The sequence below is a fragment of the Streptomyces vastus genome, from assembly GCF_039532825.1.
Taxonomy (GTDB): domain Bacteria; phylum Actinomycetota; class Actinomycetes; order Streptomycetales; family Streptomycetaceae; genus Streptomyces; species Streptomyces vastus.
This window is the reverse complement of record NZ_BAAASJ010000099.1, coordinates 113,443-297,126: the sequence shown is the minus strand read 5'-3', so window position 1 is coordinate 297,126 and position 183,684 is coordinate 113,443. Positions and strand designations below refer to the sequence as shown.

General features: G+C 68.4%; 162 protein-coding genes, 5 tRNA genes, 1 other RNA gene and 4 pseudogenes (1 of these 172 only partly in view). 86 read left to right on the top strand and 86 right to left on the bottom strand.

What is annotated here, in order from left to right:
• Positions 1–400 precede the first annotated feature (400 nt).
• Entirely contained in the window at positions 401–1,360 is a 960-nt protein-coding gene (locus tag ABD357_RS32945) for a hypothetical protein (RefSeq protein WP_344394686.1), read from the bottom strand.
• 589 nt (positions 1,361–1,949) lie between these two features.
• Between ABD357_RS32945 and ABD357_RS32940 the strand changes: the two genes are divergently transcribed.
• Both ABD357_RS32940 and ABD357_RS32935 read left to right on the top strand, forming a co-directional pair.
• Positions 1,950–2,159: a hypothetical protein gene (locus ABD357_RS32940; protein WP_344394684.1), complete on the top strand. Its 210-nt coding sequence runs from the start codon at positions 1,950–1,952 to the stop codon at positions 2,157–2,159.
• Between the two features lie 153 nt (positions 2,160–2,312).
• Positions 2,313–2,974, top strand: a pseudogene (locus ABD357_RS32935) (site-specific integrase); the annotation flags it as partial.
• A 64-nt stretch (positions 2,975–3,038) separates the two neighbouring features.
• Here the strand turns inward: ABD357_RS32935 and ABD357_RS32930 are convergent.
• Positions 3,039–3,126 (bottom strand) — tRNA-Ser (locus ABD357_RS32930).
• Positions 3,127–3,197: 71 nt separating this feature from the next.
• Between ABD357_RS32930 and ffs the strand changes: the two genes are divergently transcribed.
• An RNA gene (gene ffs / locus ABD357_RS32925) (signal recognition particle sRNA small type) lies at positions 3,198–3,296 on the top strand.
• Between the two features lie 93 nt (positions 3,297–3,389).
• Positions 3,390–5,687: a DNA polymerase III subunit gamma and tau gene (locus ABD357_RS32920; RefSeq protein WP_344394682.1), complete on the top strand. Its 2,298-nt coding sequence runs from the start codon at positions 3,390–3,392 to the stop codon at positions 5,685–5,687.
• A 21-nt stretch (positions 5,688–5,708) separates the two neighbouring features.
• Here the strand turns inward: ABD357_RS32920 and ABD357_RS32915 are convergent, their stop codons facing one another.
• The 3 genes from ABD357_RS32915 to ABD357_RS32905 form a co-directional block, all read right to left on the bottom strand.
• Positions 5,709–7,619 (bottom strand): copper resistance CopC/CopD family protein, encoded by a 1,911-nt coding sequence (locus tag ABD357_RS32915; protein WP_344394680.1) that lies wholly within the window; start codon positions 7,617–7,619, stop codon positions 5,709–5,711.
• A 122-nt stretch (positions 7,620–7,741) separates the two neighbouring features.
• On the bottom strand, positions 7,742–8,530 hold the full coding sequence (locus tag ABD357_RS32910; RefSeq protein WP_344394678.1) for an SDR family NAD(P)-dependent oxidoreductase: 789 nt from the start codon (positions 8,528–8,530) through the stop codon (positions 7,742–7,744).
• Positions 8,527–9,018: a cupin domain-containing protein gene (locus ABD357_RS32905; protein ID WP_344394676.1), complete on the bottom strand. Its 492-nt coding sequence runs from the start codon at positions 9,016–9,018 to the stop codon at positions 8,527–8,529. Before ABD357_RS32905 ends, ABD357_RS32910 begins: the two co-directional genes overlap by 4 nt.
• Before the next feature lie 162 nt (positions 9,019–9,180).
• Here ABD357_RS32905 and ABD357_RS32900 point away from each other — a divergent pair, with 162 nt between their 5' ends.
• The 4 genes from ABD357_RS32900 to ABD357_RS32885 all read left to right on the top strand — a co-directional run bounded on the left by ABD357_RS32900 (position 9,181) and on the right by ABD357_RS32885 (position 11,918).
• Positions 9,181–9,786 carry an HhH-GPD-type base excision DNA repair protein gene (locus ABD357_RS32900; RefSeq protein ID WP_344394674.1) on the top strand — a complete coding sequence of 202 codons (606 nt, stop codon included), beginning with the start codon at positions 9,181–9,183 and terminating at the stop codon, positions 9,784–9,786.
• A gap of 36 nt (positions 9,787–9,822) precedes the next feature.
• A complete protein-coding gene (locus ABD357_RS32895; RefSeq protein ID WP_344394672.1) occupies positions 9,823–10,674 on the top strand; it encodes a maleylpyruvate isomerase family mycothiol-dependent enzyme in 852 nt (283 codons plus the stop codon).
• 189 nt (positions 10,675–10,863) lie between these two features.
• A complete protein-coding gene (locus ABD357_RS32890; protein ID WP_003999914.1) occupies positions 10,864–11,160 on the top strand; it encodes a type II toxin-antitoxin system VapB family antitoxin in 297 nt (98 codons plus the stop codon).
• 113 nt (positions 11,161–11,273) lie between these two features.
• Complete coding sequence (locus ABD357_RS32885) at positions 11,274–11,918, top strand: LytR C-terminal domain-containing protein (protein ID WP_344394670.1); 645 nt, start codon at positions 11,274–11,276, stop codon at positions 11,916–11,918.
• Positions 11,919–11,987: 69 nt separating this feature from the next.
• Here the strand turns inward: ABD357_RS32885 and upp are convergent, their stop codons facing one another.
• The gene (upp, locus tag ABD357_RS32880; protein ID WP_344394668.1) at positions 11,988–12,623 is read right to left on the bottom strand and encodes a uracil phosphoribosyltransferase; all 636 of its coding nucleotides are present in this window, start codon (positions 12,621–12,623) and stop codon (positions 11,988–11,990) included.
• Between the two features lie 420 nt (positions 12,624–13,043).
• Here upp and ABD357_RS32875 point away from each other — a divergent pair, with 420 nt between their 5' ends.
• From ABD357_RS32875 to ABD357_RS32845, 7 genes are all read left to right on the top strand, one after another.
• Positions 13,044–13,238, top strand: coding sequence for a hypothetical protein (locus ABD357_RS32875; RefSeq protein WP_344394718.1), 195 nt, complete (start codon positions 13,044–13,046; stop codon positions 13,236–13,238).
• 330 nt (positions 13,239–13,568) lie between these two features.
• The gene (locus ABD357_RS32870; RefSeq protein WP_344394716.1) at positions 13,569–14,117 is read left to right on the top strand and encodes a tRNA adenosine deaminase-associated protein; all 549 of its coding nucleotides are present in this window, start codon (positions 13,569–13,571) and stop codon (positions 14,115–14,117) included.
• A gap of 47 nt (positions 14,118–14,164) precedes the next feature.
• Positions 14,165–14,596 carry a tRNA adenosine(34) deaminase TadA gene (gene tadA / locus ABD357_RS32865; RefSeq protein WP_344394666.1) on the top strand — a complete coding sequence of 144 codons (432 nt, stop codon included), beginning with the start codon at positions 14,165–14,167 and terminating at the stop codon, positions 14,594–14,596.
• 71 nt (positions 14,597–14,667) lie between these two features.
• Positions 14,668–14,752: transfer RNA gene (locus ABD357_RS32860), tRNA-Ser, on the top strand.
• A gap of 184 nt (positions 14,753–14,936) precedes the next feature.
• Positions 14,937–15,116, top strand: coding sequence for a hypothetical protein (locus ABD357_RS32855; RefSeq protein ID WP_344394665.1), 180 nt, complete (start codon positions 14,937–14,939; stop codon positions 15,114–15,116).
• A 201-nt stretch (positions 15,117–15,317) separates the two neighbouring features.
• Positions 15,318–16,169: an RNA polymerase sigma factor SigF gene (locus ABD357_RS32850; protein WP_344394664.1), complete on the top strand. Its 852-nt coding sequence runs from the start codon at positions 15,318–15,320 to the stop codon at positions 16,167–16,169.
• Positions 16,170–16,413: 244 nt separating this feature from the next.
• Positions 16,414–17,319: an RNA polymerase sigma factor SigF gene (locus tag ABD357_RS32845; protein ID WP_344394663.1), complete on the top strand. Its 906-nt coding sequence runs from the start codon at positions 16,414–16,416 to the stop codon at positions 17,317–17,319.
• A gap of 149 nt (positions 17,320–17,468) precedes the next feature.
• Here ABD357_RS32845 and ABD357_RS32840 read toward each other — a convergent pair whose 3' ends face one another.
• Positions 17,469–18,377, bottom strand: a complete 909-nt coding sequence (locus tag ABD357_RS32840; protein ID WP_344394662.1) for a S1 family serine peptidase — start codon at positions 18,375–18,377, stop codon at positions 17,469–17,471.
• Between the two features lie 700 nt (positions 18,378–19,077).
• Between ABD357_RS32840 and ABD357_RS32835 the strand changes: the two genes are divergently transcribed.
• Positions 19,078–19,368, top strand: coding sequence for a hypothetical protein (locus ABD357_RS32835; RefSeq protein ID WP_344394661.1), 291 nt, complete (start codon positions 19,078–19,080; stop codon positions 19,366–19,368).
• 35 nt (positions 19,369–19,403) lie between these two features.
• Here ABD357_RS32835 and ABD357_RS32830 read toward each other — a convergent pair whose 3' ends face one another.
• The gene (locus tag ABD357_RS32830; RefSeq protein ID WP_344394660.1) at positions 19,404–19,598 is read right to left on the bottom strand and encodes a hypothetical protein; all 195 of its coding nucleotides are present in this window, start codon (positions 19,596–19,598) and stop codon (positions 19,404–19,406) included.
• A gap of 256 nt (positions 19,599–19,854) precedes the next feature.
• Here ABD357_RS32830 and ABD357_RS32825 point away from each other — a divergent pair, with 256 nt between their 5' ends.
• Together ABD357_RS32825 and ABD357_RS32820 are read left to right on the top strand one after the other, a co-directional pair.
• Positions 19,855–20,322 carry a MarR family winged helix-turn-helix transcriptional regulator gene (locus ABD357_RS32825; RefSeq protein WP_344394659.1) on the top strand — a complete coding sequence of 156 codons (468 nt, stop codon included), beginning with the start codon at positions 19,855–19,857 and terminating at the stop codon, positions 20,320–20,322.
• Between the two features lie 101 nt (positions 20,323–20,423).
• A complete protein-coding gene (locus ABD357_RS32820) occupies positions 20,424–22,820 on the top strand; it encodes an MFS transporter (RefSeq protein WP_486389235.1) in 2,397 nt (798 codons plus the stop codon).
• A 34-nt stretch (positions 22,821–22,854) separates the two neighbouring features.
• Here ABD357_RS32820 and ABD357_RS32815 read toward each other — a convergent pair whose 3' ends face one another.
• On the bottom strand, positions 22,855–23,244 hold the full coding sequence (locus ABD357_RS32815) for a hypothetical protein (RefSeq protein WP_344394657.1): 390 nt from the start codon (positions 23,242–23,244) through the stop codon (positions 22,855–22,857).
• Positions 23,245–23,313: 69 nt separating this feature from the next.
• Between ABD357_RS32815 and ABD357_RS32810 the strand changes: the two genes are divergently transcribed.
• On the top strand, positions 23,314–23,784 hold the full coding sequence (locus tag ABD357_RS32810) for a PPOX class F420-dependent oxidoreductase (protein ID WP_344394656.1): 471 nt from the start codon (positions 23,314–23,316) through the stop codon (positions 23,782–23,784).
• Positions 23,785–24,287: 503 nt separating this feature from the next.
• On the opposite strand, the gene ABD357_RS32805 is transcribed toward ABD357_RS32810, so the two are convergent.
• From ABD357_RS32805 to ABD357_RS32760, 10 genes are all read right to left on the bottom strand, one after another.
• Positions 24,288–25,061, bottom strand: coding sequence for a TetR/AcrR family transcriptional regulator (locus ABD357_RS32805; RefSeq protein ID WP_344394655.1), 774 nt, complete (start codon positions 25,059–25,061; stop codon positions 24,288–24,290).
• 132 nt (positions 25,062–25,193) lie between these two features.
• Complete coding sequence (locus ABD357_RS32800) at positions 25,194–26,705, bottom strand: MFS transporter (protein ID WP_344394654.1); 1,512 nt, start codon at positions 26,703–26,705, stop codon at positions 25,194–25,196.
• Positions 26,706–26,849: 144 nt separating this feature from the next.
• Positions 26,850–28,976, bottom strand: coding sequence for an ArnT family glycosyltransferase (locus ABD357_RS32795; RefSeq protein WP_344394653.1), 2,127 nt, complete (start codon positions 28,974–28,976; stop codon positions 26,850–26,852).
• Positions 28,973–30,367 carry a bifunctional glycosyltransferase family 2/GtrA family protein gene (locus tag ABD357_RS32790; protein ID WP_344394652.1) on the bottom strand — a complete coding sequence of 465 codons (1,395 nt, stop codon included), beginning with the start codon at positions 30,365–30,367 and terminating at the stop codon, positions 28,973–28,975. Before ABD357_RS32790 ends, ABD357_RS32795 begins: the two co-directional genes overlap by 4 nt.
• A 14-nt stretch (positions 30,368–30,381) precedes the next feature.
• Positions 30,382–31,995, bottom strand: a complete 1,614-nt coding sequence (locus ABD357_RS32785) for a sensor histidine kinase (protein WP_344394651.1) — start codon at positions 31,993–31,995, stop codon at positions 30,382–30,384.
• Complete coding sequence (locus ABD357_RS32780) at positions 31,992–32,732, bottom strand: response regulator transcription factor (protein ID WP_328770423.1); 741 nt, start codon at positions 32,730–32,732, stop codon at positions 31,992–31,994. Before ABD357_RS32780 ends, ABD357_RS32785 begins: the two co-directional genes overlap by 4 nt.
• Before the next feature lie 179 nt (positions 32,733–32,911).
• Complete coding sequence (locus ABD357_RS32775; protein ID WP_425585102.1) at positions 32,912–33,892, bottom strand: amidohydrolase family protein; 981 nt, start codon at positions 33,890–33,892, stop codon at positions 32,912–32,914.
• Positions 33,867–34,217: an antibiotic biosynthesis monooxygenase family protein gene (locus ABD357_RS32770; RefSeq protein ID WP_344394650.1), complete on the bottom strand. Its 351-nt coding sequence runs from the start codon at positions 34,215–34,217 to the stop codon at positions 33,867–33,869. The genes ABD357_RS32775 and ABD357_RS32770 overlap by 26 nt, the downstream gene beginning before the upstream one ends.
• 64 nt (positions 34,218–34,281) lie before the next feature.
• Positions 34,282–35,172, bottom strand: a complete 891-nt coding sequence (locus tag ABD357_RS32765; RefSeq protein WP_344394649.1) for a DUF2797 domain-containing protein — start codon at positions 35,170–35,172, stop codon at positions 34,282–34,284.
• Positions 35,173–35,269: 97 nt separating this feature from the next.
• Positions 35,270–35,602: a GYD domain-containing protein gene (locus ABD357_RS32760; RefSeq protein WP_344394648.1), complete on the bottom strand. Its 333-nt coding sequence runs from the start codon at positions 35,600–35,602 to the stop codon at positions 35,270–35,272.
• A 200-nt stretch (positions 35,603–35,802) separates the two neighbouring features.
• On the opposite strand from ABD357_RS32760, the gene ABD357_RS32755 reads away from it, so the two are divergent.
• Positions 35,803–36,225: a hypothetical protein gene (locus ABD357_RS32755; RefSeq protein WP_425585108.1), complete on the top strand. Its 423-nt coding sequence runs from the start codon at positions 35,803–35,805 to the stop codon at positions 36,223–36,225.
• Between the two features lie 77 nt (positions 36,226–36,302).
• Here ABD357_RS32755 and ABD357_RS32750 read toward each other — a convergent pair whose 3' ends face one another.
• From ABD357_RS32750 to ABD357_RS32735, 4 genes are all read right to left on the bottom strand, one after another.
• Positions 36,303–36,968, bottom strand: coding sequence for a glycosyltransferase family 32 protein (locus ABD357_RS32750; protein WP_344394646.1), 666 nt, complete (start codon positions 36,966–36,968; stop codon positions 36,303–36,305).
• Positions 36,969–37,039: 71 nt separating this feature from the next.
• Positions 37,040–37,642 carry a glycosyltransferase gene (locus tag ABD357_RS32745; protein WP_344394645.1) on the bottom strand — a complete coding sequence of 201 codons (603 nt, stop codon included), beginning with the start codon at positions 37,640–37,642 and terminating at the stop codon, positions 37,040–37,042.
• A gap of 507 nt (positions 37,643–38,149) precedes the next feature.
• A tRNA-Arg gene (locus ABD357_RS32740) sits at positions 38,150–38,222 on the bottom strand.
• A gap of 197 nt (positions 38,223–38,419) precedes the next feature.
• A tRNA-Ser gene (locus ABD357_RS32735) sits at positions 38,420–38,510 on the bottom strand.
• A 240-nt stretch (positions 38,511–38,750) separates the two neighbouring features.
• Between ABD357_RS32735 and ABD357_RS32730 the strand changes: the two genes are divergently transcribed.
• Together ABD357_RS32730 and ABD357_RS32725 are read left to right on the top strand one after the other, a co-directional pair.
• On the top strand, positions 38,751–39,215 hold the full coding sequence (locus tag ABD357_RS32730) for an SSI family serine proteinase inhibitor (RefSeq protein WP_344394644.1): 465 nt from the start codon (positions 38,751–38,753) through the stop codon (positions 39,213–39,215).
• A gap of 222 nt (positions 39,216–39,437) precedes the next feature.
• Positions 39,438–43,904, top strand: a complete 4,467-nt coding sequence (locus ABD357_RS32725) for a hybrid sensor histidine kinase/response regulator (protein ID WP_344394643.1) — start codon at positions 39,438–39,440, stop codon at positions 43,902–43,904.
• Between the two features lie 110 nt (positions 43,905–44,014).
• On the opposite strand, the gene ABD357_RS32720 is transcribed toward ABD357_RS32725, so the two are convergent.
• The 7 genes from ABD357_RS32720 to ABD357_RS32690 all read right to left on the bottom strand — a co-directional run bounded on the left by ABD357_RS32720 (position 44,015) and on the right by ABD357_RS32690 (position 51,612).
• On the bottom strand, positions 44,015–45,670 hold the full coding sequence (locus tag ABD357_RS32720) for a long-chain fatty acid--CoA ligase (protein WP_344394642.1): 1,656 nt from the start codon (positions 45,668–45,670) through the stop codon (positions 44,015–44,017).
• 276 nt (positions 45,671–45,946) lie between these two features.
• Positions 45,947–46,501 (bottom strand): SigE family RNA polymerase sigma factor, encoded by a 555-nt coding sequence (locus ABD357_RS32715; RefSeq protein WP_344394641.1) that lies wholly within the window; start codon positions 46,499–46,501, stop codon positions 45,947–45,949.
• A gap of 250 nt (positions 46,502–46,751) precedes the next feature.
• On the bottom strand, positions 46,752–47,924 hold the full coding sequence (locus ABD357_RS32710) for a lipid-transfer protein (protein WP_344394639.1): 1,173 nt from the start codon (positions 47,922–47,924) through the stop codon (positions 46,752–46,754).
• The gene (locus ABD357_RS32705) at positions 47,921–48,376 is read right to left on the bottom strand and encodes a MaoC family dehydratase (protein ID WP_344394638.1); all 456 of its coding nucleotides are present in this window, start codon (positions 48,374–48,376) and stop codon (positions 47,921–47,923) included. Before ABD357_RS32705 ends, ABD357_RS32710 begins: the two co-directional genes overlap by 4 nt.
• Positions 48,373–49,467, bottom strand: coding sequence for an acyl-CoA dehydrogenase family protein (locus ABD357_RS32700; protein ID WP_344394637.1), 1,095 nt, complete (start codon positions 49,465–49,467; stop codon positions 48,373–48,375). Before ABD357_RS32700 ends, ABD357_RS32705 begins: the two co-directional genes overlap by 4 nt.
• Before the next feature lies 1 nt (position 49,468).
• A complete protein-coding gene (locus tag ABD357_RS32695; RefSeq protein WP_344394636.1) occupies positions 49,469–50,452 on the bottom strand; it encodes a bifunctional MaoC family dehydratase N-terminal/OB-fold nucleic acid binding domain-containing protein in 984 nt (327 codons plus the stop codon).
• Entirely contained in the window at positions 50,449–51,612 is a 1,164-nt protein-coding gene (locus ABD357_RS32690; protein WP_344394635.1) for an acyl-CoA dehydrogenase family protein, read from the bottom strand. The genes ABD357_RS32695 and ABD357_RS32690 overlap by 4 nt, the downstream gene beginning before the upstream one ends.
• A gap of 169 nt (positions 51,613–51,781) precedes the next feature.
• Here ABD357_RS32690 and ABD357_RS32685 point away from each other — a divergent pair, with 169 nt between their 5' ends.
• On the top strand, positions 51,782–52,651 hold the full coding sequence (locus ABD357_RS32685; protein ID WP_344394634.1) for a bifunctional DNA primase/polymerase: 870 nt from the start codon (positions 51,782–51,784) through the stop codon (positions 52,649–52,651).
• Positions 52,652–52,742: 91 nt separating this feature from the next.
• Here ABD357_RS32685 and ABD357_RS32680 read toward each other — a convergent pair.
• From ABD357_RS32680 to ABD357_RS32655, 6 genes are all read right to left on the bottom strand, one after another.
• Positions 52,743–52,829: transfer RNA gene (locus ABD357_RS32680), tRNA-Ser, on the bottom strand.
• 428 nt (positions 52,830–53,257) lie between these two features.
• The gene (locus ABD357_RS32675; protein WP_425585101.1) at positions 53,258–53,641 is read right to left on the bottom strand and encodes a DUF5994 family protein; all 384 of its coding nucleotides are present in this window, start codon (positions 53,639–53,641) and stop codon (positions 53,258–53,260) included.
• Positions 53,642–53,857: 216 nt separating this feature from the next.
• Complete coding sequence (locus ABD357_RS32670; RefSeq protein ID WP_344394633.1) at positions 53,858–54,118, bottom strand: hypothetical protein; 261 nt, start codon at positions 54,116–54,118, stop codon at positions 53,858–53,860.
• A gap of 781 nt (positions 54,119–54,899) precedes the next feature.
• Complete coding sequence (locus ABD357_RS32665; RefSeq protein WP_344394632.1) at positions 54,900–56,045, bottom strand: HTTM domain-containing protein; 1,146 nt, start codon at positions 56,043–56,045, stop codon at positions 54,900–54,902.
• Complete coding sequence (locus tag ABD357_RS32660) at positions 56,035–56,811, bottom strand: DUF5819 family protein (RefSeq protein ID WP_425585099.1); 777 nt, start codon at positions 56,809–56,811, stop codon at positions 56,035–56,037. The genes ABD357_RS32665 and ABD357_RS32660 overlap by 11 nt, the downstream gene beginning before the upstream one ends.
• A gap of 91 nt (positions 56,812–56,902) precedes the next feature.
• On the bottom strand, positions 56,903–57,988 hold the full coding sequence (locus tag ABD357_RS32655) for an ice-binding family protein (RefSeq protein ID WP_344394631.1): 1,086 nt from the start codon (positions 57,986–57,988) through the stop codon (positions 56,903–56,905).
• A 496-nt stretch (positions 57,989–58,484) separates the two neighbouring features.
• Here ABD357_RS32655 and ABD357_RS32650 point away from each other — a divergent pair, with 496 nt between their 5' ends.
• From ABD357_RS32650 to ABD357_RS32640, 3 genes are all read left to right on the top strand, one after another.
• The gene (locus ABD357_RS32650) at positions 58,485–58,844 is read left to right on the top strand and encodes a transposase (protein WP_344394630.1); all 360 of its coding nucleotides are present in this window, start codon (positions 58,485–58,487) and stop codon (positions 58,842–58,844) included.
• Between the two features lie 21 nt (positions 58,845–58,865).
• Positions 58,866–59,228 (top strand): acyl-CoA dehydrogenase family protein, encoded by a 363-nt coding sequence (locus ABD357_RS32645; protein ID WP_344394710.1) that lies wholly within the window; start codon positions 58,866–58,868, stop codon positions 59,226–59,228.
• 247 nt (positions 59,229–59,475) lie between these two features.
• The gene (locus tag ABD357_RS32640) at positions 59,476–60,009 is read left to right on the top strand and encodes an NUDIX hydrolase (RefSeq protein WP_344394629.1); all 534 of its coding nucleotides are present in this window, start codon (positions 59,476–59,478) and stop codon (positions 60,007–60,009) included.
• On the opposite strand, the pseudogene ABD357_RS32635 reads toward ABD357_RS32640, so the two are convergent.
• Positions 59,987–60,261 (bottom strand): annotated as a pseudogene (locus ABD357_RS32635) (hypothetical protein); the annotation flags it as partial. The gene ABD357_RS32640 and the pseudogene ABD357_RS32635 overlap by 23 nt on opposite strands.
• Positions 60,262–61,569: 1,308 nt before the next feature.
• Positions 61,570–63,021, bottom strand: coding sequence for a S1C family serine protease (locus tag ABD357_RS32630; RefSeq protein ID WP_344394628.1), 1,452 nt, complete (start codon positions 63,019–63,021; stop codon positions 61,570–61,572).
• 329 nt (positions 63,022–63,350) lie between these two features.
• Here ABD357_RS32630 and ABD357_RS32625 point away from each other — a divergent pair, with 329 nt between their 5' ends.
• The gene (locus ABD357_RS32625) at positions 63,351–64,163 is read left to right on the top strand and encodes a glycerophosphodiester phosphodiesterase (RefSeq protein WP_344394627.1); all 813 of its coding nucleotides are present in this window, start codon (positions 63,351–63,353) and stop codon (positions 64,161–64,163) included.
• Positions 64,164–64,265: 102 nt separating this feature from the next.
• Here ABD357_RS32625 and ABD357_RS32620 read toward each other — a convergent pair whose 3' ends face one another.
• Positions 64,266–64,391, bottom strand: coding sequence for a hypothetical protein (locus ABD357_RS32620; RefSeq protein WP_268979219.1), 126 nt, complete (start codon positions 64,389–64,391; stop codon positions 64,266–64,268).
• Between ABD357_RS32620 and ABD357_RS32615 the strand changes: the two genes are divergently transcribed.
• Complete coding sequence (locus tag ABD357_RS32615) at positions 64,348–64,899, top strand: ATP-binding protein (RefSeq protein WP_344394626.1); 552 nt, start codon at positions 64,348–64,350, stop codon at positions 64,897–64,899. The genes ABD357_RS32620 and ABD357_RS32615 overlap by 44 nt on opposite strands.
• Positions 64,900–65,053: 154 nt before the next feature.
• Positions 65,054–66,019 carry a DUF5926 family protein gene (locus ABD357_RS32610; RefSeq protein WP_344394625.1) on the top strand — a complete coding sequence of 322 codons (966 nt, stop codon included), beginning with the start codon at positions 65,054–65,056 and terminating at the stop codon, positions 66,017–66,019.
• A 275-nt stretch (positions 66,020–66,294) separates the two neighbouring features.
• On the opposite strand, the gene ABD357_RS32605 is transcribed toward ABD357_RS32610, so the two are convergent.
• Together ABD357_RS32605 and ABD357_RS32600 are read right to left on the bottom strand one after the other, a co-directional pair.
• Positions 66,295–66,855, bottom strand: coding sequence for a hypothetical protein (locus ABD357_RS32605; RefSeq protein WP_344394624.1), 561 nt, complete (start codon positions 66,853–66,855; stop codon positions 66,295–66,297).
• A gap of 56 nt (positions 66,856–66,911) precedes the next feature.
• The gene (locus ABD357_RS32600) at positions 66,912–67,577 is read right to left on the bottom strand and encodes a bifunctional DNA primase/polymerase (protein WP_344394623.1); all 666 of its coding nucleotides are present in this window, start codon (positions 67,575–67,577) and stop codon (positions 66,912–66,914) included.
• A 472-nt stretch (positions 67,578–68,049) separates the two neighbouring features.
• On the opposite strand from ABD357_RS32600, the gene ABD357_RS32595 reads away from it, so the two are divergent.
• From ABD357_RS32595 to ABD357_RS32580, 4 genes are all read left to right on the top strand, one after another.
• Positions 68,050–69,561, top strand: a complete 1,512-nt coding sequence (locus tag ABD357_RS32595) for a PP2C family protein-serine/threonine phosphatase (RefSeq protein WP_344394622.1) — start codon at positions 68,050–68,052, stop codon at positions 69,559–69,561.
• 98 nt (positions 69,562–69,659) lie between these two features.
• Positions 69,660–71,117 (top strand): aminopeptidase P family protein, encoded by a 1,458-nt coding sequence (locus tag ABD357_RS32590; RefSeq protein WP_344394621.1) that lies wholly within the window; start codon positions 69,660–69,662, stop codon positions 71,115–71,117.
• A gap of 131 nt (positions 71,118–71,248) precedes the next feature.
• On the top strand, positions 71,249–72,613 hold the full coding sequence (pdxR, locus tag ABD357_RS32585) for a MocR-like pyridoxine biosynthesis transcription factor PdxR (protein WP_344394619.1): 1,365 nt from the start codon (positions 71,249–71,251) through the stop codon (positions 72,611–72,613).
• A gap of 175 nt (positions 72,614–72,788) precedes the next feature.
• A complete protein-coding gene (locus tag ABD357_RS32580; RefSeq protein WP_344394618.1) occupies positions 72,789–74,054 on the top strand; it encodes an MFS transporter in 1,266 nt (421 codons plus the stop codon).
• Here ABD357_RS32580 and ABD357_RS32575 read toward each other — a convergent pair.
• Positions 74,029–74,877 (bottom strand): triphosphoribosyl-dephospho-CoA synthase, encoded by an 849-nt coding sequence (locus ABD357_RS32575; protein WP_344394617.1) that lies wholly within the window; start codon positions 74,875–74,877, stop codon positions 74,029–74,031. The genes ABD357_RS32580 and ABD357_RS32575 overlap by 26 nt on opposite strands.
• A 24-nt stretch (positions 74,878–74,901) precedes the next feature.
• Positions 74,902–75,066 carry a hypothetical protein gene (locus ABD357_RS32570; RefSeq protein ID WP_344394616.1) on the bottom strand — a complete coding sequence of 55 codons (165 nt, stop codon included), beginning with the start codon at positions 75,064–75,066 and terminating at the stop codon, positions 74,902–74,904.
• A 242-nt stretch (positions 75,067–75,308) separates the two neighbouring features.
• Between ABD357_RS32570 and ABD357_RS32565 the strand changes: the two genes are divergently transcribed.
• Together ABD357_RS32565 and ABD357_RS32560 are read left to right on the top strand one after the other, a co-directional pair.
• The gene (locus ABD357_RS32565) at positions 75,309–79,106 is read left to right on the top strand and encodes an nSTAND1 domain-containing NTPase (RefSeq protein ID WP_344394615.1); all 3,798 of its coding nucleotides are present in this window, start codon (positions 75,309–75,311) and stop codon (positions 79,104–79,106) included.
• A 157-nt stretch (positions 79,107–79,263) separates the two neighbouring features.
• Positions 79,264–80,694 carry a polysaccharide deacetylase family protein gene (locus ABD357_RS32560; RefSeq protein WP_344394614.1) on the top strand — a complete coding sequence of 477 codons (1,431 nt, stop codon included), beginning with the start codon at positions 79,264–79,266 and terminating at the stop codon, positions 80,692–80,694.
• Positions 80,695–80,773: 79 nt separating this feature from the next.
• Here the strand turns inward: ABD357_RS32560 and ABD357_RS32555 are convergent, their stop codons facing one another.
• Positions 80,774–81,229, bottom strand: a complete 456-nt coding sequence (locus ABD357_RS32555; RefSeq protein WP_344394613.1) for an ATP-binding protein — start codon at positions 81,227–81,229, stop codon at positions 80,774–80,776.
• Positions 81,230–81,453: 224 nt separating this feature from the next.
• On the opposite strand from ABD357_RS32555, the gene ABD357_RS32550 reads away from it, so the two are divergent.
• The 9 genes from ABD357_RS32550 to ABD357_RS32510 all read left to right on the top strand — a co-directional run bounded on the left by ABD357_RS32550 (position 81,454) and on the right by ABD357_RS32510 (position 91,169).
• Positions 81,454–82,278 carry a hypothetical protein gene (locus tag ABD357_RS32550; protein WP_344394612.1) on the top strand — a complete coding sequence of 275 codons (825 nt, stop codon included), beginning with the start codon at positions 81,454–81,456 and terminating at the stop codon, positions 82,276–82,278.
• A gap of 120 nt (positions 82,279–82,398) precedes the next feature.
• Positions 82,399–83,142 carry a YcnI family copper-binding membrane protein gene (locus ABD357_RS32545; RefSeq protein ID WP_344394611.1) on the top strand — a complete coding sequence of 248 codons (744 nt, stop codon included), beginning with the start codon at positions 82,399–82,401 and terminating at the stop codon, positions 83,140–83,142.
• A 93-nt stretch (positions 83,143–83,235) separates the two neighbouring features.
• Positions 83,236–83,889, top strand: a complete 654-nt coding sequence (locus ABD357_RS32540) for an SCO family protein (protein ID WP_344394610.1) — start codon at positions 83,236–83,238, stop codon at positions 83,887–83,889.
• A complete protein-coding gene (locus ABD357_RS32535; RefSeq protein ID WP_344394609.1) occupies positions 83,886–84,368 on the top strand; it encodes a copper chaperone PCu(A)C in 483 nt (160 codons plus the stop codon). The genes ABD357_RS32540 and ABD357_RS32535 overlap by 4 nt, the downstream gene beginning before the upstream one ends.
• A 14-nt stretch (positions 84,369–84,382) precedes the next feature.
• On the top strand, positions 84,383–86,278 hold the full coding sequence (locus tag ABD357_RS32530) for a copper resistance CopC/CopD family protein (RefSeq protein WP_344394608.1): 1,896 nt from the start codon (positions 84,383–84,385) through the stop codon (positions 86,276–86,278).
• Positions 86,279–86,286: 8 nt separating this feature from the next.
• Positions 86,287–87,540: an iron uptake transporter deferrochelatase/peroxidase subunit gene (gene efeB / locus ABD357_RS32525; RefSeq protein ID WP_344394607.1), complete on the top strand. Its 1,254-nt coding sequence runs from the start codon at positions 86,287–86,289 to the stop codon at positions 87,538–87,540.
• A 70-nt stretch (positions 87,541–87,610) separates the two neighbouring features.
• Positions 87,611–88,543 carry a prephenate dehydratase gene (gene pheA, locus ABD357_RS32520; protein ID WP_344394606.1) on the top strand — a complete coding sequence of 311 codons (933 nt, stop codon included), beginning with the start codon at positions 87,611–87,613 and terminating at the stop codon, positions 88,541–88,543.
• A 530-nt stretch (positions 88,544–89,073) separates the two neighbouring features.
• The gene (gene serS / locus ABD357_RS32515) at positions 89,074–90,360 is read left to right on the top strand and encodes a serine--tRNA ligase (RefSeq protein WP_344394605.1); all 1,287 of its coding nucleotides are present in this window, start codon (positions 89,074–89,076) and stop codon (positions 90,358–90,360) included.
• A complete protein-coding gene (locus tag ABD357_RS32510; RefSeq protein WP_344394604.1) occupies positions 90,357–91,169 on the top strand; it encodes an HAD family hydrolase in 813 nt (270 codons plus the stop codon). Before serS ends, ABD357_RS32510 begins: the two co-directional genes overlap by 4 nt.
• A gap of 341 nt (positions 91,170–91,510) precedes the next feature.
• On the opposite strand, the gene ABD357_RS32505 is transcribed toward ABD357_RS32510, so the two are convergent.
• The 5 genes from ABD357_RS32505 to ABD357_RS32485 form a co-directional block, all read right to left on the bottom strand.
• Complete coding sequence (locus ABD357_RS32505; RefSeq protein ID WP_344394603.1) at positions 91,511–91,753, bottom strand: SGM_3592 family protein; 243 nt, start codon at positions 91,751–91,753, stop codon at positions 91,511–91,513.
• A 145-nt stretch (positions 91,754–91,898) separates the two neighbouring features.
• Positions 91,899–92,618, bottom strand: a complete 720-nt coding sequence (locus ABD357_RS32500; protein ID WP_344394602.1) for an ABC transporter permease subunit — start codon at positions 92,616–92,618, stop codon at positions 91,899–91,901.
• Between the two features lie 9 nt (positions 92,619–92,627).
• Positions 92,628–93,539, bottom strand: coding sequence for an ABC transporter ATP-binding protein (locus ABD357_RS32495; protein ID WP_344394601.1), 912 nt, complete (start codon positions 93,537–93,539; stop codon positions 92,628–92,630).
• Positions 93,536–94,441, bottom strand: coding sequence for an ABC transporter permease (locus tag ABD357_RS32490; RefSeq protein ID WP_344394600.1), 906 nt, complete (start codon positions 94,439–94,441; stop codon positions 93,536–93,538). The genes ABD357_RS32495 and ABD357_RS32490 overlap by 4 nt, the downstream gene beginning before the upstream one ends.
• Complete coding sequence (locus ABD357_RS32485; protein WP_344394708.1) at positions 94,431–95,405, bottom strand: ABC transporter ATP-binding protein; 975 nt, start codon at positions 95,403–95,405, stop codon at positions 94,431–94,433. The genes ABD357_RS32490 and ABD357_RS32485 overlap by 11 nt, the downstream gene beginning before the upstream one ends.
• A 291-nt stretch (positions 95,406–95,696) precedes the next feature.
• Between ABD357_RS32485 and ABD357_RS32480 the strand changes: the two genes are divergently transcribed.
• The 3 genes from ABD357_RS32480 (at position 95,697) to ABD357_RS32470 (ending at position 99,200) form a co-directional block, all read left to right on the top strand.
• A complete protein-coding gene (locus ABD357_RS32480; RefSeq protein ID WP_344394599.1) occupies positions 95,697–97,484 on the top strand; it encodes an SDR family oxidoreductase in 1,788 nt (595 codons plus the stop codon).
• 211 nt (positions 97,485–97,695) lie between these two features.
• Positions 97,696–98,244, top strand: a complete 549-nt coding sequence (locus ABD357_RS32475; RefSeq protein WP_344394706.1) for an RNA 2'-phosphotransferase — start codon at positions 97,696–97,698, stop codon at positions 98,242–98,244.
• Between the two features lie 89 nt (positions 98,245–98,333).
• Positions 98,334–99,200, top strand: a complete 867-nt coding sequence (locus tag ABD357_RS32470; protein WP_344394598.1) for a Cof-type HAD-IIB family hydrolase — start codon at positions 98,334–98,336, stop codon at positions 99,198–99,200.
• Here the strand turns inward: ABD357_RS32470 and ABD357_RS32465 are convergent.
• From ABD357_RS32465 to hisC, 5 genes are all read right to left on the bottom strand, one after another.
• Entirely contained in the window at positions 99,197–100,246 is a 1,050-nt protein-coding gene (locus tag ABD357_RS32465) for a M23 family metallopeptidase (protein WP_344394597.1), read from the bottom strand. The two genes, ABD357_RS32470 and ABD357_RS32465, sit on opposite strands and share 4 nt — an antisense overlap.
• Before the next feature lie 162 nt (positions 100,247–100,408).
• Complete coding sequence (gene cydD / locus ABD357_RS32460) at positions 100,409–103,903, bottom strand: thiol reductant ABC exporter subunit CydD (protein WP_344394596.1); 3,495 nt, start codon at positions 103,901–103,903, stop codon at positions 100,409–100,411.
• 108 nt (positions 103,904–104,011) lie between these two features.
• Positions 104,012–105,016, bottom strand: coding sequence for a cytochrome d ubiquinol oxidase subunit II (gene cydB, locus ABD357_RS32455; RefSeq protein ID WP_344394595.1), 1,005 nt, complete (start codon positions 105,014–105,016; stop codon positions 104,012–104,014).
• Positions 105,017–105,036: 20 nt separating this feature from the next.
• Entirely contained in the window at positions 105,037–106,545 is a 1,509-nt protein-coding gene (locus ABD357_RS32450) for a cytochrome ubiquinol oxidase subunit I (RefSeq protein ID WP_344394594.1), read from the bottom strand.
• Between the two features lie 276 nt (positions 106,546–106,821).
• Positions 106,822–107,901, bottom strand: a complete 1,080-nt coding sequence (gene hisC / locus ABD357_RS32445) for a histidinol-phosphate transaminase (protein ID WP_344394593.1) — start codon at positions 107,899–107,901, stop codon at positions 106,822–106,824.
• Between the two features lie 394 nt (positions 107,902–108,295).
• Between hisC and ABD357_RS32440 the strand changes: the two genes are divergently transcribed.
• From ABD357_RS32440 to ABD357_RS32430, 3 genes are all read left to right on the top strand, one after another.
• Positions 108,296–109,408: a LacI family DNA-binding transcriptional regulator gene (locus tag ABD357_RS32440; protein WP_344394592.1), complete on the top strand. Its 1,113-nt coding sequence runs from the start codon at positions 108,296–108,298 to the stop codon at positions 109,406–109,408.
• A gap of 188 nt (positions 109,409–109,596) precedes the next feature.
• Positions 109,597–110,733 carry a metallophosphoesterase gene (locus ABD357_RS32435; RefSeq protein WP_425585106.1) on the top strand — a complete coding sequence of 379 codons (1,137 nt, stop codon included), beginning with the start codon at positions 109,597–109,599 and terminating at the stop codon, positions 110,731–110,733.
• A 183-nt stretch (positions 110,734–110,916) separates the two neighbouring features.
• Positions 110,917–111,786: a hypothetical protein gene (locus tag ABD357_RS32430; protein WP_344394590.1), complete on the top strand. Its 870-nt coding sequence runs from the start codon at positions 110,917–110,919 to the stop codon at positions 111,784–111,786.
• A gap of 147 nt (positions 111,787–111,933) precedes the next feature.
• Here the strand turns inward: ABD357_RS32430 and ABD357_RS32425 are convergent, their stop codons facing one another.
• Positions 111,934–112,062: a hypothetical protein gene (locus ABD357_RS32425; protein ID WP_344394722.1), complete on the bottom strand. Its 129-nt coding sequence runs from the start codon at positions 112,060–112,062 to the stop codon at positions 111,934–111,936.
• Positions 112,063–112,327: 265 nt separating this feature from the next.
• Between ABD357_RS32425 and ABD357_RS32420 the strand changes: the two genes are divergently transcribed.
• Complete coding sequence (locus tag ABD357_RS32420; protein WP_344394589.1) at positions 112,328–112,735, top strand: hypothetical protein; 408 nt, start codon at positions 112,328–112,330, stop codon at positions 112,733–112,735.
• Positions 112,736–112,808: 73 nt separating this feature from the next.
• Here the strand turns inward: ABD357_RS32420 and thiC are convergent, their stop codons facing one another.
• Complete coding sequence (thiC, locus tag ABD357_RS32415) at positions 112,809–114,629, bottom strand: phosphomethylpyrimidine synthase ThiC (protein ID WP_344394588.1); 1,821 nt, start codon at positions 114,627–114,629, stop codon at positions 112,809–112,811.
• 221 nt (positions 114,630–114,850) lie between these two features.
• Here thiC and ABD357_RS32410 point away from each other — a divergent pair, with 221 nt between their 5' ends.
• Positions 114,851–116,275 carry a YibE/F family protein gene (locus ABD357_RS32410; protein WP_344394587.1) on the top strand — a complete coding sequence of 475 codons (1,425 nt, stop codon included), beginning with the start codon at positions 114,851–114,853 and terminating at the stop codon, positions 116,273–116,275.
• A gap of 30 nt (positions 116,276–116,305) precedes the next feature.
• On the opposite strand, the gene ABD357_RS32405 is transcribed toward ABD357_RS32410, so the two are convergent.
• The 4 genes from ABD357_RS32405 to ABD357_RS32390 form a co-directional block, all read right to left on the bottom strand.
• Positions 116,306–116,746 (bottom strand): SsgA family sporulation/cell division regulator, encoded by a 441-nt coding sequence (locus tag ABD357_RS32405; protein WP_344394586.1) that lies wholly within the window; start codon positions 116,744–116,746, stop codon positions 116,306–116,308.
• 99 nt (positions 116,747–116,845) lie between these two features.
• Entirely contained in the window at positions 116,846–117,559 is a 714-nt protein-coding gene (locus ABD357_RS32400; RefSeq protein WP_425585105.1) for an IclR family transcriptional regulator, read from the bottom strand.
• Between the two features lie 345 nt (positions 117,560–117,904).
• Complete coding sequence (locus ABD357_RS32395; RefSeq protein WP_344394585.1) at positions 117,905–118,117, bottom strand: DUF5326 family protein; 213 nt, start codon at positions 118,115–118,117, stop codon at positions 117,905–117,907.
• A gap of 160 nt (positions 118,118–118,277) precedes the next feature.
• Positions 118,278–118,595 carry a cupin domain-containing protein gene (locus ABD357_RS32390; protein WP_033321271.1) on the bottom strand — a complete coding sequence of 106 codons (318 nt, stop codon included), beginning with the start codon at positions 118,593–118,595 and terminating at the stop codon, positions 118,278–118,280.
• Positions 118,596–118,643: 48 nt separating this feature from the next.
• Here ABD357_RS32390 and ABD357_RS32385 point away from each other — a divergent pair, with 48 nt between their 5' ends.
• The 5 genes from ABD357_RS32385 to ABD357_RS32365 all read left to right on the top strand — a co-directional run bounded on the left by ABD357_RS32385 (position 118,644) and on the right by ABD357_RS32365 (position 122,354).
• Positions 118,644–119,021, top strand: coding sequence for a phage holin family protein (locus tag ABD357_RS32385; protein ID WP_344394584.1), 378 nt, complete (start codon positions 118,644–118,646; stop codon positions 119,019–119,021).
• Between the two features lie 9 nt (positions 119,022–119,030).
• A complete protein-coding gene (locus ABD357_RS32380) occupies positions 119,031–119,570 on the top strand; it encodes a low molecular weight protein-tyrosine-phosphatase (protein ID WP_344394583.1) in 540 nt (179 codons plus the stop codon).
• A complete protein-coding gene (locus ABD357_RS32375; protein ID WP_344394582.1) occupies positions 119,567–120,706 on the top strand; it encodes a cystathionine gamma-lyase in 1,140 nt (379 codons plus the stop codon). The genes ABD357_RS32380 and ABD357_RS32375 overlap by 4 nt, the downstream gene beginning before the upstream one ends.
• 217 nt (positions 120,707–120,923) lie before the next feature.
• Positions 120,924–121,829, top strand: a complete 906-nt coding sequence (locus ABD357_RS32370; RefSeq protein WP_344394581.1) for a LysR family transcriptional regulator — start codon at positions 120,924–120,926, stop codon at positions 121,827–121,829.
• A 42-nt stretch (positions 121,830–121,871) separates the two neighbouring features.
• Positions 121,872–122,354: an NUDIX domain-containing protein gene (locus tag ABD357_RS32365; protein WP_344394580.1), complete on the top strand. Its 483-nt coding sequence runs from the start codon at positions 121,872–121,874 to the stop codon at positions 122,352–122,354.
• A 29-nt stretch (positions 122,355–122,383) separates the two neighbouring features.
• On the opposite strand, the gene ABD357_RS32360 is transcribed toward ABD357_RS32365, so the two are convergent.
• Complete coding sequence (locus ABD357_RS32360; RefSeq protein WP_425585097.1) at positions 122,384–123,868, bottom strand: globin domain-containing protein; 1,485 nt, start codon at positions 123,866–123,868, stop codon at positions 122,384–122,386.
• A gap of 401 nt (positions 123,869–124,269) precedes the next feature.
• Positions 124,270–124,902 (bottom strand): HAD family hydrolase, encoded by a 633-nt coding sequence (locus ABD357_RS32355; RefSeq protein ID WP_344394578.1) that lies wholly within the window; start codon positions 124,900–124,902, stop codon positions 124,270–124,272.
• A gap of 76 nt (positions 124,903–124,978) precedes the next feature.
• Between ABD357_RS32355 and ABD357_RS32350 the strand changes: the two genes are divergently transcribed.
• Both ABD357_RS32350 and ABD357_RS32345 read left to right on the top strand, forming a co-directional pair.
• A complete protein-coding gene (locus tag ABD357_RS32350) occupies positions 124,979–125,515 on the top strand; it encodes a DUF2269 family protein (protein ID WP_344394577.1) in 537 nt (178 codons plus the stop codon).
• A 5-nt stretch (positions 125,516–125,520) separates the two neighbouring features.
• Complete coding sequence (locus tag ABD357_RS32345; protein WP_344394576.1) at positions 125,521–126,390, top strand: GNAT family N-acetyltransferase; 870 nt, start codon at positions 125,521–125,523, stop codon at positions 126,388–126,390.
• Positions 126,391–126,421: 31 nt separating this feature from the next.
• Here ABD357_RS32345 and ABD357_RS32340 read toward each other — a convergent pair.
• Positions 126,422–126,823 (bottom strand): annotated as a pseudogene (locus ABD357_RS32340) (MFS transporter); the annotation flags it as partial.
• Here ABD357_RS32340 and ABD357_RS32335 point away from each other — a divergent pair.
• Together ABD357_RS32335 and ABD357_RS32330 are read left to right on the top strand one after the other, a co-directional pair.
• Positions 126,747–126,911, top strand: coding sequence for a hypothetical protein (locus tag ABD357_RS32335; RefSeq protein WP_344394720.1), 165 nt, complete (start codon positions 126,747–126,749; stop codon positions 126,909–126,911). The pseudogene ABD357_RS32340 and the gene ABD357_RS32335 overlap by 77 nt on opposite strands.
• A gap of 9 nt (positions 126,912–126,920) precedes the next feature.
• Positions 126,921–127,373, top strand: a complete 453-nt coding sequence (locus ABD357_RS32330) for a GNAT family N-acetyltransferase (protein ID WP_344394575.1) — start codon at positions 126,921–126,923, stop codon at positions 127,371–127,373.
• A 117-nt stretch (positions 127,374–127,490) separates the two neighbouring features.
• Here the strand turns inward: ABD357_RS32330 and ABD357_RS32325 are convergent, their stop codons facing one another.
• On the bottom strand, positions 127,491–128,882 hold the full coding sequence (locus ABD357_RS32325; RefSeq protein ID WP_344394574.1) for a serine hydrolase domain-containing protein: 1,392 nt from the start codon (positions 128,880–128,882) through the stop codon (positions 127,491–127,493).
• A gap of 242 nt (positions 128,883–129,124) precedes the next feature.
• Positions 129,125–129,706: a winged helix-turn-helix domain-containing protein gene (locus tag ABD357_RS32320; RefSeq protein WP_344394573.1), complete on the bottom strand. Its 582-nt coding sequence runs from the start codon at positions 129,704–129,706 to the stop codon at positions 129,125–129,127.
• Positions 129,707–129,816: 110 nt separating this feature from the next.
• Between ABD357_RS32320 and def the strand changes: the two genes are divergently transcribed.
• A complete protein-coding gene (def, locus tag ABD357_RS32315; RefSeq protein ID WP_344394572.1) occupies positions 129,817–130,479 on the top strand; it encodes a peptide deformylase in 663 nt (220 codons plus the stop codon).
• Here def and ABD357_RS32310 read toward each other — a convergent pair.
• From ABD357_RS32310 to dnaB, 5 genes are all read right to left on the bottom strand, one after another.
• On the bottom strand, positions 130,454–133,156 hold the full coding sequence (locus tag ABD357_RS32310) for a TniQ family protein (protein WP_344394571.1): 2,703 nt from the start codon (positions 133,154–133,156) through the stop codon (positions 130,454–130,456). The two genes, def and ABD357_RS32310, sit on opposite strands and share 26 nt — an antisense overlap.
• A complete protein-coding gene (locus tag ABD357_RS32305; RefSeq protein ID WP_344394570.1) occupies positions 133,153–134,271 on the bottom strand; it encodes an ATP-binding protein in 1,119 nt (372 codons plus the stop codon). Before ABD357_RS32305 ends, ABD357_RS32310 begins: the two co-directional genes overlap by 4 nt.
• The gene (locus tag ABD357_RS32300) at positions 134,268–136,391 is read right to left on the bottom strand and encodes a helix-turn-helix domain-containing protein (RefSeq protein ID WP_344394569.1); all 2,124 of its coding nucleotides are present in this window, start codon (positions 136,389–136,391) and stop codon (positions 134,268–134,270) included. Before ABD357_RS32300 ends, ABD357_RS32305 begins: the two co-directional genes overlap by 4 nt.
• Positions 136,388–137,095 carry a TnsA-like heteromeric transposase endonuclease subunit gene (locus ABD357_RS32295; RefSeq protein WP_344394568.1) on the bottom strand — a complete coding sequence of 236 codons (708 nt, stop codon included), beginning with the start codon at positions 137,093–137,095 and terminating at the stop codon, positions 136,388–136,390. Before ABD357_RS32295 ends, ABD357_RS32300 begins: the two co-directional genes overlap by 4 nt.
• 198 nt (positions 137,096–137,293) lie before the next feature.
• Positions 137,294–138,766 (bottom strand): replicative DNA helicase, encoded by a 1,473-nt coding sequence (gene dnaB, locus ABD357_RS32290; protein WP_344394566.1) that lies wholly within the window; start codon positions 138,764–138,766, stop codon positions 137,294–137,296.
• Positions 138,767–139,210: 444 nt separating this feature from the next.
• Here dnaB and ABD357_RS32285 point away from each other — a divergent pair, with 444 nt between their 5' ends.
• Positions 139,211–140,563, top strand: a complete 1,353-nt coding sequence (locus ABD357_RS32285; protein ID WP_344394701.1) for an MATE family efflux transporter — start codon at positions 139,211–139,213, stop codon at positions 140,561–140,563.
• 238 nt (positions 140,564–140,801) lie between these two features.
• On the opposite strand, the gene rplI is transcribed toward ABD357_RS32285, so the two are convergent.
• The 4 genes from rplI to rpsF form a co-directional block, all read right to left on the bottom strand.
• Positions 140,802–141,248, bottom strand: coding sequence for a 50S ribosomal protein L9 (gene rplI, locus ABD357_RS32280; RefSeq protein ID WP_165342781.1), 447 nt, complete (start codon positions 141,246–141,248; stop codon positions 140,802–140,804).
• An 18-nt stretch (positions 141,249–141,266) separates the two neighbouring features.
• Positions 141,267–141,503, bottom strand: a complete 237-nt coding sequence (rpsR, locus tag ABD357_RS32275; RefSeq protein ID WP_003949403.1) for a 30S ribosomal protein S18 — start codon at positions 141,501–141,503, stop codon at positions 141,267–141,269.
• A 45-nt stretch (positions 141,504–141,548) separates the two neighbouring features.
• Positions 141,549–142,148 (bottom strand): single-stranded DNA-binding protein, encoded by a 600-nt coding sequence (locus ABD357_RS32270; RefSeq protein ID WP_344394564.1) that lies wholly within the window; start codon positions 142,146–142,148, stop codon positions 141,549–141,551.
• A 78-nt stretch (positions 142,149–142,226) separates the two neighbouring features.
• The gene (gene rpsF / locus ABD357_RS32265) at positions 142,227–142,517 is read right to left on the bottom strand and encodes a 30S ribosomal protein S6 (protein ID WP_033321285.1); all 291 of its coding nucleotides are present in this window, start codon (positions 142,515–142,517) and stop codon (positions 142,227–142,229) included.
• Positions 142,518–142,791: 274 nt separating this feature from the next.
• On the opposite strand from rpsF, the gene ABD357_RS32260 reads away from it, so the two are divergent.
• The 3 genes from ABD357_RS32260 to ABD357_RS32250 all read left to right on the top strand — a co-directional run bounded on the left by ABD357_RS32260 (position 142,792) and on the right by ABD357_RS32250 (position 145,534).
• Positions 142,792–143,106, top strand: a complete 315-nt coding sequence (locus ABD357_RS32260) for a hypothetical protein (protein ID WP_344394562.1) — start codon at positions 142,792–142,794, stop codon at positions 143,104–143,106.
• A gap of 209 nt (positions 143,107–143,315) precedes the next feature.
• The gene (gene femX, locus ABD357_RS32255) at positions 143,316–144,437 is read left to right on the top strand and encodes a peptidoglycan bridge formation glycyltransferase FemX (RefSeq protein WP_328770340.1); all 1,122 of its coding nucleotides are present in this window, start codon (positions 143,316–143,318) and stop codon (positions 144,435–144,437) included.
• A 65-nt stretch (positions 144,438–144,502) separates the two neighbouring features.
• A complete protein-coding gene (locus ABD357_RS32250; RefSeq protein ID WP_344394561.1) occupies positions 144,503–145,534 on the top strand; it encodes an alanine racemase in 1,032 nt (343 codons plus the stop codon).
• 78 nt (positions 145,535–145,612) lie between these two features.
• Here the strand turns inward: ABD357_RS32250 and ABD357_RS32245 are convergent, their stop codons facing one another.
• Positions 145,613–147,127: a glycosyltransferase family 87 protein gene (locus tag ABD357_RS32245; RefSeq protein WP_344394560.1), complete on the bottom strand. Its 1,515-nt coding sequence runs from the start codon at positions 147,125–147,127 to the stop codon at positions 145,613–145,615.
• Positions 147,128–147,299: 172 nt separating this feature from the next.
• Positions 147,300–150,029: a transglycosylase domain-containing protein gene (locus ABD357_RS32240; RefSeq protein WP_344394559.1), complete on the bottom strand. Its 2,730-nt coding sequence runs from the start codon at positions 150,027–150,029 to the stop codon at positions 147,300–147,302.
• A 375-nt stretch (positions 150,030–150,404) separates the two neighbouring features.
• On the opposite strand from ABD357_RS32240, the gene ABD357_RS32235 reads away from it, so the two are divergent.
• From ABD357_RS32235 to ABD357_RS32210, 6 genes and pseudogenes are all read left to right on the top strand, one after another.
• On the top strand, positions 150,405–151,088 hold the full coding sequence (locus ABD357_RS32235) for a PadR family transcriptional regulator (RefSeq protein WP_344394558.1): 684 nt from the start codon (positions 150,405–150,407) through the stop codon (positions 151,086–151,088).
• A gap of 44 nt (positions 151,089–151,132) precedes the next feature.
• Positions 151,133–152,215 (top strand): inositol-3-phosphate synthase, encoded by a 1,083-nt coding sequence (locus ABD357_RS32230; RefSeq protein WP_344394557.1) that lies wholly within the window; start codon positions 151,133–151,135, stop codon positions 152,213–152,215.
• Between the two features lie 75 nt (positions 152,216–152,290).
• Entirely contained in the window at positions 152,291–153,571 is a 1,281-nt protein-coding gene (locus tag ABD357_RS32225; RefSeq protein ID WP_344394556.1) for an MFS transporter, read from the top strand.
• A gap of 221 nt (positions 153,572–153,792) precedes the next feature.
• The gene (locus ABD357_RS32220) at positions 153,793–154,179 is read left to right on the top strand and encodes an LppU/SCO3897 family protein (protein WP_344394555.1); all 387 of its coding nucleotides are present in this window, start codon (positions 153,793–153,795) and stop codon (positions 154,177–154,179) included.
• Positions 154,180–154,287: 108 nt separating this feature from the next.
• Positions 154,288–154,441: pseudogene (locus ABD357_RS32215) on the top strand (MFS transporter); the annotation flags it as partial.
• Between the two features lie 198 nt (positions 154,442–154,639).
• Positions 154,640–155,467 carry a hypothetical protein gene (locus ABD357_RS32210; RefSeq protein WP_344394554.1) on the top strand — a complete coding sequence of 276 codons (828 nt, stop codon included), beginning with the start codon at positions 154,640–154,642 and terminating at the stop codon, positions 155,465–155,467.
• Between the two features lie 114 nt (positions 155,468–155,581).
• Here ABD357_RS32210 and ABD357_RS32205 read toward each other — a convergent pair whose 3' ends face one another.
• Positions 155,582–157,054, bottom strand: coding sequence for a CCA tRNA nucleotidyltransferase (locus tag ABD357_RS32205; protein ID WP_344394553.1), 1,473 nt, complete (start codon positions 157,052–157,054; stop codon positions 155,582–155,584).
• 228 nt (positions 157,055–157,282) lie between these two features.
• On the opposite strand from ABD357_RS32205, the gene ABD357_RS32200 reads away from it, so the two are divergent.
• The 7 genes from ABD357_RS32200 to trxA all read left to right on the top strand — a co-directional run bounded on the left by ABD357_RS32200 (position 157,283) and on the right by trxA (position 166,972).
• Positions 157,283–159,679 (top strand): DUF6049 family protein, encoded by a 2,397-nt coding sequence (locus tag ABD357_RS32200; RefSeq protein ID WP_344394552.1) that lies wholly within the window; start codon positions 157,283–157,285, stop codon positions 159,677–159,679.
• A 46-nt stretch (positions 159,680–159,725) separates the two neighbouring features.
• Positions 159,726–161,972 (top strand): murein biosynthesis integral membrane protein MurJ, encoded by a 2,247-nt coding sequence (gene murJ / locus ABD357_RS32195; protein WP_344394551.1) that lies wholly within the window; start codon positions 159,726–159,728, stop codon positions 161,970–161,972.
• A 119-nt stretch (positions 161,973–162,091) separates the two neighbouring features.
• Entirely contained in the window at positions 162,092–163,792 is a 1,701-nt protein-coding gene (locus tag ABD357_RS32190) for a protein kinase family protein (protein WP_344394550.1), read from the top strand.
• Between the two features lie 20 nt (positions 163,793–163,812).
• Positions 163,813–164,529, top strand: a complete 717-nt coding sequence (gene sigM / locus ABD357_RS32185; protein WP_344394549.1) for an RNA polymerase sigma factor SigM — start codon at positions 163,813–163,815, stop codon at positions 164,527–164,529.
• Positions 164,526–165,452 carry an anti-sigma factor family protein gene (locus ABD357_RS32180; protein ID WP_344394548.1) on the top strand — a complete coding sequence of 309 codons (927 nt, stop codon included), beginning with the start codon at positions 164,526–164,528 and terminating at the stop codon, positions 165,450–165,452. Before sigM ends, ABD357_RS32180 begins: the two co-directional genes overlap by 4 nt.
• 173 nt (positions 165,453–165,625) lie before the next feature.
• Positions 165,626–166,597, top strand: coding sequence for a thioredoxin-disulfide reductase (gene trxB / locus ABD357_RS32175; protein WP_344394547.1), 972 nt, complete (start codon positions 165,626–165,628; stop codon positions 166,595–166,597).
• A gap of 42 nt (positions 166,598–166,639) precedes the next feature.
• Positions 166,640–166,972: a thioredoxin gene (gene trxA, locus ABD357_RS32170; RefSeq protein ID WP_344394546.1), complete on the top strand. Its 333-nt coding sequence runs from the start codon at positions 166,640–166,642 to the stop codon at positions 166,970–166,972.
• Positions 166,973–167,064: 92 nt separating this feature from the next.
• Here trxA and ABD357_RS32165 read toward each other — a convergent pair whose 3' ends face one another.
• The 9 genes from ABD357_RS32165 to rpmH all read right to left on the bottom strand — a co-directional run bounded on the left by ABD357_RS32165 (position 167,065) and on the right by rpmH (position 174,087).
• Positions 167,065–167,682, bottom strand: coding sequence for a GNAT family N-acetyltransferase (locus ABD357_RS32165; RefSeq protein ID WP_165341952.1), 618 nt, complete (start codon positions 167,680–167,682; stop codon positions 167,065–167,067).
• 324 nt (positions 167,683–168,006) lie between these two features.
• Complete coding sequence (locus ABD357_RS32160) at positions 168,007–169,119, bottom strand: ParB/RepB/Spo0J family partition protein (RefSeq protein WP_344394545.1); 1,113 nt, start codon at positions 169,117–169,119, stop codon at positions 168,007–168,009.
• Positions 169,116–170,189, bottom strand: a complete 1,074-nt coding sequence (locus ABD357_RS32155; RefSeq protein WP_344394699.1) for a ParA family protein — start codon at positions 170,187–170,189, stop codon at positions 169,116–169,118. Before ABD357_RS32155 ends, ABD357_RS32160 begins: the two co-directional genes overlap by 4 nt.
• Before the next feature lie 304 nt (positions 170,190–170,493).
• Positions 170,494–171,210, bottom strand: coding sequence for a 16S rRNA (guanine(527)-N(7))-methyltransferase RsmG (gene rsmG / locus ABD357_RS32150; RefSeq protein ID WP_344394544.1), 717 nt, complete (start codon positions 171,208–171,210; stop codon positions 170,494–170,496).
• 139 nt (positions 171,211–171,349) lie between these two features.
• On the bottom strand, positions 171,350–171,862 hold the full coding sequence (locus ABD357_RS32145) for a Jag family protein (RefSeq protein ID WP_344394543.1): 513 nt from the start codon (positions 171,860–171,862) through the stop codon (positions 171,350–171,352).
• A 15-nt stretch (positions 171,863–171,877) separates the two neighbouring features.
• The gene (yidC, locus tag ABD357_RS32140) at positions 171,878–173,191 is read right to left on the bottom strand and encodes a membrane protein insertase YidC (protein ID WP_344394542.1); all 1,314 of its coding nucleotides are present in this window, start codon (positions 173,189–173,191) and stop codon (positions 171,878–171,880) included.
• A gap of 3 nt (positions 173,192–173,194) precedes the next feature.
• Entirely contained in the window at positions 173,195–173,560 is a 366-nt protein-coding gene (gene yidD, locus ABD357_RS32135; protein ID WP_033321307.1) for a membrane protein insertion efficiency factor YidD, read from the bottom strand.
• On the bottom strand, positions 173,557–173,928 hold the full coding sequence (gene rnpA / locus ABD357_RS32130) for a ribonuclease P protein component (RefSeq protein ID WP_078491857.1): 372 nt from the start codon (positions 173,926–173,928) through the stop codon (positions 173,557–173,559). Before rnpA ends, yidD begins: the two co-directional genes overlap by 4 nt.
• A 21-nt stretch (positions 173,929–173,949) precedes the next feature.
• A complete protein-coding gene (gene rpmH, locus ABD357_RS32125; protein ID WP_030354375.1) occupies positions 173,950–174,087 on the bottom strand; it encodes a 50S ribosomal protein L34 in 138 nt (45 codons plus the stop codon).
• 382 nt (positions 174,088–174,469) lie between these two features.
• Between rpmH and dnaA the strand changes: the two genes are divergently transcribed.
• The 7 genes from dnaA to gyrA form a co-directional block, all read left to right on the top strand.
• Positions 174,470–176,422 (top strand): chromosomal replication initiator protein DnaA, encoded by a 1,953-nt coding sequence (gene dnaA / locus ABD357_RS32120; RefSeq protein WP_344394541.1) that lies wholly within the window; start codon positions 174,470–174,472, stop codon positions 176,420–176,422.
• Between the two features lie 945 nt (positions 176,423–177,367).
• Positions 177,368–178,498 carry a DNA polymerase III subunit beta gene (dnaN, locus tag ABD357_RS32115; protein WP_138050060.1) on the top strand — a complete coding sequence of 377 codons (1,131 nt, stop codon included), beginning with the start codon at positions 177,368–177,370 and terminating at the stop codon, positions 178,496–178,498.
• 130 nt (positions 178,499–178,628) lie between these two features.
• Positions 178,629–179,504, top strand: a complete 876-nt coding sequence (gnd, locus tag ABD357_RS32110; protein WP_344394540.1) for a phosphogluconate dehydrogenase (NAD(+)-dependent, decarboxylating) — start codon at positions 178,629–178,631, stop codon at positions 179,502–179,504.
• Positions 179,505–179,610: 106 nt separating this feature from the next.
• Positions 179,611–180,735 (top strand): DNA replication/repair protein RecF, encoded by a 1,125-nt coding sequence (gene recF, locus ABD357_RS32105; protein WP_344394539.1) that lies wholly within the window; start codon positions 179,611–179,613, stop codon positions 180,733–180,735.
• Positions 180,732–181,274, top strand: a complete 543-nt coding sequence (locus ABD357_RS32100) for a DciA family protein (RefSeq protein ID WP_344394538.1) — start codon at positions 180,732–180,734, stop codon at positions 181,272–181,274. Before recF ends, ABD357_RS32100 begins: the two co-directional genes overlap by 4 nt.
• Before the next feature lie 309 nt (positions 181,275–181,583).
• Positions 181,584–183,626: a DNA topoisomerase (ATP-hydrolyzing) subunit B gene (gene gyrB, locus ABD357_RS32095; RefSeq protein ID WP_344394537.1), complete on the top strand. Its 2,043-nt coding sequence runs from the start codon at positions 181,584–181,586 to the stop codon at positions 183,624–183,626.
• Between the two features lie 42 nt (positions 183,627–183,668).
• A protein-coding gene (gyrA, locus tag ABD357_RS32090) for a DNA gyrase subunit A (RefSeq protein WP_344394536.1) crosses the window boundary here: on the top strand, positions 183,669–183,684 show its 5' end (the start). It continues 2,576 nt past the right edge of the window; only the first 16 of its 2,592 coding nucleotides appear in the window; it begins with the start codon at positions 183,669–183,671; the stop codon falls past the right edge of the window.

Here is a 183,684-nt window from a genome sequence, read left to right as displayed (position 1 = left end):
CGGATACCGGAGCCCGATCGACTACGAACACGACCACCGAGCCAACTCCGCCCTGGGGCTGGCCGCATAGAAGATCTCCACAGTTCGAGGGGATTGACAGGCCGTCCGTGACCAGTTCCGAGCACCGCGCCAGAGCCCGACCAAACTCCGGGAACTCGCCAAGGGGCCGACGGTGAACGACGCCACACCTTGGCACTCACCTCATATACCTCGGCTGCCAGGAGCCCAGGGCCGCCGACGACTTCGTATCACCAGCACGTGGCAAGGCTGCCGATGCCATGCGGCTCCGCCGCGGTATCGAGGGACCTGTACTAGCGCTTGTTGCCCAAGCCGGTCGGGCTCGGTGCCTTGTCCCTCACGACTAGATGCGCTTGCGTCGGCGGGAGCCTTGACCTGTCCTTTATCCGATCGACGTTGTGCTGTCATTCCCAAGCCACTTGTCACTGATGTTGATGGCCGGCTGAATGACTTCCGGATAACGGTCCGGAGGGTACTCCTGCTGAATCTCCTTGCCGGTTCGTCGATCCTTGATGATCTTTACGCCAGCCACCTTCATTTTCTTCAGGGTGCCAATAGAGTCACCCGATACGAGGGCGTTGAATGCTTTGATGGCCTGAGCCGACTGCTGAACGCTGTCCCTGCTCACGACCCCGCGGTTCACATTGATCATGGTGTTCGTGTACAGGGATCGAGGGTCTCGCCCGACGAATTCGCGGCTGGTCTCGCCGATGCCGTCGAAGAACAGGTCGGTGATACTCTCAGGCCATACTTCGGTAATGATCGTGCGCGCGACAATCAATCCCGTTGCGCTGGAGTGGCATTGCTTTCCCTTGCTGACCAGGCGGACGATGCGCTCCTCGTCGACTGGCCACCTTGGGACCAAATCCTGTACTTGTTCGGCGGTCAGCCGTCCGCTGGTCCACCTCATCCAGTGCAGGCCCGCAGCGCGGTTTGCGAGGATCTTAAGCGCGGCTGCATAGACGTTGGCGTTGCTCTGCCTCATCTCCGTGATCTGTGCGACGAAGTCGCCAGCTGCACGGACGCGACCGCCGTCAATCGCAGCAAAGGTGTCCGGGCTGAGGTTGTACGTGACCTGTGCGGTCACTGTAACGCCGGTCTCGATAATGGCGGCAGCTCGGTGCTGTCCGTCGATGAGACAGCCATGCCAGTCCAGAGCGAAGCCTTGGTGGGTAGTGCGAAACTGTCTATTTCGCAGAATGCTCTTAAACTTGTCTACATTGGAGCGCTTCAAGGGGACGCGGTTACATGTCCTTTTTTCCATCCAGCTCGAACACTTATCGGGCGTCACTTCGGTGACCTCGGTGTATGTGCGCGGATTCTCACTGTCTTCCTCGGCCACGTTCTGCCCTCTCCTAGCTTTGTGTCGATGTCTTGGGGGTCGAGGGTGGCGCGACTGCGCGTCTCGATCAGTCGCTAGAGATGCTAGGGGGTGGTTCTTCGAGTTACATCTGATTGTTGCATTGCGGGCATGAGTGACCAACTAATTGGTAATTGAGATCGATGTTGGTATTCTTTGACTATTTTTGCGCGATGGTTTGAGTTCAGGGTGTTGCCCAGCTCTCGTCGGCAGTGAACCTGGCTCCTCTGCGCCGTCCGCTCCGTCTGAGAGCGCGTGTTCGGTTCGAAGCTGACGACCTGCGTCGGCAGCGCCTGACGACGACTAGAGCCGCGGAACCCGCCGTATGCCTCACGGGTGCTGAGCTCTGCACTCAAGCCGAGATGCCGGGCGTTTGAGGTTGCATATCCAGGCATGCCACGACCTGGGCACTTGCCTCACATCGTCATGCCCCATCCCGAGCCCGTGCCCAACGTCTCTCTGGTTGGCTTGGCGGCCGAGCGGCTGCGCACGGTGGGCCCCGCATTTCCTCCGTCCGGCAGCGGGGTACCCCAAGCCTTCGCCGACCGCGGCATTCACGAGTGGCTGGCAGATGTGCTTCTACCCGCTCCAGCACGACCTGATCTGGTTCACCGGCGTGACGCTGCCCGATCCGTTCGCGGTGTACGACTCGGTCGACGTACCGAAGGAGAGGTTCGCGGCGGCGAAGCGGGAGTACGGGCGAGGCGCAACAGGTTCTTCACAGCCGGTGCAGATGCCAGTGAGGAGCAGGCTGGATATTCACGTCCGCCCGCGCGGCTGAGCGGTCAGGCCTCTCACCCGGCTCCGCATTCTCCGTCCCGGCGCCAGGGTCGCCGGTCAGGACCTGGCCGTGAACCAAGCCGACAGCGGTCACACCTGCCGTGCTGCAAGACAATCAGCGAGGCTGCATGACAACAGCAACCACGGAACGACGCCGTGGATGCTGGCGTTGGCGCTCGGACTCCGGCAGGGCGAGACTCTCGGACTGCGCTGGTCTGACGTCGACCTCGACAACGGGTACCTGAAACTGCGCCGGAACCGTCTGCGCCCCAGGTACAAGCATGGGTGCCCGGACGCCTCACCGTGCGGCCGGGCTAAAGCGGGGTACTGCCCGGACAAGGTGCAGGTCCGGCGCGAGACCAAGAGCACCAAGTCCCGAGCGGGCCGGCGCCGTGCCCCTGCCCGGTCCGCTGGTGGCCATGCTCCGGGCTCATGCCAAGACTCAAGCGCAGGAGCGCAAGACGGCCGGTGACCCGTGGATCGAGTCGGACTGCGTGTTCACCAAGCCGCTGGGTGACCCGCTGAGCCCGAACACGGACTCCACGACTGGAAGCGGCTGCTGGAAGACGCGGGGGTCCGGAACGCCCGGCTGCACCTGCCCGGCACACGGCCGCCACCGTGCTCATGCTGCTCGGTGGCTGGCTCGCGTCATCGATCAGATCATGGGGTGGGAGCTGGGCAGCTCCGCGAGTATGCGGGCGAGGTAGCTGCATGTGCCGGACGCCATGCTCAAGGACGTGGCCCGGAAGATTGCCGAAGCCTTGTGGGCCCCTGGAAACACCCGCTGTGGACAAAAACCAGGACAACGAGGTCTGAGGACAACGTCGAAGGGCCCCACCGCGAACGGTGGGGCCCTTCGACATCGTGCCCGGTGAGGCACTGGCGGAGGATACGAGATTCGAACTCGTGAGGGGTTGCCCCCAACACGCTTTCCAAGCGTGCGCCCTAGGCCTCTAGGCGAATCCTCCGCCGGAAACATTACAGGACGCCGGGGAGTGGTCGCGAACTCGTTCGTGCCGGTCAGATCCTGTACCCTGTGCGGAGCCCCTCACGCGGCGCTATCTGACTGAACTCCCCCAGGGCCGGAAGGCAGCAAGGGTAGGTTGGCTCTGGCGGGTGCGTGGGGGGCGCTTGCGTTCCGGGGGTACGTGCCGGGGTACGTACGGGCCTGGCCACGAGGTTGTTCCGCGGGCGGTCCGGGTTGTCAGTGGGCGCCTATAACCTCGTATGCGTGTCGTCTCTCGCGCTGTACCGCCGTTATCGCCCGGAGTCGTTCGCCGAGGTCATCGGGCAGGAGCATGTAACCGACCCGCTGCAGCAGGCGCTGCGGAACAACCGGGTCAATCACGCGTACCTGTTCAGCGGGCCGCGCGGGTGCGGAAAGACGACCAGTGCGCGGATCCTGGCCCGCTGTCTGAACTGCGAGCAGGGGCCGACGCCCACGCCGTGCGGTGAGTGCCAGTCGTGCCAGGACCTGGCGAGGAACGGGCCGGGGTCCATCGACGTCATCGAGATCGACGCCGCCTCGCACGGCGGTGTGGACGACGCCCGTGACCTGCGGGAGAAGGCTTTCTTCGGGCCGGCAAGCAGCCGGTACAAGATCTACATCATCGACGAGGCGCACATGGTCACCTCGGCGGGCTTCAACGCCCTGCTGAAGGTGGTCGAGGAGCCACCGGAGCACCTCAAGTTCATCTTCGCCACGACCGAGCCCGAGAAGGTCATCGGGACCATCCGGTCGCGGACGCACCATTACCCCTTCCGGCTCGTGCCGCCCGGCACCTTGCGGGAGTACCTGGCCGACGTCTGCGGGCGTGAGGGCATTCCCATCGAGGACGGGGTGCTCCCACTGGTCGTGCGGGCCGGTGCCGGTTCCGTACGTGACTCCATGTCCGTCATGGATCAGCTGCTGGCCGCCGCCGGTGCGGACGGCGTGACGTATGCCATGGCGACCTCGCTGCTGGGGTACACGGATGCGTCGCTGCTCGACTCCGTCGTCGAGGCCTTCGCGGCGGGGGACGGGGCCGCTGCCTTCGAGGTCGTGGACCGGGTGATCGAGGGGGGTTACGACCCGCGTCGGTTCGTCGCCGATCTGCTGGAGCGGCTAAGGGACCTGGTCATTCTGGCCGCGGTGCCCGATGCCGCCGAGAAGGGGCTCATCGATGCTCCCGCCGATGTCGTGGAGCGGATGCAGGCCCAGGCCGGGGTCTTCGGTGCGGCCGAACTGAGCCGGGCCGCCGACATCGCCAATGACGGGCTTACGGAGATGAGGGGGGCCACTTCGCCCCGGCTTCAGCTCGAGTTGATCTGCGCACGGGTGCTGCTGCCCGCCGCGTACGGCGATGAGCGGTCTGTCATGGCTCGGCTCGACAGGTTGGAGCGGGGGGTCAACTTCACGGGGGCGGCGACCGGGCCCGCCATGGGGTACGTGCCGGGGCCCGAGGTTCATGGGGTTGGGGGAGCGCAGGGCGGCTCCGCGTCGGTGCCTTCTGCTCCGCAGGGTGGCGGGCCGGAGGCGGCTCGGGCGGCGGTGCGGGGGGCTGGGGCTCCCGGCTCCGGTGCTGGTGCTGGTGGGCCGGCTGGAAGGGCACAGGAGGCAGGCTCCGGCCCGGCTCAGGCCGCCGCAGCCCAGCCCGCACAGCCCCCACAGCCTCCGGCCGCGCCCGCGCCGTCCCCTCAGCAGCCGCCCGCTCAGGGGCCGACGGGCGCTCCCCCCTCCGGGGAAGCGCCCGGTGCCTGGCCCACCGCGACGGCCGCGGGCAGCGGTCGCCGTCCCGGAGGGTGGCCGACGGCGGCGCCCGCGGGCGGTGGACAGACTCCGGCCGCATCCTCGTCGCCCACGGCTCCGGCACCTGCGGGCCCGCCCCCGCCATCCACCCCCGCCGCTCCTGCCGCTCCGGCAGCTCCCGCGAGCGGCGGGCTCGACCCCCGCATGCTGTGGCCGAACATCCTTGACGCGGTGAAGAACCGGCGCCGTTTCACATGGATCCTGCTCAGTCAGAACGCGCAGGTCACGGGCTTCGACGGTACGACGCTCCAGCTCGGCTTCGTCAACGCGGGGGCTCGCGACAACTTCTTGAGCAGCGGCAGTGAGGATGTGCTGCGCCAGGCGCTGGCCGATCAGTTCCACGTGCAGTGGAAGATCGAGGCGATCGTCGATGCGTCAGGGGGTTCGGCGACCCCACCACCGACCGGGCCCGGCACCGGCGGGGGCTACGGATCCGGCGGAGGCTACGGATCCGGAAGCGCCGCCGCTCCGCCCGCGTCCAGGCCCTCCGCCCCCCAGCAACCCGCTGCCCCCACGCCCCGGCCCAGCACCCCCCAGGCTCCGGCCACCCCCGCTCCGGCCTCCGCACCGACATCTCCGCCGCCTTCGCGCCCATCAGCTCCGGAGCCACCTCCCGTCTCGCCGGAGGACGACATCCCGGCGGACGACGATCCCGACCTCGACGAGTCGGCGTTGTCGGGGCATGAACTGATCGTGAAGGAGCTGGGGGCGACGGTGGTGGAGGAATTCTCGAACGAGTAGGAATCGGCGGCGCGAACCCCCTCAGGGCGAGATCTGCACCTTCTTCGACACCGTCACCTGGTCGATGTCCGAGGTGCGGACCGTGACGTTCATGGTCCAGGTGCCCGGGAGCGGGAGGTTGAGGGAGTTGGTGCCCCAGTAGCCGCCCTGGTCGGTGAGCTCGGCGTCGATGGGGCCGATCTTCTCGGCGGCCAGGGTGAAGGTGAGGCGCAGTTCGGGGACCGTGGCGACGCCGTCCGGGCCTATGACGATCGCCTGGACCGTGTTCTCGTTGACGCGGCCCGGCTCGAGGACGATCTGGACCTTGCCCTTCCCGCCCGGGGTGCCGACGTCGAAGGGGATCAAGGTCATCGAGGTCGTGGGCTGACCGGCCGGAGCGGCCGGCGCGTCCTGGGTCTCGGTGGCGGCCCGGCCCGGCTGGGTGCCGGTCAGAACCGTCGTGAGCAACAACACCACGACGCCCACGACGACTTCGGCCAGCACGGAACGGCGCAGGGCCTGGTGAGGGGGCGGAGCCTCGCCAGGTCCACCGGGTTCACCAGGCCCGCCGAGTTCACCAGGGTCACCGGGTTCACCAGGGTCACCGGGTCCGCTGGACTTGTCGAACTGATCGATCTTGCCCGAATTGCCGATTTCGTCACCACCGCCCCCACCCCCCGTACTCGCCCCCACCGTCTCCAACTCCCGCACCCGCACCGGCTCTTCCGCCGCGAGCAGCCCCGCCGTCCAGCGCCGCGAATACGCCGCCGCCCCCAACAGCAGCACGACCGCACACACCTTGGCGGCCAGGATCCGGCCGTACGACGTACCGGTGAGCGCCTCCCAGGAGCCGAGCCCCCGCCAGGACTGGTAGACACCCGTGACCACCAGGACCACCACGGACGCGAACGCGAGCCGCGAGAAACGGGCCACCGACGCCGCCGAGGGCGGGATCTCGGCGCGGTGCAGCGTGGTGAGCAGCGCCGCGAGGCCGCCCATCCAGACCGCCATCGCCAGCAGATGCAGTACGGAGGAGACGATCGCCACGGGAACCTGGATCCCCGCGGACGCGTGCTCTGCGGCGGCCCAGGTGACCGCCAGCGCCACGGCGAGCACCCCGCCCGAAGCGAGCACGGCGGGCTTCGGCCGCTCGTCCAGCCGCTCTTCCGCCTGTGGCTCCCGCGCCCCCAGTCGTACGAGGAAGACCGCCGCCAACGCCACCAGCACCAGCCTCGCCAGCAGCGCCCACCCCGGCCTGCCGCTCAGCGTGTCCTTGAGCAGGGAGAGGTCGAGGAGGGTCGCGGGGCCGGTTCCGCGGGCGTACGGGCCGCGCAGGAACAGCAGCGCGACGGTGGACAGGAGCAGGGTCCACCAGGCGAGGAGGAAGAGTTTCCGGAGGGGGGCGACGGCGGGCGGGCGGCAGGCGAGGACGAAGGTGGCCGCGCCGATGAGCAGCGCCCCGGCGGTGTACGCGGCGTACCGGGCCAGGTCGTAGAGCAGACCGGAGGCGGGGTGTACGGCGGGCTCGGCGGAGGCGTTCGCGGTGGTCGCCGAGGGCGCGCCGATGGAGAACGTGAACGCGCCCGAGATGGGATGGCTGTCCGCCGAGACCACCCGCCAGGCAACGGTGAACGTGCCCTCCGGCAGATCGTCCTGGAGCCGTACACGCACGGTGTCGGAGCCGCCGGCGTGCTCGGCGGCGCCCGCGTTCATGCGCCGGTTGTCGGGGCTGAGGACCCGGATCGAGTCGTCGGAGATACCGACCGACTCGGTGAAGGTCATGGTGACCTGTTTCGGGGCGGTCTTGAGGACGGTGCCCTCACGGGGGTCGGTGTCGCGCACGGAGGAGTGCGCGGAGGCGGTTCCGGCACCGCCCAGCAGGAACAGGGTGCCCAGCATCAGGACGAGGGCCACCGCCCGGCGCGGCGCCGCCATCCGCTGTATTCGGCCCATGTTGCCCCGTCCTCTCCCTTTCTCCCCTGCTGCTTCCCCCTGGTGCGCATCAAGCCCCGGATGGGGATACGAATGTACGCAGCACCTTGCTCAACACCCCGCCCGCGCGCCCCCGCCCGTCCTCACCACGTCGGTCGCGCCGACACCCCGCCGTCCACGACCAGGTCGTGTCCCGTGATCCACGAGGCCATCGGGGAGGCGAGGAACACACAGGCGTCACCGACGTCTTCCGGGCGGCCCAACCGGCCGGTGGGGACGGCCTGTTGCCAGCGCCGTACGCCGTCCGGCCAGGCCTCCGCAAGGCCTGCTCGGTCGATCAGCCCTGGTGAGACGGTGTTGACGCGGATCCCGTACGGACCGTACTCCAGGGCCGCCGACCGAGCGTGCATGACGACGGCCGCCTTGGAAGCGGAGTAGTGGGCATGCAGCGGGGCGGGGTGCGTGGCCTCGATCGACGCGATGTGGGTGATGCTCCCGCGGCTGCCGTCCCTGCCCTCCCTGCCGTAGCCCTCTCGCATCACCTCCACCGCGGCCTGCGTGCACGCGAACACGCTCGACAGGTTCGCGTCGACCACCGCCCGCCAGTCGGCCAGGGTCATGCCGGGCAGTTCCTGGACCGGCTGTACGCCCGCGTTGTCGACCAGTGCCGTCAGCGTGCCGCCGCCCCAGTCCGCGGCCTCGCGCACCAGGCGCCGGCACTCGGCCTCGACGGTGAGCTCGGCGTGCAGGGCGACCGCGCTGCCGCCCGCGTCCTCGATGAGCCCGACGACCTCGCGGGCCCCCTCCGCGTCCGTGCGGTAGTGAACCGCCACCGCCGCTCCCGCCTCGGCGAACCGCAACGCGATCCCCCGCCCGATGCCGCCCGAGGCTCCGGTCACCAGCGCGACCTGCCCGTCGAGCAGCCCGCTCACGGCCGGCTCAGCGCGGCGATCCGCACCGCCTCCGCCGGGTACCGCTCGGTCAGCTCGGCCGCGTCTCCGTGCTCGTACCCGCCATAGGTGAACCCGGGCGCCATCGTGCACCCGAAGAACGACCAGGTGCCGCCCGCCACGACCCGCGCACCCATCCAGGTCCCCGCGGGCACGGTGAACTGGACGTACTGCCCACCGAGCACATCGGGACCGAGGACGACGGTGCGGGACGTACCGTCCGGGTCGAGCAGCAGCATCTCCAAGGGATCACCGAGATAGAAGTGCCACACCTCGTCGGTGGGGAGCCGGTGCAGCGCCGAGAAATCCCCCGGTTCCGAGGTCAGCAGCACAACGATCGAGGTCCCCTCGGGCCGCCCGTCCCCCCGCTCGGGCCCGGCCCAGAGCTGCCGGAACCGCCCGCCCTCCTTGGGGATCGGCTCCAACTGAAAGTGAGCGACAAGGTCTTCGGGAGTGATGTCACTGGCCATCCCCCGACCATGCCCCACGGGGCCCCGCCGACGCACCCCCGAGTCGCAGCAGCGGGTGCACGTCTTGGGTTACTGGCGGGAGGGGTGAGCGTGGTGTTCAGCGAGTGTGGAGGGCTGAGCGCCGGGCGGGCGTGAGGAGGCCTGCGGGGCGATCCTCGAAGTATGGACGTGACCCTTCACCTCGCTCAACAGCCCGAAGCCGACGAACTCCTCGGGCGCAGTCCGCTGGCCGCGCTGGTCGGGATGCTGCTGGACCAGCAGATTCCGATGGAGTGGGCCTTCGCGGGCCCGTACGCCATCGCCCAGCGGATGGGCGCGGACGATCTCGACGCACACGAGATCGCGGCATACGACCCCGAGGCCTTCGCCGCACTCCTCGCCACCAAGCCGGCCGTGCACCGCTACCCGGGCTCGATGGCCAAGCGGATCCAGCAGCTGTGCCAGTACCTGGTGGAGCACTACGACGGTGACGCCGCCGCGCTCTGGAAGGACGCGGCCAGCGGCACGGAACTCCTCAGCCGCCTCAACGCCCTCCCCGGCTACGGCGCCCAGAAGTCCCAGATCTTCCTGGCCCTCCTGGGCAAACAACTAGGCGTACGCCCCCAGGGCTGGCGCGAGGCAGCGGGCGCGTACGGCGACCCGGAGTCGTTCCGCTCGGTCGCCGACATCACCGGCCCCGAGTCCTTGGCGAAGGTACGGGCACACAAACAGGAGCTGAAGGCGGCGGCCAAGGCGGCGAAGGGTACGGGCAAGTCCGCCGATAAGTAGGGGAACTTCCGGTGGCGGAAGGCCTAGCGTTTCCGTATGACCACCTCCTTCGGGCCCGCCATCGACACCCGTCCCCTGTTCGTGCGTGAGCGGCGGGCGCTGCTCGACCTGCTCGGCTCGTTGGAGAACGAGGACTGGGGACGGCCGACGGTCTGCCCGGGGTGGGACGTGCACGACGTGGTCGGCCATGTCCTCAACGACTACATGCGCCGCCTCTCGGGCATCCGGGACGGGTGGAGCGGTGCCGTGTTCGCCGACGACGAGACGCTGCCCTCGTATGTGGCACGCATGAACGGTGTCTTCGTCGAGGCGACCCGCCAGTGCAGCCCACGCCTGATGGCCGAGCTGCTCGCCCGCCTCGGCCCGCAGCTGGACGAAGTCTGGGCCGGCGCCCGACTCGACGCCCCCGCCGCCGTCGACGTGTCCTGGGCCTCTACGGACGAGCCCAGTCCCGCCTGGCTGGACATCGCCCGCGAGTACACCGAATTCTGGGTGCACCAGCAGCAGATCCGCGACGCCGTCGACCGCCCCGGTGCCGACGAGCCGGAGCTGCTCGGCCCGGTGATCGACACGTTCCTGCGCGCCCTGCCGCACACGCTTCGTACCGTGGACCGGCCGCGGGGAACGGCCGTACGTTTCGACGTCACCGGCCCCGCGGGCGGCACCTGGTGGGCAACGCGGGGCGCCGACCGCTGGCTTCCCGGCGCACCCGACGCGTCCTGCGCGCCCGGCGGGGAGGCCGCGGCGCGGGTGACGACGGACCAGGACACCCTGTGGCGGCTGGCCACCCGGGGCATCCTCCCCGCCGAGGCCCGCCGCCGTTCCGTACTGGCGGGGGCCGAGCCCCTGACCACGGCCGCGACCACGCTCCTCGCGGTGGTGGCGTGACGACCGACCGGTGATGTCCGCCTCGTGCGGCACGCGACGTGTTTCCGTTTTGTTCAGGCCCCGCTCAGTAGGAACACACCAAGTCCGCCGTGCGGAATTACCTTTTCCTGCTGCTTTGCGACGTGATTTCCCAGGCCCACTACGGCGCCTTGGCTGCGCCCGGAAGGTCATGACCGGTAGGCTTTCCGTGTGATCTTCAAGCGCATCGGAAACGGCCGGCCGTACCCCGACCACGGCCGGGAAAGCACCCGGCAGTGGGCGGATGTCGCGCCGCGCCCGGTCCGCCTCGATCAGCTGGTGACGACCAAGGGCCAGCTCGACCTGGAAACGCTGCTCGCCGAGGACTCGACGTTCTACGGCGACCTCTTCGCGCATGTCGTGAAGTGGCAGGGCGATCTGTACCTGGAGGACGGCCTGCACAGAGCCGTCCGCGCCGCGCTCCAGCAGCGCCAGGTACTGCACGCGAGGGTCCTCGAGCTCGACTGAGCGACGGGGTTCGGCCGAGCGAGCCGAACCCCGCGTTGGGCCGTCCGGGTTGGACTGAGCCCGGCATTGATCATCTAGTAGGCATAGCCGCTCATGCGCACTACGCTGCGCCCATGAGCATGCTGACTCCCCCTGGCATGGGCGGCCGGTACAAGATCACGGGGGACAAGTACCCGCGGATGCGCCGCAATCGGGGGCGCCGCAGGCTCGCGTTCGCGGTCATCGCGTCCGTCGCCGCACTCGGTCTGCTCGGCTGGGGAACGCTGCAGCTCATCGACGTGTTCACGGGCGGCGACAAGGCCGACGCGGTGGGCGCGGCAGCGGACTGCACGCCCTCGCCGTCACCGTCCCCCTCGCAGCGGCCGGTCAAGGCCCTCCCCAAGCCCGGCCAGATCACCGTGAACGTCCTCAACGCCACGCCCCGCAGCGGCCTCGCCAAGAGCACCGCGGACGAACTCAAGAAGCGCGGCTTCAAGATCGGCGAGGTCGGCAACGCGACGAAGGAGTACGACAAGAAGGTCAAGGGCACCGGAATACTGCTCGGCTCCGCGGCGGCCACCGACAGCGCGCTCCCCGTACTCCGCACCCAGTTGGCCGACGCCCAGCTGAAGACCGACACCCGTACGAAGCCCGCCGAGGTCGACCTCATCATCGGCACCGGCTTCAAGGCACTGGCGACGAAGGCGGACGCCGACAAGGCCATGACCACACTGGCCAAGCCGACACCGACGCCGTCACCGACGAAGCAGGGCTGTTAGCCGACCAGCCGACTCTCCGACCAGCCGGTCAAACAGGCCATCAGGTCCCGGCCCCGGGTTCGGGTTCGGTTACTCGGCAGACCCGTACATCCGGTCCCCCGCGTCTCCGAGGCCCGGCACGATGTAGCCGTGCTCGTTGAGCCGCTCGTCGACGGACGCCGTCACGACGGTCACCGGCGTGCCGGCCAGCTCGCGTTCCATGACCTCGACGCCCTCCGGGGCCGCCAGGAGCACCACGGCGGTCACGTCGTCGGCGCCGCGCTTGATCAGTTCCTGGATGGCCGCGACGAGGGTGCCGCCGGTGGCGAGCATGGGGTCGAGCACGTACACCTGGCGGCCGGAGAGGTCTTCCGGCATGCGGTTCGCGTACGTGGACGCCTGGAGCGTCTCCTCGTTGCGGATCATGCCCAGGAAACCCACCTCGGCGGTCGGCAGAAGGCGCACCATGCCGTCCAGCATGCCGAGGCCGGCCCGCAGGATCGGTACGACCAGGGGACGCGGGTGGGACAGCTTGACGCCGGTGGTACCGGCCACCGGCGTCACGATGTCGACCTGCTCGGTACGCACGTCACGGGTGGCCTCGTAGGCGAGCAGGGTGACCAGTTCGTCGGCCAGCCGCCGGAAGGTCGGGGACTCGGTGCGCTGGTCGCGCAGCGTGGTGAGCTTATGGGCGACCAGAGGGTGGTCGACGACGTGAAGACGCATGCGACCAGGGTATCCGGGCCCCACCTCCACGCCCCCGCAAACCCGAACCGGCATCAAACCGCCCATTCGAGGGAAGGTGGCAGGGACGGACTGGGGTGGTGACCTATGCGGAACGGGGAACAGAACCAGGCGACCTCCGGCCGACCCGGGGAGTCCACGAACAGCTCCGCGCTGCGGGCGACCTCCGGTCGGGGCGCCGGGGGAGAGCTGGCGGGCGGCGCCGCGCCCGCACAGCGAAAGCCCGCACAGCGAAAGGCTGCCGGGTCCTCAGCCGCCACGCCGGGGAGGACCGGCCGCGCAAGCCCTCCGCAGGCTCCGCGGGAAACCGCCCAGAAGTCCGGCTCGCCCGAAACGGCCACCGGAGGCCCGCCGCGCCCGGGCGCCGCCGCCGACTCCGGAGGTGCGGGCACCCTTGGCGCCATCGGAGGCGCCGGAACCGTTGGTGATGTCGGCGCCGCCTCAGTGGCCGAAAGTGACGCCGAGCGGCGTAGGCGGCGGGCTCAGTTCTTGCGGGACCTCGCCGAGGCGCGGGAGTTGCGGGATCGGGTGCAGCCGCGGCGGGTCAAGACCGCGCGGCTGCGGCACGCCATGCGGATGCGCACGTTCCGTTGGTAGGCGGTGGGCCACGCCAGACACGTACAGGCCTGTACACAGGACAACGGAGCGCCACTCGTGGGGCGTACGGGTCGCCGCCGGTCAGCCGTTGCGTCACGGCGCTCTCCTCGGCGTACCATCCCGCTGACGGCGGGCGCCGAGCGCCCAGGTGAGGGGCCACGCGTACGGCCGTGAAGACGCGACCGGGACACAGCGTGCCGAAGACCTCTCCTGAACGCTCTGTTTCTGCCACGATTCCGAGTGGGCGGGGCTCGGCGCAGCGCTCCCCGTCCGCAACCTCCGCCGGGGGGATCCCCAACCGGCACGCCTATGACCAGTGGGAGAGTCACGGTGTACTTCGCCGCACTGCTCGCGCGCACCGAAGACGGGTGGGAAGCGAGCGACACAGAGCTCGACGATGTGGAGACCCTGTCGGACCTGGCCGACCTGGCCCGTGAAGCCTCGCCCGAAGACGACACGGTCCTCGTACTCATCGAGCAGGAGGACGCGTGGTTCGGCGTCGTCCGCGTGGACGGCGAGGAGGACCCTCGTATCTACGTCTCGGACGCCGCCGCAGCAGCCCGCAGCTCGTACGGCGAGATCCTGCTCACGGACGAACTGCTCGGAAGGGAGCCGGGCGACGACGACGTCCCGGACCTGGACTCCCTCGACCTCGACGGCACGGAGGACGGTGAACCCGAGAACGATTCCGACGACGATGACGACGCCGGCGGCACCGCTTCGGGCGAGGCCGTGCCGTCCGGACCCATCGGAGACCGCGAGGTCCTCGCCGACCTCGGCGTGAACGAGAAGGAACTGCTCGCCCTGGACAGCAATGACGCACTGAACGAGATCGCCGAAGTCCTGGGCGCGGCGGAGGTCCTGGAGACCGTCCGCTGACCGCTCAGGAGGCGCACGACCCCGTACGCGGCCGCTGGCGGGCCGCGATGCGGCTCGCACTGGACGAGGCACGACTGGCCGTCCGGGGCGGGGACGTCCCCGTCGGCGCCGTCGTCCTGTCCGCGGACGGGACGACGGTGCTCGCCACCGGACACAACGAACGCGAAGCCACCGGCGATCCCACGGCGCACGCCGAGGTCCTCGCCATCCGCCGCGCCGCCGCCGAGCTGGGACAGTGGCGGCTGACGGACTGCACGCTCGTCGTGACCCTCGAACCCTGCACGATGTGCGCGGGCGCCATCGTGCAGTCCCGCGTCGACCGCCTCGTCTACGGCGCCCGCGACGCGAAGGCCGGCGCGACCGGTTCCCTCTGGGACGTCGTACGCGACCGGCGCCTCAACCACCGCCCCGAAGTGATCGGCGGCGTACTCGACGGGGAGTGCGCCCGCCTGCTCACCGACTTCTTCCGCGACCGCTGACCCACCCCGCTCCCGAAGCGGCCTCGAAACGGATTTCGGCGCACACCCCAACGTGGGCTAGGATCTCTCCCGGTAGCGTGTCCGAGCGGCCGAAGGAGCTCGCCTCGAAAGCGAGTGTGGCGCAAGTCACCGAGGGTTCAAATCCCTCCGCTACCGCTTCGGAAGGGCCCCGTCGAGAGACGGGGCCTTTCGTGTGTGCGGAGTGCGTGCGGGGTGTGTGGGGAGATGTGCCGAAGACGGAATCGGTGGTAGGACAAGTGCCCGAGTTACACTCACCGCCGGCGAACACGGGTCCCGGCGGGGCAGCAGGTCGACAAGCAGGTCAACAGGGGAGGCCGCGGTGGCGGTGAATTCGAAGAAGATCGCCATCTATGCGCTCGTGGTCTTCGTGCTGTACGTGATCATCACCGACCCGGACAAGGCCGGCGACTACATGACCATGGGGTTCGAGGGCATATCGAACGCCGCTCAGGCCGTCGGCGACTTCATGACGTGGCTCGCCAACGGGGCCAACGACTGAGGCGTACGGCCACACGTCGCCTCGTAGAGCCTCTTCCTCAGGCCCGCCCCAGCCCCGTATCGGAATGATGCGGGGCCGAAATGCGCCTTACGGTCTCATCCGGGAATCAACACCACTCTTTGCGGTGCTTGCACACAGTGGACATGTCTTGTGATGCTATGACCGCTTTTGACGGATGAGTTGCACGGTTTGCAAGAGTTGATGGACAAAGAGGTGGCGTTGACCGTGTCGGCCAGTACTGCGCCGCCCCAGGAAGATGCCCCGGCGCCTGCTCCTGCCCCCGAGAAGCGTCGCAGTGCCGACACCCGGGCGCTCACACAGGTGCTCTTCGGGGAGCTGAAGGAGCTGCGGCCGGGCACGCCCGAGCACCATCGCGTACGCAGCGCGCTCATCGAGGCCAATCTGCCGCTCGTACGCTACGCCGCCGCCCGCTTCCGCAGCCGTAACGAGCCCATGGAGGACGTCGTCCAGGTCGGCACGATCGGGCTGATCAACGCGATCGACCGCTTCGACCCCGACCGCGGCGTGCAGTTCCCGACCTTCGCGATGCCGACCGTCGTCGGCGAGATCAAGCGGTACTTCCGCGACAACGTCCGCACCGTGCACGTACCGCGCCGGCTGCACGAGCTGTGGGTGCAGGTGAACAGCGCGACCGAGGACCTCACGACGGCGTTCGGGCGCTCGCCCACCACCGCCGAGATCGCCGAACGGCTGCGGATCGCCGAGGAGGAGGTACTGGCCTGCCTCGAGGCCGGACGCTCGTACCACGCGACCTCCCTGGAGGCGGCCCAGGAGGGTGACGGGCTGCCGGGCCTGCTCGACCGGCTCGGTTACGAGGACCCGGCGCTGGACGGAGTCGAGCACCGCGACCTCGTACGCCACCTCCTGGTCCAGCTCCCGGAACGGGAACAGCGCATCCTGCTGCTGCGCTACTACAGCAATCTCACCCAGTCCCAGATCAGCGCCGAACTGGGTGTCTCCCAGATGCATGTGTCAAGGCTGCTCGCCCGGAGTTTCGCCCGGCTGCGATCCGCAAACAGGATCGAGTCGTAGCTCGCAGGAGCGAATCACCCTCAAGGTGATTTCCCGTCAGTTCTGCGGCGAAAATTGGCCAGACCCCCTTTTTCCAGGGCTGATTGACCCTCTCAGAGTCGACAAGTCACTACAGCGTGTTGCCGACATGTGACATTCTTCCGGAAGCGCGTTTGCCGCAGCTCTGCCTCCGGTATTCAGGTGGAGGCTGCGTTCCTTCGACGGGAGCGTCCGCCGCGACCGTCCGCGACCCAAAGGGGGTGGCATGTCCGCAGATCAGGGCAGCTCGAAGGTGCTTGAGCTCGCGCAGAGCGAGTCCGCGCCCGACGTGCTTCACAGTGTCGATGTACCGGTTGTCGATGTAGCGGTTCTCCCGGCCCCTCCGGCCCCGGCCCCCCCGACCTCGGAAGCCATCAACACCCGCACCCTGTCCCGCTCCCTGTTCCTGCGGCTCGCCGCACTCGACGAGAACAGCCCGGAGCGCGCCTACGTCCGAGACACCCTCATCGAGCTCAACCTCCCGCTGGTGCGCTACGCGGCAGCCCGCTTCCGCAGCCGTAACGAGCCCATGGAGGACATCGTCCAGGTCGGCACGATCGGCCTGATCAAGGCGATCGACCGCTTCGACTGCGAACGGGGCGTGGAGTTCCCGACGTTCGCGATGCCGACGGTCGTGGGGGAGATCAAGCGCTTCTTCCGCGACACCTCGTGGTCGGTCCGCGTTCCGCGCCGGCTCCAGGAGCTGCGGCTCGCGCTGACGAAGGCGAGCGACGAGCTCTCCCAGAAGCTGGACCGCTCCCCGACGGTGCCCGAGCTCGCCGCCGTACTGGGCGTGTCCGAGGAGGACGTGGTCGACGGTCTGGCGGTCGGCAACGCGTACACCGCGTCCTCGCTCGACTCCCCGGCCCCCGAGGACGACGGCGGCGAGGGCTCCCTGGCGGACCGCCTCGGCTACGAGGACACGGCTCTGGAGGGCGTCGAATACCGCGAGTCCCTCAAGCCGCTGCTCGCCAAACTCCCGCCCCGAGAGCGCCAGATCATCATGCTCCGCTTCTTCGCGAACATGACCCAGTCCCAGATCGGCGAGGAGGTCGGCATCTCGCAGATGCACGTCTCCCGGCTGCTTACGCGGACGCTGTCGCAGCTGCGGGACGGCCTGATCTCGGACTAGGCGGACGCGTCCGTCCAAGGCTGTTGGGTCGGTCGGAAGGCTGATTGGTTCGAAGGCTGTTGGGAGGTCCCGAGCCCCGTCCGCATGGGGGTTCGTACGGGGCTCGGGACCTGCGCACCTTCAGAGGCGCGGCTGTCTCAACGTACGGCTCACCGGCCCAGCCTGCTCAGCGCCCGCTTGCCCGCCGCGGACTCCTCCAGCGTGTCCCACAGCTTCGCGGACCCGGTGTACGTGTAGACACCGGGAGCCCCCTGCGCCGCGCACCCGTCGCCGTATGACGTGATGCCGACCTGGAACACGCCCTTGCGGCCCTGCAGCTTGCGGAAGATCGGCCCGCCGCTGTCGCCCTGGCAGGAGTCCTTGCCCTCGACGCCGGCGCACATGTTGACCTTCGTGTCGTACTGCGGGTACGACGCCTTGCACTCGATGTGCGACACGATCGGCACGTCCACCGCGCGCAACCGGTCCGGATGAGTCGGCACCTCGGTGTTGGTGTTGCCCCAGCCGATGACGGTTGCCTTGGCACCCGGACGGATCAGCGCGTCCGTGCCGGCGGTCGGCAGGTTGACCGGGGCGATGCCCTCGACGGGCTCCTTCAGCATCAGAAGGGCCAGGTCGTACGCCCCCTCGCCCTTGGCGTAGCGGGGGTGGACGACTATCTCGGCGACATCGCGCAGCTGGCCCTGGTTCTTCTTCGACAGCACGGTCCGGCCGACGACCGTCTCGATCTCCTTGGGCTTCGTGCCCTCGACGCAGTGCGCGGCCGTCATCACGACGCCGGCCTCCAGCAGGCTGCCGCCGCAGAACTGCCGGTCGTGGGCGTTGCCGGCGCCCTTCGCCAGCAGCGCCGCCATGAACGGGTGCTTGCCGTCGGGCTGTTCGGTGCCGCCGATGATGCGCGTGCCCGGCCGGCCGCGGTCCGCGGAATCCGCGGCGTGAGCCGTTCCGACGGAGGCTGCCGCGAGCCCGAGTGCCGCACCGGTCGCGATGACGCCGGTGGTGATCCGCCGGGCCGCTGTTCTGTGAGCGGGGGCAATGCGAGTGGGGGAAAGACGCATGTGGGGGTGTCTCCAGACGTTCTGTGCTCAGTACTGACCACCCCGGCCGGACGCACCCTCGCGTCCCAACTTGCCCGAACCGCAAGGGAGTCACCCGACGGAAGTGGCATGGCGTTCTGTCAGACGAGATACGCGGGGCGAAGGTTCACTCCTGGGAACACTCAATGCCCATCCGTCTCTTTCTATCTGACGTATCGTCAGCCACACTTGCGCGATGCGTCAGGTGACTTGGATACGTGGCCGCCGGGGCGCCGTGGCCGGTGCCTCGGCGGCGGTCGCGTTGTGTCTGGGCGGGGTACTCGCCGCGTGCGGGGGCGGCGGGAGCGATGACGAGGGGTACGTCGCGGTGGGGGCGGCCGGTGGTTCGCCTCCGGCGTCCGGGGCGGGGGCGGCTCCTACGGGCGAGGTTTCGCTGGTACCGCTGGAGGGGGCACCGGGTTCCCATGGCGATGGCGGGCGCGGGAGGTCGGAGGGGGCGCCCGGTCCCGATGGTGCTGGTTCTGGCGGAGCCCGGGAGCCGGGTACGGAACCGGCGGCTGGTCCTTCCCCGTCCGCGGGTCAGGGAACGTCAGGGGGCGAGGGCGGTTCCGGTCGCGCGGAGGGGCGTGAAGAGGGACGTACGGAAGGAAGTCCGGCGCCTTCGTCGTCTGCGGGCGACAGCGACAGCGGTACGGCACCCCATACGCCCGCGGCGCTGAACGTGAGCGACCCGGCACGCGAACCCACCGACAAGCGCTGGTGCGAAAAGGTCACCCTCGACTTCCACAACACCGGGGGCAGCGCGGTGCGTTCGGGCACGGTGACCTTCGAGACGCACATCATCGACTTGCTCGGCATCGACTGGGCGACGATCAAGTCGGCCGAGAAGCTTCCCGCACCGGTCGGCGCGGGGGCACGTAAGGAGAAGACCTGGACGGTGTGCGTCGACGCGTGGCGTGTGCCGTTGGGCATGCACATCGAGACGCGTGACGTGTCCGTGCGGTGGGAGTAGGGCTCCGGCGTACGGGAGTTGTCGCCGTACCCGAGTTAGATGAACGCGAGCCAGGCCACGCCGGCCACGATCGCGATGGCGGCGATCACGCCTACGATCACGCCGATACGGGGGCCTGCCGGGGCTGCCTGCTGACGGCGGCCCTGCGGTGCCTCGTCGACGAAGGCGCGGAACATCTGGGTGCTGCCCGCGGGGTCGTTGTTGCCCTGGGGGCCCTGGGTGTTTGCCATGGCCCTGGACCCTAGCGAATGCCTCCGGCTTGCCCAAGTGCTGGGGGTGCCGTCTGCTGGTGCTGGTCACCCTGACTTGGTGCCACCGTCTCGGGTGCTCCGCCCCGGCCCCCCTCAGATCGGCCTGAACGGCCTCGTCCTCAAGCCGGACGTGCTTCTGGGTGCTTTGCCAAGGTTTTAAGGCCATCCCCCCTCTTTCATTTGCCTGTAGCAACCAAACAACTTATGGTTGCCTAGAGCAACAAAGGAGGGTGTGATGGCCGCCGCTCATAACCAGTACGGGGAGCTGGCCCGCCAGCTCAGCGCCATCGGAGCTGTGAAGCGCGGCCTCGGGCGGATGTTGCCGCACGAATGCCCCGCAGGGGCCGCTGCCGTGCTCACACTTCTTGAGCGGCACGGGGAGATGCGGATGAGCCGGCTCGCGGAGCTGTTGGCCATCGATATGTCGGTGACCAGTCGGCATGTTGCCCATGTCGCGGAGCGCGGGTGGATCGTCCGGTCCCCCGATCCCGGCGACAAGCGGTCGCGCATCCTGCGGCTCACTCCCGCGGGGCGGGACATGCTCACCGAGATCGCCGAGCGGTACACGCGGGCGCTCGCCCACTACCTGGGGGACTGGTCCGACGACGAGGTCGAGCAGCTCAACTCCCTGCTCGGTCGGCTGCGGACCAGTTTCGACGAGTGCCGGCCGGCGGCGTCCACCCCCGCACCAGACGTGACATGACGGAACGTAAGAAAAGGAAGACCATGGCCACGACCGCACCGACCGCTGTGCGGGGCTCTCATGCCAAGCACTCATCAGGCGGCTCCACCGACGGCGCTCCGATGACGCACCGGCAGATCATGGAAGCGCTGACCGGGCTGCTGCTCGGCATGTTCGTCGCGATCCTGTCGTCGACGATCGTCTCCAACGCCCTGCCCAGGATCATCGGCGACCTCGGCGGCGGCCAGAGCGCCTACACCTGGGTGGTGACCGCGTCGCTGCTGACGATGACGGCATCCACCCCGCTGTGGGGCAAGCTCGCCGATCTCTTCTCCAAGAAGCTGCTGATCCAGGTGGCTCTCGTCATCTTCGTGCTGGGCTCGGCGGCGGCCGGCCTTTCGCAGAATCCCGGCACGCTCATCGCGTTCCGCGCGGTGCAGGGCATCGGCATGGGCGGGCTGTCCGCACTGGCCCAGATCATCATGGCGGCGATGATCGCCCCGCGGGAGCGCGGCCGGTACAACGGCTACCTCGGTGCCACCTTCGCCACCGCGATGGTCGGCGGCCCGCTGGTCGGCGGCGTCATCACCGACACCAGCTGGCTGGGCTGGCGCTGGTGCTTCTACGTCGGCGTTCCGTTCGCCGTCATCGCCCTGATCGTGCTCCAGCGCACCCTGCACCTCCCGGCCGTCAGGCGGAAGGTCAAGGTCGACTGGGCCGGTGCCTTCCTCATCTCCGCCGCGGTCTGCCTGCTGCTGGTCTGGGTGACCTTCGCCGGTGACAAGTACGAGTGGCTGTCCTGGCAGACGTACGCGATGGTCGGTGGCTCCGTCGTCCTCGGGCTGCTCTTCGTGCTCGTCGAGGCGAAGGCGAGCGAGCCGATCATCCCGCTGCGGCTGTTCCGCAACCGCACCATCACGCTGGCCTCTCTGGCCTCGCTCTTCGTCGGTGTCGCGATGTTCTCGGGGACCGTGTTCTTCAGCCAGTACTTCCAGCTGGCCCGCGACAAGTCGCCCACCATGTCCGGCGTCATGACCATCCCGATGATCGGCGGACTGTTCGTCGCCTCGACGGTCTCCGGCCAGGTCATCACCCGGACCGGGCGCTGGAAGGGCTGGCTGATCGGCGGCGGGGTGCTGGTGACCGCGGGTCTCGGCCTGCTGGGCACGATGCGGTACGACACCGAGTACTGGCACATCGCGATCTTCATGGCGCTGCTGGGCCTCGGCGTCGGCATGATGATGCAGAACCTGGTGCTCTGCACGCAGAACCAGGTGGACCCCACCGACCTGGGCGCCGCCAGCTCCACGGTGACCTTCTTCCGGTCCCTCGGCGGTGCCATGGGCGTCTCGGCGCTGGGCGCGGTCCTGGCCCACCGGATCACCGACTACGTCAAGGACGGTCTCGCGGGCCTCGGTTCACAGGCCGCGTCCTTCGGGCACGCCGGCACGGGCGACGGGAGCATCCCCGACCTCGCCGCGCTGCCCGCGCCGGTCCGCACGGTCGTGGAGAGCGCGTACGGGCACGGGGTCGCGGACGTCTTCCTGTACTCCGCACCTCTGGCACTGCTCGCCCTCCTCATGGCCCTCTTCATCAAGGAGGTCCCGCTGAGGACACGAGGCGCCATGGCGGAGGCTGCCGAGGTTCCGACTGCGGCTCCGGCTCCGGCTCCGGCTCCGGTTGAGCAGGAGGCCTCGGTCGAGCAGACAGGCCCTGTTGCCGCGACAGCCGACGCCGCGGAATCCGGTGGCGCGGGTGGAGGCATTCCTGTGCGCGGGTGCGTGCGCGGTGCCGAGGGCACGCCCGTTGCTCGGGCCGCCGTCACGCTGATCTCCCTCGGCGGACGGCAGTTGGGCCGCTCGGTCACGCACGCCGACGGTGGTTATGCGCTGGGCGCGCCGGGGGCGGGGTCGTACGTCCTGATCGCCTCTGCCGACGGGTTCCAGCCGCAGGCCTCGACGATCGTCGTGAACGACGAGCCGGTTTCGTACGACATCCTCGTGAGCGGTACGAGCGGGCTCAGTGGTGTGGTGCGGGACGCCCGGACCGGTACGCCCGTCAAGGACGCCATGGTCGTCGTCACGGACGTACGCGGTGATGTGCTGGCCACCGGAAACACCGGCGAGCAGGGCGAGTTCGAGTTCGCCGGGCTGGTCCCGGGCACCGTGACCGTCGGGGTGAACGCGGTGGGTCACCGGCCGGCCGCCCTGCCGGTCGAGGTCGGCGCCACCGGTGTCACCCGTGTCGAGGTCGGCCTCACGGCGGGCGCCCGGCTGCAGGGGATCGTACGGGCAGCGCACGGGCCTCTCGCCGATGCCCGGGTCACGCTCGTCGACGCGGCGGGCAACCTGGCCGCCACCGCTACGACCGGGGAGGACGGGGCGTACGCCTTCGCCGATCTGGACAGCGGGGAGTACACCGTCATCGCGACGGGTTACCCGCCGGTGGCCACGGCGCTGACCGTGAACGGGCGCGGTGTCGACGACCATGACATCGAACTCGGCCATCCGGGCGAGTAGTTCGAAGCCACGGGGACTCGATGCACGGTCCGGTTTACATCAGGCCGACCATGCGGGGAGGGGCGAACAAGTGGCGAGCCCGGTGTTCCCCGGCCACCATCTCCGTCCCGGCGCGCGTTTCGGGCGCGCGGTCCGTTCTGGCGAGGGCCTGCTGGTGGCCCGCGCAGGTCGCGCAGGCGGGGTCCCACTCGGGCAGTTCCTGAAAGTGGGCGTCGGCGAGGTGGCGGCTGAGGCTGATCTGCGTGCCCACGACGCTGTCCATGAAGTCCCAGTCGACGTCGTGCCCCTCGGTGGCGTGCAGTCCGGCGATGACCGCCTGGACGTGCTTCATCGCCTCGTAGAGCCGGACGCACTCGGCGCAGTCCCACATCCAGGCGGGCGGCAGCGGCCACTGCTCGTCGGGGCTGAGGTCGCCGGCTGCCATGTCCGTCAGCGTAGGGCCTGCCGCCCTAGGCGTCAGGCGTTCGGCGACCGTTCACCCTAGGCTGCCCCCATGGCACCGAACATCGCTACGAACACCTCCGTCTCCCTCGATGATCTGCTGGATTTCGTACGTCCCCGCCATCGCGCCGTCCTGCTCACCCGGCGGGCTGACGGAAGCCCGCAGGGATCTCCGCTGACCTGCGGTGTCGACGACGCAGGCCGGATCGTCGTCTCGACCTATCCCGAGCGGGCCAAGGTCCGCAACGCCAAGCGGGACGAGCGGGTGAGCCTCATCGTGCTGAGCGACGACTGGAACGGGCCCTGGGTCCAGATCGACGGTACGGCCGAGGTCATCGACCCGCCGGACTCGGTCGAGCCGCTCGTGGAGTACTACCGGAACATCGCGGGCGAGCATCCGGACTGGGATGAGTACCGCTCCGCGATGCTCAAGCAGGGCAAGTCGATCATCCGGGTCACGCCGGTGCGGTGGGGGCCGGTCGCGACCGGCGGCTTTCCTGCGCGGCTGGCTCCGCAGGAGTAGGGGGTTTCTTTCCCCAGCCCCGCCCCTTCCCGAAACTGGGGGCTGCGCCCCCAGGCCCCCCGCCAGGGGGTGGGGGGGGTGACACTGCGTGTCGCGGCTGCGGGTGCGTTGTGGCTGATCGCGCCCCGCGGCGGAGCCGCTAATGTCACAGCCCCGCGCCCCTGAAAAACCAAAGCCTGCGACTCCCGGCGCCCCGGGAAAGCCCGGCGCCCCGAGCAAGCCCGGGCTCCGGAAGGGCACGCGCCCTGGGAAAGCCCGTACCCCCGACTACCCGCAGCCTCCCACCGGCGGGAGGGGACGTGGGCCGGTGCGTCGTATGCCCGTCGCTCAGGTTCTGTCTCAGGTCACCCGCACCGTGTACCGACACCGGGCCGTATGCCCGGCCTGCGACGGGCTGACGCACCGGCCCACGTCCCCGCACCCACCACCCACCCAAGGGGCGCGGGGCTGTGACATCAGCGGCTCCGCCGCGGGGCGCGACAAGCCACCCACACACCCGCACCTTACGAACCGCGCCCCCAGCGGAGCGTCATCGTTTCGATTCCGGCCACCAGAAGCTCCAGCGCGAACTTGAAATCACGTTCGCGCATCTCCTCCACCGTGTCGCCACCCCGCGCCTCCATGAGATCCGTGGCGCTCTCGAAGTTCTTGGCGAACTCGGGCTGTTCGCGGATCGTGCTCATGGCCCGGTGGAAGTACTCGTCCTGCGTCATGCCCGCGGAAGCGCACCGCTGCACGAAGTGTCCCTCGATCGTCCCGAAGCCGTACACGAACTGGTAAACGGCTGCGATCGCACCCATCTGACCGTGCGCCGGCAGCCCGGTATTGCGCATCACGTGCTGCACGCACAGTGAGAACGCCATCGAATGCGGGCCGATGTTGAGGAAGCTGCCGATCAGCGGCGACACCCAGGGATGGCGCACCAGCAGCGCCCGGTACCCACTCGCGAGCGCGCGCAGCTGATCGCGCCAGTCCTCGCCCGACTCCGGATCGGGCAGATCGAGTTCGCCGAAGACCGAGTCGAGGGCGAGTTCGAGCAGGTCGTCCTTGGTGTCCACGTACCAGTACACCGACATCGCCGTCACGTTCAGCTCGGCGGCCAGCCGGCGCATGGAGAACTTGGCCGGCCCCTCGGCATCGAGCAGCCGCACCGTCACCCGGGTGATCCGGTCCCGGTCGAGCCCGGAGGGCTGACCGCCGCGCGCAGCCCGCTGCCTGCCCTCCAGCCAGACGCTGGTCCGCGCCGGACCCTTGGCCCGGTCGCCCGCCCTCACCATGGCGCACCTTCCTCGGAGCTCGATATCCAGCGCGTACTCGATACACAGCGCGTATCGCTGTCGCCTGATGCTATGCGTGCCTCGTACGCGACATCGTTACGCGGCCACCGCTGAGTCCGCCCTCCCCGGTACTTAATGTCTGGGTGGTACACCCACCGCCCGCCGCAGCAACTCGGCCGCCAGCAGCCCTCCGAGGAGTACGGCAACCGCCCCCACCAGCTGACTGGTCTCAAGGCCGGAGGAGAACGCGTCCATGATCCGCGCCCGCTCCCCGGCCGACTCCGCGGAGGCGAGCGCGGCCGGAAGTGAGGCCGCGGCGACCGGGATCAGCGCGGCGAAGCGGGCGTTGAGGACCGCGCCGAGGACCGCGACGCCGAGGCCGTTGCCGAACTCGGCGAGCGTGCCGTTGATCCCCGCTCCCACGCCCGCCTTCTCCGGCGGGATGGCGCTCATGATCGCGTTGGCCATGGCGGGCATGGCGAAGGCGATGCCCGCGCCCATGATGACGAGGCCCGCCAGCATGCCGTTGTAGTCGTCGCCGCCGAGCAGCGCGATCACCGCGAGGCCTCCGGCGAGCATGCTCATACCGGCCGCGATCGTCGCGGGTGTGCCGAGCCCCGCGTGCAGCTTTGCGCCGACGCCCGTGAGGTTCAGGGCCACGACGGTCACGGCGAGCGGCGCCAGCCGCAGGCCCGCCTCCAGGGGCTCGTATCCGAGGACGAACTGGAGGTGCTGAGTGAGGAGGAAGAGGGAGCCGCCGAGGCCGAAGGCGACCAGGATCGCGCCCGCCACGGCACCGATGAAGCGCTGGTTGCGGAAGAAGTGCATGTCCAGCATCGGGTAGGGGATGTGCAGCTCCCAGAGCGCGAATGCGCCGAGGACCAGTACGCCGACGGCCGCGGCCACCAGGACCCGCGCCGACGTCCAGCCGTGCTCGGGCCCGGAGATGATCGCGTAGACCACCGAGGCCATACCGATCGTCGAGAGCAGCGCTCCCAGGAGGTCGGGGCGGTCGCCCTGCGGGTTCTTGGACTCGGGCACCAGCTTGATGACCGCGGCAAGGCCGATCAGCGAGACGGGGATGTTGATCAGGAAGATCGATCCCCACCAGAAGTGGTCCAGCATGAATCCGCCGAGCAGCGGACCGGCCGCGAATCCGAGGGAGTTGATCGTCGACCAGAGGCCGATGGCCTTCACGCGCTCGGTGTCGTCGAAGATCTGCACGACGACCGCGAGCGTCGTGGTCATCAGCAGCGCACCGCCGACGCCCATGCCCGCGCGGGCGGCGATGAGCTGTGTGGACGACTGGGCGAAGGCCGCCCAGAGCGAGCCCGTGCCGAAGAGGACGAGTCCCGCGGCCAGCATCTTCTTGCGGCCGTAACGGTCGGAGGCGCTGCCCGCCGTGAGCAGCAGTCCGGACTGAACGAGTGAGTACGCGTTGATCATCCACTGGATGTCCGCGGTGCTCGCGCCCAGTTCGTCCGTGAGGGAGGGGATCGCGACGTTCAGGACGGTGTTGTCGAGGAGCACGGTGAGCTGCGCGAGACAGATGACACCGAGGATCAGCCAGCGCTGGGGATGGCCCTGGGGCTGCTCCTGGACCTGCTCCTGGACCTGGGCTTCTTCCTGGGGGGACGTGGGCATGCTGTACACCGTAGAACAGTTCCTATACGGCGTACAACACGGTTTCCGGACGTACGACAAGGGCGTCGTAACCGGCGTCGTACGACAACGGCGGTGGCCCGAGGCGCGTACGCACCCCGGGTCACCGCCCGCCGACAGAAACCGTCAGCTGCTCGTCGGCTGCGTCAGGTCGTAGAACGTGGCCGAACCCACCGTCACCTCCTTGAAGTTCTCCTGCACCCACTGGCTGATCTGGGACGCGGTGCCGGAGCTGTCGTTGCCGCCGCCACCCATGCCGCCGCCCGCGATGAAGTAGTGGATCTTGCCGTCCTTCACGTACTGCTTGAACTCGGCCGGCGTGGGCGACGGGTCGCTGCCGTTGAAGCCGCCGATCGCCATCACCGGGTCGCCGGTGGCGAGCTGGTAGCTGGCGGCGTTCTGGGCGCCGATGGCCGCGGCGGCCCAGGTGTAGTCACCGGAGTTCGCCTCCAGCAGTTCCTTGGCCTCGTCGCCGACGGTCGCACCGTTGAGCAGACCGCCCATGCCGCCACCGCCGGCGCCCATACCTCCGCCGTCGCCCCGGGCACCGGGCATGCCACCCTGCTGGTTCTGACCGCCGCCGGGCGTACCGCCGCCCGGGAATCCGCCGGTCGGGGGCCGGCCCGCCTGCCCGTTGCCGTTCTGCCGCTGCCCGTTGCCGTTCTGCTGGTTCTGGCCGGGCATCCCGCCGGGACCGCCGCCCATGCCGCCGCCCGGGCCACCGCGACCGCCCGCGACCGCCGGACCGGCCGTGACGATCGAGCCGGAGTGGCCCTCGTTCAGCGTGGTGAGCGTGTACGCCGTCGGACCGGCCAGCGCGGTGACGAAGCTCAACCCGACGACCCCCATGGCCAGTCGACGACCGAGCTTGTTCACGAAGGTCAGGCCGAGCGCGGCGGCCAGACCCCCGACCAGGACCAGCCACTTCAGCCACGGCAGGTAGTCGGAGGAGCGGTTGAGGAGGACGTACCCCCACACCGCGGTCGCCGTCATCGCGCCCGCCAGGGTGAGCGAGGCCCACATCTTGCCGCGTTCCTCCCAGAGCACGACCGCGCCCATGCCGATCAGCGGCGCGATGTAGGGGGCCAGGGCGACGGTGTAGTACTCGTGGAAGATGCCCTGCATGAAGCTGAAGATCACCATGGTGATCAGCAGCGATCCGCCCCAGGCGAGGAACGCGGCACGGGCCGTGTCGCTGCGCCCGGCACTGCGGAGCAGGACCACGGCCGCCACGCACAGGATCAGTGCCGCCGGGATCAGCCAGGAGATCTGACCGCCGATGTTCGAGCTGAACATACGGTCCCAGCCGGTCTCGCCCCAGCCGCCACCCCCGCCGCCGACGCTGCCGGTCTCCTCGCCGTTGATGCGGCCGAGTCCGTTGTAGCCGAAGGTCAGTTCAAGGAAGGAGTTGTTCTGCGAGCCGCCGATGTACGGGCGCGAGGAGGCCGGCCACAGTTCGACGATCGCGACCCACCAGCCGCCTGCCACGACCATCGAGAGGCCCGCGAGGAGGACCTGGCCGATGCGCCTGCGCAGGGTCGTCGGCGCGAAGAGCACGTAGATCAGCGCGAGTGGCGGGAGGATCAGGAAGGCCTGGAGCGTCTTCACGAGGAAGGCGAAACCGACCGCGGCACCCGCCCACACCAGCCACTTCGTCTGTGCCTTCTCCATGGCGCGCAGCACGCAGTAGACCGTGACGGCCATCAGGAGCGCGAGCATCGCGTCCGGGTTGTTGAAGCGGAACATCAGCGCGGCGACGGGCGTCAGCGCGAAGACCGCCATCGTGAGGAAGCCGGCCGCGGAGCCGAACCGGCGGCGCACGGCCCCGTACAGCACACCCGCCGTGGCGACGGCCATGAGCACCTGCGGGAACAGGATCGCGAAGGAGTTGAGGCCCAGCAGCCGCACCGACAGCGCCATCGGCCACAGCGAAGCCGGGGGCTTGTCGACGGTGATGGCGTTGGCCGAGTCCAGCGAGCCGAAGAAGAACGCCTTCCACGACTGGCTGCCCGCCTGAACGGCAGCGGAGTAGAAGGAGTTGGCGTACCCGGAGGCCGTGAGGTTCCAGGTGTAGAGCGCGCCGATCAGCAGCAGCGCGCCGAGGAACGCGGGCCGCACCCAGCGGTGGTCCTCGGGCCGCCCGCGCCAGAGGCGGCGTACGAAGGGCTGCTTGGGACTGCCGTCCTCGGGGACCGCGGTGGGCTTCGCCGGAACAACCGTCTTCTGTACGGCGGTTGGCTGAGTCGTCGTCATCGTGCGTTCCTCAGGTCGTGATCGTTCGGGCGCACCGGCTGCAGCTGCATGGTCGCGTCCCCCCAGGTTCGGTTGTCGTACGGAGGTTGAGTCGTCGCTTGAACAGGCGTGACAGGTGTGTGCGAGACGACGACGGTCGACGGCGTGTGGTCGTCCCGTTCCGGGAACACCCACGCCCGGAAGAGCAGGAACCGCAGCACCGTCGCCGCGAGGTTGGCGGCGATGAGCACCGCCAGTTCGGTGGAGTGCGCGGGGTCGGTCGTCGCGGCGTTCAGGGCGGCGAGCGAGCCGCTGGTCAGGGCGAGGCCGATGCCGAAGACGACCAGGCCCTGCGCCTGGTGCTGCATCGCCCGCTCGCGGCCGCGGACGCCGAAGGTGAGACGCCGGTTGGCCGCCGTGTTGGCGACCGCCGAGACGAGCAGGGCGAGCGCGTTGGCGAACTGCGACCCAGTGAACGTACGGAAGCCGCTGTAGAGCAGCAGATAGAACAACGTGGACAGAGCGCCCACGATGCAGAACCCGACGAGCTGGCGGGCGAGTCCCGTGGGTACGCCGGTCAGTTCGCGGTCGCGCGGATCGTCACCGAACGGCCGGGCGAGCCGGTCGAGCGGCAGCGACCCGGTCGCGAGGGCGCGCCCCACGCGCCACACGCCCTTCAGGTCGTCGGTCGCGGTCTTCACGATGTGCACGGTCGAGTCCGGGTCGTCGACCCAGTCGACCGGCACCTCGTGGATGCGCAGTCCGGCCCGTTCGGCCAGCACCAGCATCTCGGTGTCGAAGAACCAGCCGGTGTCCTCGACAAGGGGCAGCAGCACTTGAGCCACTTCCCGCCGGATCGCCTTGAAGCCGCACTGGGCGTCGGAGAAGCGGGCCTGCAGGGAGCCCCGCAGGATCAGGTTGTACGTACGGGATATGAACTCCCGCTTGGCACCGCGCACCACCCGCGAGGAGCGGGCCAGACGCGAGCCGATCGCGAGGTCGGAGTGGCCCGAGATCAGCGGGGCCACCAGCGGGAGCAGTGCGTTGAGGTCGGTGGAGAGGTCGACGTCCATATAGGCGAGGACCGGGGCGTCGGAGGCGGACCACACGGTCCGCAGGGCCCGGCCGCGGCCCTTCTGATCCAGGCGGAAGGACCTGACCTCCGGGATCTCCGCCTCCAGCCGCGCCGCCACCAGCGGGGTGGCGTCCGTCGAGGCGTTGTCCGCGATGGTGATGCGGAACGCGTACGGGAAGGTGCGCGCGAGATGCTCGTGCAGTCGGCGCACGCACGGCTGGAGGTCCTTCTCCTCGTTGTAGACGGGGATCACTACGTCCAGGACAGGCGTACCGGCATTCCCGGCCGGGAGGTGCTCCCGCGCCGGCAGGGAGCCGGGAGAAGGTTCGGTTCGCATGACGACGACTGTCGTCAAGTGCCCTGTTGTACCCGTGTGGTGGTGCTGTGCTGTGCCTGTGAGTACGTTTGCGAATTTGTTTCCGAAATGAAGGCCTCATGAGAATGGGGCACTTCGGCGGCCAGCGCGGGCAGATGCACGGTAAAGACGGTCCGTCCCGGCACGCTGTCCACGGTCACCGCACCGTCGTGCGCGGCCACGACGGCCTGCACGATGGCGAGCCCGAGACCCGTGGATCCCGAGGCGCGCGAACGAGACGAGTCGCCCCGCGCGAACCGTTCGAAGACACGCGGCAGAAGCTCCGGCGGAATGCCGGGCCCGTCGTCCTGGACGTCCATACACACCCAGGAGCCCTGCCGGTGCACGCGTGCGGTCACCGTGGTGCCGGGCGGGGTGTGCGTACGGGCGTTCGCGAACAGGTTCACCACGACCTGCTGGATACGGGCGGCATCGGCCTGCACGAGCGCGGGTTCGTCCGGCAGCTCGAGCCGCCAGTTGTGCTCGCGCCCGGCCGCGCGGGCATCGCTCACGGCGTCCACGATCAGCGGGGACAGGTCGGTGTGCTCGTAGGAGAGGGGGCGCCCGGCGTCGAGCCGCGCGAGCAGCAGCAGGTCCTCGACGAGCCCGGTCATCCGCCCGGCCTCGGACTCGATCCGGCCCAGCGCGTGCCGGGTGTCCGGCCCGGTCTCTTCCCTTCCGCGTCGGGTGAGTTCGGCGTATCCGCGGATGGACGCGAGGGGCGTACGCAGCTCATGGCTGGCGTCCGCCACGAACTGCCGTACCCGCGTCTCGCTCTCCTGCCGCGCGTGCAGCGCTCCGTGGACGTGGTCGAGCATGCGATTGAGAGCGGCACCGACCTGCCCGACCTCCGTGTGGGGGTCGGTCTCGGACTCGGGGACGCGCTCGTTGAGGGTCACCTCGCCGCTGTGGAGGGGGAGTTCGGAGACTCGGGTGGCGGTGGCGGCGACTCGGCGGAGGGGGCGGAGGGCGACGCTCACGATGGTGGCGCCGGCGAGGGAGGCGGCGGCCAGACCGGCGGCTGTGACGCTGGCTTCTACGAGGATGAGGGTGTTGAGGGTCTCTGTGACGTCCTCGGTGGACAGGCCGACGTAGTAGTCACCGTCGATGCCGCTCTGGTACTGGACGCGGTACTCGCCGAGGCCCGGAAGGTCGACGGTGTGCGGCTCGCGGTCCCGCGGCACGTCCTCGAGGACGGCCTGCTGCGCCGAGGTGAGTGACTCGGGCTTGAATTCGGGTACCCCGCCGTCGCCCTCGGACTTCTTGCCGACCTTGGCCTCGGTGATGTTGCCGCCCGCGAGCTTCGCGGCGAGCGTTCCGCCGTTGCTCGGCTGCGGGCCTCGGCCGACCAACTCCGACAGCGTCTGCGACTTATTGCCGACTGGGGGCTCCTTGCCGACCAGCTCCTCGGGCCCGGCCGCCCGCATGGCCGCACCCTTCACCGAGTCGTCGAGCTGCTCGTACAGGTGTGAGCGGAGCGCAATCGTGGTCACCGTGCCGATCACCGCACACACGACCGCGATCAGCACGACAGACGCGACGACGAGCCGCGTCCGCAGCGTCCGAGGCTGTCGGCGCCGCTGCTTCCGCAGCTGTCGTCGTCCGCTCATGACGCGGCGGGCTTGATCAGGTAACCGGCTCCGCGCCGCGTGTGGATCATCGGCTCGCGCCCGGCGTCTATCTTCCGGCGCAGGTAGGAGATGTAGAGCTCGACGACGTTGGCCTGACCGCCGAAGTCGTACGACCACACCCGGTCGAGGATCTGCGCCTTACTGAGCACCCGGCGCGGGTTGCGCATGAGGAAGCGCAGCAGCTCGAACTCGGTGGCGGTGAGGTGGATGTTGTCCCCCGCGCGCGACACCTCGTGGCTGTCCTCGTCCAGCATGAGATCGCCGACGACGAGCGTGGAGTCGGAGCGCCGGTCGGCGGCGCCGGAGCGACGGATCAGCCCGCGCAGCCGCGCGACGACTTCCTCCAGGCTGAACGGCTTGGTGACGTAGTCGTCGCCTCCCGCGGTCAGCCCGGCGATACGGTCCTCGACGGCGTCCTTCGCCGTCAGGAAGAGGACCGGGACGTCGGGCAGTTCGCGGCGCAGGCGGCCCAGAACGGCCAGCCCGTCCATGTCGGGCAGCATCATGTCGAGCACCACGGCGTCGGGCCGGAACTCCCGGGCGGTCTGCACCGCCCCGGTCCCGTCCCCCGCGCTGCGGATCTGCCAGCCTTCGTAGCGCAGGGCCATGGACAACAGCTCGGTGATCGACTGCTCGTCGTCCACCACAAGCACGCGGACGGGGCTCCCGTCCGGCCTCAGCAGTTCGGTGCGCCCCTGGGGCGAGGTCGTGGTCATAGCCAACACATTGCTGGGCGGCTCTGAGAACACCCTTGCGGGAACCTGTGAATTGCCTGAGAAACGCACAGGAGCCCCTCAGGGAACTCCTCTGGGAAGCCCTTGTCCGGCTTGCCGGGCTACCGGACTGCATGGCCGTCGGGTGTCGGGCTGTCGGGCTGCACGACACGAAGCGATGCTCACAGCCCGAAGAGCCGCGCCCCGTTCCCGTAACAGACCGCCCTCAGCCAGTCGTCCCCGAGCCCGAGCCGCTCCAGCGCGTGGAGCTGATGGACGTACGCGTACGGGATGTTCGGGAAGTCGGAGCCGAGCAGAATACGGTCACCGAGGGCATCCAGCCGGGGCAGCGCCCGACGCGGGAAAGGCGCGAACCGTTCGCTGAAGTCGGTGAACGCCATCGTCGTGTCCAGACGCACCTCGCCGTACCGCTCGGCGAGGCCGAGGAAGTCCTCGTACTCGGGCATGCCCATGTGCGCGACGACGAGCCGCAGCCGGGAGTGCCGGGCGAGCACCCGCCGGATCGGCTCCGGCCCCGTGTGCTTGCCGGGCGCGGGCCCGGACCCGCAGTGGATCACGACGGGTATCCCGGCCTCGGCGAGCAACCCCCAGGCGGAATCGAGGAGTTCGTCCGCCGGGTCGTACGCCCCCACCTGCACATGTGCCTTGAAGACCCGCGCCCCGTCGTCCACCGCCCTGCGCACATACGACGTCACGGCCGGCTCGGGGAACAGGGTCGCCGTATGCAGACAGTCAGGGGTCCGGCGGGCGAAGTCGACGGCCCACCCGTTCAGCCACTCGGCCATGCCCGGCTTGTGCGGGTAGAGCATGGCCGTGAACGCGCGCACGCCGAACTGCCTGAGGACAGCGGTCCGTTCATCCTCCTCGCCCCGATAGGTGATCGGCCACTCGAGGCCGGTCAGTGGACCGACGGCGTCGAAGTACTCCCAGACCTTCCGCAGAACACGCTCGGGCATGAAGTGGGTATGGACGTCGACGAGCCCGGGCAGCCCGAGCCGCTCCCAGAACTGCCGGACTTCGGCGCCTTCTTGAGCCGACTGGAAATCAGCGCCGTCCGAAGCCGACCGGACGTCGGCGCCTACTTGCGAAGACCCGGCCGCCGCCCCGTCCTCCCCCTCAGCCCTGGCCACGCCGGAACCCATAGCTTCGCTCGACCCTCGCGAAATGGACGGTGTAGCTCTCGTACCAGCTCTCACGCCCTTGCTTCTGCGCCGCCCGGTGCTCCATGCCGCCCCGCCACTCCTCGATGGCCTCGCCATCCCGGAAGTACCCGACGGTGATCCCGAGCCCGCCCGGCGTCCGCGCCGAATCCATCCCGAGAAACCCCGGGATCTCCTTCACCAGCTCCTCCATCCGCTCGGCCGTCTCGCCGTATCCGTTGTCCCCTTCGGTCCGCACGGAGGTGAACACGACGGCGTAGTACGGCGGTTCATGCTCGGCGACAGGCCCACTGGATTGATCGCTCATGTCCCCCACTCTCGACGCGCACCCCATATGACGTCCAGCGACGATCAGCGCCTTTCGGCGCCTTTCAGAAGAGCCCGTCCTGCATCCCGCCCTGCAACCCCCCGAACTCCCGCACCGGCACCGGCACCGTCACCGCACCGGCCGGTTCACCCTCACCGGCGGCACTCAGCTCCCACCCCTTCATCAGCCGCGTATCGAGCACGACGACCCCACGCTCATCGGCCAGATGCAGATCGGGCCCGGCGGCAGCCACCAGCTCCCCCCTCACGACACCCCCCGCCACGAGCTCACTCACCACGCCCACAGCCGACGGCAACCCGTGGAGCCCGAACACCCCGGCATGATCGACAGCCAGGAACGGCATCCGCTCCAGGGACTCCGGCCACCCACCGAGCCCCACGGCCTTCGCATGCAGCGCCTCGACCTCGCCCGCCCGCACCGCCGCCTCCGGTAACGCACTGCGTACGGCCCGCTTGGCGTCGTACGCGATCCGGTCCGGCACCCCCAACGCCGTACGCAACAACTCCTCACTCCGCCGGGCCGCCATCAGGGGCCCACGCCCCAGCCAGCTGAAGACAACGGCCCCCTGCTCCAGCAGCCTCGCCTCTCCCCGCTCCACAGCGGTGATCCCGACCTTGATCATCCCGCTCCCGAACCACGCGAGATACACGTGATACGGCCGCGGATCATCGGCGACGGTATCGGCGGCAACAGAGTGCGCCCGCTCCAGCCGCGCACACTCCTCACACTGCGCCCCGACACTCCGCCCGGACACGACAGCCCGCACCGGACAGCCGTTCCCCCGCGCCCCCACGCACGTCCGCACACCCCCGTCGACCACCGCGAACGCCACCCGCTTCCCCCACGACAACGCACTGCTCCGCCCACCACCCCACCCGAGCACGGGCCCTTCGACATCCCACCGCAGCCCCGTACATCTCCACACTTGTGCCATCACCGAAAGCGTAAAGGGCACCACTGACAAGAGGTCCTCGGTGATTCACCGGGGACCTCTCACCTGTGTATGCCGTGGTCGCGGCCAGGGCTGCCGTCTATGTGGACGCGCCAGGAGCCCGGTACTGGACCTGCCCGGCTGTGCGCAGGGCCTCGAGTGTTTCATCGACGGTCAGGAGGACGGTCGTCTCGAACGAGCTGAGCGCGCCGCCTCCACTGATCGCCAGCGCCACCGAGGCCATGGACACGTTGTCCGGCGCCTCCCACAGGTTGTAGCCGTCATGCGTGCCGAAGGCGTACCAGAAGCCGTGGAGCTTCCCGCCGACGGACTCGATGTACGACTGAGCGGCCTGAGCACGGTCCTCCGGGTGACCGATCAACTTGGCCCAAGTCTCCGGCGTGTAGCTGAACCTCGATAGATAGAGCGGCATCGCGTCTCCCTTTCGTCCGTCATTCGTCCCCTCATTCGTCCCCTCAAGGGATGCCACCGCCGGGAGAAATCCCGCCGGATTCGCCCCGTGTATCCCTCGAACAGCCGCGGGCGCCCCGAAGTACTCAGGGAGTGCTGAGTACTTGTGCCCTGGTCGGTGACGCCTTGAGCCGAAACGCTTGGGAGATGAGCCAAGGACTGATGAGCCAAGGACTACGGAAATCCGTTCTCCATCTGTTGTCGATCCTCGTCACGGCTGGGGTCTCTATAGCGATGTGGGCTGCCTGGCTGGGCTGGGACCAGCAATACGACCTGCAGCCGGACGGCACGATGACCGGCCCGTACGAGACGTGGCAGGTGATCGGGCTGGTGCTGACCTTGCTGGTACCGGTGTGCTGGGCGGCATCCCAGCGCTACTTCGTAGGCGCTGTGCTCGGCCCCACAGCCGGCCTGACCGCAGCCGCCTTCTACGACTGGTCGGACGACACCAGCGGCCTGTTCGCAGTCGGCGTGGGACTGATCATGATGGGGACCCTCGCCGCGACCGCTGTCGTCTCCGCCGTGATCGCCACTGCTACTGATCACCGGACGCAGCCACCGGCGGTTCACTACCGGCCCAGCTGACGGCCGGCATCAGCCCAGCGCAACATGCCAATGTCCTGATGGTGCGCTGGAGACAGTGATCATCCGTTTCTCCATCTCTACATTTCGGGGCGGGCCGGAGTGAGCGTGAGCCGGTTGTCGCTACCCGGCTTCTTCCAACTGACTGCGTTGGCGTGGACGATGAATGCCTCGCTGGTGTCGTCCTGGCCCTCAACGCATATCAGGCGGCGACTTCCCCTGACCGCACCTCGGTCGATCTGGGTGAAGTCAGGAAAGGAACGCAGTATGGGGGTGATGTAGCGGGTGCCGAAGATGTCGAAGACCTCGTACTTCTCGGTCTTGTTGCGCTTGAGGTAGGCCAGGCGGAGGTAGCGTGCTCCGGCGCCTTGGACGATCATGCGGTAGGCGGGGTGGTTCCGGACGGTGCCGAGGGTGGCGTTCTGGACGTTGCCCTTATTGCCGGTCATGCCGAACAGGGGCAGGCCGTCGATCAGGGGGGCGATGGGCTGGGTGCACCAGGAGTCGGCGTCGGTGTAGATGCCGCCGTACTGGGCTAGGAGCTCAAGGCGGAGAAGGTCGGCCCGTACGGCAGGCGGCTGGTCGGCGAGGGCGTCGTAGACCCACTGGTTTTGCAGTGCGGGGAGGTTCTTGTCGGTCCAGAGCTGGACCTGGTAATCGGGGTTGTGCTTCTTCCAGGTGCGGAAGTTGTCCCGGTAGGGGAAGGCCTTCTTGCCGATCCATATGACGTGAATCAGTTTGGGCATACCCGCCTGCGTGGCATTCGCCGCTGTGGCCGTGGCGGCAGCAGCGGTGGATGTGCGAAATCTGTTGCGGATCACGGCGCCTCCCAGCGGACCATGGTGTTGAAGAAGTCAGCCGCCTGCGGTGCAGCGGCGATCGGCTCACAGCACTCGGCGATCCCAGCCGGGTCGAAGCGCTCCGAGTCCTTGAGCACCTCACCCGCCATCCGATGCTGCAGCGCCTTGTCGTTGATCAGTTCGAGCAGGCCCTCGGCGACGGCCCCGACGTTGCCGACCTGGACGAGAAGTCCATCCACGCCGTTTTCGGCGATCTCCCCCGGGCCGGGCGGGCAGTCCGTGGAGACGACGGGCAGGCCGCTGCGCATGACCTCGACCGTGGAGAGGTGCTCCGCCATGCGGCGGTCGGTGAGCGCGCTGGCCTGGCCGTGGCGACCCGACCCGCACGGGAAGGCCCGGGCCGGCGCCCGGTCTGCGGCGTCCCCGTCATATCCCGGGCCGTCCCCGTGGACCTCTGCGAGGTGGCGCAGGCGCACGCACGGGTTCCGCTGGAACACCGGCTCGTCGCGCTGACCGGGCACCGAGGCGATCTCGACGTCGTGCTGCCGGGCAAGGTTGTGCGTCGTCCGGATCGTGCCCCCGATGCCGAAATCATTACGTAACGCGGAGGAAATCTTCATGCGTCCCCGTATCTCCGTCTCATCCAGCTAACTGATGGCTAGACCGGGGAGTTGGTGGAATGGTTGACCTTGCTTACCATCTTGTTCTCGAACAGTTGGCCTATCGGTAACCTCTTTCGGGAACGCCTTGGCGCCGAGACGCATCAGGGCTTGCAGGACATCTGCGGTACGTGACCACCCCGGGGCCCGCAACGCGGCGAAGGCGAAGAAGCGGCAGCAGGAGCCATGGACTGGGGACGAGGTCGGGACGTTCCTCGCGCACGTCGTCTCCGACCGGCTGCACGCGGTGATGCTGCTGTCGCTGATCGGGCTGCGCCCCGTCGAGGTCTGCGGCGTGCGGTGGACTTACGTGCACCCCGATCCGCAGACCCTGAAGGCGGGTTCGGACAAGTTCGCGAGCTGCTCAGCCAGGCAAGATCAACAGCGGATGTGCGAAATTATGAGAGGTCACGACGAAGGCCCCGACCCTCCGAAGAGGAATCAGGGCCTTGGCCTGGTACTTCCGAGTGCACTCGGCAGGATTCGAACCTGCAACCTTCTGATCCGTAGTCAGATGCTCTATCCGTTAAGCTACGAGTGCCTGTGTGTTCTGTTGTGTTGGCTCTTCCTGGCGGGTTTTTGGGCCCGGTCGGCGTTGCGGGAACAACATTACATGACTGGTGGCGCCTGGCGAAATCCGTTTAGCGGACCCTGCATGACCTGCGGAAACAGCCTTCGAAGGGTCGATGAACGACCGAAGCCCCGGCCAGTCGTGACCAGGGCTTCAGGATCATGAGGCGGAGGCGGAGGGATTTGAACCCTCGATGGGATTGAAGTCCCAAACCGCATTAGCAGTGCGGCGCCATAGACCGGACTAGGCGACGCCTCCAGCACAGCCTCCCGCGCGAGCGCGAGTGGTGCGTGCAGATGATGACACAGCCCAGCGGGGTGTCACCAATCGCCCCCTACGGTACTAGGCGGAAAGGGCGAAGGGCAAAGGCGTAACGCGGCGCAACGTCGCGGGGCGGGCAGCGTTAAAGGGATGGGGCCTGTGCCCCGGACCAGCGATTCGACCACAGAACCGACCACAGCCCGATCATCCCGCCCCCCCCACCCCGTGGAGCCCCCCATGTTCCGCCGTCTCGCCCTCACAGCAGCCGCCTCCGCCGCCGCCTCCCTCGCCGTGCTCGCAGCGGCGCCCCCGGCCGCGTACGCCGAACCGCTTCCCCCCGCGTCGCTTCCACAGATGCCGCCGCCGGCTCCCGACAGCGACCGCCTCACGGTGACGGTCAGCGACGCGGGGGACGGGCTGGACGGGACGTACGAGCTGGAGTGTCATCCGGAGGGCGGCAGTCATCCCGACGCCGGGGGCGCCTGCGAGCGGCTGGACAGACGGATGGGCTGGGGTGAGGACCCGTTCGCGCCTGTCGAGCCCGAGGGGATGTGCACGATGCAGTACGGCGGTCCGGCCACCGCTCGCGTCACGGGTACGTGGGCCGGGCGGCCCGTCGACGCCACGTACGAGCGCGGTGACGGGTGTGAGATCGCGCGGTGGGACGCCATGGTGCCCGTACTTCCGGGGCTCGGTTCCTGAGTGGCCCCCGGCCTGCTGAAGGGGGAGGGCCGCGGACGAGGGCTAAGGACGAGGTCACAGCTTCTGCGTCTTCTCTACGTCTCTTCTGCGTGCGACCTCCCTCTCATCCGGCGTCGCGAGCGCAACCTCTGCCCGTAGACTCCCTCGCGTGACACGTCGCGGACCGGTTGGCAAGATGGCCTCCGCGGTCGGCAAGGTGCGGTAACAGGGAGGAAGCGTCTCGTGAGCAGCAGGCCATCCCGAGGCGCTGCTCGCCTCGCAGCCATACTGGACGCGCTTCCTGATGCGTTGGTGCTGGTCAACGCCAATGGGACCGTCGTCAACGCCAACACCATCGCCCTGGAGACCTTCGAGGCCCCGGGCACGGCTCTGGTCGGGCGCGGACTGCTCGACCTGCTGCCCGAGTTCGACTCGCGGCTGATCCCCGGGTCGATGCGCCGGCCCGACAGCATCGATCCGCGCGGCCGGACCAAGCCGCGGCGGATGATGGCCCGGCGCACCGACAGCAGCGAGTTTCCGGTCGAGGTCACGAGCGCGAATCTGGAGAACGGCCAGCAGGCGTACGACAGTTCCGGCTACACCAGCGATGAGCTGCTGATGCTTGTCGTACGCGACCTCTCCGGCACCGTCGACACCGAGGCTGAACTCGCGCGTTCGCAGCGGCAGACGGAGATGATTCTGCGGGCCGCCGCCGAGGGCGTGGTGGGGACCGACACGGAGGGGCGGGTCGTCCTCGTCAATCCGGCCGCCGCGCAGATTCTCGGCTTCAGGGCCAGCGACCTTGGCGGGCAGGAACTGCATCCGCTGACGCTGCACTCGCGCGCCGACGGCACCCCCTTCCCGTACGAGGAGTCGCCGCTCGCCGACACTCTCCGCTCGGGGCGCAAGCACCGGGTGCGGGGACAGGTGCTGTGGTCCAAGAGCGGCGACCAGGTTCCCGTCGACCTGACGACCGCGCCCGTGCGGGACGGGGACCAGCTCGTCGGCGCCGTGATGACCTTCACCGACCGGCGGGCGTACGACGCACTTGTCGAGGAGAAGGACGCGGCTGCCCTGCGGCATCAGGAGGAGCTCGCGCGGGTTGCCGAGGAGCATGCCGCGGCGCTGAACGCGCTCCGGGACCAGCACGGCAAGGAGCTCGCCGGGCTGCGCGAGACGCATGAGGAGGAGCTGGCCGCGGGCGACGACCGGTACGCGGCGCTCGCCGAGCGGGAGAAAGACCGGTACGAGGCGCTGGCCGCGCGGCACGAGCAGTTGCTAGCCGTGCTCGGGCAGTCCCTGCGCGGCCCGCTCGACCAGCTGCGCGGCGACCTGTCCGCCCTCGCCGCCGACGATGCCGGACAGCTGTGGCCCGAGGCCAACCAGGTACTGCACCACCTTGCGGCCGGCTACTCCCGGATCACCACCCTCATCGACAATGTGCTCGGTTACCAGCGGCTCGACGCCGGGGCCGAGAACGTCGTACGGACAAAGGTCATGCTCGACGCGGTCGTCGCGGCCGGTGTCGACGGAGCCGTCGAGCTGATCGGGCCCGGGCGGGTGCAGTTCGCCGTGCACGCGCCGCCCATCGAGGCCGAGGTCGACCCCCAGCGGCTCGCGACCGCGCTCGCGCACCTCGTCGCGGACGTCGCTGGCGTCGACTCGACGGGCAACGCGCCGGTCTCGGCCGGTGGCTACATGGACAACACGGTCGTCGTGGCGGCGGCCCAGCGCGGCGAGGTCGTACGGATCGAGGTGCGGGGGCCGTATGCCGGGGGAGACCCGGTGCACGAGCCGATCGTGCGCGGGATCGTGCGGGCGCACGGTGGAGTGCTGCAGACGCACGAGGTGCCGGGGATGAGCGGCAGTGCGTTTGTGCTGGAGGTGCCCATCGGGGGTGGGGCCGGGGCGGTTTCCGCTCAGGCTCCGGCGCCGGACCTTGGTGCGGATGTGGCTGCGGGCTCGGGCGCCTCGGCGGAGGGTGGGCCTGGTTCCGCGCTTGCGTTGCCCGAACAGGTTCCCCAGGTCCCCGCTCAGGCGGGTGGCGGGCGACGGCGGGCTCGGCGTGCCTCGGTGGACGCCTTCCTGGAGAGTGATGTCACGCCCTCGGCCGAGATCGGGGCAGGGACGGGAACGACGGGAACGGAGACCGGGGCGGCCGCGCCCACCGGGCGGCGGCGCAGGCGGGCCGCGGCGAATGAATCGCAGATGGCGCAGGTGCCCGTTCCTGCGCAGGGCACCGGTGAGGGTTCCCAGGTGTCCGGTGGGACCGGGCGGCGGCGGGGGCGGCCGAGTCCCGCGGAAAGCGGCGGCGGAGTTGCCGAGGGTGCGGTCGTGACGGCAGCCGAGCATGCCGCGGGTGCCGCGGCTACCGGGCTCGGGCCGACGGTGCCTCCGCAGGGCGTGCCCGCGCCAGAGGGGCAGCGTGCGCGCCAGGTCGGCGGTGAACGGCAGGCGCTGCCTGCAGCGCTGCCGTCGGGCCATGGCAGTGACGGAGCCGGCCGACCGACCGGGCGGCGTCGGCGTGCGCTGGCCGCGGCGGCCGAACGCCAGGCCGCTCAGGAGGCCGGACCGCGCTCGGTGTTCGCGCTGCCGCCGGCGGAGGCGGACCGCGGGCCTGGGTACGCCGTTCAGCAGCCGCCCCACGGGCAGACAGGGCAGGTGCAGGTCGGTCACGGGCAGACCGGTCAGCAGCAGGCCGGACAGGTGCAGGCCGGACAGATCGGGCACGGGCAGATCGGGCACGGGCAGGCCGGACAGCAGCAGGCCGGACAGCAGCAGGCCGACGATGGGCGTCATGATGCGGCCCTGCACGATCCTGCCGAGGACCACACTCCGCCACAGCCGCATCCGGTGTCGGCTCCTACCGGGCGGCGGCGTGCCCGACAGGGGGACGCCATGGGGGCGGGGCAAGGTGTTCCCGGGCAGATGGCGCCCGCACAGGCGGTGGCTCAAGGGGCTCCCGCACAACTCACTCCCGCTCAGGGGGTTCCCGCGCAAGGTGATGCTTCCGCCCAGGGCTTTCCCGGACATGCCGTCGCCGCGCAAGGCGTTCCGGAGCAGGGAGCTCCTGGCCAGAGCGTCACCGCTCCGGGGGCTGCCGGGCAGGGCACGCCTCAGCCGGTGGTCCCGGCACAGGGCGTACCTCCGCAGGGAATTCCCGCGGAGGCCGCTGCCGCGACCACGCCTGCGGGCGGTGTCCCCGCTGCGGGTACGTCGTCTCAGGGCACCGCCGTCGCGCAGAACTCCCAGCCTCAGCCGCAACCCCAGCCCATGTCAGCCCCGAGCCCTCAGTCCCAGTCACAGCCCTGGCCGGGCTCGGGCGAAGCCCCGGCGCCCCAGGCCGCAGCCCCCGCCGCCCAGGCCCCGGCCCCGGCCCCGGCCGAAGCGGACGCACCTCGCACGGCCCAGCCGCTCCCCGCCGAAGCCCCACCCCCCGCAGCGCCCGCTGCCGCCGCGCCCCCCGTGGACCCCAACTCCACCCAGGGCCGCGCCTTCAGCGTCCGTACCCTCGGGCAGGGCGTCCCGTTCGGTCGCCGTATGAGCGACGCCCAGCAGCCCCAGCCGAACCAGCCCACGCCCTTGGTGGCTCCCCAGCCGCAGGCTCAGCCTCAGCGGCAACCCCAGGCGCAGTCCCAGCCTCAAGTCCCGACGCCGCCCCCTCACGCGACCAACGGCTCCGGCCGCCGCCGCAAGCTCGGCACCCGTAACGAAGCCCTCCCCGAGCCCGCCCCCGTGCCCGAATCCGTCGGCGAGCACCCCGAGACGGCGGCTCGCCCGCACCCGCAGCCGACTGCGGCGCCCCAGCCCCAACCGAACGCGCCCGCACCCGAGCCCCGGCCGGCCGACGCCACCGAGGGCCCCGGCCGCTCGTACGCCATAGGAGCCCCGGACGAGAACGCCGACGAAGGTCCCGAGCCGCTCGACGGCCCCGGCGGCGCGGTCGAGGTCGCGAACCAGCCCCTGCTGCAGCCGATGGACGACGAGCTGCCCCCGGAGCCCCTGGACAACCCGCGCCGGCTGCTGGTCTGGCCCGCGCCGGACGTCGGTACGCAGCAGGCGCTGAGCGACCGCGGTTACCGGCCGGTGATCGTGCACTCGCGCGAGGAGGTGGACGCGCAGATCGCCGCGTTCCCGGCCGCGCTGTTCGTCGACCCGCTGACCGGGCCCATCACGCGTACGGCGCTCCAGTCGCTGCGTACGGCCGCCGTCGCCGCCGAGGTTCCGGTGCTCGTAACGGCGGGACTCGGGCAGGCGACGCGCGAGGCGGCCTACGGCGCCGATCCTGCCGTACTCCTGAAGGCGCTGGCGCCCCGTGACAGCGAGCAGCACCCACCGCGTGTGCTGCTCATCGAGGAGCATGCGGAGATCGCGCTGGCGCTGACCTCGGCGCTGGAGCGGCGCGGGATGCAGGTCGCCAGGGCCTCGTCCGACTCGGACGCTGTCACCCTGGCCGCGCAGATGCGGCCGAACCTCGTGGTGATGGACCTGATGCAGGTACGCCGCCGTCGTGCCGGAATCGTCGACTGGCTGCGCGCGAACGGCCAGTTGAACCGCACCCCGCTCGTCGTCTACACCGCCGCCGTCGACCAGTCCGAACTCCCGCGCCTGGCCGCGGGGGAGACGGTCCTGTTCCTCGCCGAACGCTCGACGAGCGCCGAGGTGCAGAGCAGGATCGTGGAACTGCTGGCGCGGATCGGCACGAACTGATCGGTTTCGCATATGTGAGTCGGGGCGCTGTTTCACGTGAAACAGCGCCCCGACTCACATACCGACCAACTCACATACCGGCGCCCAAAGCGTCAGATCTCTCAGATCCGTCAGATCTGCGTGATGTCCAGATCGCCCGCGGCGTACTGCCTGCGCAGCACCTTCTTGTCGAACTTGCCAACGCTGGTCTTCGGCACCGCCTCGATGACCGTCCAGCGTTCGGGGAGCTGCCACTTGGCGATTCTGCCCTCGTCGGCGAGGAAGGCGCGCAAGGTGTTGAAGTCGGCGGTGGCGCCCTCCTTGAGGACGACGGTGGCCAGCGGGCGTTCGCCCCACTTCTCGTCGGGGACAGCAACTACGGCGGCCTCGGCGACGTCGGGGTGGGACATGAGCGCGTTCTCCAGCTCCACCGACGAGATCCACTCCCCTCCCGACTTGATGACGTCCTTGGCGCGATCGGTGAGGGTCAGGAAGCCGTCGGGGCTGATGGTGCCGACGTCACCGGTCTTGAGCCAGCCGTCCTCACTGAACTTGTCGGCAGGGCGCAGGGGTTCCGTGGCGCCATGGCCGCCGTAGTACGCGCCCGCGATCCATGGACCGCGTACCTCCAGCTCGCCAGCGGACTCGCCGTCCCAGGGCAGCCGCTCGCCGCCGGGGCCGGTCAGCCGGGCCTCGACGCTCGCGGGGAAACGGCCCTGCGTGAGGCGGTACCTGAACTCCTCGTCCGTACCGACCACATGGGCCGGCGGCCGGGCGATCGTGCCGAGCGGGGAGGTCTCCGTCATGCCCCAGGCGTGGCAGACCCGCATGCCCAGCTCGTCGAAGGCCTTCATGAGCGAGGGCGGGCAGGCGGAGCCGCCGATGGTGACCTGCGTCAGCGAACTCACGTCCCGCGGCTTGGCCTTGAGCTCCCCGAGCAACCCCTGCCAGATGGTGGGGACGGCGGCGGCGTGCGTCGGCTTCTCGCTCTCGATCATCTCGGCGAGCGGGCCCGGCTGGAGAAAACGGTCCGGCATCAGCATGTTCACACCGGTCATGAACGTCGCGTGCGGCACCCCCCAGGCGTTCACATGGAACTGCGGGACCACGACGAGGGACGTGTCCTGGTCGGTGAGGCCCATGGACTGCGTCATGTTGATCTGCATGGAATGCAGATAGACGGAACGGTGGGAGAAGACGACCCCCTTGGGGTCACCCGTCGTCCCGGAGGTGTAGCACATGGCCGCGCCCCGGCGTTCGTCCAGGTCCGGCCAGTCGTACGTCTCCGGCTTGTCGGCGATCAGTTCCTCGTACTCGTGCACCTGGACCGACGCCCCGTCCAGCAGCGAACGGTCTCCGGAACCCGAGACGATCACATGCTCGACCGACTTCAGATGCGGCAGCAGCGGCGCGAGCAGCGGCAACAGCGAACCGTTGGCGATCACCACGCGGTCGGCGGCGTGGTTCACGATCCAGGCCAGCTGCTCCGGGGGCAAACGGAGATTGAGCGTGTGCAGCACCGCACCCATGGAGGGGATCGCGAAGTACGCCTCGACGTGCTCGGCGTTGTTCCACATCAAGGTGCCGGTGGGCTGTCCCTCTTCGACTCCGAGCTCCCGCAGGGCGTGCGCCAGCCTGGCGGCCCGCGCCCCGATCTCGGCGAAGGAACGCCGGTGCGGTTCCCCCTCGCCGGTCCACGTGATCACCTGCGATGAACCGTGGATGGTCGACCCGTGGGTCAGGATCCTCGAGATCAGCAGCGGTACGTCCTGCATCGTGCTCTGCACGGCGTCCTCCCGGGGCGACGTTGCCTGCGCGGTGGCGTGAAAGGTTTGGGGCTGATTGTGCGCACATACCGCGCGGTATGTCACTAGTAACGGGATGATCGATCACCTGGGTGTGCAGGGCTTCCTTGGCCAGGCAGGGCTTTGTGAGGCCGACCGAGCGCCATTCAGCCCGTCGTGGCGGAGAAGCCGAGAGCAGGGTGAGTTCGAGGACGAGGCCGTCAGGCAAATACGGGGGGCCAGGGGCCGAGCTAGCTCCCGGCAACGACGCCGCACCCGTCAGCGAACAGGTTCCAGCTCCGGGTCCTCACGCAACTTGCCGAGCGCACGCGACACAGCCGACTTGACCGTGCCGACCGAGACGCCGAGCACCTCAGCCGTCTGGGCCTCGCTCAGGTCCTCGTAGTACCGCAGGACGACCATCGCCCGCTGCCGCGCCGGCAACCTCATGATCGCGCGCCACATCGCGTCGTGAAGCGCCTGCTGCTCCGCCGGATCCCCGGCCGGCGGAGCCTGCGGCTCCGGCAGCTCCTCGCACGCGAACTCGTCGACCTTCCGCTTCCGCCACTGCGACGTCCGCGTGTTCAGCAGCGCCCGGCGGACGTAACCATCGAGCGCCCGATGGTCCTCGATCCGCTCCCACGCGACATATGTCTTCGTCAGCGCGGTCTGCAACAGATCCTCGGCGTCGCTGGGGTTCGCGGTCAGCGAGCGCGCGGTACGCAGCAGCACGGGCTGGCGGGCCTTCACGTACGACGCGAACGACGGGTATGCGAGAGTCCCCGCCCTTGGCGTAGCGGCGTTCGAAGCGCTGGTGCAGACGGGTGTGGTCATGGCTCCACGCTAGGATCGCCCCCTACTCGAGCGGATCGGCCGGAGGTCCTGAAGCCTTGTCCGCCTCAGGTTGTAGGAGTAGCGCTACCTCCACCTCCTGGAGGTGGACGTGACAGCCCACACCCCTGAGGGTCCACCCCTGAGAGACCCCTCCCACAGGAGTAGTACGGGGCGCCGCGCGGTTCCGTAGGAGTACGAATGGCTCAGGGACTCGGCAGTGCGGAGTAGCCCCGCGGGAATCGCCCCGCTTTCAACCTCCGTCATCCGCCCCCAGGATCAGCCCGGACGTAGGAACCCCCGTGCCCGCCGTGACCAGCACCCGGCGGGCCTCGGATATCTGGTTCACGGACGTGCCACGCAGCTGCCGTACGGCCTCCGCCACGCCATTCATCCCGTGCAGGTACGCCTCCCCGAGCTGTCCCCCGTGTGTGTTCAGCGGCAGTCGCTCCTCAGCGACGAAGTCCGCCGCCTCACCCGGCTTGCAGAACCCGAACTCCTCCAGCTGCATCAGCACGAACGGTGTGAAGTGGTCGTACAGAATCCCTACATCCATCTCGGCCGCCGTCAGCCCGGACGTACGCCACAACTGCCGCGCCACCACCCCCATCTCCGGCAGCCCCGTCAGATCGTCCCGGTAGAAGCTGGTCATCTGCTCCTGTCTCCGGCCGGCGCCCTGGGCCGCCGCCGTGATCACCGCAGGCGGATGCGGCAGGTCTCGCGCCCGCTCCACGGAGGTGACGACCAGGGCCTGTCCGCCGTCGGTCTCCTGGCAGCAGTCCAGCAACCGCAGCGGCTCGACGATCCAGCGCGAGGCGGCATGGTCGGCGAGCGTGATCGGTCTGCCGTGGAAGTACGCCGCCGGATTGGTCGCTGCGTACTTCCTGTCCACGACCGCGACCTGCCCGAACGCCTCTGACGTCAGCCCATACGTGTACAGATAGCGCTGCGCCGCCATCGCCACCCAGGAGGCAGGTGTGAGCAGCCCGAACGGCAGGCCCCAGCCGAGCGCCGCACCCTCGGCCGACGGCTCCCGCCGCTGCACCCCGGACCCGAATCTCCGCCCCGACCGCTCATTGAACGCCCGGTAGCAGACCACGACTTCGGCCACCCCCGTCGCCACCGCGAGCGCGGCCTGCTGCACGGTCGCGCAGGCCGCCCCGCCGCCGTAGTGGATCCGTGAGAAGAAGGACAGCTCCCCCATACCGGCGGCTTGGGCAACCGTGATCTCCGGGCTGGTGTCCATCGTGAACGTCACCATCCCGTCCACATCGGCCGCCGTGAGCCCCGCGTCGTCGAGCGCGGCGCGCACCGCCTCCACCGCCAGCCGCAGCTCACTGCGCCCCGAGTCCTTGGAGAACTCGGTGGCCCCGATCCCCACGACCGCTGCCCGTCCGCCGAGCGCGTCCCTCGTCCGTACGCTCATGACCGGCCCACTCCGTCCGTGCCGCCCGGGACCGTCACGGTCACCGTCCCTGTGACGTGTTTGCCGATGCCGTTGTCCCCGACCACCCTCACCGTGACCGTCTTGCTCGCAGCGGCATCGCCCTCGACCTCCGCGACCTCCGCGACCGTGCCGGTCAACACCATCGTGTCTCCGGGGTAGTTGGGCGCCCCCAGTCTGATCGCCACTTTGCGGAGGACGGCCGTGGGACCGAAGTGGTCCGTGATGTAGCGGCCGACCAGACCATTGGTCGTCAGGATGTTCATGAAGACGTCCGGCGAGCCCTTCTGCCGTGCGAGCTCCGCGTCGTGGTGCACGTCCTGGTAGTCGCGCGAGGCGATGGCCCCGGCGACGATGAGTGTGCGGGTGATCTCGATCTCCAGGGGCGGCAGCTCATCGCCGACACAGACCATCTGCCCGTCACCGGCGCTCATGCCTCCATCGCCCCCTTCCCCTCTCCCTCGCCCTCTCCGTGCACGATCAACTCCCCCAGCTCCTGAAGCAGTTCGCTCCCGCATCCCAGATACGCGTCCAGCTGCCGCCCCCACAGAAAGTGCCGGTGCACAGGATGGTCGAGGTCGGCCCCCATGCCGCCGTGCAGATGCTGGCCCGTGTGCACCACGCGCTGCCCCGCCTCCGAGGCCCACCACGCGGCGGTCAGCGCATGACTGGCGTACTCCAGCCCCTCGTCACGTCGCCAGGCCGCCTCGTACGCCGTGACCCGTATCGCCTCCGTGTCCATGTACGCATCCGCTGCCCGGAGTTGGACCCCCTGCTTGGCCGCCAGCGGCCGCCCGAACTGCTCGCGGGTGTTGGTGTACTCCACTGCCCGAGTCAGCGAACCCGCGCACACCCCGGCCTGCAGCCCCGCGAAGGCGGTACGCGCGGTGGCGAGCACGTCGTCGTACGGCCTGCCCTTGTTCGCCCCGTCCCGGCGCACCCCGCTCTCGTACACCCCCTCGCCGAGCCGCTCCGCCGGCGTGCCGTCCAGCGTCAGCCGCCCCGCAGACCAGGGCGCCGTCAGCTCGACGGGAGTGCACTCCGCGTCTGTGCTCCGCACCAGCCACAGTCGGCGCTTGTCGTCCACGACCAGAACGTGGGTGGCGTCGCGGAGCCACGGCACTGCGGCGACGGTGCCGCTCAACTCCCCGGGCCTTTCCTCCCGTACAGCCGCTGCGCGCAGCGCCCCGCTCACCACCGCTGTCCCGTCCCCGATGGCCGGCAGCAGCCGCTCCCGCTGCTCCGCCGAACCATGTGCCGACACCGCCAACAGCCCGTACACACAGCTCGCCGCGAACGGCACCTGGGCCGTCGTCCGCCCCTGTTCCTCCAACAGGAGCACCAGCCCGAGGAGCCCTGTCTCCTCCACGGCGGCCACGAGCCCGGCCTCGCACAGCGCCTTCCACAGCTCGGCGTCACTGCCCGTCCTGGCGGCGGCGAGCCGCTCGGGCGTGGACAGGTCGCCGAAGATCCGCGCGGCCAGCTCACGGGCCGCCGCCTGCTCCTGTGTGGGTGTGAAGTCCATGTCAGCCCCCACTCCCCTCGACGGCTCCGACAGCACGGAAGACCGGCAGCTCCAACTCCTCGTCCACCCGCTCGTATTCGAGGCGTACCGGCATCCCGATCCGCACCTCGTCGTGCGGCACTCCCACCACGTTGCTGATCATCCGCACGCCCTCGGCGAGTTCGATCAGCCCGACCGCATGGGGAGGATCGAAGGCCGGGAAGGGCGGGTGGTGCATCACGACGTACGAGTACACGATCCCCCCGCCGCTCGCCTCGACCGTGTCCCACTCCAGTGACCCGCACGCGTTGCACCCCGGCAGCCAGGGAAAGCGCAGGGTCTTGCACGCGTCGCAGCGCTGGATCAGCAGCCGGTGCCGGGCCACGCCCTCCCAGAAACCGGCGTTGTCACGGTTGACCACAGGACGGGGACGCCGGGGCCGTGACGCCGTCGAGGCCTCCGAAGCCGCCGCCTCGGTTGCCGGTGACGCATCTTCCGCAGCCCTTGCTTTCCGGGTCGCAGGTGCGTACTTGAAGATCCGGAAGCGATGTGTCCCCGCCGGCTGACTCCCTGCCCGTACATCCATCCGCGTCGTGACGAAATACCCCGTGCCCAGCTTGGTCGTCTTCCGCGCGGAGACCGATTCGACCACCGAGTCGAAGGTGATCTCGTCTCCCGGCCGCAGCGGGCGCAGATACTCCTGCTCGCAGTCGGTGGCGACCACGGAGGTGTACCCGGCGCCGTCGAGCAGCCCGAGCAGTTCGTCGTACGCCTTCGACCGGCCCTTGTGCCCGGACAGTCCCCCCATGGTCCACGCCTGGAGCATGGTCGGCGGAGCTATGGCGTTCGGCCCCGCATACGCCGGATTTCTGTCTCCCGTCGCCTCGCACCAGTGCCGGATCATCGGCTCGTTGACCGGGTCCTTGCCCACGCCCGCTACCGCTGCCGCCCGTCCCTCGTACGCCTTCAGCCGTGCGTCGAGGTCCCCGCCGGACTCCTCGCTCACCGCCGCCCCCTCGTCATCCCGAGCCGCATCGTCGCCACGATCTCCCGCTGCACCTCGCTCACCCCGCCCCCGAACGTGTTGATCTGCGCCGCTCTGTTCATCCGCTCCAGCTCGCCGTCCCCGAACACACCCGGCGAACCCGAGCGGATCAGCCCGTCCGCTCCCACAATTTCCTGACACATTCGATACACCGCGACCGTCGATTCGGTTCCCGCGAATTTCACGCCGCTCGCATCGCCGGGCGCCAGCCGACCGGCCCCGACGTCCCCCACCAAACGCCAGTTGAGCAGGCGCGATGCCGCCAGCCGGGCATGCGCCTCGGCCAGTCTCGATCGCACCCACGGCTCGTCAACCCTGCGCCGCCCGGTCACCGGATCGGGCGTACGGGCAGCGGTCAGCGCGGCGGCATAGAAGTCCTCGGCCTGCATGCCGATCGCCGCGAGCGCGACCCGCTCGTGATTGAGCTGGTTGGTGATGAGACCCCAGCCGCCGTTCTCCTCGCCGACGAGATTGCCCGCCGGAACGCGGATCCCGTCGTAGTACGTGGCCGTCGTGGTCAGCCCGCCCACCGTCTCGATCGGCGTCCATGAGAAACCGGGGGCGTCGGTGGGCACGAGCAGGATCGAGATGCCCTGATGCCTGGGCGCGTCCGGGTCTGTGCGGCAGGCAAGCCAGATCCAGTCGGCGTTCTGCGCGTTGGAGGTGAAGATCTTCTGCCCGTCGACGATCCAGTCCCCGCCGTCGCGCACGGCGCGCGTCCGCAGCGAGGCGAGGTCGGTCCCGGCCGACGGCTCCGAGTACCCGATCGCGAACACGAGGTCCCCGCGCAGAATCCGGGGCAGGAAGAAGTCCGTCTGCTCCTCGGTCCCGTACTTCATCAGCGTCGGTCCGACCGTGTTCAGCGTGACCATGGAGACGGGTGCGCCCGCCCTGTAGGCCTCGTCGAAGAACACGAACTGCTCATCGGCGCCGCGCCCCTGACCTCCGTACGCCACCGGCCAACCCAGCCCCAGCCAGCCGTCGATACCGATGCGCCGCAGAAGCGCCCGCTGCCGACCCGAATCGGTGGCGCGCGGCGGCCCGTCAGGCATCAGGTCCCGGAAGTACGTACGGAGTTCGGCGCGCAGCCGTCGCTGGCGCTCGGTGGGGGCGAGGTGCACGACGACGGCCCTCCCGGACCTCGTACGAACAAGGATTTCTGACTGTCCGTCAGATTCTGGGGACTGTCAAGGTCACCGGAAACACCCCGTTCGAAACCGAGGCACAACCGCCTCCACGAAGCCGCCCCCTCCTCTTCCTTTTTTCGAACACTCGTACGAACATGGAGTCATGGCCACCATCGACCGGCAGGCCACGACGCTGGCCCTTGCACACGCGCTGTCAGCCGCCGAACGCGGACTGGCCGTCATCCCGCTGTCCCGAACCAAGCTCCCGGCGCTGCGCTCCCCGCACCGCGACGACCCGACAGCGCCGCCCTGCCACGGGGAGTGCGGTCACTTCGGGCACGGTGTGTACGACGCCTCGACCGAACCGGAACGCATTCGCGAGCTCTTCGCCGCCGCCCCCTGGGCCACCGGCTACGGCATCGCCTGCGGTCTGGAGCCACACCACCTCATCGGCATCGACCTCGACACCAAATCGGGCACCGACTCCTCGGCGGCGCTGCGCGAACTCGCCCTGCGCCACCTGTTCACGATCCCGGAGACGGTCGTCGTCATGACCCCCAGCGGCGGCCGCCACCTGTGGCTGTCCGGCCCACCCGACGTCGTCGTCCCCAACTCGGCGGGCCGCCTCGCCCCCGGCATCGACATCCGCGGCGCCGGCGGCTACCTCGTCGGCCCCGGCTCGCGCTCCGCGCACGGCGTCTACAGCACGGCTCCGGGTACCTCCCACCTGGCGCCCGCACCCTGCCCACGCGCCCTCCTGCGCCTGCTCACGCCCCCGCCCAGGACCCACCACCCCACACCCTCCTCAGCAGGCGGGCACGGCCAGGGCCTGGTCCAGTTCGTCGCCGCCGCCCATGAGGGCCAACGCAACACCCGCCTCTTCTGGGCGGCCTGCCGGGCATACGAGAACGGTATCGGCGACGAACTCGTCGAACCGCTGGTGGACGCGGCGCTCCAGGTGGGCCTTTCGGAGCGGGAGGCAAGGTCGACGGTGGGGTCGGCCCGGCGGCTGGTGGGTGGCCGACAAGGGTGAGGGAGGGGCGGGGGCTCCCGAGGGTGCACGCAGAAGGGGTGTCTCTGAGTGAGAGACACCCCTTCTGGCCAGCACCTACGCTGAGCTGCGGCGGTGGGTGTGGGATTTGAACCCACGGTGACATCGCTGCCACGACGGTTTTCAAGACCGTTCCCTTAGGCCGCTCGGGCAACCCACCTCTGCCCCGCCCACCTGGGGCGGAGCATGTACAGCCTACCGGCCCCGGGTGTCTCGCCGGGGGCCGTGGTCCACACGGGGTCCACGGGCTCTGTTTCCGCTGCCCAGGGCGTCCCGCCGACGTGTGGAAGTCTAGGGCTGTGCCAGCAGGAAAAGGGCTTCCACTGGTGCCGCGTCCATACCCACCCCATGGCTCTGTACAGCACGAGCGCAGTCGAGCAGGGCAAGGCCCCAACCATCGGTGTATCGACGGTCACCACACTGACTACCAGGCTTAATCTCTACTTTTTAGGCACCTGTGAGTGACCGTCACGCGGTATTCAGGAACCTGTGCCCGATGATCCGTCGGGCTGCCGTGGAGGGCTTGTTCCGCCGCCATGAGCTCGCTCGCGGTCATCGGCGGGCCGGAGCCGTCGCTCGCGGCGGCCATCAGCCGGGCGGCTGCCGGGGGCTGACCTCCGGCGGTATCACCAGCAGGTCCCACCGGCCGGCGGTGTAGGACAGCAGCATGATCTTGTACGGGTCCAGCTCCCGCGCGAACCAACCGACCTTCACCACATGACCGTTGACGGGCACCTTGCGCGGGATGACCGGCCAGTACTGAGGGTTGACGGCGATCCGGGTGATCCGTCCCCACAGAGGATCCAGCACGTCGGCCAGAGCTGAGAGTTCGCCTGGCAGGTCCCGGGAGCGGGGCCACCAGGCGCCGTCCAGACCCCGTCGGGACGTACTCATGGGCTTCAGCGCGAGGCGGGTGCTCGGAACCCTGAAGGGCACCATCCGCAGCGGGGCAAGGTCGGTGGTCGCGGACATCGCGCGAACCCGTCTCCAGACCGCTGCCACAGGCTCGGCCCGGTGTCGTCACTCGCCGAGAACGACACCGACATGGCGATCGGTGTGCGAAATACTCTCGATGCCTCCACGCTACTCCGCTGGGACGCCGAACGGGCTCCGGTGAGGCGCGGGTTGTGAACACTGCCCTGCACACCTCTGATGAGGGGCCATGCCGACCTTTATGACGAGAACGCTTCAGACCTCGTCCGTCTGCTCGCGGTCATCCTCCGAGGACTGACTGGTCACCAACCAGGACCGGGCCGACTCCGCCGGGCGGGTGGTGTCCACGGTGAAGTGGAGACGGGTCCCACCCTCGCTGCCCTCCGGACAGCTGCGCTGCTCGACGGAGGCGAAGCAACGACGGAGAACCTCCGCAACCGTACGGGAGACTTCGGGGGACGCGGCCACGATGCGTACTTCGGCGTGCCCGGCAGAGGGGACTTCCAGTGGCTCCATGGTGACCTCGTTCTTCAAAACGACGTGACGAGGGGCATAAGTCCGTCGCGCCACACTCCACCGTCTCCAGCGAGAAGGAAGCCCTACATCATTGGCCGTCCCCGTCCCCGTCCCCGTCCCCGTCGCGGGGTTCGCGGTGAGTGGTGCCGCCGGGCGATCCTGCAGGCCCCGCCGACTGCCGGGTCCTCCGGCTTCGTCGGCCGATCCACGGCAGGGCTCACCGTTGTGGAATGCCGCGATCCGCTGATCGTGCCTGCCTTTCAAGCCAACGCCATCAACCCGGACGCCACCCGGGACGGATGAGCCGTCCCTGGGCGACCACGCCCGTCTCGCGGCCGGACTCGTTACGCCGTGTCGTTGAGGCGGTCCATCACCTCGTACAGCTGCTGCGAGGTCAGCGGGTTGGTGGGGAGCGGGTGGGCTGCTTCGGTGCGCAGGCCAGCGAGTGTGCAGGCGACGCCGCGGCGCCAGGCGTCGGGGGCGGTGTCCTTGGCGGCGGGAGCGTTCGCAGACGTGCATCAAGCGTGAGGCGTCCGGGTAGCGGTCGGCGACCACGTCGGCGATCGCGGGGTCGGTGGCCTGCAGTTCGCAGACCGTCTCGATGTAGTACGCAAATTCCAGGCGTCCTCATACGCCAAGGCCTGCTCTCGACGCCCACACAGACTGAGCCACCTGGCCGCCGCCCACAGGCTGGGCGACCAGATGCACGAACGGCTGCTGCGAGCCCACCTCGGCGAGGGCGAGATCGTCGACGACCCCGACACGCTGGTACGGCCCGGCCTCAGCCGGCCGGTTCGCTCTGCGCAGGCACCAGTGCACGGGGTGGCCTGGGCACATCCGCCGTTTTTCCGGAACCCACCCCCCGAGCGGTGCGCCGCCACAGCCGTCCCAGAGCCCGGTAGAAGCGGTCCGGAAGGAAAACCGCGTCCGCGATGATCATCGCACCGGAGAACAGGGGCAGTCCCATGAGTACCGCGATACCCAGGTGCATGCCCAACAGCATGATCAGGACCGGGTACTTGAGCCGCCCGAACAGGACGAACGGGAAGGCGACCTGCAACAGCACCGTCAGGTAGCAGGCGATGGCGATCAGTAGGTCGTGCTCGTCCGCCATGAGGGAGAGTCCGGGCCAGGGCCGGAACAGGTCGAGGTTCAGGGCGTAGTGGAGAGCGGTCCCGTTGCCCCAGGACCCGCCCTGCACTTTGTACAGGCCCGCGGACCCGTACACGAAGCAGACCTGGGCAGCAATGACGAGCATCCCGCAGTTGTGCAGCACGGCGGTCAGCGTCCGCCGGGAAGCGCGGAGGTGATGCCGGAGCCCGCCCGCCTTCCCGCCCACCGGCAGGTGGTGGGACTTGGCCTTGGCCGCCGTAGCAGCCGCGGATGCGCGAAGCCAGGTTCTGCGCGCGTCCAGGGAACAGCGACGGCCGCACGCGGTGAAGACGAGATAGACGGCCATGAGGAGGATGAGGTTGTCTCCTCCGTCGGTCATGAAGATCGCCCTGCCGTGGAACGACACGACCACGACCGCGAACAGCACGGACACCGCTCTGGTCCGCCAGCCGAGGGCGAACAGTGCCGATACGCAGACGGCCAGTGCGTAACAGGCCTCGAAGTAGGCTCGATCGTCGGACAGGGTGAGGATGCTGACCCATCCCGTCTGGTCGAACAGTTGTCTCGCCAGCTCCGGCGTCCACGGTGATCCCGGACCCCAGATCTCGTCGCGGTGCGGAAACTCGCGCAACAGGAAGACGAGGTAGACAAGCCCGTATCCGATGCGCAGGACCGCCGCGGCATACAGGGAGACAGGCCGTTCGGTCAGGACACCGAGGCCCGCATGCCTCCGGTCGGGTGCGCGGTGCGGCGCGCCCGCCGCCGCCCTCTCGGCTGCACGCGGGTGCGGTGCGGGTACCTGCTCAGTTTCCATGGGAGTCCACCTTCACCTTCCACCAGGGCAGATACCGCGTTTCGGCACGTCTGGGCGCGGCTGCGGCCGGGGCCGGGCCGCCCGCCGGCGCGGGCGCGGCGATGGGCAGGGTGACCACCCGTAGCTGGATGGCCTCGAAGTTCCCGCCACGGTGGGCGGCGACGCGCTTCGAGGCGATGTTGGTCAGATATTGCTGCGTCATCAGCGCCCGCTGCGAGCGCGGCTGGTCGTCACCACCGTGGGTTTCGAGGTAGGAACTCCAGGCCCGTCGCAGCATGTTCTGTGCCGTATGGCTCGGGAAGGGATTGTGCTTCACCGCGGAGTTGTCCACGGCGGTCAGATCGAACCAGCCGCTCACCCGCGTGGCGCCGTCCGGGGCAGTGTGCATGGTCCTCACCGAAATCTGTCGGTTGACCGACTCCGGATCCGGGGCGAAGAGTCGCCAGTTCTGCTCGAACAGCGGGTGGACCCATGCATCGACTTGCCGGCTGTATTGCTGGGAGAGCGAGTTCGTGGGCGTCACGTGCAGAAACACCAGGAGCACATGGACCAGGGCCGTCGCCAGGCAGAGGGCCGCGGCAGTACTCGTCAGCGCTTGCAGGAGGATCGGCACAGGCTCCGATTGTTCCGGGGACTGTTCCATGGATTCCTGCTTGAATTCGTCCGCGGGTCTGCCCGCAGATTCGTTCGTCGATTCGTCCGTACCCGTCGACACAACGCCATCCAGCACGGCCCCACCCGGCCTTTCGATCCCGGCTTCTCTCACTGCTTCTCCTGAAGCTGTCGTCGGCGGCGCGCGACGGAATCGACACCGATCCGCCGCGCGCCGCCCGTCCCCTCAGGGACGCACGCAGGACTCAGCTACGAGCGCTGTCGTAGCCGTCGTCTTTACGGGGCTCGTCGTCGTACCCGCCGTCATCGCCGTGCTCTTCGGGCTTTCCGTCGTGGTCGTGGCCGTACGGCTTCCCGTGGTCGTAGCCGTCCGGCTTCCCGTGGTCGTGGTCACCGGGGACGCCGCCATCGACGCCGCCGATGAGGCCGCCCAGGAGGCCGCCGTCAGTCGCGCCCGTGATGCCACCGTCAGTCGCGCCCGTGATGCCACCGTCAGTCGCGCCCGTGATGCCACCGTCAGTCGCGCCCGTGATGCCACCGTCAGTCGCGCCCGTGATGCCGCCGTCAGTCGCGCCCGTGGTGCCGCCGTCAGTTCCGGCAGTGGTGGCTCCCGTGGTGCCACCAGTGGTCGCGGTTCCGCACGACCCCAGGTCGATGTCGTTGGTGTCCATCGTCACGGAAGCGTTCCGCGCCAGGGCCCGCCCATTGATGTCCGCGTCGGTGTTAAGCGTGATCGACGTCAGGGCCATGATGGTGCCGACGAAGTCAGTGCCGGTTCCAAGAGTGGCGGAGCTTCCGACCTGCCAAAAGACGTTGCACGGTGAAGCACCGTTGATGAGGTTGACGTTGCTGTCGGACGCGGTCGTCAGCGTCGAACCGATCTGGAACACCCACACAGCATTGGGGTCGCCCTCGGCGTCCAGCGTGAGGTCGCCTGTGAGTTGGGCGGAGCTGTCGAATTTGTAGACACCGGGAGTCAGCGTGAGGCCACCGAGGTCCTGCCCGGTGAGGTTGTCGTTCGGGGCCTGGCCCGCAGCATCGTTGTACGCAGCTGTCAGATCGGCCTGAGCTTGGGCGGCGTGGGCGTCACCCTGATGGATCGTGCCCAGCACCGTACCGGGAGGGAACCCGATGACAGTCGAACCGGGACTGACTCCCAGATTTCCGGAGACTACAGACGGCCCGGTGTTGGTGACCGACTGCCCTCCCAGCACGCCGTAGGTCACCGCGTTCTCTCCGAGGTCAACCGGTGTAGCGGCGTGCGCGCGTGTCTGCGTCAGCGCGAGGACGACGGCGGTGACCACCACGGCCGTCACTGCCGCGATCCACACCGAAATTGTGCGCCGTACAGGCGCGTCAGGGATATTTAGCGTCATCGAGGGGCCAACTCCTTTGAGGAAATGATCTCGGTGATTCTCGGCCGCGCGGAATCTCCAGATTCTGCGGTTGACATATTACGCAGATAAGAAATCCATTTACGGCTTCCGCGAGCCGGTTTCACTGAAATGGAAGAACTCTGGACACGGTCTGTACAAATGATTAATGGGCCGAATGGTACTGTTATCAATACGGCCCGATGGCAGGCCGACGGCCCTCGGGGCGCAGTCTTTCCCGCAGGCCCGAGCGGCTTTGGGCGGGGGCGGTGTGGTGGCGGGGATTCGACGGACCACTCCCGGGCTGGCGGCAACCCGACCGCCTCCTGGGGATCGCAGGAGGCAGGTAGGCCGAGCAGGAACCCGCCCCCTGTGACCGGACGGCCTATTTCCACTCCTGGCTGCATGCGGAAGAACTCGGCTCCGCAGCAGTCGTCAGCGGAGGGGGCGCCGCATGATGCGCCAGGGCCCTCGCGCCGCGACGAAGGCCACAGCGGCCACACAAGGACGATCGGTCATCGCGGACAAGGCCTACAGCTCTCGAGGCTTCCGCAGCTACCTACGCAAACGCGGTATCGCGCACACCATCCCGGAGAAGACCGACCAGCGACGTCACCGGCACAACTGGGGGCACCGCGGCGGGCGGCCGCCGGCGTTCGACCGGGACATCTACCGGCAACGCAACATAGTCGAGCGCTGCTTCAACCGACTAAAAAGCTTCCGAGGCATCGCCACCAGATACGAGAAGACCGCTGTCTCCTACGAAGCGGCGGTCACACTCGCGTCATTCCTGCTCTGGGCAAGATCCGTTTGAAGACGGACCCCAGGAGAGACCATCGCCTACACCCGGGACCGGTTCGTCTTCGGACGGCCTCCGTCCTCCCTCCAGGCCACCCGCTTTGCCTTGGCCGAGCTCGCGACCGAAACCGAGATCGCCCAGAGCTTCACCGACCGTTGTGTCGGCGAACTGGCAGCTGGCCGGCTGACGGACACCGAGGCGGCCATGGCCAAATGGTGGGTGACCGAACGCCAGCAGCGTCTCGTCTCTCGCTGCCTGCAACTGCACGGCGACTACGGTTTCATGACGGAATACCAGATCGCCAAGGACTTCGACTTCGTCGACACCCGCACGAGCACCCTGTTCGCCGGCACCACGGAGATCATGAAAGAGATCATCGGCAAGTCCCTCCTGCGCTGACAGGCCCGACCACCTACGGCCACAGAACTGAGGCCGCTCCCGCCTCGCTGCACTGGGCGTCGCTGCCGGGTCCGCATCGCGTCAGCACTGGGTCAGCTTGTCAGCACCCATCGAGTAGCTGGACGGCGTAGCCGACCGAGTGGACCACTGGCCACCATCTCGTCGACCTGACGTTAAATCGACCGAACCGGCGTCCGCTCCTCAACCTGTCTGAGATCCTCGAGTCCGATCGAGAGGGTCCGCAGGTATGGAGTGGAAGACCCACGGTGAGCGACAGATCTACACCAACAAGTGGGTGAATCTGTGTCTGGTCGACGTCCAGCAGCCTGACGGACGCAGGTGGGAGTACCACGTCGTTCGTCTCCGGCACCTGGCCGTGGCCGCCGTGGTCAACGACCGCCAAGAGGTCCTGATGATGTGGCGGCACCGCTTCATTACGGACTCGTGGGCCTGGGAGCTGCCCATGGGCCTGGTCGAGGAGGGTGAATCCCCGGAAGAGGCGGCGGCCCGCGAAGTCCTGGAGGAGACGGGCTGGCGCCCTGGCCCCATCAAGCCTCTCATCTACGCCGAGCCGGCCAATGGCATCACCGACTCCCAGCACCACGTCTTCCGCGTGGATGGCGCGACCTACGCCGGTCCGCCCACGGAGAAGAACGAGTCCGACCGCATCGAGTGGATCCCCCTCGCGGAGGTGCGGGGAATGATCGACCGCCACGAGATCGTGAGCAGTGGATCGCTCGTCGGTCTCCTGTACCTGCTCATGGATGAAGCGATCCGCTGACCGGTGGGAGACGTTCCCGTAGCCTCGCCTCGAAAGCCAGGGCTACGGGCTCTTGTCTGTGCGGGGCCAACTGGTCATAGAACTCCCTGAGATGGCCTGACACTCGCTCGGAGGCCACCGCCGACGCGGTTCCAGGGCTTGTGTGGCGGTGTGGCACGCCTGGTCAAGCTTGCCCTGGTCAAGCCTCGTACGGGCGAGCCAGAACGCGTGAAACGCACGGCCGCGCTGGTTGGTGCGGTCCTCCCGCCGTAAGGTGGTCCGGTCGTGGAAGCCCTGATCAGGACCCCGGTGCCGATGGTACCGGGGCGGTCGGCGTGCTCGGATGCGGGTGCGCGGCTGCAACCACGGCTTCCTGTTGTCGAGTTAGAGAGGATCACTGTTGCGGTTCGGCCAGCGGAAGCCCAGTTCTGACCTGAGCCACCGAAAGTCAGCCACGACGGCGGGACCGCCGAACGAGCACCCGTAACGTGTGTCTCCAGCAACCCCGTACCGGCCTCAGCCACGTTTCTTCCATGCGTCACGGACTGCAACTCGATCCGGCCTGGGCGTTGCCGACGTGGCATGCCAACTGGGCTCGGGCTGCGGCTATACGGGCCATGCGGCGTTGAACGGTGGGCGGTTGGGTGGCGCGGTCTCGCTTGCTGGGCGTCGGCCTGGTCCTGGTGCTGGGAGCGGCCGGGTTTCTTCCTGGTCTAGACCGTATGGAGAACCGGCGCCTCGCTCGCAAGTTGGCGCGGGTTGCCGCCACTCTGAGTGGCGGTAGAGCCGCAATTGCGAGCGCGAGGAGGACCCGCGGCACAGCTATGAGCAGCCCCGCCGGACACCGCGCGGCCACGCTCGACCCTAGACCCGCGGAACACTCCCGACGCACAACCGGTCATGCGGTACCCAACCCGCGCATATCAGCCTGACCGCGCGTCGAGCCGACACGCCTCACCACACGCCCTCTCCCACCGGCCCAACAGCACGAAGACCAGGCCCGGCACCTGAGTGTCGAGCCGGACACCGCACGTCCCTTGACACCCAAGCCCTCCATATCAGCTGTCCGCCTTGGCGGTGTTGCGCGCTGAGCGGCGGCGGCCACGGGCCGCCAGCGCGCGCGGCCCGTAGGCGGGCCGCCTTGATCCAGTTAAAGAAACTCTGAACAGCTCCGCTGCGCTGAGCCCCTGGCCGGCCGCGCTGCCATGCGCTGTCCCCGTCTTCCCACCAGGGCCAGACCCGGCCTTGGGGGCATCTTCGTTCCACGCAGATCCGACGCGACAAGCTCACCCAGTGGCAGCGGGCAGCTCGCTGAGCTGAGCGTGGAGCTGACCTGCCAATTCTCTCCGAGTTGTGGTCCACGTCTGGTCCACGCGCCCTGATCCACGACGCGACAAGGCCGGATCAAGGTGAGACAGCCCAATGTCTATAACCTGCGGAGGTGGTGGGTTCCGCACTCATGGTGACGCTTTCACGTCACACGTTTTCAAGACCGTTCCCTTAGGCCGCTCGGGCAACCCACCCCGCGCCGACCAGAGATCGGCGCGGGATCAAGACTAACGGGTCAGCCGGCGTGGCGGGTCAGCTGTCGCCCTCCCGTTCGCCGAGGGTGACCTCGGTCGTGTTGGTCTTGCCGTCGCGGGTGTACGTGAGCGTGACGGTGTCGCCGGGCTGGTGGGTCCAGATCTCGCCGATCAGGGCGGGGCCGCTGTCGATCGCCGTGTCGTCGATCTTGGTGATGACGTCGCCCGGCTGGAGACCGGCCTTGTCGGCGGGGCCGCCCTGCTCGACCGCGTCCGCCCCACCGGCGCCCTCCTCGGTGATCCTCGCGCCTCCGGTGCCCTCCTCGAGGGAGACCGAGGCGCCGATCACCGGGTAGACCGGCTGGCCGGTCCTGATCAGCTGCTGGGCGACGTTCCTCGCCTGGTTGATCGGGATCGCGAAGCCCAGGCCGATGGAGCCGGACTGACCGGTGCCGCCCAGGCCGTTGCTCGCGGACTGGATGGCCGAGTTGATGCCGATCACAGAGCCGTTCGCGTCCAGGAGGGGACCGCCGGAGTTGCCCGGGTTGATCGAGGCGTCGGTCTGCAGGGCGCTCATGTACGAGGCCTTGCCGCTGGAGCTGCCGTCACTGGAGGCCACCGGGCGGTTCTTGGCGCTGATGATGCCCGTGGTCACCGTGTTGGACAGACCGAAGGGCGCGCCGATCGCGATCGTGGAGTCGCCGACGGCCACCTTCTCGGAGTTGCCGATCGGCAGCGGCTTCAGGTCCGCGGGCGCGTCGTTGAGCTTGATGACCGCTACGTCGTAGCCCTGTGCGTTGCCGACCACCTCGGCGTCGTACTTCTTGCCGTTGGGGAAGGTCGCGGAGAGCTTGCCGCCGTCCACCGCCTCCGCCACCACGTGGTTGTTGGTGAGGATGTGGCCCTGCTTGTCGAAGACGAAGCCGGTGCCCGTGCCGCCCTCGCCGCTGCCGCTCTCCGACTCGATGGTGACGGTGCTGGGCAGCGCTTGGTTGGCGATCGCCGCTACCGTGCCCGCGTCGCGCTTGAAGTCACCGCCGCTCTGCGATGCGGACACCGTGGTCGAGCCCGTGGAGGAGTCGTTGCTGTCGGCCGCCCAATAGCCGATGCCGCCGCCCACGCCGCCCGCGACGAGCGCGGCCACCAGGACCGCGGCGATCAGGCCGCCACGGCCGCCGCCGGACTTGGGCGCGGGCTGCTGGTACGTGGATCCCCAGCCGGCTCCCGAGCCGCCGTTCGCATACGCGGGCGTGGCCGACGGAGGCGGAGGGGGCCAGGCGCCCGGCTCCGCACCTGGGGCGGCACTCGTGCCGTCGGGCGCTCCGGAGGGCACAGGCGGCAGCACGGCCGTCGGATCGCCCTCCTGAGATTCCGGATGGGACCCGGGTCGCGGCGGAACTCCGTGCTCCGGATGCGTGGAAGCAGCGGGAGCGTCCACCGGCACAGGAGGGGCAGACGGGGCGGGGGGTACCGCGTTGCCCTCGTTGTTGCCCTCGTTCTCGGTGCTCACAGCTCTTCCTCTCGATCCACTGCTGCTTTTTCCGGTCGCGCTCGGTCTCGCTCACTCATACGTGCTCATACGGGAACGTGATCCGTCGCGATTCAGCTGTGCAGGTACTTGCTTGTATGCCGTCAGCTTTTCCCACAGGACGTCAGGGCGCCATAAGCGGTGCCTGTGGGTCCGGGACCTTCCTTTGTACCTGAGAGCCCGGACTTCCTTCCCTTATATGGGACCAGTCCGACATAACCACCGCAGCTCCTGGGCCGCCGCCCTTAGTGCGTACCCACGCGCGTGGGCAGCATGACGCAGCCACGCGCGCGCGGTGGCACCATGACGCGGTGACCCACGCACGACAGCACCTGATTCAGGTGGTCGCCCATCGCGGCGCCTCCGAAGAAGCCCCTGAGCACACCCTGGCCGCGTACGAGAAGGCGATCGAGGACGGGGCCGACGCCCTGGAGTGCGATGTACGGCTGACCGCGGACGGCCATCTCGTCTGTGTGCACGACCGCCGCGTCAATCGCACCTCCAACGGCCGCGGCGCCGTCTCCGCCCTTGAGCTCGCCGACCTCGCCGCCCTGGACTTCGGCTCCTGGAAGAACCGGGACGAGGCGCCCGACTGGGAGCAGCAGCGGCCGCCGTCCTGGGAGCAGCAGTCCGTCCTGACGCTCGAGCGCCTCCTTGAGCTCGTCGCCGACGCCGACCGCCCCGTGGAACTGGCCATCGAGACGAAACACCCCACGCGCTGGGCGGGCCAGGTCGAGGAGCGTCTGCTGTACCTCTTGAAGCGCTTCGGCCTGGACGCCCCGGCCTCCGCCGCCGAATCGCCCGTACGCGTCATGAGCTTCTCGGCGCGCTCGCTGCACCGCGTACGGGCGGCCTCCCCGACACTGCCGACGGTCTACCTGCTCCAGTTCCTCTCGCCCCGGCTGCGCGACGGACGCCTGCCCGTGGGTGTCCGGATCGCGGGCCCGTCCATGCGGATCGTGCGCAACCACCCGCCGTACATCGAGCGCCTGAAGCGGGCCGGGCACCAAGTTCACGTATGGACCGTGAACGAACCCGAAGACGTCGATCTCTGCGTCGAACTGGGTGTCGACGCCATCATCACCAACCGCCCGCGCGCGGTACTGCGCCAGCTGGGCCGCTGACCTGCGAGGTCCTCGGGCCTCGGCCAGACCGTCGAAATCCGGCCACGCCATTACGGGGAGTGCTCCGGCGCGTTCGGTCCGTGTTCGAGGGTTACGAGTGCGTCACTGCATGTGCATTGGCCGGTTTCCGGTCCAGTCCAGGGGGGCATCCACACCGTGGCGTGGGGCGAAGGAGGTCTCGGGGGTGGCGTTGGTGGTGGCACAGGAGGTGCCCACGTCGTCGAGCATGGCCGTACCCCATGGCCCTGCGGGCGTGGGGGAAGCAAGACAGCGGATGCGCGATCAGTTGCGCACCGGTGGCGTGGCGGAAGCGGTCATCGACGATGCCGTACTGATCCTTTCCGAACTGTTGAGCAACGCGTGCCGGCACGGCCGGCCGCTGGGCGACGCGCTGGCGGGGGACGGGGATGTCCGGGCCGCATGGCGGGTGGACCCGGGCGGACGGCTGACCGTCGAGGTGACGGACGGCGGTGGTCCGACCCGCCCGGTTCCGGCCACGCCCTCGGTCACCGCACACGGCGGCCGCGGGCTGAACATCATCACCGCGCTGGCCGACGACTGGGGCGTCAGGGACGACGTCCATGGCGAGGTAACGGTGTGGGTGGTCGTCCAGAAGGACGCACATGACGCACACACGGAGCGCCGGCGCAACGACTTCGCGGCGCGCATCACGGCTCCGGCGGTGTCCGCGATACCCGACCTGGACTTCGGGGACGCATTCGACGACTTGGACTGAGGCGCTGGTCTGGCCGAAGCTCCGGTTGGACTGAAACACCGGTTACGGGACGACTCGACAGGGTGGCAGGTTGTCCACAGGTTCCCGTCGGTCCTCGTACGAGCGGCTAGGCTCGCGCCCGTACGAGACAAGCCGTAACCGGGAGAAACCCACGATGGCCAAGAAGCGATCCCAGACGAAGGCCAGGCAGCCGCGGCAGCAGGACGGCGACATCCCGGTTGTGGGAGCCCGTGAGCCCTGCCCGTGTGGCAGTGGCCGCCGCTACAAGGCGTGTCACGGGCGGAGCGCGTCGCATGCCGTGACCGAGCTGGTGCAGCGCCCGTTCGAGGGGCTGCCGGGCGAGTGCGACTGGGTCGCGTTGCGCGAGCTGGTGCCCGCGGCCACGGTCGAGCTGACGCTCAAGGAGTCCCTGCCGGAGGGTGTTCCTTCCGTCACGCTCGCGACCGTCCTGCCGATGGCGTGGCCCGCGCTGCGCCGCGACGACGGCTCCGTGATGATCGGCCTCCAGAACGACACCTCTTCCGGCGACATCAGCCGCGACCTCGCCGACACCCTTCAGCGAGCGCTGACCGCCGAGCCCGGCACTCCGATCCAGGGCCGGCGTGCCCCGGTGGACGGGCCGCGGCTGCAGGATCTCCTCGACCCCGAGGGCACGTTCGAGCCCGTGGTGCACTCGGGCTTCGAGTTCTGGGTCCCGGACTCGGAGAACGCGACTCCGGACGTGACCGCGTCCCTGGAGCGCGCCAACGCCGCCGCCATCCCGACCGTGAAGCTGTCGGGCGTCGACGCCGCGTACTGGTGCGAGACCCCGGACAAGAACCATCTGCGTTGGGTCATGCCGCACGCCGAGGAGCAGCTTCTGGACGCGCTCGCGCGGTTGCACGCGGCCGGCCGGTCGAGCCTCGGAGAAGGCACCCGTCTCGTGGGTTCCTTCCGAGCGCACGGCCTCACGGTGCCGGTCTGGGATCTGCCGACCGGTGTCACCGCGGAGGACATCGAGAAGCCGGCTGCCGAATTCGCCGAGCGGCTCGCCGCCGCACTGGCCACCGAAGCACCGCTCACCGCGGACGAGCGCCGGGCGCGTGGCGGCCTCACCAACCGCCAGCTCACGCTGAGTTGACGCCCGTTCGACACCCCGTCGGCGGCTGACCGACCGGTCAGCCGCCAGGGATCTCGCGGAACCGGTGACTCCTGTCACAACCCCCTGTCACGGCAGGAAATTCGGTGTCCGAATAGCCGAGATCGAATTTGCGAACCGCCGATCTCTTGTTACCGTTCAATAGCCCGGTTGCTGGTGCATCCCCCGTCGCCAGCAACCGGGTCTTTCTGTTTCCGGATCCCGGCCCGCCCTCTGCGAGCGCCCCAACCCGCCCTTTCCACAGGCGAGTTGACCCCCTACGCAGCCGAGTCGCTCCCCGAGCGCAGCAACAGAGGCCCCTCGGTGCCCGCCGCGAATTCCACGACCGCCGCGTACGCCCGCGCGTCCCCCGCCGTGCGCTCCCGAGGCGTCTCGCACGCCCCCGGCTCGTCGTCCGCGCCCACCGTGCAGTGCATCCGGACGGTACGGCTGCCGGGCGCCATGAGGGTCAGTACGGCGGCGAGGTCGTCGCCGGTCGCGTTGCGGTAGTACGTACGGGCCCAGGTGTCCCGCCCCCGGGTCAGCACGCAGGTCTGCGCCTCGATGCCGTCAGGGGAAGCGAGTTCGGGTCCGCAGCGGGAGGTTCCGGCGGGATCCAGGCCGAGCCATTGCGGACTCTCGGCGAGGCCGGCCCGCGAAGCGGCCACCATGTCGTCGACGTGTTCGGATGCACGTACTACCGCGGGACTCTCCTTGCCCGAGGGCCCAGCGGAAGCCACGGCCAGCGGCAGCGTGGCCGCGAGCGCGACGACGCCCGTCAGCGCCGGCAGACGAACTCTTCGGGAGCCCGGGGGTCGCCCTCCGGAGAAACGCAGCATGAAAGGGACGATAACGACCAAGAGGGGCCGCTCGGTTCGCCGCGCGCCCGATTCCCCTACAACTCGGGTGCGCTCACACCCGGACGAGTGAGGGCCTCCACCACGGCGTCCACGACGGCCTCCACATCGGGCACCCACGGCGCCGCCGAGCCGGGCAGCGGCGCCCGCTCCCAGCAGATCTGGCCCTGTCCGGTCTCGGACGGGGGCAGCGCGAGATAGCCGCCCTCTCCGTGGAAGCGCAGTGAGCCGGGCACGAAGTCCTTGGCGTACAGCAGCTCACCCAGCTGCTCGAATGAGTACGGCTTCACGAGCAGCGCCCAGCGCGTGGGGGAAGCGATCACCGGGCCGAGGCGCATGCCCATGTGATCGAGCGCCCCGAGCGCGCGGGAGGCGGCGAGCGCCGGCAGGCTCACCGCGCAGGGCGCCTGGCCGCCGGTGGCGAGGACGATCGGCGCCGCGGGGCGGTTCGTCCACCACCAGCGCACCATGCGCTCGTCGGTGGTCGCCGCGAGGAGACCGGGGTCGAAGGGGTGAGCACCTGGAACCGTGCACTCCGGGTCGGGGCACCCGCAGCGGGCCCGCCCCTGCGGGTCCGGCGCGACGCCGGGGAGCACGGGCCACTGCCATGCGGTCGCGAATGTCAGGGCCGCGCCGAGCATCTCAGGCCTTCCATTGTTTCGCCTGGAAAGGAGCCTGCGTCGCCTTCCGAGGATCTCGCGCATGAGCGCTCGTTCCTTTCCGTTGCACGCCTGGCAACACCGAGGACCACATCACACCATGTGTCGATCACTTCACTGTGCGTACCTACTGGCGCATCACACCCCTGTCCAGGACAAGGGGAACCCCTATGGGCCGAGCTTTGAGTGCGTCCGCGTCCATACTGCGCCTATCAACAGCATGGGCATGGCGTGGGGGTGGCGGCGCCTGGCGATTGCTGTCCCGCGTATTGCTTGCCGCCTCCGCCACGGGAGGATGGGGCACGGTCGTCGGTGGTTAAGACGCCCGGGTCCGTCGCCAGGTTCCGGGACGATCCCAACCACCCCTGGCCTTCACCGAGTACGTACCCATCACGACCGCTGTGACGCTCCGTCGAACAAGGCCAGTCGACCGCAATACACCGTAACCCGAGGCAGTTTTAAGCCAACTTTGCTTTTCTCAAGCTTCCCATCGGACACCACGAATCCCAGCAGGACAATGCTGGACATCCCCTCACGAGTACGTGTACATGTGGAGACACTGCTAGCGGCGCAGAATGACATGGGGGTTTGCGATGCTTTTGAGCAATACGCACCGGTCGGAAAGCCGGACGCCATGAACGCCCCTCACCTTCCGAAAGTGGCCGGAATCGATTCAACTGTTCCGGCACCCACACACACTGTCGCGCCCGCGCCTGCCGCTCCGGGTGCCTCTGCGGCCCCTTCTCCAAACCCCCCAGGAGCCGTTCTCCAGGACCGTCTCGCCGGCTGGGTGTCCGATCTCACTACGCTGCACGAGCTGACCGAGAGGATGGTTCGCACAGCGTGCCTGAGTGACGCACTTCATGAGCTTCTGCGTGCGGGCGCCGCCCTCGTGGGTGCCCGGCGAGGACTCGTCGTCATGGAACCGGGTGACGGCCACGGCCCGGACACGACCATCGGCCTGGGCCTCGCCCGCGCCGATCTCGGTCACATCGAGACGGTTCCGCGCAGCTGTATGTCGTACGGGAAGATCCTGGACGGACTACCCGGTGGCGAGGGCGAGATCGCACAGCCCGATCTGCATTCCGAGGACGGGCTCGACCCTCGTCACCGCGAGGTGGCCGCCCGGCTCGGCTATGCCGCGAGCTACGCGCTCCCGCTGTCCACCGAGACGGCGGGCCGCCTTGGCGCCGCCGTCTGGCTGTACGACGAGCCTGCCGAGCCGGTCGAGCGGCAGCGGCATCTCGTGGGTCTGTACGCCAGGTACGCGGCCGAGCACCTGGCCCGGCTGGTCGAACTGGAACGCACGCGCGCGTGCATGACGACGATCACCGAGGAGTTGCTGCCCTCGCGGCTGCCCCGGGTCTTCGGCGTCCAGCTCGCCGCTCGGCATCGCACCGGCCCGCGCGGCGGCGGCGACTGGTTCGACGCGCTGCCCCTGCCGGACGCCGCGCTCGGTCTCGCGGTCGGGTCCGTCACAGGGTCGGGGCCCAGCGCGGTGGCCGCCATGGGACGGCTGAGGGCATCCCTGCGGGCGTACGCCGTGATGGAGGGCGAGGACCCCGTCGCCGTCCTGTCCGATCTGGAACTGCTGCTCAGGCTGACTGAGCCCGCCCGCAGCGCCACCGGCCTGTTCGCGTACTGCGAGCCCACCTCGCGCAAGATCACGATGGCCGGTGCCGGGCACTGCCCGCCGCTGCTGATCGGTGAGCGTCGCACGGAGTTCGTGGAGACGTCGCTGTCGGCGCCTCTGGGCATGCTCGCCTGCTGGGAGGCGCCGAGCGTGGAGTTCCGGGCAGCGCCAGGAGAGACGGTTCTGCTGTACACGGACGGTCTGCTGCAGCGCACCGGCGACCCCACGGACCGGGCCTTCGCGCGACTGCACGCGGCGGCGGCAAGCGTGCCCAGGGCGCTGCGTGCGGACCCGGGGGCGCTCGCCGACCATGTGCTGCGGACGGTGCTGCCGCAGGAGCTCGACGCGGCCGACGGACGGGAGGACGTCGTGCTGCTGGCGGCGCGCTTCGAGTGAGTGCCCGTAGGCCGCGCAAAAGGACTTCCGCACCCTGGGCCCTCTCCCGTACGACCGTACGATGGAGGGGGTCCAGTGCCGTATCTAGGAGGATGATCGTGGCCGAAGAGCTCACTCCGGAGACTGGGGACGAGTCCGAAGAGCCGATCAAGCAGCGCAAGAACGGTCTGTACCCCGGCGTGTCCGACGAACTCGCCGAGAACATGAAGTCCGGCTGGGCCGACACCGAGCTGCACGGCCTGGAGCGCATCCCCCAGGCCGAGTACACCGCCGCCCGCCGCGCCGCGCTCTCCGCGCGTTTCCCGGGCGAGCGGCTGGTCATTCCCGCGGGCAACCTGAAGACGCGCTCGAACGACACGGAGTACCCCTTCCGCGCCTCCGTCGAGTACGCGTACCTCACCGGCAACCTCACCGAGGACGGTGTCCTTGTCCTGGAGCCCAAGGGTGACGGCCACCGGGCGACGATCTACCTGCTGCCGCGCTCGGACCGGGAGAACGGCGAGTTCTGGCTCTCCGGGCACGGCGAGCTCTGGGTCGGCCGCCGCCACTCCCTGGCCGAGGCCGGGCAGCTGTACGGCATCCCCGCCGCCGACGTCCGCGAGTTGCCCGACAAGCTGCGCGAGGCGGCCGGACCGGTCCGTGTCGTGCGCGGCTACGACGCCGGGATCGAGGCGGCGCTCACCGACAAGGTGACCGCCGAGCGCGACGAGGAGCTGCGGGTCTTCCTCTCCGAAGCCCGGCTGGTCAAGGACGCGTTCGAGGCCGGCGAGCTGCAGAAGGCCGTCGACTCGACCGTGCGCGGCTTCGAGGACGTCGTACGGGTCCTCGACAAGGCCGAGGCGACCAGCGAGCGCTACATCGAGGGCACCTTCTTCCTGCGCGCGCGGGTCGAGGGCAACGACATCGGTTACGGATCCATCTGCGCGGCCGGCGCGCACGCCTGCACGCTGCACTGGGTGCGCAACGACGGTCCCGTTCGCTCCGGGGACCTGCTGCTGCTGGACGCGGGCGTGGAGACCCACACGCTCTACACGGCCGACGTGACGCGCACATTGCCGGTCAACGGGACGTACAGCGAGATCCAGAGGAAGATCTACGACGCCGTGTACGAAGCTCAGGAGGCCGGTATCGCGGCCGTGAAGCCGGGCGCCAAGTACCGCGACTTCCACGACGCCGCGCAGCGCGTGCTGACCGGGAAGCTCGTCGAGTGGGGCCTGGTCGAGGGGCCCGTGGAGCGCGTGCTGGAGCTTGGCCTGCAGCGCCGCTGGACGCTGCACGGCACCGGTCACATGCTCGGCTTGGACGTCCACGACTGCGCGGCGGCGCGGACGGAGACGTACGTGGACGGCACGCTGGAGCCGGGCATGTGCCTGACGGTCGAGCCGGGCCTGTACTTCCAGGCGGACGATCTGACCGTGCCCGAGGAGTACCGCGGCATCGGTGTCCGCATCGAGGACGACATCCTGGTCACCGAGGACGGCCACAAGAACCTCTCGGCGGGGCTGCCGCGCCGCTCCGACGAGGTCGAGGCGTGGATGGCGTCCCTGAAGGACTGACTTTCCCCGAGTACCGCACGAGTACGTCAGGCGGGGCCGAAATGGCCTGCCTATAAGGGCTGATACGAGAGTGATGGCCGGGTGCCCTTCTGGGTACCCGGCCTTTTGGTGTGCCTAGGGGGGCGGCTTTCGTGAACGACTTCTGGTCGGGCGTCGGTGTTGATCTGCATCTGGAGCCGGACGCTCGGGCAGGGCGCCGGGCGGGTCTCGAGCGGGCTCTGCGGGATGCCGTACGAGACGGACGGCTTGCTCCGGGGACGCGGCTGCCCGCGACCCGGCGGCTGGCGGCCGAACTGGGCGTCTCGCGGGGGACCGCGAAGGCGGCGTACGACCAGTTGGTCGCCGAGGGCTATCTGACGGCTCGGCAGGGATCGGGGACCGAGGTGGCGGCGCTGCCCACGACGTCCCTGGACACGTCCGGGAACGGTGCACGCGCGCGTGCGCCCCGTTTTGATCTGCGGCCGGGCAGTCCGGACGTCGGTACGTTCCCGGCGGCTGCCTGGCTGCGGGCGTTGCGGCGGGCCATCGCGGCGGCGCCCTCCATGGCGTACGAATACGGCGATCCGCGCGGCCGCATCGAGCTGCGGACCGCCTTGTCGGGGTATCTGGGGCGGGCGCGCGGGGTGATCGCGCCGCCCGAGCGGATCGTGATCACGTCCGGCTACGTTCAGGGGCTCGCGCTCCTCACGCGCGTGCTGGGGTCCGGGGTGATCGCCATGGAGGACCCCGGGCTGCCCTTTCACCGGGACGTGGTGCGGCACAACGGCGGATCCGTGTCCCCTGTGAGCGTCGACGAACGGGGCGCCCGCGCCGAGGAGTTGGGCGACACGGCAGCCGTCGTCGTCACGCCCGCGCACCAGTACCCGACCGGAGTGACCCTTCAGCCGGAGCGGCGGCGGGCGCTCACGGACTGGGCACGCGCGCGTGGAGGGCTGATCGTCGAGGACGACTACGACGGGGAGTTCCGCTACGACAGACAGCCCGTGGGTGCACTCCAGGGGATGGCACCGGGACAGGTCGTCTATCTGGGAACGGCCTCCAAGACGCTCGGGCCCGCGCTGCGCCTCGGCTGGATGGTGCTGCCGCCGCACCTGGTCGACGCCGTCGCCGACGCCAAGCTGCACAGCGATCATCACACCGAGTCCATCGGCCAGTTGGCCCTCGCCGAGCTGATCACCAGCCACGCCTACGACCGGCACATACGCGCCTGCCGACTGCGGTACCGGCGGCGGAGGGATCAGCTGCTGGACCGGCTGGGGGTGCGTCGGAATGTGCGCGGGATCGCGGCCGGGCTGCACGCGCTGGTGGACGTTGCGGACGAGGGCGCGGTGCTTGCACGGGCCGCCGAGGAAGGGCTCGCGGTGGGGTGCCTCGGGGAGCACTGGCCCAGGGCGCGTGAGGGGCGGCCACAAGGGTTGGTGGTCGGGTACGGGACGCCTCGGGAGCGGGTCTATCCGGAGGCGTTGGAGGTGTTGGGGCGTGTCCTCGGGAGCTGAGGCGGGGCACGCACGTGCTGGAGGCTGAGGCGGCGGGCATGCGGGCGCTGGAGGCTGATCGGGGCACGCAGATCTGGCGGGCTGAGCAGGGCGCACGCGGTCAGGGAATTGGGGCACTAAATAGCGTGCTGATTGGTTCTGTTGAGGGGTCCACCACCTTCATAGCGTCGTCCCCATGACGAACTCGCTTCTCCCGCCCGCGGGCCCGCAGCGCGTCCTGGCCCTGGCCCAGTTGAGCAACTCCGTAGGAGACGGCGCCTTCTACGTCACCTCCGCCTTGTACTTCACCCGCGTCGTCGGACTCGCCCCCGCGCGCGTGGGCCTCGGGCTCACCCTCGCGTGGGCGATCGGGTCACTGGCGGGCGTGCCCCTGGGGCGGCTCGCCGACCGGCGCGGGCCGCGTGGCGCGACGGTGCTGCTGGCGCTGGCGACCGGCCTCGCGGTGGCTTCCTTCCTCGTCGTACGCGGCTTTGTGCCGTTCGTGCTAGCGGCGTGCGGCTACGCGGCGGCGCAGTCGGGGCTCGCGGCGGCCCGGCAGGCGCTGGTGGCCGGGGTGGTGTCCCGGGAGGAGCGGACAGGGCTGCTTGCGCATCTCCAGTCGACGCTCAACGCAGGCCTGGCAGTGGGGGCGGGGCTGGGCGGGCTCGCGCTGCATGTGGGGACCAGGGAGGCCTACCTCGGGGTGTTCGCGCTGGACGCGGTGACCTTCCTGCTGTGTGCGGGGGTGCTGCTCCGGCTTCCGCTCGTGAAGCCCGTGCACGCGCGCGTGGGTGCCGATCAGAGCCGCGGACAGGGTGCCCGGGGCGACGAGGTCGGAGTGCTGCGCGACCGCCCGTACGCGCTCGTCACGCTGCTCAACACCGTGCTGCTGCTGCGGATGCCGCTGCTCAGCCTCGGCATCCCACTGTGGATCGCCGAGCGGACCGACGCCCCGGCCTTGCTGGTCTCCGCACTGTTCATGCTCAACACCGGTGCCGTGATGCTCTTCCAGGTACGGATGGCACGCGGGGTGACGGGCCTCGCGTCGGCCACGCGCGCGGTGCGGCGTTCGGGGCTGGTGATGCTGGGATCGTGTGCGGTGTTCGCGCTGTCGGCCGACGTCTCGACCTGGGTGACGGTGGGCGTGCTGGTCGTGGGCGCGGTGCTTCAAGTCGTCGCCGAGATGCAGCAGTCGGCGGGTTCCTGGCAGCTCTCCTTCGATCTCGCCCCGGCCGACCGGATCGGCGAGTACCAGGGCTTCTTCGGTACGGGCGTAACCGTGGCGCGCACGGCGGGCCCGCTGGTGCTGACGGCGCTGCTCGTGGGGTGGGGGAGGCCGGGCTGGCTGGTCCTCGGCGGACTCATGCTGGCGGCTTCGTACGGGATGGGGCCCGCGGCGCGGTGGGCGGCCGGAAGGCGGGCCACCGCACCGCAGGTCAGGCAATCCGTGCCGGTGAGCTGACCCCCACCGGAGAGCCTGGGGGAGAGTCCAGGAACAGGGCCCCCGCGAGCAGCCCGCTGCTTCCGCGGGGGCTCCACGCGCGCGCGTGGAGGTCGTCGTCGAAGGCGGCGAGGGCCGCGCGGCCGGCCTCCGTGGACGTACCGCCCGCTTCCAGGACGCCCCGAGCGCCCGCCTGGACGTGCCGCAGGCCGTGCGGGCCCGCCGTGTACAGCAACTCCGTGTCCTGAAGGGTGGACATGACGGTGAGCAGGGCGTCGAGGCGCGCGTGCGGCTCGGGGGCGCCCGCCGAGCGGGCCGTGGCCAGCGCGTCCAATGCCCGCCGCACGTGCGGGAATCCGGCCCGGGCCTCGCCTCGCGCCCCAGGAGCCCCGTACTTCGCCGAGACCGAGGAGCCGCGGGAGGGGCGTCGCGGCGCCTTCCGGTCGGGGTGCGCCGCGAGCCGCCTGGCGGTCGCGGCGACGTCCCGGCCAGTCGCCCGGGGTTCCAGGGCGGCCGCGGCGACCAGCAGGCCGAGCACCCACAGCGCCCCTTGGTGGCCGCCGCCCGCGAGCCCCACCGAGTGCTCGGTGGACCGCCCGATCGCGCCCAGTTCGGCGCGGAGTCCGGGCGTCGCCGAGCCGGTGCGGCGGGCGGCGGCCGCCATCGCCACCAGACCGGGCTTCAGCGCCTTGGCCGACCAGCGAAGGGAGCTGTGGTCCTGTCCGGTTGCGCGGGCGCCGAGATCGCGCGGGTCGGGCAGTCCGGGCTTGGGGGCCAGCGCGAGTTGCCCGATCAGGGCGATCACGGCGGCCTGCGCCAGCGTCTCGTCCGGAGAGTTGCTCATCGACGTAAGCCTTTGCGTAAGCGTTTACGAGGAGGGGGCGGAGGACGCCGAAGCGCTCGGGGCGTCGCTGGGTGCGTCACCCGGAGGCGTACCACCGCCACCCTCGCCACCGCCTGCGCCGGTGTTCGCGGCGTCCGGGGCGATGCCCAGCGTGATGTACCCCTTGGAGCACCCGTGGTTTCCCGTCATGCGGGGGAACCTAGGGAGGGCAGCCGTCAGAGAGCTGATGGGCGGCTGTGAGGACCCTGAGAGCCGCACGTTTCCGTACGAATCTCGAACCCTCTGTTTCACGTGAAACGGCGACCAAGCCAGCAGGTCAGTTGCAAAGCCTGCGAGCACTCCGTTCCGCTTGCGGCACGGCCGAAGCATCACTGTCGATGACGTAGCTTGTACGCCTGCTGTTCGAGTCAAACGCGTGAAAGGTGCTCCCGGTGGGACGACGCGAGAAGCCGGTCGACCCCGATGCCGGTCCCATACAGCGGCTCGCCCACGAACTGCGTGTCCTCAGGGAGAAGGGCGGAAAGCCGCCGTACCGGGAGATGGCCAAGCGCGCGGGCTACTCCACGACCGCACTGTCCCAGGCGGCGGCCGGTGAGCAGCTGCCGTCGCTGGCGGTTGTGCGAGCGTACGCCGAGACGCTGGATGCCGACCCGGATGAATGGGAGCGGCGCTGGCGGGAAGCGGACGCCGAGGTCCGGGCGCCCGCGCCGGACGAGAGGCCGCCGTACCGGGGGCTTGCCCGCTTCGAACCGGGCGACAGTGATCTTTTCTACGGCCGGGATGCACTTGTCGCCGGATTGGTGGAGCTGGTGCAGGAGCACCGGTTCGCGGCGGTGTTCGGGCCGTCCGGCAGCGGCAAGTCGTCGCTGCTGCGGGCGGGACTGATTCCGAGGCTGCGGCAGACGGCGGGGGCGGAGCGGCCGGCGGTGATCCGCGTGCTCACCCCGGGCGAGCGGCCCGCGCGTACGCACGAGAAGGCGCTCGTCCCGCTGGATGGCGACGGGGAAACCTGGGTGATCGTCGATCAGTTCGAGGAACTGTTCACCCTGTGTCACGACCGCGAGGAACGGGACCGGTTCCTGGATCTGCTGCTCGCCGCGCGACGGCCGGAGAGCCGGCTGCGCGTGGTGATCGCGGTCCGAGGTGACTTCTACGGACACTGCGCCGACCGCCGTGAGCTGGCCGAGGCCGTCTCCCGAGCCAGTCTGCTGGTCGGTCCTATGAGCCCGGACGAACTGCGTGAGGTGATCACCGGCCCGGCCACCTCCGCCGGTCTGAACGTGGAACGTGCTCTGACCGCCAAGATCATCGACGAGGTCGTCGACCAGCCGGGCGCACTGCCCATGCTCTCCCACGCGTTGCTGGAGACCTGGCGACGTCGCCGCGGCCGGTTGCTGACTCTGGCGGCGTACGAGGAGACAGGCGGTGTACGTGGCGCGATCGCCGCCACTGCTGAGCAGGTGTACGGCAGGTTGTCGGTGGCGCAGGGGCGTATCGCTCGGCGCATTCTGCTGCGGTTGATCGCGCCAGGATGGGGGCACCCCCGCTCGAGCGAAGTCGAGAGTGGCGGGGCGGCGGTCGACACCCGTCGTCCCGCCTCTCAGACCGAACTCGGCAGCGGTGCGCAGGAAGTGCTGGAACGTCTCGTCGTCGCCCGTCTGGTCACCCTGGACGGCGACACGGTGGAGCTTGCGCACGAGGCGCTGATCACTGGCTGGCCGCGCCTGGCCGGCTGGGTCGAGGAGGGCCGGGACCGGCTGCGCGCACAGCGCCGGCTCGGCGAGGCCGCCCGTGCCTGGAAGGAGCTGGAGCGCGACGGCGGCGCGCTCTACCGAGGTACGCGGCTGACCCGGGCCGAGGAGTTGTTCTCCCGGCAGCCGGACGACGACCTCACCCCGCTGGAGCGGGCTTTCCTCTCCGCTTCCCTCGCGGCCCGGGACGCCGAGCGGGAGGCCGAGACCCGCACCGCACGACGGACGCGTTCCCTGACCGTCGGTCTGTCCGTGCTCCTCGTCCTTGCGCTGGCCGCCGGTCTGGTTGCCTGGCAGCGCGACCGGGTGAGTCAGGAGGAAGCCGCCAAAGCCGCGGCCCGCCGCCTGGCCACCGTGGCCGCCAGCCTGCGCTCCACCGACCCCCGCACCGCCTCCCTGCTCGGGGTCGCGGCGTGGAAGATCGCCCCGCTCACCGAGTCCCGCTCGGCGCTGCTGGGCGCTCTGGCCCAGCCGGAACGCGATGCCTTCACCGACCCCCTGGCAGGGAAGGGCGTCCGGCGTTTCCTCGCCGACGGCGGCCGGACCCTGCTCAGCGTCGACGGCACCGCGGTGACCGCCCGGAACGTGGCCGACCACAAGGTCACCGCCACCTACCGCCTGCCGAGCGGTACGGAGGTGGGCGATGTCGGGCCCGACTCCCGGTTCCTCTACCTCATCGGGCCGGACGGAGGCGAAATGCTGTGGAACCTTCCGCTGGAGAGATCCGCCGCCGAGCTGGGCGACGCCGCGCTGAAGGGCAGCGCGTCCGACGGGAGCGCGTACCTGACCGGGCCGACGGGCGGCCCGGGCACAGTTCGGCTGCACCGCACGGACGACGGCAAGGTCCTCTTCAGCACCGCCCTCACGCGCACGCTCTCCACGGCGGCCGTCGGCCCCGGTGGACGTCTGCTCGCGCTCTGCCCCGCCGAAGGGCCGCTCCAACTCTGGGACACCGCGGACGGCACGCGCCTGCCCGGAGACTGGGAGAAAGCGGACAAGATCCTTTGCGGCACCGGCTCCGGCGCGGACAACGGCCCGCGCCTGCTGCAGTTCAGCGCGGACGGCCGGCGGCTGGCGGCCGCCTACGGCACCGACGCCCTGATCTGGGACGTCCGCAGCGGACGAACGCTTGCCGACTTCACCAGTGGCGGGATCACCGGCTTCACCCAGGCCGCGCTCTCCCCCGACGGCGAGTTCCTGGCCACCGCGGACGACCACGAACTCGCCGTATGGCGACTGTCCAACGGCGGTACGCAGGTCTTCCACCGGCAGCTTTCCAAGGATGAGGCCATCGGGCTGACCTGGGAACCGGGCAAGCCTCGCCTCCTGCGCTACCTCGACAGTGCCACGGTCCACACCTTTGACCTGACCGACCGTCTCACCCCGCAGTGGCAGAACACTCCGGCCGAGGCGAGCGTGCTCAGCCCAGACGGCGCCGCCCTGGCCACTGTCACCAGGTCCGGCAGCGGCTACCGCTTCGAACTGCGTTCCACACTCCCCCACTCTCGACTTCGCTCGAGCGGGGGGACCCCCATGGGCACGGTCCTCGCCGACGCGAGGCTCGGCCCGCTGCCGAGCGTGTCCGAGGAGGAAACCCCCCTGCTTGCATTCAGCCCGGACGGGAGCGCGCTGGCCGTCGCCGACACCAAGTCCTCCGGTGCCTCACTGCGGCTGCGCTTCACCGTGTGGGATGTACAGGAACATAAGGTTCGTACGGTCATCGACACCTCCGGCGCGGCCGACCGTCCGGCCACCACCCTCGCCGTGGGGCCCGGCGGCCGTACGTTGCTGGCTGCCCGCTCCGACGCCCAAAGCGACAGCTACGGGACGGAGATCTGGGACACCGAGAACCACCGGCGGTCGGGGACCGTGCAGGGCTTTTCCGGGGAGGTACTGGCCGCGCGGTCGGACGGAGATCTGCTCGTGGGCTCCGACGATCAGTACGCCGATCCAGAGACCGGAGACGTCACCGGGCGCGCGCTCGCCGACGGCCGCCAAGTCACCGTGCTGGCGTTCAGCCCCGACGGCACCCGGCTCGCCGTCGGCGACTCAACCGGGCACGTCACCCTGTGGGACGGCGACGTCCGCCAGCGTACGGGTGCGCTGGCCGGTACCTCCGACACGACCTCCCAGGGCGAGCCGGAGGCGGTCGGCGCGCTCGCCTTCTCCGCCGACGGCGGCACGCTGGCCGTGGGCGGCGCGGGCGGGACCCTGCGGCTGTGGGACACCGAGGGACAGCAACTCCTCGGGACGGACCTGCCCACATCCGGCGACGAGATCCGCTCCCTCGCCTTCGCCGAGGACGGCGGCACGGTCTTCGCCGGCGGCCTCCATGTACCGCTTCAGCGTCTCCCCGTCGCCCCGGACCGGGCGGTCCGCACCGTCTGTGCGCGCACCGGCGACGGATTGACAGAGGCACAGTGGCGGACCTACGTCCCTGACGCGCCGTACCAGCAGGTGTGCGTCAAACGCGACTGAAGCGTCTGAAACCAGCAGGAATCGACCCGGGACCGATTGTTCAGGGTGGCTCTGTGCGTCGCTGAAAAATGCCTCTGACCTGAACGATCAGTGACCAGAACGACCGCGGCGTCCCGTCGGCGGCGTCCGCCCGTCTCCTCAGTCAGGTTCTGGTCTCATGCGCACTCGCACTCTGGTCCCCTCGCTTCTCCTGCTCGGCGCCCTCTCCTTCACAGCGGCCTGCTCGTCCGGCCCGGACGGCTCCTCGGGTACGGGGGCGGCCGACGGGCGGCCCGGTTCCGCCCCCGGGCCCTCGCCGGTCCGCGACGTCGACCCGTCGAAGATCAAGGGTCTGGAGATCGTCAGCGACAGCAGCGAGCAGAGTTCCTGCGCCTTCGCGACGAGCTATCCGGACGTGCCCGGCGCGGAGTCGATGACGGCCGCGATGGAGAAGGAGGTGGAGGAACGACTGGCGGGATTCCGCTCGGGACCCTGCGAGAGCGCGGAGGGCCCGGAACTCAACATCAGTCACCAGTTCCTGGTCGCCTCCGGCGACGTCCTCGGCGTCCGGCTCAGCACACAGGACGGAAGTGGCGCGGGGCCCGGGCTGTCGACCAGGACGTACTGGTACGACGGCAAGGCAGGCGAGTACCAAACGGCCCTCGGACTCGTCACCGAAGGCTCCCAGGGCGCCTTCATCGCCGCCTTGAAAGATCAGCTCAAGGACCGCGAAGGCTTCGACCCCGATCTCTTCGACGCCACGCTCTCCGAGGACTCCATCACCGCCGCCCTGGACGACATGACCTTCACCGCCGACGGCGGACTGCGGGTGACCTTCGATCGCGGCGAAGTGGGCGTCCCGCCCGCCGGGACCTACATCGTGGCCCTGTCCAAGGAGACGATCACCCCCTGGCTGTCAGGGTTCGGAAAGCGTGTCCAGCGGCAGACCATGAAGCCCAGCCGTTCGCTCGACCTGGGTGCGACACACGTCCCCGAGCCGGCCGTCCCGACCCACACCGCCACCGGTGACGACGACACCGACTGCAAGAAGGTCAAGTGCATTGCGCTGACCTTCGACGACGGACCGGCGGCGCCGGAGACCGGGACCCTGCTGACCTACCTCGCGGAGTACAAGGCTCGTGCCACCTTCTTCACCACCGGCCAGAACGTCGCCGCCCACCCCGAACTCGTGCGTGCCGAAGCGAAAGCCGGACACGAGGTCGGCAACCACTCCTGGAACCACCCCGATCTCACCAACCTCACCCCCGAGCAGATCGCTTCCCAGCTCAACCGCACCAGCAACGCCATCAAGACCGCCACCGGCAAGGCTCCCTCTGCCTTCCGCCCGCCCTACGGCGCGATGGACGCCAAGGTCAAGGCCGCGGCCACACTCTCGCCGGTGATGTGGGACGTGGACACCGAGGACTGGAAGTACCGCGACGCGGCCAAGGTCGCCCAGACCGTCATCGACCAGACGCAGCGCAACGATGTCGTCCTGATGCACGACATCCACCCCACCTCGGTCGCAGCGGTCCCGCAGATCCTGCGCACACTGACCGCCCAGGGCTACCACCTCGTCACCGTCAGCCATCTGCGCGCCACCCTCTGAGCCACCGAGTGGCCTTCCGCATAGGTGAGCCGGGGCGCTGTTTCACGTGAAACAGCGCCCCGGCTCACCTTCAGCAGCGCTACACCGCCACCAGCGGCGCGTCCTTCCTCCACTTGAGGATCTTGTCGAAGCTGACCACCGCGCCGCCTCGCCCCGACTTGTTGCCGATCTGGACGTGGTCGGCGAGCTCCTCGATGAGGCACAGACCCCGGCCGTGCTCGGCTTCACTGGGCGCGGGACGGAGGGATGCGCGCCTCCGTCCGGAGGGAAAGCCTGGGCCGGAATCGGCCACTTCGATGCGGCACTTCTCGCCATCGAGATAGGCGGTGACCCGGAAGGCCTCGGCCGACCGCCCTTCGGGGGATTCGCCTCCATGCTCGACGGCATTGGCGCAGGCCTCGCTCAGGGCGACGGACAGGTCGTACGAGATATCCGGATCCACCCCTGCTGTCTCCATCGTGCCCATCAGGAGACGTCGGGCGAGCGGGACGCTCGCGGCTTCGCGCCGGAGATGGAGGGACCACCAGATGCTCATGCTCCAGCCTCCTGGCCGCGGCTCGACATACCGTTACGTATTGCCCCAAGGGGCGGACTGTAAGCGCGATGTTGACGTGATGCCGCCCATACGGCGGATGTTCCGCCGACTGCGATCGGTGTAGATGAGGGCACCTCCCGCCAGAACGTGATCTTCCGGGCCGTACAGAACCTTGCGGACCTGCCGTATGGAGCGGGTGGGCCCAGTGCAATGATGAGCCCGCAATGAGTGCCCCCCGACTACGTGCACGCACCGGAGGTGATCTCCGGGTTCCGAGGGCCGCGATGTTCGCCGCGGTCTGCGTCGTGCTGGCCGGGGCCGGGCACGCGGTCGCCTCCTGCGAGGGCGTTCCGCTGTGGTCGCTGGGGGCCGGATTTCTCGCCGTCTTCGCCGTCGCGGCGCCGCTCGCCGGGCGCGAGCGCTCGCTGCCGAGCATCGCCGCGCTGCTGGCGGTCACCCAGACCGTGCTGCACATCCTCTTCGGGCTCGGGCAACACAGCACGGCTGTGGAGTCCGGGAACATGGACGCCTCGCTCGTGGCGCGGGCCGCGCGACTCGTGTGCGGCACGTTCGTCGCGGCGATCAGCCCGGCGCAGGCCGAGCGGATCCTCACCAACGCGGGAATCGACCCGGGGACAGGTACAGGCGCGGGTGCGAGTACCGGCGCGGGGCACCTGACGCACCACCACTCCGCGGAGGCCGTCACGGCCGCCGGGGACCCCTCGATGTCGGTGCTGCCCTCCCTGCCCATGCTGCTCGGCCACGTTCTCGCGGGCGTCTCCGCCGGGTGGCTGCTGCGCAACGGGGACCTCGCGCTGCAGCGCCTGATGCGGCTTTCGGCGCACGGCGAGGGGCCGGTCCGCGCGCTACGCCGGGCACTCGCGCTCGTACGGGTCCTGCTGGCGGGGCTTCCGGGTACGCCCGAGGCGGCGCCGTGCGCACCACGTGCCACGCAGCTCGGGCCGCCGGTCCCACATACGACCGTTCTTCAGCACTCGGTGATCAGACGCGGGCCGCCGTCGGACGCGGACTTCCTTCTCGCCGCCTGACGCGACGCACCACCACTCCTAGGGGTGCCGTCATGCGGCACGCGCGCGTGCCCGCCTTTTCGCACGCGCAACCCCCGTTCTTTCACCGAACCAGCACTGAAAGTGGAGTACTCCCCGCCCATGAAGGCTTCCCGAATCGCCGCCACCGGTGTCCTCGCCGCCTCGGCCGTCCTCGTCCTGTCTGCCCCTGCCTTTGCGCACGTCAGCGTGACGCCGGAGGGGACCGCCGCCAAGGGCGGATACGCGACGGTCAACTTCAAGGTGCCGAACGAGCGCGACAACGCCTCGACCACCAAGCTCGAAGTGAACTTCCCGACCGAGCACCCGCTCGCCTCGGTCATGCCGGCGCCCGTCGACGGCTGGAAGATCCAGGTCACCAAGTCCAAGCTCGCCAAGCCCGTCGAACTGCACGGCGAGAAGATCGACGAGGCCGTCAGCAAGGTCACCTGGACCACCGACGGCAAGGGCATCGAGCCCGGCTACTTCCAGAAGTTCCCGCTGTCCATCGGTGCGCTGCCCGAGAACACCGACGAGCTGGTGTTCAAGGCGCTTCAGACGTACTCCAACAAGGAGGTCGTGCGCTGGATCGAGGTGCCGCAGGAGGGTCAGGAGGAGCCCGAGTCGCCGGCGCCGGTGCTCGCGCTGTCCGCCGCCGAGGACGGCCACCACGGCTCGGCCGCCTCTGACACCGATTCCGATGACGCCGATGACGCCGAAGCCGCCGCCGAGTCGACCGGGCAGGCCGCCGCCTCCTCCGACACCAGCGACACCACAGCCCGCGTCCTGGGCATCGTGGGCATCGTCGTCGGTGTGGGGGGCGTCGCGTACGGCGTCCTGGCCAGCCGTCGGCGTTCCGACGCCTAAGGACCAACAGCCCTCCGGTGCGTGCCCTCGGGGTCGTACATCGCCGTACGACCCCGGTGTGGGCCGCAGCTCTCACATCTGGGACATTTTCCTATGCGCAAGAAGACGTTCGCCGCCGCCCTGGTCGCCGCGGCCGCACTGACCCTGACCGCCTGCGGCAGCAGCGACAACAGCAGCAGCTCGCCCGTCGCCGAGGTGTCCGCCGAGACCGGCTCGGAGAAGGCCGCGACGGTCCTCGACAAGCCGTTCGAGAAGCCGGACCTCGTCCTCACCGACACCCAGGGCAAGCCGTACGACCTCCGCAAGGAGACCCAGGGGCAGCCGACGCTGATCTACTACGGCTACACCAACTGCCCCGACATCTGCCCGCTGACGATGAACAACATCGCCGTCGCCAAGAAGCAGCTCCCCAAGGCCGAGCAGGACAAGCTCCGCATCGTGTTCGTCACCACCGACCCGGAGCGGGACACACCCTCCGAGCTCGGCAAGTGGCTCAAGGGCATCGACACCGACGTCGTCGGCCTGACCGGCTCCTTCGCCACGATCCAGGGGAGCGCCCGGCAGCTCGGCATCTCCATAGAGCCGCCGACGAAGGACAAGGACGGCAAGGTCACCTCCATGCACGGCACCCAGGTCGTCGTGTTCTCGCCGAAGACCGACGCCGGCTATGTGCTGTACGGGAAGGACGCCACCGTCGACGACTACACCAAGGACCTCCCCAAGCTGATCAAGGGGCAGACACCGTGAGGCGTTCCGTCGCGCCGGCCGTCGTCATGGCGGGCTGTCTGGCCCTTACGGGCTGCGGCGGTTCGGCCGGCGGCGCTGACTCTGCCCCCGACCTGTCGGTACGGTCCGCCTACATGCCGCAGCCGGTCACGGACTCCCTGGCGGCCGGTTACCTGACCGTCGTCAACAACAGTGACAGCTCCGACGACCTCGTCTCTGCCACCAGCGACATCGCCGAGGACGTCAGCGTTCACCAGACGTCCGGTCAGACGATGAAGGCGGCCGGCCCGCTGCAGATCCCCGCCGACGGCCGGCTCGTCCTCGAAAGCGGTGGCAGCCACCTGATGTTCGAGAAGCTGAAGCACAAGCCCAAGGAGGGCGAGACGGTGTCCGTGGAGCTGCGCTTCACCAAGACCGACCCGATCACGGTCGAGATGCCGGTGAAGTCCGCCACGTACCGGCCGACGTCCGCGCAGTCCTCGTCCACGTCGCACCACTGAGGGAGGGACCCACCGTGAGGCAGGCCATCGCTCCCCGCGTACGGATCCTGTTGTTGCTGTTCCTCGCCGTCACCGGCGCGCTGTTCGCCCAGGCCGCCCCTGTCTCGGCCCACGCCGCGCTGACCGGGAGCGACCCGCAGCAGGGAGCGGTGGTCGACGAGGCGCCCACCCAGGTGTCGCTGACCTTCTCCGAGAAGGTCGCGATGTCCGACGGCTCGGTGCGCGTCCTCGACCCGAAGGGCAAGCAGGTCGACACGGGCAAGACCACCGACCTGGGCAGCAACACGTACGCCGTGAATCTGCACGAGGGCCTGCCCGACGGCACGTTCACCGTCACCTACCAGGTGGTGTCGGCGGACAGCCATCCCGTCGCAGGGGCCTTCACTTTCTCCGTGGGTGCGCCCTCCAAGACCACCGTCTCGCTGTCCGACCAGGAGGCGGGCGGCGGAGTCGTGGGCGGGCTCTACGGTTTCGCACGCTATATGTCGTACGCGGGATTCGTACTCTTCGTCGGCGGCGCGGCCTTCGTGCTCGCCTGCTGGCAGCGCGGTGCCGGGGTGCGGCCTATGCAGCGCCTGGTCGTCTCCGGGTGGCTCGCTCTCACCGCGGCCACGCTCGCCATGTTGCTGTTGCGCGGCTCCTACATCGGCTCCGGGAAGGTCGGGGACATCTTCGACCTGAGTCTGCTCAGCCAGGTGCTGCAGACCAAGACGGGCGCGGCGCTGGTCTCGCGGCTGCTGCTGCTCGCCGCGGGCGCGCTGTTCATCGCCGTACTCTTCGGGGCCTTCGAGAAGCGCGAGGACGAGAAGGAGAAGCAGGACCTCACCTTCGGACTGGCCATCGGCGGGTCCGTCGTGGCGGCGGGCCTGGCCGGGACGTGGGCGCTTGCCGAGCATGCCTCGACCGGCATCCAGACCGGGATCGCGATGCCCGTGGACGTCCTGCATCTGCTGGCCGCCGCCGCCTGGCTGGGCGGTCTGTCGGCGCTCCTGGTGGCGCTCTACCGCGCGCCGTCGATCGAGTCGTCCGCCGTACGCCGCTTCTCCGGCGTCGCGTTCGGCAGTGTGGCAGTCCTCGCCGCGACCGGGATCTACCAGTCGTGGCGGCAGCTCGGTTCCTGGTCGGCGCTCACCGGAACGTCGTACGGGCAGCTGCTACTCGTCAAGATCGGGCTGGTGGCCGTGCTCGTCGGCGTCGCGTGGATCTCCCGGCGCTGGACCGCCCGGCTGATTTCGGCTCCTGAAGCCGAGATGGAAACCGAAGACCCCGCAGAACCTCAAGACGCCGAGGAGCGTAGGGACGAGAAGGAACCGGCCGTCGTACACGTGGGCGGCGGTGACAGCAAGCGTGCGGCCCAACTGGCCCGGCAGCGGGCCGCCGTGGCCGCCACGCGTGAGAAGCGGGCCCGCGACGCCGATCCACGTCGCTCGGGCCTGCGCCGCTCGGTGCTCGCCGAGGCGGGTGTCGCCGTGGTCGTGCTCGCCGTGACGACCGTGCTGACGTCCACCGAACCCGGTCGCACGGTCGAGGACGCCAAAGCCGCCACCGCCGCCTCGCAGCCGGAGTCCGCAGCGCTGTCCCTGGAAATGCCGTTCGACACGGGCGGCCAGGACGGCAAGGGCGTCGCACGGCTCGAACTCGACCCGGCTCGCGTCGGCGGCAACGACATGCACGTCTACGTAGAGCGGCCCAACGGCAAGGCCTTCGACATCCCCGAGGTCAAGGTCGCCCTCACCCTCGAGGCGAAGGACATCGGACCCCTGCCCGTGGTCCCCGACCGCATCGCCACCGGACACTGGACGGCGACCGGGGTGCAGATCCCCATGACGGGCAACTGGAACATCGCGGTCACCGTCCGGACCTCCGACATCGACCAGGTGACCGTCGACAAGAACGCGCAGATCGGCTGAACGACACCATGGCTGAACAGTCCACTCCGGAGACCTCCCCCAAAGGGATCATTTCGCGACGGCGGCTGCTCGGTACCGCCGGTGCGACCGGGCTCGCGCTCGGCGCGGCGGGCGGGGCCGCCGGTTACGCCGCGGCACCCTCCGCCGACCAGGCCATGCCCCTCAGTTCGCTCGGCGCGGATGAGGTGATGTTTCACGGGAAACATCAGCCCGGCATCACCACCGCCCTCCAAGCACGCGGCCACCTCGTCGCCTTCGACCTGGCGGCGGGCGCGGGCCGCAAGGAGGCCGCCGCGCTGCTGCGCCGCTGGTCCGCCACGGCCCAGCGGCTGATGACGGGCGAAGCAGCCGACAGCAAGGACACGGATGTCGCTCGCGACGCGGGCCCCTCGTCCCTGACCGTCACCCTCGGTTTCGGGCACAGCTTCTTCGCCCGTACGGGACTCGAGAAGCAGCGCCCCATCGCCCTCGACCCGCTGCCCGACTTCTCCTCGGACCACCTCGACAAGGCGCGCAGCGACGGCGACCTGTGGGTGCAGATCGGCGCGAACGACGCCCTTGTCGCCTTCCACGCTCTGCGCGCGATCCAGAAGGACGCCGGCTCGGCGGCCCGGGTCCGCTGGCAGATGAACGGCTTCAACCGCTCGCCAGGCGCCACCGCGCAGCCGATGACGGCCCGCAACCTGATGGGCCAGATCGACGGCACCCGCAATCCGAAGCCCTCCGAAGCAGACTTCGACCAACGGATCTTCGTACCCGACTCGGGTGAGCCCTCGTGGATGGCCGGGGGCTCCTACGCCGTCGTACGCCGTATCCGCATGCTCCTCGACGACTGGGAGAAGCTCTCGCTCAAGGACCAGGAGGACGTGATCGGGCGACGCAAGTCGGACGGGGCACCGCTGACCGGCGGCACCGAGACCACCGCGCCGAAGCTGGAGAAGACAGACGCCTCCGGCAAGCTCGTCATCCCGATCAACGCACACGCACGCATCACGCGGCCCGATCAGAACGGCGGCGCCGCCATGCTGCGTCGGCCGTTCTCCTTCCACGACGGCTTCGACGCGGACGGCGTACCGGACGCGGGTCTGCTCTTCGTCTGCTGGCAGGCCGACCCCCTGCGCGGCTTCGTACCCGTGCAGCGCAAGCTCGACCGGGGGGACGCCCTGTCGGCCTTCATCCGGCACGAGGCAAGCGGGCTTTTCGCGGTGCCGGGCGGGGCGGCGAAGGGCGAGTACGTGGGGCAACGGTTGCTGGAGGGGTGAGAAAGCCACCTGGGGCCGCCGGGGCAAGAAGCGTGAGCCCTGGCTGCGTACGGCCCATTAGGGTGAAGCCATGCCAGCCAGCTACGCGTATCTCGGCCCCGAGGGCACCTTCACCGAAGTCGCCCTGCGCACACTCCCGGAGACCGCCACCCGGGAACTCGTCCCGATGGTGTCCGTACCCGCCGCGCTCGACGCGGTCCGAGGCGGCGAGGCCGAGGCGGCTTTCGTACCGATCGAGAACTCCGTCGAGGGCGGCATCACCACGACTCTCGACGAACTCGTCGCCGGCGAACCGCTGATGATCTACCGCGAAGTGCTGCTCTCGATCACCTTCGCACTGCTGGTCAGGCCGGGCACGAAGCTCTCGGAGATCAAGACGGTGACCGCCCACCCGGCCGCCCAGCCGCAGGTGCGCATCTGGATGAAGAACAACCTCCCGGACGTGATCTGGGAGTCGGCGGCCTCGAACGCGGACGGCGCGCGCCTGGTGCAGGAGGGACGCTACGACGCGGCCTTCGCAGGCGAGTTCGCGGCCCAGAAGTACGGCCTGGAACCGCTGGAGACCGGGATCCACGACGCGGAGAACGCGCAGACCCGGTTCGTGCTGGTGGGCAAGCCCGCCCGGCCCGCGGCACCAACCGGCGCGGACAAGACGTCCGTGGTCGTCTGGCAGCGCGACGACCACCCGGGCGCCCTGCTCGAACTGCTCCAGGAGTTCGCCGTACGCGGCGTCAACCTGATGCTGCTGCAGTCCCGGCCGACCGGTGAGGGCATCGGCAACTACTGCTTCGCCATCGACGCCGAGGGTCATATCGCGGACCGACGGGTGGGCGAGGCGCTGATGGGCCTCAAGCGGAGGTGTCCGCAGGTGCGTTTCCTCGGGTCCTATCCGCGGGCCGAGGTCGACGCCCAGGACGTACGAGCACCAGGCGCAGGTACCTCCGACGGCGAGTTCGCGGCGGCCTCCGACTGGCTGGCCCGCTGCCAGGACGGCCGGTTCTAGCCCGTCCAAGCCGGTCCTACCAGCCGCTCTTCTTCATCCACAGAAGTTATCCACAGGACCCGTTCTCGACCTGGGGACAAGTCGACAACGGGGCCCGATGCAGTCGACAAATCGCCCTACGACCCCCAACTGGGCCCACGCCACAGCAGGTCGCGCTTCGTCCACCCGTTTCCCTCAGCCCACCCTTCGGAGTGAACTATTTCCACCCGAAAGTGGGCGGAGAGGGGGTCAGGTTCGGGGGTTTTTCGTCCCGGCGTACCGCGTTCGGAACGATCACTTCTGAAGTCCACAGATCTTTCGCACAGCCTGTGGATAACTCTTCGAAGGGTGTGAGTCCCTGTGGACAACTCACTCTCCAAGCCTCTGTTCCCGCAAGGGAATCGTGTCAACTCGCGGTATCCCGACTGCCCTGTTCCGGGGGGTTGAGCCTCTTTTGTTGACAAAGTTGATCAATTCCCGCGTAAGGGGCAACAGCGATAGATCGGAATACCGGGTCGTGGGCCCTAACACCGCACCGGTAGCCTTGAGGGGTGATTGACCTTCGCCTGCTCCGTGAGGACCCCGACCGTGTGCGTGCGTCGCAGCGCGCCCGTGGAGAGGACGTCGCGCTCGTCGACGCCCTGCTCTCCGCCGACGAGCGGCGCAGGTCGTCCGGCGTCCGCTTCGACGAGCTGCGCGCCGAGCAGAAGGCCCTCGGCAAGCTCATCCCCAAGGCTTCCGGCGACGAGAAGTCCGAGCTCCTGAAGAAGGCGGGCCAGCTCGCCGCCGACGTCAAGGCTGCCGATGCCTCGAAGGACGAGGCCGCGGCCGAGGCCCAGGAGCTGCTGCTCCAGCTGAGCAACCTCGTGCACCCCGACGTCCCGGTCGGCGGCGAGGAGGACTTCGTCACGCTGGAGACGCACGGCACGATCCGTGATTTCGCTGCCGAGGGATTCGAGCCGAAGGACCACCTGGAGCTCGGCACGACGCTCGGCGCGATCGACGTCGAGCGCGGCGCCAAGGTCTCCGGCTCGCGCTTCTACTTCCTCACCGGCGTAGGCGCCCTGCTGGAACTCGCGCTGGTCAACGCGGCGATGGCGCAGGCCACGGCCGCCGGCTTCACGCCGATGCTGACTCCTGCGCTGGTCCGCCCGCAGGCCATGGCCGGCACGGGCTTCCTCGGCCAGGCCGCGCAGGACGTGTACCACCTCGACAATGACGACCTGTACCTCGTCGGCACCTCCGAAGTGGCGCTCGCCGCGTACCACATGGAGGAGATCATCGACGGTGACCGCCTCCCGCTGCGCTACGCGGGCTTCTCGCCCTGCTTCCGCCGCGAGGCCGGTTCGCACGGCAAGGACACGCGCGGCATCTTCCGGGTGCACCAGTTCGACAAGGTCGAGATGTTCTCGTACGTCGACCCGACGGACTCGCAGGCCGAGCACCAGCGCCTGCTGGACTGGGAGAAGCAGTGGCTGACCTCGCTGGAGCTGCCGTTCCGGGTGATCGACGTGGCTTCGGCGGACCTGGGGTCCTCTGCGGCCCGTAAGTTCGACTGCGAGGCGTGGGTCCCGACCCAGGGCAAGTACCGCGAGCTGACGTCGACCTCGGACTGTACGGAGTTCCAGTCGCGGCGCTTGGCGATCCGTATGCGTGACGGCAAGACGGTGAAGCCGCTCGCGACGCTGAACGGCACGCTGTGTGCCGTACCGCGCACGATCGTGGCGATCCTGGAGAACCATCAGCAGGCCGACGGCTCCGTACGCGTGCCCGAGGTGCTGCGGCCGTTCCTGGGCGGCCGGGAGATCCTGGAGCCGGTCGCCAAGGCGGCCAAGTGAGCGACTCCGCTCCCGCCTTCCCGTACAAGCTCGTCGCAACCGATCTCGACGGAACGCTGCTGCGCTCCGACGGCACGGTCTCGGAGCGCACACGTGAGGCGCTCGCCGCGGTCACCGCGGCGGGCGCAGCGCACATCATCGTCACCGGGCGGGCGGTGCCCTGGACCCGCCACATCCTCGACGAACTCGGGTACGACGGGATCGCGGTGTGCGCTCAGGGCGCGCAGGTGTACGACGCGGGGGCGCACCGGCTGCTCACCACGCTGACTCTCGACCGGCAGCTGGCCGGCTTGGCGCTCGCCAAGATCGAGGCGGAGGTAGGCGCACTGGCCCTGGCCGCGAGCCGTGACGGCCTCGACGGCGACGTCCTGATCGGCCCCGGCTACCAGGTCCAGGGACTGCTGCAGGCCGTCCCGTTCACCGACCTCGCGGAACTGTGGGCAGAGCCGCTGACGAAGCTGTACATCCAGCACCCGCGTCTGACCGACGACGAACTCGCGGACGCGGCACGTCAGGCGGCGGGCGGTCTGGTGTCCATCACCATGGCGGGCGAGGGCATCGTCGAGATCCTCCCCCTCGGTCTTTCCAAGGCCACGGGCCTCTCGCTCGCGGCTCGCCGTCTGGGCGTCAAAGCGGCCGAGACGATCGCGTTCGGCGACATGCCCAACGACATCCCGATGTTCGGCTGGTCCGCCCACGGCGTGGCCATGGCCAACGCCCATGAGGAGCTCAAGGCGGTGGCCGACGAGATGACCCTGTCCAACGAGGAGGACGGGATCGCGGTGGTGCTGGAGCGGTTGCTGGGTTGAGCGCGCAACGCTGCCGCTGTGACCTGGTGTTGGGCATGTCACAGCGACAGCGTTCCGGCAATGTCGGGAGGGGCGGCCCGCGCGTGATGCGCGCTCGAAGCGGCCGCCCCGGGCAGCTCCCCGTGCGGGGCGCACTCGACGGAGCGGTAGCTACTCCGGAGTACGCCGCAGGCTGCCCTGTCGGGAGCTCGACGGACCGCTGCTGATGGGCATCGTCGCGCTCCTCTCCCAGATTGCGGCGCCGGAGGAACCCGGCGACCTGGACATAACTACTCTGCCCGTATGCCGAGTTGGACGCCACCGAATAAAGTGGGCTCCGGGCGGGGAGGCCCCGGGAGCGGCTACCGGTTGCGGCGCCACTTGCGTCGTCGCGCCTTGCTGAAGAACCAGCCCGCGGGCGGTTCGTCGGACCGCCAGGGTTGCGGTTCGGGGCCTCCATTGCGCCAGCGGGCCGCGAGCATACGGGCGCGCGCCGACGGCTCGGCCGTCTCGGCGGACTGTATGAATTCCTCGTCCAGGACGAGGTCGTCCCAGGTGTCCTCGGACTCCCCCTGACCGTCGCTTCGCGGTGCCTGCCGTGCCATCCCCGTTCCTCCCTGCCGTGCATCCCTTTGGACAAGTGTGCCGTTGCGCGCGTAAAACCGATCTCAAGATCAAAAGAGGCCCCACGCGCGTGCACCCCCAACAGCGAGCACGCGCGCGTGGGGCCGCCCCGACTCCCCGGAGCGCCTACTCCTCGCCGGCAAGCGTCAGCGACCGCAACTTCTGCCCCGCGAACCATGTGGCGGCCACGGTCACCACGATCAGCAGCACCGTGCCCGTCGCCATGCCCACATCGGAGGTGACGAGGTCCCCGCCTGTGACCTCGTGGGCCACGGCGAGCGACCACTGCTGAACGCTGAGCGTGCGCGCACCGGACACCAGGGACCCGAAGAGTGCCTCCCAGACGAGTGCGTAGACGAGCCCGAAGACCACCGCGTGCCGGGTGACCGTGCCGAGCAGCAGGAAGAGCGCGGCGTACGCGATGGAGGCGACCAGTGCGGCCACGGTGTACGCGACGGCGATCTGCTGACCGTTGCCGTTCAGGATCATCCCGGCGAGGAACGTCGGGATCGCGGAGAACGCCATGGTCACGGCGATCGCGACGATCAGCTTGGTGAAGATGATCGTGGGCCGCTTGATCGGCTTGGCGAGCAGGTACACCACCGAGCCGTCGTCGATCTCCGGCCCGATCGCGCCCGTACCGGCGATGACGCCGATGATGGGCACCATCGTGGCGAGCGCGAACCCGCCCAGGAGGTCGGCGGCCACCTGGTCGTCGGTGCCGGTGAAGGCACGGACCGCCACGGAGATCACGATCAGCAGCAAGGGCAGCGCGCCCAGGATGAGGGCCCGGCGGCGGCCGAGCAGGGCCCGGTAGGTGAGCCGGGCGACTGTGGGGTCGTACATCTTGGCCTCCTACGCCGCGACGAGATACGAGAAGACGGACTCGAGGGACTCGTCCGAGGGCGAGACCGCCAGCAGGCGGATGCCGTGATCCCTGGCCACCCGCGGCAGCAGTGCCGTGAAGCGCCCGAAGTCGACCGCCTGGATGCGCAACGCGCCCTCCTGGAGGTCCACTTCGATGCCGGAGGTCGACGGGTCGGCGATGAGCGCGGCCGCGAGCGCGCGGTCGTCGCTGGAGCGCACGAGGTAGCGGTGCGGGCGGTCGGTCATCAGGCGCCGGATGCGCCGGAAGTCGCCGCTCGCGGCGTGCCGTCCGGCGACGATCACCTCGATGTGCGAGGCGAGTTGCTCGACCTCTTCGAGGATGTGCGACGAGAACAGCACCGTACGGCCCTCGTCGCCCATGCGGCGGAGCAGATCCATCAGCTGCATGCGCTGCCGTGGGTCCATGCCGTTGAAGGGCTCGTCGAGCAGCAGCAGGGACGGCCCGTGGACGAGCGCGGAGGCCATTTTCACGCGCTGCCGCATGCCCTTGGAGTACGTCGAGATCTTCCGGTCCTGCGCGTACTCCATCTCGACCGTGGCGAGGGCCTTCTGCGCGGCCTTCTTACCGAGGCCGTGCAACTCGGCGTTCGCGACGACGAATTCACGGCCGGTGAGGAAGTCGTACATCGCCTCGCGCTCCGGGACGATGCCGATCTTCTTGTAGATCTGTTCGTTGCGCCAGGTCGGCTCGCCGTCGAGTGTGACGGAGCCCGTGGAGGGGGCGAGGAAGCCGGCCATCATGTTGATGAGGGTGGACTTTCCAGCGCCGTTCGGGCCGAGCAGGCCGGTGACTCCCGGACCGACCGTCATCGTGATGTCGTTGACGGCCACCACGTTGCCGAACCAGCGCGATACGTGGTCGATGTTGAGCGTGGTCACAGTCCGACCTTTCGGTAGCGGCGCATCAGGAGGCCGTAGCAGCCCGCGATGAGGCCCAGGACGACAAGGAGGTAGACGACACCCTCACCGTTCGACGGGCCCACTTCTCCGGGGAAGGAGGACGAGGCGCCGAGGAAGGCTGTCTGTACTCCGTCGATGAGCGTGATGGGCGAGAAGAGACCGAGCCAGGCGATCGCGTCGGTGCTGTTCTGTTCGTACGCGATGGCCTGGACGGTGGACACCGCCCCGTAGGAGATGGTCAGCGTGGCGATGACGGCCGCGATGCCGAAGCCGCGGCGCGGGGTGACCGCCGAGATGACCAGGCCGATGCCGGCGAAGAGCAGTGAAAGCAGTGCCACGGAGACGAGCCCTTGTGCGAAACCCTTGGTCTGGTCGGTGAAGTCAAGTTTGGCCAGTAGTGCGCCCGCATAGAGCACGACCAGGGGTGCGGCGGTGAGAATGAACATCGCCGAGGCCAGCGCCGCGTACTTGGCGCGCACGTAGTCGGCGGTCTCGATGGGGCGCGAGAAGTACAGCGGTACGGTCTTGAAGCGCAGGTCGCGCGAGACGGACTGCGGTGCCTGCGAGGCCACGTACAGGCCGATGACCGCCTGCAGGAAGATCGCGTAACGCGTGTAGTCGACCGGCAGGTCCTTCGCCGTGGTGGCGACCGCGACGGCCACCATGATGGCCGCGGGCACGCACATCACCACGAAGAGCAGCATCGGCAGCACCTTGGACTTCACCGAGCGGCCGAGGCCGTACGAGCCGCGCAGGGACTGCGAGTAGAGCGAGCGGCGGGCGTAGGCGCGGCCCAGGCGTGGGCCGTCGTAGTTGCGGTAGCCGATGTTGTGGATCCGGGTCTGCTCACCGGCCCGGGCCGGGGTCTGCTCAACCGCCATGGCCGACCGCCTCCTTCCGCTCTTCGTCCCGCGCGTCGTCGGCGTCCTTGAAGACTTCCGAGATGTGGTGCCTGCGCTGTTCCATACGGACCAGGCCGAGGCCGAGGTCGGCGACGATGTCGCGTACGAGGTCGTACGTCTCTTCGCCGTCCGCCGTGAGGAGCAGGATGTGACCGGCGCCCGGCAGTCCGCTGCCGTCGTGGGTGTCGATCCCGCGCGCGTGCAGCACCTCGCGCACCGCGCGGGTGCCGTCCGGGTGTTCGTCGGTGTCGGTGACCTCGATCGCGAGGGTCGTCGTGGTCTGGGTGAAGTCCGTGGTGGAGCTGGACCGCAGGAGCTTGCCGCCGTCGATGACGACGACGTGGTCGCAGGTGCGCTCCAGCTCGCCCAGCAGGTGCGAGGTGACCAGGACCGAGATGCCGAAGTCGGTGTGGATACGGCGGATCAGGCCCAGCATCTCGTCGCGGCCGACCGGGTCGAGGCCGTTGGTCGGCTCGTCGAGGAAGACCAACTGGGGGTCGTGGACGAGGGCCTGCGCGAGCTTCACGCGCTGCTTCATGCCGGTCGAGTAGCCGCCGATGGGGCGGTAGCGCTCCTCGTAGAGACCGACGTGGCGCAGCGTGTCCGCGGTGCGCTCGCGGGCCGCCGCCGGGGGCAGACCGGACATGCGCGCCATGTGGACGACGAACTCGGTGGCGGACACATCGGGCGGCAAACAGTCGTGCTCGGGCATGTACCCGACCCGCTCGCGGATGTCACCGCCCTTGGTGGCGACATCGAGGCCGAGCACTTCGGCGCGGCCCTCGGTGGCGGGGGACAGACCCAGCAGGATCTTGATCAGTGTGGACTTGCCGGCTCCGTTGGCTCCGACGAGTCCCGTCACACCGGGCCCGACGTCCACGGAGAGCCGGTCAAGCGCGGTTACCCTCGGGAACCGCTTGCTCAGGCTTTCGGTCGCGATCACAGTCACGATTCGAAGGTAGTGGCGCAGGCCACAGGAGTACGTCACCCCAGGGAGCTGTATCGGTGTCACTCTCCGGTATTACGGGCCCGTAAGGGTCCCCCTGAGGTCGAACAACGGGCGGCAGTTGTCCACACCCGGCTGGTTATCCACATCGGGCGAGTTGTCCACAGGCCCCGCACCTGCCCGTTGACGCGGCTTCCAACAATTGGAACATTCGACAGCGCCCGGCACGCGATCGTTGACGGGCCTGGCCGGCATGCGTAACGGGGGCGCGTGAGCAAGCGAGACCGTATGAGCAAAGGGGATCGCGTGACAGGCGAAGGTCTGCTCAAGGGCGCGCGCGAGCGCTGGGTACGGACGGGCGGGGTCGAGTTGTGCGTCGCCGAACTGGGGGACCCCTCGCAGCCGACCGTCCTGCTCGTCCACGGCTATCCGGACACGAAGGAGGTGTGGTCCGAGGTCGCTCCACGCCTCGCCGAGCGCGGATTCCACGTGGTGCTGTACGACGTACGGGGCCACGGCAGGTCGACCGCGCCGCAACCGCTGCGCGGCGGGTTCACTCTGGAGAAGCTGACGGATGACTTCCTGGCGGTCGCAGACGCGGTCAGCCCTGACCGGCCGGTGCATCTGGTCGGGCATGACTGGGGCTCGGGCCAGGGCTGGGAATTCGTCACGGTGGGGCGCACCGAAGGGAGGATCGCCTCCTTCACGTCGATGTCCGGGCCTTCCGTGGACCACTTCGGGCACTGGATCAAGAAGCGCAGGATCCGCCCGACCCCGCGCAGGCTCGCTCAACTCCTCGGCCAGGTAGCCAAGTCCTGGTACATCTACGCCCTGCACATCCCCGTCCTGCCCGAACTCGTCTGCCGTGGCCCGCTCGGCAAGCAGTGGCCGAAGATCCTTCGGCGGATCGAGAAGATCCCCACGGACGAGTACCCGACCGCCTCGCTGCCCTCGGACGCGGCACACGGCGTATGGCTGTACCGGGACAACATCCGGCCGCGGCTGCGCAATCCGCGCCCGGACGCGTACGCACACGCGCCCGTGCAGCTCATCACCCCCCTGGACGATGCCTTCCTGTCCGAGCGGCTCTACGACGACCTGGAGCAATGGGCCCCGCGACTGGTCCGCCGCACGCTCCCGGCCAAGCACTGGATCCCGCGCACCCGGCCGGATCAACTGGCCGCCTGGATCACCGAGTTCGTGACCTCGACCGAGAGTGGAAGGCCCGCACCGGTGGCGACCGGCAAGTACGCGGACCGCTTCGGCGGGCAGCTCGTGCTCGTCACCGGGGCGGGCAGCGGCATCGGGCGGGCCACCGCCCTGGCCTTCGCCGAGGCCGGCGCACGCGTGGTGGCCGTCGACCGGGACGCACAGAGCGTGGCACGCACTGCGGAGCTGTCCCGTCAGAGCGGGGCGCCCGATGCATGGGCCGAGACGATCGACGTCGGTGACGAACAGGCCATGGAGAAGATCGCCGACAAGGTCGCCGCCGAGTACGGAGTGGTCGACGTACTGGTGAACAACGCCGGGATCGGACTCTCCGGCTCCTTCTTCGACACCACGACGGAGGACTGGAAGAAGGTCCTCGATGTCAACCTGTGGGGTGTGATCCACGGCTGCCGGCTCTTCGGCAGGCAGATGGTCGAGCGCGGACAGGGGGGCCATATCGTCAACACCGCGTCTGCGGCGGCATATCTGCCCTCGAAGGCGTTGCCCGCCTACAGCACCTCCAAGGCGGCGGTGCTGATGCTCAGCGAATGCCTGCGCGCGGAGCTGGCGGGCCAGGGCATCGGCGTCTCGGCGATCTGCCCCGGCTTCATCAACACCAACATCACCTCAACCGCGCACTTCGCGGGCGTCGACGCCGAGGAGGAAAAGCAGCTCCGGAAGAAGACCGCGCGGCTGTACGGGCTGCGCAATTACCCACCCGAGAAGGTCGCCGACGCCGTCCTGCGCGCGGTGGTCCGCAACCAGCCCGTGGTGCCTGTGACCCCCGAGGCCCGTGGGGCCCGCCTCATGGCCCGGTTCACACCCAGGATGCTGCGCGCGATCGGACGGGTCGAGCCACCGCTGTGAGAACGCGGCTGAGGAAAACACCGGAAGTAGCGGAACGTTATCCACAGCTACCGTCAACTTGCCCTGTGGATAACGCACTTGTCTGTGGATCAAACCTCCACACACAAATAAAATGCGTGATCAGCGTCTCGCCAGGCACTCTGGCGTCATGAACGAATCCGAAACCGATGCCGAGATCGATGAGGAGACCCATTCCGCGACCGACTCCAAGATCGGTGCACGCCGCACCGTGAAGGTGTCGAAGTACCTCTCGAAACATCTGCGGCATCAGCCCGAGCAGATCGGGCTGACGCTCGATGAAGGCGGCTGGGTCGAGATCGAGACGCTGATGGCCGCGGCGGCAGCTCACGGCTTCAGGTTCACGCGGGCCGAGCTCGACCAGGTGGTGGCCACCAACGACAAGCGGCGCTTTGCGATCGAGGGCACCCGGATCCGCGCCAGCCAGGGCCATTCCGTCGAGGTGGACCTCGGTCTGGCCCCGGCGACGCCGCCCGCGTACCTCTACCACGGGACCGTCGCCCGCAGCCTGGACGCGATCCGCGCCGAGGGCCTCCGGCCCATGAACCGCCACGATGTGCACCTCTCAGCGGACCGCGAGACCGCGACCCGCGTCGGTGCCCGCCGCGGCCGTCCCGTCGTGCTCGCTGTGGACGCCGCCGCCATGCACCGCGACGGCCACGTATTCCGGGTCAGCGCCAACGGCGTATGGCTCACGACCGCCGTGCCCCCGCGCTACCTGCGGGTTCCCGAGCCGCACTGACCTGCCGCCTCGGCGGACCCCGGGCCGGCGTGGGCCCGTATGTGCGGGCCGTCGCAAGGTCGTGCGGGCATCTGCGGGACAATGGCGGCGTGACCTCAGCGACCCGCCGGCCCCAGACTCCGGCCTCCACCGTTCCGCCCCGGCTGATCGCAACGGATCTGGACGGCACCCTGCTGCGCGACGACCATTCCGTCTCGCAGCGCACGGTCACCGCTCTGGCCGCCGCAGAGGAGGCCGGCATCGAGGTCTTCTTCGTGACCGGCCGCCCGGCACGCTGGATGGATGTCGTCAGCGATCATGTCCACGGCCACGGCCTTGCCATCTGCGGGAACGGCGCCGCCGTGGTCGACCTGCATGGCGGCGCCGGCAACCACCGTTTCGTCAAGGTCCGGGAGTTGGCACGGGAGAACGCGCTCGATGCCGTGCGGCTGCTCCGCGAGGCCGCGCCGGGGACCGTGTTCGCCATTGAGCAGACGTACGGCTTCTACCAGGAGCCGTCGTACCCGAAGATGCACATGGAGATCCCGGACACCCTCGCGCCCGCCGAGAAACTCCTGGCGCCGGACGGTCCCGGTGCCGACGAGCCGGTGCTCAAGATTCTCGCGTTCCACCACGAGATCGACCCGGACGACTTCCTGATGACCGCCCGCCTGGCCATCGGCGACCGCGCGGGCGTGACCCGCTCCAGCCCCAGCGCACTGCTGGAGATCAGCGGCCCCGGCGTCTCCAAGGCCAGCACCCTCGCGCTGTGCTGCGCCGAGCGCGGCATCTCGCACGAGGAGGTCGTCGCCTTCGGGGACATGCCGAACGACGTGGAAATGCTCACCTGGGCAGGCACGTCGTACGCGATGGGCAACGCGCACCCCGACGTGATCGCCGCGGCCTCGGGACGAACGGTCGCCAACAACGAGGACGGTGTGGCGGTCGTGATCGAGCGGATGCTGGCTCTCTCCTAGTAGAGCTGCACCCCGCGCTCGTCCAGCCACCCCATCGGATCGACGCCCGAGCCGTGATAGGGCGTCAGGCGTACCTCGAAGTGCAGATGCGGTCCAGTCGAGTTGCCGCTCGTGCCCGACTGGCCGACCCACTGCCCGGCCGCCACCCGCTCCCCCTGATCGACAGCGACCGTCGCGAGATGCGCGTACTGCGTGTAGTAGCCCCCGAGGTGCCGCACAACGACCTCGATACCGAACGGACCGCCGCACGCCACCTTGACCACGCGCCCCTCGCCCACTGAGCGCACCGGCGTGCCGATGTCCACCGCGAAGTCCTGCCCCGTGTGCCGGCTCGCCCAGCGCTCACCACCGCTCCCGAAGCCCGCGGAGAGTTCGTACGTCTCCAATGGCGCGACCCACGCCGCCGAGGAGCCTGGCTCCGGCTGGTCGAGCCGGACCGCTGCCCGGCACGCACCCGCCGCGACCGAGGCGTCCGCCTGCCCCTGAAGCGTCGACTGCGCCGCTTCGAGCCTCTGCTCGATCCCCTGCTTCATCTCGGCGAGTCGGGCATTGCGCCGTTCCAGCGCCTGCCAGGCCTTCGCGGCCTTCGCCTCGTCGGCGGCGAGCCGTGCCTCGGCGCGGCGGCTCTTGGTGACGGCGTTGTTGACCGCCAGGTCGGCCTGCCACACGGCACGCTGACCGCGCATCAACTCGTCGGGGCTGTCCGCGAGCAGCAACTGCGCGGTGTGCGGAAGCCCCCCACCACTGCGGTACTGGGCGCGCGCGATCCGGCCGAGGTCGCCGTGCAGTGCGGCGATGTTCCGCCGCTCCCGCGTGAGAAGCCGCTCCAGCCGCTGTGCCCGGGCCCGCTGCACCTCTGCCTCCCCGCGCCCTTCCTCGTATCGCTGCGTCGCGGCGGAAGCTTCTTCGAAGAGCCGCACCACCTCGGTGCTCAGGCCACCGGGATCGCCCGCGTCCCCCTTGGCCGCCGTGGGACCTGCCGCCAGAAGGGCCAGCGCGCACAGCAGCGCCGGTACGAGCAGGGGATGGCGTCGAAGTGGGCGCATACAACGGATCGTGTCCCGCGCCTGGGCCGCGGTCCTGTTCAAGTCGTACGCCTGGGGGACCGAATGCCTCGGACGGACCATTCTGCTGCTCCGAACAGCGGCCTGGTCCACAGCACTTGACTGGATCGTCAGCGGGCGGCTCCGCAGGGCGGTTCGGCCGAGTCAGCGAACCGCTGCCAGCAGCTCCGACGCCTCCTCCCGCTCCCGCATCTCCCGCAGTGGGCCATCCACGGCAGCCAGTTCGCCGTACGGGCCCCGCTGCACCACGCGTCCGTCCGCCAGCACGATCACCTCGTCCACGGCCTCTACACCCGCCAGCCGGTGGGTGATCAGCAGCGTCGTACGGCCCTCGGTCGCGGCGAGCAGATCGGCGGTCAGCGCGTCGGCCGTCGGAAGGTCGAGGTGCTCCGCGGGTTCGTCGAGGACGAGGACCGGGAAGTCGGCGAGCAGCGCACGGGCCAGCGCCAGCCGCTGCCGCTGCCCACCGGACAGCCGCGCCCCGTGCTCGCCGATCAGCGTGTCGAGCCCCTCGGGCAGACCGTCGGCCCAGTCGAGCAGCCGGGCCCGTCCGAGCGCGTCACGCAGTTCGTCCTCGGTCGCGTCCTTCCGTGCGAGCAGCAGGTTCTCGCGCACCGAGCTGTCGAAGAGATGCGCGTCCTGCGCACACAGCCCGACCAGGCGTCGTACGTCGTCACTGTCCAGGTCGTACGCGTCCAAGCGGCCCAGCATGTACGTCCCTGCCCCCGCGTCCAGGAACCGCAGAAGCACCTGCGCAAGGGTCGTCTTGCCGGAGCCGGACTGCCCCACGACGGCGATCCTCTGCCCGCGTGCGAGCGTCAGGTCGATCCCGGTCAGCGCGTCCCGGTCCTGCCCCTGGTGGCGGGCGGACAGCCCTTGGAGAACGAGCGGGAAGGGCGACGCCGGTGCCTCTCGCGGCCTCTCCGGTTCGCGTACGGGATCGGGGGCGTCCAGGACCTCGTACACGCGCTCCGCGCTCTTGCGCACGCGCTGCCGATACTGGACCGCGAGCGGAAGCCCCAGGACGGCCTCGAACGCGGCGAGCGGCGTGAGGACGACGACGGCCATCAGCACACCGCTGAGGCGGCCGTCGGCGACCGCCCGGGCGCCGACGAGCGCGGTGACCGCAACGGTGAGCCCGGAGACGAGCGCGATGAGCCCGTCGCCGAGCGCGGTGGCGGTCGCGGTGCGCGACGCGATGCGAGTCAGCGCGGCATCGGCCTGCCGGGTTTCGGCGGTGCGCGCGGGCAGTGCACCGGCGACCGTCAACTCGGCCGTCCCTGTGAGGAGATCGGCCACGCGGGTCGCCAGGACGCCGCGGGCGGGGGCCAGCTTGCGCTCCGCGCGGTGCGCGAAGGCGCCGGTCACCAGTGGGACGCCGGCTCCGGCGGCGAGCAGCCCGAGGGCGAGGGCGGCCCCGGCCTCGGGCAGCAGCCAGGCCGTGAATCCCACGGATGCGGCGGACACGACGACCGCGGCCGAGGCGGGCAGCAGCCAGCGCAGCCAGTAGTCCTGCAGCGCGTCGACATCGGCGACCAGCCGCGAGAGCAGGTCACCGCGCCGGGCGGTCCGCAGCCCCGCGGGAGCGAGCCGCTCGAGTCGCCGGTACACGGCGACTCGGGTGTCGGCCAGCATCCGCAGCACGGCATCGTGCGACACCAGCCGCTCGGCGTACCGGAAAACAGCCCGCCCGATCCCGAACGCCCGCGTGGCCGTGACGGCGACCATCAGGTAGAGAACGGGAGGCTGCTGCGAGGCCCGCGAGATCAGCCACCCCGAGGTGGCCATCAGCCCCACGGCACTGCCGAGCGCGAGACTGCCCAGCACGAGAGCGATCGTGAGCCGACCGCGGCGAGGTCCGGCCATGGCGCGGACGCGGGCGAGGACGCTGCCTCGCTCCGCAGTGGAGAGCGGCAGCTCGTCCTGGTCGGCGGTGGACACTGCCGCTTCTGTGCGGCGCGCCTCCGTACCACGAGAGTGCGCGGATCCGGCTCCCGCGACGGGCACTGCGGACTCCAGCCGTACCACCCGATCCGCCACGCCCAGCAACGCCGGCCGGTGCACCACGAGCAGCACCGTCCGCCCCACCGCCAGGCGCCGGACGGCCTCCACCACCTCGGCTTCGGTCTCCCCGTCCAGCGAAGCCGTCGGCTCGTCGAGCAACAGCACGGGCCGGTCCGCGAGGAACGCCCGGGCCAGCGCCAGCCGCTGCCGCTGCCCCGCGGACAGCCCGGCCCCGTCCTCGCCCAGTACGGTCCGCATCCCCTCGGGCAGCGCGTCCACGAACTCGAGCGCGCCCGCGTCACCCAGCGCCCTGGCCACCTCGGCGTCATCCGCGTCCGGCCGCGCCAGCCGTACGTTCTCGGCGATGGACCCCGCGTACAGATGGGGACGCTGCGGCACCCAGGCCACCTGCGAACGCCACTTGGCCAAGTCGGCATCGGCCAGGTCGACTCCCCCGATCCGCACTCGGCCCGATGTCGGCTTCACGAACCCCAGCAGCGCGTTGAACAGCGTCGACTTACCCGCGCCGCTGGGCCCGACGAGCGCCACCGTCTCGCCGGCTTCGACCGCGAAGGACACGTCCGACACGGCGTCGGACGACCGCTCCGGGTACCGGACCGTCACCCCCTCGAAGCGAATCCCGCCGGAGGACGGCACGATCGCGGTCCCTGAGCCTGGCACCGGCGTCTCCACCACCGAGAAGATCTCCTCGGCGGCGGCGAGCCCCTCCGCTGCCGCGTGGTACTGCGCCCCCACCTGCCGCAGTGGCAGATATGCCTCGGGCGCGAGAACGAGGATGACCAGCCCCACGTACAGATCCATCTCGCCATGGACGAGCCGCATCCCGATGGTCACCGCGACCAGGGCGACCGAGATCGTGGCGAGCAGCTCCAGCGCGAAGGACGAGATGAAGGCGATCCGCAGGGTTCGCATGGTCGCCCGCCGGTACTCACCGGTGATCCGCCGGATCGACTCTGCCTGCGCCTTGGCCCGCCCGAACACCTTGAGCGTGGGCAGCCCCGCGACCACGTCCAGGAAATGCCCCGAGAGCCGTGACAACAGCCTCCACTGACGGTCCATCTGGGACTGGGTGACCCAGCCGATGAGCACCATGAATATCGGGATGAGGGGCAGCGTGCCGACGATGATCGCCGCCGAGACCCAGTCCTCCGTGACGATCCGTGCCAACACCGCCACTGGCACGACCACTGCGAGCCCCAACTGCGGGAGGTAGCGCGAGAAGTAGTCGTCAAGCGCATCGACTCCGCGCGTGGCGAGTGCGACCAGCGACCCCGTCCGCTGCCCGCTCAGCCACCCCGGGCCCAGCGCACCCGCGCGTTCCAGCAGCCGCCCCCGCAGCTCCGACTTGACCGCTGCCCCGGCCCGGTGCGCGGCGAGTTCCGTGAGCCAGGAGACGAGCGCCCGACCACCCGCGACCGCCACCAACAGCAGGAGAGGGGCGCGGAGTTCGGCGGCCTCCAGCCCGTGCTGGAAAGCACCGACCACTATCTCGGCGATGAGCATCGCCTGGGCGATGACCAACGCCGCCCCGGCAGCGCCCAGCACCACGATCGCCACCAGGAAGAGGCGGGTAGCGCGGGCGTACCGGAGCAGTCGCGGGTCGATCGGTTTCACGTGAAACACACCCTCGGGTCAAGCAGGTGTGTTTCACGTGAAACACACCTTCTCCTCAACAGGCACGTTTCACGTGAAACATGCCCCTGGATTCAGCGGCGATCGAACTCAGTGCACAGCCTCAGCGATGTGCTGCGTACCGATCCGCTTCCGGAACACCCAGTACGTCCACGCCTGGTAGACCACCACGACCGGTGTCGCAATCACCGCGCACCAGGTCATGATCTTCAGCGTGTACGGACTCGATGAGGCATTGCTGACCGTCAGGCTCCAGTCGCCATTGAGCGAGGACGGCATGACGTTCGGAAAGAGCGTCAGGAAGAGCATCGCCACGGCGGCCACGATGGTGATGCCGGACAGGGCGAACGCCCAGCCCTCACGCCCGGCCTGGTTGGCCCCGATCGCCGCGACCAGCGCGATCACCGCCACGATCAGCGCGACCAGGCTCGTGCTGTCGCCCTTGTCGGCCTGGGTCCAGCCCAGGAAAACCAGCGCGAGCGCAGCCGTCACCACGCCGAGCTGCAGCGCCAGTTTCCGCGCCCGCTCACGGATGTCGCCCAGCGTCTTGAGCGCGGCGAACACCGCCCCATGGAAGGTGAACAGCGTCAGCGTGACCAGGCCGCCCAGGATCGCGTACGGGTTGAGCAGATCCCACAGGTTGCCGACGTACTCCATGTCTCGGTCGATCTTCACGCCCCGCACGATGTTGCCGAAGGCCACACCCCACAGGAACGCGGGGATGAGCGAGCTCCAGAAGATCGCGCTCTCCCAGTTGCGCTGCCAGCTCTCCTCGGGCCGCTTCGCCCGGTACTCGAAAGCGACTCCGCGGACGATCAGGCAGACCAGGATGAGGAGCAGCGGCAGATAGAAGCCGGAGAAGAGCGTGGCGTACCACTCGGGGAAGGCGGCGAAAGTCGCACCGCCCGCGGAGAGCAGCCAGACCTCGTTGCCGTCCCAGACCGGCCCGATGGTGTTGATCAGCACCCGCTTCTCGGCCCGGTCACGGGCGAGCAGCCGGGTGAGGACACCGATCCCGAAGTCGAAGCCCTCCAGGAAGAAATAGCCGATCCACAGGACGGCGATGAGGACGAACCAGACGTCGTGAAGTTCCATGACTCTGCAGCTCCCTGGGCCTAGTAGGAGAAGGCCATCGGCTTGTCGGCGTCATGGGAGTCGCCGCCGATCTTGGTGGGCGGATTGAGGTCGGCCTCGGTGAGTTCGGGCGGCCCGGCCTTGATGTACTTCGCGAGCAGCTTCACCTCGATGACGGCGAGGATCGCGTAGAGAGTCGTGAAGACGATCATCGAGGTGAGGACCTCACCCTGCGAGACGCCGGGGGAGACCGCGTCGCGGGTCTGCAGTACGCCGTACACGACCCACGGCTGGCGGCCCATCTCGGTGAAGATCCAGCCCCAGGAGTTGGCGATCAGCGGGAAGCCCAGGGTCAGGATCGCGATGCGCCAGTACCACTTGGTGAGCGTCGGGCCGAGTGCCTTCTTGGGCAGCAGCACCAGATGCGGCACCTCGTCGTCACCCACGCGCAGGTGCTGCGGCAGCAAGAACTTCTTCCGCGTCAGCCAGAGCCCGACCAGCCCGATGGTGAGGGACGTCATGCCGAAGCCGATCATCCAGCGGAAGCCCCAGTACGCCACCGGGATGTTGGGCCGGTAGTCACCCGGCCCGTACTTCTCCTGCTCGGCCTTGTTGACGTCGTTGATGCCGGGGACGTAAGAGCTGAAGTCGTCCTTGGCGAGGAAGGACAGCAGTCCCGGAATCTCGATGGCCACCTTGTTGTGGCCCTTGTCGACGTCCCCGTAGGCGAAGACCGAGAAGGGCGCGGGCGCCTCGCCGTCCCACAGCGCCTCGGCCGCCGCCATCTTCATCGGCTGCTGCTCGTACATGATCTTGCCGAGGACATCGCCGCTGATCGCGGTGAACATGCCGCCGATGACCACGGTGACCAGGCCGAGCCGCAGCGAGGTCTTCATCACGGGGACGTGCTTCTTGCGGGCCAGGTGGAAGGCTGCGATGCCGACCATGAAGGCACCGCCGGTGAGGAAGGCCGCAGAGAGGGTGTGGAAGGCCTGGGCGAGCGCGGTGTTCTGGGTCAGGACCAGCCAGAAGTCGGTGAGCTCGGCACGGCCCCGCTGCTCGTTGATCCGGTAGCCGACCGGGTGCTGCATCCAGGAGTTGGCAGCGAGGATGAAGTACGCCGACAGGATCGTGCCGATCGAGACCATCCACATGCAGGCGAGGTGAATCTTCTTCGGCAGCTTGTCCCAGCCGAAGATCCACAGGCCGATGAACGTGGACTCAAAGAAGAACGCGATCAGCGCCTCGAAGGCGAGCGGGGCACCGAAGACGTCACCGACGAAGCGCGAGTAGTCGGACCAGTTCATGCCGAACTGGAACTCCTGCACGATGCCTGTCACGACACCCATCGCGATGTTGATCAGAAAGAGCTTCCCCCAGAACTTCGTCGCCCTGAGGTACTTCTCGTTCCCCGTACGCACCCAGGCGGTCTCCAGGCCGGCCGTGAGCGCGGCGAGGGAGATGGTCAGGGGGACGAAGAGGAAGTGGTAGACGGTGGTGATGCCGAACTGCCATCGCGCCAGGGTCTCCGGCGCCAGAGCCAGGTCCACGTCGTCAGTCTCCTTACGTCGCCGTGGTCACAGCGGCAGTTTGACCCGCTTGTCGCAGACATCACGGGACCAACCAGGCAAGCTTGTGAACGCGTTCACATTCACAAGCAATTATGACGCATGACCGTTCGAGGCGTGAGAGGTGGGGGGTCCCTAAGGTTGGAGGATCCGGCCTCTGGCGTAAAAGAACAGGTCAGAGCGTTGTGACGCAAGAGGGGGCCAGGAGACCCGTCGGCAGAGCTCCGTACCCGACGGAACTCTGCCGGTCGCGGGAGGCTAGAGCTCCTTGCGGAACCCCTCCGTCGTCTTGAGGAAGATGTCGTTCGCCTCGGTCTCGCCGATCGTCACGCGCACGCCCTCCCCCGGGAACGGCCGCACGACGACCCCGGCCTGCTCACAGGCCGCCGCGAAGTCGACCGTACGCTCGCCGAGCCGCAGCCAGACGAAGTTCGCCTGGGTCTCCGGCACCGTCCAGCCCTGCCCACGCAGCGCCTCGACGACGCGGATGCGCTCACACACCAGCGAGCCCACCCGGCCGAGGAGCTCGTCCTCGGCGCGCAGCGAGGCGACCGCCGCGTCCTGAGCGAGCTGGCTCACACCGAAGGGCACGGCGGTCTTGCGCAGCGCAGCCGCCACCGGTTCATGGGCGATCGCGAAACCGACCCGCAGTCCGGCAAGTCCGTATGCCTTGGAGAACGTACGCAGTACGCAGACATTCGGCCGCTCGCGGTAGATCTCGACGCCGTCCGGCACCTGGGGGTCGCGGATGAACTCCCGGTACGCCTCGTCGAGGACCACCAGGACATCGTTCGGCACCCGGTCCAGGAACCGTTCCAGCTCGGCCCGGCGCACCACGGTGCCGGTGGGGTTGTTGGGGTTGCAGACGAAGATCAGCCGCGTCCGCTCGGTGACCGCGTCCGCCATCGCGTCGAGATCGTGCACGTCCCCCGACGTGAGCGGCACCCGCACCGACGTCGCCCCGCTGATCTGCGTGATGATCGGGTACGCCTCGAAGGACCGCCAGGCGTATATGACCTCGTCACCTGGACCACTCGTGGCCTGCAACAGCTGCTGGGCGACGCCGACCGAGCCCGTGCCGGTGGACAGATGCGTGAGCGGCACCGCGAACCGGTCCGCCAGCTCACTCATCAGCGCCGTGCACGCCATGTCCGGGTAACGGTTGAAGGACCCCGCCGCGGCGGCCACGGTTTCCATCACCCCGGGCAGCGGCGGATACGGGTTCTCGTTGGAGGACAGCTTGTACGCCACCCGACCGCCGGCCGCGGCGGGCTTCCCCGGCTTGTACGTGGGGATACCCTCCAGCTCGGCACGCAGCTTGGGGCTCGTCTCGCTCACCGCAGTCCTCCTCATGACCACCATCGGCTTCCAATACTCCTCACCTTATGAGGATTCGGCGCCGCTGCGTATGGCTCGGGACCGACCGCGTAGGCGGTCCCTGGCATCGGGCCCACGGAGGCGTACGAAGTGGGGGGCGCGCCGCCGTCCCGTTCAAGCGCCGGTGGCTCACGCCGTGGCGCGCATCCCCCATGCAGGTGAGTTGAGACCTCTTCGAAACATGACCCCTTCGGCAGGCTCGCGCGCCTCGAGAAGTGACGTACTGTCATTGAATCGCTCAACTACCTTCTCTTCCAAGGCAATTGATCACTCTCGATCATGCAGAAACGTGCCTGTCAACGAGTGAATATGCGTCCGCACTACCCCACCGCATGAGCCCTACTATCGGCTCGCCATGACAGCAGCAGGGAAGCACCAGGTGAGCCGGGCGGAGACCTCCCGTCGAGGCAGTCGGCCGGGCCGGGCGGGCATCAGAGACGTGGCCGCCGCCGCCGGAGTCTCCATCACGACCGTGTCCGACGCACTCAACGGCAAGGGCCGGCTCCCGGACGCCACCCGACGCCATGTCCGCGAGGTCGCCGACCGGCTGGGCTATCGCCCCTCCGCCGCGGCCCGCACGCTCCGTACCGGAAAGTCGGGCCTCATCGGCCTGACCGTGACGACCTACGGGGATGAACCTTTCACCTTCACGGAGTTCGCGTACTTCGCGGAGATGGCCAGAGCCGCCACCTCGGCCGCGCTCGCCCGTGGCTACGCCCTGGTCATCCTCCCCGCCACCTCGCGCCACGACGTGTGGTCGAACGTGGCCCTGGACGGAACCGTGGTCATCGACCCCTCCGACCAGGACCCCGTCGTCAGCGAACTGGTCCGCCAGGGTTTACCGGTGGTCTCCGACGGCCGCCCGGCCGGCTCGCTGCCGGTGACCGCCTGGGTGGACAACGACCACGAGGCCGCGGTCCTGGGCATCCTCGACCACCTGGCCGACGCGGGCGCTCGCCGGATCGGCCTGCTCACCGGGACCTCGACCGACACGTACACGCATCTGTCGACGACCGCGTACCTGCACTGGTGCGAGCGCGTCGGCCAGGAACCGGTGTACGAGGCCTACCCCGCGCACGATCCCCGCGCGGGATCCGCCGCCGCCGACCGCCTGCTCGCCCGGCCCGACCGGCCTGACGCCGTGTACGGACTGTTCGACCCGAACGGCACCGACCTCCTCGCGGCTGCCCGCCGCTACGGTCTGCGCGTACCGGAGGATCTGCTGCTCGTGTGCTGCAGCGAGTCCGCGGTGTACGCCAACACCGAGCCACCCCTCACCACGCTTTCACTCAAGCCGCGCCACATCGGCACGGCCGTGGTCCAGCTCCTCATCGACGCCATCGAGGGGGTCGAATCGGACCAACCGGTCGAGCAGGTGATCCCCACGGAGTTGATCGTGCGGACCTCCTCCGACCGACGGCCGCCCCGTACGACCGTCAGCCCGCCACGATCACCGGAGGAGAGGTGACGTCAGGCGGTGGCATCCGGTGAGAAAGCCCCTCCCAATTCGGGAGAAAACCACGATGAACTGGGGTCCTGCCCCGATTCACCACCCCTGGGTCATCACATGGCGCGATCCGCATTCCTATGATGGGCGCACGACACCGCGGGCCGCTGCGACCAGGCAGTCCAGTGCGGTGCAGATGCGGCGCGATGGTGGTGGAGGGGTCGATGACTCAGGGGGCCGGTCAGGGACCCGAGGTGCGGACGCCGACGGTGCGCGACTTCCGCGTGCCCGCGTACGTCCACGAAGCCGATCCGTATGCGCAGCCCGGCCCGTACGCCCAGCCCGGAACTCATCTGCAACAGGCGCCTCATGCACAGCAGATGCCTCCCGGTGAGGGCACCAGACCGGTCGAGGACGTCGAGGGCTACACGCCGACGCAGCGCGATCTGCCCGTCATCAACCGCGGGGACACCCTTCAGGTGCCGGTCAGCCCCGAAGCCGCGACCGTCCCGGAGTCCACCGCCGGGCCGGGCCCGCTGTACGTCGTCGGCGACGTGCATGGCTATCTCGACGAACTCGTCGCCGCACTGCGCGAGAAGGGCCTCATCGACATCGACGGCCGCTGGTCGGCGGGCACGGCACGGTTGTGGTTCCTCGGGGACTTCACCGACCGGGGGCCCGACGGCATCGGCGTCATCGACCTCGTGATGCGGCTGTCCGCCGAGGCCGCCGCGGCCGGCGGCTACTGCAAGGCGCTGATGGGCAATCACGAGCTGCTGCTGCTCGGCGCCAAGCGATTCGGCGACACCCCCGTCAACTCCGGTGCCGGTACGGCCACTTTCCAGGCTGCCTGGCTGCTCAACGGCGGCCAGAAGACCGATATGGAGCGCCTCGAGGATCACCATCTGCAGTGGATGGCCCGCCTCGACGCGATGGAGCTGGCGGACGGGCACCTGCTGGTGCACTCCGACACCACCGCCTATCTCGACTACGGCGACTCCATCGAAGGCGTCAACGACACCGTCCGCGAAGCCCTCACGCGCAACGACGCGGACGAATGCTGGGACCTCTTCCGCAAGTTCACCAAGCGCTTCGCGTTCCGCGACGACGGGGGCGCACAGGCCGTGCGCGAACTCCTCGACATGTACGGTGGCTCTCGCATCGTCCATGGTCACAGTCCCATTCCGTACCTCCTCGGCGAGGTCGGCTCCGAGGACGGCGACGATGCCGCGGGCCCCGTGGTCCAAGGACCGCATGTGTACGCGGACGGGCTGGCCATCGCGATGGACGGCGGCGTGACCATGGCCGGAAAGCTACTGGTCCAGCAACTGCCCCTGGATGGCTGACCCTTTTCCGGGCAGGCGTTCTTCCACCGAGGACGGGGCCTACCGAGGGGCAATTTCTGGAAACCCCCTGTCACCTCGTACCGTCCCCGCTCTACCATCGGCTTATCCGTAGCAGGCTCCCCTCCGTTTCTGCCCGACGGCTCGTCAGCATGCCGAGCCCCAAGCCCTACGGAGCATCGGGGGATGCACATGAACAGCGTTCCGCAGCACCTGTTGAGCGAGGACCGCCAAGAGTACGAGCGGGTCCTCGATGAGGCGCTGCGCTCCGCACCACACCGTCCGGAACTCGCCGCTGTCGGCCAGCGGCTCAACCCCGAACAACTGCGCACCATGGCGCTCAACGCCTCGGCTCTCATCACGGCGGCCGCGGCGACCGAATACCAGCACTACGTAAAGATCCGCGAGCAACTGCGCCGGCCGGCGCAGCCCTCCCCACGTGTCCACGAAGGATCCGGATCCACGGACCCGGGCACGAGCGCTGTGGGGCTCGCCGCCACGGTGGGGGAGACCACCGAGCCCGCCGGGGCGGGCGCCGTCGCCGTCGCCGCGGTACTCACTCCTGTCCTCGCCGGCACCGCCTCGGCGATCTTCCTGCTCGTCGGATACCTCCTGAAGATGCTCAACCCCGAGCCGGCGTTCGCCCGGACCCTCCTCACCACCGGGTGGGTCTTCGGTGCGGTGACCGCGGCCGCGATCCTGATCGCCGCGGTCGGTCTGCTGCTCACCGCCCTGCGCAACGGAGAGAGCTCGCTGCAGGCCGGCACGCGGGGTGAGCGAAGCGAGGAACTGAGCCGAGCCAGGGAAGCCTGGCGCGAGGCCCTCCTGGAGCGCGGCATCATGCCGTTCCTCCGAGAGGCACTCGCTGACCCGGGCTCAGCGGCCCTCGGCCGTACGACACCGCCGCAGCCGACCAGCCGAATCCCCCATCTCGGCTACAACCGCCCGGGCTTCAGCAGCCCCGACGGCGGCCCCGCGGCAGGCCCCCGCCCCAGCTACTCGAGCCCGGACTTCTCAAGCCCGGACTTCGGAGGACCGGAGCATCAGCCGGAGTAGGGGCGCGACCGAGGCGCGACCAGAGGCCGCCGAACCGGGACCCGGGCTCCCGGCCGGACGGACAAGCCGCACGGCCGCTCCGGCCCACGACGACGAAGTCGAGGGCCGGAGCCCGGAGCGGTGCGCTGCTGCCGCGCCCGGATCAGGTCAGTCGGCGAGCGTCAGATACACCCGGTTACCCGCAGCCGCGAACTCCTGCGACTTCTGCGCCATGCCTTCCTCGATCTCCGTCTGCGTACCGCCGTGTTCGCGGCGGATGTCTTGGGAGATTTTCATCGAGGACAGCAGCGCCCCAGAGATGACGACGTGCACTCCCTCGTGCTGCCGGGCTCGTATCGCAATGCCCCTGTCCTGCCCCTCAACGATCTTGACTCAGCCTTTGTCCGGTGTGGAGGATCCTTCTTGGGGGTGATCCGCGATGCGGATGAGGGCGATCAGACGGCCTGTGTATGTGTGGCTGCCGGTAATAAGCGCGATCGGGAGCTACGCCTGCGCCGCTCTGCTCATTGGGCCACTGCACGTGGAACCCCCAGCGGCATTCATGCTCGGTGGAGCGTCGATCTTCTTCTGGGCACTTGGGTGGGACTCCGCGATCCGCAGCACCGCCGAACGCGTGTCCGTCACCAACTTCCTCGTGACCTCGACCGTTGCTTGGAACGATGTCGCACGGGTGACGGCCGACGACGGCCTGATCATCGATCTACGAGACGGGCGCACCATTGGCTCGGTCGCCTTCGGCAGCTCACTGTTGGGCACGTTTACCGGATACCGGACCCACCAACGAGCCCTTCGGCTGCTTGGGGAGGCACACCGCACCGCGTCCCAGGCGCGCCCCGGCAAGAGCAACGGCCCGGTCCAACTCGACGTGAGGTTCGAATGGAGACGACTCCTCTGCGCCCTACTCGCTGTCTACGGCCCGCTCCTCATCATCTGGGCACTGTCAAGGTGAGAGTGCCCGGCACGAATGCAGGAGCCGAGTGCCCGGCGCTGCCCCGCATCGAAGGACAGCGCCGGAACACGCATCAATCCGCAAGCGGCAGGTACACCCGGTTCCCGCTAGCCGCGAACTCCTTCGACTTCTGCAGCATCCCCTCAGCGACCTCCTCGGGCGAGGCCCCCGCAGCCGCCGTACCGCCGAACTGCTCTGTGATGCTTTGGCTAATCTTCATCGAGCAGAACTTCGGCCCGCACATCGAGCAGAAATGAGCCGTCTTGGCAGGCTCGGCCGGGAGGGTTTCGTCATGGAACTCTCGGGCCGTGTCGGGGTCGAGGGCCAGGTTGAACTGGTCCTCCCAGCGGAACTCGAAGCGGGCGTCGGACAGCGCGTCGTCCCATTCCTGCGCACCTGGGTGCCCCTTGGCGAGGTCGGCTGCGTGGGCGGCGATCTTGTAGGTGATGACGCCCGTCTTGACGTCGTCACGGTTGGGCAGGCCCAAGTGTTCCTTGGGCGTGACATAGCAGAGCATGGCGGTGCCCCACCAGGCGATCATCGCGGCACCGATGCCGGAGGTGATGTGGTCGTACGCCGGCGCGACGTCCGTCGTCAGCGGGCCGAGCGTATAGAACGGAGCTTCATCACAGATCTCCTGCTGAAGGTCGATGTTCTCCTTGATCTTGTGCATCGGGATATGTCCCGGGCCCTCGATCATGGTCTGTACGTTGAAACGCTTGGCGATCGTGTTGAGTTCCCCGAGAGTCCTCAACTCCGCGAACTGGGCTGCATCGTTGGCGTCCGCGATCGAGCCGGGCCGCAGCCCGTCGCCGAGCGAGTACGTGACGTCGTAGGCGGCCAGGATCTCGCACAGCTCTTCGAAGTGCTCGTAGAGGAACGACTCCTTGTGGTGCGCCAGGCACCAGGCCGCCATGATCGAGCCGCCACGCGAGACGATGCCGGTCTTGCGGTTCGCGGTGAGCGGTACGTACGGCAGGCGCACGCCCGCGTGCACAGTCATGTAGTCCACGCCCTGCTCGGCCTGCTCGATGACCGTGTCCTTGTAGATCTCCCAGGTCAGCTCCTCGGCACGGCCGTCGACCTTCTCCAGCGCCTGGTAGAGCGGCACCGTGCCGATGGGGACGGGGGAGTTGCGCAGCACCCACTCCCGGGTGGTGTGGATGTTCCGGCCGGTGGACAGGTCCATGACCGTGTCGGCACCCCAACGGGTCGCCCAGGTCATCTTTTCGACCTCCTCCTCGATGGAGGAGGTCACCGCCGAATTGCCGATGTTGGCGTTTACCTTTACCAGGAACCGCTTGCCGATGATCATCGGCTCGATCTCCGGGTGGTTGACGTTCGCGGGCAGAACGGCCCGTCCCGCGGCGATCTCCTCACGTACGACCTCGGGGTCGACATTCTCGCGGACCGCCACGAACTCCATTTCTGGTGTGACCTCGCCACGTCGTGCGTACGCGAGTTGTGTGACGGCCGTACCGCTGCGGCCCCGGCGCGGCTGGCGCGGACGTCCCGGGAAGACGGCATCGAGGTTGCGCAGTCCGCCACGCGGCGATGTGTGCTTGATTCCGTCGTCCTCGGGGCGGATGGGACGGCCCGCGTATTCCTCGGTGTCGCCGCGGGCCGTAATCCAGTTCTCGCGCAGTGGCGCCAGGCCCCTGCGGACATCGGTCTCGACGGTTGGATCGGTGTACGGGCCGGAGGTGTCGTACAGGGTGACTGACTGCCCGTTGGTGAGGTGCACCTGACGGACCGGCACTCGTAGGTCGGGGCGCGAGCCCTCGACATATGCCTTGTGCCAGCCGATGGACTTTCCGGCCTCGCCGTTCCCGGACGAGGCAGGTTCCTCGTCCGTCTGGCTGGAGGCAGGCGTGCGTACGTCCTTGTTGGTCATGAGACCTACTCCCTACGCCGGCATTACCCGGTAACAGGTTCAGCGGTCGACGCAGCGGTTTCCGTACGGCGATGTTCCACGTGAAACATCGCTGGGACGGAGGTCAGCGCCCTCTCAGCCCGGTGCTCCGAGCTCCCGCGTGTGCAAAAGGTCCCTCCACGCTAGCGTCATATTGGGCGTGCTGAACAGTGGGCCCCCTTCGTTCTTGCGATGATCGGTCGGTGACTACAACGCATCAGCCCCCGCTTCCCCCGTCCGAACCGCCACACGGGCCCGGCCCTGGCGACAACCACGGCTCTGGTGACGGTCATGGCCACAGCCATGCGCATAGCCATGGTCATGGTCCTCCAGCCCCCGTGTCCAAACACTTGCGCAAGGTCATCGCCGCGGTGCTGATTCCCTTCGCCACGGCGGTCGTCGTAGGCCTGGCCGTGCTGTGGCCAGGAGGCGCCCCACCCCACGAACGCACCGGCGTGGGCTTCGACCGGCAGACTCAAGAGGCCACGGTGACCAAGGTCGACGAGGTGGACTGCAAGTCCGTCAACGCCTCCGGGGGCACCCCGACCGGCGACACGTCGACCGCGGAGGGCTCCTCCGCTCAGCAGCAGGCGAACGGCACCTGCAAGAAGGCGACGGTCCGGGTAGACACCGGCAAGGACAAGGGCCGTACCTTCACGGAGATCGTCCAGCCGGACTCGTCTCGGCAGCTGAGCCAGGGGCAGGATGTGATCGTGGCGTACGCGCCCGACGCTCCCAGGGACCTCCAGTACTCGGTCACCGACGTGAACCGCAGGCTCCCGATGGCGCTGCTCGCAGGGATCTTCGCGCTCGCCGTGGTCGTGGTGGGCCGGATGCGCGGTGTCATGGCGCTGATCTCGCTGGCCGTCAGCTTCCTCCTCCTGACGTTCTTCATGCTGCCTGCGATCCTGCAGGGCTCGAACCCCCTGGTCGTCGCGGTCGTCGGGGCGAGCGCGATCATGCTGATCGCGCTCTACGCCTGCCACGGACTGTCCGCCCGAACGTCGGTCGCGGTGCTCGGAACACTGCTCTCGCTGCTGCTGATCGGGGTGCTCGGCTCACTGTTCATCGGCTGGTCCGCGCTCACTGGCAACACGGATGACAACACCGGTCTTATCCATGGCCTGTATCCGAGCATCGACATGAGCGGTCTGCTGCTCGCGGGCGTCATCATCGGTTCGCTCGGTGTACTCGACGATGTGACGGTGACACAGACATCGGCGGTCTGGGAGCTGCACGCGGCTAATCCGTCGATGGGCCGACGCGGGCTTTACCGCGCGGGCATCCGTATCGGCCGGGACCACATCGCGTCCGTCGTCAACACGCTCGTCCTCGCGTATGCGGGCGCCGCGCTGCCCCTGTTGCTGCTGTTCTCGATCGCTCAGAGCAGCGTGGGAACGGTGGCCAACAGTGAGCTGGTCGCCGAGGAGATCGTGCGTACGCTCGTCGGCTCGATCGGCCTGGTCGCATCCGTACCGGTCACTACGGCCCTGGCCGCTCTCGTGGTCTCGGCGGACCGCCCCGGATCCGCGTCTGAAGGGCAGACGCCTTCGCAGGCGCCAGCACCGGAGCAGGCGGGCGTCAGGACGCCGGTACTCGGGGGGAAGGGCCGCCGCCGCAAGCGCTGAAGCGTTACGGCACCCTGAGCACCGTACGATTCAGCCCGCACTCTGTTCCTCCGCCAGGATGCGGTCCAGGGCCTCGTCGAGATGCGTGTCGAAGTCGGCAAGGGAGTGCTCCTGGCCCAGTGGCACCAGCTTGTCCGTGCGGTCGAGGAACGCCACGAGCGGCACCGCTCCGCAGCGGAACAGCGCCTGGTCGGCGCCCACTTGGAGCCGGATCAGCACATCGCCGAACCCCTCGGAGCCGGCGGGCGCAATGTGCACATCGCCGACCCCACACGGCCGCCCCACCCCATCGATCAGGAGCTCCCGGCCGAAGGCCCAGGTCACCGGGGCATCGCCGGGCAGGTGGAAGGTCAGGCGCACAGCATAGGGATCACAGGTCTCGTATCGAAGCTCCACCGGAATGCGGAAGGAGAGCTCCTCCGACACGAGAAAGCTCATCATGATCTCTGCCTGTACTACTGACTCGCGCATCGCCTACCCCGCCGTCTGCCGTCGACTGGCCAGGAACCATCCACCTGACACTGCTGGCATCTTGCTGAACGTACACACCAGATCACAAGGAGTGAGTTTTCAGATGCTGATAGAGAGAGCGAGCGTCCCTGGCAGTCTGCCGATCTCGTTCTGCAACTGCCGTGCCGCGGGCAGCAGTCGGTCCGCCTGGTGGGCGGGCAGCGAGATGGCCATCGAGCCGACCGTGGTGCCCGCAATGATCGGAATTGCGGCGCAGACCGTCCCCAACGCGTATTCCTGACGCTCGATCACGGGCTTCATGCGTTTGGTCCCTTCGAGGCGCCGCAACAGAATGTGATCGTCACGCACCGTGTACGGAGTGATCGATTGCACGGGATACCGGTCGAGGTGGTCGCGGCGGGCCTCCTCGTCGAGCTGGGACAGCAGGCACTGACCGATCGCGTGGGCGTGTCCGGTCTCGCGGAAGTCGGCCCATTCCTCGACCGCCGGATTGGCCGGGCTGTCGGCGACACACTGGACGTCGATCTCGCCCTCTCGGTAGACGGCGTAGTACACGGGCACACCGATGGAATCACGCCACTGCGCGAGCGCGTCGATGACCGTGCTGCGACGTTTCTGCCGGGCGGCGCTGCTGCTGAGTCGCTCGGCCGCCTCACCGAGGAAGAACAGGCCCTTCTCACGGCGCAGATAGCCTTCGTGCGCCAGGGTGCGCAGCAGGTGGTACGCCGTGGGCAGCGCGAGGCGGGTCTCGCGGGCCAGCTGCTTGGCGGGAGCCCCGTGCTCGTGTTGGGCGGCGGATTCCAGGAGGCGCATCGCACGCTGCACGGATCCGATGAGTGTCGTGGGGTTCGGCTCGGTCGAGGGGGCGTTCGGTCCTGGGGTTGCGGTGTCAGCAGTGGCCAAGGGGCACTCCCTAAGCGCGATGGGGCCACCCGCGCAGAGATGTCACGGGAGGGGTCTGTGCGCCGCCCGCGGGGATCAACCCCGCGTCGAATTCCGGACTTTAACCGCCCGCCACCGCTCGCGGACGGCCTGCTCCGAAACTTCCCTCCCCCGAGGGAATGGTTGATTCCTGTTATTGCCGACCCGTTGTCGGCAACCCCCGGCGGAAGCCCCTCCGCCCGCTTCCGCCGCGTAAGACGTGCTCCACCAGGCGCTCTACCAGTCGCTTCGTGACGACGAGCTCGCCATGAACTTCCGTACGACATACATGAGTCCGCCGACCAGGGCCACGAACACCAGCACCTTGAAGAGCAGGCCGATCACGAACCCGACGACGCTCGCTATCACGCCGCCGAACACGACCAGAGCGATGACCGGCATCGCGACCCACTTCACCCACCACGGCATCCCCGCGAAGATTTCACGCATCGCCCTTGTTCCTTGTCTCTCTGCCCGCCGCCCTCTGCTGAGGTGCCGACGAGTCTCGAATGTCCTGCCTTCGATGCTAGGCGCGGCGGGGGTTCCGACGGGGGCCCGGCACCCCTTGTCCTCCCCTGATCGTTCCCCTAGGGAACCCTGAGGCGGGACCTCAGCTCTCGGGCGGAGAGAAGACCACCAGAACCCGCAGATCCTCGCTGATGTGGTGGAACTTGTGGGCCACCCCCGCGGGCACATAGACGACGCTGCCACGCGCCACCTGGGTCGTCTCCATGCCTACCGTGATGGCAGCACGGCCGCTCACGACGAAGTACACCTCGTCCTGGCGGTGGGGCTGCTGCGGGTCCTGCGTGCCCGCGTTCAGCGCGTACAGGCCGACCGACATGTTCTTCTCGCGTAGAAACTGGAGATACGCACCGTCGTTGGCGGCGCGCTCCGCCTCCAGTTCGTCCAGCCGGAATGCCTTCATCGCCCTCGTCCGCACTCGTTACCGATCTCGTCTGCCACGATCAGACACATGAAGAATTTCGTAGTCAAGACGATCGCCAACGCGGGCGCTCTCGCCGTCGCCGTTTGGATACTCGACAAGATCACCCTGACCGGCGACAGCACGGGCAAGGAGATCGGCACACTGCTTCTCGTGGCGCTGCTCTTCGGCCTGGTGAACTTCCTGGTCAAGCCGATTGTGAAGGTGCTTACCTTCCCGCTGTTCATCCTCACACTCGGCCTGATCACCCTGGTGATCAACGCCCTGATGCTGCTGCTCACCTCATGGCTCGCGGACAAGCTCGACCTGAGCTTCCATGTCGAGGGTTTCTGGACCGCCGTCCTGGGCGGCCTGATCATCTCGGTCGTCTCCTGGGCGCTGAACGTCGTCCTCCCCGACAAGGACTGAGCGACCCTGATGCCCTATCGCGTGTGCTTCGTCTGCACCGGCAACATCTGCCGCTCCCCGATGGCCGAATCCGTCTTCCGCGCGCGCGTGGCGGAGGCCGGGCTCGACGGACTGATCGAAGTGGACAGCGCCGGAACCGGCGGCTGGCACGAGGGGGACTCCGCCGACCCGCGTACCGTCTCCGTCCTGGAGGCGAACGGCTACGACAGCGACCACACGGCCCGACAGTTCCGGGCCTCGTGGTTCTCCCGGCTCGACCTGGTCATCGCACTCGACAGCGGCCATCTGGAGGCGCTGCGACGCCTCGCGCCGACCTCCGCGGACGCGGAGAAGGTCCAGCTCCTGCGGTCGTACGCCCGCCCGTCGCCCGACCAGCCCTCAACGGGTGCTTCGCACGCCCCTTCTGACTCCGCAGGCCACGACCTCGACGTACCCGACCCCTACTACGGAGGCATGGACGGCTTCGAGGAGTGCCTTGAGATGGTGGAGGCGGCGAGCGTCGGTCTGCTCGCCGCGGTTCAGGAACACGTGGAGGGAGAGGCGGCATGACGGATGCCCTTACGGGGCCGGGCGACGGCACGCGCGCGGTGCGGGCCGGGCTGCCCGACCCCGTCAAGCACGAGCCGACCCTCCCGGGACCGGTCTTCGCCGCCCATTACCACTTGCCTGGCGAGGTCACGGGCCCGTACGCATACGGCCGCGACGAGAACCCGACCTGGACCCGCCTTGAGCGCGCCATCGGCGAGCTGGAGGCGCCTGGACAGGACGGCGTCGAAACGCTCGTCTTCGCCTCCGGCATGGCGGCCATCTCGGCGGTCCTCTTCTCGCAGCTGTGCGCGGGTGACGCGGTCGTCCTGCCCAGCGATGGCTACCAGGTGCTGCCGCTCATACGCGAGCAGCTCGAGGCGTACGGCATCGAGGTGCGCACCGCGCCGACCGGCGGCGACGCCCAGCTCGAGGTACTCGACGGCGCGAAGCTGCTGTGGCTCGAGACCCCGTCGAACCCGGGGCTCGATGTGTGCGACATCCGGCGGCTCGTCGCGGCGGCACGCGCGCGCGGCTGCCTGGTCGCCGTCGACAACACGCTGGCGACGCCGCTCGGACAGCGCCCGCTGGAACTCGGCACCGACTTCTCAGTGGCCAGCGGCACCAAGCAGCTCACCGGGCACGGGGACATCCTCCTGGGGTACGTCACTGGTGGTGACGCCTCGGCCATGGCAGCCGTAAGGCGCTGGCGCAAGATCGTCGGAGCGATTCCCGGGCCGATGGAGGCCTGGCTCGCGCACCGCTCCATCGCCACACTCCAGCTGCGCGTCGACCGGCAGAACGCCACCGCCCTGGCCCTGGCGGAGGCGCTGCGCGGGCGGGACGAGGTGACGGGGCTGCGCTATCCGGGACTGCCCGACGACCCCTCGTACAAGATCGCCTCGCAGCAGATGAGGCGCTACGGGTGTGTGGTGTCGTTTGCGTTGCCCACGCGCGCGCGTGCCGAGCGTTTTCTCGTGGCGCTGCGCCTGGTGGACGAGGCGACGAGCTTCGGCGGGGTACGGTCCACGGCCGAGCGGCGCGGCCGGTGGGGCGGGGACGCGGTCGGGGAGGGCTTCATCCGGTTCTCGGCCGGCGCCGAGGACCCCCAGGACCTGGTGGCGGATGTGCTGCGTGCCCTCGACGAGTCGGCGCGGTGACGGCTTTCTGAGCAACCGGTCAGCAACACGGATACGGACGGCGGACGGTCCGAGCCTCCCCCCTCGTGGCTCGGACCGTCCCGGTTCTGCGCGCGAAGAACCGCGCGAACAAGGCTAGTTGACTCTGTGTCAGTGTCCAATCACAGTAGCGACAGAGACCTATCGACTTATTTATAGTTGAGCGCTGCCGTGGGGCTGGAGAGAGGGGCGACACACCATGGACCTGGCCTTGCTACGGACCTTTGTGACCGTGCACCGGGCCGGCTCCTTCACCCGCGCCGCCGCACTGCTCGGCCTCTCGCAGCCGGCCGTCACCTCGCAGATCCGCACGCTGGAACGTCAGCTGGGGCGGCCCCTCTTCCTGCGCCAGGCCCGCGGGGTGACCCCCACGACCATCGGCGACGAACTCGCCCACAAGGCCGCCCCGCATCTGGACGCTCTTGTGGAGATCGCCGAGACCGGCCTCGACGAAGCCTCTTCCGTACGCACCCTTCACTTGGCCGGTCCGCCGGAATTCACCGCCGAGCTCGCCCTGCCCGCGCTGACGGAGCTGACCGGAGAGGATGGCCAGGGCCTCGCTTTACGGGCCTCCTTCGGCAATGCCGAGGAGACACTGGAGGGGCTCGCCGCCGGACATCACGATCTGGCCATCAGTACGGCCCGTCCGCGCGGTGCCCTGCTCACGGCGACTCCGCTCTGCGACGAGGAGCACGTCCTGGTCGCCTCGCCGCGCTGGGAGGCCCGTATCGGCTCCGACAAGCTGCTGTGCGAGGGCGCGCCCGCCCTGGAGAACTTCCCCGTGGTGGAGGTGCACGAGTCGCTGCCGTTCGTCGCCCGCTACTGGGCCGCCGTCTTCGACTCGCGCCCGGCAGCGTCGGGCACTGTCATCGTCCCCGATCTGCGGGCGGTCCTCGCCTGCGCGATCACCGGTGCGGGGCTCGCGGTGTTGCCCCGTTATCTGTGCGCGACGGCCTTGGGGTGCGGCGACGTGGTGGCACTGCTCGAACCCGCGGTGCCCCCGCTGCGTACGTACTTCCTGGTGGTACGCACCGGCACGCTCGCCATGCCGCATATCGCCCGGGCGCACGAATGGTTGCTTCAGGCCGCCACCGACTGGTCCTGAGGGAGATGTTTCACGTGGAACCAGCCGGGCCACATTTCTCCCATGACCGTCCGACCCGTGGTCAAGCGCACCGCCCGCGCCGTCCTGCTGGACGGCGATGACCTGATCCTGATCAAGCGAACCAAGCCCGGCGTGGATCCCTACTGGCTGACGCCCGGCGGCGGGGTCGAGCCGGAGGATTCGACCGTCGTCGACGCGCTCCACCGTGAAGTGCACGAGGAGCTGGGTGCCAAGATCACCGACGTAGTGCCCTGTTTCGTCGACACCGTCGAACACATCGGTGAGGACGGCGGCGCGACCGGCGTGAAAGTACAGCACTTCTTCGTGTGCCGACTGGAGTCGATGGACCCCTCTCAGCGCCATGGCCCCGAGATCGACGAGCCAAGCGGCGAGTACGAGATCGTACGCATTCCCTTCACCCGGGTGGGGATTGCTTCTGTCCATCTCGTACCGCTTTCGCTGCGGCACTATCTGGACGGCAACATCGAGGGCGTACTGGCGATGCACGCGCCTGACCTGGGCTGACACTCCGCTTCATCGGGTGAGCAGCAGGGTCAGTTCACGGCCGCGACGAGTTCCTCCACCGAGTCGTGGCGTATCCGCTCCGACGGGATACCGATGTCTCTCAGCGTGTGCACGCCGCTGCGGATCATGCCGGGTGGGCCCGAGAGATACGCGTCGAATTCGTTCCACGGCCCGTATTCCCGTATGGCGTCGGGGAGCTGGACATGCGCCTGCTGGTCGACGATCGGGCGGACCGCGAGCCAGGGGTGGATCTGCTGGAGCCGCAGCATCGTGTCGATGTCGTACAGGTCGTGATCGGTGCGGGCGCCGTAGAAAACCTCGACCGGGCGCCGCTCGCCGTGCTCGGCGACGTCCTCGACGAGTGCCTTGATCGGGGCGATCCCGGTGCCGCCGCCCAGGCAGAGCAGCCCACTGTCGGTGGTGTGGTCGACGGTCATCGAGCCCGCCGGCGGGCCGAGCCGGATGATGTCGCCGGGCCGGGCATGCTGCACGAGCGCGTTGGAGACCCAGCCCGCCGGGACCGCCTTCACATGGAAGGACAGCAGCCCGTCGGAGCGGGGTGCCGAGGCAAAGGAGTAGTGCCGCCAGATCCTCGGCCACCAGGGAGTCTCCAGGCTGGTGTACTGCCCGGCGAGGAAGGGGTACGGCTGGTCGGGGCGGACCGTGATGACGGCGACGTCGGAGGTTCTGAGGTCGTGCGAGACGACCTCGGCGTGCCACCAGGCCGGCGCGAGCAGCTCGTCCGCGGCAGCGGCATCGATCATGATCTGCGAGATCGTCGTATACGTCCGGACCCAGGCGGCCTCGGTCTCCTCGTCCCAGACCGCCGAGGCGTACCGGCTCAGGGAGCCGATGAGGCACTCGCCGACGGCCGGGTAGTGCTCGGGGCGGGTGCCGTACTTGCGGTGCCCGCGGCCGAGGTTCTGCAGATACGCGACCAGGACGTCGGTGTTGTCGATGTGCTCGGCCGCGGTCAGCAGCGCCTTGAGAAGCCGGTCCCGCTGGGTGTCCATCGCGGCCGGGAACATCGGGCGCAGGTCGGGGTGGCGTACGAAGAGCAGGGCGTAGAAGTACGAGGTGACCTTGTCGGCTATGGGGGCCACCTCGGCCATGGTGCGTCGGACGCGGACGGCGTCGGGGGACGCGGGCTGGGAGGGGGCTGACCTCTGTTCGGGGACGCGGGGCTGGGGATCCGGCTGCGGTGGGGTGGGGGTGTCGCTCGGGGAGGCGTTGGCTGTGTCGGCTCTGGCCTCGGTGGTGCCGACGTCGGCCGGGCCGGCTTCCGCGACGGGAGATATTCGTTTCTGCGCTGCCTCGCCGCCATTCATCGCGGGCCTGCCCACGGGGCGCAACGCGGCCAGACGGCTGCCCTCGGTCGTCTCCTGCTCGCCGCCCGCGGGCGGCTCCGGCTGCCTGCGCGGCGTGAACCATCCGCCCTCGCCGCTGCCCCCTGAAGTGCCGTTGTCGGCCGACGTGGTGGTCGGAGCGTCCATGGTGTGCCTCGCCTCGAACATCTTTCGGTCGGTCTGCGCACTTCCTCGATCGGAAGGTGCCTGCTTTCCCCCGCAGACGGCTTGTTTTTCCGTTCTGTCCCGCCAGCCAATTCGGGCACATCCAAACCCGAAATCCCGCACCCTACGGACAAGTAAGGCAAGAATGTGACAATGGCCGCACTACCGTCATGGCAGCGTCCCACCCTTCACCAACACCCTGGCCGCATTACGGAGAATGCGGGTCTTCGATCTCTCCGTCCCGTTAGGCTGCGTTGACCTGCGCTCGTTCCCTGCGGGACGCGCACGCGACACGCGCACACATCACACCGGAACCGGAGTCGACCCTACCGGTCACGGTCCGCCGCACAAGTCCCCAGTTCACTGCGCTCAAAACTGCGCGGGGCGAACATCAATTCCTTCAATTACCGCGAATGCCGGGTCAGTTGATAGGCATCCACCAGATCACGTCCCACATAGGAGTGCGTGGCCAGACCCGTCAGGTGCTGATCCGCATTGACGGCGACGGATACCGGAACCGCCTCGAACAGGTCCTTGTCCGACATCGAGTCGCCGTACGCAATACAGTCCGCACGCCCCAATCCGTACTCCGCGCAGAGTCGGTCCGCGATCTGCACCTTGGCGGCGGCGCTCAGAATCCCCGCCGGATCCACGGGCTCGGTGAACGGCACGGCAGGGAAGCGTGAACCGTAGGCCGCGTGCGCGCCCCATTCCGTCAACCGCTCCACGAAGAACGACGGCGAAAGCGATACGACGGCGCAGTAGTCGCCGCGCCCCCTGATCTCCGCCCAGACGTCTTCAATGCCGGACAGCCACGGAGCCCCCGCGAAGGTCGCCGCCACATGTGCCTCGGTGAGTTCCGTCCAGAGGGCATGCACATGTGACGCGTACTCCGGTGGGCTTATGCGCCCCGCGCCGATCGCCTTGTCGAGGGCCACTGTCTCGGCTTCCAGTCCGAGTTGCCGGGAGATCTCCACGGGTGCCGAGCTGCCATGCAGCAACGTCCCGTCCAGATCGAAGAGATGAAGTCTCGCCATGTACGCCGAGGCTAGTACGTGGGGTTACTCCCGCTGTCAGACGTCTTCGCTGTTCCGGCCCGGCACGGTGTTTCACGTGAAACTAAGCCGCCCCGCACGCCGGGCCACCCTCGTTGTCCATGTAGCCGCCTCCGCATGCTGGCTCGGGCTCACGCTCGGCCTGCTCGTGCTCGGGATCACTGCGACCACCACCGGTTCCGCAGAGACCGTGGAGGCTTCCGTCCGCGCTATGAAGCTTTTCGCCGACTGGCTCCTGCTTCCCCTGGCCTTCTTTACGTTCCTCAGCGGTCTGGTGCTGTCTCTGGGCACCCCGTGGGGCCTGACGAGGCACCGATGGGTCTACACGAAGTTCTGGCTGACTCTGGCCACGATGACCGCCACAGTCTTCGCACTGCGTCCCGGGGTCGACTCCGCGGTCGCCGCCGTCTCCGCGGGCGGACCCCTGCCCGACGTCAGCGAAGTCTTGGCTGGGCCGATCGTCTCACTGTCCGCGTATGTCTTCATGACGGTCATCTCGGTCCTCAAGCCCTGGGGACTGACTCGCCGTGGTCAAAATCTGCGCATAGCTGCCCGGAAATCGGTGGACGTCGAGCACGCCCGTCAGACAGCCTGACCAGCGTGCCGACTCCTTCCCTCGCCACCCTGCCCATCCGCCGTCTGACGCCTCGTGACCTCGCCGTCTGCGCCGACTTGTCCGAGAACCGGGGCTGGCCCCGTGAGGAGCACAAGTGGGGTCTGCTACTCGCGGCGGGCAGGGGTTATGGAATCGACGACCCGGACGGCGGTCTCGTCAGCGCCTGCGTCGTGACCTCGTACGGACCACAGGAGCGCCCCGATCTGGCCGCGATCGGTATGGTGCTGGTCGCCGAACGACACGCACGGCAAGGCGTCGGCCGCCGTCTGATGCAGCATGTCGTCGCGGCACTGGGCACAACCCCGCTGACCCTGCACGCGACGCCGTACGGCCGCCCTCTCTACGAGGGGTTGGGCTTCAAAACCACGGGCCGGGCAGAGATGGTCCGCGGGCATTTCACGCCCGGCGGTTCGGAGCCGGAGGCCCTCACTCGTGCCGCCACGGCCGAGGATCTTCCCGCGATCCTCCGGCTCGACCAGGAGGTCTTCGGCACCGACCGCACGCACATGATCACGCGACTACCGGCTTTCGCCGACCAACTGCGCGTCGCCGAGGAGGACGGGCGGATCACCGGGTACGCGGCCGCCTGGCCCAATATGGACAACCAAGTCGTGGGCCCGCTGATCGCCCAGAACACGGAGACTGCGAAGGAACTCATCGCCTCGCTGGCCGCCCATACCACCACCCACGCACTGCGCACCGATATCGACGTGCGGCACGAGGAACTGCTGACCTGGGTCAAGGCCCGTGGCCTCGCCTCTGCCGGCTTCAACGCGGTCATGACGTACGGCATTCCGGAACTCCCCGGGGACTGGACGCGCCGGTTCGCTCCGCTGACGGTGGCGGCGGGTTGAGACCTCTGCCGAAGGCTGCCCCGGCCGCGGATCAGTGGTGGCCGGCGGCCTGCTGTCCGGCGGGCTCCGCGGCAGCCACGACAGGGCTCGGGACGCGACACGGCGCTCCAGAGCGGCCGACACTATGGCGAGCAGGAGAGTCGCGGCGGCCAGAGCGGCGCCGACCCAGTGGGGGACGGTATAGCCCAGGCCGGCCGCGATGACGCGGCCTCCGAGCCAGGCGGAGAGGGCGTTGCCGAGGTTGAAGGCGCCGATGTTCACAGCCGAGGCCAGCGTGGGGGCGCCGTGTGCCTGGTCGAGGACCCGCTTCTGCAGCGGCGGGCACGGATGCGAAGTCGAGGGCTCCGATCAGCGCGATGGTCACAACGACCACGATCTTGTTGTGCGCGGTGAGCGTGAACATGGCCAGTACGACGGCGAGGGCGCCCATGGAGAACCCGCTGGTCCGGGTCGTGGAGACGGTGAACGTACCCACACCCGCGCCCGCCCAGGACGCGCCATCGCCAGACGAGCCCGCATAGGCTGCCGCCATGGGAGACCTAGAGATACGACCCGCCGTCGCGGACGACGTCCCGGTCATCGTCGCCATGCTCGCCGATGACCCGTTGGGCGCCCAGCGCGAGTCACCGGACGACCTGTCCCCGTACCTGGCCGCGCTGGACCGCCTGAACAGCGACCCGAACCAGCACTTTGTCGTCGCCGTACGCGAAGGCCGCGTCGTCGGCACCCTCCAACTCACGATCATTCCGGGCCTGTCCCGCAAGGGAGCAACCCGCTCGATCATCGAAGGCGTGCGCGTTCACGCCGATGAGCGCGGCAGCGGCCTGGGTTCCCGGCTCATCGGGTGGGCCGTCGAACAATCCCGGTGCGAGGGCTGCCAGTTGGTCCAGCTGACCTCCGACGCCACCCGCACGGACGCCCACCGGTTCTACGAACGGCTCGGGTTCGCGGCCTCCCACGTGGGTTTCAAGCTTCCTCTCTAAGACGGTGTATGCATCCCGCTGAGGCATCGTGTTTCACGTGAAACACGACGCCTCCCGTCGTGCGGAATGCTCCTGCCGAAAAGGGAGCCCTTGTCGCGCGGCGCTGCTCGTCCGACGCTACGGCCATCGAATGCCGCGCCACCCCTCCGGATCCACCCCGCCCGGCACCGGCGCCCCCTCGTCGTACGGCTGCCGCGTGAAGACGAACGACCCCAGGTCCAGATGACTCACCGACCCGTCGGGGCGCCGTACGGCCCGCAATAGCTCGCCCGCGTAGTAGCCGTCGAGTCCCGTCCATGTCCCATCGCCATTGGCCCGGAAGCTCGAGCGACGGCCACCGCCGGACAGGGGTCCTAGCGAGACGCCTCCCTCGGCGGTGAGACGCAGCGCGGAGGCCTGCGTGCCCCAGTACCAGGGCCCCGCCAACTCCAGTACGGATGCGTCGACTTCAGACAACGGCCGCCACGGCTCGGGGACCCGGGGTTCGGCCTCGGCGACGATGCGTACGAGGTCCGCGGCAACCGTCATCACCAGCGGGCCCGAGGTGCAGTTGGCGAGCACGACCGAGGCCATATCGTCCTCGATACTGATCACAAGACCGGCGAGGAAGCCTGGTAGGGACCCCGAATGCCCCACAAGGATCCGCCCTCCCTGGTGCTGAATCTGCATGCCGAGGCCATACGCCGTACCTGCCGCTACCTCCTCGGCCTCGGGCGGCGCCGCGGGCGTACGCATCTCCAGCACCGACCGCGCACTCAGCACCCGGCCGTCCCCCTCGGCCAGGAAGGCTGCGAAGCGCGCCAGATCGCCTGTGGTCGACCAGAGCTGACCGGCCGGCGCCATCCGGCCCAGATCCTCGGCGGGCTCCGGCAGCATCACATCCGCCCAGGGATGCACGGCCCAGCCGCCCGCGTGCGGTTCCTGTGGACGGCTGCTCGTACGGTGCAGCCCCAGAGGTTCGAGGACCTCACGCCGCAGAACTTCCTCCCAGGGAGCGCCCCTCAGCTCCTCGACCAACGCGCCCAGCAACGTATAACCGGGGTTCGAGTAGTGGTGCCGCCGCCCCACGGGGTGCCGGTACGGCTGTTCGCCCAGCACATCGGCGAGTTCCGGGCGCAGCAACCCCGGCGTGCGCTCCCACCAGGGCGCGGGCGACTCGGCCGCCAACCCGCCCGTGTGCGCGAGCAGTTCGGCGATCGTCGACTCCCCCACTCCGGTGTCCGGCAGATACTTCTCCAGCGGATCGCCGAGGTCCAGCACTCCCTCGTCCCGCAACCGAAGCACCAGCACCGCGGTGAACGTCTTGGTGATCGACCCGATCCGGTACTGCACGTTCTCGTCCGGCCCGTGCCCGTCCACTGAGGTACGCGCCCCGTGCCACACCGCCTCCCCGCCCCGTACGACCACCGCCACCATCGACGGCGCCCGTCCCTCGGCCTGAGCGGTGGCAATACGGTGCAGCAGGGCCCGGCGCGTACCGGGCAGCAGCTCTTCCTGAGATGTCGTCATAAGCCCAGTCCACCCGACCGGTCGCCCGGCGTCGAGCGCTGACAGGAGCACGGACGGGTCGAAAGCAAGCAGGGGCGGACACCAGGTCAAGCATGTCTGCCCTGGAGTGTAGGTTCTCAGCCGCTGTGTCATGTGGCGACGCGGTGACCTGGACGTTTTCAGGCTGTCTCACGTCGTGTCGCCTGCCTGCTGTCTCAGCCTCGTGTCATTTCCTCACGCGGGTGCCAACGGCCGCCGGCTCATCACTGCTGGTCCGTGCCGTCTGCCGTGTGGGGAAGCAGGGGAAACAGTCGGGTGATGAGGGCCACCGGCCGGGCGCCGTCGGGCCGGGCCAGGGGGCGTTGTTCGCGGTCCTGGTAGGGCGCGAGCGCCCGTCGGATCACGTTCGCGACCCGGCTCATCTCTTCAGGTGTCAGGTAGGCAACGGCGCTGAAGGCTTCGTCGTGGCGCCATTCGGACGGTGCTTCATCTCGCTGGGTCAGCCATCGCTGCCAGCTCTCGTCCTCCAGCCCACGGGCCAAGTCGCCGAACTGCTCCTCCGCCATGGGACCGTCGGCAGCGGGAGTGTGCTGCCTCAGACGCCAGGGCCGTGCGCGGCCCCCGCGGTGGGGGGCCTCTTCGATGTATCCGTGGCGTGCGAGCTGCCGTAGGTGGAACGAGCAGAGGCCAGAGCTGTAGCCCAGCCGGGAGGCGGCTTCCGTCGCCGTGACGGTGCCGACTTCGGCGAGCAGGTCCAGCAGGGCCGTACGGACTTCGTGCTCACGCAATTCTTCGCCGGCGCCGGCTGCCTGGTCGTCCGGGGTGTTGACGTCATCTTCAGTCACTTTGCAAAGTCTGCTACTTTGCAAAGAGCTTGGCAAGCAGTAGTCCTGCTGAAGGCATCAGCTGCGGTGACCTCCGCGGCATCTGTGGCGTGCGCAAAAGGGAGACATCCATGTCTGTTCGTCACGAGCGGTCGCGTTCCGTCGACCGACGAGTCCGTGTGCAAGGCCGCCCGGTGGACGCCTATCCAGCTCTGCCGCCAGAGGCGGGGCGGGGTTCGGTTCGCAGGGTCACGGTGGTGGGTGAGGAGGTACTGAGCCGTCCGTGCCGGGAGGTGACCGAGTTCGGGACTCCGGAGTTGTCGGCGTTAATCGACGACATGTTCCTGACCATGTATGTGGCCGACGGTGCTGGCCTGGCCGCCAACCAGGTTGGCGTTGACCTGCGCCTATTCGTGTACGACTGCCCGGACGACTATGGAATCCGGCATGTCGGTCACATCATCAACCCTGTTCTGGACCTGCCCGATCCGAGGAGTCGGCGACTCGTTGACGAATTCGAGGGCTGCCTGTCCGTGCCCGGTGCCGCCATGGCGGTTCCTCGCACCGATCGTGCCGTAGCTCGCGGGTTCGACAAGGACGGCAAGCCTCTCGTCATCGAGGGGATGGGTTACTTCGCCCGGTGTCTGCAGCATGAGACCGATCACCTCGTCGGCCACACGTATCTTGACCGGCTCTCCAAGCGGGACCGCAAGGATGCATTGCGGCAGATGGAAGACCGCCGTGAGGACGTCTTCGCGCAACGCGCGCTCAAGGCTGCCAGTTTGGGCCGGTGAGCCTCGGCAGTTCCGATGGAGGCAGAGCTGATCTGCCGCCCGGCCTCTGCTCGGCCAAATCGAGTAGTTCTCCAGGGCGAAGCCGCCGAAGGGCGCTCATGACCTCGTTCCCGAGACCGGTCAGGTTCACCGAGTGCTCGGGTTCGAAGGGCTCCAGCAGCGGCCCTCCGAGATCACTCTCCAAGCGGCGGATCTGGCGGGACAGAGTCTCCTCGGAACATCCGAGGAGACTCGCGGCGGAGCGGAGGGTGGGGTGCTCGATTGCCTGAGCGAATCTGAGAAGTCGCTCACATGCGTATGCGCTGGTCAGTGCTGGTCTGAGGATGGCCGGTGCTGACTCGGCGAGGTGGGTTGTGCGAAGCGCGGTGTCATGGCTTGCCCCTCCGGGGGGTCGCATGGGGATCTGGTGCAGTCGTGCCCATGTGCGCATGGTGGCCTTGCTGACGCCTCGTTCCCGGGCCAGGTCGGGCAGGGTTCGTCGCTGGACGACGTACTGCTCGTGCAGCCAGTCTCGGTCGACTATCTGGTGACGCGGCTGGCTTCCAGCAGGACGCAGGGTGATTCCGTACTCGGTTGCGAGAGCTGTGAGCGTGCCCCGGCTGAACCCCGTCAACTCGGAGATCTGATGGATCGAGAGTCGTTCGTGTTGGTAGAGGCGGGTGAACTCTGTGGCGGAGAGGGCTTGTCGAGCTGCGTGCTTGGAGGGGGCTGCGATGCGTGTCCGGGGTGCCGGATGCTCCTGGAGTACGTGCCGGACAGTGTCGTAGGTGGTTCCGAGTCTCGCCGCCACCGGTTCCAAAGAAGGCCGCCCGGCGCGGATCAGCCGATGCAGACTTCCGATGTTGATCTCTGCGGGGTCAGGGCCTGGCAGCGTCAGGCCGTGCAAGAGATCGAGGGGCGGCTCCCATGAGACCGGCTCGTTGTCGATGCCCTGCCTGGCGAGGAACATCCGGGCTGCATTGTCGAGTTCGTAGGCGAGTTCGGGGGTCTGACGGGCAGGGAAGCTCCCGAGCTCGACGCGGAAGTGGGTGTCACCGGGCGCGATGGGAGCGTCGGCTTCCACCGGGAGGCCGCTGATCCGCTGGAAGAGGACGCAGCGTGTGATGCGCCATTGTCGTTCACCACCTGTGGTGATCTTCAACCGTTGTCGGATGTCGAGCCATTGCTCGTGCGGCAGGAGATGCCGGTAGTTGAGGTTGCGACGGCGCTCGTAGTCGATCGGTGTGTTGTGGTCGTCCAGGTAGCCGGCCAGGCGATCGAGTGCTCTGTGGATGTCGGGCCAGCAGTGATCGTCCTGCAGGACTTGCAGGATCCGGGAGATGGTCGCCTTGTCGGTGGCCGAGCCGAGCTGGCCGGCGGCGTCATCCCGTTCTGATTTGCTGCCGATGATGAGGAGGGCACTCGACAGAGTCGGCTGCAGCGCGGTGTGGCTGACGCCGGAGGCGGGGGTGAGGCGGAGGGTCCAAGCCGGCCAGAACATGGTGGGCACTTTGTGCAGCCGCCGTGCCGTGAGCTGGCTTCCCGATGCGGGACGGGCGGGGAAATCGCTGATCGTCCGGTGTCGGAGTTGATGGCTGGGCCGCATGGACGGGCCGAGGGCCGCGAGATGGACGGCGTGCAGGAAGGGGCTGGAGTCCTTTCCCCAGTGGTAGATGTCGCTCGCGATAGCTGCCCGGTCTTCTCGTTCCATCGCCTGGAGGAGGTCACGCATGATGCTGCCCGCCTGCTGGATGTCCGGTTCGATCAGGGCTTTCAGGGCGGCTGTGATCGCAACGGCAGTGCTGGCCGCGGTGGGAGGTGCCATGAAGCCCGGTCGCTTGAGCGCCATGCGGCGGCCGCGGGGAACGGCCAGGTGCTCTTCGATCAGGTCCGCGGGGAGTACGGACGACAGTTTTCCGGGGTTGGCGGTGGCCAGAAGGCGGCTCGCGACCGTGCGGACGTCAGCCAGAGCAACGGCCACTGGTTGAGGTGATCTCGCATAGACGCCGAACCGGGCGACTCCGGAGGTGATGGCGTCCAGGATCAGGCTCTGCGCTCGCAGAGCGAAGTGCCCGGCAGGCAGCGTGAGCGTGGGGACGTCGGTGAGGTCGTGACCGCAGCGGGCTGGGCGGCGATCATCCGGTTCACGATTCCGCACTCTTCGGCAGCGTCCAGGGTGGGGGATCTCCGTGCGCTGATGGGGACGGTCTCGTTGTGTGTTGCCGCAGCAGGGACAGGTGTCGGCGAGGAGTCGCAGGTGATGGACGCAGGCGAAGGACCATCCGAGGCGCCAGGTCAGCTGCCACCGCCCGCCGGAGGAGGCAAGGCAGTCGGGGCAGAACCGTGATCCTGAGGCACGGCCCCATAGAACGTGGCGGTTGACGCGGGGCTGGTGCTCCCTCAAAAGGAGGGCCTTGCCGTGGAAATGGGCGAGCGTCATGCGGGTGATCTGCGCCGGCTCGACGCCTGTCGCGTGCGTGATGGCCGAGACCTCATGCGGCCGCAGCATGATCGTCCGGTCCGTTGGGCTGGGGCCCTGCGGGGCTTGCTGGACTGTGGGTGAAGGCAGACCGAGGGCTTCCAGGAGGTTCCCAAGCGGGCTGTGATGCCGGTGGGCCAGGGCTTCCAGCCAGGAGTCGAGGGCTTCTCCTGGAACGGGCTGCAGTCTGAGTGGCAGTGTCCTCGGTGCGGCTGTCATGCCGCTTTCCTGCGGCTGGGCCGAGGGCGGCTGGTCAAGCGTCCTGTCTGCAGGGCGGCTTCGAGCTCCTGGCGGGCGTTTTCGGAGGCCTCGTCGTTCTTCACTCCGGCGAGCAGATCGCGGCTGAGGCGTTCGGCGCCGCTGCGGACGGCCCGCTGACATCCGCGGTTGATCAGTGTCATGAGTGACCCGATGTGCCCGGTGCTGCGGGCGAAGAGGTCGTCGGACAGGTCATCGGCGAGCATGCCGGGGTACTTGTCCGCGAGAACAACGCGCTGTTCGAGGGCCAGCAGCATCTGCCGCCAGGCCCGCCGCCCCTTCTCGTTCTTGATGGTGAAGGGAGGCATGCCCAGCCGGGTGGTGCGACGGCCCGTCTGGGCCAAGGCCGCATCACTCTGCCTGTCTCCTTCGCTGAACAGGCCTTTCCCCGCGAGACCGACGCCGATCATCACCAGGGTCACGGGGAACTCGTTGGCGATCCACTTGAGGTGGTTGCTGACCTCGATGCCGTTCGTCTTGCCCCATTTCAAGAAGTGCAGATCATCAAGTACCAGGAGACGGACCTCGCAGGACAGAACGCAGTCCAGGGCCTGCTGGCCGAGCTGGGCGGTGGTTCCGCGGATGCGGCCGGGGTGCCCGAAGAACTCCACCAGGGCCCGGTTGAGGTCCTTCATGCCGGTGTTGCCGGTGAGTCCGACCCTGCAGACGGGCCAGCGTTCATGGCCGGCCGCGGTGAACTCTCCCTGCTCGGCGATCTCCCTGCAGTGGAACTCCCGAGCGAAAGCCAGCACCGAGGTGGTTTTCCCCAGACCGGGGAAGGCGTCGACGGCCACCGCTCCCTTGGCCTTGTCCCCGTCCTGCAGGTTGCTGTCGACGATGTCCCACAAGTCATCGTGCAGTTCGGCCAGTTGGGGTGTCTTGATCGGGCCGAGGTTCGCGTGCCAGTCACGCCGTCGACGGTCGTAATCGACTCTCGCCGGCTCGCTCAGGGCGTTCAGCTGAGGGCGGGTCAGCACCTCGGGCTGGTCGCGGCGGGCAGCCTCGGCGAACGCTTTGAAGTCTTCCTTCCGCGACAGGGCCAGGTTGCCCAGGTTCGGCAGACTGGCCGTACTCACACGTCCTCCAGGGCGTCCGCGTAGAAGTCGCTCTCCTGGGCGAGGTCTTCGAGGTCGGCCTCGTCGTCATCGCCCGTCTCAGCCACTGGCTCCTGGACGTCGGTCTCTGCCGGCCTGTCGTCCTGGCCCAGGGCTTCGCGTACGGACGGAAGAGAGACGACCGCCTCCTGCTCGGTGTCCGGGAGGTCGATGGCGGCCTGTTCGCGGGAGAGCCGCAGGGCCATGCGCCGCTCGGCAAGCGTGGTGCCCAGCCCAAGGTTCCAGCGTTCCAGCAGGTCGGCGACGGCAAGCCGGTCGTCGGGGTAGCGGTATTTCGTGGCGGCCAGTTGCCGGGCGAAGGCCAGCGCGTCCTCGCTCAGCGGCATCCGCGCCGACGGCGCGTGTTCCCACGTCAGCGTCTGCCAATGATGATCAAAGTCGCGGAAGTAGATGCGGGTGATGTCGTCAGGGTCGATCTGGAACGGCCAGCCGTTCTTCACCGGGCCGTCGTAGGGACTGCGGATGCCGGGATCAGGCAGGCCCGGGCCGCTGTAGCGGCGGCGGCCGATCTCAACACCGTAGTGCTGGATCGTGCGCCACTTCGTGGGCAGGAACTCGAAGGCGAGATCGCGGTCCCGGGGGACCTCGATGTATCCGGCGCGGGCCATGCCGTGTTCGAACATCTGGGCCGGGGACATCCGCAGCCCGGGCAGGCCTGGGTCGACCAGGCTGGAGTGCGGCCGACAGTGGTAGACCGTCGCGGTCCACTCCCGGATGATCTCCTCCAGCTCGTCGAGGAAGAAGAACGCCTCCCCTTCCGGGTCCTCGCCGCGAGAGTGGATGTCCGGGCCCTTGTAGCCGGGCAGGGCCTGCAGCAGGTCCTCCCGCAGGGTGCGGAAGAACCGCTCCACCGGCCCCTTGTCCCGACCGGTCCGCAACCGGGCAGGCTGGATCGAGATGCCCATGCGCCGACAGACGCTGCTGAGATGGTCCGAGACATAGACCTTGCCGTGGTCGACCACCAGCGTTTCCGGCGCGATCGGCGGCGATGCCAGGCCCACCCCCTCGACAGCGACGTCGACCAGCGCGGTGCGCGGAATGCCGTGCTCGGGCCAGACCGCCCCTCGCGGCCAGCTCTCGCTGAACGGCCGGGGACGGAAGGACTCGAAGAGCACCGACGCGACGTCCACGGCCTTCGTGGAGACCGGCGTCACCCTCACCCCGGTGATGCAGCGGGTGTACCAGTCCATACCGACACTCAGCTCAGCCTGCACCCACCGCAGTGTGAGCGGATCGAACGCGAACACGTCCAACCGAGTGGAGTCCATCAACAAGTACTCGCCCGGCCTCGTCGGCCGCAGCTTCCCGTAGGGGCCTTCCGGCCGGTCGGCGATGTCCCGGTTCCGCTTCGTGCTCAGCCGGAACAGAGGATGCCGACGCTCCAGATCCTCCAAGATCCGAAACGCCGTCGCCCGGCTCGGCTGCGGCACCACTTCCGGACCGAACCGCGCGATCACCCGGGCCCGCGTCCGCTCGATCACCATGGTCCGTGACGGCCGCGACTTATCGACGTGCTCGGCCATCACCTCCAGAGCGGTCTCCACCCATCGCCGGTCCGCCGACGCGGCCGGACCGTCGGCATGGCCCTTCCTGGGCGCCAGCCCGGCCTCGCCCTGGTCGCGAAACGCCGCGAGCCACCGCTCGATGGTACGGACGGTGACGCCGAGTTCAGCCGCCTTGGCCGTCTTCTTGGCTTCCATCGGCGCGGCCGGGGTGTACTCGTCCCGCGGCTCACCATCGACTACCAACTCCGGGCTGCCCGACCGGTAGCCCGTCAGCACTTCCCGCATGTGGCCGGCCCGCTCGGCCGTCAGCTCTCGCTCTTCGCCGTTGAGCTGGTCCAAGACCACCGAGGCGACCTCGTCGGCATCTGCTCCCGAAGGGCCAGGGCCATCGGGGAGTACACGTGCGCGGTCGGAGAAGAGCAACTCCTTCAGCGACAGGCGCTGGACGCGGCCGCGGCTGTCCTTCAGAACTACCTCGTTGCCCGCCGTCGTCGCAGCCAACTCGACCACCTCGACGGCCTCGCCGTCGTAGAGGAAGCGCGTTCCGACACCGACCCGCGTACCGGCCCCGCTCATGCCGGGCTCCCCAGCACCGTCGAGGGCCGCAGCGGGCGCGTGAGATCTATGCGCAGCTCGTGCCTCCACAGCAGGTGGTGGAGCGCGGCCCGCACCCGCGCCTCCGCGCGGCCGGGAACACGCCGGGCAGCTTCCCCCAGCGCGACACCGTCCAGGTTGGCGCGGCGAACCTCCTCAAGGAGCTCGGGGTTGAACAGCCAATCGCGGCGGTACCCAGCCAGGAAGCGGATGTTGTCCAACTCCGTCTCCGCCGGCTCGCCCCAGACCTCGTAGCGCCACCCGCGCGACTCCACCGCCCTCCGGGTCCACGCGAACGTGAAGGCCACCACCGGATTCGACAATCTCCGACGCGGCTTGACGTCCACGACGACCGGGCCGTCCTCGGTGATCAGGAGGTAGTCCGGGATGTGCTTGCGGACCGTACCCTCCACCACAGCATTCAACAGGAACGGCTGGGCCACGATGCCGCGTACCGAAGGGTCGAAGTCGGCGAACAAGAGCCGCGTGAGCTCCAGACGCGACTCGTAGATCACGTGATCCCGGACCGTCGCCGCCCAGTAGACGCCGGAGTAGTGCTTCTGGCCCTTGTACCAGCGGAAAGTCCGCCATGGGACGGCCGACTGGAGCGATACCGCCGCCACAGATCGCCAGGGCCGGTCCTCAACTCCACCGTCCTGCCTGCGGAAGCTGACCTCTGCCTCCATGCCCACCCCCAGGTCGGACTGCCGTCCACAGCACGGTGCCCCCGCCGACACGCCGACGGGGGCACACAGCCACGGCTTCACCCAGACGAGTGATGGTCACGACCTGCAAGTCTCAGATCCGTGTCACATCCGACTCTGATCCGACTTCAGCCCTGAGATTCCGACACGAAATTTGAGACCCTACATGGAGGGTCAGGCTCAGGCCTGCATATCCACAAAGCGCGAATAGTGGCCCTGGAAGGCGACCGTGATCGTCGCCGTTGGACCGTTACGGTGCTTGCCCACGATGATGTCCGCCTCACCCGCGCGCGGAGACTCCTTCTCGTACGCGTCCTCGCGGTGCAGCAGGATCACCATGTCCGCGTCCTGCTCGATCGACCCGGATTCACGCAGGTCGGAGACCATGGGCTTCTTGTCCGTACGCTGCTCGGGGCCACGGTTCAGCTGCGACAGCGCGATGACCGGAAGCTCCAGCTCCTTGGCCAGAAGCTTCAGGTTCCGCGACATGTCGGAGACCTCCTGCTGTCGGCTCTCGGCCCGCTTGGAACCGCCCGACTGCATCAGCTGCAGATAGTCGATGACCACTAGTTTCAGGTCGCTGCGCTGCTTGAGTCGACGGCACTTGGCGCGGATTTCCATCATCGACAGGTTCGGTGAGTCGTCGATGTAGAGGGGAGCGGCCGAAACATCCGGCATCCGGCGCGCGAGCCGGGTCCAGTCCTCGTCGGTCATCGTGCCCGAACGCATGTGATGCAGAGCCACACGCGCTTCCGCGGACAGCAGACGCATCGCGATCTCGTTACGGCCCATTTCGAGCGAGAAGATCACACTCGGCATGTTGTGCTTGATCGAGCAGGTCCGCGCGAAGTCCAGCGCCAGCGTGGACTTACCCATGGCAGGACGCGCCGCGATGATGATCATCTGACCCGGGTGCAGACCATTTGTGAGCTGGTCGAGATCGGTGAAGCCGGTCGGCACACCGGTCATCTCCCCCGAGCGCGAACCGATCGCCTCGATCTCGTCGAGCGCACCTTCCATGATGTCGCCGAGCGGCAGATAGTCCTCCGTGGTGCGCTGCTCGGTGACCGCGTAGATCTCGGCCTGGGCGCTGTTGACGATCTCGTCGACGTCACCGTCGGCCGCGTACCCCATCTGCGTGATGCGCGTACCGGCCTCCACCAGGCGACGCAGCACAGCACGCTCATGAACGATCTCTGCGTAGTACTCGGCGTTCGCCGCCGTCGGGACCGTCTGAACGAGGCCGTGCAGATACGAAACGCCGCCGACCTTGGTGATCTCGCCGCGCTTGGTGAGCTCGGCGGCGATCGTGATCGGGTCGGCCGGCTCACCCTTCGCGTAGAGGTCGAGGATCGCGCTGTAGATGGTTTCGTGCGCCGGTCGGTAGAAGTCGTGTCCCTTGAGCAACTCGACGACATCGGCAATGGCGTCCTTGGACAGCAGCATGCCGCCGAGGACGGACTGCTCGGCGTCCAGATCCTGCGGCGGCACACGCTCGAAGGACGAACCTCCGCCGTCCCAGACCCCGTTGTCCCGACCACGATCGTGTTGCTCGTCGCGACCTCTGCCACCTTCACGCCGACGGGAGGCGGGCAGACGATCACTGGGACCGCTGTCGGCCCACGGGTCGTCCAAGGGCTCGGAAATACTCACCGAGCCACCTCCTCCCGTCCGCCGAGCGGACCTAGCCGTGCCTCATCTTTCTACGGCACGGCACTGACAAATGAGAGGCCCAACTCCGGTTCTCATGCGTCGGTTTTGCGAGGTTTCCGAGGTCGGAAGAGGAGCAGGGCGCCGGACCACGTTAGGCCTGCGGGCACCGTCAGCCAATCTGGTTATCCACAGGCCATGTGGACGACCGCCCTGATGCTGTGGAGAACCTCGCAAAACCTGTGCACGACTCGGTGGACAGGCCTGTGAACAAACCCGCGCCCCGATTTCCACATCCGCTCTGACCTGCACATATCCCGTCCACCGGCTGTGTAGAAGAAAAACTTCCACAGTAGAACCAAGATCGTTACGAACACCTCGCAACGACACTTTCCCTGGAAGGAGAAGTAAGGCCCACACAGTCATTGCGCCACTTACCTGTGGAAGATTAGATTGATGTGCATGACACAGGCTTCCGCGGCACCCAAGGCCGCCCGGCGTCGGCACGACCGAGAGATCGTCGCGCTGGCCGTTCCGGCCTTCGGCGCACTCGTTGTCGAGCCTCTCTTCCTCATGGCTGACAGCGCCATCGTCGGCCATCTCGGCACTCCGCAACTCGCCGGTCTCGGTGTCGCCTCTGCCCTCCTCACCACAGCCGTCAGCATCTTCGTATTCCTGGCGTATGCCACCACAGCTGCCGTCGCGCGCCGCGTCGGCGCGGGCGATCTGCAGGCCGCGATCCGTCAGGGCATGGACGGCATCTGGCTCGCGCTCCTGCTGGGGGCAGCCATCATCGCCGTCGTCGTACCGACGGCCCCCGCCCTGGTGGAACTCTTCGGCGCCTCGGACACCGCCACTCCCTACGCCACCACGTATCTGCGGATCTCAGCGCTCGGCATCCCCGCGATGCTCGTTGTTCTCGCCGCCTCCGGAGTCCTCCGCGGACTGCAGGACACAAAGACACCGCTGTACGTCGCCATCGCGGGCTTCATCGCCAATGGAGCCCTCAACGTCAGCCTCGTCTACGGCGCTGACCTCGGCATCGCCGGCTCCGCCTGGGGCACCGTCATCGCCCAGTGCGGTATGGCCGCGGTGTATCTCGCCGTCGTCGTCCGTGGAGCACGAAAGCACGGCGCGCCGCTGCGGCCGGACGCCGCCGGGATACGCGCCTGCGCCCAGGCCGGAGCGCCTCTGCTGATACGTACGCTCTCGCTGCGGGCCATCCTGGTAATCGCCACCGGCGTGGCGGCCCGGCTCGGTGACGCGGACATCGCCGCACACCAGATCATCCTGGGACTGTGGAATCTACTTGCCTTCGCCCTGGACGCGATCGCCATCGCCGGTCAGGCGATCATCGGCCGGCACCTAGGCGCGGGTGACGCCCAACGCGCCCGTGAGGCCTGTCGGCGCATGGTGGAGTGGGGCATCGCGGTCGGCGTCGTACTCGGTGTGCTGGTGATCGTCACCCGGCCGCTCTTCGTCCCGCTCTTCACCAGTGACTCGATGGTCAAGGACGCGGCACTGCCCGCTCTCATCGTGGTGGCCATCTCTCAGCCGGTCTGCGGCATCGTCTACGTACTCGACGGCGTCCTGATGGGTGCCGGAGACGGCCCTTACTTGGCACGGGCGATGCTCGTGACGCTCGCCATCTTCACGCCCGCCGCCCTACTCGTACCTGTTCTCGGCGGCGGCCTGACGGCGCTGTGGGGAGCAATGACCCTGATGATGGCTATGCGAATGCTGACCCTGTGGCTGCGCTCCCGCTCGGGTCGCTGGATCGTCACAGGTGCCACGCGCTGAGCAACGCCGATCCTGCACCGAGTGAGGCCCACCGCAACCAAGCTCGCTTGTTTCACGTGAAACGGCGGACCAACTCGGGGCGATGCACACGGTTTCACGTGAAACATGCCCTACATGCGTCCTCGCCGCCAAGACGTCGGCCGCCAAGAGATCCGGCCGTCAGGCGAGGGGGCAAGCATGTGGGGCCGCGCCCCGAAAGGCACGGCCCCACACTGCACTGCTTCAGCGAGCGCGGCGCTTAGGCAGCGACGACCTCGATGTTGACCTTGGCAGCAACCTCGGGGTGCAGACGCACGGACGTCTCATGGGCGCCCAGCGTCTTGATCGGCGCACCCAGCTCAATGCGGCGCTTGTCGACCTCGGGGCCACCGGAAGCCTTGATCGCCGAGGCGATGTCGGCCGGGGTGACAGAACCGAAGAGCCGACCGGCGTCGCCCGAGCGGACGGCCAGGCGAACCTTGACGCCCTCGAGACGGGCCTTGATCTCGTTGGCCTGCTCGATGGTCTGGATCTCATGGATCTTGCGAGCACGACGGATCTGCTCGACGTCCTTCTCGCCGCCCTTGGTCCAGCGGATCGCGAAGTTCCGCGGGATCAGGTAGTTGCGGGCGTAACCGTCCTTGACGTCGACGACGTCGCCCGCGGCGCCGAGGCCGGAGACCTCGTGGGTGAGGATGATCTTCATGTGTCGGTCACCCTTCCCTTATCGCGCGGTGGAGGTGTAGGGCAGCAGCGCCATCTCACGGCTGTTCTTGACGGCCGTGGCGACGTCACGCTGGTGCTGCGTGCAGTTGCCGGTCACGCGGCGGGCACGGATCTTGCCACGGTCGGAAATGAACTTCCGCAGCATGTTCGTGTCCTTGTAGTCCACGTACGTGACCTTGTCCTTGCAGAAAGCGCAGACCTTCTTCTTCGGCTTGCGCACAGGCGGCTTCGCCATGGTGTATCTCCTGTGTGATCAAGAAGTGTGGGTGCGAACCCGCCCTCAGAAGGGGGGCTCGTCCGAGTAGCCGCCGCCGGAGCCGGAGCCGCCGGAGCTTCCGCCCCAGCCGCCACCGCCGCCGCCCTGCTGGCCGCCGCCGGCCGGCGCACCGGTCGCCCAGGGATCGTCGGCGGGAGCGCCGCCGCCCTGCTGCTGACCGCCACCGGGACCTGAGCCCCAGCCGCCGCCCTGCTGGCCGCCGCCACCGCCGCCGCCGTAAGCACCCTGGCCGCCTCGGCCGGTGGTCTTGGTGACCTTGGCCGTGGCGCTACGCAGGCTCGCGCCGACCTCGTCGACGTCGAGTTCGTAGACCGTGCGCTTGACGCCCTCACGGTCCTCGTAGGACCGCTGCTTCAGCCGGCCCTGCACGATGACGCGCATGCCTCGCTGGAGCGACTCGGCGACGTTCTCCGCCGCCTGACGCCAGACCGAGCACGTCAGGAACAGGCTCTCGCCGTCCTTCCATTCATTGGTCTGACGGTCGAAGGTGCGGGGAGTGGACGCGACACGGAACTTCGCGACCGCCGCACCGGAAGGGGTGAAGCGCAGCTCGGGGTCGTCGACAAGATTGCCGACGACCGTGATGACGGTCTCGCCTGCCATTGGGGGAACCTCTCGGCGGGTTTGCTGCTGGCTGCTTGTGCTGCTACTCGATGCCCGAGATCAACTGAGCGGGAGAGCTCAGTGCATCTCGGGGCGAAGGACCTTGGTCCGGAGGACCGACTCGTTCAGGTTCATCTGGCGGTCGAGCTCCTTGACGACCGCAGGCTCGGCCTGCAGGTCGATGACCGAGTAGATGCCCTCGGGCTTCTTCTTGATCTCGTACGCGAGACGACGACGGCCCCAGGTGTCGACCTTCTCCACCTTTCCGTTGCCCTCACGGACAACGGAGAGGAAGTTCTCGATCAGCGGGGAGACAGCGCGCTCCTCGAGATCGGGGTCGAGGATGACCATCACCTCGTAGTGACGCATGTGAACCCACCTCCTTTGGACTCGGCGGCCACGGTCGTTCCGTGGCAGGAGGGTTGTGATGCGTACGCAACGGTATCGGCCACCACTGACAATCGGACCCGCCACCCAGTGAACTGAGTGGGAGTCGCGTCATGGCCTGGACAGACACCGGTGCAGACGGTACAGACTACCCGGACTCCGGCTTCCGGTTGAAATCCGGGGGTGGAGGCCGCCAATCTGTACACATCGGGTGTGCATGGCGCTACGATGCGCCGCTTTCCGCAGGAGGTGCCCTATGGCACAGACATTGCGACCCAACATCGCCGGATCCCTGTTCGCGACCGATCACAAGCCCCACCCGCTCCAGGTCACACTGCTCGCCGTGACACTGGTGCTCGGGGCGGCATCCATCATCACGGCGATGTTCCACCACCTGCATCTGATCAGCTCCTGGACAGGGCTGGTGGGGATCATCACGGGAGCGGCCGGACAGTTCGTCTCCGAGACGACCCGGCAGCGCTTCGGTCTGATTCTGGGTCTCGGTGCGGCGGGTGTCGGCTTCATGCTCGGCATGGCGCACGGCGGTCTTTTCGGCGGGGTCATCGGCTGAGCGATTCCCCGACGGACGGGGGCGTCGGGGAACGGCCTTCCCACTCCCGGCTCAAGGGCCCAGCACTCCTTCTGCGCCTCCCTGTCGGGTATGGCACGGATCGAGGTTCCGTAGGGCCAGACGAGGCGCTCGCAGGGCGCAGTAGGCTTCGGCGCGAGAGCCGGAGCCCCTGTACCCATGGGGACACACCAGCCCGAGGAGCGCCCCGTATGAGCCTGACCCTGAGGACTATCAGTCGAGAGCAGCATCTGGCATACATCCAGAGCCTGCCCGCGGCGAGCCACATGCAGGTCCCGGCCTGGGCAGATGTCAAGGCGGAGTGGCGCGCCGAGAATCTCGGCTGGTTCGACGACAGGACAGGCGAAATGGTCGGGGCGGGCCTCGTGCTGTACCGGCAGCTGCCCAAGATCAAGCGCTACCTCGCCTATCTGCCCGAAGGCCCGGTCATCAACTGGTTCGCGCCAAATCTGACCGAGTGGCTGGATCCGATGCTCGCCCATCTCAAGCAGCAGGGCGCCTTCTCCGTAAAGATGGGCCCACCGGTCATCATCCGGCGCTGGGAGGCTGCTTCGATCAAGAAGGGCATCCAGGATCCGGACGTGAAGCGGCTGCGCGACATCGAAGCCGATTTCATCGAGCCGCGCGCTTTCGAGGTCGCCGACCGGCTGCGTCGCATGGGCTGGCAGCAGGGCGAGGACGGCGGGGCCGGCTTCGGCGACGTACAACCCCGCTATGTCTTTCAAGTACCGCTCGCCAACCGGTCGTTGGAGGACGTACACAAGGGCTTCAACCAGTTGTGGCGGCGCAACATCAAGAAGGCCGAGAAGGCGGGCGTCGAGGTCGTCCAGGGCGGCTACCAGGACCTCGAGGAGTGGCAGCGCCTCTACGAGATCACAGCCGTACGCGACCACTTCCGGCCCCGCCCACTCTCGTACTTCCAGCGCATGTGGACGGCCCTCAACAACGAGGACCCCAACCGCATGCGGCTCTATTTCGCCCGGCACAACGGTGTGAATCTGTCCGCCGCGACGATGCTGGTCGTGGGCGGGCATGTCTGGTACTCGTACGGTGCCTCGGACAATATCGGGCGTGAGGTCCGGCCCTCGAACGCGATGCAGTGGCGCATGCTGCGCGACGCCTACGCGCTCGGTGCCACGGTCTATGACCTGCGGGGCATCTCCGACTCGCTGGACGAGACCGACCACCTCTTCGGCCTCATCCAGTTCAAGGTGGGCACGGGCGGGCAAGCCGCCGAATACCTCGGCGAGTGGGACTTCCCGCTCAACAAGCTGCTCCACAAGGCGCTCGACATCTACATGTCCCGCCGCTGACGCATCAGAATTTGCCTTCATACCTCTGATACACCGCAGCCACGAGAAAGGTTCCAGGTCCGGCCATGGCGCTCACGCTCTACGTCGACACCGCACGCTGGCGGGCGCACCACAAGCAGGTGTCCGAGCAGTTCCCCGGACTCGTCCCTGTGTGCAAGGGCAATGGCTACGGCTTCGGCCATGAGCGGCTGGCGGACGAGGCCACTCGGCTGGGCTCGGGCATCCTGGCCGTCGGCACGACGTACGAGGCCGCCCGGATCAAGGACTGGTTCGGCGGAGACCTGCTGGTGCTGACGCCGTTCCGGCGGGGCGAGGAGCCCGTGCCGCTGCCTGATCGCGTGATCCGCTCCGTGTCGTCGACCGACGGGGTCTACGGCCTCGTGGGCGCCCGCGTCGTCATCGAGGTCATGTCCTCGATGAAGCGGCACGGTGTGAGCGAGCACGACCTGCCTCAGCTCCACGCCGCCATAGAGAACGTGCGGCTGGAGGGCTTCGCGATCCACCTGCCGCTGGACCGCACCGACGGCTCCGACGCCGTCGAGGAGGTCATCGGCTGGATGGACCGGCTGCGCGCGGCCCGGCTGCCGCTGCACACCATGTTCGTCAGCCATCTGCAGGCCGAGGAACTCGCCCGTCTGCAGCAGCAGTTCCCGCAGACGCGTTTCCGCGCCCGCATCGGTACACGGCTGTGGCTTGGGGACCACGAGGCGACGGAGTACCGCGGAGCCGTCCTGGACGTCACCCCCGTCGCCAAGGGCGACCGCTTCGGCTACCGCCAGCAGAAGGCCGCCTCTGACGGCTGGCTGGTGGTCGTGGCGGGCGGTACCTCGCACGGTGTGGGCCTGGAGGCGCCGAAGGCCCTGCACGGCGTCATGCCGCGCGCCAAGGGCGTCGCCCGGGCCGGCCTCGCCACGGTCAACCGGAACCTCTCGCCGTTCGTCTGGGGCGGCAAGCAGCGCTGGTTCGCGGAGCCTCCGCACATGCAGGTCTCGATCCTTTTCGTACCTTCAGACGCCCCGGAACCGAAGGTCGGCGAGGAACTGGTGGCCCATCTGCGGCACACCACCACGCAGTTCGACCGGATCGTCGAGCGCTGACCGCCCGAATCTCAGCGAAGAGGCCGTACACGGACTCCGCGTACGGCCTTTTGTGTAGCTTCCCTACGTCCTGTTCGCTCAGGGCGAACCGCCGCCCGCCGACGGCCCCCGGCTGCCCCACTCCACATGCGGCCCGCCGAAGTGCGCCGCATGCTGCGGCGGATGGGCCGCGGCTCCCAGCACGAAGGCGTCCTCCGCGCCATCGAGTACCCCGCCCGACGGATCGTCGCCTCCGGACCGGCGTACCACGTCCCGTTCCGGCACGAGAATGTCGCGTACGACGACGGCACACAGGTAGAGCGTCCCCAACAGGTGGACGAGGATGACGACGTGATAGCCGTCGGTCGGCAGTCCCTTGTGAGCGTCGCCACTGGTCGTGTACGCGAGGTACATCCAGATCCCGAGGAAATACGCGACCTCGCACGCCTGCCAGATCAGGAAGTCCCGCCACTTGGGGCGGGCCAGCGCGGCGAGGGGGACCAGCCACAGCACGTACTGCGGTGAATAGACCTTGTTGGTGAGGATGAACGCCGCGACGACCAGAAAGGCGAGTTGGGCGAAGCGCGGCCTGCGCGGGGCGGTCAGTGCGAGTCCAGCTACCCCCAGGCAGGAGAGCAGCATCAGCACCATGGCGAGTGTGTTGACAGTGTCGGTGGTGGGCGGGCTGTCCATGCGATGAGACAGGACAAGCCAGAACGAACCGAAGTCGACGCCGCGCTCCTGGCTGAATGTGTAGAACTTCGACCAGCCCTCTCGGGCGAGCAGCATCACCGGGAGGTTCACGACCAGCCAGGCGCCCGCTGCACCGCGCAGCGCGGTGCCGAACTCCCGCCATCTGCCAGCACGCCAGCACAGCACGAGAAGCGGCCCGAGGAGCAGGAAGGGATAAAGCTTGGCGGCCGTGGCAAGGCCCAGAAGGACGCCGAAGGCGAACGGGCGGCTCCGCGCCCACATCAGCATCGCGGCGGCCGTCAGGGCGACGGCCAGCAGGTCCCAGTTGACGGTGGCGGTGAGCGCGAAGGCGGGTGCGAGGGCGACCAGCAGACCGTCCCAGGGCCGCCGGCGGTGGGTGCGGGTCACACAAACGGCGATGACCGCGGCGCACACCATCAGCATCCCGGCGTTGACCATCCAATAGACGTTTGCCTGGTCCTGGATGCTGCCGCTGCCCGGTGTCAGCCAGGAGGCGACCTCCATGAACACGCCGGTCAGCACCGGGTATTCGAGGTACTCCATATCGCCGCTGAGTTTGTCGAAGTACGGCACGAGCCCCTCGGCGAAGCCGCGGCCCTGGTAGAGATGCGGGATGTCTGAGTAGCACGCGTGCGTGTACTGCGAGCTGGCCCCGAAGAACCAGGCGCCGTCGTAGCACGGCAGCTTCTGCACCATGCCGAGGGCGAACATGCCGATCGCGACGAGCGCGATGACACGTACAGGGGTCCACCAGGACGTCCCGAGCAGCGCGCGGCGCCCGATGGGGCCACCGATCAGCTCGCTGCCGGTTGCGGCGACCGCGTCCTCTTTGGTCGGCCGTACCGGCTCCGGCTCATGCGAGCTCGCGCGCTTCGTCTCTGCACTGGGCATGCCGACCATCCTGCCGTACGTAGCTGAGAGTGTGCTGGGGCCAGTCGCCGTGTCCGTGGCTGGTCGCCTGGCTGACGGCCTTCGGCCCTTTGTATGACAAGGGCCGCCGCACCCTGATCGGTGCGGCGGCCCGTGTTTCACGTGAAACAGCGTGTTTCACGTGAAACACATACAGTGACGGCTATCCGGTGCCTCCTCCGAAGAGGCCGCCGTTGTCGTTACCGCCGTTGTTGCCGGGGGGATCGGACTCCGTCGGCGAAGCGCTCACGCCTCCGTCGACCCCGCCGTTATTACCACCACCGTTGCCCTCTCCACCGGTGTTGTTGCACTCGAAGTCGAAGGGGTCGCAGGTGTTGCTCGGCGAGGGCGAAGGACTCGTCGTCGGCTCACTAGGCGTCGGGGTCGGCGTCGGGGTCTCGTCCTCGGGCTCGGGCTCGGGGAGCGAGGGCGTCGGGGTCGGGGTCGGAATGTCGTTGACGACCTCACCGATGGGTTCGGGCGTCGGGAACTCCTCCGCAGGCTTGCCCTTGAGCGCGTCGTCCATGTAGTCGTGCCAGATCTCGGCCGGGAACGAGGCGCCGTGGATCTTCTTCTGGCCACCCGTCCCGAACATCTCCAGGAACTCACGCTTCTTGCTGTTCTCGTTGTCATCCATGCGGTACATGGAGACCGCGGTCGAGAGCTGCGGGGTGTAGCCGACGAACCAGGCGGACTTGTTGCCGTCGGTGGTACCGGTCTTGCCCGCCACCTCGCGGTCGTCGAGCTTGGCCGCGGTGCCGGTGCCGTCGTCCACAACGGTCTTCAGCACGTCGGTGACGTTGTCGGCGACCTGGGAGGTGAAAGCCGTTTTGGTCTTGGCGACGTCCGCGTGCCTGAATACCGTTCCGTCCTTGTTTTCGATCTCCTTGACCGAGTACGGATCGTTCTGCTTGCCGCTGGCCGCGAAGGTGGCGTACGCGCCTGCCATACGGATCGCGCTGGGGTCGGATGTGCCGAGCGAGAAGGACGGGTAGTTCGCGCTGGCCAGACTGCCCTCCAGAACGCCTGCGTTGAGCGCTGACTCCTTGACCTTGTCCAGGCCTACGTCCATGCCGAGCTGCACGTAGGCGGAGTTCGCCGAGACCCTCATCGCCTCGCGGAGGTCGATCCGGTAGCTCGGGGCGTTGTAGGACTCATCACCGTCGTTCCTCTGGAGCCACACCTTGCCCTTGTTGTCCTGCCAGACGCTGCCGTCGTAGTCCTCGATCTTGAGCTTGTTCTTGCCGCTGTAGAAGCTCTTGGGGGAGACCTTGGTCCGCTCGTCCTGTGCCTGGTCCGGCCCGAGGTCGGGGTTCCGCTTGCCCCACTGCATGGCGGACGCCAGCACGAACGGCTTGAACGTCGAACCGACCTGGGCGCCGGTCTGGTCGGCATTGTTGGTGAAGTGCTTCGTCGCGTCCTCGCCACCGTAGATGGCCTTGATGGCGCCGTCCTTCGGGTCCACGGAGGCTCCGCCGAACTGGACGTGCGTATCTGTCTTGGGTCGCTCGCCCGGCTTGATGTTCTCCTTCTGGACCTTCTTCACCGCGTCTTCGAGCTGGTTGACCATCTTCTTGTCGAAGGTCGTGTGGATCTCGTAGCCGCCTCGCTGGAGGTCGTCGGCGGTGATCCCGGTGTCCTTGCTGTTGTTGACGATGTACGCCTTGGCGAGGTCGACGAGGTAGCCGGTCTGGCCGCTCAGCTGGGCATTCGACCGCGGGTTCTCGGTCTTGGGGAGCTTCTTGTACTTCTCTCGCTCCGATGCCGACAGGTGACCGTACTCGACCATTTTGTCGAGTGTGTCCTGCATCTGCCTCCGGGCCCGCTTCTTGTTTTCATCGGGCGTGGCGGCCGGGTCGATGGAGGTCGAACCCGCTGGGTCATAGTAGGTGGCGCCCTTGAGCGTCGCCGACAGGAAGGCGCATTCGCCCGGGTTCAGCTTGACGGCATCCTTGTTGAAGTAAGCGCGTGCCGCTGCCTGAATTCCGTAGGCGCCGCGACCGTAGTAGCCGGTGTTCAGGTAGCCCTCGAGGATCTTGTCCTTGGGTTCGGTGGCACCCACCTTCACAGAGACGAAGATCTCTTTGAACTTCCGCGAGATCGTCTGCGACTGATCAGCCAGCATCGCGTTCTTGACGTACTGCTGGGTGATCGTGGAACCGCCCTGCGTCTCGCCGCCCCGGGCCATGTTGAGTACGGCGCGGGTGATGCCCTTCGGGTCGATGCCGCTGTCGCCGTAGAAGGTCTTGTTCTCCTGGGAGATGACGGCGTTCTGCATCGCTTTGGGAATCTGGGAAAGGTTGATGATCTGGCGGTTCGTCTCCCCACCCGTGGCGACCATCTCGGTGCCGTCAGACCAGTAGTAGACGTTGTTCTGCGCTGTCGCGGCCTCGGCGACGTTCGGAACGCTCACCATGGCGTACGCGATGCCCGCAATGGCCACGAGGCTGCCGAAGAAGCCGATGCACAGCCCAGAGACAAGCCTCCAAGAGGGCACCCAACGGTGCCACCCGTACTTGCCCGCGCGCGGATAGTCGATGAGGCGCTTCCTGGGCGGCTCGGCGCCGCGGCCCCTGCCACGCCCGGGCCCGTTCGGCCCGCCGGGACCGCCGGGACCGCCTCGGTGGCCGCCACCACCGTAGCCGCCACGTCCCGCGCCGTCGGCCGCTCTGCGCCGGCCGCCGCTGCTGGTACTTCTCTGGGCAGCCCTCCGGGCCTCTGCACGGCCACCGTACGGCCGTTCCTCACCGCCGGATCCATAGGAGGCGGAAGGAGACCCGGTGGCGCCTCGCGGTGCCGCGCGGCGGCCGGAGGACGAGCCGGTAAGGCCGCGTCGGGCTGCGGCACGTCCGCCGCCTTGCGGCTGCGGCGGTTTGCGACGGTGCTCGCTCATCGAACGGTTACTCCTCGGGCAGGCGCACCTTTGCGCGCCTGGAAACGGCGGCTGGTTTCCCGGTCCCCCCGAAGTACGGATGTGGTCGTTCTGTCATTCACCCGTACTGCACCGAGGACGAGGACGTCCCCAAACGTCACTTGGTTCCCGGTGATGTGCATGGCGCACAGACTACGCACCGGCAAAACCCACCGAGGGCCGAGGTTCACCCCAAAACAGGCAACCTGTGTCCCACGAACCGGTGATGTGACGCCGTTCACCATGCCCCCTCTTGTCGCATACGGATGGCCGTTCTATCGTGCTGATGTATCGAGTCGATACATCAGCTCGGCATAACGACCGTCACGGCAAGACTGCTGCAGAGAGGAGGCGACGATGAGCCGGCGTTCCGGGATCCTCGAGTTCGCCGTACTCGGCCTGCTCCGCGAGTCCCCGATGCACGGCTATGAGCTGCGTAAACGGCTCAATACCTCACTGGGCGTGTTCCGAGCCTTCAGCTACGGGACGCTCTACCCCTGCCTCAAGACGCTGGTCGCCAACGGCTGGTTGATCGAGGAATCGGGAGGTGCCCGCGATGAAGCACCTGCCGCTCCACTCGCGGGGCGCCGCGCCAAGATCGTCTATCGGTTGACGGCGGAAGGTAAGGAGCACTTCGAGGAACTGCTCTCGCAGACGGGTCCCGACGCGTACGAGGACGAGCACTTCGCCGCTCGTTTCGCCTTCTTCGGGCAGACGTCGCGGGATGTACGTATGCGGGTCCTCGAAGGCCGCCGCAGTCGTCTCGAGGAGCGCCTGGAGAAGATGCGCGCCTCCCTGGCGCGCACCCGGGAGCGCCTCGACGACTACACCCTTGAGCTCCAGCGACACGGGATGGAGTCCGTGGAGCGCGAAGTGCGCTGGCTGAACGAGCTCATCGAGAGCGAGCGGGCCGGACGGGACCAGCGGCGTCCCGCCGCGGACGGCTCCGCTCAGCAGGACAGCACATCTGGAGAGTCGGGCGGCCTGCCCCGGCACGGGGACACCTCCTGGCCGGATCCGTCCGACGACACCGACACGTGAAGTCCGCTCAGGGCTTCACCGAGTACACACAGGGAGCAACCGGAATGGGTTCGGTTCGCGTAGCCATCGTCGGCGTGGGCAACTGCGCCGCCTCGCTGGTCCAGGGCGTCGAGTACTACAAGGACGCCGACCCGGCCGCCAAGGTCCCGGGTCTGATGCACGTCCAGTTCGGCGACTACCACGTCAGTGACATCGAGTTCGTGGCTGCCTTCGACGTCGACTCCAAAAAGGTCGGCCTCGACCTCGCGGACGCCATCGGTGCCAGCGAGAACAACACCATCAAGATCTGCGACGTCCCGAACTCCGGTGTGCCCGTGCAGCGCGGCCACACCCTGGACGGGCTCGGCAGGTACTACCGCGAGACCATCGAGGAGTCCGCCGAGGCCCCGGTCGACGTCGTCCAGGTCCTCAAGGACAAGGAGGTCGACGTCCTCGTCTGCTACCTGCCGGTGGGGTCCGAGGATGCTGCGAAGTTCTACGCCCAGTGCGCCATCGACGCCAAGGTCGCCTTCGTCAACGCCCTTCCGGTCTTCATCGCGGGCACCAAGGAGTGGGCGGACAAGTTCACCGAGGCCGGTGTCCCGATCGTCGGTGACGACATCAAGTCGCAGGTCGGCGCCACGATCACGCACCGCGTGATGGCAAGGCTGTTCGAGGACCGGGGTGTGATCCTGGACCGCACGATGCAGCTGAACGTCGGCGGCAACATGGACTTCAAGAACATGCTCGAGCGTGACCGCCTGGAGTCGAAGAAGATCTCAAAGACCCAGGCCGTCACCTCCCAGATCCGCGACCGCGACATGGGTGCGGACAACGTTCACATCGGCCCGTCCGACTACGTGGCCTGGCTGGACGACCGCAAGTGGGCGTACGTCCGTCTCGAGGGCCGCGCCTTCGGTGACGTCCCGCTGAACCTGGAGTACAAGCTCGAGGTCTGGGACTCCCCGAACTCCGCGGGTGTCATCATCGACGCCCTGCGCGCCGCGAAGATCGCCAAGGACCGCGGCATCGGCGGCCCGATCCTCTCGGCATCGAGCTACTTCATGAAGTCCCCGCCGGTCCAGTACTACGACGACGAGGCCCGCGAGAACGTCGAGAAGTTCATCAGCGGCGAGGTCGAGCGCTAAGCGCTTGATCCATGAGCTGTTGAGGGTCCCCGGGGCGTGCGCCCGGGGACCTTTCCCATATGTGAGGCTGTGCGGATGGCTGTCGTACGTGACCTGCGCGTACTCCTGCGCTTCCGGAACTTCCGGCGCCTGCTCGCCGTACGGCTGCTGTCCCAGGGGGCCGACGGCGTCTACCAGGTCGCGCTTGCCACGTACGTCGTCTTCTCGCCGGAGCGGCAGACCTCGCCGGCCGCGATCGCGTCGGCGATGGCGGTGCTCCTCCTCCCGTATTCGCTCGTCGGCCCCTTCGCGGGGGTTCTGCTGGACCGCTGGCGACGCCGCCAGGTCTTTCTGTACGGGAACCTTCTACGGGCGCTGCTGGCCTCCCTGACGGCCGTGCTGATCCTGAGCACCGTCCCGGACTGGCTCTTCTACGCCTCCGCGCTGAGCGTCACCGCGGTCAACCGCTTCGTCCTGGCGGGTCTGTCCGCCGCCCTGCCGCGTGTCGTCGACTCCGAGCGCTTGGTGATGGCCAACTCCCTGTCGCCCACGGCCGGGACGCTCGCCGCGACCGCGGGCGGCGGCATCGCCTTCGTCGTGCGTCTCGTCATCTCGGACTCCGACGCCGCGGTCGTCCTCGTCGGAGCGGCGCTCTATCTGTGCGCGGCGCTCGCCTCGCTGCGCATGACGCGGGAACTGCTGGGTCCCGACCAGGAGTTGGTGCAGCCACATTTGAAGGCAGCCCTTGCGGGTACGGCACGTGGCCTGGCAGCCGGCGTGCGCCATCTGGCCGAGCCCGCACGCCGCGAGGCAGCCTGGGCGTTGACCGCGATGACGCTGATGCGGTTCTGTTTCGGCGCACTGACGGTCATGGTGCTGATGCTCTGCCGGTACGCCTGGTCGTCCGGCTCCGGGGAGGACGGTCTCGCTCTGCTGGGGCTGGCCGTGGGGATCTCCGGGGCGGGCTTCTTCGTGGCGGCGGTGGTGACTCCGACGGCGGCCGGGAGGCTCGGGCCGGGAGGTTGGATCGTCGTCTGCGCAGGATCGGCCGCGATTCTGGAACCCGCGCTGGGTCTGCCATTCACCCAAGTACCCGTACTGGTCTCGGCCTTCGTTCTCGGCCTCACCACCCAGGGCGCGAAGATCGCCACCGACACCGTGGTCCAGTCGTCCGTCGACGACGGCTTCCGCGGCCGGATCTTCTCCGTGTACGACGTGCTGTTCAATGTCGCCTTCGTCGGCGCCGCCGGAGTGGCCGCCCTGATGCTGCCCCCTGACGGCCGCTCAGTCCCGCTGGTGGTCACGGTGGCCGTTGTTTACGCGGCAGTTGCTGCGTCTATGGCCCGCTTTGAGCGGCGTCGAGTGTCACATCAGTGACACAGAGCTTCTTTAGGCCACTGAGTTGTCAGTGGGGCCGATAGCTTACGTGGGTCTTATTTCGCGCTTCGCGCTCCCAACGTTTTCAGGGGGACCCACTAGTGACCACTCCGCCGCCCCAAGGCCAGAACCCCTACGCTCAGGGGCAGCCGCCTCAGAGCCAGAATCCCTACGGGCAGCCCCAGGGTGGGAACCCGTACGGCCAGCAGCAGCCACAGCCTGTGAGCCCTCAGCGATCCCCCTACTTCAACCAGGGTGCGCCAGTTCCCACTCCGGCCGCTCCGGCACGTGCGGGCTTCAAGAAGTACCTGCGGTTCATCATCCCTGTGGCTGTCCTGTCCATTGCCGCTGGCACCTATTTCTTCGGTGGCGACGACGCTACGAAGCTCCAGGCCGGCGACTGCCTACGGAACACGGGCTCCGACTCCAACGCCTCGGTCGAGAAGCTCGACTGCAGTGACTCAAAGGCCACCCACAAGGTCCTAGAGAAGAAGAACGGCTCTAGCCTGTCGCAGTTTGCTTGCCAATCCGTCGAGGGCACCACCGCTGCCCTCTCTTGGAAGGAAGGCTCCGACTCCTTCGTTCTCTGCCTGGCGGACAACAAGTAAGACTCGGATGCGTTGAGGGGCGGTGTTTCACGTGAAACACCGCCCCTCAACGCATCCGAATCCGCTCGTTCCGCGTCATGTTTCCCGTGAAATGGCGGCCCTCGTCCTGGGCCCCGAGCCCAAGGCGCAAAGATCGCCACGGACACCATGGTCCAGTCGGTCAGTCGACAACGGCTTCCGTGGCCGGATTTTCTCGGTGTACGACGTGATGTTCAACGTCGCCTTCGTCAGCGCCGCCGGAGTGGCCGCCCTGATGCTGCCTTCTCGGCTGGTCGACTCCTCCCATGGTGCTCTTTCACGTGGAACACCGCCAGGAGCATCGAGTCGTCGCGCTCATCCGAGGTGCGGCGCCGTTTCGCGCGCACCCCACTTCCCCCACCGCTAGCGAGAGTCACCCACGGCTCTGAAGAACCTCAACTCTCTTGCGCCCAACGGCCCTCAACGAAGAGGATCACGATACGTGGAGATGACCGATCCACGACAACCAGAAGCACGACCACCCAAGAACACGGGGAACACTCATGAAGAGTCGCACCGCCCAAGGGCTGGCCGCAGCCTCGCTACTGCCGTCATCCTCGCGGGCTCTGCAACACAGGTGTCAGCCGCCGAGCCCGCACAGAACGACCCCGCCACCAGTCCGGCCGCATACGTCGACTACCTCCGCCACTCCCACGAAAAAGGAGCAGCTGAGACCCTCAATGCATTTCAGGAGCTGAAGCCGAGCGAGCAGAGCCGGTTCATCGCTTACCTCCGCGACCCTGCCCTGTTCACGGCTTTCCTGGAGCAGACCGCAGACCGGAACGCCGGCGTGACCGCCTTCTCCGAGAACGCCCGTCGCTCAACCTCGCTGCGAGACGGCGATGTCACCTTCGAGTCCGAGCGCACCGTAAGCGGGCTCGCTGCAAGCAGGCCGCTGCGCCGCGGGAATCACACCGCGACTCACACCAACAAGCTCAAGCTCTTCGGGATCAACGTCGTTCAATTCAAGCTGTGGGTGAACTTCTACAGCAACGGGCGAGACATCACCAGAGTGAACGATGCCGATGGCAGCAAGAGGAATCTCAGCGGCGTCATTCGCATCTCCAAGGGCATCCCGAAGAAGTCGCTGAGTGACTGGCAGTGGTGCCCGGTGGGCGGCAGCTGCAGTCGCGGCCACAACGCCAACGCCTCGATCGTCTGGGAAGGGGAGATAGGCGTCGCCGGGGTGGGAGAGGTGCAGATCGACAAGAGGCAGACGATGAAGACCACCGTCCACGGCAAGACCACCGGCTCCCTCAAGAACGCATAGGCAGAGCGGGACGCACCGGGCCCTCCCCTCTCAGTGACAGGAACGGCGTCATGTTTCACGTGAAACATGACGCCGTTCTACGCGTCCAGGGCACGGTGGGTCACACCCGGCACGTCACGTCCGCGGCTTCTCCGTCCACCACTTCTTAAGCGCATTGACTGCGGCTTCCTCACCCATCGGCCCGTTCTCCAGGCGCAGCTCCAGCAGGAACTTGTACGCCTGGCCGATGGCTGGGCCAGGTCCGACACCGAGGACCTCCATGATCTGATTGCCGTCGAGGTCGGGCCGGATGGCGTCCAGTTCCTCCTGCTCCTGGAGTTGGGCGATGCGCTCCTCCAGACCGTCGTACGCACGGGAGAGCGCGGCGGCCTTGCGCTTGTTGCGCGTGGTGCAGTCGGAGCGGGTCAGCTTGTGGAGGCGGTCGAGGAGCGGGCCCGCGTCCCGTACGTAGCGGCGGACCGCGGAGTCCGTCCACTCACCGGTGCCGTAGCCGTGGAAGCGCAGGTGCAACTCGACCAGTCGCGAGACGTCCTTCACAAGATCGTTGGAGTACTTGAGGGCCGTCATGCGCTTCTTGGTCATCTTGGCGCCCACCACCTCGTGATGGTGGAAGGAGACCCGGCCGTCCTTCTCGAAGCGGCGCGTGCGCGGCTTGCCGATGTCGTGCAGCAGCGCGGCGAGGCGGAGGGTGAGGTCGGGACCGTTCTCCTCCAACTCCATCGCCTGCTCGAGCACGATCAGCGAGTGATCGTAGACATCCTTGTGCCGGTGGTGTTCGTCACGCTCCAGACGCAGCGCGGGCAACTCGGGCAGTACATGCGCGGCGAGTCCGGTGTCGACGAGCAGCGTCAGCCCCTTGCGCGGGTACGCGGAAAGGATCAGCTTGTTCAGCTCGTCCCGGACACGCTCGGCGGAGACGATCTCGATGCGCTCGGCCATGGCCTTCATCGCGGCGACGACGTCCGATGCCACCTCGAAGTCGAGCTGCGCGGCGAAGCGGGCGGCCCGCATCATCCGCAGTGGATCGTCGGAGAAGGACGCCTCGGGAGTGCCCGGGGTACGCAGCACGCGCTGCGCCAGGTCCCGCAGCCCGTCGTGCGGGTCGATGAACTCCTTCTCCGGCAGCGCTACGGCCATCGCGTTGACCGTGAAATCGCGGCGTACGAGGTCTTCCTCGATCGAGTCGCCGTACGACACCTCGGGCTTGCGTGAGGTCCGGTCGTACGCCTCCGAACGGTACGTCGTCACCTCGATGTCGAAGCGCTGAACTGCGTCCCCGACCCGGGCCTCCTTCTGCGCCGCGACCGTCCCGAAGGCGATCCCGACCTCCCACACGGCGTCCGCCCAGGGCCGCACGATCTTCAGTACGTCCTCGGGACGGGCGTCAGTCGTGAAGTCCAGGTCGTTTCCGAGCCTGCCCAGAAGGGCGTCCCGGACGGAGCCGCCGACCAGGGCGAGGGAGAATCCGGCCTCCTGGAAACGGCGGGCGAGATCGTCGGCGACGGGGGACACCCGCAGCAGTTCGCTCACCGCGCGGTGCTGCACCTGGCTCAGGGCATTGGGAATGTCTTCGTTGGCGTTCGGCACAACAGAAAAGGGTACGTGGCACGGGCGACGGCGAGCGCCCCCATTACGCGTGCACAGGTGCTTCCCCGTACCTGGTGGGGCGCCTCCCGCAATACGTGCACATAGGCGACAGCCCGGCCTGGCCCCCGTTCTTGTGGGGCGGACCGCGGCACTTCCCCTCAGCGCGCATCGTTACCATGCGTGGACGCACATTCCGACGACCACTGACGACGAGGGACGGGCGAGCGCGTGGCCGAGGCGGCAGACTTCCAGGGGACGAGTGCCTCACCTGCCCGCCGGTGGCTTCGGCGCACCGGAGTACTGCTTGCCGGAGCGCCTCTGCTGGCCGGCCTTCTCCAGCTGTCCGCCTCGCCCTCCGCGGATGCCGCCGAGCGAACCGCCGTGGCCGAGGCCACCGGCTCCAAGACGGTTGACGTCTCCCTGAACTCGCTCAGCCCCAGCGTCCCCACGGACGGGGACACTCTCACCGTCTCGGGCCGGATCACCAACAAGGGCAAGCAGTCGGTCACGGATGCCCAGGTCGGTCTGCGCGTAGGACCGACGATGAACGGCCGCTCGTCGATCGACACCGCCGCGAAGAACAACCCCGACGCGGGCGCCGAAGTCGGCGGCTCGTACGTACAGGATTTCGCCCAGCTGACGCCGAATGTCCCGCAGAGCTTCAGCATTTCCGTCCCCGTCGACGAGCTGGACCTCGGCGCCGATGGCGTCTACCAGCTCGGGGTCACGCTCACCGGGGAGACTGAAGCCCAGCCGTACGAGCGGATTCTCGGGATCGAGCGGACGTTCCTGCCGTGGCAGCCGGAAACGGCGGAGACCAAGACCAGGACGACGTACCTCTGGCCCCTGATCTCCACCCCCCATGTGACGGTCGAGACGGGTTCGAACGAGCAGCAGACACCCGTCTTCAAGGACGACGACCTGGCCGCGGAGCTCGCGCCCGGCGGCCGACTGCAGCAGCTCCTCACACTCGGCAAGGAGCTCGACGTCACGTGGGTGATCGATCCGGACCTCCTGGCCTCCGTGGACGCGATGACGCGCAGCTACGAGGTCCAGGAGGACGCCGTGGCGACCAGGCCGGGCACCCAACAGGCGGTCGCCAAGCAATGGCTCGCCGAGCTGGAGAAGGCAGTCCAGGGCAAGGAGGTCGTCGCTCTCCCCTTCGCCGACCCGGATCTGGCGTCGCTGGCCCACAAGGGCACCAAGGTCGCCGGGTCGCTCGGCCATCTCAAGGACGCCACGGAGGTGTCCGCCATCACGGTGGAGTCGATCCTCCACGTGACGCCGAGCACGGAGTACGCCTGGCCGACGAACGGCGCGATCGACGCGTCGATCGTCAAGGTCGCCACATCCGCCGGCGCCGACACGGTGATCTCCCGCAGCGACAGCCTGGAGGAAACCGGCGGCCTGTCGTACACGCCGAGTGCTGCCCGCCCCATCGGCGGCGGCACGACGGCGGTGGTCGCGGATGCCCGCCTGTCGACGGCGTTCCAGGGCGATATGGCGGTGGCCGGCAACTCCACGCTCGCCGTGCAGGAATTTCTCGCCCAGACCCTGATGATCACCCTTCAGCAGCCGGGGAAGCAGCGCAGCATCGTGGTCGCCCCGCAGCGCATGCCGTCCGCCAGCCAGGCCCAGACCATGGCGCAGGCACTCACGGCCCTCCAGAGCGGGAACTGGTCGCAGTCGGCGGATCTGTCCGCGGCCACCGAAGCCAAACCCGACCCCGGCGCCACCACGCGGGTCCCCTCGGCGTACCCCTCCTCGCTGCGCAAGCAGGAACTGCCGCTGGCAACCTTCGAGCGGATCGAGGAGACGCAGCGGAAGCTCAACAAATTCCGGGAGATCCTCACCGACGAGTCCCGCGTGGTCACCCCCTTCGGGCTGGCGCTCAACCGGGCGATGTCCACGTCCTGGCGCGGTCACGAAGCCGAAGAGGTCTTGTACCGCTATGGCGTGGATGCGTATATCAACGAACTCACCAGTCAGGTCTCGCTGATCGAGAAGTCCGAGGCGAAGCTGTCGGGACGCAGCGCCACGATTCCGATCACCGTGCAGAACAACCTTGTCCAGGGCGTCGACCATCTGGTGCTGCGCCTGAAGTCGGAGCAGCCGTCGCGCCTGAGCATCGGTGATCGTGCCTACTCGGAACAGCGGGTGGAGGTGTCGGGCGGGCACAGCCAGTCGGTGAAGTTCACCGCCAACGGCCGGGCCAACGGCCGGTACGCGGTGACCGCCCAGCTCTACACGGAGGATGGCCAGCCGTACGGCGACTCCATCACGTTCGACGTGAGCGTCACCGAGATCACCCCCACGGTGATGCTCGTCATCGCCGGCGGTGTCCTGCTGCTCGTACTCGCCGGATTCCGGATGTACACCCAGCGCAAGCGCACGGTTGCCCGGCAGGCCGATCGGAGGCTGGACGACGGGGCTGAGGACGACGCCGAGGATGGTCGTGAAGAGGCGTTCCACTCGGAGTCGGGGGCGGCGTCCGAAGAGGAATCGGGGTTGGCGTTGCCAGTGGAATCCAGGGCAGACGACCCGGAGCAGCCGAGTGACCCTTCACCGGACACCGCACCGGAAAGCACCGACCCGTCCGGCACGGGTGAGAGAGTGGACCGTTGAGCGATGTCGTGGCCGGTGGGCCCGGGGACGATGAGGTGGGGTAACCATGAACGCGCCGTACGACGGTGACCGCGGTCAGGGCGCGGGTGGCTCCGGCTACCCCGACGACCCGCCGCAGGGACCGCCGGAGCCCGGCCAGGTGCCGCCACAGCCTCCCGCCGACATGTACCTCCAGGACGCCTACGGACAGGATCCTTACGGGGTTCGGGATCTCGCCCCCCAGGACCCGGTCGGTGAGGCGCTGTACGACCGCGCCGCGCATCCCCCGCCACCGCCCGGCACATACCCGCCGCCGCAGCAGCTCTACGCCCAGCCGCCGCAGTCGCCGTACGCTCCCGATCCCCGTGTGTGGGCGCAGACCCCGGCGCCCGAACCGGAAGGTCTGACGCAGCATCTCCCCTACGGTGACGATGCCCGTACGACCCAGTTCGTGGGCGTGGACGACCTGGTGACACAGGCCGGCGAGGAACGCCACGAACCGGATGCCTTCGCGTATCTCTTCCGTGACCAGCAGCAGGGCGGCGCGTACCCCCCTGCGGGTCCGCCCGGTGTGCCTTCCCCACCTGGTGTGCCGTCCCCCACACCCGAGCCGGCTCCCGCGGCCCCTCAGTCTCCGCCGCCTGCGCCCGCATCGGCGCCCACGCCCGCGCCGAAGAAGTCCGGGGGCCGCGCGTCGAGTCTGCTGAAGTCGAGCGCGGTCATGGCGGCGGGCACGATGGTGTCCCGCCTCACGGGCTTCATCCGATCCGCGCTGATCGTCGCCGCGCTGGGCACTGCTCTCCTGGGCGACACCTTCCAGGTCGCCTACCAGCTGCCGACGATGATCTACATCCTGACGGTGGGAGGCGGCCTCAACTCCGTCTTCGTTCCGCAGCTGGTGCGCGCCATGAAGGACGACGACGACGGCGGTGAGGCCTACGCGAACCGTCTGCTGACCCTTGTCATGGTGGCGCTCGGCGCGCTGACCCTGCTCGCGATGTTCGCCGCACCGCTCCTGGTCCGCATGCTGTCGGTGCCGGTCGCCAGTGACGGCGCGGCCAACGAGGTCGCCATCACCTTCAGCCGGTACTTCCTGCCCACGATCTTCTTCATGGGCATCCACGTGGTGATGGGCCAGATCCTCAACGCCCGAGGCAGCTTCGGCGCGATGATGTGGACTCCGGTCCTCAACAACATCGTCATCATCGTGACGCTCGGCATGTTCATCTGGGTGTACGGCACTTCGGCGAACTCCGGGATGGAGGCCGGGAACATCCCGCCAGAGGGCCAGCGGCTGCTCGGTGTCGGCGTCCTGCTCGGCCTGGTCGTCCAGGCTCTCGCAATGATCCCGTACCTGCGCGAGACCGGGTTCCGGCTGCGGCTGCGTTTCGACTGGAAGGGCCACGGCCTCGGCAAGGCCGCGATGCTCGCCAAGTGGACGATCTTGTTCGTCCTCGCGAACCAGGCGGGTGCCGTCGTCGTCACCCAGCTGGCGACCGCGGCGGTCACGGAGACCGGGACCGGCGGTACCGGCTTCAGCGCCTACGCCAACGCCCAGCTCATCTGGGGCCTCCCGCAGGCCATCATCACCGTCTCGCTGATGGCGGCCCTGTTGCCGAGACTCTCGCGCTCGGCTGCTGAGCAGGATGCGGGCGCCGTCCGCGACGACATCTCCCAGGGCCTGCGCACCACGGCCGTCGCGATCGTGCCGATCGCCTTCGGCTTCGTCGCACTCGGCATTCCGATGTGCACCCTGATCTTCGGTTCCTCCGGGATCGACGCGGCCACGAAGATGGGCTACATGCTGATGGCTTTCGGGCTCGGCCTCATCCCGTACTCCGTGCAGTACGTCGTGCTGCGCGCCTTCTACGCGTACGAGGACACCCGGACTCCCTTCTACAACACGGTCATTGTGGCCTCCGTCAACGCGTGCGCCTCAGCACTTTGCTACATCCTTCTGCCACCCCTCTGGGCAGTGGCGGGCATGGCCGCCTCCTACGGCCTCGCGTACGCGATCGGCGTGGGCGTGGCCTGGCAGCGGCTGCGCAAACGGCTGGGCGGCGACCTGGACGGAGCTCGCGTCCTACGTACGTACGCCCGTCTCGGCATCGCCTCGGTACCGGCGGCGTTGCTGGCCGCCGCGGCCTGTTACGGAATCACCCAGGGGCTGGGGCAGGGTGTCCTCGGCTCCCTGGCAGCCCTCCTCGGCGGGGGCATCGCCCTGCTCGGCGTCTTCTTCGTCGCGGCCCGGCGTATGCGCATCGAGGAACTGAACGGAATGGTCGGCATGGTCCGCGGGCGCCTCGGGCGCTGAGGCGGGGTACGCGCACAACCATCGTCCGGGACCGCGTGTCGTGCATAGCGGCGGACTGTGGGCACAATTGGCTTTGGCGTCGGACAGCGGGCAATGGAGATGGGGAGGCAGGAACGACGGTGGCGGAACGGAGCACGGCTGCCGTCGACGTGGCAGACAACAGTGGTGATGAGCCGCTGACCGCCAAGGCGGACCAGTCCACGGCCGACGGGGTGGCCCAGAACCGGGAGCGGGACACGAAAAGCTCGGAGAGCGAAGAGGCACAGGGGAGCGGCGGGGACGAGAGCCCCGGCAGGACCTCACCGCCCGAGTTGCACAGCGGCCACAAACTCGCCAGACGCTACCGGCTCGAAGAGTGCGTCACCCGTCTGGACGGTTTCAGTAGCTGGCGTGCGGTGGACGAGAAGCTGCGTCGCGCCGTCGGCGTGCACCTGCTGCCCGCCGATCATCCGCGGGCGCGCTCCGTCCTGGCGGCGGCCCGTTCCGCTGCTCTCCTGGGCGATCCCCGCTTCGTCCAAGTGCTGGACGCGGTTGAGGAGAACGACCTGGTCTATGTGGTGCAGGAGTGGCTTCCTGACTCCACAGAGCTGACGACGCTTCTGGCCGCGGGCCCGCTGGACGTGCACGACACGTATCAGATGGTCAGTCAGGTCTCCCAGGCGATGGCGGCCGCGCACCGCGAAGGGCTGGCGCATCTGCGTCTGACCCCGAGCGCTGTGCTGCGCTCCTCGTCCGGCCAGTGGCGCATCCGCGGGCTCGCCGTGAATGCCGCGCTGCGCGGCATCAGCTCCGACACACCGCAGCGCACCGACACGGAAGGGATCGGCGCGCTCCTGTACGCCGCCCTCACCCAGCGCTGGCCGTATGAGAACGACGCGTACGGCCTCTCCGGGCTTCCGAAGGGCGTCGGGCTCATCGCGCCCGACCAGGTGCGCGCCGGGGTGCACCGCGGACTGGCGGAACTCTCGATGCGCGCGCTCGTCAACGATGGAGCGACGGCGTCCCGCCAGGAACCGCCGTGCACGACGCCGGAGGAGCTGGTGAAGGCGATCGGCGAAATGCCGCGCATCCGCCCACCCGAGCCCACGTTCACCAGGCCGCCGGACTACCAGCGCACCACGTACCAGCAAGGCTCCTACGGGCGTCAGACACCGGGGCCCGGCGCCACGCAGCCGGTGCCGACCCCGCCGCCTCCGTTGCAGAGCCGTACCGGCAAGGCCCTCAAGTGGTCCGTGTCCGCATTGCTCATCGCCGCGCTGGGCCTTGGCAGTTGGCAGCTGGCGGACGCCCTCATAGAGCGTGGGAAGCCGGACGACACCAACAAGACGCAGACGACGGACGACAACGACAAGGGCGCGAAGAAACCGGTCAGCAAGCCGATCGCCATCAAGGGTGCCCGCGCCTTCGACCCCTTCGGCGCCGACGGATCGGAGAATCCGGAGGACATAGAGAAGGCCTACGACAGCAGTCCAGGCACGTACTGGGAGACGAGCTTCTACACGAGCGCCGACTTCGGTCGACTGAAGTCGGGCGTGGGCATCATTCTCGACCTCGGTAAAGTCCAGCAGGTCGGGAAGGTGACCGTCTCCTTTGTGGGGGACACGTCCGTCGAGCTCCGAGCCGCCTCCGGCGAAGCGAGCGCGGAGCCCACGTCCTTCGATTCCTTCTCGAAGATCGCCGAAGGGTCCGGTACGACCGGAGTACTCAAGCCCGACGAGTCCGTCGAGACCCGCTATCTCTTGGTCTGGCTGACCGAACTGCCGCTGACCGACGACGGTAACTACCGTGGCCGGGTGGCGGACATCAAGGTGACCAGCTGAGGCTGAGGGGAGGGGGTCCGATGGCAGACGGTGCCGGATACGACGGGACGAGCGATCAGGATCTCCTCGCCCACCATGTCGAGGGTGACCCCGACGCCTTCGGTGAGCTTGTGCGGCGCCACCGCGACCGGCTCTGGGCAGTGGCCCTGCGGACTCTGGGGGACCGTGAGGAGGCCGCTGACGCGGTCCAGGACGCTCTCGTCTCCGCCTACCGCGCCGCCCACACCTTCCGCGGCCAGTCGGCCGTCACGACATGGCTGCACCGCATCACGGTGAACGCCTGCCTCGACCGCGCGCGCAAGGCGGCCTCCCGTAAGACGTCTCCCGTCGATGACACGGAACGCCTTGAGCAGCTACTGGAGCCGCACGAGTCCGCGTCCGCGCCGGCCGAGCGCAATGATCTGCACCGGGAACTCCTCGAAGCCCTCGGCACGCTGCCGCCCGATCAGCGGGCCGCCCTCGTCCTGGTGGACATGCAGGGCTACCCCGTGGCGGAGGCCGCCCGCGTGCTCGACGTGCCGACCGGCACGGTCAAAAGCCGTTGCGCACGTGGTAGAGCCAGGCTCCTCCCTCTGCTCAGACACCTGCGTACGGACGCCAGAAGTGGCGAGGACAGCAAGAAGTCGGGCGAGGGACGGAACCGCACGCAGGGGACATCCGTCCCACCCGCAGCGGGAGTACACGATGCAGGGCCAAGCGATTCAACTGCTGTGAAGGGCGGAGGTGGGCGAGCGTGACATCGACCGACACGGCCGAGCACCCGGAAGTCACAGAGATCTCCGACCTCACCGAAGGCCTGCTCCCGCCCTCCCGTACGGCAGACCTGCGTCGGCACCTTGACGACTGCGCGCTCTGTGCGGACGTGTACGCATCGCTGGAAGAGATCCGCGGCATGCTCGGCACGCTGCCGGGCCCCTCCCGCATGCCTGCCGACGTCGCGGAGCGCATCGATGCCGCTCTCGCCGCGGAGGCACTGCTGAATGCCACGGAGCAGGATGCCGATGCCGCGGCCGCCCAGGAGCCCGTGGGTGCCTCCCATCTCATGGCAGGCGAGAGCGACGGCGCGCGTGTTTCACGTGAAACATCGACCGCGGCCGACCGCCCCGCAGGACGCCCTCGCGCCGCCACCGGACCGGGTCGCACGAAGGCCACGCGCCGAGGCCGTCGCGGCGCTGCCGTCCTCGGTGCCGTGTTCACGGCTGCCGCTCTCGGGCTGGGCGGGCTGCTTCTTCAGTCCATGGGCGACGACACCCCGGGCACCACTCCAGAGCAGAATCAGGCCAACTCTGCGAACACCTTCACCGAGGGGAAGCTGGAGAGCCAGGTCGCGGATCTCCTCGCTGCGAGCGAAGACGAAGACAGCGGCAGCCGCAACGACAAGTCGCCCTGGGGGTCCGCGTCCGACCCAGACGAGCCGAGCACTCTGAAGGAACCCAAAGTCGCGGTGCCCCCGTGCATCCAGCAGGGCATCGGTCGCGACGAAGCCGCTCTCGCCTATAAGACAGGCACCTACAAAGGCACCAAGGCCTATCTCGTGGTGCTCCCTGACGCCTCCAGCGCCACCCGGGTCACGGCCTATGTCGTCGACTCCGCATGCGTAGCCAAGTCGCCGGACTCGGCAGGCAAGGTGCTGCTGCGGCAGTCCTACGAGCTACGCTGAGCGACCCCCACTCCGGTCCATGGCATCCGTGCTCGCCGTGCGGTCACGCGTTGACGTGTGCCCGGACACAGTCGGGAATGCACGCCCCGTAGGATCCGTTGGGTGGGGTGAGAAGTCTGAGACAGGCTCCCACCGGTTGTACGAAGCAGTCTTCAGAGACGAGGAATCAAGCCGTGAGCGACGTCCGTAACGTGATCATCATCGGCTCCGGGCCCGCCGGCTATACGGCGGCGCTCTACACCGCGCGCGCGTCGCTCAAGCCGCTGGTGTTCGAGGGCGCCGTCACCGCAGGTGGCGCGCTGATGACCACCACCGAGGTGGAGAACTTCCCCGGCTTCCAGGACGGCATCATGGGCCCCGAGCTCATGGACAACATGCGGGCCCAGGCCGAGCGATTCGGCGCCGAGCTCGTTCCGGACGACGTCGTCGCTGTCGACCTCAGCGGTGAGATCAAGACGGTCACGGACACCGCGGGCACGGTGCACCGGGCCAAGGCCGTGATCATCGCCACGGGTTCCCAGCACCGCAAGCTGGGTCTGCCCAACGAGGACGTGCTCTCCGGACGAGGCGTCTCCTGGTGCGCGACCTGTGACGGCTTCTTCTTCAAGGACCAGGATATCGCCGTGATCGGCGGCGGCGACACCGCGATGGAGGAGGCCACCTTCCTCTCCCGGTTCGCCAGGTCCGTGACGGTCGTCCACCGCCGTGACACTCTGCGCGCCTCGAAGGCGATGCAGGAGCGCGCGTTCGCCGACTCGAAGATCAAGTTCGTCTGGGACAGCGAGGTCGCCGAGATCCAAGGTGACCAGAAGCTCTCCGGCCTGAAGCTGCGCAACGTGAAGACGGGGGAGCTCTCCGAACTGCCGGTGACGGGCCTCTTCATCGCGATCGGCCACGACCCGCGTACGGAGCTGTTCAAGAGCCAGCTCGACTTGGACGACGAGGGCTACCTCAAGGTGGACGCGCCCTCGACCCGGACGAACATCCAGGGTGTCTTCGCCTCCGGTGACGTGGTGGACCACACCTACCGCCAGGCGATCACCGCGGCCGGCACCGGCTGCTCCGCCGCTCTCGACGCCGAGCGCTTCCTCGCCGCCCTCGCGGACGGCGAGGCCGTGGCCGAGCCCGAGAAAACCACCGTCTGACCACCAACCACCTCACCGCACCAACCAGTTAAGGAGCCCGCAGTGGCCGGCACCCTGAAGCATGTGACCGACGACTCCTTCGAGCAGGACGTCCTCAAGAGCGACAAGCCCGTCCTGGTGGACTTCTGGGCCGCCTGGTGCGGTCCGTGCCGTCAGATCGCGCCGTCCCTCGAGGCGATCGCCGCCGAGTACGGCGACAAGATCGAGGTCGTCAAGCTCAACATCGACGAGAACCCGGGTACGGCCGCCAAGTATGGGGTCATGTCCATCCCGACCCTGAACGTCTACCAGGACGGCGAAGTAGCCAAGACCATCGTCGGTGCCAAGCCGAAGGCTGCGATCGTCCGGGACCTCGAGGACTTCATCAGCGAGTAATCGTCGGCTATGCCCGTCGCACAGACGCGGCGTTGTTTCACGTGAAACACGAATGGGCCAACCCGGAGGGGGTGGCCCATTCGCATGAGCGTTTACAGCGGCCGCAGAGCCGGCTCCTTCTGCACCGCCCCCAACAGCCGGTCGAGCGCCAACTCCACGTCTTCCTTCCAGGAGAGCGTTGTCCGCAGCTCCAGCCGCAGCCTCGGGTACGTCGGATGGGGCCGGACCGTCTTGAAGCCCACCGCCGTCAGATGGTCAGCGGGCAGGACACAGGCCGGTTCCTTCCACCGGGCGTCTCCGAAGGCCTCGATCGCCTTGAAGCCCCGCCGCAGTAGATCCTTGGCGACCGTCTGGACCATCACACGTCCGAGCCCCTGTCCCTGATAGCCCGGCATGATGAAGGCCGTCATCAATTGGACCGCATCAGGAGAGACCGGACTCGTGGGAAACGCCGTGGATCGCGGCACATACGCGGGCGGCGCGTAGAGCACAAAGCCCACTGGCACCTCGTCCACGTAGACGACCCGGCCGCAGGATCCCCATTCCAGCAGGACAGCGGAGATCCACGCTTCCTTCTCCAGCTCGGGTGTGCCTGCCTTTACCGCGGCCTGACCGCTGACTGGGTCCAACTCCCAGAAGACACACGTGCGGCAGCGCTTGGGAAGATCCTGGAGGTTGTCCAGCGTGAGCGGTACGAGCCGACGCCCCATGAAGGCAGTTCCTCGCTTCCTTCGCCCGCGGCATCACGAGCAGCTGTCAGAGCGCTCCTTTCCCTGAGCAGGCTGCCGACGAACCCGCCGACCGCGCCAAGCCCCAGGCCCGCGCTCACCAGTCCGGTGCGGTTCATCGCCCGCATGGCCCCCGCCTCCCCACAGAAGGTGCTGCCAGGTGGATGCGCCATACCCGATCGCATCGTATCCACGATGCGATTCCATCGATACCGACAGAAAGCAAAGAGCGGGCCGTGTTCCGGTACACACCGGACACGGCCCGCTCTGATGATCGGCCGATCGGATCGTGCCCACCCTTGAGGCTCAGGCCTCAGACCCCTCAGAATCCCCGGAGTCGTCGTCCAAGAGGCTCTTCTGGAGGACCGGACCCTCGCCCGGGGCCAGCGCGCCGAGGATGCGTTCCAGATCATCTATTGAGGCGAACTCAACGGTGATCTTTCCCTTCTTCTGGCCGAGGTCGACCTTCACGCGGGTCTCGAAGCGGTCCGAGAGGCGCGTGGCGAGGTCGGTCAGCGCCGGAGAGACCCGCGTGCCGGCCCGCGGCCCCTTGGAGCGCGGAGCGGACTTGGGCCGCGACCCCATAAGGGTGACGATCTCCTCGACGGCCCGCACCGAGAGCCCCTCGGCCACGATGCGGTGAGCCAGACGGTCCTGCTCCTCCGAGTCGTCGACAGAGAGCAGGGCCCGCGCATGGCCTGCGGAGAGCACCCCGGCGGCGACACGGCGCTGGACCGAGGGCGAGAGCTTCAGCAGGCGCAAGGTGTTGGAGACCTGCGGACGGGACCGGCCGATCCGGTCCGCCAACTGGTCGTGCGTGCAGTTGAAGTCCTTCAGCAACTGGTCGTAGGCGGCTGCCTCTTCCAGTGGGTTCAGCTGAGCGCGATGCAGGTTCTCCAGAAGCGCGTCCAGGAGAAGCTTCTCGTCCTCCGTGGCGCGCACAATCGCCGGGATGGCCTCGAGCCCTGCCTCACGGCAAGCCCGCCAGCGCCGTTCGCCCATGATCAGCTCGTAGCGAGCCGGGCCCAATTGTCGTACGACGACGGGCTGGAGAAGCCCGACCTCCTTGATGGAGGTGACGAGTTCAGCGAGAGCGTCCTCGTCGAACACCTCACGTGGCTGGCGCGGGTTCGGCGAAATGGAGTCGAGGGGCAGTTCGGCGAAGTGCGCCCCGACGGGAGCCGCCGGCACCTCCACGACGCCGCTCGCCGATGGCTCCGCGGTTTCATGTGAAACATTGCCCGGCGGAAGCGTGGCGACCTTCGCCGCCGCCACTCCGCGCTCTGCAGTGAGTACGGGCACCGCGGCTGGCGAAGTCGACGCTCCTCCCGCCGCCGGAGGTGCCGCCTTCTCCCCTGCCGGGGCCGCCGGGATCAGTGCGCCGAGACCACGGCCCAACCCCCTCCGTCGCTCGCTCACTGGATCCCCTCCACCATGCTCTGATCGTTGTGTGCGCCCAAGTGGGCATGCTGCGCGTCATACGTCACGCCGACGCCCCGCAACGCGATTTCCCGTGCCGCCTCAAGATACGAGAGGGCGCCACTCGACCCCGGGTCGTAGGTCAGCACTGTCTGCCCATAGCTCGGCGCCTCGGAGATGCGGACCGAGCGCGGAATGCTCGTCCGCAGCACCTCCTCGCCGAAGTGGCTGCGCACCTCGTCCGCGACCTGGGAGGCCAGTCTCGTCCGGCCGTCGTACATGGTGAGCAGGATCGTCGAGACATGCAGCGTGGGGTTGAGATGCCCTCGCACCAGGTCGACGTTCCGCAACAGCTGGCCCAGACCCTCCAGCGCGTAATACTCGCACTGAATCGGGATCAGGACCTCCGCGCCAGCGACCAGTGCGTTGACCGTCAGCAGGCCCAGCGACGGCGGGCAGTCGATGAGGATGTAGTCCAGCGGCTGCTCGTACGCCTGGATCGCTCGTTGCAGCCGACTCTCCCGTGCCACCAAAGAGACCAGCTCGATCTCCGCACCGGCGAGATCGATCGTGGCAGGTGCACAGAAGAGACCCTCGACATCGGGGACCGGCTGGACGACCTCGGAGAGCGGCTTACTCTCGACCAAGACGTCGTAGACGGACGGAACTTCGGCGTGATGGTCGATACCCAGTGCAGTGGACGCGTTGCCCTGAGGGTCGAGGTCGATCACCAGGACTCGCCCCCCGTGCAGGGCGAGCGAAGCGGCGAGGTTGACCGTCGTCGTGGTCTTGCCCACCCCACCCTTCTGATTGGCGACAACCATCACACGGGTCTGCTCAGGCCGTGGCAGGCCCTCGCCGGCGCGGCCTAGAGCCTCCACCGCCAGTTGGGCAGCACGACCGATGGGAGTGTCGTCCATCGGGGGCGGTGTTTCACGTGAAACATCGTCCCCCATCGACTCGGTACGGGGACCGGGGACCGGATCGGTCATCGGTCCCGCGATGTTGGCGTCGGACCGCAAGGATTCACTCTCCTCGACTTCAGGCTCGCAATGAACAGAGCCTCCCATGCCTTCGGGGTCGTGAACCAGCGAGGCCCGTTCTTCTGTGGAGAAATCCACCTCTGTGGACAACTCCGTGCCCTCCCCGGGGGACGTGTTGTTACCCGAGGAGGGTTTTCCCCTGAGGGATCCGAGGGGATTGCGGTCGCGGGGTTCGGCCGCAGCGCGGCCGCGACTGATGATGCCATGCAGGAGTGAGCGACGTTTCACGTGAAACACGATGCACAGGGCCCGCGACGGCGCCCGCACGACACTCCGACATGCGCAGCTATGGCAGCTTGTGTGGAGTACGTCTCACCGTCAGGACGGTAGTTCAGCGACGACGACGCGCCCGTCCGATCCGTGCAGCCTTGGCACGCTTGGCCGCGAAGCGCACCCCTCCGGGGCTTTCCCCGACCTCGACCCGAACCACGGTGGAGAGCGGACTCACCACACCCTCGCCAACATGGAGCACGGAGGTCTCCACGGCACCGAGCTTACTCAGCGCGGCCCCGGCGCCCTTGACTTCTTCCTCCGCGGTGTCGCCCTTGAGCAGAAGCATCTCTCCGTAGGGACGCAGCAGCGGCACGCCCCATGCTGCCAGGCGGTCCAGGGGCGCGACAGCCCGTGCCGTCACGACATGGACCGGAGGCAGCTTGCCCAGGACCTCCTCGGCGCGGCCGCGGACCACAGTGACATGGTCGAGGCCGAGCAGCTCGACGACCTCGGTGAGGAAGGTCGTACGCCGCAGCAGCGGTTCAAGCAGCGTGATCTTCAGGTCCGGGCGGACGAGGGCCAGTGGGATGCCGGGCAGCCCGGCACCGGAACCGACGTCACACACGGTCACCCCCTCGGGCACGACTTCCGAGAGCACCGCACAGTTCAGCAGGTGCCTCTCCCACAGGCGAGGCACTTCGCGGGGACCAATGAGACCGCGCCGCACTCCTGCATCCGCCAGCAGTTCCGCGTAGCGGACCGCGTCTGCGAAGCGATCGCCGAATACCGCCCGGGCCTGCTCAGGCGCAGGGGGGAGCTCCGCTGCCTCCGTCACGGGGAACCGTCCTTCCGTACCGCACAAGCGCACTGGGCGCTGATCACCAGGGCCACAAGGAACCAACAGGCACTATCAGGCTGACAAAGTCCGGCCCCGCCTGCGCAACAGACGGGGCCGGAGGAACGTACGTACCGATTCAGGCGGGAAGCACGACGACGAAGCGCTGCGGCTCCTCGCCCTCGGACTCGCTGCGCAGGCCCGCAGCCTTGACCGCGTCGTGCACCACCTTGCGCTCGAAGGGCGTCATCGGCTTCAGCTTCACCGCCTCGCCGGAGCTCCTGACCTCGGCGGCGGCCTTGGCGCCCAGCTCAGACAGCTCCTCGCGCTTCCTGGCGCGGTAGCCCGCGATGTCAAGCATCAGCCGGCTACGGTCTCCGGTCTCCCGGTGAACGGCCAGCCGCGTGAGCTCCTGAAGAGCCTCGAGCACCTCGCCGTCACGGCCGACCAGCTTCTGCAGATCACGGCTGCCCGTGTCGCTGATGATCGAGACAGCGGCGCGATCGGCCTCGACATCCATATCGATGTCACCGTCGAGGTCGGCGATGTCCAGCAGACCCTCGAGGTAGTCCGCCGCGATCTCACCCTCCTGCTCAAGGCGGGTCAGGGTGTCGCCACCCTCGGTGGCGGCGGAGGTGGTGCCTTCCGTCACGGGATGGACTCCTTCTTACTTCTTGGAGGGGGACTTGGGCCGCTGCGGGCCCTTGCGTCCGGACTGGGCCTTGCTGCGTGCGCCACCCGAGGCAGACTTGCCACCCGAAGCGGCCTTGCCGCCGGAGGCGGACTTGCCGCCCGCCGGCTTGGCGTCCTGTGGCCCGTCGGACTTGCTCAGAGAGGTCTTCTCCTCGGAGTCACCCGTCGTCTTGGCGCCACTGGCGCCGCCCTGGGTGCCGCCCGACTGGCGCCGGGACTTGCTTTGCCGCTTGGGCTGCTGACGCTTGGGAGTGCTGGTCGCCGGGGCACCGTCCTCGGTCTCGGCGACGGTCGTGACCTCGCTCTTCACCACCGTGCCGTCGGCCTGAGCCGCGAGGCCCGCCTTGGTCAGACCGTTGATGAACTTGCGCTCGTACTCGTTGCGGTCACGGCCCTTGGCGACGATGGCCTTCACGATGGCGCGTTCACCGCGGCCGCGGGTCCCGCCGTGGTGCGTGACGCGCTTGTCAAGACGGTCCAGGTAGGCGGACTGAGCCTTGCTGCCCGGGGTCGGGTTGTTGTGGATCACGTACATCTGCTGGCCCATCGTCCACACGTTGGTGGTCAGCCAGTAGACGAGGACACCGACGGGGAAGTTGATGCCGAAGACGGCGAACATGATGGGGAAGACGTACATCAGCATCTTCTGCTGCTGCATGAACGGCGTCTTCACCGTGGTGTCGACGTTCTTCGTCATCAGCTGGCGCTGCGTGTAGAACTGCGACGCCGACATCAGGACGATCATGACCGCGGTGACGACACGGACGTCTGTCAGCGAAGCACCGAGCGCCTCGACCTTGCTCGAGCTGTCAGTGAACTTCGCTGCCAGCGGGGCACCGACGATGTGCGCCTTCTGTGCGCTCTCCAGCAGCCGCTCGTTGATCACACCGATGGTGTCGTTCGACGCGATGCTGTTGAGCACGTGGTACAGGGCAAAGAAGAACGGGGACTGCGCCAGGATGGGAAGGCATGAGGAGAGCGGGTTGGTGCCCGTCTCCTTGTACAGCTTCATCATCTCTTCGGACTGACGCTGCTTGTCGTTCTTGTAACGCTCCTGGATCTTCTTCATCTCGGGCTGGAGCGTCTGCATGGCCCGGGTCGCCTTGATCTGCTTCACAAAGAGCGGGATCAAGCAAATTCGGATCAGGATCACCAGGGACACGATGGAAAGGCCCCAGGCCCAGCCCGTGTCCGGGCCGAAGAGAGCGCCGTACACCGAGTGGAACTGGACGATGACCCAGGAAACGGGCGTCGTGATGAAGCTGAAAATACTGGCAATCGTGTCCACTAATCAGGCTCCTTGAGCATGCGACGGGGTCTCGGCGGCCGGGCTCGAGGGCTGGTCGGACATACCGTGCCCTCCAATGGCCGGTTCGGCGGCGGAGTTCCCGCCCTTGCGTGCGCGCCAGGTGTTACGCAGCATTTCGTGCCACCGCGGACGCTTGCGCGGCGGGACATGGTCCACACCGCCCAGCGACCACGGATTGCACCGCAGGATCCGCCAGGCAGTGAGTGCCGTTCCCTTGATCGCACCGTGGCGGTCGATGGCCTGGTACCCGTAGTGGGAGCACGACGGGTAGTACTTGCACACCGGCCCGAGCAGCGGGCTGATGGTCCACTGGTACAGCTTGATGAGAGCCAGCAGTGGGTACTTCATCGCGCGCCCCCTCCCAGTAGCCGCCGCAGAGCGGCATCCAGGTCTTGGGCCAGCTGTGCATGGTCGGCGTCACCCGCACCGGGCAGCGCTCGTACGACTACCAGGCTACCGGGGGGCAGCAGGGCCACTCGATCGCGCATCAGATGACGAAGTCTGCGCTTCACCTTGTTGCGTACGACAGCGCCGCCCACCGCCTTGCTGACAACGAAACCCGCACGCGACGGGGGAGCGCTCTCCCCAGGCGCGTGCGGGTCCATTGCACCACTACGCAGGTGGACGACGAGAAGCGGGCGTCCGGCCCGGCGTCCCCGGCGTACCGCGGTCGCAAAGTCTTCGCGCCGCCTCAGCCGATTCTCGGTAGGCAGCACGTCATGACCTGTGCTGCGAGATCAGGCGGACAGGCGGGCGCGACCCTTGCCACGGCGGGTCGCAAGAATCGCGCGGCCGGCACGGGTGCGCATACGCAGCCGGAAGCCGTGGGTCTTGGCGCGACGACGGTTGTTCGGCTGGAAGGTGCGCTTGCTCACTCGGGGGCTCCAGAAAGAATCGGTAGTTGCGGGGTGCCGTCATGGCTGTCACCGTGCGCCCACGAGTAGCTCGCTTACGCCCGAGTGCACCGCTTCCCGATCACTCGTACGTGATCTATGCCCATCGGAGGCAGGCGGCAGCAGCCATCGACAACTCGACCTGGCAACGGTACGCGCGGCTACGCCATCCGGTCAAACCAGCGGCGACCGGGAGACACTATCCACAGGCTGGGGACAACAACTTGAACCGCAGCGGTCGCCCTGACTACCGTGGCTGGACTTCGCCCCGCCCCAACTGCCTCGTTCCACCAGCCCACCCGAGTGACATACCGACCCGTCCCGCGAATCACACGTTCGAGGGACCCGTGAGAGAGCGTGCCCTGTGGCTGATGTACCTGCCGATCTTGCCGCAGTGTGGCCACGCGTACTGGAAGAACTCCTCGGTGAGGGACGAGGGCAGGGCGTCGAAGCGAAGGACGAGCACTGGATCAAGCGCTGCCAGCCGCTGGCCCTGGTCGCGGACACCGCACTGCTCGCCGTCCCGAACGAATTCGCGAAAGGTGTGCTCGAGGGGCGCCTGGCGCCGATCGTCAGTGACACGCTGAGCCGCGAGTGCGGCCGTCCGATCCGTATCGCGATCACCGTCGACGACTCCGCCGGCGAGCCCCCGCCGACGCCCCCCGCCCCGCGTCGGCCGCGCTACGAGGAGACCGAACTCCCGTCGCAAGGCGGCAGAGACGGATACGAGGGACGAGACGGGAGAGACGGATACGAGGAGCGCGACGAATACGAGGGGTACGGCCGCCACCGCGCGGACAACCGACCGCACGACCGCAACCACGACCACCCCCAAGCCCGCCCCGACCAGCTCCCGAGCGCCCGCCCCGACCAACTCCCCACCGCCCGCGCAGACCAGCTCCCCACCGCCCGCCCTGCGTATCCCGACTACCAGCCGCGCCCAGAGCAGGGCAGCTGGCCGCGACCCTCGCAGGGCGACGACTACGGCTGGCAGCAGCAGCGACTCGGATTCCCGGAGCGTGACCCGTACGCGACACCTCCGCATGACTACCGGCCGCAGTCCCCGGAGCGCCAGCGCTACGAGCAGCAGCGGTCCGACTACGATCAGCCCCGCTCCGACTACGACCAGCGGCCGAACCGTCGCGAGCTGCCCGAACAGCCGTCGCCGTCCGGCAGCGGTCACGTCCACCGCGGCGGGCCCGTCGGCTCGACCCTGCCCGCCCCCAGCGGCGCACCAGGCCCGCTGGCCGCGCAGCCGGCCCCCGCCACAGGTCCGGGCGAGCCCACCGCACGCCTCAACCCGAAGTACCTCTTCGACACGTTCGTCATCGGAGCCTCGAACCGCTTCGCGCACGCCGCCGCGGTCGCCGTCGCCGAGGCACCTGCCAAGGCGTACAACCCCCTCTTCATCTACGGGGAGTCCGGACTCGGCAAGACGCACTTGCTGCACGCGATCGGCCACTACGCCCGCAGCCTCTATCCGGGCACGCGCGTGCGGTACGTGAGCTCCGAGGAGTTCACCAACGAGTTCATCAACTCCATCCGCGACGGCAAGGGCGACAGCTTCCGCAAGCGCTACCGCGAGATGGACATCCTTCTTGTCGACGACATCCAGTTCCTCGCGGACAAGGAGTCGACGCAGGAGGAGTTCTTCCACACCTTCAACACGCTCCACAACGCCAACAAGCAGATCGTGCTCTCCTCGGACCGGCCGCCCAAGCAGCTGGTCACCCTGGAGGACCGGCTGCGGAACCGTTTCGAGTGGGGACTGATCACCGACGTCCAGCCGCCCGAGCTGGAGACACGCATCGCCATCCTTCGTAAGAAGGCGGTGCAGGAGCAGCTCAACGCCCCCCCGGAGGTCCTGGAGTTCATCGCCTCGCGGATCTCACGGAACATCCGCGAGCTGGAGGGCGCGCTGATCCGCGTCACGGCGTTCGCCTCGCTCAACCGGCAGCCGGTGGACCTCGGCCTCACGGAGATCGTCCTCAAGGACCTGATCCCGGGCGGCGAGAACGCGGCCCCGGAGATCACGGCGACGGCCATCATGGCCGCGACCGCCGACTACTTCGGGCACACCGTGGAGGACCTGTGCGGAGCCTCGCGCAGCCGGGTGCTGGTGACGGCCCGCCAGATCGCCATGTACCTGTGCCGGGAACTCACCGACCTGTCGCTCCCGAAGATCGGCGCGCAGTTCGGCAACCGCGACCACACGACCGTCATGCACGCCGACCGCAAGATCCGCGCCCTGATGGCCGAGCGGCGCTCCATCTACAACCAGGTAACCAAGCTCACGAACCGCATCAAGAACGGCTGACAGCTCCTTCCATACGTCGCTGAGGGCGCCCCGGGACACTTCCCGAGGGCGCCTTTCGCTGATCTCGTACGGCTTCTGCCCGGTTCTGGCACGCCCTCTGCGGTCGTGCTCCGCCGCTCGGGACCGTGTTCCGCATCGAACTGCGGTCACCCGAGGAGCACCCGCTGTTCGAATACGCGCCGCGTTACGGCCATGCTCCACAGATTCCGGGACTTTCTCGCGTCCACACCCTGGGGACCTGGGAGTTGTCCAGACTGTGTCCACAGGGTGCGCTGCCGAATGAGGATCAACCCAGGTCAGCCGACTGTGGATTCGTGGACAGACGATCTCCACAGTCTGTGGACGGCGAGAAGATCCACAGGCTGTGCGGAAAGTTGTCCACTGGTGGCCCACAGGCTGAGGCCAGTTGTCCCCAGCGATCTCCGACTTCTCCACATCGCTGTCCACTGTTCGGCAACGTGACGTGCACTTTCACCGCCCGGAGTGAAAGGCGTCACACCAAGGTGTCCGGTTGGGCTGTGGGGAACCTGGGCAAACCTGGGGACGCCGCTGGGGAGAACTACCCCGCTCCTGTGCATCGGATGTGCAGAACTTTTCCCCATCCACAGAACACCCGAGTTGTCCACCGCCTCCACCCACAGGACCAGTGGACAAAAAACCGGCGCTGACCTGCGCATACGAGGTTATCCACGGTATCCACAGCCCCTACTACTACTCCCAACTAGAGAGAGCTGGGAATTCGTTTCGAAGACGGGGCTGTGCACAACTCGCGCTCGACGCCTCAGGTGCCGCTCGGAACGACTTGACCCCGAGGGGCACCGACTGTCAGTGCTGTGCGTCAGACTGGTTCCCGGTGTCCTTCCCCTGAGCGGACCGAGCGACACCGAGTCAGACGACGAACGCGAAGCAGGGCGAGAGCGCCGGCAACAGACGGAGGCGGCAACGGTGAAGATCCGGGTGGAACGCGACGTACTCGCGGAGGCAGTGGCCTGGGCGGCACGCAGCCTCCCGGCACGACCGCCGGCGCCTGTGCTCGCCGGCCTTCTGCTGAAGGCCGAGGAGGGCGCGTTGAGCCTGTCCAGCTTCGACTACGAGGTCTCGGCACGCGTCTCCGTGGACGCCGAGGTCGACGAGGAAGGCACGGTGCTGGTCTCCGGCCGCCTGCTCGCCGACATCTGCCGGGCCCTGCCCAACCGGCCGGTGGAGATTTCCACAGACGGTGTACGGGCGACGGTGGTCTGCGGCTCCTCGCGCTTCACACTGCACACACTGCCTGTGGAGGAGTACCCGGCGCTGCCGCAGATGCCGTCGGCGACGGGCACCGTCCCCGGTGAGGTCTTCGCCTCCGCCGCCGCCCAGGTGGCCATCGCCGCCGGTCGCGACGACACGCTGCCCGTCCTCACCGGTGTGCGTATCGAGATCGAGGGCGACACGGTCACGCTGGCGTCCACCGACCGCTACCGCTTTGCGGTCCGCGAGTTCCTGTGGAAGCCGGAGAACCCTGAGGCGTCCGCGGTGGCCCTGGTGCCCGCCAAGACGCTCCTGGACACGGCCAAGGCGCTCACGAGCGGCGACAGCGTGATTCTCGCGCTGTCCGGCTCGGGCGCGGGCGAGGGCCTGATCGGCTTCGAGGGCGCGGGGCGGCGTACGACCACGCGCCTGCTGGAGGGCGACCTCCCGAAGTACCGCTCGCTGTTCCCGACGGAGTTCAACTCCGTGGCCGTCATCGAGACCGCCCCGTTCGTGGAGGCCGTCAAGCGTGTGGCCCTGGTCGCCGAGCGCAACACCCCGGTGCGGCTCAGCTTCGAGCAGGGTGTGTTGATCCTGGAGGCGGGCTCCAGTGACGACGCACAGGCTGTGGAAAGGGTCGATGCCCAGCTGGAGGGTGACGACGTCTCGATCGCCTTCAATCCGACGTTCCTGCTCGACGGACTCAGCGCCATCGACTCCCCGGTGGCCCAGCTCTCCTTCACGACGTCCACCAAGCCGGCGCTCCTCAGCGGCAAGCCGGCCGTGGACGCGGAGGCGGACGAGGCGTACAAGTACCTGATCATGCCGGTGCGGCTGAGCGGCTGACGAGAGTCCGCAGGTGAGGGCGTACGTCTGAGCGGCTATGCCCACAGATGTGCGGGAGCGTCCGGGTTTAGGCTCGGACGCAGGTACGAAAGTGCCCCTCACGTCACGTCGTCAGTGAAGGAACACCCTGATGGAGCTCGGTCTCGTCGGTCTCGGCAAGATGGGCGGCAATATGCGCGAGCGCATACGCCGCGCAGGCCTCACCGTCTTCGGATACGACCGCAATCCGGACCTCGCCGATGTCCACAGCCTCGAGGAGCTTGTGGGCAAGCTCGACGGTCCGCGCGTGGTGTGGGTGATGGTCCCGGCCGGGGCGGCGACCCAGTCCACCATCGACGAGCTCGCTGATCTCCTGGAGCCCGGCGACGTCGTCGTGGACGGCGGCAATTCGCGCTGGACCGACGACGAGAGGCACGCCGAGGAGCTGGCGGCCAAGGGCATCGGCTTCGTCGACTGCGGTGTCTCGGGCGGCGTCTGGGGCCTGGAGAACGGCTATGCGCTGATGTACGGCGGCGACGCCGAGAACATAGCCAAGGTGCGGCCGGTCTTCGACGCACTCAAGCCGGAAGGTGACGCGGGCGCCGTGCACGCGGGCAAGGTCGGCGCCGGGCACTTCGCGAAGATGGTCCACAACGGCATCGAGTACGCGATGATGCAGGCCTACGCCGAGGGCTGGGAGCTCCTGGAGGCCGTCGACTCCGTCACCGACGTACGCGAGGTCTTCCGCTCCTGGCAGGAGGGCACCGTCATCCGCTCCTGGCTGCTCGACCTGGCGGTCAACGCTCTCGACGAGGATGAGCACCTGAAGCAGCTCAAGGGTTATGCACAGGATTCCGGAGAAGGCCGCTGGACTGTGGAAGCCGCGATCGACAACGCGGTTCCGCTGCCGGCGATCACCGCGTCGCTCTTCGCGCGCTTCGCCTCCCGGCAGGACGATTCGCCGCAGATGAAGATGATCGCGGCGCTGCGGAACCAGTTTGGCGGCCACGCGGTCGAGAAGAAGTAGTCCACATCCTGGGTTCTCCATACCTGGGATGGCCCGGTTGTCCACAAGCAGGGGACAGGCTGGGGGGTAACCGGAAGCATCACGTTGGGGAGGTCGGCGAACGACCATGCACGTCACGCATCTGTCGCTGGCTGACTTCCGCTCGTACGCCCGGGTCGAGGTCGCGCTCGATCCGGGCATCACGGCGTTCGTGGGCCCCAACGGGCAGGGCAAGACGAACCTCGTCGAGGCGGTCGGCTATCTGGCGACTCTCGGAAGCCATCGCGTCTCCTCCGATGGGCCTCTTGTACGGGTGGGTGCGGACCGCGCGATCATCCGGGCGCAGGTACGGCAGGGGGAGCGCCAGCAGCTCGTCGAGCTGGAGCTGAACCCCGGGAAGGCCAACCGCGCCCGTATCAACAGGTCGTCGCAGGTCAGACCCCGTGATGTACTCGGCATCGTACGGACCGTGCTGTTCGCGCCCGAGGATCTCGCACTCGTCAAGGGCGACCCGGGCGAGCGGCGGCGTTTCCTCGACGAGCTGATCACCGCACGCGCCCCGCGCATGGCGGGCGTGCGCTCGGACTACGAGCGTGTACTCAGGCAGCGGAACACGCTCCTGAAGTCCGCCGCGCTGGCTCGCCGCCACGGTGGCCGTTCCATGGACCTGTCCACACTCGACGTGTGGGACCAGCACCTCGCGCGCGTGGGCGCCGAGTTGCTCGCGCAGCGGCTCGATCTGATCGCCGCGCTCCAGCCGCTGGCCGACAAGGCGTACGAGCAGCTGGCGCCCGGTGGTGGCCCCGTTGCCCTGGAGTACAAGCCCTCCTCGCCCGAAATCGTCGGCCACGCGCGCGAGGAGCTGTACGAGCAGCTGATGGCGGCCCTTGCGGAGGCCCGTAAGCAGGAGATCGAGCGGGGCGTCACCCTGGTCGGTCCGCACAGGGACGAACTGCTGCTCAAACTTGGCCAGATGCCCGCGAAGGGATATGCGTCACACGGCGAGTCCTGGTCGTACGCGCTGGCGCTGCGCCTGGCCTCGTACGACATGCTCCGGGCCGAGGGCAACGAGCCGGTGCTGGTCCTCGACGACGTGTTCGCCGAGCTCGACACCCGGCGCCGCGAACGTCTCGCCGAGTTGGTCGCGCCGGGTGAGCAGGTCCTGGTGACGGCGGCGGTCGACGACGACGTACCGGCGGTACTGACGGGGACGCGGTACGTGGTGGCGGAGGGCACGGTGGAGCACGTATGAGCAAAAACACACCGGAACCGGAGAAGAGCCCCAAGTCTCCCGAACCGTCTGGCGTCGACCTTGCGCGCGTGGCCCTGCGTGCGGCGAAAGAGCAGGCACGCGCGCGTGGAGACGCGGCGCAGCAGAAGAAGCAGGCGCGGCGCGGTGGTCTGCGCTCCGGTGCGCGCGCCGACGGCCGTGATCCGATGGCGCTCGGCTCCGCCATCAACCGGCTGATCACCGAGCGCGGCTGGGAGACCCCGGCCGCTGTGGGCGGGGTCATGGGCCGGTGGCCGCAGATCGTCGGGGACGACCTGGCCAAGCACTGCGTACCCGAGAAGTACGACGAGGACGAGCGGACCCTCATCGTGCGGTGCGATTCCACGGCCTGGGCGACGAATCTGCGCCTGCTCGCCCCGCAGCTGGTGGCCCGCCTGAACGAGGACCTCGGCCATGGCACGGTGCGGCTGATCAAGGTGCACGGTCCCGGGGGTCCCGCCCGCCGCTTCGGCCCCCTGCGCGCGCCCGGCAGCAAGGGCCCCGGCGACACCTACGAGTGAGCCAGACCGGGCGGTATGCCGTTCGTAGCGCGCGGTTGGCATCCCGAAGCGCTGAGTGCCGCTGTGAGCCTCTTGGACTCCGGGTCGACGTATGGGGAGTCGGCCGAGTCCGGTTCAGGGCGGCACATGCGGACTCAGGTACCGGCAAACGCCCATCACTGTCGGCGCTACCGGTAGACTGGAGGCTAATCCCGCCCCACTTGTGGGACACACCAAGCAACGCCGACTAAGGCTTACCAACGCAACACGCCGCAGCCGCTCCGGCCATCCGCTAGAGCTGGGTCTGTGCTGTGCCAGAAAGGGCGCTTCGTGGCCGATTCCGGCAACCCCAACGAGAACATCCCGTCCACCGACGCCGGCGCGAACGGCGAGGTCACAGCCTCGTTGTACGACGCCAGTGCCATCACCGTCCTCGAGGGTCTGGACGCGGTCCGCAAGCGACCCGGCATGTACATCGGCTCGACCGGTGAGCGCGGGCTGCACCACCTGGTGCAAGAGGTCGTGGACAACTCCGTCGACGAGGCGCTGGCCGGCCACGCGGACACGATCGACGTCACGATCCTCGCCGACGGCGGCGTGCGGGTTGTCGACAATGGTCGTGGCATCCCGGTGGGTATCGTCGCGTCCGAGGGCAAGCCGGCCGTCGAGGTCGTGCTGACGGTTCTGCACGCGGGCGGAAAGTTCGGCGGCGGCGGCTACGCGGTCTCCGGCGGTCTGCACGGCGTGGGTGTCTCTGTCGTGAACGCCCTGTCGACCAAGGTCTCCGTCGAGATCAAGACCGACGGCTATCGCTGGACGCAGGACTACAAGTTGGGGGTCCCGACGGCCCCGCTTGCCAAGCACGAGGCCACGGACGAGCACGGCACCACGGTCACCTTCTGGGCCGACCCGGACATCTTCGAGACCATCGAGTACTCCTTCGAGACGCTCTCGCGGCGTTTCCAGGAGATGGCGTTCCTCAATAAGGGACTGAGGATCAACCTCACCGACGAGCGCGAGTCGGCGAAGGCCACAGCCGGGGCGGACGAGGCGGGCGAGGACGAGAAGCACGAGGTCAAGAGCGTCTCGTACCACTACGAGGGCGGCATCGTCGATTTCGTGAAGTACCTCAACTCCCGCAAGGGAGACGTGGTGCATCCCACCGTGATCGACCTCGAGGCCGAGGACAAGGACAAGAGCCTTTCCCTCGAACTCGCGATGCAGTGGAACAGCGGTTACAGCGAGGGTGTGTACTCCTTCGCCAACATCATCCACACGCATGAGGGCGGTACGCACGAAGAGGGTTTCCGCGCCGCGCTGACGAACCTGGTCAACAAGTACGCGCGCGACAAGAAGCTGCTGCGTGAGAAGGACGACAACCTCACGGGTGACGACATCCGCGAGGGTCTGACGGCGATCATCTCGGTGAAGCTGAGCGAGCCGCAGTTCGAGGGCCAGACCAAGACCAAGCTGGGCAACACCGAGGTGAAGACCTTCGTCCAGAAGGTCGTCTACGAGCACCTCAACGACTGGCTGGACCGCAACCCGACCGAGGCGGCGGACATCGTCCGCAAGGGCATCCAGGCGGCCACCGCGCGCGTGGCGGCCCGCAAGGCGCGGGACCTCACCAGGCGCAAGGGCCTGCTCGAGACGGCGTCCCTGCCGGGCAAGCTCTCCGACTGCCAGTCGAACGACCCCACCAAGTGCGAGATCTTCATCGTCGAGGGTGACTCCGCCGGCGGCTCGGCCAAGTCCGGCCGCAACCCGGAGTACCAGGCGATCCTCCCGATCCGAGGCAAGATCCTCAACGTCGAGAAGGCGCGGATCGACAAGATCCTGCAGAACCAGGAGATCCAGGCGCTGATCTCGGCCTTCGGTACCGGAGTGCACGAGGACTTCGACATCGAGCGGCTGCGCTACCACAAGATCATCTTGATGGCGGACGCCGACGTCGACGGCCAGCACATCAACACCCTGCTGCTGACGTTCCTGTTCCGCTTCATGCGGCCGCTGGTCGAGGCGGGCCACGTCTTCCTGTCACGCCCTCCGCTCTACAAGATCAAGTGGGGCCGGGACGACTTCGAGTACGCGTACTCGGACCGCGAGCGCGACGCGCTGATCGAGCTCGGCCGCCAGAACGGCAAGCGCATCCGCGAGGACTCGGTCCAGCGCTTCAAGGGCCTCGGTGAGATGAACGCCGAGGAACTGCGCATCACGACCATGGACCAGGAGCACCGCGTTCTCGGCCAGGTCACGCTCGACGACGCCGCCCAGGCCGACGACCTGTTCTCGGTCCTGATGGGCGAGGACGTCGAGGCGCGCCGCCAGTTCATCCAGCGCAACGCCAAGGACGTCCGGTTCCTCGACATCTGAGTCGGTCTCAGCTGACCGCACCAGAAAGGATCTTCACCAGCAATGACCGACGAGAACA

What these genes read in the sequence shown, in the direction of transcription:
- ABD357_RS32940 (WP_344394684.1), top strand. Translation starts at nt 1,950, where the DNA reads ATGTGCTTCTACCCGCTCCAGCACGACCTGATCTGGTTCACCGGCGTG.
- ABD357_RS32915 (WP_344394680.1), bottom strand. Translation starts at nt 7,619, where the DNA reads ATGGGCCGAATACAGCGGATGGCGGCGCCGCGCCGGGCGGTGGCCCTC.
- ABD357_RS32905 (WP_344394676.1), bottom strand. Translation starts at nt 9,018, where the DNA reads ATGGCCAGTGACATCACTCCCGAAGACCTTGTCGCTCACTTTCAGTTG.
- ABD357_RS32900 (WP_344394674.1), top strand. Translation starts at nt 9,181, where the DNA reads ATGGACGTGACCCTTCACCTCGCTCAACAGCCCGAAGCCGACGAACTC.
- ABD357_RS32895 (WP_344394672.1), top strand. Translation starts at nt 9,823, where the DNA reads ATGACCACCTCCTTCGGGCCCGCCATCGACACCCGTCCCCTGTTCGTG.
- ABD357_RS32885 (WP_344394670.1), top strand. Translation starts at nt 11,274, where the DNA reads ATGAGCATGCTGACTCCCCCTGGCATGGGCGGCCGGTACAAGATCACG.
- upp (WP_344394668.1), bottom strand. Translation starts at nt 12,623, where the DNA reads ATGCGTCTTCACGTCGTCGACCACCCTCTGGTCGCCCATAAGCTCACC.
- tadA (WP_344394666.1), top strand. Translation starts at nt 14,165, where the DNA reads ATGCGGCTCGCACTGGACGAGGCACGACTGGCCGTCCGGGGCGGGGAC.
- ABD357_RS32850 (WP_344394664.1), top strand. Translation starts at nt 15,318, where the DNA reads ATGGACAAAGAGGTGGCGTTGACCGTGTCGGCCAGTACTGCGCCGCCC.
- ABD357_RS32845 (WP_344394663.1), top strand. Translation starts at nt 16,414, where the DNA reads ATGTCCGCAGATCAGGGCAGCTCGAAGGTGCTTGAGCTCGCGCAGAGC.
- ABD357_RS32840 (WP_344394662.1), bottom strand. Translation starts at nt 18,377, where the DNA reads ATGCGTCTTTCCCCCACTCGCATTGCCCCCGCTCACAGAACAGCGGCC.
- ABD357_RS32830 (WP_344394660.1), bottom strand. Translation starts at nt 19,598, where the DNA reads ATGGCAAACACCCAGGGCCCCCAGGGCAACAACGACCCCGCGGGCAGC.
- ABD357_RS32825 (WP_344394659.1), top strand. Translation starts at nt 19,855, where the DNA reads ATGGCCGCCGCTCATAACCAGTACGGGGAGCTGGCCCGCCAGCTCAGC.
- ABD357_RS32820 (WP_486389235.1), top strand. Translation starts at nt 20,424, where the DNA reads ATGACGCACCGGCAGATCATGGAAGCGCTGACCGGGCTGCTGCTCGGC.
- ABD357_RS32815 (WP_344394657.1), bottom strand. Translation starts at nt 23,244, where the DNA reads ATGGCAGCCGGCGACCTCAGCCCCGACGAGCAGTGGCCGCTGCCGCCC.
- ABD357_RS32810 (WP_344394656.1), top strand. Translation starts at nt 23,314, where the DNA reads ATGGCACCGAACATCGCTACGAACACCTCCGTCTCCCTCGATGATCTG.
- ABD357_RS32805 (WP_344394655.1), bottom strand. Translation starts at nt 25,061, where the DNA reads ATGGTGAGGGCGGGCGACCGGGCCAAGGGTCCGGCGCGGACCAGCGTC.
- ABD357_RS32800 (WP_344394654.1), bottom strand. Translation starts at nt 26,705, where the DNA reads ATGCCCACGTCCCCCCAGGAAGAAGCCCAGGTCCAGGAGCAGGTCCAG.
- ABD357_RS32795 (WP_344394653.1), bottom strand. Translation starts at nt 28,976, where the DNA reads ATGACGACGACTCAGCCAACCGCCGTACAGAAGACGGTTGTTCCGGCG.
- ABD357_RS32790 (WP_344394652.1), bottom strand. Translation starts at nt 30,367, where the DNA reads ATGCGAACCGAACCTTCTCCCGGCTCCCTGCCGGCGCGGGAGCACCTC.
- ABD357_RS32785 (WP_344394651.1), bottom strand. Translation starts at nt 31,995, where the DNA reads ATGAGCGGACGACGACAGCTGCGGAAGCAGCGGCGCCGACAGCCTCGG.
- ABD357_RS32780 (WP_328770423.1), bottom strand. Translation starts at nt 32,732, where the DNA reads ATGACCACGACCTCGCCCCAGGGGCGCACCGAACTGCTGAGGCCGGAC.
- ABD357_RS32775 (WP_425585102.1), bottom strand. Translation starts at nt 33,892, where the DNA reads ATGGGTTCCGGCGTGGCCAGGGCTGAGGGGGAGGACGGGGCGGCGGCC.
- ABD357_RS32770 (WP_344394650.1), bottom strand. Translation starts at nt 34,217, where the DNA reads ATGAGCGATCAATCCAGTGGGCCTGTCGCCGAGCATGAACCGCCGTAC.
- ABD357_RS32765 (WP_344394649.1), bottom strand. Translation starts at nt 35,172, where the DNA reads ATGGCACAAGTGTGGAGATGTACGGGGCTGCGGTGGGATGTCGAAGGG.
- ABD357_RS32760 (WP_344394648.1), bottom strand. Translation starts at nt 35,602, where the DNA reads ATGCCGCTCTATCTATCGAGGTTCAGCTACACGCCGGAGACTTGGGCC.
- ABD357_RS32755 (WP_425585108.1), top strand. Translation starts at nt 35,803, where the DNA reads ATGAGCCAAGGACTACGGAAATCCGTTCTCCATCTGTTGTCGATCCTC.
- ABD357_RS32750 (WP_344394646.1), bottom strand. Translation starts at nt 36,968, where the DNA reads ATGCCCAAACTGATTCACGTCATATGGATCGGCAAGAAGGCCTTCCCC.
- ABD357_RS32745 (WP_344394645.1), bottom strand. Translation starts at nt 37,642, where the DNA reads ATGAAGATTTCCTCCGCGTTACGTAATGATTTCGGCATCGGGGGCACG.
- ABD357_RS32730 (WP_344394644.1), top strand. Translation starts at nt 38,751, where the DNA reads ATGTTCCGCCGTCTCGCCCTCACAGCAGCCGCCTCCGCCGCCGCCTCC.
- ABD357_RS32715 (WP_344394641.1), bottom strand. Translation starts at nt 46,501, where the DNA reads ATGACCACACCCGTCTGCACCAGCGCTTCGAACGCCGCTACGCCAAGG.
- ABD357_RS32710 (WP_344394639.1), bottom strand. Translation starts at nt 47,924, where the DNA reads ATGAGCGTACGGACGAGGGACGCGCTCGGCGGACGGGCAGCGGTCGTG.
- ABD357_RS32705 (WP_344394638.1), bottom strand. Translation starts at nt 48,376, where the DNA reads ATGAGCGCCGGTGACGGGCAGATGGTCTGTGTCGGCGATGAGCTGCCG.
- ABD357_RS32700 (WP_344394637.1), bottom strand. Translation starts at nt 49,467, where the DNA reads ATGGACTTCACACCCACACAGGAGCAGGCGGCGGCCCGTGAGCTGGCC.
- ABD357_RS32685 (WP_344394634.1), top strand. Translation starts at nt 51,782, where the DNA reads ATGGCCACCATCGACCGGCAGGCCACGACGCTGGCCCTTGCACACGCG.
- ABD357_RS32675 (WP_425585101.1), bottom strand. Translation starts at nt 53,641, where the DNA reads ATGTCCGCGACCACCGACCTTGCCCCGCTGCGGATGGTGCCCTTCAGG.
- ABD357_RS32670 (WP_344394633.1), bottom strand. Translation starts at nt 54,118, where the DNA reads ATGGAGCCACTGGAAGTCCCCTCTGCCGGGCACGCCGAAGTACGCATC.
- ABD357_RS32665 (WP_344394632.1), bottom strand. Translation starts at nt 56,045, where the DNA reads ATGGAAACTGAGCAGGTACCCGCACCGCACCCGCGTGCAGCCGAGAGG.
- ABD357_RS32650 (WP_344394630.1), top strand. Translation starts at nt 58,485, where the DNA reads ATGATGCGCCAGGGCCCTCGCGCCGCGACGAAGGCCACAGCGGCCACA.
- ABD357_RS32640 (WP_344394629.1), top strand. Translation starts at nt 59,476, where the DNA reads ATGGAGTGGAAGACCCACGGTGAGCGACAGATCTACACCAACAAGTGG.
- ABD357_RS32620 (WP_268979219.1), bottom strand. Translation starts at nt 64,391, where the DNA reads ATGCTCGACGACGTGGGCACCTCCTGTGCCACCACCAACGCCACCCCC.
- ABD357_RS32610 (WP_344394625.1), top strand. Translation starts at nt 65,054, where the DNA reads ATGGCCAAGAAGCGATCCCAGACGAAGGCCAGGCAGCCGCGGCAGCAG.
- ABD357_RS32605 (WP_344394624.1), bottom strand. Translation starts at nt 66,855, where the DNA reads ATGCTGCGTTTCTCCGGAGGGCGACCCCCGGGCTCCCGAAGAGTTCGT.
- ABD357_RS32600 (WP_344394623.1), bottom strand. Translation starts at nt 67,577, where the DNA reads ATGCGCGAGATCCTCGGAAGGCGACGCAGGCTCCTTTCCAGGCGAAAC.
- ABD357_RS32595 (WP_344394622.1), top strand. Translation starts at nt 68,050, where the DNA reads ATGCTGGACATCCCCTCACGAGTACGTGTACATGTGGAGACACTGCTA.
- ABD357_RS32580 (WP_344394618.1), top strand. Translation starts at nt 72,789, where the DNA reads ATGACGAACTCGCTTCTCCCGCCCGCGGGCCCGCAGCGCGTCCTGGCC.
- ABD357_RS32575 (WP_344394617.1), bottom strand. Translation starts at nt 74,877, where the DNA reads ATGAGCAACTCTCCGGACGAGACGCTGGCGCAGGCCGCCGTGATCGCC.
- ABD357_RS32570 (WP_344394616.1), bottom strand. Translation starts at nt 75,066, where the DNA reads ATGACGGGAAACCACGGGTGCTCCAAGGGGTACATCACGCTGGGCATC.
- ABD357_RS32560 (WP_344394614.1), top strand. Translation starts at nt 79,264, where the DNA reads ATGCGCACTCGCACTCTGGTCCCCTCGCTTCTCCTGCTCGGCGCCCTC.
- ABD357_RS32555 (WP_344394613.1), bottom strand. Translation starts at nt 81,229, where the DNA reads ATGAGCATCTGGTGGTCCCTCCATCTCCGGCGCGAAGCCGCGAGCGTC.
- ABD357_RS32550 (WP_344394612.1), top strand. Translation starts at nt 81,454, where the DNA reads ATGAGTGCCCCCCGACTACGTGCACGCACCGGAGGTGATCTCCGGGTT.
- ABD357_RS32545 (WP_344394611.1), top strand. Translation starts at nt 82,399, where the DNA reads ATGAAGGCTTCCCGAATCGCCGCCACCGGTGTCCTCGCCGCCTCGGCC.
- ABD357_RS32540 (WP_344394610.1), top strand. Translation starts at nt 83,236, where the DNA reads ATGCGCAAGAAGACGTTCGCCGCCGCCCTGGTCGCCGCGGCCGCACTG.
- efeB (WP_344394607.1), top strand. Translation starts at nt 86,287, where the DNA reads ATGGCTGAACAGTCCACTCCGGAGACCTCCCCCAAAGGGATCATTTCG.
- pheA (WP_344394606.1), top strand. Translation starts at nt 87,611, where the DNA reads ATGCCAGCCAGCTACGCGTATCTCGGCCCCGAGGGCACCTTCACCGAA.
- ABD357_RS32505 (WP_344394603.1), bottom strand. Translation starts at nt 91,753, where the DNA reads ATGGCACGGCAGGCACCGCGAAGCGACGGTCAGGGGGAGTCCGAGGAC.
- ABD357_RS32500 (WP_344394602.1), bottom strand. Translation starts at nt 92,618, where the DNA reads ATGTACGACCCCACAGTCGCCCGGCTCACCTACCGGGCCCTGCTCGGC.
- ABD357_RS32490 (WP_344394600.1), bottom strand. Translation starts at nt 94,441, where the DNA reads ATGGCGGTTGAGCAGACCCCGGCCCGGGCCGGTGAGCAGACCCGGATC.
- ABD357_RS32480 (WP_344394599.1), top strand. Translation starts at nt 95,697, where the DNA reads ATGAGCAAAGGGGATCGCGTGACAGGCGAAGGTCTGCTCAAGGGCGCG.
- ABD357_RS32465 (WP_344394597.1), bottom strand. Translation starts at nt 100,246, where the DNA reads ATGCGCCCACTTCGACGCCATCCCCTGCTCGTACCGGCGCTGCTGTGC.
- cydB (WP_344394595.1), bottom strand. Translation starts at nt 105,016, where the DNA reads ATGGAACTTCACGACGTCTGGTTCGTCCTCATCGCCGTCCTGTGGATC.
- ABD357_RS32440 (WP_344394592.1), top strand. Translation starts at nt 108,296, where the DNA reads ATGACAGCAGCAGGGAAGCACCAGGTGAGCCGGGCGGAGACCTCCCGT.
- ABD357_RS32430 (WP_344394590.1), top strand. Translation starts at nt 110,917, where the DNA reads ATGCACATGAACAGCGTTCCGCAGCACCTGTTGAGCGAGGACCGCCAA.
- ABD357_RS32425 (WP_344394722.1), bottom strand. Translation starts at nt 112,062, where the DNA reads ATGAAAATCTCCCAAGACATCCGCCGCGAACACGGCGGTACGCAGACG.
- ABD357_RS32420 (WP_344394589.1), top strand. Translation starts at nt 112,328, where the DNA reads ATGCTCGGTGGAGCGTCGATCTTCTTCTGGGCACTTGGGTGGGACTCC.
- thiC (WP_344394588.1), bottom strand. Translation starts at nt 114,629, where the DNA reads ATGACCAACAAGGACGTACGCACGCCTGCCTCCAGCCAGACGGACGAG.
- ABD357_RS32405 (WP_344394586.1), bottom strand. Translation starts at nt 116,746, where the DNA reads ATGCGCGAGTCAGTAGTACAGGCAGAGATCATGATGAGCTTTCTCGTG.
- ABD357_RS32400 (WP_425585105.1), bottom strand. Translation starts at nt 117,559, where the DNA reads ATGCGCCTCCTGGAATCCGCCGCCCAACACGAGCACGGGGCTCCCGCC.
- ABD357_RS32395 (WP_344394585.1), bottom strand. Translation starts at nt 118,117, where the DNA reads ATGCGTGAAATCTTCGCGGGGATGCCGTGGTGGGTGAAGTGGGTCGCG.
- ABD357_RS32390 (WP_033321271.1), bottom strand. Translation starts at nt 118,595, where the DNA reads ATGAAGGCATTCCGGCTGGACGAACTGGAGGCGGAGCGCGCCGCCAAC.
- ABD357_RS32385 (WP_344394584.1), top strand. Translation starts at nt 118,644, where the DNA reads ATGAAGAATTTCGTAGTCAAGACGATCGCCAACGCGGGCGCTCTCGCC.
- ABD357_RS32380 (WP_344394583.1), top strand. Translation starts at nt 119,031, where the DNA reads ATGCCCTATCGCGTGTGCTTCGTCTGCACCGGCAACATCTGCCGCTCC.
- ABD357_RS32375 (WP_344394582.1), top strand. Translation starts at nt 119,567, where the DNA reads ATGACGGATGCCCTTACGGGGCCGGGCGACGGCACGCGCGCGGTGCGG.
- ABD357_RS32370 (WP_344394581.1), top strand. Translation starts at nt 120,924, where the DNA reads ATGGACCTGGCCTTGCTACGGACCTTTGTGACCGTGCACCGGGCCGGC.
- ABD357_RS32365 (WP_344394580.1), top strand. Translation starts at nt 121,872, where the DNA reads ATGACCGTCCGACCCGTGGTCAAGCGCACCGCCCGCGCCGTCCTGCTG.
- ABD357_RS32360 (WP_425585097.1), bottom strand. Translation starts at nt 123,868, where the DNA reads ATGTTCGAGGCGAGGCACACCATGGACGCTCCGACCACCACGTCGGCC.
- ABD357_RS32355 (WP_344394578.1), bottom strand. Translation starts at nt 124,902, where the DNA reads ATGGCGAGACTTCATCTCTTCGATCTGGACGGGACGTTGCTGCATGGC.
- ABD357_RS32335 (WP_344394720.1), top strand. Translation starts at nt 126,747, where the DNA reads ATGGTCACAACGACCACGATCTTGTTGTGCGCGGTGAGCGTGAACATG.
- ABD357_RS32330 (WP_344394575.1), top strand. Translation starts at nt 126,921, where the DNA reads ATGGGAGACCTAGAGATACGACCCGCCGTCGCGGACGACGTCCCGGTC.
- ABD357_RS32325 (WP_344394574.1), bottom strand. Translation starts at nt 128,882, where the DNA reads ATGACGACATCTCAGGAAGAGCTGCTGCCCGGTACGCGCCGGGCCCTG.
- def (WP_344394572.1), top strand. Translation starts at nt 129,817, where the DNA reads ATGTCTGTTCGTCACGAGCGGTCGCGTTCCGTCGACCGACGAGTCCGT.
- ABD357_RS32310 (WP_344394571.1), bottom strand. Translation starts at nt 133,156, where the DNA reads ATGACAGCCGCACCGAGGACACTGCCACTCAGACTGCAGCCCGTTCCA.
- ABD357_RS32300 (WP_344394569.1), bottom strand. Translation starts at nt 136,391, where the DNA reads ATGAGCGGGGCCGGTACGCGGGTCGGTGTCGGAACGCGCTTCCTCTAC.
- ABD357_RS32295 (WP_344394568.1), bottom strand. Translation starts at nt 137,095, where the DNA reads ATGGAGGCAGAGGTCAGCTTCCGCAGGCAGGACGGTGGAGTTGAGGAC.
- rplI (WP_165342781.1), bottom strand. Translation starts at nt 141,248, where the DNA reads ATGAAGATCATCCTCACCCACGAGGTCTCCGGCCTCGGCGCCGCGGGC.
- rpsR (WP_003949403.1), bottom strand. Translation starts at nt 141,503, where the DNA reads ATGGCGAAGCCGCCTGTGCGCAAGCCGAAGAAGAAGGTCTGCGCTTTC.
- ABD357_RS32270 (WP_344394564.1), bottom strand. Translation starts at nt 142,148, where the DNA reads ATGGCAGGCGAGACCGTCATCACGGTCGTCGGCAATCTTGTCGACGAC.
- rpsF (WP_033321285.1), bottom strand. Translation starts at nt 142,517, where the DNA reads ATGCGTCACTACGAGGTGATGGTCATCCTCGACCCCGATCTCGAGGAG.
- ABD357_RS32260 (WP_344394562.1), top strand. Translation starts at nt 142,792, where the DNA reads ATGGCACAGACATTGCGACCCAACATCGCCGGATCCCTGTTCGCGACC.
- femX (WP_328770340.1), top strand. Translation starts at nt 143,316, where the DNA reads ATGAGCCTGACCCTGAGGACTATCAGTCGAGAGCAGCATCTGGCATAC.
- ABD357_RS32250 (WP_344394561.1), top strand. Translation starts at nt 144,503, where the DNA reads ATGGCGCTCACGCTCTACGTCGACACCGCACGCTGGCGGGCGCACCAC.
- ABD357_RS32245 (WP_344394560.1), bottom strand. Translation starts at nt 147,127, where the DNA reads ATGGTCGGCATGCCCAGTGCAGAGACGAAGCGCGCGAGCTCGCATGAG.
- ABD357_RS32240 (WP_344394559.1), bottom strand. Translation starts at nt 150,029, where the DNA reads ATGAGCGAGCACCGTCGCAAACCGCCGCAGCCGCAAGGCGGCGGACGT.
- ABD357_RS32235 (WP_344394558.1), top strand. Translation starts at nt 150,405, where the DNA reads ATGAGCCGGCGTTCCGGGATCCTCGAGTTCGCCGTACTCGGCCTGCTC.
- ABD357_RS32230 (WP_344394557.1), top strand. Translation starts at nt 151,133, where the DNA reads ATGGGTTCGGTTCGCGTAGCCATCGTCGGCGTGGGCAACTGCGCCGCC.
- ABD357_RS32225 (WP_344394556.1), top strand. Translation starts at nt 152,291, where the DNA reads ATGGCTGTCGTACGTGACCTGCGCGTACTCCTGCGCTTCCGGAACTTC.
- murJ (WP_344394551.1), top strand. Translation starts at nt 159,726, where the DNA reads ATGAACGCGCCGTACGACGGTGACCGCGGTCAGGGCGCGGGTGGCTCC.
- sigM (WP_344394549.1), top strand. Translation starts at nt 163,813, where the DNA reads ATGGCAGACGGTGCCGGATACGACGGGACGAGCGATCAGGATCTCCTC.
- ABD357_RS32165 (WP_165341952.1), bottom strand. Translation starts at nt 167,682, where the DNA reads ATGGGGCGTCGGCTCGTACCGCTCACGCTGGACAACCTCCAGGATCTT.
- ABD357_RS32155 (WP_344394699.1), bottom strand. Translation starts at nt 170,189, where the DNA reads ATGGGAGGCTCTGTTCATTGCGAGCCTGAAGTCGAGGAGAGTGAATCC.
- yidD (WP_033321307.1), bottom strand. Translation starts at nt 173,560, where the DNA reads ATGAAGTACCCACTGCTGGCTCTCATCAAGCTGTACCAGTGGACCATC.
- gnd (WP_344394540.1), top strand. Translation starts at nt 178,629, where the DNA reads ATGGAGCTCGGTCTCGTCGGTCTCGGCAAGATGGGCGGCAATATGCGC.
- recF (WP_344394539.1), top strand. Translation starts at nt 179,611, where the DNA reads ATGCACGTCACGCATCTGTCGCTGGCTGACTTCCGCTCGTACGCCCGG.
- ABD357_RS32100 (WP_344394538.1), top strand. Translation starts at nt 180,732, where the DNA reads ATGAGCAAAAACACACCGGAACCGGAGAAGAGCCCCAAGTCTCCCGAA.